This is a genomic window from Terrabacter sp. GCM10028922 (assembly GCF_042666095.1).
Taxonomy (GTDB): domain Bacteria; phylum Actinomycetota; class Actinomycetes; order Actinomycetales; family Dermatophilaceae; genus Terrabacter.
The window spans coordinates 154307-383648 of sequence record NZ_JBHTFG010000010.1; the positions used below are offsets into that span (position 1 = coordinate 154307).

Below are 229342 nucleotides of genomic sequence, written 5' to 3' on the forward strand. Positions count from 1 at the left end.
TGGGAGATCCCTAGACCAGATAAGAGCATCGTAGAGAACCCTGAGGAGCGCCCCGGCAACTGCTTGCAGGACGGAACTCGGAACGTTTGACAGGTCTGCAACAACGATGGCTTTGTCATTGCCTAGCCAAGTCTGCAGAAAGGTCCCGAGATCAGCCGACACGTTTCCTGCCAGGTCAGGCGCCCAAGGTCCGGGGTCGAAGAGGAAGGCGTATCGAGGGTCGCGTAGAAGACCAGCCAACCGCTCCAGCTGCCGCCGCAGGTTTAACGGTGAGGCACTTAGGTAAACCTTCGGAGCGCTGCTCGAAATGGGAACGTACACAGGTGCGACGACCCCTTGAGCGTCGCCCCGAAACTCATGTCCGGACTCAGTTGCGTACGCTCGGGTCGACTCGGACTGCGCCTGTTGCTGCGCCGTATGAGTTGCCCAGACCTGCTCGTGAAAGTCGAGCCACAGGCGCCTGATGCTGAACGGAATCGGCGTGTCGACCGTGACCTGGTCTGGCTTCAACTCAAGCTCGGGGTGACGATCGACGTAAGACCGCCGTTCCCCAACGATCCATGCTTGAACGGCGGCCGAACTCGCATCATCCAGACTTCCAAAGGCCACTTCAACAAGTTCTTCGAAGGTGAGCGCCCAAAACGGGATATGCAGCGCCTGTGAATCGCCACCCTCTCGGCTTGGCGACTCTTCCGGAGCACTGGTGACGTTGCCGACCGCGGATGCCCGGAACACACTGGCGCTCGCTCCGAGTCCGCCACCGTACTCGCCGTGCACGTCTATGACGAGAACGCGGGATGAGGGGAACCGATTCGTGTCGGCGATCCTGTGCAGAATTCCGGAAACGGTACTAGATTTTCCTGATCCTGTACTGCCCACAACCGCAGCGTGACGGGAGACCAATGCGTTCAGATCGATAGTTGCTGGGAGGTGCGGGGCATTTGCGACGTGGCCGATCCGAACCTGTCCAGGCGAGGCCTCCACTCCAAAGAGCCTCGCCATATCGCCGGCCGTGACCAGGTGAACGGGATCTCCGATCGCGGGGTATCGGGAGACACCTCGTTCGATCGGCCCGCTTCGGGGCCCCTCGGCGAGCAGTTCCAAATGCATCCAAGCCTGTCCCGGAGACGCCCATGCCAGGTCTGAGTTGGTGCTGTCGCTGTCAGAGGCTTGTGCTGACCCCACCTGCACTACAACCGCGAAGAGATCAGTAAGACCAAGAGGGATCCGTACGAGCGCGCCGACCTGACCAACGTGATAGGCGTGCCCCCGTGAGAACGTGAGACCCGGAATTGCCTCCTCGGTCAGCCAAGCCATGACTCGGTCACCTCGCACATCTTGAACCAGGCCGATGCGTTCCGGTTCGATCACGACTGCGCTCCCGTGGGGCCAGACGTTTCTGGGCTCTCGTCTGGCTGGCGGTAGCCCGCAACCTCGGTGAGGAGGGCACCAAGACGTGCGAAGTCACCGAGATCACAGGTGGCAGGCGCACCGTCTTGCGTGTCTCCCCCTCGCCACGTGCCTTGCTGGAGACCCACAACCCCTTGATCTCCCGCCAGCAGCGAGAGGTTCGGCGTTCGTTGGGCCATTTGCACAGCTTCTGAATACTGCTCGAGCGGGCCGTACAGAAGGGCTTGTACGGCTGCGGTCGGGTTTGCCCGTAGCGCTTGCTCGACTACTTCGTTGATGTGTTCATCGCGATACGAGAATCCACAACTTACAAGAACTGAGCTCGGCTGCCGGAGGAAGGCGCGGAGGCGGTCGAGCAGCGCCAAGTAAGGGAGTCGTCTACTCTCGGCGTACTTGAGGTGGCTGGGGTAGATAAGGGTTCCCTCGGACTCCTCTGGCTCAGGATGGCGAATGACTTGGCCAGATCGGGCTATCTGCCAATTGATCGAACCATGGAGCTTCCACAGGCGCACCCAACGCGTGGGTAGCGCGTCTTCCTCGATTGCCTGCAGGTCGAAGGCGGGTCTGTGACTCCCAACGAAGCCGTCGAAAAAGGGAACTCCCTCGGCCTCAAAGGCCTGCTCGAGCAGTAGATCGTAGTTGGTGGTGAACACCTCGACCGGCGCATAGCGTTTCGCGGCCCTGGCCCATACACCGACAGCGTTGTATGGCGTGTGCACTTCGGGAAGTCTCACACCCAACGTCCGGCGCACATACGCGCATACTGCCAAGTCCGCCTTCTTGAGTTGTGCTTTTGTGAAGCCGCGGATCGGCTCACTCCCGGGAACTGCTGCGAGAGTGCGCAGGTAGTCGAGAAGATTCTCAAGGTTTGGCTCAGCAATGCCACCCTGAACGAGGTGATTACTGGCGGAACTCACAACTTCTTCGTCGTCGCCCTCGAGCCCCTCAGTGACTGCTTTAGTCAGACCGGCCATGTCGTGAATGATGGGTTGGTCGCCCACCCGAACCGCCATTGGCGCGCCTGCGCCAATGAGCAGACCGAGAGGGCGACGGTCCTGCTGCAGCGCCGCCCGGAGGTACTGGAGTTGCTGGTCAAGCTCGTGTTCCAAGTTGGGCCCCTGGGTTGTCCCTGGCGAGCCATGATGTCGCCTAGATCGCGGTCACCGTATCCGACGGCGACGGCGCTGCGCAGTGTGTCTATGTCGCATCGGCGAGTCGCGGGAGTCTCAGTGAAGCACACACGGAAGAGCGCCGGCTGGGTGTGGCGCGCCCCAGAGTGGTCCATCCCTCGCGGGCCCCTTCCTCGCAGCGTGCACATCACTGGGCGGGGCGCCATGAGCGGAGAGGCTTGCCAAGGAACCCCTCCATGCTCTCGGCACGCTTCGGGTAGTTCCACGCTCTTGTCTACAGTCAGGAGCGAGGCTGGGACCGCGCGTTCCGAGCCCGCCTAACACACGTGCGTCCTTTCGCCGCGTCACGGCGCCCACCAGGGGCGCCATCGATCCATGCCGAGGCATCCGCCGGCAGAACCCTCAGGAACTCATTCTCCTGCTCGAGCAGCTTGAACCGCCTGTTCCCCCCGCGGCGCATCGGCGTTAGCGCCGGTCCGCGCTGAGTTCGTCGAGCCAGCGGAGCCGGCCGACTTCCGCTCATCGAACGTCAGCGACCGCTTTAGGCACGACGGCGAGATGCGGAAGTCCTTCGCTACCTGCGCGATGGAGGCATCAGAGTTCTTGTAGACCGGATCACGTCCTCGGAAACTCCCTGGGAAACGCCTGCCGGCATGGTACACATCCTTCCAGCGCCGACAGACAATCGACGCAAGATCAGATGTCACCTATCCGTGCAGCAGACCCGAACACCGATCTGCAAGGTGACCCAGCCTTTGCCGGTGAACAGACCGCGCGCGTAGAGCAACTGAACGTTGTCGTGCTTCCTAAGCATCCGTCTGGACTCCCCTGTCAGTCGTCGCTCCAACCGCTACGGGAAGATACGGCGCGAAGCCATTGCCGCACTGCCTAAACGGCACATATCGCGCCCGAGAAGGCGGGTGTCCGGTCGACGGGGCACCGGGCGATGACCCAGATCGCTGGGCCAGTTCCGGCTTCCGCTCCCTCAGAACCTGACGCGGCCAGACCGGGTCTGAGTGCGCGCGCCTGACGGATCTGTCGAAAGTCTCCCGTGCGAGGCCCGACTCTGCGAACCTGTGCTGGTCGAAGCGCGCCGATCAAGACGCTGGCCTGGCGCAGCCGACACCAGGAACACAGGGACGCCGAGCCCGGCTCCACCTACTCGCTGGCCGTGACCGGGCAGAAGACGATAGTGGGCAAAGGGACGGGAGGGACCGTGACCCACCGGCTCTGGTTGCGCAACGGCACCTACCGCGCCGCCGTAACCACCACGGACGCTGTCGGCAACACCACCCGCGTGATCGGGAACCTCACGGTCGCCAACCGCGCTGCGGCCCTGACCGTGACCCAGACCAGTGCTTCTTTCCACAGCCCCGTCGAGTACCGGCTCGTCGGCACTCCTCGAAGCCGCGGCAGCCTTACCCTGCCCGGCCAGAGCCCGCAGGCATTCACGATCGACGACACCGGCGTCACCACTGTCAGCCTCCCGCTGGCAGACGGCACCTACCGGAACGCGTCCGCGACCTTGACCGACTTCGCGGGACGCACCGCGCACACCGCGATCCCCGCCGTAGTCGTGGACACGACCGGCCCGGCCCTGTCGTTCTCTGCCGACACGGCACGCGCGCCGTACGGGGCACTGCTTCTCGCACTCACAGCCGAGGATGCCGCGCGGGTCACCATCACCGCCGCCCGACAAGGAAACGACCTCGACCACGCCGTCGGTCCCATCACGGACACCCTCGTCGGCAACGGGGCGGCGCAGACCTGGACCCGGGCCCTCGAGACGGGTACGTACCTGGTGACGACCACGGCCGTCGACATCGCCGGTAACCAGTCCCGGCAGACCCGCACGGTCGCCGTCTCCAAGCCGGCCACAGCTGGCGAGATCGCAGCGGGCCTGGGCATCCTGCTTGCCCTGCTGGGTATGCTCGCGGCGCTCGTCATCCTCCTGTGGCGCAAGCAGCATTGGCTCGCCGCGATGGGTGACCGTCGACGCGCCGCAGCGGCCGAGCGCGCACACCGGGCAGCGGTTGCAGCCGCCCAGGCCGAGTACACCTCTGCGCGCGCCACGCATGACCAGGCGATGGCGCGGTTCCACGACGCACACCGCCGCTGGACGTCACGCGCGTCGCAGCTGTCTGGTCTGGTCCCCTGGGCAGCCGCACCCCCGCTGGCCCACGCCGGCGACACCCACGGGCTGCGGCTTCGTCCGAACGAGCAGCTTCACGAGGTCCTACCCGCAACTCTCGTCGAGGAGCGCACAAAGCAAGGGCGCCCCAACCGGGTCGCCGTCACTGCCGGGCCGGCGGTCGTGACGAGCGAGCGAGTCGCGTTCCGCGGTTCCCGCAACCGCGACTGGCTTTACGCCGAGCTCGAAGACGTCACCGTCGAGGCAGACGGGACGGTCCTGATGAGTGTCAGCAGCCGCAAGACGGTCTCCGGAATGCGTCTGAGCGGTACACCCTTTGACGTGGAGCGTGGCCAGTTGCTCATCCTCCGCGGCATTCATGCGAGCCAGGGCGACGCGGGCGCGGTCCACCGCGACCTGCTGGACGAGCAGCGCCGTTACACGACCTCTGAGCCCGTCCCGCCGCCACCGCCGCCGTTGCCTGCCATCCTCGATCCGGCTGGCGACACGACCAGCGCCGAGTTCGGAACCCCGGGAGAGGAGAAGATCGTCAAGACCACAGGGTTCGAGCCAGTACCGAGCCACGTTGACCGCTGAGGCGGTGACTTCCTGTCCAAACCGTGGCCGTCGGGACGAAGACTGGGGCCTTATGGATTAGAAGTCGTGCTCGCCGCAGGGTTCGGCGGCGGGCACGACGTCCCAGGCGGTCGGCGGTAACCGCCTTCCGAGGTGGCGGCGGGAAGCCACCACCTCGGGGTTCAGCGGGCGACGCCAGCGATGTCCCGCGCCGGCGTCAGCACGAGAAGATCGCCCTCCCACGACACGGCATACGGGTCGGTGATCTCGCCGACGAACTCGCCGTCGACCTTGTTCACGAACGCGAGGAACTTCGTCTCGCCCGTCTCGCGGTCGCGGATGAACTTGCCCACGTAGAGCTGGTCGTCTGTCAGCTGCTGCGCATCGGCCAGGCCGTACGGCCCGAGCGCCGACTCGGCCGAGGCCACCCACACTCCCGGGGTGATGCCGGTCGCGCGCCGGGCAGCTGTCATCTCCGCGGCCTGGCAGTTGAAGACGAGCACCTGCCGACCGTCGATCTCGACGAGCTGGAACACCTCGAGCTGACCGAAGCCAGCGCCAGGCGAAGACAGCGGCGGCCGCAGCTCCCAGTTCTCCAGGTCAGCCGACCACGAGTGCCCGACGACGCCGCGGTCGAAGGTGTCCGACGGATCGACAGCCGGCCCCACAGCAGACCGCGCCGTGATGAGCATGTGCCATCCGTCCCCGTCAGGGTCGGCGAAGACCCATGGGTCGCGGAACGCCTCGTCGTGCCAGTGCCCGTCCGAGTACCGCTCGTACCACCGCGGGTCCGCAGCGAGCACGGGCCCCGGCGCCTTGTCCCACACGAGAAGGTCAGAGGACACGGCATACCCGATCGTCTGGATGTTCGCCGCCGTCCCCGGCACCGCCGTCGACCCGGTGTAGAACATGAACCAGCGGCCGTCCGGGTGCCGCACGACCGACCCGGTCCACGTCGCGAGCTCGTCGAACGCCGGGGCGTCCGACCGCACGAGCGCGTCCGTGACCCGCTCCCAGTGGACGAGGTCGGAGGACACCGCGTGACCCACGGACGCCCGGTAGTGCCGGGCGTCCGGGTCACGCAGCGCGCGCGAGGCGTAGAGGAAGAACATGTGGTACTCCGACCCGTCGTCGACGAGCCAGAAGTCCCACACCCACGCCTCAGGAAGACGAAACACGACGAGTCAGCCTTTCACGCCACTGCTGGCGATGGAGTTGATGAACGCGCGCTGGAACGCGATGAAGAGGACGAGCACCGGCGCGGTGATGATCGACGCGTACGCCATGATCTGCCCCCACGAGGTGTTGAGCTGCTTGAAGTAGTCGATGCCGACCATGACCGGGCGCAGCTCCTCCGACTGCACTGCCATGAGCGGCCAGAGGTACTGGTTCCACATCGGCAGGAAGGTGAGGATCGCGACGGTCGCGACCGCCGGCCCAGACAGCGGCATCACGATGCTGCGGTAGATCCGGAACCACCCTGCGCCGTCGACCTTCGCCGCCTCGTCCAGCTCCTTCGGGATGCTGTCGAAGTACTGGTAGAAGAGGAAGATCGAGAACGCGTTCGCGATGAACGGGATGATCTGCACCTGGTACGTGTCGAGCCAGCCCTCGGTGAAGCCCTCCGGCCCGAGGAACGGCAGCTTGTTCGACCACCACAGCAACGGCAGCGCCAGCGTCTCGAACGGCACGATGAGCGTCGCGAGGATGATGCCGAGCACGATGCCGCCGCCCTTGAAGCCGATCCGGGCCAGCGCGAACGCCGCCATCGAGTTGACGACGATCCCCAGCACCACGGTCACCACCGTGATGATGACGGAGTTCATCATGAACTGCGCGAAGGGAACTCGCCCGAAGACGCCCGAGTAGTTGTCCAACGAGATGTCGCCGACCGGCAGGAACGCCTTGATGTTGCCGAGGTCCGAGAAGATCTGCAGGTCCGGCTTGAAGCTCGACACGAACATGAAGACCAGCGGCAGCCCGAACACGAGGCACAGGACGATCCGCACGAGGATGCCGAGCCCCCGGCGTATGCCGTGTCGTTCCTCTCCCCCGCGGTGCACTGTGGGGGTGGCTGACTCGGCGACGTGGGCGAGGTGGTCGGCTCCGAGGCCGGGAGTGGTTGCAGTGCTCATCAGGCCACGTCCTTGTCACGGGTGTAGTAGCGCTGGACGAGGGTCACGGCCAGCACGAGGACGAAGAAGGCGAGCGAGATCGCGGACGCGTATCCCGTCTGCTGCTGCTGGAACCCGGTCCGCACCGCCATGAGCACGAGCGTCGACGTCGAGTCGAGCGGTCCGCCCTGGGTCATGATGTTGACCTGGGTGAAGAGCGCGAACGCCGAGATCGTGATCGTGATGAGGATGAAGGTCCGCGTCTGCCGCAGCCCCGGCCACGTGACGAAACGGAACTTCTGCCACGTGCCGGCCCCGTCGAGCTCGGCCGCCTCGTAGAGGTCGCCCGGGATCGTCTGCAACCCGGAGAGCCAGATGACCATGTGGAAGCCCATGGCCTGCCACGCCGACATGAGGATCACCGCCAGCAGCGCTGTCTTCGGGTCGCCGAGCCAGTCCGGCCCGACGATCCCGAACTTGAGGAGCACCTGGTTGATGAGGCCGTTCTTCTGGTACATGAACAGCCACAGCATCGACACGACGACCATCGACGTGACGACCGGCAGGAAGTAGACCGTCCGGAAGAAGTTGACCCCGCGCATCTTCACGTTGACGAGCAGCGCCAGCCCGAGGGCACACGCCGACTGCACGGGCACGATGATCGCCGCGAAGATGATCGTGTTGCGCAGCGACTTCCAGAACGTCTCGTCGTCGAAGAGACGCACGAAGTTCTCCACCCCGACGAACTCCGCCGGCCGAGGCGAGATGAGCCGCGCGTTGGTGAACGCGAGCCCGAACGTCAGACCGATCGGGACGAGAAGGAAGGTGATGAGCAGGACCCCGGCAGGCACCAGCATCAGCAGCGCCGTCGTGGTCGACGAGCGAGAACCCTTGGGGGGCCCACTCTTTCGCGTCGTGACGGCCGAGGCGTCCTCGGCCACGGTGATGGTCGCCATGTCAGTCACTCACTGGAAGTAGCCGTTGGACTTCTGGTTGGCGTCGATGTTCTTGACGGCCTGGTCGAGCGCCTGCTTCGGGTCGGCGCCGTTGAGGATGTCCTGGGCGGTCTTGGCGAACTCCGTCGCGATGAACGGGTAGCCGGGCGTGACCGGGCGCAGCACGGCGAACTTCTTCGCGTACTCGAGGAAGAGCTGGTTCTCCCCGCCCTTCTCGTAGCCCTTGACCTGGTCGGCCGCGGCGTCGGTGGCCGGGATGTTGTTCGTGTCACGGGCGACGCTCGCGACGTACTTGTCCTGCGCCGCGAACTTCATGTAGTCGAGCGCGCCGGCCTGGTCGGAGCAGTTCGTCGAGATGCCCCACTGCCACGAGCCGCCACCGATCTTCGGGCCGTTGCCGAGGTCCGGCGGCGGGAGGAAGAGCGTGTCCTTGCCGAAGGCCTTGCGGGTGTCGACGGCCGTCCACGTGCCGTTGTAGAGGATCGCAGTCTTGCCGTTGATGAAGTCCTTGGCCGGGTCGGCGCCGGACTTGAGCGGCATGAGCCCGTCGGTGACGAGGCCACGGAACCACGTCGCCCACTCGACGGCCTTGGGCCCGTTGAGGACGCCCTCGGCCGACTTGTAGCCGTCACGATTGATGAGGTCGCCGCCGAAGCTCTGGAGGAGGGGCGAGTACGCGTAGGGCCACCACTCGCCGGTGAAGCTCGTCGCGGCGTCGAGCGGGTTCTGGAAGTCGCCGGAGGCCTTGAGCTTCTTCAGTGCCGCGGTGAACTCGTCCTTCGTCCACGGCTGGTCGACCGTCGGGACGCGGATGCCGTACTTGTCGAGGATGGTCTTGCGCGTGACCATGACGAGCGCGACGTCGTAGTAGCCGTAGGAGTACGTCTTGCCGCCGGTCTGGCCGAGCACGGACGGCAGGTACTTCGAGAGGACGTCGTCCATGCCCTCGAGCGGCGCGAGGTAGCCGGCCCAGGCCCAGTTCGGCACGTTGGGGCCGTCGATGTCGAGGATGCAGGGCAGCTTCTTGCTCGCGGCGGCCGCGACGACGGACTGGTTGTACGAGTCCTGCGGGAAGGCCTGGATCTTGACCTTGTACTTGCTCTGGCTGGCGTTGTAGTCGTTGACGATCTTCGTGATCGCCCCGAGCTCGCCCTTGTTGCCGGCGTTGTGGGTCCACATCGTCAGCTCGCCGCCGCCGGCGCCGCCGGAGGTGCTGCTGCCGCCACCCTTGGTACAGGCGGCCATCGAGAGGGGGAGCGCGACGGCGAGGAATCCGACGGCGACGCGCGTGGTCTTTGAGGTGAGCTTCATTGGTTCCTCCGGGGGCTGAAGGTCTGTCTGTGCTAAAACCTTTCAGCGCGAGACACTAGACCCTCACACTCCTGCCGCACAAGGGGTTGCTAAAACCTTTTCACCAGCGCGAATGCCTTGGTCTGCTTCCTACCGTGAGGTACGCTCTCCGCGGATCCCACCAAGGGGCCACACGGCATACGACGTGGCGTGAAGACGTGACGACGAAGGGGGCCGCAGTGAACAAGCGACCGACACTCGCCGACGTCGCCGCACGTGCGGGGATGTCGAAGACGGCCGTCAGCCTCGTGCTCAACGACCGCCCCGGCTCCCGCCTCTCCGCCGACGCCGTCGCCCGCATCCACGAGGCCGCGCGCGAGCTCAACTACCGACCCAACCCCGCCGCCCGGTCGCTGCGCCTCGGCACGACGAAGACCGTGGGTTTCATCTCCGACGAGGTGACCATCACCCGGTTCGCGTCGGCCATGATCCGGGGCCTGCTCGATGCAGCCGACGAGCACGACCACGGCGTGCTCATCGCGGAGACAGGCCACCACCCCAAGCAGCTGGCGAAGGCCCTCGAGTTCATGATCGACCGCCAGGTCGACGGCATCGTCTTCGGATCGATGGCGGCCCGGCTCCTCGACCTGCCACCGCTGCCCGAGGCGATGCGCGTCGTCATGGCCAACAGCGCCAGTACCAGCGCGCGCGCCTCCGTGCTGCCCGCCGAGCGCGAAGCGGGTCGGCGGATGGTCGGACTGCTTCTCGAGCAGGGTCATGCCGGCGGCATCGGTATCATCGGCACCTCCCCCAACGCCCGCACCGACCCGCGTGCATCGGTGACGATCGGCGCGCGCTTCGAGGGCATCAACGAGGCCCTCACGCAGGCGGGCGCCACGCCTGTCGCCGAGGTCGACGTCGGGTCCTGGGAGCCGGGGAACGGCTACGAAGGGACGAAGCGGGCGCTCGACTCCGGCGCGCCGCTGACCGCGCTCCTCTGCCTCAACGACCGCGTCGCGTTCGGCGCCCACCAGGCCCTCACCGAGCGCGGCCTCCGCGTGCCCGACGACGTGTCCATCGCCTCCTTCGACGACGACGAGATCGCGTCGTACATGCGGCCGGCGCTGACGACCGCCCGGCTGCCCTACGAGGAGATGGGTCGCCGGGCGATGGAGCTGCTGCTCGCCGACGACGAGCCGACCGGCGAGCACCTCGTCGAGATGCCCGTCCAGGTGCGCGACTCCATCCGTCCCGCCAAGGGGTGACGGCGCGCGGAGGCGCCCCCCGTCCCGGCGCCCCTCGCGTATGCGGCATGGCGGCGTCCGCTTGAGCGCGCCGGTCGCGCGATCGGGCCTGTGGATAGCTTCAACCGACTGTCGGCGGTCGAACATATATTCGAGTCATGAGCACGGCAGCCGCGACCGCAGCCCCCACGCCGGGGTCGGTCGCGCTCGCGTCGGTGCCCGTCCGTCGGGCCGATGTCACGGAGATGATGAGTCTCGCGGACCTTCCCGGTCTTCCCGCCAGGCTCGCGAGCATGGCCGCCGAGCTGCGGCTGCTCGCCCACAACTACCCGCTGTGGACCATGCCGGCCACCGGCCTCGGCGACGCGATCGAGCAGGCGCAGGCGGTGCGCGAGATGGCGCACAGCCTGACGGCCATGATGGCGGCCGAGGTGGACGGGCGCGGACTCGCCGACGAGGCCGGGCTGTCGCGCAACGACTGGGTTGCCGGCTTCGCGCCCGGGCTCGAGGGCGGTTCAGCGGCCGCCGTGACCGCGGTCGGTTCGGCGATGAACGAGCCGCGGTGGAACGACCTCTCCAGGCTCGTGCGTCGCGGCGCGGTCTCGGTCGACAAGGCTGCGGTCATCGTGCGTTTCCACCGCGACGTGGAGCGAGTGGCCGACCCGGCGCACCTCGCCGCCGTCGTCGATTCCATGGTCGAGGGCGCAGAAGCCTTGGGCGTCAAGGAGCTGCGCCGCCTCGTTGCGCAGGCCCGAGCCAGCCTGAGGCCGCCCGAGCAGGTCGAGGACGGTGACCAGCGCATGCGTGCCGGGAGGTCCCTGACCAAGGTCGGTCGGTGCGCGGGCATGACCGACTACCTGCTGCGCATGGACCCCGAGGGCTCCGCCATCATCGACGCCGCGATCGACCCACTGGCTCGCCCGCGCCCTGATCTCGACTGGAGTCACTACGGGCGGGGCGCGGGCGAGGCTGCTCCGCTCGACTGTGGTGCCGGCGAGGGATCGACTTCCGGCCCGGGTCGCGGGATCGACCCGAGGCCCGCCACTACCCGACGTGCCGACGCCTTGCTCGAGCTGATCGGTCGAGCGGTGTCCTCGCCGGACGGCGTGCCGCGCACGCCACGCACCAAGCTCGTCGTCACGATGTCCCACGAGGCGCTGGTCGGGCTGGTCCAAGGCGCCGGTGTCGCCGACAACGACGAGGTCCTGTCGGCCGCGACCGTGCGCCGCCTGGCCTGCGAGGCCGAGATCATCCCGATGGTGCTCGGTGCCCCGTCCGAGGTGCTCGACCTCGGCATGACGACCCGGTTCTTCACCCCTGCCCAGCGGCTCGCCCTGACGCGGCGGGACGGCGGGTGCAGCTACCCGGGATGCACGGTGCCGCCGCAGTGGTGCGATGCGCACCATGTCGTGCCCTGGAGCCGCGGCGGACCGACCGACGTGTGCAACGGCGCGCTGCTGTGCGGACGGCACCACACGATCGTCCACCAGCTCGACCTGACCGCCACGGTCACGCTGCTCGGTGTCGAGTGGCACGTGCCGCGGTCGCTGCCTGCAGATGTCGCAGCGACCGAGCCTCGATCCTTCGATCGCCGAGCGACCGCAGTGCCGGCCGCCAAGCCGCCCGAGCCTGGGCGCGTGACGGGTCCCGTTCGCGCCAGGTGGTCGGAAGCTGCAGGGGCCGCGGCCTCGCCGCTGACTCGACACGGGGCCGACGTGCGCCACCCCCGGGCGTCCCGACCCCTCGACGAACCGCACCGGCCCACCCTCGCCGATCGCCGCGTCTCGGTAGGGCCGTCGGAGGCAGGCGGGCCGCCGCCGAGGCGCCATTCAGACGCGGGGCCCGGCCCGTGACCAGCGCCCAACAGGGTGGGCCTCATCCAGAAGCGAGCCCAGGCCCCGTGACCAGCGCGCAAAAGGATTGTGCCCCATCTAGAAGCACGCCCGGCCCCGTGACCAGCGCGCAAAAGGATTGGGCCCCATCCAGACGCGGGCCCGGCCCCGTGACGATTGCCCAACACGACGGGCCTCCATGCAGAATCGTGGCCAGCGTGGTGACCAGCGCCAAACAGGACGGAGCGTCCATCCAGACGCGGGTCCGGCCTGGTGATCAGGGCCCCACAGGATGCGGATTCGGGGCTGCCCTGCTGGCTGCGTCCAGGCGCGACTACCGCCCGGCGATCCGGGCCGCTTCGTGCGCGTCCACCGCGACGCGAGCCTCGGCCACGACATCGGCCGGGCGGCGCGTGAGCACAAGCCGCCCGGACGGGGTCACCTCCACCGGCACCGGATCGCTCAGGCCACCGAGGAACTCACCGTCGGCGCCGAACTGGAGGAACGCGAGCAACGCCGGACCGCCTGTGAGGGGGTCGGTGACGATCTTCCCCGCATAGAGCGAGCCCGCCGGGTCTGCGGCGAAGAGGTCGTCGGACTCGGGAGCGAAAGGCCCGGTGGGGCTGGCGCCGTCGAAGTAGTGCGTGCCCGTCATCGCACCCACCCGCGCCTGCCGGCCGGCGCTCGTGCACGCCGCGTAGGCGCAGAAGACGAGACGGTGCCGGCCACCAAGCTCGACGACCTGGGGGACCTCCAGGTGCCCCCAGTCGCCGGGCGGCGTCACCGGGCCCACCCGCGTCCACGTGCGCAGGTCATCCGACCGGAGCAGCGCGACAACCCCGCGGGCATCCGCCGGGCCGTGCGGCATCCGGGCCGTCACGAGCATCGCCCAGCCGCCGTGCTCCGGGTCGGCGAAGACGCACGGGTCGCGCCAGCACAGGTCCGGCCAGACCGACGTGTCGAGCTGCTCGAACATCGCCGGCGCCTCGAGGACGAAGTCCGCATCCTTGGTCCAGGTGACCAGGTCGGTGCTGTGGGCTCGGCCGATCCGCTGTCGCAGCCCGTCGCTGTCGGTGCCGATCCCGGTGTAGAACATCCACCAGCCGTCACCGTCACGCACGACGGACCCGGTCCACGTCGCGAGGTCGTCGAACGCGCCGAGCTCGCCCGGGCCGAGTGCGTCCTCGAGCACCGTCCAGCGGCGCAGGTCGGTCGACACGGCGTGGCCGATGCGGGCGTTGGTGTGCCGGAGGTCCGGGTCGCCCAGCGATCGCGGCGCCTTGAGGAAGTAGAGATGGATGTCGTCACCGTCCTGGGCGGTCCAGAAGTCCCAGGTCCAGTGGTCGTCGAGCAGCAGCACAGTGAGCAGTCCTGTCGTGTGGTGAGAGGTCGTGCGGTGAGAGGTCGGTGTCGTGAGAGGTCGGTGTGGTGGGGGTGGCGTGGGTGAGCGCAGCAGGTCAGTCGAGCAGTTCGGGTGGCGGAGTGACGTCGGCGCTGCCGAGGCGCCACGCACGTACGCTCCACTCGCCCGCACCGGCGGGAACAGTCACGCGCAACCGCGAGCCCGCCGGAGGTCGCACGCGCGTCGTCAGGGAGGTCGTGTCGTCGAGGTAGGCCTCGAGCATCGACCCGTCGAGGAAGACCCGGAGGCGGACGGGCCGCTCGGCCGACCCGGCGAACCGCTCGACGGTGCCGCCGTCCACCACCGCGGGGCTCCACACGTCGTAGGCGGCCGCACCAGGTCGCGCTACCTCGAACCGCCCTGTCCCGCAGTCGATCCGAAGCGACGCATGGAGCTCGCCCGCCTCGCCGACAGCGATGTCCACCTGAAGCATCCCAGACCCGGTGGCACACCGGAGGTCGAGCTCGAGAGGTCCGACCGGCAGGTCGGCCACGACCTCCGCCGACCCGTCCTCGCTGACTCCACCGACACCCGCGACACCCGCCCGTCCATCTCCGCTGACTCCACCGACACCACGCACGTCGGCGAGCAGCGATTCGCGCAGGCCGGCCAGCTCGCGCACGGGCGCCACACGCAGCGTGTCGTCGTCGCCGAGCGAGAGCTCGAGCGGCAGCCCCGCATTGTGCGCCCAGCCGACCTCCGCCTGCTGGGCCGTCGTGCGGCCGTCCTGGGCGATCGACCACAGGATCGTGCGCCCGTCGGACAGCACGTTTCCGCTCGGGCCGGTGAAGTGGCGCCCGACGTCGAAGCGCCGCGGCTCGGCGTGCCACGGGTTGAACGTCCGTGCCGCCGGGTCCCAGTCGCCGAGCCAGTGGACGACCTCGACGACGCGGCCCTCGGGCACCGTCGCCCACCACGGGCAGACGACGAGCACGTGGGCGCTGCGTCCCGTCGCCGACGACACGGGCAGCAGGACGGGCAGCTCCCACATCTCGCCGACCTCGGGATGGCTCGAGGCGTCGCCGACGAGCAGCGGGCCCACCTCCTGCCACGCCTCGCCGTCACCCGACTCGAAGAGCAGGGCGGTACCGCCCCGCCCCACCAGACCCGCGCCGACGAGCATGAACCAGCGATCACCGTCCCTCCATACGAACGGGTCACGGAACTGCCCGGGCACGAGATCGTCGCGCTCCGGCATACGCAGGATGGGCTCCGAAGCGAGCACCCACGCCGTCGTTGCCCCCTCCCCGTGCGGGCGAGCCACGGCCACGGACTGGTCGGGCGAGCTGTCGAAGTCGCCCGCGGTCACGTAAAGCAGCGGGCGACCGGAGTCGTCGAGCACGCTCCCTCCGCTCCAGACGCCGTCAGGCGCCACGCGAGACGCGACCGGTGAGACCGCGGGCGGGAGGTGCCGCCACCGCACGAGGTCGGTGCTCACCGCGTGCCCCCACTCGATGCCGCCCCAGTGGGCGCCGGTCCGGTTGGACTGGAAGAACAGGTGGTGCAGCCCGCCCACCTCAATCGGGCCGTGCGGCTCGTTCATCCAGTGCGCCGGCGGCAGGAAGTGGAAGCTCGGACGGTACGGGTCGGGCCGGCGCCACCGCGCCAGCTCGGCGGCGACGTCAAGGGGCGGTCGGTCGCTCACCCCACGCGAGCGCAGCGCAGCAACGGCCGAGACGACGTCGCCGTATGCCGTGAGGCGGGCCTGCCCGACGACGCCCGTCACGCCTTCGGTGACCACGACCTCCTCGAGGAGCGCCGAGTCGTGGCGGGCACCGACCCGCACCTGCTCGGCGGCAGGCAGCGGACCACCCGGCCAGAGCTCGCCCACCCACTCGCCGTCGACGTACAGCGACGCCGTGTCGCCGACGACGAGCCCGTAGCGGTGCCACTCGCCGGGACGCACGGGCGCGGCCGCGACTGCGGTATGGGTCCGCGCCGCCTGGCCCGACCCGACGTGGACCTCGAGGCACGGCCGTCCGTCCCGGTCGATCCCGAGCACGAGGCCAGCGGCACCGTCCGCGGTGGCCCAGCTGACGAGCCCCGACGTCCGGCCCGTCGTCGACACGAGCGAGACCGCCGCGTAGTCCAGGACGAGCGACCGGACGGGACCATCGGCCGCCGACGCGGGAGTCGCGTCGCCGAGCAGGTCCGACAGCCGCACGGCAAGCCCGCCGCCGACGAGGTGGCGCCGGCGGAGGTCCGCCGGCGCCGGGGCGCTCGTCACTGGCTGTTCTTCCGGTTGCGGTCGTACGCGGCCTGGTAGATCGCGACGAGGTCGTCGATGCCGGCCTGCTTGAGCGCCGCGACGTAGCCGTCCCAGTCCTTCTCGACTCCGCCGCGCACGATCCACGCGGCCCGCTTCTCGTCGACGATGGCCTTGACGTCGGTCTGGATCTGGCCCATCCGCGCGAGCTCGTCCTGCGTGAAGAAGGCGAGCGGGTACGACTGCTTCTCCGCGTACGGCAGGTAGATCTCCTGGAGGTCCTTCGCCCGCTGGGCGGCGCGCGGCTCGGGCGCGACGACGGTCTGGAAGTCCTCCTTGAGGGTCACGTGCGGACCGTTCGGGGCGATCTTCTGGCGCCGCTCGCCCGCGTTCTCGCCGGCCTTGAGCGGGGTCGCGACGAGGAGTCCGGAGGCGTCCTTCTGCAGTCCCTCACCGATCGCGCCCCAGGCGACCTGGGCCGACATGACGGGGTCGTAGAGCCGGTCGACCCAGCGCATCGTCGCCTCGGGGTGCTTGTTGGCGCGCGTGATCGCGAACGCGTTGCGGGTGTAGTCGACGTTGTTCGAGCGGCCGACGAGCTTGCCGGCCGGCCCCTCGAGCGGACCCATGAGGGCGTAGTCCTTGGCGCGGTCGGTGCCGACGACCTCCTCGGTCTCCCACCAGACGTAGGAGCCGAGCACGACGCCGCTCGCCTTGCCCTTCGCGAGGTACTGCTTGTCGTTCTGGGTGAAGGACTCCGGGTCGATGAGACCCTCGGCGTACCACTGGTGCAGCTTGGCGATGGCGTCCCGGTACTCCGGCTGGATCGCCGTGTAGATGACCTTGTCGTCGCGCACGATCCGGTGGTCGACGTTGTCGGGCATCCCGGAGAGCGCGGCGAAGAGGTCGCCCAGGTCGGCGCACCACCAGTTGCCGATGAAGCTGAGCGGGATCTCGTCGGCCTTGCCGTTCCCGTTCGGGTCCTTCGTGCGGAATGCCGTGAGGGCGGCGTGGTACTCCTCCACCGTCTTCGGCATGGTGAGCCCGAGCTTCTGGAGCCAGGCGGTGTTGATCGACCAGAAGAACGGCACGGCGCCGAGGTCGAGCTCCTCAGCGCTCGGCAGCGCGTAGATGTGCCCGTCGGCCGCGGTGACCGCGGCCTTGAGCGCGGGACGCCTCTCGAAGACCTTCTGCAGGTTGGGCGCGTACTTCTCGATGAGGCCCTCGAGCGGGACGAGGGTGCCGTTCGTGCCGTACGTCATGATGTCGGAGTCGCTGAGCTCCGAGTTGTAGAACGCGTCGGGCAGGTCCCCGCTCGCGAGGATGAGGTTCTTCTTCTCCTTGTACGTGTCCAGCGGCAGGTTCTGCCACGTGATCGCGATGTTCGTGTCCTTCTGCCACTGCTTGACGAGGCTCATCGCGGGCAGGTCGGCGAGCGGGGCCTTGCTGCCGGTGAAGGTGAGCGAGATCGGCTGGGTGACGATGGGCAGGCCGGTGGTCTTGAAGCTCGCGTCGGCGGTGCCGTCAGCGGCGTCCGACGATCCGGAGCAGCCGGCCGTGAGCGAGAGGCTCAGCGCCGCGACCACGGTGAGGGTCTTCTTCATGGGTACTCCTTGGGCGGGACCGAACGGCAGCGCCGTCGGTGCGTTCGGTGTTCGTGCTGTGGTGGTGCCAGTGGTGGTGGGTGGTGCGACTGGTGAAAGAGGTGCATCAGGTGGAGCTGGTGGTGGGTGTTTCCGAGGTGTACGAGGCGCGGGTCGGCACGCGTTATACGTATGACCGATCAGGCCTTGAGGGCGCCCGAGACACCACCGCGGTTGAGGTAGCGCTGGGCGAACGGGGAGACGATGAGCAGGGGCAGCGTCGAGACGACGACCATGGCGTACTTCACGAGCTCGCCGACGCGCTGCGCCTCGGCGTAGGAGGCGAGGTCGGACGTCAGGTTGCCCTGGGCCGCGACCTCGGACCGGACGAGGATGTTGCGCAGGACGAGCTGGAGCGGGTACTTCGTGTCGTCGCCGAGGAAGATCAGCGCGTCGAAGAACGCGTTCCAGTTCCACACGAGGTGGATGAGCACCATGACGCCGATGAGCGGCTTCGACAGCGGCAGCACGATCGAGAAGAAGTGCCGGAACTCCGAGGCGCCGTCGAGCTGGGAGGCCTCACGCAGCTCGTCGGGCAGGGCCGACCGGAAGTACGTCCGGGCGATCATGACGTTCCAGACCGCGAGGGCGTTCGGGAGCACCATGGCCCACACCGAGTCGAGCAGGCCGAGGTCCTTGACGACGAGGTAGCGCGGGATCATGCCGCCGTCGAAGAACATCGTCGTCATGAAGAGGACAGTCAGCAGGCGGCGCCAGGGCAGGTCGCGACGGGCGAGGACGTAGCCACTGGTGAGGACGAGCGCGCAGCTGAGCAGCGTTGCGAGAGATGTGTAGAGCGCCGAGTTGCCGATGCCGCGCCACACCGTCACGTCCGTGAGCAGCCGCCCGTAGCCATCGGTCGTGAACCCCTGCGGCATCAGCCAGACCTCGCCCGCGTTGACCGCGTCGGGGTCGCTGAACGAGGCGACGAGGATGAACCACAGCGGGTAGAGGATCGCCACGACTGCGCCGCCGAGGACGACGGCGGCGACGACGGTGTAGGCGCGCTCCCCCGCCGAACGGCCTCGGCTGCGGGGGCGCCGAGGGCCGGCGGACGGCATACGCACTCGGCCGGCGACGGTGGGGGTGCTCACTGTCCACCTCCGCGCTGGAGACGGGAGACGACGCGGGCGAAGGTGAGCAGCAGCACCAGGTTGAGCAGCGAGTTGAACAGGCCGATGGCGGCGCTGTAGCTGAACTGCGCCTGCTGGAGGCCGGCCTGGTAGATGTATGTCTGGATGATCTGCGACGACTCGAGGTTGAGCGGCGTCTGCATGAGGAGGGCCTTCTCGTAGCTGACGTTCATGAGGCTGCCGACTGCGAGGAGGAACAGCACCGCGATCGTCGGGGCGATGCCGGGCAGGTCGACGTGGCGCAGGCGCTGCCACGTGTTGGCACCGTCGACCCGGGCGGCGTCGTGCAGGGCCGGGTCGATGCTCGCGAGGGCGGCGAGGTAGATGACCATCTGGAAGCCCGACTCCTGCCACACCGTCGTTCCGACGAAGATCGGGCGGAACCACTCGGGCGAGCCCATGAAAAGGACGCGCTCACCGCCGAAGAGCTCGATCGCGTTGTTCACCAAGCCGGTTCGTGGCGACAGGAGAAGGTAGAGCATGCCGACCACGACGACGGTGGAGATGAACGTCGGCGAGTAGAGGACGGCCTGGACCACCGAGCGCAGCCGCCCGGCGGGGAGCTGGTTGAGCATGAGCGCGAGGATGATCGGCACCGGGAACGCGACGACGAGGTTCGTCACCGCGAGGCCCAGGGTGTTCTCGAGCAGGGTCGCGAACTGGGGCGAGCTGAAGAAGCGCTGGAAGTGCTGGAGGCCGGCCCAGGGACTGCCGCCGAAGCCGTCGAAGGGGTTGAAGCTGCGGAAGGCGATCTGCACGCCGTACATCGGCCAGAACTTGAAGACGGCGATGTAGAGGAGCGCCGGGGCCAGGAGGGCGTAGAGCTGCCAGCGGGTGGCCATCCGGTTTGCGAGGGAGGGGCCCTGCGGGCCGTCCTGCCGCGGGGCGCCTTGTGCGGGAGGGCTTCCCGGCTTCGGCCTGCGCAGCGTGAGGGCGGTCACGACGTCGTCTCCAGGCGGCCGACCGAGCCGCGCGTGACGAGCGGGCAGTGCAGCAGCTCGACGACGGGGTCGGTGTCGCCGGACAGCAGGCGCGCGACTCCGCGCCGCCCCATCTCGGCGAACGGCAGCTCCATCGACGTGAGTCCGGGGCGCAGGTGCGGGGCGATGACGGGCATGTTGTCGAAGCCGACGATGGACACGTCTGTGCCGACCGCGAGTCCGAGCTCGCCGGCGGCGAGGTAGGCGCCCCAGGCGGTGCGGTCGTTGCCGCAGAAGATCGCGCTCGGCCGGCGCTTGCGCGAGAGCAGCTGGGTGGCGAGCCGGTGGCCGGCGACCGCGTCGCCGTCGCCGTACTTGACGAGCGTGCGGTCGACTCGCAGGCCGGCCTCGTCGAGGGCGTCGACGAAGCCGCGCTCGCGCTCGACGACCGCCGGCAGCATCGTCTCGGGCTGGGCGATGTTGATGAACGCGATGCGCTGGTGGCCGTGCTCGACGAGGTGGCGCGTGGCCTCGAGCCCGCCGGTGTACTCGTCGGGCGCGACCGCGGGCAGCGAACCATCCTCGGCCGTGCCGTTGACGACGACGGTCGGCACCTCGCGCAGCAGCGGCGGGATCTTGAGCCGCCGGTTGTACATGGACGCGTAGACGATGCCGTCCACCTGGCGCGAGAGGAGCGAGTCGATGGCGCGCTCCTCGAGGACGGGGTCGCCGCCGGTGTTGATGATGAGCATGAGGTGTCCGTCGACCCACGCCTGGTCCTGCGCACCCTCGACGAGGTCACCTGCGAACGGCTCGCTCGCCACGGTGTCGCCGATGAAGCCGATGAGGCGCGACTGCCCCTCGCGCAGCGACTTGGCGGCCGAGTTCACCCGGTAGCCAAGGCGATCCACGGCCTCGAGCACGCGCTGTCGCGTCTCGGCCGAGACGCGCGAGCCTGCTGCGTCGTTGAGGACGAGGCTGACCGCGGCCTGGCTGACGCCGGCCTCACGGGCCACGTCCTTCATGGTCGGGCCACTGCGGCCTCTCGTTCGCGGCATTGCGAGCTCCCGGATTGGTTATACGTTTAACTGACCGTGCATCGCCAAGGTAGCGACGTGACCAAGACGCCGTCAAGCGCTTCTCCGGAATTCGGTCCGCTCAACGCTCACGGGACGCCGCTGACGGGCCACAGCCGGCCCGTCGAGGTGTCGATGAGCGCGCACCGCTCGGCCCTGACCGTGAGCGGCAGGACGTCGGACACCTCGTTGACGACGACAGCGAGGGCGTCACCGGTCGCGCGGGTCGCGAGCGACACGTGCGGCACCCAGTGCCCCGGCAGGTAGTGCCGGTGGAGCACCGCCCCGGTCCGTTCGAGGGCACCCACCACCTGCTCCTGGCGTGCGGCCACGGGGCTCGGCACCGAGCACGCGAGCGCGGCCCGGCCTCGTGGGAAGACGATGCTGCCCTGGACCGTCAGCTCGATCGGCCCGCCGTCCGGCAGCTCGGCGACGGCGCCGCGGACCGCCTCGACGTCACCGTCGAGGAGGACGGCATACGACAGGTGGGGATGGTGGCGGCCGTGCGTGTGCGTCTCGAGCGTGCGCACGCCGCGCGCCTCGAGCCGCGACCACATCTCGCGCACGAGCCGGTCACTGCGGGAGTCGAAGAGCAGACACAGCGCCAACGCCATGGGCTTAGCGTCCGTCATCGCGCCGGTCGAGACCACTGGAACGGCCACCGACGGTCAACAGCCGCCCGGTCCTGCATCACACCGTGCGGCTGTTCGCAACTGGCCGAGTGGTCTGCTCCCATCTTCGAGACCGATCGAGCCCGCGTGGTTGTACTCGAATCGTGGGCAGTGACTCCGCACAGAGAGAAGAGCCGCCCGACCCGTCGGCAGACAAGCCGCGCTCTGTGCCAGACACCACCCCGGCGCCATACGAACGACCGGTCCTTGCCCAGGCAAAGGGTCCGAGGCGCTGGTACCACCTTCACGACGCACCCTGGCAGGTCGGGATCGTGGCTGTGGCACTCACCATCTGGGCTGGCGCGTACGTCAGTGATCGCGCGGATGGTGAGGCCTGGAAGGGCGTCGTGCCCTATGCAGTCGTGATCCTCTGCTACCCCATGACGCTGTTGCTCGTGTTCCTGACTCGCCCTGCTCTCGCGCGCCTGCGGATCCTGACCCGGCGCCGGTTCGATCGCGGCGGACGGGAGACCTACCGGCCGCGCCACGCGGATCTCGACGACGAACCTCCCGGCAACGAGCGGCGCGAGCGCTGACCAGCCGCGCTCTCCCGCACCCGTCGCGTCAGGGAGTGATGGTCGGCGCGTCGGGGCGCGACAGGGTGATCATCGCCCGCTCGACGAGCTCGTGACCCTCGACACGACGCCCGAGCGCCGCCAACCGCGCCGCCGCCCTGGCCTCCGTGTCGTCCCCCGTGAGGTCCACCGCAGCCACGAGGAACACCCGCCCCGGCCCGACGAACTCGAGGTGCAGGAACGTGATCCGCTCCACTTCGCCGCTCGCACTGAGGTCGTCGTGGGCCTGCCGCCACAGCTCGGGTCGCACGGCCTGGCCGACGAGGAAGTCACGGTTGCGCCCGATCAGGTAGATCGCGACGACGCCGAGCAGCAGGCCGACGGCGATGGACCCGGCGGCGTCCCACACCGCGTTGCCCGTCACCTGGTGCAGCCAGATGCCGATCCCGGCGAGGACGAGCCCGATGAGCGCCGCCGCGTCCTCCGCGACCACTGCCCGGAGCGTCGGGTTCGACGTGTTCGCAATGAACTTCAGCGGTCGTAGCCCCCGCCGCCGGGCCTCGGAACGGGTCTGCCGCGTCGCTTGCACGAACGACACGCTCTCGAGGACGAACGCGATCGCGAGCACGGCGTAGGCCCACGCGTACGACGTCTCGGGCTCGTCGTGTGTCAGCGCGGTGATGCCGTGCCACACCGACACGATGGAGCCGGCCCCGAAGAGCCCGAACGCGGCGAACATCGACCACACGTAGGCCTCCCGGCCGTAGCCGAACGGGTGTGTCGCGTCCCGGGGCTGTGCCGCGCGACGCTCGGCCATCAGCAGGAACACCTCGTTGCCCGCATCGGCCCACGAGTGCGCGGCTTCGGCGACCATCGAGGCCGAGCCGGTGATGAGTGCGACGACCGACTTCCCGACGGCGATGAGCGCGTTCATCGCCAGCGCGATCACGACCGTCAGCAGGCTCTCGCTCCCGGACCCCCGCTCGCCCGCCTTCGTCTCCAGCATGCGCGTCAGTCTCCTCCCGTCACCTCCCGTGCCGCACGACCTCGAAGCGGGTTCGCGCGTGGCCGGCATACCCGGGCCCTGACGTCTCGTAGGACACCGACACCTCGCCGCCCGACCGCGACACGACAACCGTGGTGGTTAGCCGCTCCGGCTCGCCGTCGGTCACGGTGAGCCCGTCGTCCTCGACGAGGAGCGACTCCCACCGGCCGTCACTCACGGGGTCGAAGACGTGCAGCTCGACCACCTCCGGTCGGTAGCCGTCGGTCGACGGCGGCGCCTCGGTCCACATCGGGATCGCCCCACCCGCCCGCGCGAACAGCGGGATTCGCTCGCGCGGCGTTGGCACCGTGATGCGCTGCCGGCCGGCGTGCAGCTCGCCCGTGTGCCAGTCGTACCAGTCCCCCTCGGGCAGGTAGACCGACCGCGACGTCATCCCCGCCTCGGTGACGGGGGCGACGAGAATGTCCCGCCCGAAGAGGTACTCGTCGTCGACGTCGATGACCTCCGGGTCGGTCTGGTGGTCGAGGACGAGCGGCCGCTGCACGGGCTCACCCGTCTCCGAGGCACGCACGAAGGCCGTGTAGAGGTAGGGCATGAGTCGGTAGCGCAGCCGCACGGCCTCGCGCGCGAGACCGTGGATCTCGTCACCGAACGACCACGGGTACTGCTCGATGACGCCGACCTCGGAGTGGTTGCGCGCGAAGGGGGTCAGCGCCCCCATCTGCATCCAGCGCAGGAACAGCTCCGGCTCCGTGTCGCCCTGGAAGCCGCCGATGTCGGCGCCGACGAAGGGCTGGCCCGAGAGGCCGAACCCGCACGCCATCGGCATGCTGACCCACAGGTGGTCCCACCGGGCCTGGTTGTCGCCCATCCAGTTGGCGGCGTACCGCTGGATCCCGGCGAAGCCGGCGCGCGACAGGATGAAGGTCCGCAGCTCGGGTCGCGCCGCGCGCAGGCCCTCGAGCGTCCCCATCGCCATGAGCATCGCGTACTGGTTGTGGAAGCGCTCGTGCTTCGCCCGGCCCTTGTCGAAGAGCATCCCGAGCGGCGAGATCTCCCCTGTCGCAGGCTCGTTCATGTCGTTCCAGATGCCGGCGAGCCCGGACTCGACGTGGCGGGCGTTCAACGCGCCCCACCACGCCCGCGCCTCCGGCGTCGCGAAGTCGGGGAACGCCGTGTTGCCCGGCCACACCTGGCCGATGTAGATGTCGCCGCCCTCGGTGCGGCAGAACACGTCCTTCTCGACGCCGTCGTCGTACACCTCGTAACCGGGGTCGTGCTTGACGCCCGGGTCGACGATCGAGATTGTCCGGAAGCCCTGGTTCGCCAGGCCCTTGAGCATGGCCTCCGGGTCCGGGAAGCGAGTCGAGTCCCATGTGAAGACGCGGTAGCCGTCCATATAGTCGATGTCGAGCCACATTCCGTCACAAGGGAACTCATCAGCACGGTAGCGCTTCGCGATCGCCTCGACGTCGGCCTGCGAGTACGCGTGCCACCGGCACTGCTGGTAGCCGAGCGCCCAGATCGGGGGCAGGGACGCCCGTCCGGTGAGCCACGTGTAGCGCTCGAGGATCGTCGGCATCGACGGCCCCGCGAAGACGTACTCGGTCCACTGGCCGCCATGAAAGGTCACGCGGTACTCGTCGTCGCGGCTGAACTCGTACTCGCCGCGGTAGCCGTTGTCGACGAACGAGCCTGCGGCCGCGCCCGTCGTGGTGTCGAGGTGGTGGAAGAACGGGATCGACACGTAGTACGGGTCGAACTCGACGCTCCTCATGTCGGCCCGTGGGTCGTCCGTGTCGAGCCCGGCGCGGAACTCGGCTGTCGCGTGCTCGTTGAGGACGTCGGTGTTCCACAGCGTGAAGTCGCGACCGCGACGGTTGTGCCGGCCGCCCTTCTCACCCAGTCCGTAGACCGCGTCGTCACGCCCGATGCGGCGGCGCATCGTCCACGCGTCGTTGAGCGTCGCGTAGGTCCAGTAGCGGCCGTCCTCATCGGGGACCGACTCGACGACGACCGACCCGTCGGGCCGGTGCACGTCGAGCCGGAACGGGTCGAGCCACAGCGTCACGACAGCGTCGTCCGTCGTGAGCCGCCAGGCGTCCTCGCCCGGCTCGGCCCGCCAGGCCACGCCGTCGTCGCCGTCGCCGTCGCCGTCGAACGGGTCGACGCACACGGCATACGTGGGCTGCTCGTCGAACACCCCGCCCCGGCTCAGCTGCACGCGCACGACGTCGGAGCGGACGGCCTCGAGGCGCAGCCACTCGCCGTGCAGCCGCGCGAGCAGACCGCGCTCGGTCTGCTCGACGGCGTCGACGCGCTCGAATCGGATGAAGTGGTCGGTCCTCATGCGTCCACCCTGTCAAAGACGGGCGCCAGCGACGACCAGGCGTCTGCTCGGCACCACACGGGCACGACGTCGATGGGGACGTCGCGCGCCACCACCCGGCCGCCGCTCACCGGCTCGCCGGTCCAGACGTCGACCCACTGTCCCTCGGGCAGCCACACGGGCCACGTCGAGACACCGGGCGACGTCACCGGGCTGACGAGCAGGTCGGCGCCGAGCATCCACTGCTGCTGGTGCACCCATGCCTCGGCCGACCCCGGGTGATCGAAGAACATCGGCCGCATGAGCGGTCGGTCCGTCGCCACCGTGGTCGCGGCAGACGACGTGAGGTAGTCGACGAGTCGCTCACGCAGCCAAGCGAACTCGCGGAACACCGGCACGATCCGATCGTCGCCCGTCTGGTCCGCGACATGCCACGGCGTGCGGTCGCGCAGCGGCTTCTCGTGGTGGTTGAACTCCGAGTGGTACTGCATGATCGGCATGAACGCCGAAGCACCGGCTGCTCGAAGGTACAGCTCCGCGTCAGGCACCGGGCCGCTGAACCCCGCAAGGTCCCAGCCCCAGTAGACGATGCCGCACGAGGCCGCGGTGAGGCCCGCTGTGACCGAGTGCCGGAACGCCTCCCACGTCGAGTCCTCGTCGCCCGCCCAGAAGACGCCGTGCGCCTGCGATCCAGCGAACCCACTGCGGGAGAAAGTGATCGGCGCCTTCCCGTGCTTGCGGAGCAGGTCACCGAAGGCGCGCGCATAGTGCACCGCGTAGGTGTTGTTGCCCTCGTCGCCGCGGGAGCCGTCTCCGTACGCGAGGTCGTGGCCCCAGGCATGCTCGCCACCGTCGGTCTTGAAGCCGTCGACGTCGAGGTCGCGCACGAGGTAGTGGCGCTTGGCCGTCCACCAGTCGCGGGTGCGCTGCGTCGAGAGGTCGGGCATGAGCGACTTCGGGAACCACCAGCCCCGGTTGAGGTATGCCGTCCCGTCGGCCTCGCGGACCGCGTGCCCTCCACGGATCATGGCCTCCCCCTCGGCAAGCACCTGCTCGCGCAGGCCGTCCTCCGAGGCGGCGGTCTTGAGGAGCGGGATCTGCCACAGGATGACCTTGATGCCGCGGGCGTGCAGGTCGTCGACCATCGCCTTGGGGTCGGGCCACGCCCCGTCGGCGGGGAACGTGAAGTCGGCCAGCGAGAACGGCGAGCCGTCGGGACGCGGCTGGTACGTCGCGTCCCGCCAGAGCATGATCCCCTCCTCGTCGCTCCAGGCCTCGATGACGACGACGCCGACGGGGATGTCGAGGTCGCGGTGGCTGTCCATCCGCTCCGTGACGATGGCCTGGGTGTTCCACTCGTTGCCCGAGGCCCAGAGCCGGAAGACCCAGGAGGGCAGCTCCTCGGCACGTCCGACCTCGTCGAGGAACGCCGTGAGCACCTCGGTGGGCGTGCCGTCGTAGACGCCGACCTCGACCGACTCGGAGGCCGACCCCCCGAGAGCCACCTCGACGACGAGCCGCCCCGGGTCAGCGACGCCGCAGTCGAACCACGTCCGCCGTGACGTCCGCACGTGGAAGCCCCAGCCCGAGCCGTCGCCGCCGATGACGTGCGCGAACGGCATCGGCAGGTAGGTCCGACCGTGCGCGCCCTGCGACTTGTACTGCTCGAAGACCACCGCGTCGAGGCGGCGACCGGCCTGGTCGAGGTGGTCGAAGCGCTCGCCGAAGCCGACGACGTGGTCGCCCTCCCCCAGTGAAAGGGCGAACCGTGCACGCTGCACGCCGTCGACCGTGACGAGCCACTCGACCGAGCCCTCGACGAGCCGGTCGCCACCGACCGCGAGCTTGCCCGTGAACCCGTCGGGCAGCTCCGAGACCCACCGCGCCGGCGCGACCGCGAACCACGGCGTCTCCTCCGAGCGGCCGTCGCCGGTCGCCGCGACGAACCGGTACTCGTACCCGTCGACGTCGTCGAGCACCGGTGACTCGACGGCCCAGGCACCCTCGCCACCGATCGAGGCCGCCTGCGCCTCGGCGAGGTGCCCCTCCCCTCCGGCGAGTGCCGCGGCATCCGCGACACTCGCGGTCACCGGCTCGAGGGAGAGTGACTGGACCGCAGCCCCGCCGTCACGGCCCCGCCACTCGCAGACCACCGCCGTCACCTCCGGTGCGGCCTGTATGCCGAGGGTCGTCGACCGGCCCACGTGCGGGAGGACGGGGACGCGCTGGTCGGGCGACACGGCATACGGGTGCTCGATGCCGTAAGGACGGTGGGTGACGAGGCTGCTCATGCTCCGGCTGTCTCTCGGGTCGGTGGAGGTGGGTGAAGGGACGAAGACCTACCTGAGGAGCGCGTCGACGGCCTTCTGCGCGTCGGCGAGGGCCTGGTCGACGGTCTTGCGGCCGGCAGCAGCAGCGGTCAGCTCCTTCGTCACGGCGTCCTGCAGCTCCTGCTGGCGCTCGACGACCGGCGGCAGGACCGTCGCGTCGAGGGATTCGAAGACGGCCTGCCGGTTGGCCGGCTTGCCCGCCTTGAGGTAGCTCGCGAGCTTGGCCTCGTCGGCGACCGGCGGCAGCTCCCAGCTGGTCTTGAGGCGCAGGTCGGTCATGACGTCGGAGCTCGTGAGGTAGCTGACCCACTTCTGGGCGGCTTCCTTGTTCTTGCTCGTCGCCGACACGACGACCCCGTTGGTGAACATCGCCGAGGCCTTCTGCGTGTTGCCCGGCTCGACGACGACGTCCCACGCGAACGGCGCGTCGGCCATGCCGGAGAACAGCCAGATGCCGGTGTGCCACATCGCGAGCTTGCCGCTCTTGAAGAGCTTCGAGTCGAAGTCGGGGGTGCCGGCACCGTCGGCCTCGGTCGGCATGGTCTTGCCGGCCTTGCCGACGAGGAACGCCGCGGCCTGCTTTCCGGCGTCCGAGTTGAAGGTGGACGAAGTCTTGTCGGCGTTGAGGAACTCGCCGCCGGACTGCGCAAGAGCCTTGTAGAACTCGAAGAAGCTGATCGGCTGGTAGTCGCCCCAGACCTTCTTGGCCTTGTCGGTGAGCTTGGCCGCGGCGGCCTGCTCGTCCTTCCACGTCCAGTCGGCGGTGGGCTCGGCCACCCCGGCAGCCTTGAAAAGGTCCTTGTTGAAGAACAGGACGACGTTGCTGAACGACTCGGGCAGGCCGTACTGCTTGCCGTCGGCCTGGAACGCCTCAAGCAGCGACGGCTTGTAGGCCGCGGGCTCGACACCGCTGAGCTCCGCGAGCGCGCCGCTCTTCGTGTACGTCACGAAGTTCTCGTAGTTGAGCTCGAACGCGTCACCGGCCGTGCCGCCCGCGACCGCGGTCTGCAGCTTGGTGAAGTACGTGTCGTAAGGGGTCGTCTCGACCTGGACCTTGATCGTCGGGTTGTCCTTCTCGAACGCCGCCTTGATGGCGTCGAGGTCCTTCTCGTGGCCACCGTTGGCGGAGAAGTTCATGTAGCGGACCGTCACCGGGCCGCCGGCGGTCGCTGGGGCGTTGTCCGTCTTCGTCGCGGAGCCCTGCGCACAGGCGCCGAGCGCCAGCACGAGGCCGGCGATGACAGGCGCGACACTGCGCCTGGCGATGTTCTTCATGGGTGTGCCTTTCGGTGCCTGCCGAGACCGGGTGTGCTCTCGGACGTCTTCGGGTTGGGCTGGGCTACTTGAGCCCGGAGTGGGCCACGCCGGCGATGATGTGGCGCTGGGCGAGGAGGTAGACGATCGCGATGGGCACGATCGAGAAGACCGACCCGGCCATGACGACGTCCCACTCGGTCGTGAACTGGCCGTGGAGGGTCGACAGGCCGAGCGGCAGCGTCATGAACTCGGGAGAGCGGATGACGACGAGCGGCCACAGGAAGCTGTTCCAGCTGCCCATGAACGCGAAGACGGCGACGGTCGCGAGCGCGGGCCGGATGAGCGGCACGATGATCGTCGCGAAGATGCGCAGGTGTCCGGCCCCGTCGATGGTGGCGGCCTCGTCGAGCTCGCGGGGCACGCCCTCGACGGCCTGCTTGAGCAGGAACACCCCGAACGCAGAGGCGATCGACGGCGCGAGCAGCGCCATGTAGGTGTCCTGCAGGTTGAGCATCTTCATCTCGATGAAGAGGGGAACGACGAGCACCTGCAGCGGCACCATGAGCGTCGCGAGATAGAGCGCGAAGACGATGTTCTTCGCCTTGAAGGTCAGGCGGGCGAAGCCGTAGGCCGCCATCGTCCCCGTGACGAGCTGGAGAAGCGTCGACACGACGGCGATCCAGAAGGAGTTGAGCAGGATCCGCCACATCGGCAGCGTCTCGAGCAGGGTGCCGTAGGCGGCCGTGGTCGGGTCGTCGACCCACAGGCGCGGGCCGTCGGCGAGCGACCCCTCGGGCGTGATGCTCGTGACGACCGTCCAGAGGAACGGGAAGAGCATGACGACCGCTCCGGCCAGCACGGCGGCATACCGCAGCACGGTCAGCACTCCCCAGCGGCGCTGCGCGTTCGATGCGACCGCGGGAGCCGGTGGCGGGGCGGCCGGGCTCGGCGCCGGCGGCGGCGCAAGGGTCAGCTGGTCAGGCATGGTGCACCCACCGCTTCTGGCCGCGGATCTGCACGGCCGTGATGAGCAGGATGACGGCGAAGAGGATCCATGACAGCGCGCTGGCCTCGCCGGCTCGGCCGTAGCGGAACGTGAGGTCGTAGACCTGTCCGACGACGACCTGGCTCGCGCCCTGAGGCCCGCCGCCCGTCATGACGTAGACCTGGTCGAAGACCTGGAAGCCGTTGATGAGCGAGATGACGACGACGAAGAACGTCGAGGGCGAGAGCAACGGCAGCGTGATCCGCCAGAACCGCTGCCACGGGCCCGCGCCGTCGACGGTCGCAGCCTCGACGACGTCGCTCGGGATCGCCTGCAGGCCCGCGAGCATGATGACCATGACGAAGCCGAGGTCCTTCCACGCCGAGCTGAGGATGACGGCGGGCAGGGCCCACGTCGGGTCGGTCCACCAGCCCGGCTCGGGCAGGCCGAGCGCGCCGAGGATCGTGTTGACGAGGCCGTTGCTCGGGTTGAGCAGCCACTTCCACACGAGGGCGACGACGACCCAGCTCGTCACGACAGGCAGGAAGTACGCGGCGCGGAAGAACGCACGCGCCGGCATCCGCTGGTTGAGCGCGAGGGCGAGACCGAGCCCGCCGACGTAGACGAGCGGCAGGTAGCCGGCGCAGTAGACGAGCGTGTGGAGGAAGACCTCACGCGTCTGCTCGTCGGTGAGCAGGTCGGTGTAGTTGTCCAGGCCGACCCACCTCATGGCCGAGATGAGGTTCCAGTCGTGGAGGCTGACCCAGATCGAGCTGATCATCGGGACGGCCGTGAAGAGGAGCAGCGGCACGGCGCTCGGGGCGAGGAAGAAGAGCACCCAGCCGCGGTTGCGCCACGCGCGTCCACGGGAGCCCGTTCCCTGCGTATGCCGTGTGGTGCCAGTGGTTTTGAGCGTTCCGTGCGTCGTGGCGGTCACGAGACGTCCTCGATCGCGGCCTGGAGCCGGGCGCGGACGAGCTGACCCTGCCGGCCTCCTGCGACGGCGTCGAACGGCGTCGCGAGCACGAGGGAGGCGGCCCCGACGGCCCACTGGTCCTCGGTCCAGGGCTCGACGATGCAGCGGACGTCGCGGCGGGTCGGCATGAGGTGGCGGCGGAAGGCGGCCTCGAAGCCCGCCTCCCAATGCGCCCAGTCGTCCATGCCCTCGCCCATCAGCACGACGCACTCGGGGTCGAGCGTGTGCACGACGCCGGCGAGCGCGCGGCCGAGGAGGCGCCCGGCCTGCTCGTAGATCGCGAGAGCCTGCTCGTCGCCCGCGGCAGCCGCGCGCGAGAGGCCCTTGATGGTGCCGCGGCGCCCGATGACCCCGCGCCGGACGGCCTCGGCGACGAGACCGACCTCACCGACGTAGGCCTCGAGACAGCCGACGTTGCCGCAGCCGCAGGTCGGACCGTCGTCAGTCACGGGCACGTGTCCGATCTCGCCTGCACCGCCGTGCGCGCCCCGGCCGACGACCCCGTGCTGGACGATGCCGCAGCCGACCCCGCGGCCGATGGTCACGACGATGTAGGAGTCGTGCTGGCGGCCGATGCCGTAGACGCTCTCGGCCGCGGCAAGCGTGTTGACGTCGTTGTCGACGAGCACCGGTACACCGAGCCGGTCACGCAGCCGAGGGCCGACGGCGGCGCGCTGCCAGCCGATGGTCGGCGCGTCGACGATGCCTGAGGCCTGCGAGTCGACGGCGCCCGGGATGCCGATGCCGACGCCGAGCAGGTTGCCCTCCTGCCGCGACACGGCGTCGGCGAGCACCGAGCACAGCACGTCGAGCGCGTCGCGGGGGCTCGGGTCGAACGGCACGGACTCCGACGAACGCACCGTGCCGTCCAGGTCGACGCCGACGATGGCGATGTGGTCGGCGGTGACCTTGGCACCGATGGCGTAGCCGGCCGCGCGGTCGAGGCCGAGAAGGCGAGCAGGGCGGCCGCCCGCGCTCGGCACCGACTCGAGCTCGGTGACGAGCCGGCGGGCCAGCAGCTCCTTCGTCGTCTGCGTGACGGTGGCCGGGCTGACCCCGAGGATGCGGGCGATGTCGGCCCGCGACGAGGGTCCCCTCGTGCCGAGCAGGCCCAGCACGCTGGCGCGCACGAGGTCGCCGCGTCCGGCTGCGTGCCCGTTGGTCGTCATCGACTCACCCTTCGTCTTCCCGACTAAATTCAGGACTAAATTTAGGTCGAAAGGTAGTCGCTGAAAGTTACGTCGTCAAGAGCCCTCGGGCTGTGATGCAAAGTGCCCACTCGACCGTCGAGTGGGCACTTCGCATCGGCCAGTCACGTCGAGTGGGCACTTCGCACCAGCCAGTCGCGTCGAGTGGGCACTCACCGGCCCGCCACGTCGAGTGGGCACTTCGCATCGGCCCGCCACGTCGAGTGGGCACTTTGCACCGGTCGGGTCATCGACGGCCTGCAGGGATGGCCCGCGCGGTGCGGGTGGCGGTTTGATGGACGCATGTCAGGGCACACGCACCGCACCACGCCGCGCACACGCTCCGCAGGCCGCGGGGCCTGAGGCGCCAGGAGCTCCCGCCGTGCGGACCACGATCACAGCGACCGGCCGTGCCGACCCCGCCACGGTCTGGCGCCGCTACGAACAGCTCGCGCTCTGGTCGTCGTGGTCACCGCAGGTCCAGGAGGTCATCGCGGCCAAGCCCCGCATCGAGCCCGGCCTGAACGGCCTCGTCGTCGGACCGCTCGGCGTGCGCGTGCCGTTCGAGGTGCTGGCCGTCGACGCCGAGGCGATGGAGTGGAGCTGGCACGTGCGGCTCGGCCTGGTGCACGCGACGCTCGACCATGTCGTGCGTCCCGCGCCCGGCGGCTGTCAGGCCGAGCTCGTCATCGACGGCCCCGCAGTCGTCGTCGTGACCTATCGGCCGATCGCGGCGATGGCGCTGCGCCGTCTCGTCCAACCCGACCCGCTCCCGTAGCGGCGGGCGGAGCGGTTCAGGCCCCCTGCGCCCGACCGCCGCCGTACGCCACCTACCCAGCGGCCGGTGCGGCCTCCTCGGCCGCTGCCCGGCACGCGTCGACGATCTCGCTCAGCGCACCGTCTCGGTCGGCGGCGGGGTCGAGCGGGGTCACCTCGCGCTCCGGGCCCTGGATCCGGATGCCGTGGGGCACGGCGGAGCCGATGAGGAGCGGCAACGGGTCGGCGTCGGGGTGACGGAGCGAGACGTCCTCACGGTCGAGGACACCGACGTAGATCGGCTCCACGTCGCGGCCGTTGCGCGTCGGGCGCACGACGACGACATTCACGTCGTCGGCCGCGATCGCGATGCTGTCGACCTGCTTCGCGGCGGCGAGCACGCTGGACGCCAGCCCGGCGGCATACACCCCGTTGCGTTCCGACGGTCTGCGCGGCCGCCACACGACCTTGCCCGAGCGTGAGACCTCGCGGGCTTCGTCGGCGACGACGTCGATGGTCGGGAACCGCAGGAGCACCGTCACGTATGCCTGGTGCGTGACGGCATCGACGCCCGCGTCGAGGCACGTGACGTCGCACCCCGACAGGCGCATGGCCTCGTCGACGACCGCCACGACGATGGCGGGGTCGTGCGCCTCGAGCAGCTTCCAGGCTCCGTCGGCGAGCGCCTGTCGGCGGCCGGTGACGACCCGACGCGCAACGTTGCTCGCGCTGATGAACGCCTCGGCCCGTTCCGCCGCGACCGACTTGAGTCGCGCACTCTCGGCACGTGGCAGCCCCTTGGCGTTGGCGCCCGTCGCGTCGAGAGCCTTCTGGTTGATGGCCGCGGCTTCGGACGGCGTCACCGGCACGAGCGGCACCGCCGCGCGGCGGATGACGGGGAAGGTCTGACGGTGCAGGGAGCGAAGGTCCTCTTCGACGGCAGCGGCCTCGGCACGGTCGCCGTCCCGGCGCGCGGCTAGTGAACGGCGGGTCAGGTCGCGGATCGACAGCACTCCCGGCTCGCCGCCCGAGCTTGACGGTCCGCTGGACGGCTGGCGGTCCGACCCGCGACGCCCGCGCAGCAGCAGGCGCAGGCCGCTCTCGCGGCCACCCCGGCCCCCGCGCTCGCCGGCGACGTCCCTGCCGGCCTGCAGGTCGGAGAGCGTCGGGGTCGCAGTCTCGATGGCTGGCGTCATGACCTCTGCGAGGGCCACCGCGACCGGCCCGCCCACCCGGAACTGCACGCGTAGGCCCGACGGGTGGGCGACGAGCCGCAGGATCGGCGAGAGCCGGATGCCCGGGGACACCGTCGCCGCGCCATCGCCACTGCCACTGCCACTGCCACTGCCACCGTCACCGCCACCGCCACCGCCACCGCCAGGGTCAGCGTCGGGGTCACCAGCAGCGGTGTCCGGTCGCGTCGTCGGATCGAACGGGATCTCGGTCGCGCCGGCGGTGAGCACTCCGGCCGGCCCGTTGAGCACCGAGCCGGTCAGTCCCGAGCCACCTGCCGAGCCACGTGGCTGGTAGTACTCGCGTTCCACCGTCGTCGATCGCCCACGCCCGCCGGGAAGGTAGACCGCGGCCTCGGCCGACGAGCTGCCGTAGCCGCCGTACGTCGCGAGCGCCTCCTGGCGAGCCCGCTCCGGGAAGAGCGCCGCGAGCGAGACCGTCGACTGCGCGGCCACGGTCGCGACCGGGAAGGAGATCTTGCTCAGGTGCCCGCGCCCGTTCCGGCTCGGCTTCTCTGGGCCTGGCGGCGGCTCGGTGGCGATCCAGAACGACCAGTCCTCCGGCGGTTCGGGCCACTCGGGTTCCGGCATCCACTCGTCGTGCGGCACCCACGTCGCGGGTGGCGTGGGCCATCCCGGCGGCGGGTTGAAGCGAATGGTCATGACACATGCCCCCTCGGCCATCCCTCATGGCCCTCCCCGCCGGGCATCATCGCGCAGTCACGGCCCGTGGTGGAGGGATGGTCGAGCGAGTCCACGTGCCGTTGTCGCAGCGTAGCGCCGGAGTCGCCGCCGTGGTCGGCTCCCGCCGAGGACGTATGCCGCCCGGCCGGCGGCCCCCGCCGAACGCGCGACCTCCCGGGACGGCAGGGTCACCGCCCTCGGGGCTCCGGGCGGAGCAGGTGACGCAGGATCACGGGGACCGCGAGGACGACGCACACCGGCACCACGACGAAGAGCACGACCGCGCCGCCGCGCAGCTGCTCCGCGGCGAGGTTGCTCAGCCACGGCAGCCCGAGCCGGCCGTAGACGTCACCGGCGAGCACCGAGGTCGTGAGGGCCAGCCATGCCGCGGTCGCGAAGGCCGCCGCGACGACGATGACGAGACAGGCGAGCACGGCGCGAGGCACTCGCGGGCCGGCGACGGCGTCCCCGCCCCCGGACGGCCTCAGCACCGCTGCCGCGAGAAGCGAACCGACGGCAAGCGAGGCGCAGATCATGACGAGGTGTCCGGGATGCGTCGTGAGGGCGAGGTCGAGCAGTCCCGTCGCGTGCAGCCCGACGGCCCCGGCGAGCAGCAGGGCGGTTGCGACGACCGGACGCGTCAGGAGGCCGACGACGCCGGACCGACCGACGCCGACGACCAGCTCGCGCGGCCCGAGCGTGCCGTCGGTCCGCGCAACGAGGGCGCGCTCGGCGAGCGTGAGTGGTGACCCGGCGACGAGCAACGGCGCGACGACGAAGACGAGGGCGGCGAGCAGCGCAGCATGCCAGGAGAACGCGACCCGGCCGTAGATCCCCACCGGCCCACTGGTCGTCCAGGCGAGCGCGAGGCACCCGAGGACCCAGGACGCGGTACGCCACCACGGCCACCCTGCGACCGTGGTCGACGCCCGCCGCCGCGCTGTCGCGCCCGGCGCCTCGTGGCGTCCCACCCGGTGCGACTCGACGAGGGCACGCGCGGAGGCGACGCGGGATGCGACGACCCCCACGGCATACGCCCCGATGGCGACCACGGCGAGCGCCAGCCAGAGCCAGTCGGCCCGCCATGCCGACCACCACGCCACCGTGGCGGGGTCCGGCGGCGCGGGGAAGCCCGTCACGGCGAGCGCCGGCGTCGGGTCCGGCACGTCCTCCGGCACGGGAGGGGCGCTGCGCGACAGCGCAGCCCCGACCCCGATCGCCACGCCCATGAGCACCACCTCGCCGAGCGCGAGTCGCAGGAAGGCGCGGGGACGGACGCCGGCCTCCAGAGTGACGATCGTGGAGTGCCGGTGCCGCCAGCCCGCCACGCCGAGGGCGACGAGCACGAGCGCCTTGACGACGAGGAGCAGGCCGTATGCCGTCGAGAGGTCGCCCCAGGAACCGAGCCGTGTCGTGGCGGCGAGCACGCCGGACACGGCGATCGTGATGAAACCGAGGAGCGCGAGGGAGGAGTAGCGCCGGGCCACGCGCGGCAGGTCGGTGAGCACCCGGTGGAGCAGGATGAGCACGACGAGGCCACCGACCCAGAGCGTGGCCCCGACGAGGTGCAGGCCCATGGCGTTGACCGACGTCTCGTGGTCGTCGGATGCGCCCGTGTGGCTCGCAAGGCCGAGGACGAGGATCCCGGAGCCCGCGACGCCCCCGAGCCACGCCGCTGCCACGCGTCCGCGGGCCACCGCGGCACCACTGGCCACGACGAAGGCGCACGCCGCGCTGATGAGCCCGATCCGGGTCGCGTCGATCTCCCACGCGAGCTCGCCGAGCTGGGGCGCGAGGGCCGGGTCGCTGAGGGGCAGCCCGGCCGCGTCGGCGAAGGTGAGCACCACGCCGGCGAGAGCGGTGATGGCCCAGACGAACCCGGCGCCCGTCGCCAGGCGAACGGCAGGGACCGGGGCCATGGCGCTGAGCCGCGGGCCGGAGCGCTCGGGTGCCGGCACGATCGAGGCGGCGAAGACGAGCGCCGCGAGGGTCACGGCGGCGGCGACGTCGTGCACGACCCGGACGACCGGCACCGACCACCGCACGAGCGGACCGGCGTCCTCGACGAACACGAGGGGAGCCATCGCCCCGGTCGACCACGCGGCCACGACGGTCGCGACGATCCCCGCACCCATCGCCAGCAACGGAGCGAGAGACGGGCGCACGCCCTCGGGCCGCGGCAGCTCCACCAGGGTCCGCAGCTCGTCGACCGCCTGCTCGTGGTCGGGGCGCATCGGGCCGGTCATGTCGACGTGTTCACGAAGCCGATGAGGATCGCGCCCCACCACCCGATCTGGGAGATGACGGTCGCGCCGAGGAGAAGCCGCCAGTCTCGCCGGGGCAGGTCGCCCGGCTTGACGTAGGGCGGCAGCTGCGCGAGGCGGCGCCGGAACTCGCTCATCGCGGCACCGTTCCACGCGACGGCGAGCACGAGGACGAGCTTGGTGAGGGTCACCGGTGACGACAGGTTCGGGTGGAGCAGGGCGCCCGAGGCGATGAGGCCGCCGAGCCCGAGCCAGATGAGAGGCCCGGCCGCGGCAGCGAGACGGGTCGACTCGGTGAGTCCGCGGCGGCCGCTGAGCCACAGCAGACCATGCCAGTCGATGACGAGGACCGTCCCGAAGGACACGACGAGCGACAGGACGTGCAGCGCCAGCACGGCCGGACGCAGCGGGTAGTCGGCCGGCACGAGGCCGGACACGGCGACGGCTGCGAGCAGCGTGACGAGGATCAGTGGGAAGCGGTAGGCCGGCAGGAGCCGCGGCAGCGTCGGGAAGATGTCGTCACCCGCATGGAGGGGGATGCGTTCCTCCGGCGGCTCGGCGTCGCGCCGCTCCCCCGGCCCGGGTGATGCGAGCTCGCCCTCGAGCGGCAGCGTTCCGGGCGAGGGAAACATCTCGAGGATCGAGTCGAGCATCGCGATGATGTGCTCTGGATCATGCGGCTGGGCGGGCTCGGCGGGTCCTGGTTGCCCAGCGGAGGTGGCGGGTTGTTGTTGCTCAGTGGGCTCGGCTGGCTCGGTGGGTTCGGGTTGCTCGGGCTCGCCGACGTGCTCGTCGGTCGGCTCGTCGGCAGGTTCGTCGAGAGGTGCCGCGGGCGTGGGATCGAGGCTGGCGTCGTGGGCGGCGACCCACCGCCGGAGCGTGCTGGAGGCAATTCCGAGCTCGGCGGCCACCTCGGACACGCGAGCACCGGGCACTTTCGACCGTTCTACCGCATTTGTCCGAAATGCCTTGTCATACAAGCGTTTCGAAGGTTGGACAGGATCTTTGGCCGTCTCCGATCCCCGGTCGGGCGGGAGCACGGTCATCGCAACCACCCGCCCTCACTCTCCGAGAGATGAGCCGAATCAACCATGACAGAACAGAATTCGTTCGGATAGTAGCCCGGAACGAACGAGGCACATCACCCTGTGGCCACGCCTCGGGCATTCGGCCCGCACACAGCATTCCATGGGGCGATATGTCCGATTCGCCCGTATGCCAAGGGGTTTCACGGACTCGTACGCGGCAGTAGCACGTTATCGTTTCATCGAGGTCGCAGCGCCGGTTGGGGGCCGGGTGTGCGTGCGACCTCAGAGACGTAGTGGGGGAAGAGCATGGGTGAGCAACCGCAGACGCGGCGGGAGATGAGAGAGGCCGAGCGAGCTCGGCGGGGTTACGTGCCGGTCGTCATCGCCCTGGTGGCGGTCGCCGTGTTGGGCACTGCCGTGTGGTTCGGCAAGGGCCTGTTCACGTCGCCCTCTCCTTCCGGCTCGCCGTCGCAGATCCCGGGCGCGGCAGCGCCCCTCAAGACGACGCCGGGGACGCAGCCGTCGACGACGACGACCGGTCCGTCCGAGACGACGACGCCAGCCGAGGACCCGCTCGCCGCTGCCGTGGCCTCGTGCCGGACCAAGTGGGGCCTGCAGTCAGCGGCCCGCGCCGATGCATATCTCTCGCTCGGCCAGTGGGGCCGCCACCTCGCCATCATGAACGACCTCCAGGCCCGCAAGATCACCCTTGCCAAGGCGAAGGCCCTGTGGCCGGCGACGACCGAGAAGGCTGCCGAGAACATCAGCGCGTTCCGTGCCGCCGACAAGGCTCTCGCCGCGTCGGCAGAGAAGTGCGCCGTCGATGCCTCCGCGACCGGCCCCCTCGCCGACGCCGTGCGCGGCTGCGCGACCTCCATGAAGACCGTCGACACCGTGCTCGCCCGCGCCCGCACCGCCATCGCACCGTGGGAGACGCACCTCAAGGACCAGTCGCACTACAAGGCCGGCGGCATGACCCCGGCTGCAGCCGAGTCGGCCTGGCGCGCGCTGTGGAGGAAGGGTCTGGCGACCCTGCCCGCCTACACGCAGGTCGCAAACCAGGGCCAGGCCGCAGCCTGCAAGCTCCCAGCTTGACCGACTCCGGGTGCGAAGTGCCCACTCGACGCTCGACTGGGCAGTTTCCACCGGCGGAGCTGGGTGCGAAGTGCCCACTCGACGCTCGACTGGGCAGTTTCCACCGGCGGAGCTGGGTGCGAAGTGCCCACTCGACGCTCGACTGGGCAGTTTCCACCGGCGGAGCTGGGTGCGAAGTGCCCACTCGACGGTCGACTGGGCAGTTTCCACCGGTCAGGTTCCGCCGGCCTCGAGCAGCTCGTCGACCTCCTCGTCGGCGAGCGCCTCGGCGCAGAGCCGGACGATGTCCATCACGTCCGGGTCCGGGGCGACCGCAACGAGGTCGTGCGACGGACCGTCGAACTGCATCGGTCGGGCCGCAGAGCCGAGGAGCAACGGGACCGGGTCGGCGAGCACCGGCCGGAGGGTGACGGCCTCGCGGCTCAGGCAGCCGACGTAGATCGGCTCGAGCCCGTGGCCCGTCGCGGCCTGGCGGACGACGACGAGCTGTACGTCGTCGGAAGCGACCGCGACTGCGATCACCCGGCGCGCCGTGGCGAGGGCGAACGACGCGAGCCCGCCGAGGTAGATGGCGTTGCGCTCCGACTGGGTGCGCCGGCGCAGCATCCGGCGGCCGCTCGACGACACCCCCGGGCCGCGCTCGCCGACGATGTCGAGGCCGGGGTAGCGGGCGACGACGGTGACGTAGCCGCGCCCCGTGTCGGACTCCCAGCCGGCGTCGATGCAGGTGGCCCCGGACCCCGCCGCCGCGAAGTCGGCGTCGAGCTCGGCGATGACGGCGCAGCGGTCATGACCGGCCAGCTCGTTCCACTCGTCGTCGAGGACGGCGGCCCGGTGCTGGGCGATGACGGAGTGAGCGACCTCGACCGTCCGGCTGAAGCCGTCGGCCTCGGTCTCCGCGATCGCCTTGGCCTTGGCGCGAGCCGCGCGTTTGAACAGTGAGATCTGCGGCAGCGCCGCACGGAACGCCTTCCGCTGCAGGTCCGTGCGTTCCTTGCCGGAGATGACCGGCGGCTCGGGAGGCTCGGGGCGGCGCCGCGGCGCGTGGGTCTCGACGTGGAGTGACCCGAGGGCCTCCTCGATGGCGCGCAACGCATAGAGGTCACCGGACTGCTGGGCGGCCCGGGCTCGTTCCTCGAGCTCGCCGACCGTGGGCGGTCCCGAGGCCGACGACCCGGGTCCGGGGCGGGACTCTGCCGCTTCGCGGGCCCCGATGCCGGTCCCCATGCGTACCCGGGCCCGCGACGCGCCGTCGCCGGCCCGGGGAGCGAGCATCGCCCGGAGCCCGGACGCGGAGGACTGGAGCCGCACCTCGGGTGCGACCCTGAGCAAGAGGTCCACGTCAGAGGTCCAGGCGGCCCGCAGAGCTCACCAGGCCGTCGAGCTCCCACGACGTGTCGGCCGCGGCGCGGCTCGTGGACGAGGCCCGGCTGGACGAGGCGGTCGCCGCCTCGAGGAAGTCGGACGAGGCGCGGGCGCGCAGGCCGGCGAGCCAGGTGCCCCGGTCGGTGCCGTACGTCGCGGCGGTCTTGCGCGGCGCCGTCCCGAAGCGCGGGGTGTCGAGCCGGCCCGCGTCGATGCCGGCGGCCTCGAGCAGCGCGAGGTCGGCCCGTCGCTCGTCGCGGTCCGAGACCGTCCAGAACGTCCAGCCACGTGGCGGCGTCGGCCAGCTCGGGTCGGGCATCCACTCGCCGTCCGGAGCCCACGACGCCGACGGAACTGGCCATCCCGGAGGAGCATTGAAGCGCACCGACATGTCTACCCCTTTGACCTGGACGCTGACCGGGGCCGACCCTGACCCCGACTCCACAGCTCGCACGCTACGACCAAAGCCGGGCAAAGTCTCCGAAATGGACAAAAACCCCAGACCCGACGCACCGCCCCTTCTCAGGGGTCGTTCGGGGGCGGCTCGGGGTCGACCCCGATGGGCACCGTCGGCGGTCGGCCGCACGCTTGGAGCATGACGACGAGCACGCTCACCCAGGCCCACGCGACGACCGTCGCGTCGTCGCGGCCCTCGACCGCTCGGGGTCCCGTCGACCGCACCCCCGCCCTCGCCCTCGTCGCGCCCCTCCTGCTCTTCGCCCACGGCATCCTCGAGTGGGTCGACGGCCTCGGCCGCGGGGGGCTCGACGACTCCGTCAGCCCCGGCTCCGGCCCGCTGGCCTTTGCCGCCGGCGCCCTGCTCGTGGCTTCCGTGGGGGCCTTCGCGTGGCTCACGACGAGTCTCGGCTCGCGCGCCGAGCACCTACCCGTGGCCGTGCCGACGGCGCTGCTCGCCGCGTTCGGCGCGGGCGCCACCGGCGCCGTCTGGATCGGCCGGCTCACCGGGCTCCTCGGCGACACGATCCCCACGGCCCTGTCGGTCGGTGGCGGGGTCCTCACCAGCCTGGCCCTCGCCCTCGTGCTCGCCACCCTCACCGTCGAGGCGCGTATGCCGGTCGGCTCGCTCGCGCTGGCCGGTGTCGCAGCCGTCCTGCTGGCCCTCCCCTGGGGTCTCGGGCCGCTGGGAGCGCTCGTCCTGCTCATCGCACTTGCGCCACTGACCCGCGTGGCCCAGCCCGCCTGACGCAGTCACCGCACATGTGGCAGGCGCCGCCGCATCTCGGCGCGCGCAACAGGCAGTTGGGTCCGAGGATGTGGGAGGCGCCCGACACCGGGCGCCGACTCGAATTCCCTCACCCAACGGGAGCACACCGCATGCGACACCCCAGCCTGACCAGACGCGGCATCGTCGCCGTCGCGTCCCTCGCCCTCGCCTCGACGGCCGCCGTCGGCGGCGTCGCCGTCGCCTCGACCGCCGACGTGACCGAAACCGAGCCCGTCTCGACGCCGGTCACCATCAACACCCCGAACGGCCTGCTCATGAGCTACGTCGTCAACGCCGACACGGCCGGCCCCGGCCACACCGTCGTCGTCGAGACCGCCGTGCGCAAGGCCGGCGGTGTCGTCGTGCAGTCCTGGCCCTCGATCGGCGTCGTCATCGCGCACTCGACCAACGGCTCGTTCCGCGCGGACGTCGCGGCCGCCGGTGGGACGTTCGTCGAGTCCGTCGGCGCGACCCGCTCCGTCGGGGTGTCCGAGGGCACGCCGGCCGGCCTCGGTGCCACCTGGACCGGGGCGGCCGACTACAAGAACGGCGCGAAGAAGGCGACGAACGGCGACATCGAGGCCGAGACGACGCCCGCCGACACCGCCGACCCGCGCGAGGCCGAGCAGTGGGACCTGCAGATGATCAAGGCCGACCAGGCCCACGCGATCACCGACGGGTCGCGCAACGTCCTCGTCGGCGTGCTCGACAGCGGCATCGACCGAGACCACCCCGACCTCGTGGCCAACCTCGACGTCGCGAGCTCCGTCAACTGCACCGACGCCGGGCGCCCGACGGCGACGGGCTGGGAGCCGACGACGAGCGACCACGGCACCCACGTCGCAGGCACCATCGCCGCCGCACGCAACGGCGTCGGCATCGTCGGCGTCGCCCCGGGCGTGCGGCTCGCCTCGGTCAAGGTGGTCAACGACGCCGGCTTCATCTACCCGGAGTACGCCGTGTGCGGCTTCGTCGAGGCCGGCCTCAAGCACATGGACGTGACGAACAACAGCTACTACGTCGACCCGTTCGAGTTCTACTGCGAGGACCAGCCCGACCAGTACGCCGCCAAGGAGGCCGTGCGCCGCGCCGTGAGCTGGTCGACGGCGCAGGGTGTCGTGCACGCCGCTGCGGCCGGCAACTCGGCCCACGACCTGTCCGACAAGTCGTCGTTCCAGGACACCGGCAGCCCGGACGACGGCGTCGCCGTGACACGCACGCTCAACAGCGGCTGCCACGACATCCCCACTGAGCTCGACGGCGTCGTCACCGTGTCGTCGATGCAGCGCTTTCCGGCAGGCACGCTCCAGAGCCGTCTCTCGTCGTTCAGCAATCGTGGTCTCGGTTCGATCGACGTTGCCGCCCCGGGTTCGTCGATCCTGTCGACGATCGTCGACAAGAACGGCTACGGCCTCAAGAGCGGCACGTCGATGGCATCGCCGCACGTCGCCGGTGTCCTCGCACTCATGAAGTCGGTCCACCCGACGTGGACGCCCGCGCAGCTGGTCCAGAAGCTGCGCTCGCAGGCCGACGACAAGGCGTGCAACGCCGCCACTGGTGGTCCGGTGTGCGTCGGTCCGGTCGAGGACAACAGCTACTTCGGTGAGGGCGTCGTCGACGCGCTCGACGCCGTGAGCTGACACACCCCGTCCGACCCCGCCGAACGCGGTGTTCGGTGTCGAACTCAGTGGTGCACCACCGTTTTCGGCACCGAACGCCGCGTTCGCGCGTTTCAGGGGGCGAGGTGAGGGGTGTGGCGGAGGGAGTGGACGGTGCGCACGAGCAGGACGAGCGCGACCGCCTGGCTCACAGCCACGACGACCACGAGAGCGCCGAGCGACCGCTCGTAGAGCCAGCCCGCGACGAGCCCGCCGACGACCGCGAACGCCCCCTGCACTCCCGCGAAGACGCCGTATGCCGTCGCCCTCCGCGGCGCCTCCACGACCTCCGCGACGAGCGCCTTGACCGTCGAGTCCTGCACGCCGTACGCCAGGCCCCAGACCGCGACCCCGACGAGGGCGACCCACAGGCTGCCGGACAGCGCGAGCGCGGGGACGAGCGCGACGAGCACCGGCACGGCATACAGCACGGCACCGCCGCGGCGGTCGTACGCGAGACCGACGCAGAGGGCCGCGAGCGCCTCGACACCCATGGCTCCGGCATACACGAGGGGCACGGCGGCGACGGCGACGAGCCCGGTGACGCTGAGGTGGTAGCCGATGATGCCGAAGGTGACGAGTCCGCCGGTGGTCAGGCCGGCGGCCAGCGCGTAGCCGAAGAACTCGCGCGGGAGGCCGGCACCGACCGCGTCGGCGAACCAGCCACGGACCCCGCCCCTGCTCGGGTCCGGCTGGGCGGCAACACGATCGGCGGGCTCGGGCTCGGCGACCGTGTCGTAGACGGCCGGGTCGGGGACGCGCGCGCGGATGACGAGGAGCAGCAGCATGGCCGCGACACCGGGGACGGCCAGCACGGCCATGCTCGGCCAGATCACGCCGGTCGCACCGATGACGGCGGCCACGAGCAGCGGGCCGGCGAACGCACCGAGCTGGTCGAGCGCCTTGTGCACGCCGAACCCTCTGCCGCGTCCGACGGCCGACGCGACGTGCGCGAGCAGGGCCGACTTCGACGGGCTGCGCACGGCCTTGCCGGCACGCTCGAGGAGGATGAGGACTGCAGCGAGCACGAGCCCCGCGCCGCCGACGAACGGCGGCAGGGCGAGGAGCGGCACGCACACCGCGGTGAGCCCGTAGCCGGCGATCGTCAGGCCCCAGTACCGGCCGGTCCGGTCGGCGAGCGGTCCGAACACGAGCCGCAGGACGAGCGCCATGGCCTCCCCCGCCCCGGTCACGAGCCCGACGACGACGGCGCTCGCGCCGAGCGACGCGAGGAGCGGGCCGTACACCGACCGGGCGCCCTCGTAGACCATGTCGGCGGCGAGGCTGACGAAGCCGAACCACCACACGACGCGCCATGCCGACCACACCCTCGTGGGTCCGCCCAGGGCGTCGTCCGTCATGGTGGGAAAGGTAGCAACGGCGGCTTAGCCTGATCCGGTGAGCAACCCAGAGCGTCGTCCGGCCGAGCTCGTCTGCGGCTCCGAGGAGGGCGGCCCCTCGACCGCCGTCGTCTTGCCGTACCGGGAGGTGCCGCTGGGCGGGCCGCGAGCCATGCCGGTACGCCGCAGCCTCCCCCAACGCGAGCGCTCGCTCATCGGCGCCTGGTGCTTCGTCGACCACTACGGTCCCGACGACGTCTCGCAGACCGGCGGCATGGCCGTGCCGGGCCACCCGCACACCGGCCTGCAGACCGTCTCGTGGCTCTTCTCCGGCGAGGTCGAGCACCGAGACACGACCGGCGCGCACGCGTTCGTCCGGCCGGGCGAGCTCAACATCATGACCGCGGGGTCCGGCATCGCCCACTCCGAGTACTCGACGCCCGGGACGACCGTGCTGCACGGCGCGCAGCTGTGGGTCGCCCTCCCCGAGGCCGACCGGTTCGCGGCGCCGGGGTTCGAGCACTACGCGCCGCCCGCAACCGACCTCGACGGCGCACGCGTCCTCGTCTTCCTCGGCAGCCTCTTCGGGCAGACCTCGCCCGTGACGATGTTCTCCGACCTCGTCGGGGCCGAGGTGACCCTCGAGCCGGGGCGCTCGCTCGAGATCGAGGTCGACCCGGGCCACGAGCACGGGCTGCTCTGCGACACCGGGCTGCTCACGGTGGGTGACGCGACGGCCAAGCCGGGCGAGATCGTCTTCCACTCGACGGGTGCCTCGCGGATCACTGTCGCGGCCGGACCCGACGAGCCGGCCCGCTTCCTCGTGCTCGGCGGTGCGCCGTTCGGCGAGCAGATCGTCATGTGGTGGAACTTCATCGGCCGCAGCCACGACGAGGTCGTCGGGTTCCGTGAGCAGTGGCAGCAGGCGCGCGAGACGGGCGGCTCCGCGGCATACGGCACCTTCCCCGACGCGTGGGAGCACACGCTGCCCGCACCGGGTCTGCCGAACCTGAGGCTCCGCTCCCGCGGCTGAGACCGGGTGCAAACTGCCCACTCGACCCGCTCCACCCACTCGAGCGCCACGGCCCCACGACCGCTACGACCGCCACGACCCACTCGACCCACTCGACCCACTGGACCCGCTCGACCCGCTCGACCCGCTCGACCCGCTCGACCAACACGACCAACACGACCAACACGACCAACACGACCATCGAGTGGGCACTTTGCACCAGGAGTTGGAGCGTCGAAGGGGGCACGACGAGGATGGGCCCCATGCGCGCGACGACCATCCACGCCCCTGGCGACATCCGCCTCTCCGAGGTGCCCGACCCCACGATCGAGCAGCCGACCGACGCCATCGTCCGGGTCGTGGCGGGCTGCATCTGCGGCTCCGACCTCTGGCCGTACCGCGGCGCCAACCCGATCGACGCCGGATCCACGATCGGCCACGAAGCCGTCGGTGTCGTCGAGGAGGTCGGCGACGAGGTGCGTGAGGTCCGGGCGGGCGACTTCGTCGTCATCCCGTTCTGCCACAGCGACAACACCTGCCCGCACTGCCGCGCCGGGTTCACGTCGGTCTGCGACCAGCAGGGCTGGACCGAGAGCGGACAGGCCGAGCTCGTCCGGGTCACCCAGGCGGACGGCAGCCTCGTCCGCACCGACGGCATGCCCGACGACGCCCTCATCCCGTCGCTGCTCACGCTCTCGGACGTGATGGCGACGGGCTGGCACGCCGCCGTCTCGTCTCGTGTCCGCCCGGGCGGCACGGCCGTCGTCATCGGCGACGGCGCCGTGGGGCTCTGCGGGGTCATCGCCGCCAAGGAGCTCGGCGCCGAGCGGATCGTCGCCATGTCGCGCCACGAGCCGCGCCAGGCACTGGCCCGCGCGTTCGGGGCCACGCACGTCGTCGCCGAGCGCGACGACGCCGGCGTCGCAGCGGTCATGGAGCTCACCGACGGCGTGGGCGCCGACTCGGTGCTCGAGTGCGTGGGCACCGACCAGTCGATGAAGACGGCCTTCCGCATCGGCCGGCCCGGCTCGACGGTCGGCTTCGTCGGCGTCCCGCACGGTGTGGAGCTGCCCGTTCGGCAGATGTTCGTCAACAACGTCGGTCTCGCCGGAGGCATGGCTCCGGTCCGCGCTTACCTGCCGGACCTGCTCGAGCGCGTCCTCGACGGCCGCATCGACCCGGGCAGGGTGTTCGACCTCACGCTCCCGCTCGACGAGGTCGCCGAGGGCTACCGGGCGATGGACGAACGCCGCGCCATCAAGGTCCTCCTGCGCCCCTGACCGGTTTGGCAGGTCAGGGCACGGGCTGTCGCCCGCGGCACGGGCTGCTGTTCGCGGCACGGGCCGCGTCTCGCCGAGCGGCCCGTGCCCCGAAACGCAGTCCGTCGTCAACCGGTGCCGGGTACGAGGGGTCACGTGACCCACGCCCGGCTCATCGACACCGCCGCCCCGAGGGCGCCTCGTGGTGTCGTCCTCGTGCTGCACGGCGGCGCCGCGCGGCGACGCCCGATGCGGGTCAGCCCCACCCAGCTGTCCGTGCTGCGCATGGTGCCGATCGCGAGCCGCATCGCGCGGGCCGGCGGGGGCGAGCTCGCCGTGCTCCGGCTGCTCAACTCGACGCGCGGCTGGGACGCCCACCACACCCCCGTCGACGACGTGCGATGGGCGCTGCGCAGGGTGGCCGAGCGGTTCGACCCGGACGTGCCCGTCTGCCTCGTCGGGCACTCCCTAGGCGGACGGGCGGCGCTTCTCGCGGCCGGCGAGGACGCGGTCGTCAGCGCCGTGGCGCTCAACCCGTGGGTCCATCCGCACGAGGGCCATCTCGACCTGATCGGTCGCCGCATCCTCATCGTCCACGGCGACGACGACCGGGTGGCCCGGCCGACCAGCTCCGCCGCAGTCGCGCGCGACCTGGCACGGACGGCGCGCGTGGGTTACGTGACCGTCGACGGCGGCCGGCACGCGATGCTCCGCCGCCACGACGTGTTCGACGGACTGGCCGCCGGTTTCGCCACCGCGACCCTGCTCGGCCACCGCCCAGAGGGCGTCCTCGCGCGGGTCCTCGCCGGGGAGGAGTGGGTCGACATCTGACCGCCACCGTGGGCTGCCCGGGCACCTGACCGTTATGCCCGTATGGCGAAGTTGCTTTGCAGACGACCGATTCGCCCAATACAGTCGAGTCATCCCCTCCAACGACCGGTCCGGAACTAGGTGAGGACCACGATTGGCCCCGCGATTTGCGTCCGTCGATGACTACATCGCGTCCTATCCAGAGGAGACGCGAACCCAGCTAGCTGGTGTGCGCCGAGCCATCCGTCGCGCCGTCCCCCAAGCGGGCGAGAAGATCAGCTACGGCATGGCGACCTTCACCATCGAGGGCAAGCCGCTGATCTACTACGCCGGCTGGAAGAACCACGTCGGCCTCTACCCGGTCCCCACCGGCGACCCGGAGTTCGAGGAGGCCATCGGCCCCTACCGCAGGGCCAAGGACACCGTCCGCTTCCCGATCAACCGGCCCGTCCCCCTCGAGCTCGTCGCCGAGATCACCGAGCTGTGCCTCAAGCGGCGCGCCGCCGTCGACGAGGACACCGGCCCCTGACCATCGTCGCGCGGAGCCGGGCCGGGTCGAGCGGGCTCAGGCCGGCGTGATCCGGAGCGTCACGAGCTGGAACGCCCGCAGTGACACGGTGATGTCGTCGTCGGCGACGAGGGCGCGTCGGCCGTCGAGCACCGGCGAGTCGTCCTCCAGCAGGTCGACCTCCGACACCGCCGACCACGCGAACCCGGGCCGCAGCACCGCGCGCGCCCGGCCGCCGCGCGACTCGTAGAGCCGCACGACGACGTCGCCGCTGCCGTCCTCGGCCAGCTTGACCGCCTCGACCACGACCGCGGGGTCGCTGACCCCGATGACCGGCCGGGCGGCAGGCCCATCGGAACCGGCTGCGGGAGTGAGCGACCCGAGCAGCGGGAGGTGGACGGCATACCCGTGCTCGATGGCCTCGGCGATGTCGGCTCCAGGGACGATGCCGAAGCGGATGACGTGCTCGCCGACCTCCTCCGAGCTGTCGGTGGCGGGGTCGGGGAAGGACGGCGACCGCAGAAGGGTCAGGCGCATCGTGGTCACGGGCTCGCCCGCGTCAGTGACCGACCGGCGGACGGCGTGGCCGTAGGTCGCCTCGTTGACGAGCGCGACGCCCCAGCCCTCCTCCCCGACGTGGAGCCAGCGGTGCGCCACCATCTCGTGGCGCGCGGCCTCCCACGATGTGTTGTCGTGCGTGGGCCGGCGCAGGTGGCCGAACTGGATGTCGGCGCTGCTGTGCGGAGCGAGCACCGAGACGGGGACGTATGCCGCCAGGGCCCGCTCGCGCTCGCGCCAGTCGACGCGCACCTCGACGTCGACACGCGGGGAGTCCGCGGTGACGGTGGTCCGCTGCACGAACGTCGAGCGCCCGACGGTGCCGCGCGCCTCGACGACGGCGCGCAGCGGTCCCTGCTCGACGACCTCGGCCACGCAGTCGACGGGCGAGGTCGGCGAGATCCACGTGCGGCTGTGCGGCTTGTCGAGGTCCCACGCGTCCCACATCGCCGGCACGTCCGGGTGCAGGCGCAGCTCGGCGGCGGACCGGCCGGACGGCATGACGTCGCGGTCCCCGTGACGGTGGTCGACGAGCCGTTCGATCGAGCCGTCGCCGGAGACCGTCGCGGAGACGAGGCCGTTCGAGAGGGTGAGCCCGTCGACGGTGACCGGGTGCTCCGGTTCGACGACCGTCGTCGCCCCGGCCGAGAGCGGCGCCACGTCGACGAGCGAGAGCTCTCCCTCGCCGTTCTCGACGACCTCGCGCCTGGCGAAGGGGCCCGCGTTGAGCAGCCCCCCGCCGAGCAGGTCGAGCCCCTCGTCGACGAGGCGGTGCAGCTCGGTCGTCAGGCGGGCGAAGTCGTCGCGCGCCTCGCGGTGCACCCACGCGATCGCGCTGCCGGGAAGGATGTCGTGGAACTGCAGGAGCAGCAGGCGTTCCCACGCCAGGCGCAGTCGTTCGGCCGGCCACTCCCCCAGGCCGCGCAGGCCGACGAGGGTCCACAGCAGCTCGGCCTGGCGCAGCAGCGCCTCGCAGCCGCGGTTGCCGACCTTCATCGCGCGCTGGCTCGTCAGGGTGCCGCGGTGCAGCTCGAGGTAGAGCTCGCCCGACCACGTGGGCGCACGGTCGGCGTACTCCTCACGGACGCCGTCGAAGAACGACTGTGCCGTGCCGACCTCGACAACCGGCGACCCCTCGAGCGAGCGCAGCCGCCGGGCGCGTTCGAGCATCTCGCGCTCGGGACCGCCGCCGCCGTCGCCGAAGCCGAACGGGATGAGCGCCCGCCGCGAGCGGCCCTTGTCGAGGTGCTGGCGCGCGGACCGGTGCAGGTCGGCTCCGCCGAGCTTGCTCTCGTAGGTGTCGGCCGGCGGGAAGTGGGTGAGGATCTGCGTGCCGTCGATGCCCTCCCACCAGAACGTGTGGTGCGGGAACGTGTTCGTGTCGTTCCACGAGAGCTTCTGCGTCAGGAACCACTCGGCGCCCGCCAGGCGGGCGATCTGGGGGTATGCCGCGGAGTAGCCGAACGAGTCGGGCAGCCACACGCCGGTGCACCGGACGCCGAGCTCGCGCTCGAAGAAGCGCTGGCCGTGGAGCAGCTGGCGCACGAGGGACTCCCCGCTCGGCATGACGCCGTCGGCCTCGACCCACTGCCCGCCGACCGGCTCCCACGTCCCGGCGGCGACGGCATCCCGGATGCGCTGCCAGACCGCCGGCTGCTGCTCCTTCATCCACGCGTACTGCTGGGCGGACGAGCAGGCGAAGACGAGCTCGGGGTAGTCGGCCGCGAGCGCCGTGACGTTGGCGAAGGTGCGGGCGCACTTGCGGACCGTCTCGCGCACCGGCCAGAGCCATGCCGAGTCGATGTGGGCGTGGCCGACGGCGGTGAGGCGCTGGGCGCTCGTCACGGCCGGGGCGGCGAGCACGCCCGCCAGGGCCGCACGAGCCGCGCCCGCGGTCCCACGCACGTCGTGGACGTCGAGCACCGCGAGCGCGTCGTCGAGCGCTGCCGTCACCTCGAGCCGGCGCGCGTCCCGCTCGGGCAGCTCGGTGACGAGGTCGACGAGGACGTCGAGGTCCATGGCGAGGCCGAAGACCTCCGGCTCGAAGACGGCGACGTCGATCCGGCCGAGGGCGTACCGGGCTTCCTCACCGGCCGTGTCGCGTTCACCGAGACCAGTCGGGCGGAAGCCGTGCTCCATGACGGCCGGGTTGCCGGCCGCCTCGAGGAGCAGGTGGATCGGCTCGCCACCGACCGCCGGCGCCGCCACCCGGTGCCACCGGTTCATCGGGTGGATGCCCTTGAGCGGCGTGCCGTCGGCGTCGTGGAGCAGTCCCTCGGCCTGGAAGCCCGGCCCCTCGCCGCGGAAGCCGAGGTCGATGACGACCTCGACGACCTCGCCCGCGAACCCCTCGGGCACCGACCCCGTGATCTCGAACCACCACGTCGACCACGGCTCACCCCACGGCGTGCCCTGGCCGACCGGCTCGAACTGCCCTTCGGCGGCCGCGCGCAGCGCCTCGACGACCGGCACGGGCTCGCCCGGCACGTGCCACGCGGACGTCGCGAGCGGCATTCGGTCTCGGTGGACCGCCGGGGTCACGTGCTCGGCGAGCACGCGGCGGGCGCGGCGGAGGACGTGTGCGCTGTCGTCGAACACGTCCCGACCCTAGCCACCGGCCCGGGTCAGTCGAGGTGGTTCACCTGGTCAGCTGCCGGGCGAGGCTCCGATGACCGACAGGACGTTGCCGGCGGGGTCGGTGAACCACGCGATGTGCGGACCCTCCCCGCGGAGGACGCCCTTCTCGTCGGTCTCGAGGGGCGTGCCCTCGTACCTCTCGAAGGTCACGCCGCGCGAGGTCAGGTCGTCGACGGCCGCCTCGACGTCGTCGACCGGGAAGTTGAGGATGGTGAACGTCGCCGGCGTGTGGTCCGGCTTCGGGTAGATGACGACCGGCCGGTCGCCGCCGTCGCCGGCGAGGTGAAGCGTCAGCATGCCGTTCTCCTCGGTGACGCGCAGGCCCAGGGTGTCGGCGTAGAACGCCTTCGCAGCGGGGATGTCGTCGACGGAGAAGCCGCTGAACGCGTGGGAGCTCTCGAGCACGGTCGGTCCTTCCTCCGGGGCGCGCGGTGGCGCGCCGTGTCCTCCCAGTGAAGTCCCGTCGGGGGACGCGCGGCAGGGATACAGCGGAGAAAGTTCTCCTGACGCCGAACCTCGCCGAACCGACGCCGCCCCGGCCCGAGACGCACCATCGCGTATGCCGTGTGGCGGGCGATTCCGGACCCCGCGCCCGGCTGGGAGCCGACCGCCCGGCATACCCACGGGCCGCTTCGGGCCCTCAGGAAGCCGGTGTGACCCGGGTCTCACTATGAGAGAGGTAAAGCGCCGGTAAGCCGCATGAAAACGGACGTTCAAGGACATTGCCCGCGCGTCACCGTTACCTCAACGTGACTTTTGCCAGTTGACTCGTCTACAGTTCCCGGAGTCCGGCCATCTGGTCGGGCTCTCGCGAGGTGGACCGCCTAGTCCTGTCACCGCCTCACGGGAGACAGCAACCTTGTGACAGGAGCGGAGGAACCACACGTTTCTCCGGGCGTCCGGCGCAACGACTCCGGACGTCCTTGGGGTGAAGTACTCGCCCGGATCGCGACCCGTCGCGCACCGGGGGCAGCACCGGGCACCTTTCCGCCCGAACCCGACAGCTAACTTCGTAGGCGCGGAGAGGTACAGCGTGAACCACGACAACAATCGCGGTCGCCACCGCGCGCCCGGACGTCACAACCCCCTCAACGAACTCAAGCTCCTCGCCCGCGAGTCGGCTCAGCCGGCCATGAAGGGCGCGGCCGTCGTCGCCGCTACGGGTGGCCTCGTTGCCACCTTCGCGAATCCCGCGAGCGCCGACACCCTGTCCCCGAACTCGGGTGACGTCGCTGCCGCCGGTCTGGGGGCGGCCCCGGCCGCCGTCGGTCCGACCGACACCCCCGCCGCGGTTCCCGCCGCGGCGACCGCCCTGTCCAAGATCGGTTACGCGCCGGCCGTGCAGAAGGCCGTCGCCCAGCGCGTCGCCACGCCGAAGCCGCGCGTCATCGAGGACGTCCAGGTCAAGGCCCAGCGGGCTGCGGCCAAGGCCGCCGCGGAGGCTGCCGCCGCGCGCAAGGCTGCGGCCCAGCGCGCGTCGCGCGACCTGACGCGTAGCACCCTGACGACCAGCACGTCGTCGACGAAGTCGAGCAGCAACTACTCCGTCCCGAGCGCCTCGTCGGGCATGCGGTCCTCGTACAACTGGGCCACCGACGGCCAGTGCACGTGGGGCGCGCTCAACAAGTGGTACCAGTCGGAGGGTTACTACCCCGGCGGCTGGACCGGCAACGCGATGGTCTGGGACACCGGCGCAGCCAACGCCGGCTACACCGTGAGCGGCACGCCGCGCTCGCGCTCGATCCTCGTCATGGAGCCGGGCGTCCACGGCTCGTCCAGCGTCGGCCACGTCGCCTGGGTCACGAGCGTCGACGGCGACCAGGTGCACATCGTCGAGATGAACGCCCTCGCCGGCCCGTACAACTACAACACGCGCACGCTGACCGACGGTCCGGGCATGCGGTACATCTACGCGCCGTGACCCACGGGGTCTGACGCGCTGTACCTGACGCGTACCGACGAAGGGGAGGATGCCGACGCATCCTCCCCTTCGCCGTCCCCGCGCGCTCCCGTCGAGTGCGGACTTTCGTACGCCGCCCAGCCCCGCCCAGCCCCAGCCCCAGCCCCAGCCCCAGCCCCAGCCGAGCCTCCACCCCACAGTCGAGTGGGCACTTTGCACCGGTCACGGCGGGTGCAAAGTGCCCACTCGACGTGAGGGCGGGGCCAGGTGGGGGTCAGGCAGGGTCTGGCACGGTCTGGCAGGTTCAGGCAGGTTCAGGCGGGCTCGGTGGGATCGGCGTCCGGGTCGCCGAGCCGGCGCTGGACCCACGTGACGTCGTGCCACCCGCCGTGCTTCCAGCCGATGTCCCGGAACGTCCCGACGAGCTCGAAGCCGAGGGCCTCGTGCAGCCGGCCGCTCGCCTCGTTGGGCTGGGTCATGCCGGCGGCCGCCATCCGGTAGCCGCGGGCGGCGAGCCGCTCGAGCAGCGTCGCGTAGAGCGCCCGGCCGCCGCCCCTGCCCCGGCGGTCCAGCTCGAGGTACACCGACACCTCGCAGGACCAGCGGTAGGCGGCGCGCGCCTTGAACGGACCCGCGTAGGCGTACCCGACGACGTGGGCACCCTCTTCGCCGACCTCCTCGAGGACGAGCCAGGCGTACGCCTCCTGCGCGGCGGCGATACGGCGTGCCATCTCGTCGGCCCCCGGCGCCTCGGTCTCGAACGTGATCGACGTGCCGGTGACGTAGGGCTCGTAGATGGCCGCGCACGCGGGTGCGTCGGCCGTCGTGGCATCTCGGACGCGTCGCTCAGTCATGCCGCCGATGCTAGGGGTGCCCTGAGAGAGACCGGCGCGGGCCCGTCCCGGCCGACCCCGACCGGTTGCCGCGGGCCGGTCTAGCGTTGACACGGTGAGCACTGCAGCGCGCCGCCCGAACATCGTCTTCATGTTGAGCGACGACCACGCCGCGCACGCCATCGGCACCTACGGCTCGGTCGTCAACCGCACGCCGCACATCGACGCGGTCGCGGCCGCAGGCGCCCGTCTCGACAACCTCTTCGCGACGAACTCGCTGTGCTCGCCGAGCCGGGCCTCGATCCTCACCGGCATGTACAGCCACGTCAACGGGGTCACGACGCTCGACACGTTCATCGACGCGTCACAGCCGACGTTCGTCACGGCGCTGCGCGAGGCGGGGTACCGAACCGCGTTCGTCGGCAAGTGGCACCTGGGTCAGGGCTCGACCGGCGGCGTCGAGCACGACCCGCAGGGCTTCGACCGGTGGGACGCGCTCATCGACCAGGGCGAGTACCACGACCCGCGGTTCCTCTCCGCCGACGGGCTGCGGGTCGAGCAGGGCTACGCGACCGACCTCATCACCGACCTCGCGATCCGCTGGGTCGAGTCGCTCGACGACTCCGGCGACGACGCGCCGTGGTGCGTGCTCGTGTGGCACAAGGCGCCGCACCGGCCGTGGGAGCCCGACGAGGAGCACGACGGGATGTATGCCGTCGGCGGCCCGGGTGCGTCCGGCCCGATCCCCGTGCCTGCGACGTTCACCGACGACTTCGCGGGCCGGTCGGACACCGCGAGGCGGGCTGCGATGCGGATCGCCGACCACCTGAACGCCGAGGACCTCAAGCAGCCGGTGCCCGAGGGTCTGAGCCGCGACGAGGAGGCCCTGTGGAAGTACCAGCGCTCCATGGAGGACTACCTCGCCTGCGTCGCCTCCGTCGACGACAACGTCGGTCGGGTCACCGGCTGGCTGCGTGAACGCGGCGATCTCGACGACACGATCGTCGTCTACTCCTCCGACCAGGGCTTCTTCCTCGGCGACCACGGCTGGTTCGACAAGCGGTTCATGTACGAGGAGTCCATCCGTATGCCGTTCGTCCTCTCCTACCCGCGCGCCGTCCCCGCGGGGGCCGCGCTCGACCGCATCGTCACCAACGTCGACATCGCGCCGACCCTGCTCGAGGCCGCCGGTGTCGACGTGCCGGAGCGGATGCAGGGCCGGTCGTTCTGGGGCGACCTCACGAGCTCGTCTGCGGCGGAACGAGACCGGGACGCCGAGGGGTTCTACTACCGCTACTGGATGCACGACGACAGCAGTCACTACGTCGGGGCGCACTACGGCTACCGCACCCACCGCTACACGCTGATCCACTTCTACAACGACGGGCTCGGACTGCCGGGGTGCTCGGACCGGAGGTTCCCGCCAGAGTGGGAGCTCTATGACCTGGAGGCCGACCCGGAGGAGCTGGTCAACGTCGCCGACGACCCGGCATACGCCGCGGTCAGGGCTGAGCTCGAGGCGCGGATGTGGTTGGCGCAGAAGGAGCTCGGCGACGAGCCGCACCCCGACCAGCCCGTGCCGCAGCTGGTCGCCGAGGGGGTGGTCAGCGGCTGATCCCGTGACGCCGGCCGGCCCGTGGCCGGCGTCACGGCGAGGTGGTGGACGTCGGCGACGGCGTCTCCTCGGTCGTCGTCGGAGCCGGTGTCGGCGACGTGGACTCGGCCGCGGTCGTCGACGGCGACGTCGAGGTCGGCTCCGGCGAGGTGGCCTCCGTCGTCGAGGACAACGAGCTCGAGGTGGACTCCTGGGTCGGCGACGGCGTGCCGGTCGTGGTGTCCTGCGTCGGTGACGGCGAGCTCGTGGTCTCCTGGGTCGGCGACGGCGAGCTCGAGGACCCCTGCGTCGGCGACGGGGAGCTCGTCGTGGTGTCCTGCGTCGCCGACGGCGAGCTTGGCGTGGGCTGCTGGGTCGGCGCCGGCGAGCTCGCGCCGGTCGGCGAGGGCGTGGCCGTGGTGGTCGGACTCGCCGTGACCGGCGGCGCCGTCCCCAGGATCGCGACGATCTCCGCCTTGAAGGCCTCGAGCTTCGTCGTGATCTCGGTCAGCGAGTACGACGTGATCGTGCCCCCGAACTGGGTGAGCCGGTTCCAGACCTCGCCCAGCGCCCGCAGCTTCTCCTGCCCCGGCTCGTCCGTCACCGACAGCACGAGCTGGCTGGCGATGGCGGCGGTGATGCACTGGTAGCAGTCGTAGTTGGCCGCGACGGCGAGGTTCTGCGGCACGACGACCTTGGCGTCATCCATGATCAGCACGACCTGGAAGGCGACCGCGACGGCCACGCAGTCCGAACAGGACGCGTACGCGTGCGCCTCGTTCACGTTGAGGACCTCGTTGCCCTCCGCCCACACGAGCGCGAACGCGAGGTCGTAGATGACCGAGCCGTCGGTCGTGTTGACGGCGAGGGCCTGGTTGTCGCCCTCCGCGGGCGGCAGCGGCTTGTCGAAGGGGAAGACCCAGGTGTCGTCCGGCTGGTCCGGCTCGTTGCTCGGGTCCGAACCCGGGAGGGTGTTGACGGGCGAGGGGGCCGTGGTGCCGGCGTCCTTCGCCGGGACGAGCACCATGGCGAGGACGGGGTCCTCCTTCGTCGGCAGCGGCTCGCCCTTCTCGAAGGCCGCCACCAGGCGCTGGTCGCCGGAGAGCCGGTCCTGCGCCGCCAGGCCCGCCTGACGAGAACCTGGGCGGACCAGCCCCGACGCGGCCGGCGTGGCAGAGTTGTCCGCTCGCGCGTTGACCGGCAACGGCACGAGCTCCGTGAAGAGACCGCGCTCACCCGGCTTGATCGGCTCATAGGTGCCGGGGTTGGGCCACCACGCCCAGCAGAGCGCCGTGATCAGCGTCGAGGTGAGGGCCGCAGCGGCGATCCGCTTGACCGGCGAGCCTTGGCTCCACCGGGACAGTCCTCGGAAGAACCGGAAGCCGACGCGCCCGAGGATGAGAGCGCATGCCAGCACCGGCAGCACCACGCCGAGCACCTGGAACGCGTACGCGGCGACGTCCACGTAGGCCGCCTCGCTCCACGCCTCCGCCAGGGCCGCCACGTCCTCCCCCAGCACGGAGGCCGCGCTCCCGAGGAGCCGCGGAACGGCGCGAACGACCGCGAGCAGCATGAGCGCCATCATCGGGATGGTCACCAGCACCCAGAAGGTGATCACGATGCGCGCCCACGGCCTGAGCATCCGGTTCTCAGGCGACCGCCATCGGTGCGGGAGCAGACCCAGGAGGGTCGGCTTGATCCGGTGGTAGAGGTCGGGCACGCCCGCCAGGTCGGCGAGCACGTGGTAGCCGTCGAAGCGCAGGAGCGGCAGCAGCTGCTGCACCATCTGCAGGACCTGGGTGGCGACCAGCAGCAGGAGGGCCTCCCATCCGGTCGTCCACCACCACACGAAGGTGAGCACCACGACGATCGCGTTGAAGTACAGGCCTCCCAGGTCCGTGCGGATGCGGCCGGCGCGGCCCAGCCGGTAGCTGTCGGTGACGTCGGTGTAGAACGCCGGCCAGACGAGGTACAGCCCCGCCCCCATGGCGCCGGGCTGGCCGCCGCTGTAGCGGGTCGCAGCGGCGTGGCCGAACTCGTGGAAGCCTCCGGAGAGGACCGACACCCCGAAGACCAGCAGCAGCAGGTGAGGCCGCTCGAAGGCGTCGTACGCCGAGGCGCCGAGCCCCCGCTCGAAGAACACCCAGGTCACCACGGCCAGGAAGCCGGCGATGACGGCCACGGCGACCACGGGCCGGAAGAGCACGCGGAACGGGTCGGTCAACCGGCGGGTGGTCCGCGGGTTCGTGACGGCGAACCGGGGCTTGAGGCTCAGCAACGGGTCAGAGCGCTTCAGCTCGGGTTCGGAGCCGTCGGCGCGCTGGAGCAGGCCGAGCGGACGCAGGTGGCCGTCGATGAGCGTCCGGACGTCGGCCTCGGTCACGCTCCGGCGCAGCCGCCAGCCGATGAGGTCTGCGATCTCGGCGCAGCTGCGTCGGCCGTCCGCGGCGTCCAGCACGTTGTAGAGCAGCGGGGTGAGCTGGAGGACCTGTCCGTCTGCTCGCCTCACGAGGGCCGGTGGGCTCCGGTAGCCGGAGCCCACCATCTCGCCGATGAGCTCGACGCCGTCCACACGGGTGGGGGCGACGGTCAGCGTGGTCATCGCGAAGCAGTGTCGGTCGGGGCGACCGTCCCCTCGTCAGAGGCAGGCTCGTCGGTCGCCGGAGCGGGGTCGGTGGCAGGCTCCTCGGTGGCCGGGGCGGCGTCGACAGCAGGCTCGTCGGTCGCCGTGGAGGCATCGGCCGTGGAGGCATCGACGGTCGGCGCGTCGGTCGGCACGTCGCTCACGGACGGGACATCGACGGTGGGCACCGCGGTGGCATCAGCGGTGTTGAAGTCGGTGCCGTCTGTCGAGGCGGTGTCGGTGTCGACCGGCTCCAGCGACGACTGGTCGATGGAGGAGACCTGGTCGGAGGTCGCCTCCGCGTTCCCGGTGATCGACTGGGTGAGAATCGCATCCTGCTGCGCGATGGCCGTCGCCTCGGAGTTGTCGGAGAGGATGTTGGCAGCCACCGAGGCGTCGATGGGCGCGGCCACGTTGGCGTTGGCTGCGACAGCACCGTTGATCGGGGCTGCCAGGTCGGCGTCGAGGTCGACGTTGACGTCGACGTTGAGCAGGTCGCCCTTGAGCAGGTCGCCGGTGTCGAGCCCGCCGATGGTGTCGGTGACGTCGTCCAGGATCTCGCCGACCGTGCCCAGCAGGTTGCCGGCGGCGTCGAGGACCTGCCCGGTGAGCGGGTTGAGCGAGCCGATCACGGTGCCGAGCGAGTTCACGACGTTGCCCGTGGCAGCGTCGAGGACTCCGACGACGTTGCCGGCGGCGTCGAGGACAGTGGTGCCGTCCACGAAGTCGGTCACGGTGCCCACGACGGCGCCCAAGGTGTTGAGGACCTCGCCGGTCAGAGGATCGAGGACGCCGACCACGTTGCCCGAGGCGTCCAGCACGTTGCCGGTCACGGCATCGAGAATGCCGAGGACCGCACCGTTGGACCCGACCACGCTCGCACCGTCCACGAGGTCGGTGACTGTTCCGATGAGGTTGCCGGCGGAGTCGACGACCACACCGGTGACCTCGTTGAGCGTGCCGAGGATGCTGCCATCCGGCGCGATGACGTTGCCGGTGGCGCTGTCGAGGGTGCCGATGATGTTGCCGGCGGCGTCCACCACCACGCTGCCGTCCACGGGTGCGCTCGCCGCAGCGGCGTCAAGGGCATCGGTGGTGTCACCGGCCGCGGTGGTCGCTGCGAGCATGCCCTGCTCGGCGCTGTCGCCGTCTGCAGGAGCCGTGCCGCCAGTGACAGTGTCGCTCTGGTCGATGGTGCTGTCCTGCAGGCCGGTCGCGATGGCATCGGCGTCGATGGTCTGCGTCACCTGGACGCCCTGGTCGGACATGGCCTGGGCCGTCGAGCCGTCGCCGAGCAGGTTGGCGCTGACCGCCGCATCGATCGGGGCCACCACGTTGGCGTTGAGGGCCACCGCGAGGTCGATGGGGGCGGCGCCGTCTATGGCCAGGTCCACGTCGGCTGCGAGGTCGAGGATCGAGATGACCTCCTTGTCCGGCAACGCCGTGACGCCCTCGTTCGCCAGCTCTTCGGGTGAAAGGGGTGCGTTTTCGTGCGTACTCATTGCTTCTCCTTCACCGGCGTCCGGTTCGACCTCGTGCCCCCACGTGAACGAGAGCGGTCCGGTCCCGGCTGTTGGTCGTCAGCATCTCGGGCTTCTCGTGGCCGCCCTCCCGGGCGGCCCTTGATTCACATGTGATGTGCTTCCCGGCCCCGGCGTCTTGCGTTGACTCGGAGCGCTGGTAACCGGGTCCTTACCCATGGAGACGCCACCGGTCGCATGGCATGACGGGGACCGCACGACATCGAGCCGGAAATTTCGCCAGAAATCGCCGTCCAAGGGTGCCGGTGCCGATACGTACAGAGGATGCGCCCCGGGTGTTGAGCCGGCTGGTGACGCGCTTGCTGGCCCGCCTGGCGGTCTGCACGTCACGAGGATCCAGCGATCGGGGGACGCGGGCGCCTCGGGACGGGTAGATAGGGAGTATGCCGACCGCTGGGGACCTCCTGCGTCAGCGCCTCGCAGACCAGCGAGAGGCGCTCCGCGTCGCCGAGGCCGCCGTGCGCAGTGGTGAACCGCAGGGCCTGCACGACCTCCGCGTCGCGATGCGCCGCATCCGGTCGGCGCTCGCGACGTTCCGCCTGATTTTCGACAGATCGGTCACGGAGCCCCTGCGCGAGGAGCTGAAGTGGGCGTCCGGCCGCCTCGGGGAGGCCCGCGACGCCGACGTCGCCACCGACCACACCGACCACCTGATCGCCGACGCCGACCTCGCCGGGCTCGAGGAGGAGGCCGTGTCGGGGCTGCGTGCCCGGCTCCGCATCGACGCGGCCGCCGCCGCCGATGTCATCGACGAGACGCTCGACTCCCAGAGGTATGCCGCCACGACGTTCCTGCTCGACGAGCTCGTCCTTCACCCGCCCCTCACCGAGAAGGCGGAGCGCGTGGCCCGGAAGGTCGCGCGCAAGCGGGTGCGCCACGAGGTCGGCCGGTTCGAGGAGCGCGTCGCTGCGGCCAGGATGCCGATCGACGCGAGCGACCCGGAGGCCCCGCACGACCGCGACGAGCACGTCACCCGGTTGCACAGCGTCCGCAAGGCGGCGAAACGGCTGCGCTACGCCGCCGAGACGGCCGCCCCGGTCACCGGCAAGCGCATCAGCCGCACCGGCAAGCACGCCAAGCGGATCCAGTCGGTGCTGGGTGACCACCACGACGCCGTCATCACCCGGGCGACGCTGCGCCACCTCGCCCTCGACGAGGCCAGCGGTGAGGCGGCCGCCTTCCTCCTCGGCCACCTCGACGCGGACGAGCAGCGCGCGACGCGGAAGCTCGAGGAGCGAGCCTGGCGCAAGATCGACGCTCTCGAGGAGCATGTCGCGACCGACGGGTGAGCGACCGCCCGACGGCGCCGAGCGGCCCCGTCAACCGCTCCAGTGGTGCCGCGTCCTCTGGTCGGCGGATCCTGTGAAGTGCCGACTGCCACTGCCGCTCGCGCCGATCGAAACGTAGAGTCGAAAAGGTGGCACGGGTCACCGCTCCCCCCGTAGTCGACCCCGCCGCCGCCAAAGGCGCCGGGCTGGCCCCACGCGTGCCCGGCGCGGTACCTGGCACCGCGCACGGTGAGCCCGGGGGTCCGGAGCGGGACGGTCGCCGGCGCAGGCTGCGTCGCCGCCTGGGAACGGTGCCCCGCCGCGTCTGGATCGGCCTCGTCGTGCTGTTCGTCGTCGCCGCCGCGGCATTGACGTATGCCGTCACGCGCCCTCCCGGCCCACCCGTCCTCACACAGCGCGACGTCGACGCCAGCGTGCAGAAGGGCCTCGAGAGGCAGGCCGAGGCCGAGGCTGCGGCACCGGCCGACGCGACCCGCGCGCACGCGGCCATCGGACCGTCTCTCGTGCTCATCCAGACGCGGTCGACCGTCGACGGCACGGCGCAGCGTGGCACGGGCGCCGGGGTCGTCGTCAACGCCGACGGCACGGTGCTCACGGCGCTCCACGTCGTCGAGGGGGCGAGCTCGATCACGGTGTCGTTCGCCGACGGCACCCAGTCCCCCGCGACGATCGCGGCCGACCAGCCGGAGAACGACATCGCGACCCTGACCCCGGCGAAGCTCCCCGAGACCGTCGTGCCGGCGGTGCTCGGCGGCGGCGTGACGGTCGGGTCCCCCGTCTTCGCCGTCGGCCACCCGCTCGGCCTCACCGACTCGCTCTCGGCCGGCGTCGTGTCGGCGCTCGACCGGACGGTGACGGTCGAGGGCAAGCTGAAGCTCGAGCACCTCATCCAGTTCGACGCGGCGGTCAACCCGGGCAACTCCGGCGGGCCGCTGCTCAACAAGGCCGGCCAGGTCGTCGGCATCGTCACCGGCCTCGCGAACCCGACCGACCAGAGGCTCTTCGTCGGCATCGGCTTCGCGGTACCGATCGCGACCGCCGGTGGGGCGGCAGGCAGCCCACCGCAGTAGGTCACCGGCCCGCGCCACACGGCATACGGCACGGCGCACGAACCCGAGCAGCACCGGCAGGAGGAGGACGGCATGGACGGACAGGCACCCACCGGTCGGCACGCGCTCGAGCAGGCGCTCTACGAGGTGAAACGGACCATCGTCGGGCAGGACGTGCTCATCGAGCGGATGCTCGTGGCGCTGCTCGCGCGCGGGCACCTGCTCGTCGAGGGCGTGCCGGGGCTCGCGAAGACGATGGCGATCAAGACGCTCGCCCACGCGATCGGCGGCGAGTTCCAGCGGATCCAGTTCACGCCGGACCTCGTGCCGGCCGACCTCGTCGGGACGCGGATCTACAACCAGCGCGACGGCGAGTTCCAGGTGTCGCTCGGGCCGGTGTTCGCCAACCTCGTGCTCGCCGACGAGGTCAACCGTGCGCCGGCGAAGGTGCAGAGCGCGCTGCTCGAGGTCATGCAGGAGCGGCAGGTGACGATCGGCCGCGAGACCTTCCCGGCACCCGACCCGTTCCTCGTCATGGCGACGCAGAACCCGATCGAGTCTGAGGGCACGTACGAGCTGCCCGAGGCGCAGGTCGACCGGTTCATGCTCAAGGTGCTCATCGGATACCCCTCTGCCGCAGAGGAGTTCGTCGTCGTCGAGCGACAGATCGCTCCCGCCGTCGCGACCGTCCAGGTGCTCGACCCGGAGATGCTGCGCGGCTTCCAGCGCGAGGCCGACGCCGTCTACGTCGACCCTGCGGTCATCGAGTATGCCGTCCGGCTGGCCACGGCGACCCGCGAGCCGGCGGGCGTGGGCCGCGACGACCTGGCCCGGCTGCTGACGTACGGAGCGAGCCCGCGTGCGTCGATCAACCTCGTGCTCGCGGCTCGCGCTCTGGCCTTCCTGAGAGGTCGGGACTACGCCTTGCCCGACGACGTGCGGGACCTCGCGCGGGACGTGCTGCGACACCGGATCGTGCTGTCGTACGAGGCCCTGGCCGAGGACCTGTCACCCGACGACCTGCTCGGGCCGATCCTCGAGGCGGTCCCGGCGCCGACGGCTCCGCTGCACGAACGTGCTGCTGGGTCTGGCACTGGGTCTGGTGCTGGATCCGCTGCTGTCGCAGGCGCGTTCGGGGGCGAACCCGGTTCTGTGGCTGGTGACGCGACATGGGCGCGACCGACACGCTGAGCGCCGAACGGCTGCTGCGACGGCTCGAGTGGAGGGTCGTCAAGCGGCTCGACGGCCGGCTCCAGGGCGACTACCGCAGCCTCTTCCGCGGGTCGGGGATCGACTTCACCGACCTGCGCGAGTACGAGCCGGGCGACGACCTGCGCCACATCGAGTGGAACGTGACGGCACGTCTCGACGAGCCGTACGTGCGGGAGTACGTCGAGGAGCGAGAGCTGACGGCCTGGCTGCTGCTCGACCACTCGGCGTCGATGGGGTTCGGGCCGGTCGACCGGCAGAAGGACCTCGTGCTGGCCGAGGTCGCGACGACCCTCGCGCACGTGCTGACACGCAGCGGGAGCCGGGTCGGGGCGATCGTCATGGACACCGGCGTCGACGCGGTGATCCCCCCGGCGACGGGGCGCACGCAGGTGCTGCGGATCGCGAAGACGTTGCTCGACCGGCGCGAGGCTCGGGCAGCCGCGGACGAGGCCGCCGCAGGTGCCGTTGGTGCCGCTGGGCCGTCGGGGCGCGGGTGGTTCGGTCGGCGGAGGGCGGGGACGGTTGGCCGGGCCGGGACGGAGCGGACGGCATCCGGCCACGGGGTGGTGACCGACCTGTCGGTCCTGCTCACGGCTGCGGCGGGCATCGCGCGGCGGCGGTCGCTCGTCATCGTCGTGTCGGACTTCATCAGCGCGGACGGGTGGGACGCGCCGCTCGGCCGGCTCGCGCGGCGGCACGAGGTCGTCGCGCTCCAGGTCGTCGACCCGCGCGAGAGCGAGCTGCCCGATGCGGGTGGGGTGTACGTCGAGGACGCGGAGACGGGCGAGCAGATCTTCGTCGACACGAGTGACGTCGAGTTCCGTGCCCGGCTGGCTGCCGCGGCGGCGGCGCGACAGGCCGACCTGCTCGAGCGGGCGCGGAAGGCCGGCGTGGACCTCTACCCGGTGCGCACCGACGACGACCTCGTGCGCTCGCTCCTGCGGATCTCGGAGCTGCGGCGGAGGCGGCGGCGATGAACGGGGCCTCGACGAGTGCGGTGTCGATGACGTGGCCGTGGGCGCTGGCCGGGCTCCTCGTCGTCCCGCTGCTCCTCGTCGGGTACCGGAGGGTGCTGCGGGTGCAGGAGGCGCGGCGGCAGGCCCTGGCCGCCGAGGGGCTCGTCATGCCGGCGCCACGGCGGTCCCGCTGGCGCCACCTCGGGCCGGCGTTGCTCATCGCGGCGCTCGCGGTGCTCGTGCTGTCACTGACCCGGCCGGTGGCGTCGGTCGGCGAGCCGCGCCGGGAGGGCACGGTCGTGCTCGCGTTCGACGTGTCGAACAGCATGGCGGCCAAGGACGTGAAGCCGACGCGGCTCGACGCTGCGAAGGCGGCGGCGCGGGCGTTCGTCGAGAAGCAGCCGCCCAGTGTGCGGATCGCGGTCGTCGCCTTCGGCGGGACGGCACTCGTGACCCAGCGTCCGACGGAGGACAAGGCGGCGGTGCTGGCAGCGGTCGCGCGGCTGCGGGCCTCCGGGGAGACGTCGCTGAGCGACGGGGTGCTCGGTGGGCTCAGCGCGATCGTCGGCAAGCCGGTCAAGCCGCCCAAGGATGCGGAGGCGGGCACTGCCGACGAGACGCCGATCGGGTACCACGGCGGGACGGCGATCGTGCTGCTCACCGACGGCGAGGACACGACGTCCGTCGACCCGCTGACCGCCGCGGAGCTCGCGTCGGCGGCCGGGGTGCGGATCGAGCCGATCGGGCTCGGGACCCCGGCGGGCACGGTCATCGAGGTCGACGGGTTCAGCGTCGCGACGGCGCTCGACGAGTCGGCCCTCAAGGTGATGGCGGAGACCACGGGTGGGACGTACCGGCGGGCCTCGGATGCCGCCTCGCTCGCGGCTGTCTATGACGCGATCGAGCTGCAGTGGACGATGCGGACGGTGCCGCACGAGGTGACGTCGTGGGTCGCGGCCGTTGCGGCGATGCTGCTGCTCGGTGGGGCCACGGTGTCGGTGCTGCGGCAGGGGCGGGTGGTCTAGGTGTCGTTCGGGCTGCCGGTTCTGTTGTTCACGGTCTTGTTCGCGCCCCTGTTGGCGGCGGTCTACGTGTGGCAGCTGCGGCGCCGCCAGCGACAGGCGGTGCGGTACTCGAACGTCGCGCTGCTGCGGTCGGTCGCTGGTGGCTCGCGGTCGTGGCGGCGGCACGTGCCGGTTGCTCTGGTGCTGGCGGCGCTCGGCCTGCTCGGGCTGGCGAGCGCGCGGCCCCAGGTGCGGGCCGAGGTGCCGGTGTCGAGCGCGACGATCATCCTGGCCTTGGACGTGTCGGGCTCGATGTGCGCGACGGACGTCCCGCCGAATCGGCTTGCGGCCGCGCAGGATGCGGTGCGGGCCTTCATCGAGGGGCAGGACGACGAGACGAAGGTCGGGCTCGTGGTCTTCTCCGGGTTCGCGCAGCTGGCGGTGGCGCCGACGTCTGACCGCGGCGAGCTGCTCGAGGCGATCGATGCGGTGACCACGGGGCGCGGCACGACGATCGGGGCGGCGATCCTGCGGTCCATCGACGCGATCGCCGAGCTGGACCCGAACGTCGCACCGGCAGACGTCGTCGACGAGCCGACGACGGATGGGCCGGGCCTTGCTCCCCCACCCGTGCCGACTCCGACGGCGACGGGCGGTGCTGGCGGTGGCGGGTCCGACGCCGGCGGTGGGAAGCCGGACGTCGCGCCCGAGATCATCGTGCTGCTCACCGACGGTGCGAACACCCGTGGTGTGACACCGGCCCAGGCGGCCGAGCAGGCGGCCGAGCGCGGGGTGCGGGTCTACCCGATCGGCTTCGGCACGACGAACCCGACGCAGATGGCGTGCACGCGCGACCAGTACGGCGGGTTCCAGCAGCCCCGGACCCGCGACTTCAGCGGCGCCGGCGGCGGGTCGATCGGTGGCCGGAACTTCCTGGTCGTCGACGAGGCGGCGCTGCGCTTCGTCGCCGACAAGACGGGCGGCGAGTACTTCGCCGCAATCGACGCGGACGGCCTGACCAAGGTGCTGGCCGACCTGCCCAAGCACGTCACGGTCAGCGAGCAGGACATCGACCTCAGCGCCGGCGTCGCCGCCCTGGCGGCTCTGGTCCTCTTCGCCGGGGTGGGAGTCGGGATCCGCGGAACGCGGCGCGCGTGAGGAGACACACGCCCGAGCGGTTAGTTGTTGGGGGCCACGGGCCTGTCGCTGACCGGAGTGATCTCGCACAACGTGACGCCGGCGCCCGGCTTCAGGAACGCCTGGAGGTGCGCGATGTCGTCGGTCTCCACAACCAGGTACGTGGTGTGCTGCGGGAAGGCCAGCCAGAAGCCGTGGACCTTGACGTCGGGGTGGCCGCCGTCGAACAGCGAGCGTGAGCCGCCCGCCCCGAACGGGCAGTCCGCCGGTGCATGGGACTGCTTGATATGGAACAGCATGGCGCTCCTCGTTCATCGTGCGTCCGAGCGGACGCCTCCCGTCGCCTCAGCGTCTGACGACGGCCCCGCGAGGCAACCTGATCCTTTCAGGTTGACGCCCACCTGAAAGGGGAATCAGAGAACGGGCCGTCTCGGAGACCGCGGACGTTCTCCCGCACGGGTTCATCGGCTTGCTCGGTCAACACTGCCCACGGAGAGGCAGGCCTGCGTCAGGCCGGCTTGATGGACAGAACGACTCGAGGAGGGTTCTCACGGCGGACGAGGCGCTCGATGAGCATGAAGAGCCGGTACTCGAGTCCGTACTTGTCCAGCAGCAGTGCCGCGACCTGGTCGACCACCTCGTCGTCCCGGATGATCTCTGCCACCCCGTCGACGGCGCGGGCGCCCTTGGGGACGCGACCGCGACGACCACACGGTGTCAGTGTGACTCGGGGATCGACGAGCAGGCGCTTGAGCTTGCCCGTCCCCTCCGGTGTGCTCATCAGCAACCCCTGTCCGTCGCGGAGCACCCACATGGGCGTCGGGACCGGGGCCCCCGAAGCCCGATAGGTCGTCAGCGAGACGAACCTCTCGCCACCGAGTTGGGTCAGGGTGGGCTCGGGAGGCATGGCCCATTCATACCAGCGGGCTGCAGCGCCACCTCCGCACCCCGGTTCCGCTGGGATCCGGGTGACCGAGCAGGGACCGGCGCGCCTGTCTCGTGAGCGATGCGCCGAGCGCACGCCCGCCGGTCACAACGCGTGGTTCGCCATCCGTGAGAGCACACGCGACCCCGCGGGAAATGTCCAGATCACCCGATCTGCCCCGTGCTGGCTGGGGTACCTTGGCAGCAAAATGCTTCGGAGGTGACGGGATGATGGCCGAGGACAAGTGCTACCAGGTCTCGTGGGATGAGGACCGCGGGGTTGCACGCACGGACTGGCTCCCTGGGGCGGTGTGCGGCATCGAGGAGGCTCGTGCCGTCGACGCCGAGATCCACGCCTTGGGTCAGGGCAGGGTCCTTTCCCTCGTCGATCTGCGTCAGGTCGCCTCGATCGACAGGCCCGCGCGGGAGTTCTTCATGGATCGCAACCCCAACTACCGCGCGGTCGCGCTCGTGGCCGGTTCCGCGTCCACGAGAATGCTGGCCAACTTCTTCCTGGGCCTCAAGCGGGGCGCGATCCCGGTGAAGATGTTCACCTCGGAGTCCGACGCCGTCACCTGGCTGCAAGCACAGGCATGACCGAATCCGGCGAGCGCGGCATCGACATCGTCGTCGAGCTGCTGACGAGCCTCGCCGCAGGCGACCTGGACGCCCGCGGGGCGCGCACTCCGGACGACGAGGACCTCGACGCTGTGATCGTCGGGATCAACATGCTTGCCGAGGAGCTCGGCGCCCATCGGGCGGAGCTGGAGCAGCGGGTGCAGAGCCGCACCATCGAGCTCGAAGCCGCCCGCAGGGAGGCCATGGAGGCCTCGAGGCTGAAGTCGGAGTTCCTGGCGACGATGAGCCACGAGATCCGCACACCGATGAACGGCGTGATCGGACTCACCAACCTGCTTCGGCAGACGAACCTGGACGCGACCCAGCGGCGCTACGCCGAGGGTCTGCAGAACGCCGGCGACGCCCTCCTCAACGTGATCAACGACATCCTCGACTTCTCCAAGCTCGAGGCCCGGATGGTGGATCTCGAGCTCGTCGACTTCGACCCCCGGCGGCTGGTCGAGGCGGTGGCCGGCCTGCTGGCCCCGACCTCGTCGCGCAAGGAGCTGGAGCTCATCGCCTACTGCACGCCCGAGGTCCCGGCGCGGCTGGTCGGCGACGAGGCGCGACTGCGTCAGATCCTGCTCAACCTGGGCTCCAACGCCGTGAAGTTCACCGAGAAGGGCGAGGTGGTGATCACGGCGCGGGTCAGCGAGGCGGACCCGGCCCGCGTGCGGTTCCAGGTGTCGGACAGCGGGATCGGCATTCGTGAGGACGCTCAGCACACGGTGTTCGACTCCTTCACGCAGGCCGACGCGTCCACCACCCGCAAGTACGGCGGAAGCGGGCTCGGGCTCGCGATCTCGCGGAGGCTGACCGAGGCGATGGGCGGCGTCATCGGGTTGGAGAGCGAAGAAGGCGTCGGCAGCACGTTCTGGTTCGAGGTGCCGTTGCAGGTGGCGGTGACCGATGAGCCACCCAGCCCGGGTCGCGACCTGCTGAGGGGCCTCCGGGTCCTCGTCGTCGACGACAACGCCACCAACCGGCTGGTCCTCGAGTCCCAGCTCGCCGAGTGGGGAATGCGCCCCGACGTGGTGGAGCACCCGCAGGCCGTCCTTCGACTCATGCGTACCGCTCTCGCTGCCGGCGATCCGTATGTGATCACGGTGTTGGACATGTGCATGCCGGAGCTCGACGGCCTCGAGCTGGCCGGCCTCATCTCCGCCGACGAGACGCTGGCCGACACGCTGCTGATCATGCTGTCCTCGACCGTAGACGTCGACCCGGCCGCCCTGCGGCACGCCGGTGTCCGGGAGCTGTTGAGCAAGCCGGTGCGCAGCTCAGAGCTCTTCGACCGGATTGTCACGCTGGTCGCCGGCACGCCGCGCATGACGGCGCGAACGAAGGAGCCGGTGGCGCAGGCCCGCGCTGCGACGACGTCCGCGCGCGTGCTCGTCGTGGAGGACAACACCGTGAACCAGCTCGTCGCCGAGGGACTGGTCTCACACCTGGGCTACCTGGTCGACATCGTGGAGAACGGTGCCGAGGCCGTCGACGCCGTCGCGGGCACGGCCTACGCAGCTGTGCTGATGGACTGCCACATGCCCGTGATGGACGGGTACTCCGCGACCGAGGAGATCCGACGGCGTGAGGCCGGCGGTGAACGGGTGCCGATCATCGCCATGACCGCCGGAGTGACGTCGGAGGACCGTGAACGGTGCCTGGCATCCGGAATGGACGCCTACGTCGCCAAGCCCATCGACGTCGCGACGCTCGAGGATGTCCTCAGCCGCTGGGCGCGGCTGGCCCCCAGCCGCGCTGACCAGGCCGGCGACGACTCGGAAGCCTCGTCCGACAGGGACGCTCCAGCGATCGACCAAGGGCGCCTTTCCATCCTGCGCGGGCTCGGCGCGACGGACGGGCGGAGTCTGCTCGGGGCGTTGACCCATGCCTTCACGACGCGCTCCCCGGTGCTGCTGTCGACGATGCGCCGGAAGCTCGACAGCGGGGACGCCGCCGGACTGCAGGACGCTGCCCACGAGCTGGCGGGATCCGCGGCGAACATCGGTGCAGTCCGGGTCGCCGACCTCGCTCGTCAGGTCGAGACCGGCGGACAACCCACTGCGGTGGACCTTCTCGATCGGCTGGGGCACGAGCTCGAGCGCGCGGGCCGACTGTTGCGTGCTGACCTCGCCAACCAGTCGGGGCGCACGTCGGCGGAGCAGTCGGCCCCGAACCGGCGACCCGCGGACTAGGTCGAAGCCCACGTCGCGGATCCCCACGTGCACGGCCGCCGCTCTCGCACCCGTGACCACCACGACCTCGAGACGGCGTCCGCCCGTTCAGTGACCGCAGCAGGAGTGCGGGTCCCGGCGGGTGCCGGCACACCGGGTCACCGCAGTGACCGAGGCGGTGGCCGCAGCTGACCGGCTCGCGGCTTGACGCGCAGCGCTCGAGTCGGCGTCGTGCACCACCTCGCCGGCGATCAGGGTGTGCTGCACGACCGTGCCGCGTACGTCGTTGACCGACACCCGGGTCAGGTCGCGGTCGAGCACCATGAGGTCGGCGCGCTGGCCGACAGCCACGGTGCCCGTGCCTTCGGAGCGCAGCTGCTCGGCTGAGCCCCTGGTGTGCATCCGCAGCGATGCCTCGCGGCTGATCGCCTCGCTCGCGACGAGCGGGGTGGTGTCGCCCACCGGGTCGAGGCGGTCGATGGCGGTGGCTATCTGGTTGAACGGGCGGAACGGGTCGACCGGCCAGTCCGACCCGCCGACGAGAGTGGCGCCGGCCCTGGCGAGGCTCTGGGCCGGGTAGAGCTGCCCCCACCGGGACGGGCCGATGAACGGTTCGAGGGCGTCGAGGGTGAAGACGTTTCGAACGGCCCACTGCAGCTGCATCGATGCGAGTGTGCCGAGCCGGGCGAAGCGGGCGAGGTCGTGGCGGTGCACGAGCTGCAGGTGGGCGATGGTGTGCCCGCGACGCTTCGAGCGGCCCCCGCCCGCCAGGACGGCGGCCTCGTAGGCGTCGAGGGCGGTGCGCACGGCGCGGTCGCCGATGGCGTGCGAGTGCATCTGCCAGCCGGCCGCGTCCAGGGCGATCGCGAGTTGGGCGTACTGGTTGCTGGTGATGTAGAGGTCGCCGAGGTTGTCGGTGGGCTGACCGTCCGTGTCGAGGTAGGGAGTCAGCAGCGCGGCCGTCTGCGCCGGAAACTCGATCACGCCGTCGACGAACACCTTGGTGGTCGTGACGTGCAGGCGTGGGTTGTCCTGGTGGGCCGCTTGCAGGGTGCGCAGCCACGCGACGGTGTCGCGCGGGGCGAGGGTCTGCTCGACCGAGAGTCGCACGGCGGGTGTGACGTTCTGCAGCAGCAGCCCCTTGGCCTGCAGCTCGGCGTAGGTCGCGATGCTGTCGGGACCCGAGGCCGCGTCGAGGAAGGACGTGACGCCCTGCGAGAGGAGGAAGGTCGCCATCGTCGCGTACGCGGCATCCAGTCGGTCCTGCGACGGCGGGGGGATGACATCACCGACGAGGCCCTGCGCGTTGTCCTTGAGCAGTCCCGTGGGTTCACCGCTGGCGTCCTTGACGATCTCGCCCCCGGCTGGGTCCGGGGTATCGCGGGTGATGCCGGCGAGCGCGAGCGCGCGGCTGTTGACGAAGCTGTTGTGGAAGTCGGACCCCTGCAGGTAGATCGGCCGGGTGGTGGCGATGGCGTCGAGCTGCGCCTTGTTCGCGACCGTACCGGCCGGCAGCATGCCGACGGGGTTCCAGTCGGTCACCTGCAACCAGGCGTCGGGGCCGGCATCCGAGGTGGCGTTGATGAAGCCGGCGAGGATCTCCTGCAGCTGCGGCACCGTGACGCTGGCGTTCTGCAGCGACGGGTTGAGCGACTGCGCGGCGGCGCCGAGCGGGTGCATGTGGCCGTCGTGGATGCCCGACATGATGCTGCCGCCGGCCGCGTCCACGACAACGGTGCCGCGCGAGATCCAGCGGCGCACGTCGCGCGACCGGCCGACCTCGAGGATGCGACCGTCGGTGCCGATCGCGACCGCCTCCAAGCCGCCGCCTGCCCGCTCGGTGCCGGTGAAGACCCGGCCGCCGAGGATGACGGTGCGCGCCCGCCGCGCAGCCGTGTTCACGTCCGCGGCCCTGGCCGTGGCAGCGCCGGCCGTCATGGCCGTCAGGGCTCCGACGGCTCCTGCGCCGGCGACGAAGCTGCGACGGCTGATGCTCGGTGTCACGTGAACCTCCGTATGCGGTGGGGCGCCGGCCTGGGCGACCGCGCTCTGGTGCTGCTCGGCCCGACGCTGGATGATGAACGCGTTCACCACAAGGGGGTAGCCATCACCTCTCACCATCGCCAGCGGCCGACCGTCAGGCAGGTCGCCGCAGCCGCTGGGGTCTCGGCGGCGACGGTCTCGAACGTGCTCAACGGCACCGGCCGCGTCGGCGAGGCGACCCGGGCCCGGGTGCTGGCCGAGGCCCAGACGCTCAGCTACCTACCCTTCACGTCGGCGCGAGCCGGGGCCCGAGGGGGCACCGGCATCATCGGGCTCACCCTGACGACCTACGGCGACGCCGCCGTGGACTACACGCAGATCCCGTACTACGCCGACCTCGTGCTCGCCGCCATCGGTGCGGCCATGCGGCGCGGCTACCTGCTCGTCGTGCTGCCCAGCTCGCTGTCGTCGTGGTCATGGCTCTCGACGCCGCTGGACGGGGTGATCCACTGCGAGCCGCGCCTGGCCGACCCGGTGCGCGGCATCCTCGAACGTCGGCAGATCCCGATGGTGTGCGTCGGGCGGCCGGTCGAGCTGCGGCGCGACGACTACTGGGCCGACACCCGTGTCGAGCTGGCCGTGACGGGGCTGCTCGACCATCTCGCGGACGCCGGCGCGCGTAGGCCCGCGCTGGTGGTGCCTGACCACGACGACTCCTACCCGATGATCGTGCGGCAGGCCTGTCGCGACTGGGAGGCTGCCGGCGGCATCCCCGTGCGGCTGGCCTCGTTCGCGCTGGAGCCGAACTACCCCGTCGCCGAGCAGCAGGCTGTCGACGAGCTGCTCGGCCAACCGGAGCGACCCGACGCCCTGGTCGGGGTCTACACGGACTCCGGCACCCACATTCTGCGGGCCGCCGAGCGGCTCGGTCTCGCCGTGCCCGATGACCTCAAGGTGGCCTGCATCAGCGAGGACCCCGGCTACGCGTGGACCGATCCCCCGGTCACCACCGTCAGCCTCCAACCGCGCCTGCTCAGCGTCGAGGCCGTCGACCTTCTGCTCGCGGTCATCGACAAGCGCAGCGGGGTGCGCCGCTGGCGACTCGTTGACCCGACCCTCCACCCGCGCGCCTCCACCGCATCCTTTGCGGGTGGCGCCGTGGAATCCAGCTGATCGCCCAGCAGCCCAGGCATTCCCACCAGTTTGGCTTGTGCCCATGGCGATCCTGCGCCCACGATGAAGGATGCGCTACGTGGAGCTGCGACGGCACACCGACAACGACGGCGACGATCTGACCGCCCTGGGTGTGGCGGATGCGGAGGCGATCGGCCGCGAGGGTCTGCAGCCGCCGTATGCCGCGTTCATCTCCTCCGGGGCGGCCCGCGCCACGCAGATGGTCACCATCCTGCGCCACGCAGCCGGGCAGGACGACTCCCCCATCTCCGAGGTGCCGGGGCTGCGCTCGTCGGTCGAGGACCGCTGGCGGGCCGCCGCCAAGGCTGCGGGTAAGGGCGCCACCGTCGAGCGGATCCGCGGGATCGACCCAGATCTGGTCGAACACGAGGAGCGGCTCCTCGGCGCAGCGCTGCGCGGGGTCGTCGAGTCACTTCCCGAGGGCGGCCGGGCCCTGGTCGTCGGACACAGTCCGACGAACGAGGCTGCGGTGGCCGGCCTGACAGGTGAGGTCGTCGAGCCGCTCGGCAAGGGTGCCGGCGTGCTGCTCGTCGAGGACGACGGCAGGTTCACCGTCAGACCGCTGTAGGAACGCCGCAGAGCCGAGCTACGATCTGAGCCGCGGATCGGACGGCAGGGGGAGCCATCCGCTGCCTTGCAGTCGACCGAGCAACGAGGAGAGCAGTGCTGGCCAGGTATCCGGGGCGCTGCGCGCGTTGCCAGGCGCCGATTCACCCGGGGGACACGATCGCCAGCGCGGGCGGCGACTCCAGAGTGTGGGCGCACGCGGACTGCGACACCGAACTCGTGCTTCCTGGCTTGGCGCCGCAGTCGGCGCCGGCCCGCGCGATGCCCGGTAGGACGGCGGTCACGTCTCGCAACGTAGCGAAGACACCGAAGACACCGAAGACACCGAAGGCGCCGATGTCGGTTCCTGACGGTGCGACGTTCGTCTACACCGACGGCGCCTGCGCGGGAAACCCCGGCCCCGGAGGCTGGGCATGGGCGATCGACCGTGAGCAGTACGCGTCCGGCTCCGAACGGCCCAGCACGAACCAGCGGATGGAGATCCGCGCCGCACTCGAGGCCGTCACAGCTCTCACGGGACCTTTGGTCGTGGTCAGCGACTCGACGTATGTCGTGAACTGCTTCCGCGACCAGTGGTGGGCTGGCTGGGTGAGTCGCGGCTGGACCACGTCACAGAAGAAGCCCGTCGCCAACCGTGACCTCTGGGAGCCCCTCGTCCAGGCCGTACGCGAGCGTGGCGATGTCGCCTTCCACTGGGTCAAGGGTCACTCCGGCCACGAGATGAACGACCTGGTCGACCAGCTCGCCGTGGCTGCCAGCCACGCCGTCGACTGACACCCGTCTCACCTCGAGAGCAGCACCGACCCACACTCGACCTACGGTCGCGACGTCGGATCCGGCAGCATGGGGCGGGATCCTTCCTGTGTGAGCGGAGTCCAGACATGACCAGACCGTTTCGATTCGGGGTCGTCGCCCCGGTGCTGACAGACATGGCTACGTGGCAAGACCGCGTGCGCCGCATCGCCGACAGCGGCTACTCGACTCTGCTGATGCCCGACGTACCGCAATGGCAGCCCGCGCCCGCCCCGACGCTCGCGTTCGCAGCCGCCCAGACTGACCTGCGCGTCGGCACCTGGGTCTATGCGTCCCCGCTTCGTCCAGCCTGGAGCACGGCCTGGGAGGCGCACTCCATGTCGGTGCTCACCGAGGGTCGCTTCGAGATGGGCATCGGCACCGGGCGGCCCGGCCTCGAGGACGAACTCCGAGAACGTGGGATGCCCGTCGCATCGCCGGGAGAGCGGCTGGGCCAGATGCGCGAGACGGTGGCGATGCTGCGAGACCTGGACGGCCCCGACCTTCACACGCCGGTGGTCATGGCCGTTCGGGGGCCGAAAGCCCGGGCGCTTGCCGTCGAAGTCGCCGACACGGTCACCGTCGCAGCACTTGCGAGCGACACTCGCGCCGCTGTAGCCGGTATAGCCCGCGATCTCCGCGCTGCGCGCGATGTCGAGCTGGCCCTGCACGTGCCGGTCGTCGGCGACGCTGTCGCGCCGTTCATGGCGTCCGCGCGTGACACCGATCCGGCCGCGTTGCGGGCCGCGGACTCCCTGGCCGTGCTCCCGGATGACCCGGCGGCCGCAGCCGAGGAGATCGAGCGGAGGCGTGAGGAGATCGGCTACTCGTACTTCGTCGTCGGCGCCGACTCCGCCGAGGTCTTGGCCACGACGGTGGCCAAGCTGGCCGGTCGGTAGCCCGCGCAGCCCTGTGGGCCGGCACCGAGTGTGCGAGCTGGGCTGGCTGGTCGTCGGCCAAGCCCCACCGGAGTGCATGAACAGTGACCGTCGGAACGTAGGCTCGAGGTGCCAACTGGCTCCTGACCAGCACGCCGAGGAGGCTCCGTGTCTCACACACCATCCCGATTGCGGACGATTCTGCCGACGTCAAGTCGCACGGCCCTCGGTGCGACCGTCGCCGGCGGCGTGCTGACAGATCTCGCGTCGGCTCCCGAGCGGATGAGCCGGCTATTCCGCAGCCGCTACCCCATGGTGGCCGTGACCGGAATGACGGGGGTCGGTAAGAGCCAGCTCGTTGACCGCCTGACGCGGCGCGCCTACGACGACGCCGTGGCCGCGGTGGGCTCGGCGGTGATGGAACGTCGGACCCGCCGCTCTGCCCGGCTGCACGGCTTCCGCTTCCTGGTGGTGCCGGGTGACAACGCGGCGACGCGGCTCGGTGCCCTCGACGAGGTCTTCCATGACGAGCCGGTCGACGGGGTGATCCATGTAGTCGCCAACGGCTACGCCACACCGCGGCGTGCCGCAGGCACCACAGGCACGGCGACCTCGACCCGCGAGGAGCAGCTCGCCGCGGAGCTCGAGGACTGGACGATCACCTCACACCGAATCGCCTCGATGGCCGTCCGCCGTCACAAGCCGATCTGGCTCGTCATAGCCGTCACAAAGACCGACCTGTACCCCGATGACGTGGACGAGGTGGTGCACTACTACTCGCCGGGCAGTGGCTCGCCGTTCGGCGACAGGGTTGACGCGTTGCGGGCCCTGGCTGGCGGCGCCAAGCTCTCGATCGACGTGCTGCCGGTGTCCAGCCAAGGCGGCGACCGCAAGTCGGCGATCCCGGCGAAGCGCGCGAACGCCATGGTCGATGCCCTCGCGGACCGTCTGGCCCAGCTCAGCGGTCACTCCTGAGCGATGCGCAGCGAGTGCGCCAAGATGGCACGGTGGACGCACCACCCACTGACGTCATCCGAGTCCTCATCGTCGACGACCACACCCTCTACCGACGAGGCCTGCGGACCGTCCTCGCCATCGAGGACGGCATCGAGGTAGTCGGCGAGGCAACCGACGGCGTCGAGGCCGTCGACCAGGCCGAGGAGACCCTGCCCGACGTCATCGTCATGGACGTCGGGATGCCCAAGCGCGGCGGCATCGACGCCTGCCGCGTCATCAAGCAGCGCGTTCCCTCCGCACGCATCCTCATGCTCACCGGCTCCGACGACGACGCCGACCTCTTCGAGGCGGTTCGGGCCGGCGCCAACGGCTACCTCCTCAAGGACCTGACCGACGAGATCGCCGCCGGCATCCGCGGCGTCTTCCACGGCCATTCGCAGCTGTCACCCCTGATGGCGACCAAGCTGCTCGAGGAGTTCAAGCAGATGAGCCAGCGCGCTTCGGCGCCCACCGCCGCCCTGGGGATCGAGCTGCCGCGACTGACTGAGCGGGAGCTCGAGATCCTCGACCTCGTCGCGCAGGGCCGGCTCAACCGCGAGATCGCCGAACGGCTGGTCATCTCGGTGAACACCGTCCGTAGCCACATCCGCAACATCCTCGAGAAGCTCCAGATGCACTCGCGCATGGAGGCCGCGATGTATGCCGTGCGCCAGCGGCTCATCGACCCCGGCCGGTGAATACTGATCTGACGAGCGACCCGGTCGGGGGCCTCGGACGAGAGGAGCTGTCATGGCATCGGTACGCACGCACCTGTGGTTCGGGAACGACCAGGCCGTCGAGGCGGCGAACTTCTATGCCGACAACATCCCGAGCTCGGCCGTCACGAGAGTTTTCACTGCGCGTACCGAGCCCGACAAGCCCATCGCTGAGGTCGTGGAGTTCACCGTCGCCGGACACGAGGTGATCGGGCTCAATGCAGGACCGGAGTTCCACCTCAACGAGGCGTTCTCCTTCTATCTCCGCGTCGATGGGCAGGACGAGGTCGACCAGTTCTGGGAGATCCTCACCGCCGATGGCGGCGAACCCGGCCCCTGTGGCTGGTGCAAGGACAAGTTCGGCGTCTCGTGGCAGGTCATCCCCCGCGAGCTCGAGGAGCTGTCCGGCGACTACACCAGCGCCGCCAACCAGCGGGTCTGCCAGGCGATGCTCACGATGGGCAAGATCGACGTCGCCGAGCTCCGGGCGGCTTACGACGGCGGCTGATTACGGGAGGACACGGGCTGCAGCTCAAGACTCCGCGACAGGCCGGCCGACCACCATGGCCTGCAGAACGTCGGGAGAGAAGGTCTCGGCGGTCTGGACGTCGAGCCGTGCACCTAGCCCGTCCAGGACTCGAGTGAAGAATGAGCGGGCGGCCGCCGCGAAGACGATGTCTGCGATGTCGGCGTCGGTGAGTCCGAGCTCGAGCAGCGCATCGATGTCCTGCTGTCCGATCGACGACGCGTCCTTGGCCACCCGGCCGGCGAAAAGGTAGACAGCACGGTCCTGCTCGTCGAGGCCGGCACCGCTCGGGTCCTCGGCGATGGCGACCATCGTGGACTCGTCTCCACACACGTCCCGCAGGAACTTCGAGTGCGCGGCGGTGCAGTACGTCGATCGCAACGCCCGGGCCGCGCCGATGGTGGCGATCTCGAAGCGGCGACGGTCCATTCCGTCACGCACGGTCTTGTTGAGCACTGTCCACGCCTTCGCCACCTCCGGCCGGGTGGAGAACGCTTGGGCGAAGTTCGGAAGAAACCCCCAGGCCCTCTGCTGTTCTTGGTAGAACTCGGCCAGCGCGCCGGCGGCGGACTCCTCGGGGACCGTGTCGATGAACATGCCCCCGATCCTCTACCTACCGAGCAGTTGTCGCTAGGCCAAGACCTTCGCTCCTGGCCCGCGATCCGCGACCGTGCCGAGTTGGCGCGCAGAGTTGCACACAGACGAATCTTGCGGAAATCACGCTGGTTCCTGCCCATTCATCTTGCAGTCCGCGCGGCAGAGTTCTCGTCATGGGGAGGGACCGGCCGCTTCGTGGGGGATGGTCGGAGCAGTAACCGGTCGGGGGGACCGGGTGTGGGGGAGTTGAAGGGTGGGTTCTGCCGGGGGGTCGGCGGGACCCACCCTCATCCCATTCCGGGTAGCGGGCAGGGTGGCGTGGCGGTGCGCTGGCCTCGCTTCGTGTCCGCTGAGTCCCGTCACCTGGCCGCGAGGCGGGCGCGGCCCTGGGGCCTGGTCTACCGGATCTGCCATGGAGCGACCGAGGGATCGCGTCGCCGGGAACTAGCATCGACGGTGGGCTGCCGAGCATCTCGATATCGGCGTTGATCGCCGTGCCGCCCCTGCGGCCCGATGAGAACGGTCACCCTGGTCGGTCTTCCTGAAACCGACTGCAAGCGCAATCACCAACCGAGGAGCGCGCCGATGTCACTCACCCGGATCCACAACCTCTCCATCTCTCTCGACGGATTCGCCACCGGCGAGCCACAGTCCGCCGATGCACCCTTCGGCCATGCGGGCGAGCGTCTACACGAGTGGATGTTCGGTACCCGGTTCTGGGACGCGAGCGGAACCGCCGGAGTCGACAACGCCTTCGCCGAGCGCCACAGTCACGGCATCGGCGCCGAGATCATGGGCGCGAACAAGTTCGGTCCGCCCGGCTGGCAGGACGACCCGGGTTGGAAGGGCTGGTGGGGCCCGAACCCACCGTTTCACACACCGACCTTCGTGCTCACCCACCACCAGCGGCCCTCGATGGAGATGGAGGGCGGCACCACGTTCCACTTCCTCGACGCCGCGCCGGCCGAGGCGCTTGAGACTGCTCGCCAGGCAGCCGACGGACAGGACGTCAGGCTCGGCGGCGGCGCCACCGTCGTACGCGACTTCCTCGCCGGGGGGCTCGTCGACCACATGCATCTCGTCCAGGTCCCGATCGTGCTCGGCCGCGGCGTCCGCATCTGGGACGGCCTCGAGGCCCTAGAGGATGCCTACGACGTGGAGGCGGTCTCGTCCCCCAGCGGCGTCACCCACCTCACGTTCACCCGGAAGGCGGCCTCCTGAACGTCGATGTCGAGCGGCAAGCCCGATGGGCGCGCGCGAGCGGACGGTCCAGCGTCCTGCGAGCGGTCATCCCCCGCTGCCGGTGGGCCGGGCGCTGCCCTCGAGGCGCTCCTTGAGGTGCTGGTAGCTGCGGGGTGCGCGTCGCGCGGCCATCGGCCGGACGAGCAGCGGCACGATCAGCCGACCGAGGCCGTGGGCCTCGAAGTCCATGCGGAACGTGACCCGCGACCTGGAATTGTCCTCGAGGGGCTCGACATTGAGGACGACGCTCGGTCGCACGGGCCCGTCGACGCCGTGCGCTGCCCAGTGTGTCGGTGGCGCGCTCTCGGTGATCTCCTGCGTCATCGCACGCTTGCCCGGACCGACGCGCCGGACCGTCGTGAACCTCGCGCCGACCTCACTCTTCTCACCTCCCTCCACCATGCGTGCACTCACGACGTCGTCCTGCCACTCCGCGAACCGCGTCGGGTCCGTGGCGTAGGCGAAGATCTCGTGGCACGGGCGAGCGATCTCGACCTGAGACATGATCGGGGACATGGTGTGCCTCCTTCCCCGCTGAGTCCGGGGGACCGGGCCCTTCTCCAGCCTCGTACGGCCGCCTGGGTCGATCAAGGGCTCATCCGCTGGTCCGACATCGCGCTGACGGTGACGACCGTCCGATTCCGCCGCGCCACCAACCGCATCCACATGAACCCGGGAGCACCCGTCCCACCTCAACCTCTGGGTCGTGCCCGCCGAGTGAGTGGGCCGCCGGACGATTCGGCGACCTTCGCCCGGGTTCCGGCGCGATACTTGACCCGTGGCTGGTCGTTATGTCGACGACGTCGCGGCATTGCGCGCGGCGGTCTTCGACGGCGCGGGCGTGGTTGACCCGGCACTTCGGCGCGCGGCGGGGACCGGGGCGGCCGTGCCCGAGGTGTGGGCGGCATACGTGGGCAAGGTGCGCGACGCGTCGTACAGGATCACCGACCACGACGTCGCCGCGCTCAAGGCCGCCGGCTGCGCCGAGGAGGAGATCTTCGAGATCACCGTCGCCGCAGCGACGGGCGCCGCGCTGCAGCGTCTCGACATCGGCCTGCGGGCCATGCACGAGGAGCCCTGAGATGCGCCTGGAGATCCTCGAACACGGCCACAAGCTGCCCGCGCGGCTGTTCATCCGGCTGAGCGAGCTGCTGTTCCGTCAGCCGATGGACAACGTTGCACTCACCGCGATGCACAGGCCGGACTTCTGGGGTCGCCCCTTCTTCGCGGTCGGGACGCAGGTGCTGCGCGGACCGTCGTACTGGACCGTCGGCGAGCGCGAGTACATGGCAATGCTCGTCTCACGGCTCAACGACTGCCCCTTCTGCGCACGCGTGCACACGGAGACCACGAGGATCGAGGCGCGTGGCGAGGTCTCGATCGACGACCCTTCGGTGCGTCGCCCCGAGCTCGCCGCGGTGATCCCCCTGCTCGAGAAGCTCACGAAGGACCCGGAGTCGTGCGGACCGGCTGACATCGACGCTGCCCGGGACGCGGGTGTCCCCGACGAGGCAATCATCGACGCACTCCACGTCGGGTTCCTGTTCAACACGGTCAACCGGATGGCCAACGCGTTCGACTGGACCTGGGAGTCCGAGGGGCACGTGCGGGTCGCCGCGAAGGTGATCCACCGGATCAGGTACCGGCTTCCAGGATTCATCCTGCGCTAGACAAAGGCATGGGCAACTGCGGCATGCTTCGCACCGTGCCCTGACCCCAGCCCGGCCGTCGCGCGAGCTGCTCACGCCAGTTGGCTGGTCGCCTCTCCGCCGGCCACGGCGGCATGAAAAGAGCGATCCCCCGACCGGAAGGTCGGGGGATCGCCAGCGACCGGGTCGCCGGATGCTGTCTTGGGTCAGATGCCCTTGACCTTCTCCGCCTGGGGGCCCTTCGGGCCCTGCGTGACGTCGAACTCGACCTTCTGGCCTTCCTGCAGCTCGCGGTAGCCGCCGCTCTCGATGGCCGAGTAGTGAACGAAGACATCGGCGCCGCCGCCGTCCTGCTCGATGAAGCCGAAGCCCTTTTCGCTGTTGAACCACTTCACGGTGCCTGTTGCCACTGGTGTTGCCTCTTCTTGTTAGCGAGGCCTCCCGTGTGGAGACCTCAGGCTGCCGATGGTCACGACGAGCGCGACCCGCGAACCTTCGCGCGGCGGCTCAGTCGTGCCCGGCCCGTGATGCGTGGACCGGGACGGCAGCTGGGATTGACGGTAGCAGCCGCCGGCGTCCTTGCCCCGGTCTGCTCGTGGACGACGTTGGATGCGCGGTCTTTCAACTGCAGACGTTCCGCCATTCGGGCACGGCCGGCCCCCCAAGGGGCAGCCTGGCTGTGCGGGATGTCGTACGTTGCCGCAATGACCGACTACTGGATGGTGTTCACGGGAGAGCGGGACGATGCCGTGGTCCTGGGCGACACGGCACCGACGGACAGTGCGCGCTCGTCGCTCCCAGTCACCGGCACGGTGGGCCTGTGAACGGCGGGTCTTCGACCGACAAGGCATCCGCCCTGCTCGCCCTGCATGCCGGTCCAGGCTTCGTGCTTCCCAACGCCTGGGATGCCGGCTCCGCCCGAGTCCTCGAGCAGGTCGGCTTCCCGGCCATCGCCACGACCAGCGCAGGCATCGCGTGGTCCTGCGGGGTCCCGGACGGCGGAGCCCTGGACCGAGACCGGATGCTCGAGCACATCGGTCGCATCGTCGCCGCGGTGGGCGTGCCCGTGACCGCGGACCTCGAAGCCGGTTATGGCGACACTGCCGAGGACGTCGGCCGCACCGTGGCCCGTGCCGCCGAGCTCGGCGCGGTGGGCGCCAACATCGAGGACGCCAGGGAGGGTGGGCTTTTCGGCTTCGACGAAGCGGTCGACCGCCTCGCGGCCGCCCGGGCTGCGGCGCCCAGCGGCACCTTCGTGCTGAACGCGCGCAGCGACACGTACTTCGCCGGCACGAGTGTCGACGCCTTTGCCGAAACGATCGAGCGGGCGGGCCGGTACCTCGAGGCCGGGGCCGACTGCGTCTTCGTGCCCGGGGTCGTCGAGGAGGAGACGATCCGTCGACTCGCTGCCGCCATCCCCGGCCCGCTCAACGTGGTCGCCGGGCTGGCGAACACCATCGACGCGCCCACGCTCTTCTCGCTCGGCGTCAGACGGGTCAGCCTCGGCGGCAGCCTGGCCCGTGCCGCGCTCAGCATGCTGGAGCGCGCCGGGCGGGAGCTGCTCGACACCGGAACACTCGGCTTCCTCGACGATGCGATCGCCTACGCCGACCTGCAGCAACGCTTCAGCGCGTGAGCCCTCGCGTCCGCGGCGGCAGCCAGACGGCAGAAGCAGGTATGCGGCCCGAGCGCTCGGAAGCGCACCGGTCGCTCCCCTCCTGAACCGCCACGCCACGCAACATCCCGGCGTACAGTCTGACCAGGATCGGGTGACCCGGAGTGCGAAGTGGGCGTTGAGTGGCAGCAGTTTGAGTCGGGTCCGGCGGACGCCGAACACACCGTGCTGTTGCTACCCGGCGGCATGTGCAGCGCGCGCTCGTACCTGGAGGTGACGCAGCAACCCAGCCTGTCCGGTCTGCGGCTGGTGGCGGTGACCCTGCCCGGACACGCCGGCGCGCCGTCCCCGGACGACTACAGCCACGAGGCCTATGGACGAATGGCGGCGCGGCTCGTGGCCGAGACCGGCGCCGATGTCGTCGTCGGGTTCAGCATGGGCGCCAACGTCGCGTTGGAGATAGCAGAGAAGAAGCTCTTCACCGGCCCGACCGTGTTGCTCGGCATCAGCTTGTCGTTGCCCGACGAGTCGGCGTTCTTCATCAACGTCGTCCGACTGTCCAAGGTGCTCGGCGGCTTGCCGCTGGCGCTGATGAAGAGGGCCGCCGGGTCGATGGTGAAAGGAGTCCCGGTACCACCGGCGCGGCAGGCCGAGCTGGCCGGGGACTTCCGCAGGACCAGCACGCGGGACATGCGCCTCGGACTTCGCGAGTACCTGAAGTGGCTGAACAGCGGCGAGGACCACGCCGCGATGCTGTGCCGCTCGGGTGTACCGACGTGGGTCGTGCACGCCGAGAAGGGTGACGGCGGGCTCACCGACGCCGAGCGCCGCACGTTGGAGGCATGTTCGACGGTCGAGATCGTGACCATTCCCGGCAACGTGTTCTTGCTGCCGAACGAGGTGCCCGACCAGATCGCGGCTGTGATCAACGCTGCCGTCGCCGCGGTCAACGCATGATTTCAGGGGCGAACGCGTCTGGGACACGTCAGGAGGACTTGTGGGCACGGTGATCATGCACAACGTGGTGTCGGTCGACGGCTTCATCGCCGACGACAACGACGACGTCGGACCACTCCACGACTGGTACTTCAGCGGGGACACGCCGATCGTCGAGACCGGTGCCCAGGAGTACGACCACTCCGGAACCGGGGCCGGATTCAAGGTCTCGAGGACTTCGGCGGACTACGTCCGACCGATGTGGGAGTCGATCGGTGCCACCGTCATGGGCCGCCACCTGTTCGACCTGGTGAACGGCTGGGATGGTCAGCCACCCGCAGGCGACCACGTCGTCGTGGTGTCGCACCGACCCAAGCCCGAGGGCTGGCACCCCGAGGCGTCCTACCACTTCGTCGATGACGTCACCGCGGCCATCACAACAGCTCAGCAGCTGGCAGGCGACCGAACCGTCAGCGTGAACGCAGGGGACGTGGGGAGCCAGATCCTCGCCGCCGGCCTCGTGGACGAGGTGGCGATGGACGTGGTGCCGGTGGTGTTCGGGTCGGGCAAACGCTACTTCGGCGGCATGGACGGGCAGCTTCTGCTGGAGGATCCCCACGTGGTCATCCAGGGCGACCGGGTGCTGCACCTGAGGTTCAAGGTGCGCCCTCCCGCTGCCAGTGACGCGAGCGCGAGGTAGGTGAGTCGTTGCCGGCTTGGGTGCCCGCCAGAGTCAAGAGTTCGTCGGCAGGCGGACCACGGCTCGCAGGCCCGGGGCGGCGTCCTCGAGGCGCACGTCGCCCCCGCTGCGCTGCAGCAGCGCCTGGGTGATCGACAGGCCGAGGCCGCTGCCCCCGCTGTCCCGGTCACGGGCCTCGTCGAGCCTCGTGAACCGGTCGAAGACCCGCTCGCGGTCCTCGACGGAGATGCCGTGGCCGTCGTCGGTGACGGTGATCTCGACCTGGTGGCCAACCGAGGTGGCGTCGAGGACGACGCGGGTGCGAGCATGCCGGACCGCGTTGTCGACGAGGTTCGTCAGGGCGCGCGTCACGTCGCCCTTCGGTCCCCGCGTCTGCAGGCGACGACCGGCGAGCCCGGGTGAGGTGCGCACCGGGACGCGGGCGCCGCCGTAGCGGCCGGCGACGTCCGAGAGGAGCGCGCCGACGTCGACCCCGGAGGACTGACGTGTCGCGGCGGCGTCGTCGGCACGCGCCAGCACGAGGAGGTCGTCCACGAGCATCGTGAGGCGGTCGACGTCGGCGAGCAGCTCGGCCGGCAGGTCGCCGCCCTCACCCAGGCGCTGTGCCACCTCGAGCTGGGTGCGCATGCTGGCGAGCGGGCTGCGCAGCTCGTGGGCCGCGTCGGCGATGAAGGCGCGCTGCTTGCGCCGAGCGACCGTGATCCGGTCGAGCATCGCGTTGAGGGTCGTCGCGAGCGCGCTGACCTCGTCACGGGTCGGTGGCACGGGAAGGCGCTCGCTCTCCGAGGACGACTCGTCGATGCGCTCGGCACCCTGCCGGAGCGCCTCGACCGGAGTGAGGGCCGCGCCGATGACGCGCCACGCGATGACCGCCAGGACGGCGAGCAGCAGCGGGAAGATCCACAGCAACAGGGTGCGAAGTGTCCTGGCGCTCTGCTCGATGTCCCCGGTGGGCGCCGCTGCGACCACGGCGTACTCGCGGCCCGTCGGCACGGCCGCTCCCGCCGGGACCGCCGCGACCTGCAGCCGGCCCGAGAGGCCGGAACGGTTGCCCGGGACGATCACCTGCTCGCCGGCGAGGGCTCGCCGCAGCTCGTCGGGCGTGACGAGGGCGGTCAGCCGGTCGGCCGTCACGGACCCGGCCACCACGCGGCCCTGGGCATCGAGGACCTGGACGACCAGGGCCCCGGAGACCGGGACCGGGTCGGGCATGCGGCCCGAGTCGACAAGCAGGGCCACCTGCTGTGCGCTGGCCCGGGCCGTGCCCTCGATGGAGCGCCCGAGCGAGGCAGAGAGCACTGCGTAGAGGAGGAGGCCGCCGATGAGGAGTGCGCCGGCGAGTCCGGCGAGGCCGATGAGCAGCAGCCGGGCCCGGATGCTCAGCCGGGCGAACCGATGCCGCACCGACCGGCGGCGTGGCTCGTCGGTCACGGCGCCATCCGGTAGCCGACGCCGCGAACGGTCTCGATGCGCGTCCTGCCCAGCTTGCGGCGCAGGTAGCCGATGTAGACCTCGACCACGTTGGCATCGTCGAGGTTCCCCCAGACCTTGTCGAGGAGCTCCTCCTTGTGGACGGCGGCGGGATGCGCGCGGAGGAGGTGCTCGAGGACGAGGAACTCCCGGGGGGCGAGCGACACCTCCGAGCCGTCGGCCTCGACGCGGTGGGCTGCCGGGTCGAGCGTCACTCCGGCGGCCTCGAGGACCGTGGGGCGCGGCGCGGGGTCACGGCGGAGCAAGGCCCGGAGCCGGGCCACGAGGACCACGAAGGAGAACGGCTTGGTCAGGTAGTCGTCCGCGCCGTAGTCGAGCCCGTCGGCCTCGTCGTACTCCCCGTCCTTGGCCGTGAGGAGCAGCACCGGGACCCAGTTCTGCTCGGCCCGAAGGGTCTTCACGACCGTGTAGCCGGACAACCGCGGCAGCATGATGTCGAGGACGACGACGTCGTAGGCGCCGAACCGTGCCGCCTCGAGCCCCGCCTGGCCGTCCGCGACGTGGTCGACGACGAACCCCTCGGCCGTCAGCCCGCGCACGATGGCGGCGGCCATCCGGGCCTCGTCCTCCACCAGCAGCACCCGCACACCGCCACGATGCCACGGGGCGACGGCGGCGCGCGGCTCCTCCCGGCTCCACGGTCTCAGTGGTCTCTCAGCAGCCAGGGCGCAGGATGAGCGCATGAGCTTCTTCAGCGACCACCCCAAGGCCCGCTGGGCCCTGCCCGTCGCGGCGGTCGGAGTCATCGGCGCCACGGCCCTCACGGTCAGCCAGTCGGCCAACGCCGACAGCGGACTACCGTCCCGCACCGTGGCCCAGCTGCTTGCCGACGTCCGCTCGGCGAACGTCTCGAGCCTCTCCGGGACCGTCGTGCAGACCTCGGACCTCGGCCTGCCCGACATTCCCGGGCTGGGCGGCTCGGGCCGGCCCGGCTCGGCGAGCAGCTCGCTGACCTCCCTCATCTCCGGCACGCACACCTGGCGGGTCTGGCTCGACGGTCCCACCCGTCAGCGGCTCGCCCTGATCGGCAGCAACGGCGAGTCCGACGTCATCCACAACGGCTCGGACGTCTGGCTGTGGTCCAGCACGGACAGGACCGCGGTGCACCACAAGCTGAGCGCCGACCAGGTGCGGCCCGACTCGGTCGGCAAACACCTGCCGAGTGGGCTGCCGAGCGCGGTCCCCAGCACGCTTCCGTCCGGCGCGCCGCGCACCCCTGACGAGGCCGCCGAAGCAGCCCTTGCCCTGATGGGCAGGGACACCACAGTGACGACGTCGGGCACAGCCTCGGTCGCGGGCCGCTCCGCGTACGAGCTGGTCCTCACCCCGAAGGACAAGGCCACGCTCGTCGGGTCCGTGCGGATCGCCATCGACAGCCAGGAACACGTCCCGCTGCGCGTGCAGGTCTACTCCACGAAGGTGGCCAATCCTGCCTTCGAGGTCGGCTTCACGGCCGTGGACTTCGCGAAGCCCGACGCTCGGCAGTTCGCGTTCACGCCCCCGGCCGGTACCACGGTGACCGAGTCCGACGACCTGACCGCTCGCAAGGGCGACGCCAGCGTCAACCCGACGCCGGTCAAGCCGTCGGCCGACGCGTTGGCAAGGATGCAGGCAGCACCGAGGATCGTCGGCTCCGGGTGGAGCACGGTCGTCGTGGCCCCGTTCACCCTCCAGACCTCGCAGCAGGGTGCCGGGGGGTCCGCCGCTGACAGCGCAGCCCAGCTGAGCGGCATACTCAAGGCCCTTCCCACCACGTCGGGCGCCTGGGGCAGCGGGCACGTGCTCCAGGGCACCCTGTTCTCGGTCGTCCTGACGAACGACGGCCGCATGGCCCTCGGAGCGGTCCCGCCGGACCAGCTGTACAGCGCCCTGGCAGCGAAGTGACCCAACCACTCGACGTACGGCGAACGTCAGCCTCCGAGCGCGATCTCGCGATCGCGACCCGGGGGCTGACGAAGCGTTTCGGCGCCCGCGCCGCGGTGGACGACATCGACCTCGTCGTGCCGCGGGGCTCCGTGTACGGCTTCCTCGGACCGAACGGCTCCGGCAAGACCACGACGATACGAATGCTGCTCGGTCTCGTCCGACCGTCCGCCGGCACCAGCAGCCTTCTGGGGCAGGCTATTCCACAGGGTGCCCAAGTCGTGCTGCCCCGCGTCGGGTCCCTCGTGGAGGGTCCGGCCTTCCACCCCTACCTGTCGGGCCGGGCCAACCTGCGGCGGCTCGACGCCGCCGACCTCACCGCGGACCCGCGGACTGCGCGGCAACGGATCGACGGCGCTCTGGACCGGGTCGGCCTCCTGGCGACCGCGGGCAAGCGCTACCGCGCGTACTCCTTGGGGATGCGTCAGCGCCTGGCCATCGCCGCGGCGCTGCTCATGCCTCGAGAGCTGCTCGTGCTCGACGAGCCGACGAACGGCCTTGACCCACAAGGAACTCGCGAGGTTCGCCACCTCGTCGCGTCGCTGGCGTCCGATGGGACAACGGTCTTCGTCTCGAGCCACCTGCTGTCCGAGGTGGAGCAGATGTGCACCCACCTCGGCGTCATGAGCGACGGTCGGCTCGTCGCGCAGGGCTCCACCTCCGAGGTACGCGGAGGAGCAGCCCCGGTAGCTCGGGTCCTCACGGAACAGCCCACCGTCGCCGCGCGGATCATGTCCGAGCTCGGGCTCGACGGGGTCGAGGCGGTGCCTGGCGGGGTCCGCGGGACGCCGGACGGCCTCGCGCCGGAGAAGATCGTCGCGGCGCTCGTCGAGGGCGGCGTCGGCGTCAAGGAGTTCACCGTGACGAGTCCCAGCCTCGAGGACCTGTTCGTCTCGCTCACCGGGGAGGGTTTCGATGTCAGCGGCTGAGCCCGTTGTCGCCGACATGCCCGAGAGGGTTCCGGGCGGTGGTGGGGTGCCGCTGTCGCGGCGGCTGTCCGCACGCCTGCTGCGATCGGAGCTGCGGCTGATCGCCGGCCGCCGACGCAACCAGATGGGACTGCTCGTGCTTGCCGCAGTTCCCATCCTCATCGCCGTCGCGGTGCGGGTCTCGTCGCCGCGCGAGGGACGTGGGCCCGACTTCCTCTCCTCGATCACCTCGAACGGGCTGTTCGTGCCGCTCGCGGCGCTCAGCGTCGAGCTGGGGCTCTTCCTTCCCCTCGCCATCGCGATGCTCGCCGGTGACGCGGTGGCCGGCGAGGCGAACCTCGGGACGCTTCGCTACCTGCTGACCGTGCCGGTGGGGCGGACCCGGCTGCTCGTCACGAAGTACGTCTCCCTCATGATCGGCGCCGTGTGGGGGGTCGCCGTCGTCGTGCTCGCCGGCGCGATCGCCGGGATCGCTCTCTTCGGCACCGGACCGATGCTGACACTGTCCGGCACCGAGATCTCGTTCGGCTCGGCGGTCTGGCGGGTCCTTCTGGTCAGCCTCTACATCGCCGCGGGCTTGGCCGCCCTCGGGGCCGTCGGGTTGTTCATCTCGACGCTCACCGAGCAGCCGCTGGCCGCCACGGTCGCACTCATGATCTTCACCATCCTCTCGTGGATCGCGGACTCGGTGCCGCAGATCTCGTGGCTGCACCCGTGGCTCCTCGTCGACCAGTGGATGGCGTTCGGTGACCTGCTCCGCGACCCGCCCTTCTGGGACAACATCGCCAAGGGCCTGTGGGTCGACCTGGCGTATGCCGTCGTGTTCGGGTTGCTCGCCTGGGCCCGGTTCGCGGGCAAGGACATCACGAGCTGACCCCGCCCACGCGCGGTCTGCCTCCACCGCACGGGATGACGCGGTTCTCAACCGGCGTGACCCTCGGGATCGCCTGTCCGGCCTAGGCGATGGCCGTGCCGGCGATGTGGGTGTTGAACGGCAGGAAGGGCGAGTGGATCCGGTAGTGGGTGAGGTCGACCCGGGCGAAGCCGGCGGACTGGATCACGCTGGCAAGGTCTCGTTCGCAGGAACAGCCTTCGAAGACCCACGCCCACGGCCGGCGCAGGATCCGCTGCGTCCAGCGCGTCGGCGTGCCAGCCTCCGCCGCGACATGCTCGGCGAAGCTGAACCGCCCCCCAGGTCGTAGGACGCGGCGAATCTCGGCGAGGACCGCGTCCGGGTCGCGGACGCTGCACAGGACCAGGCTGGAGATGACGGCATCGGCGCTCGCGTCGGGCAGGTCGATCCGCTCGCCGACGACGCTGCGGATCTCGAGCTCGACGCCCCATGAGCGGGCCGCACGCCGCAGCCGCGAGTGCATGAACGGGTTGGGTTCGATCGCGGTCAGGCGCGCGTGTGCCGGCAGGTAACGCATGTTCGCGCCGACTCCCGCGCCGAGCTCGACCACGGTGGGCGGAAGGTCGGCGAAGGTCGCGGACTTGCGTTGGTGAAGGTGCCTGTTGATGTAGCCGCCCATGACCCAGAAGAACGCCGAGTTGAACCGGCCGCGGACCGGATGCTCGTCGAACTCCTCGAGGTCATCCTCGGGCGCACGGGTGCGAGTGGTCGTCAGGGTGGCGGGTTGCGCGGTGCGTGTGGTCATGCGTCGAGGGTGCCGGAGCCGCGGTGACGCCGTCAGCAGTGGAAATACCGCACTTGGAAGGTCAGTCGACGAGGTTCGAGGCGACGTACCAGGCGGCAATCTGGGCCCGGGACCGGAATCCGAGCCGCGTGCGAATCCGTTCGACGTGTGACTCGGCGGAGCGCTCGCTGATCACCAGCTCTTCGGCGATCTGCCGGTTCGACCAGCCCTGGGAGACCAACCCCGCCACCTGCGTCTGGCGCGGGGTCAGCCGGGGCTGCGTCCGGCGGTCGAGTGGGGGCAGTCCCAGGCCGCGGCGCATCGCGTTCAGCACGGAGTGCGTGTCGCCGGCGAAGGGGATGTGTGTCCGACCGGGCAGCACCGTGAGTGTGGCGCCGTCGATGCCGGCAGCCAACCGTTCACCCTCGGCAAGCGGCACTGCGCGATCATCCCGGCGGTGGATCACCGAGGTGGGTGCCCTGATCTGGTTGAGATCGTCGGCGACGTCGATGTCGTAGCACGCTGCCAGCAGCTGATGCGCCCAGGAAGCTGACGTCGATTCCCGCTGGTAGCGGGAGAACATGGCCCGGAACCCCGCGTCCGCGTCGGGGGCGAAGATCTCGGTCAGCACATCCGATGCGAATCCCCAGTGCTGATCCACCAGGCCGAGAACGTGCTCTCGCACGGCGGGTGCAGCCACGCCGTCACCGTCAACCCACCCGCCGTAGAGGACCAGGTGCGTCACGGACGTCGGACGACGAGCGGCCCACCTCACCGCGAGTGGCGCACCGAAGGAGGCGCCCACGAGGTCGAAGCGGTCAACCCCGACCGCGGTCGCGACCGCGTGCAGAACCTCCAGCTCCAGCTCGACGACGTCGGTGCGGCTGGGTCTCCCGGACAGACCACACCCCGGTCTGTCGTATCGCACGAGCGTCCGACCGTCCGCCAGGCCCTCGTAGAACTGCCGCTCGGCCGGCACCGCCCACCCGAGCTCGAGATGGGACACCCACCCGGGCACGTAGATCGCAACCGGACCCCTGCCGGCGACGGCGAACCGTATCGCCGTTCCGTCCTCGAGGTGGGCCACGCCGAGCTGCTGCTCCACGAGCGACATTGTGCAGCCGCCGGGGCGCTCAAGCGAGGTCGAGCACGGACGGGGGGTCCCGCCAGATCTGTCGGGACACCTGCTCCGGGTAGGCGGCGACCGTCGACTCGACGTCGAAGAGCCGCGTCGAGCCGGTGGCGTAGGGGGGCCAGCCAGGATCGCCGTTCGTGGCGAAGGCCGTCCATGCGGTGCGCATCTGCTCTGACAGCGCCACCGCATCTGGGGTGGGGTCGCCGATCAGCATCGCCGGCTGGCCGGCGGTGAGGTTGCCGAACACCAGCGGTACGTCCAGGCCGTGGCAGGCGCCGAGCATGCCGCCCATGCCGGGAGCGGCCCAGGTCAGCTCGTAGAGGAAGGCCGGGCCCCCGACCTCGAGCTGGGCCTCGGCGAGCTTCAGCGACGGCATCCGGAACAGCCAGTCCGACCGCACCACCTCGTAGAGCTCCTCGGGGTCGGGAAAGCTCTCCACGTATCGCCGCGGATCCGGCCCGAAGACACGCGCGGCCTCCGTGGCCTGCGCCTCGGTGATCGTGCCCAGCATTCCGCTCAGCGCCGTCAGCAACCGCTGTTCGTGGCGCGTGTGCCCGACCAGAAGCTCCACCGCGCCGCTCAGTCCGCGCCACGGCGTGGTGGGGAGCACGTCACCGTCAACGACCGGCGCGAACGGGATCAGCGCGTATGCCGCCTGGCCCCAGCGATCTGCGAACTGCCCCATCTTCGCCGTGAGGGCATCACCGGCAGCAGGCAGCAGCCGGGATTCCACTGCGGGGAGCTCGGCCGGTTGAAGGCCGAGTTCCGCGGCGCACGCTCGCGTGATGTCGGCAGCCAGCTCGGGGGTGAAGTACGTGCCCGGCATGCTCTGCGCGATCGCCCGGTGGAACAACCCCGCTGCCCGCGGCATCGCCAGCAGCGCGGCCACCGAGCCACCACCTGCGGACTGGCCGAAGAGCGTGACACGGCCCGGGTCACCGCCGAACGCGCTGATGTTCGTCTGCACCCACTCCAGCGCCGCGACCTGGTCCAGGAGACCGCGGTTGGACGGCGTCCCCTCCAGGTACCCGAAGCCTTCCAGCCCGACCCGGTAGTTGAAGGTCACGACCACGACGCCGCCGCGGGCGAGGATGCTGCCGTCGTACTCGGGCAGGCTCGACATGCCGAACGTGTAGGCGCCGCCCTGGATCCACACCATCACCGGTAACCCGCCGCTGAGGTCGGGCGACCACACGTTGACGGTCAGCCAGTCGTCGCCCTCTTCGGTCAGCGCGTCCATGCCGAAGGCACTGGACTGCGGAGGTGGCGGTCCGAACCTCGTTGCCTCCCGCACGCCGTCCCAGGGTGGAACCGGCTGCGGCGCACCGAACCGCTGTGGGGGCGCCGCGTACGGAATCCCGCGAAAGACCGCGAGATCCGCCTCCGTCCCGCCGCGGACGACGCCGCCGGAGACCTTGAGGTCGATGGTCATGGTGCATCATCGCCACCCCGGTGTTCGACGCGCCAGCAGATTGTCGGCTTACCGAGGGCACGTGGGCTAGCCCTACGGCGCCTGGTCGACGACGGCAACGACCGCTCCGGTCGAGATCCGGGCGGACGAACGGTTCGTGTCTGACCTCGCCGGGTGGTTGAGAGAATGGCGGTGTGAGCGCCGACCACAGCACTGACTACGAGATCGACTCGGACCTCGCGCGGATGGACCTGGATCGCGTTCATCGGTGGCTGTCCACTGACGCCTTCTGGGCACTCGGGCGCACCCGCGCGACCGTCGAGACCGCGGCGCGCAACTCCTTGAACTTCGGGGTGTTCACCAGTGAGGGGACCCAGGTGGCCTACGCGCGCGTCGCGACCGACCATGCCACCTTCGGCTGGCTCTGCGACGTCTACGTCGACCGCGACCACCGCGGCCGCGGGCTGGGCACCCGGTTGTCGGAGGCCGTCGTTGCCACGCTCCGGCCAATGGGTCTCAAGCGGGTGCTCCTGTCCACCCTCGACGCCCACAAGGTCTACGCCCGCGTCGGGTTCGTGCCCATGCCCGACCCTGAGAAGCTCATGATCCTCGACCAGTCAGGCAGCTAGTCCATCGCAGCCCAGACGTCCATCGGCGGCCCACGGGGCCACCATGACTTCGGGTCACAGACGGACGACGGTCATCCCGGCGGCCGAGGGCTGGTCCATGGCGGCCAGGGCCGCGCCGGCGTCTTCGAGCCCGATGACCTGGCCGACCAGGTCGCCCGGTCGCAGGGTCCCGTCCTCGATCATGCTGAGCATCGCGGGGTAGCCGCGGGCAGGCATGCCGTGCGAGCCGTAGATCTCCAGCTCCTGGGACACCACGAGGTCCATCGGGAGCGGCGGCGTGGACGACGGGCCGAGCAACAGCCCGGCCTGCACGTGCCGGCCGCGCCGCCGCAGGCTGCGCACCGAGGCCACCGCCAGCTCGGGAGACCCGAACGCGTCGACTGACACGTGCGCGCCGCCTCCGGTGAGGTCCCGGATCGCCGCGGCCACGTCCGGGGTGCTGCTCGCGTCGACAACCGCCTCGGCGCCCAGCGACCGGGCGCGTTCGAGAGCTGCCGGGCTCACGTCCACGGCGACCACTCGCGCGCCGAGCGCCGCCCCGATCATCACGGCCGAGAGCCCGACGCCCCCGCAGCCGTGTACGGCCAGCCAGTCCCCCGGGCCGATCCGGCCGTGGTTCGCGACGGCCCGGAATGCGGTCGCGAACCGGCAGCCCAAGGACGCTGCCGTCACGAAGTCCATCGACTCCGGCAGCCGGACCAGGTTGGTGTCGGCGCCGTGGATGGCCACGTGTTCGGCGAACGACCCGTGACCGGTGAACCCCGGCTGGGTCTGGGCGGGGCAGACCTGCGCCTCCCCCGACTGGCACCAGGTGCACCGCCCGCAGCCGCACACAAAGGGCACCGTCACGCGGTCGCCGGGCTTCCAGTGGCGTACGCCGGGTCCGACGCGGGCCACGACCCCGGCGAGCTCGTGGCCGGGCACGTGCGGCAGCGGCACGGGATCATGCCCCTTCCAAGCGTGCCAGTCCGACCGGCATACTCCGGTGGCGCCCACCGAGATGACCACCCCATCCTCGGGGCACTCGGGCTCTGGCAGGTCGACGAGCGCCGGCAGGGCGCCGTACTGCTGATACATGACGGCCTTCACGCTGCCCATCCTGTCGTGCGGGCGATCGTCGACGGTGGAGCGCGCTCCTGGCCGGCGATCCGAATGCCTGCTGACGTTTCCCTTCTCATGGATTGGTCCATGTTTGTGTATAAGAAGGGCAAGTCCAACCTCGCACTCCACGCCGATGTGACACTGAGGCCAGGGCCACGAACCGGCGATCATCGAGCAACTCGGTCACGGTTCCATGGATGTTCTCGAGCCCTCATTCAGCACCACTTGTGTGCCACTCGGGGCCCAGCTTCTTCGTGATCCTGAATGAGCTCGATGCAAAACATCCTTTGGCCCCAATGGAATACCTCACGAAACCCCTCACAGCATCGGAGATGCGATATGTCCGTTCAAGCGCCTGAATCACCGTCCGGGTCGTTCGGAGACCTGCTGGAGCAAGCTCCGCAGGCCATGCAAGCGGCTGCGGCCGGCACCTCGCAGAAGATGCAGCTGTTCGCGAAGGGAGCCGCTATCGGCTGGCTGGGCGAGAACGGCGACCAGTGGTGCGTCGTCACGTCGGAGGACGCCGCTGTGTCGCTCTCGCCCTATGTCTACGACGGCGTCCTCTACTACCGCAATGCCGCCGACACCTCTCGCTACCTGTCGGTCAGCGACGGCTACAACTACGTCGGCTTCTACAACTGGACGGGCGCTCGTGGCTGGACCTTGAACGGCGACGTCCTGACCTCGCTCTACACGAACGAGCCGCTGTCCTACTGGTCGAGCGACAACGGCTACGTCTACGCGAACGGTGGCAGTGGTTACACCCCGCTGACCGTCTCGTTCCACTGACGTATAGCCAGGATTCCCGGAAGCCACTCTCACCTCATCAGGCGAACACCACCGGCGCTCGCCTGATGAGGTGGCTGAGCAGACCCGGCCCGGTGCCACTGCCCGCGTACGATCGCGCCATGGCTCGGAAGAAGATCGTCACACTGATCGACGACCTCGACGGCACGGAGGCGTCTGAAACCGTCACCTTCGCCATCGACGGCAACAACTACGAGATCGACCTGTCGGAAAGGAACGCAGCCGCACTGAGGGAAGCGCTGAGGCGCTACACGACTGCGGCGCGTGAGCCGGGGACACAGGGCCATGCCGGCCGGAACCGGGTCACCATCCCGTCCACCGGACACTCTCGCAACGCGGAGATCCGGGCGTGGGCGCACAGCAACGGACATGCGGTTCCAGCGCGAGGCCGCATCCCTCAGCGGGTCGTTGCGGCCTTCGACGCAGGCCACTAGTCGGCACCGGGCTGTCGACCGCGCAGGCCCGTCGGTGTTGAACTGGCTGGATGAGGTTCGGCGTGCACCTGCCCCTGATGGGTTTCGGGGGCCAGCGGTTCAGCGTTGAGCATCTTGTCGAGTACGTCGAGGTCGCGACGTCGCTCGGCCTCGATGCCGTCGCGGTCAACGACCACATGGTCTTCGAGGTGCCGTGGCTGGATGGGCCGACGGCTCTGGCCGCGGTGGTCTCGTGTTCGGGCACAGCTCAGCTGTTCACGACGGTGAGCAACCCGGTCGTCCGCGGGCCCGTTGCCCTGGCCAAGATCCTGGCTGGCCTGGACGTGCTGTCCGGCGGGCGGCTCGTCGCCGGCCTGGGCCCCGGTTCGTCCGAGCGTGACTACGCGAGTGTCGGCATCGCGTTCGAGGAGCGGTGGCCCCGCTTCGATGAGTCGGTCATGGCGATCCGGGCGCTGCTGCGGGGCGAGTCCTTCGCCGGTCGCTACTACGAGATCACCGGTCCGCTGGAGCCGCTGCCGACGCGACCGGGCGGACCCCCGTTGTGGATCGGTAGCTGGGGATCGGCTGTCGGTCTGCGCCGGGCAGTGCGGTTGGGCGACGGATGGCTGGCGTCGGCGTACAACACGACGCCGCAGCGCTTCGAGATCGGCTGGAACCACGTGCAGCGAGCGATTCAGGGCACCCGACCCGACACCACCGCATTCGGGAACGGCCTCGCGACGATGTGGTTCCACATCGACGACCGCCGAGCAGGCAACGTGCTCGAAGGGGTGCTTGCGCCGGCTGTGCATCGGCCTGTCGAGGAGCTTCGAGAACGACTGCCCTTCGGGAGCGCCGACGCTGTCGCGGAAAGGCTCGACGCGTTCCGCGCTGCGGGCGTCCAACGCGTCTTCCTCTGGCCCGTCACTGACGAGGTCGAGCAGCTCCACCGCTTCGCCGGGGAGGTCCTTCCTCGGCTGGACGCCTGAGGTGGGAACGGTCAACCGCGCCGGCAAACCCGTCGGGCCGGTGCTGGCAGGATGGTGGACGTGGACGAGACGTCAGCAGTGGTCGTGCTCGACGGCGGTCTGTCGACCGTCCTCGAGCAGCAGGGTGCGAATCTGACCGGCGCTCTGTGGACGGCCCGGCTCGTCGGTGAGGAGCCTGCGCGGATCGTCGAGGCACATCGGGCGTTCTACGCTGCGGGTGCGCGGGTGGCGACCACCTCCACCTACCAGGCGACCGTCGAGGGGTTCGTCGCAGGCGGATACGACGAGCACACGGCCCGGCAGCTGATCGTCCGGAGTGTGACTCTCGCGCAGGAGGCACGCGACGAGCTGGCAGACACCAGCCCCGGCCTGCTGGTGGCCGCGTCCGTCGGACCGTACGGCGCGTTCCTCGCCGACGGGTCGGAGTACCGCGGCAACTACGGGGTGACCATGTCGCGGCTTCGCGACTTCCACGCACCCCGCCTCGAGCTGCTGGCCGCGACGCAGCCGGACCTGTTCGCGGTGGAGACGATTCCGGACGCGGTGGAGGCCGAGGTACTGGTCGAGCTACTGGACGATCTCGGCGTGCCGGCGTGGTTCTGCTACTCCGTGAGCGGGACCAAGACGTGCGCTGGGCAGCCCCTTTCGGAGGCGTACGGAGTCGTCGCCGGCAGCTCATCGATCATCGCGGCCGGCGTCAACTGCTCGGAGCAGAAGGACGTGCTGGCGGCTGTCGCGACCGCTGCTGCGATCACGACGCTTCCGGCGATCGCCTACCCGAACCGCGGCGGCAGCTGGGACAGCGTCAGCAAGACCTGGTCGTACGGCGCACCGCTCGATCTCGACCTCGTCGAGTCGTGGATCGCTGCCGGCACTCGTTACGTCGGTGGTTGTTGCGGGACGGGGCCGGCCGACATAGCCCAGCTCGCGCAACGGTTCGGCCCAGAGCGGGCGGTGACGGTCAGCGGCCGAGAAGCGTGAGACCGGCGTCGACGACCGAAGCAGCGTCGACTCCGGGCCCTCCTAGGAGCGGGACTGTCCAGCCAGGTGGGCAGCGAGCTTGTCGATCGCCATTCCCCATCCCTCGGCCCCGGGGAAGCCTTCGGGGATGCCCACGTGGGTCAGGGTCATTCGCGTACGACCGTCGAGGTCCTCGAGCTCGACGATGACCTCGGTGGTCGTGGGGTGTCCTGCGGGCAGGCCCGCCTCGGCGGATGACAGCACCTTGCCGCTCGGGTCGGACATCGACTCGGTGTAGACGAGGCGGGTGTGCTCTGAGACCACCCGATACTCGCCGGTGAACCACATCTGCACCGTGCCCCCAGGGGTCGTCATCTCCATACAGACCATGCGGGTGCCGCCGACGCGCAGGTCCATCTTGGCGACGCGGATGGAGGTTCCGGCGGGGCCGTACCAGGCCGTGAAGTGTTCCGGCTCGGTCCACATCCGCCAGACGAGGTCTACCGGAGCCTCGAACGTGCGATCGATCGTCACCGCGTTCTGGGTGCTCGTTTCGTCAGTCATGGTGTTCGCCTGTCCTAGGTGATGGCTGGAGTTTCCTGATGTAGTCGTCCATCCGGTCGAACCGGGTCTCCCAGACGGACCGGTACTGCTCGGCCCAGGTCGAGACCTCTTCGAGCGGCGTGGCCTCCAGTGCGCACGGGCGGTACTGGGCGTGGTGGCCGCGCACTACCAATCCGGCCCGCTCGAGGACCTTGATGTGTTTCGAGACCGCCGGCAGCGTCATGTCGAATGGCTCGGCGAGCTCGTTGACGGTGGCCTCCCCACGGGCGAGACGGGCCAGGATCGCTCGCCGCGTCGTGTTGGCAAGTGCGGCGAACGTCTCGCTGAGCCGGTCTTCCTCGACTGTCGGAGCCATCGGCGTCCCTTCGTGATTTACCGATCCGTTAATTAACCACTTTGGAAAGTACGCTCGTGGCCGGTCGCTGTCAACCGCTGTGGTTCGCAGCGACGAAAGAGCCCGGCCGCAACGGACGGTGAGTCGGCAGCCGGATGTCACAACTCGTGGCCGGCCGTCGTCTCCATGTCATACCGACTCACACAGGAGGACGACATGACTGGAACGACCCGCATCCCCGCTGCCGAGATCACCGGCCTCAAAGGCGTGCTGATCAAGCGATTCGCGAAGAGGTCCCTGGGCCGGGTCCCGACCTCGCTCGGTGTCTACTGGCACAACCCGAAGGTGCTGATGGGCATGGCCGGCGTCGGTGCCAAGGTCCAGAAGTGGGACGCGTGCGACGAGCAGCTCAAGTCGTTCGCGCACATGGCGGTCGCCGCCCAGGTCGGCTGCAGCTGGTGCCTGGACTTCAACTACTTCGAGGCCCACAACAACAACCTCGACATGGACAAGGCCCGCGAGATCCCGCGGTGGCGGGAGTCGGGGGCATTCTCACCGCTCGAACGCGAGGTGCTGGCATACGCGGAGGCGATGACCGAGACCGAGCCGACGGTGACCGACGAGATGGTTGCGTCGCTGCGAGCCCAACTCGGAGAGGCCGCCGTGGTCGAGCTCACAGCGGTCATCGCCTTCGCCAACTTCACCACGCGGGGCAACGTCGCGCTCGGCATCGAGTCGGACGGCTTCGCTGCGTCGTGCGGCCTCAGGCCGCTCGCGCAGCCCACCGCCGTAGGGTCGTCGACGTGAGCATGACCAAGGATCCGTTTGTCACCCACCGAGGGCTCCTGTTCACCGTCGCCTACGAGATGCTCGGCTCGGCGACCGACGCCGAGGACGTGGTTCAGGACACCTGGCTGCGATGGGACGCGATCGGTGAGGACGCGCGCGCCGAGGTGCGCGACCCGCGCGCGTTTCTGGTGCGGATGGTGACCCGCAAGGCCCTTGACCGGCTGCGCTCGAACGCCAGGCGTCGTGAGGAGTACGTCGGTGAGTGGTTGCCCGAGCCGCTGCTCACGGCCCCCGACGTGGCCGACGACGTCGAGCTCGCCGAGAGCGTCTCGATCGCGATGCTCACCGTGCTCGAGACGCTGACGCCCACCGAGCGCGCTGTGTTCGTTCTGCGCGAGGTGTTCGACACGCCCTACGGCGAGATCGCCGAGGTGGTCGGCAAATCCGCCGCCGCCGTACGCCAGATCGGACACCGCGCCCGCGAGCACGTCGCGGCGCGCCGGCCCCGGATGGACGTCAGCCGCGACGAGCAGCAGGAAGTCGTCGAACGGTTCCTGGCGGCCGTGACGCAAGGCGACCTGCAAGGGCTGCTTGACGTCCTCGCCCCGGACGTCGTGCTCGTGGCCGACGGCGGCGGCATCGTTCAGGCGGTCGTCAACCCCGTGATGGGTGCCAAGAAGGTCGCCAACCTGCTGCGACCCTTCAACCGGCTCGCCCCGGAAGCCCAGATCCTGTCGGTGCTGCTCAACGGCACGGTCGGCGCCCGGATCGTCGGCACCGACGACGGTTACGACACCGCGATCAGCTTCGTCGTCGAAGAGGGTCGGATCAGCCGTATCTACGCCGTCCGCAACCCCGCCAAGCTCGGAGGGCTCGATGTCGAGGCGACGATCAGTCGCTCGCACGCGGTGTGAGGGCGGGCCCGCCAGCGCAACGGCTGCAGCAGTCGGACGCTGAGGTGCTCGAATCCAAGGAAGAGGAGCGCCCCGCGGCCGAATGAGTGGCGGCGCCACGCCGGCGCACGGCATACGGCATACGAACGACCGAGCCCGCTGACCACTCCCACCCGGGTGGGATGTCGCGGTTGTCCACTCCTGCGGGGGCGGTGACGTCCCGGCTGAGCCGACGACTCTTGACACCACTGTCAGGTTGCCTGATCATCAGGAAACCTGAATGAAATCCGGGAGTCGACGCGTACTCGGACAGCGCGCGCACCCGCTCAACGAGGAGTACGGATGCGATCCACACGACTGATGGCCCTGAGTTTGACCGCTGCCATGGGGCTGGCTGCCTGCGGTGCCGGGGAGAGCTCCGGCAGCCACGACAGCGGACCGATCACGATCGGGATGGTGGCGCCGCTGACCGGGCCCCTGGCCCCCCTGGGGATCGGGGACAAGGCTGCCGCGGAGCAAGAAGTGGCAGCCATCAACAAGGCAGGCGGCATCGGCGGCCGGAAGATCAACCTCACCGTCGTCGACGACAAGAGCGAAGTGCCGCAGTCGGTCACGGAGTACAGCAAGATGACCGCCAACCAGGACATCAGCCTGATCCTTTCGTCGGCCAGTGTCAGCGCATCCACGGCCATCGGCCCGACGGCGCTGAGCCGGAAGATGCCGACCCTGGCCCTGGGTCCCGTCGCCGCGTTCGTCGACGGGAAGAACCCGTACGCCTTCACGATCCCGGCGAGCCCGACGGCCTACGCCGAGAAGCTGGTCGACTACTTCAGCGACCAGGGAGTCAAGACTCTTTCGATCGCCTACAACGGCAAGGACGTCTACGGAACGACGGGCAACGATGCCACCAAGGCCGCAGCAAAGGCCGCCGGGATCGACGTCGTGATGGACGAGCCGCTCGATCCGGCATCGACGGACTTCACCCCGCTCATCACGAAGGCGAAGAACGCCAGGGCCGACGCATTCCTCGTCTGGGCAGCTGGTCCGGCACCGGTGATCCTTGCCAAGCAGCTGCAAGGCACGGGCGTCAAGATGACCGCCACCGGCGCGAACGCGTCCAACTTGTTCACCGAGCCCGCCGGCGATGCGGCCGAGGGCATGATCATGGCCAGCAGCATCGCCGTGCCCGGCAAGGACCTCCCGGACGGACCGCTCAAGTCGCTCATCGACGCGTTCGCCGGCCCGTGGCAGAAGACCAACAAAGGTGTGTTCCCCCCACAGTTCGCGTTCGACGGCGTCACAGGCATCCAGATCGCCAAGGCCGCGATCGAGAAGGCAGGGTCGTCCGAGCGCGAGGCCATCCGCCAGGCACTCGAGGGCCTCGACGTGCTGACGCCGACGGGTCGGTTCCAGTACTCCAAGACCGATCACAGCGGACTCGACAAGTCGGCCGTCGCGATCGTGGAGGTCAAGGACGGCGCGTTCACCGCGACCGGCTTCAGCCGCAAGCAGTTCGAGACCGAGCTGCCGAGATGACCATGCTCCTGCAGGTCCGCGCAGCCACGAAGTCCTTCGGGGGAGTGGTTGCCGCGAGCGACGTCGATCTCGACGTTGCGCGTGGCGAGCTGCGGGGCATCATCGGTCCGAACGGCGCCGGCAAGTCAACGCTGTTCAACCTGGTCAGCGGACACCTCCGGCTCGACTCCGGGTCGATCATCCTCGACGGTCAGCGGATCGAGCGGCTGGCGCCGCACGCGCGAGCCCGCCGCGGCGTGTCGATCGTGTTCCAGGGTGCGCGTGTGTTCCCCGCCATGACGGTCCTCGAGAACGTCATGGTGGGGGCGCACGCCCGCACGCGCGCCGGGATCTTCTCGGCGGCGCTGCGGCTGCCCGCGCAACGAGGCGAGGAACGGCGGATCGCCGTCGCCGCCCACGAGGCACTCGAGCGGGTGGGGCTGGCGTCTTGGGCCGACCGGCTCGCGACCGACCTGCCCCTTGGGCAGCAGCGACGCATGCAGGTCGCTCGCTCACTCGCGGCAGAGCCGACGGTGCTGCTGCTGGACGAGCCCGCATCGGGCCTGCGTGCCGAGGAGCGTGAGGACTTCGCGGTGCTCGTCGAGCAGCTCAAGGACATCGGGACCACGATCCTGCTCGTCGAGCACGACGTGGCCCTGGTCATGCGGCTCGCCGACTCCATCACGGTCCTGGATCTCGGCCAGGTCATCGCCGAAGGCACGCCGGACGAGATCCGGGCCGACCAACGCGTCATCGACGCCTACCTGGGGGCGGGTGCCGCGCATGCTCACCGTTGAGGACGTCGTCGTCCGTTACGGATCGGCGACGGCGCTGGACCGCGTGAGCCTGCGCGCCGAGGCCGGCGAGATGGTCGCACTGATCGGGCCGAATGGTGCCGGCAAGTCGACCCTGGTCAACGCCATCAGCGGGCTGGTCCCGGTGGAGTCCGGTTCGATCGTCACCGGCGGTCGGGTCGCACAGGTGCCCGAGGGTCGGCAGATGTTCGCCGACATGAGCGTCGTCGACAACCTCGTGCTCGGTGCATGGCGCTCGGGCGATCGTGACCCGTCGCGGATCTTCGACCTGTTGCCGGCGCTGCGCGACTTCGCGCACCGCAAGGCCGGAACGCTCTCGGGAGGCCAGCAACAGATGGTCGCGGTCGGCCGCGCGTTGATGGCCGATCCGCAGATCCTGGTCATCGACGAGCTGTCCCTCGGCCTGGCACCACTGATCGTCGCTGACCTTGCGGAGCACCTGCGCACGATCAACCTCGAGCGCGGGACGACGGTCGTCCTGATCGAGCAGGAGGTCGGGCTCGCGCTCGAGCTGTGCTCACGGGCGTACGTCCTGGAGGCCGGGCGGATCACCGTCTCGGGAACGACCGAGGAGCTAGCCGACAGCCCCGCGGTGCGGGCCGCGTACTTCGGTGGCCTCGACGTCGGGAAGGACATCGAACTGTGAGCGACCTCATCACGTATCTCGTCTCGGGAGTCGCCCTCGGGTGCACCTTCGCACTGATCGGAAGTGGCTACGTCGTCATCCACCGGGTCACGCGCGTCGTCAACTTCGCCCAGGGCACCTTCGCGGTGTTCGGCGGCTTCATCTCCTACTCGTTGCTCGACGGCACCCTGCCGCAGGGGCTGGCGCAGCTGGTCACCGTCGTGGCCTGCGGGCTGATCGGGCTGGTCGTTGGTCTCGTCGCGATCGGCAAGCCCGGTACCGACCCGCTGATCGCGCTGATCGTGACCCTGGGCGTGTCGATCTTCTGCGCCGCGGTGTTCATCACGGCGTGGGGCCAGGACCCGATCTCACCGCCGGGACTGACGGGCTCGGTCTCGATCCTCGGCGCCGACGTGCAGCGCCAGCGTCTGCTGGTCGTCGCCGCAACGCTCCTGACGTTCGTCGCCCTGTCGCTGTTCTTCAGCCGCACGTATGCCGGCAAGGGCCTGACGGCGTGCGCGTCCAATCCTCGCGCTGCGGCCCTCGTCGGCATCAACGTGCGGCGGATGGGGTTCATGGCCTTCGCCGTCGGTGGTGCGCTCGGTGGTCTCGCCGGCGCGTTGATCTCGCCGTCGGTGGCACTGTCGTTCTCGTCCGACCTGCCCTTCGCGTTGAGCGGGTTCGCCGCCGCGGTCTTCGGCGGGCTGACCAGCCCGGGTCGCACGCTGCTGGGCGGCATCGTCCTCGGCGTCACCGGGCAGCTCGTCGCGGGCTACCTCGACGGGTCCTTCCAGACCGAGGTCGCGCTGCTGATGATGCTCGCGATCATGGTCGTCCGCAGCAGGACGTTCGTCACCGAGGAGGCGAAATGAGCACCACGCTGGCCGGTCGCCGCACGTCGACCCTGCTCACCCGGACGACGGTCGCCGTGGTCGCCGTGGTCGCGCTCGCAATGCCGATGCTGATGTCCGACGTCACGTTCTTCATGCAGATGGTGCTCGCGGCGATCGTCGTCACCGGACTCTCGCTGCTCATGGGGTACGCCGGACAGGCTTCGCTCGGGCAAGGCGCCTTCTTCGCGGTCGGAGCCTTGACCGTGGGGATCGGCACAACCACGTGGGCACTGCCGCCGTTGCTGGCGCTCGTGCTCGCGCCGGTGCTGGCGTCGGCCTTCGCTGCCGTGGTGGGCATTCCACTGCTACGGCTCCGCGGCCACTACCTCGCCTTCGGGACGCTGGCACTCCTGCTCATGGTCGTCGCGGCGATGAGCACGTTCGACAGTCTCGGTGGTTCCTTGGGAATCGCCGGCATCCCTCCGCTCGCCGTCGGCTCGTTCGAGCTCACGGATCCGCGCGACTATGCCTACCTGGCGCTCGGCTGCCTCGCCCTGGTGCTGGTCATCAGCCGCAACCTGATCAGCAGCAGGTTCGGCCGTGGCATCCAGGCGCTCGCCGGCAGCGAGACCGCGGCCGCCTCGGCAGGTGTGGCGGTCTTCAAGGCGAAGCTGTCGGTGTTCGCGATCTCGGCCGCCTTCGCCGGGCTGGCGGGAGCGCTCTCGGCGTTCTTCACGCCGTTCATCAGCCCCGAGTCGTTCCCGGCCTCGCGCTCGTTCGAGTACGTCATCATGGCCGTGGTCGGTGGTCTCGGCGCACTGTGGGGCGGAGTCTTGGGAGCCATTGCGATGTCGGTCGTGATCGAGGTCCTCAACCGCATCAGCACGCAGCCGGGCCTGCCGGCCACGGCCGGGCCGATCCTGCAGTACGCGGCATACGCCGTGCTGCTGATCCTTGCACTGCTGTGGATGCCGCGCGGTCTGATCTCGGTCCTGCACGACACGCGCCGGCGGCTCTCGGCGATGCTGACACGAGCGCCGCAATCGCGGTAGAGAGGTGTCCTAGGCCTCCACCGACACGATGAACCGCACTCGAGGAGACGGACATGACCGTTACCTACACGTTTGACGTCTTTTCCAGCCTCGACGGCTACGGTGCCGCGAGCGCCAACTGGGCCGGCTACTGGGGCAAGCAAGGACCCGAGCTGCTCGACCACCGCCTTGCCCTGTACGGCCCGGAGCAGCGGATGGTCTTCGGGGCCAACACGTATCGCGCGTTCGCGCAGATGCTGGCCTCGAGCACCGAGGAGTCCGACGTGCGTGACCCATGGGTCACTCGGATGAGGAGCCTGCCCGCCACGGTCGTGTCGACGACCCTGGAAGGACCACTCGACTGGCCTGACGCGACCGTCGTCAGCGGTGACGCCGTCGACGTCGTCACGCAGCTCAAGGAGGAGTCTCCCGTCCCGTTGCGCTCGCACGGCAGCCTGTCGATGAACCGGGCGCTGATGGCAGCCGGCCTCGTCGACCGTGTCCAGGTGACACTCTTCCCCGTCATCACCGGTCAGACCGGGCTGGATCCGATCTTCAAGGGTGCGGCCGACTTCGACCTCGAGCTGCTCGAGAGCCGCACGCTCGACGGGCACATCCAAGCGCTCGTCTACCGACCCACCCTTCATTGACCGGCACGTGCGTGGACATCGACTGCTGACTCGTGCGCCGTGGATGTCGAGAACGCTCGGGCGGCTCCGTCCCAGGGGTACGAGCGGCCGAACGCGGCCGGACGACACGGACGATGGAGTGACCACCATGCAACCGAACGAGATCACCGCGATCCTCGACCTCCCGATCAGCCAGGAGCTCCTGTCACGCGACGTGCTCCGTATGGCATACGTCGCCAAGGACGGCACCCCCCGCAACGTCCCGATCGCGTTCACGTGGAACGGCTCGGAGATCGTCGTCTGCACCACGAAGAACGCCCCGAAGCTGCCTTCCCTGCGGCGCAACCCCGAGGTCGCGCTGACGATCGACACCGAGGTGCACCCGCCGAAGATCCTGCTCATCCGCGGCCGAGCGGAGCTGGACGTGGTCGACGGCATCCCGGAGGAGTACCTGCAGATCAACGGCAGCTACGAGATGACCCCCGAGCAGCGCGTTGCGTGGGAGGCCGAGGTCCGCTCCCTCTACGACGGCATGGTCCGGATCCTCATCACGCCGACGTGGGTCAAGCTCATCGACTTCGAGACCACCCTCCCCACCGCGGTCGAGGAGCTGGTCCGACGGCGGGCCGAGCGTCAGCGCGCCTGAACCGACCACCGCGGCGAGAATGCCCGTAACGAACCGAGGAGACCATCGTGGCCAAGTACCTGCTGCTCAAGCACTATCGGGGCGCGCCGGCACCGGTCAACGACGTGCCGATGGACCAGTGGACGCCGGAGGAGCTGACGGCCCACGTGAAGTACATGGAGGACTTCGCCGCGGGACTCGAGGCCACCGGCGAGTACGTCGACAGTCAAGCGCTGTCCCCGCAGGGCACGTTCGTCCGCTCCGACGGCGACGGACGCCCTCCTGTCACCGACGGCCCGTTCGCGGAGACCAAAGACCTGATCGCCGGGTGGATGGTCATCGACGTCGAGACCTACGAGCGGGCGCTCGAGCTGGCCGCCGAGCTGTCCGCGGCCCCGGGCGCAGGTGGGAAGCCGGTCCAGGAGTGGCTCGAGGTACGACCGTTCATGTGTGCGCTGCCCACGACGACCGAGTGAACGAGTCACTGCTGCGCGAGACCGTACCCGCGGTGATCGGCGTCCTCGTCCGCCGCGGAGCCGACTTCGCCGCGGCCGAGGACGCGGTGCAGGAGGCACTGATCCGGGCACTCGAAGCGTGGCCGGACGACCCACCGCGCGATCCCAAGGGATGGCTCGTTGCGGCCGCCTGGCACAAGTTCCTCGATGCCGCCCGCGCCGAAACATCCCGGCGCGGAAGGGAACTCGTCGTCGAGGCCAAGCCTCCGGCAGGGCCGGTTCCCGCCACGGATGACACGCTGTGGCTCTATTTCCTGTGCGCGCACCCCTCCCTGTCCCCCGGTTCGGCCGTCGCTCTGACCTTGCGCGCTGTCGGCGGCCTGACGACCCGGCAGATCGCCACGGCCTATCTCGTCCCCGAAGCGACCATGGCCCAACGGATCAGCCGGGCCAAGCGGCGACTCACGGGTATGCCACTCGACCAACCCGGCGACCTCACGACGGTGCTGCGCGTGCTCTACCTCGTCTTCAACGAGGGCTACAGCGGGGACCTCGACCTGGCGGCCGAAGCCATCCGCCTGACCCGCCAGCTCGCCGCCTCGACCGACGAGCCCGAGGTCTCGGGGCTGCTGGCGCTGATGCTGCTGCATCATGCTCGCCGTGCGTCTCGCACCGGCCCGGGCGGGCGCCTCGTGCCACTCGCGCAGCAGGACCGGTCCCGTTGGGACACCGGCCTGATCGCCGAGGGGGTGGCGATTCTGCAGACGGCGTTGGCCCGCGACCGGCTGGGCGAGTACCAGGCCCAGGCCGCGATCGCCGCCCTGCATGCAGATGCCCCCAGCACCTCGGAGACGGACTGGGTGCAGATCTTCGAGTGGTACGACGAGCTGCTGCTCCTCACCGCCAGCCCGGTGGTGCGGCTGAACCGCGCAGTGGCAGTCGGCGAGGCCGACGGACCCCGAGCCGGACTCGCCGCGCTGGCCGAGCTGGACCCAGAGCTCCCCCGCCACACCGCAGCCCGCGCCTACCTCTTCGAACGCGCCGGCGACCTGGAGCAGGCCGCCGTCCTGTACGCGGAGGCATCCCGCACAGCCACCACAGTGCCTGAGCGTGACCACCTCACCCGCGAAGCAGGCCGGGTGCGGCAGCTCCTGCGCTCCTGAGCCCGGTTGCCGCAGAGGGTTCCCGGACTCGGGCGACGCCCGGAGTCGGCTTCAAGGTGTCTGGGCGTTCGCTGGGTTGCGGGTTCTGGGCCGTCTGGGTACTTATGGTCGAAGCGTCACGAACCCTGCGTGGCACCCCGACCTCCATGAGTGGCCCAACCATGACGACGCAGACTCCTGCTCCCGCCGCCACCGGTAGGCGGACGCGCCTGCTGCCCGCGACGCCGGAACGCGGGTTCCTCGTGCCAGCGGTCATCGCCGTCGCTGTCCTCCTGACCCAGGGCGCCGTCCAGGCGCTCACTCCGTTCATCCGCCAGGACGACTGGCCGTTCCTGCTCCCCGCGGACACGCCGGGAGTGATCCCGCCCGCCTACTACAACCTCAGCGAGGGACGCTGGCTCAACTCCGTCTGGTGGGCCGTCGTCGGCCAGCACGGCACCCCCACGACGGCGGCGGTCACCTACGCCGTCGGTTACGCACTGCTCGTCGCGGGCATGTGGCGGGTGCTCCACCTCTCGGGGGTCCGACCCGGGCCGGCGGTGGATGCTCTCCTCGGCATCGCACTCTTCGCCTCCTGCGTGTGGGTGCAGCTGCTCTACTGGCCGGGCGCGTTGACGCCCTCGGTTCTCGCGGCCGCTGCCGGCGTCTGGCTGCTGCCCTGGGCGGCGCGCTCACCCCTGCGGCTCGGACTCTGGCTCGTCGCGTGCGAGGTCGCGGCCGTCCTGACCTACCCACCCGTCGGCGCCGTCCTGCTGGTGTTCGCCGTCCTGTTCCTCGGCGACGCCCCATGGCGCCGCGTGCTCTACGTGGCCGGCGCGTGGGTGGCGGCATTCGGCGTCGGCGTCGGCGTCGCGTACACCCTCAACTGGGTCGTCAACGGACACTTCGGCCTCCAGCTCGCCGCCTGGCGCCAATCGAACCCGCTGACCTCGCTCGATGCTCTGGGGGTCAACACGGGGCGCTGGTTGCGCGCCGCCGGGGCCTTGTGGGCCGTCCAGTGGTGGGCCCTGGTCCTGGGGCTCGTCGGGATCGTCCTCGGCTGGCGGGACGCCTGGGTCCGTCCCCGCCTGCAACGCCTCCTCGTCGCCGTCGCCGTCGCCTGGGGTCTCGACGCTGCACAGACTCTCGCGACCGGCACCGTCACAGAGGCGCGCGGGCAGCTGTGGACGTGGTTGGCCGCGGTGCTGCCCGTCGCCCTCCTGCTCGTCGGGCGGCGAACGCGGGCCGGCCTCCCGGTCGGACCCGGTCGCCCGGTCGGACGCGGTTGGCCGGTCGGACGCGGTCGGCCCGACCGCGTGGCCACGGTGACGCTCGCTGTACTCGCCCTCGGCGGGGTGCTGACGTGGCGCGCCGACATCGGCGAGCACCAGGACGTGCGCAGGCAGTACGCCTCGATCGCTGCAGCAGCCGCCGCGCACGACCCCGGGACCGTCGCACCGACGATCGTCGTCTACCAGGACCCCGCGACGCGTAACACCCGGGCGGGCCGGGTCATGGCCAGCACCCTGTTCATGGCAGTGCGCCAGGAGCAAGGCGGCGTCCTGCCCCGGTGGTGCAGCGGGGCCGAATGCGTCGAGCTGGCAGCGCGCGCCGCGTCCGGGTCGGTCATCCACCTCGGACAGGTCGTCGGCGTCGTCGTGCCGACCCCACCCAGCTGGATCTGAACTCGGGCGGCCATGCGGCGATGGCGGCCCCGTCTGGATGGGGCTCGCACTCTGATGTCGGACAGTCGGAAACCCGTGCGGCGACGGCTGGGCCGCGCCTCTATGGTGGACCGATGGCATCGGTCAGGCAGTTCCAGGTCACCTTCGACTGCGCAGAACCCGAGCGCGTCGCTCGCTTCTGGTGCGAGGCGTTGGGGTACGTCGTACCGCCGCCACCGGAGGGGTTCGCCAGTTGGGACGATTTCGACCGCTCGCTGCCGCCTGAGCGTCAGGGTTCAGCATTCGCCTGTGTCGATCCCACCGGTGTGGGCCCGCGACTGTTCTTCCAACGCGTTCCCGAGGGCAAGGCCGTCAAGAACCGGGTGCATCTCGACGTGCGGGTCGGCACCGGGCTCGTGGGCGAAGAGCGCGTGGCCGCCCTCGAGGCCGAGTGCGCACGGCTGGTCGCGCTCGGCGCGGTACGCGGGAAGCTGCTGCGTGCAGATGGCTTCAACGAGTCGTGCCTCGGGATGCAGGACGTCGAGGGCAACGAGTTCTGTCTCGACTGAGGCCGCGCCGCAGCAGCGCCGCCGACCCTGCGACCGTCGGTCAGAGCGCTGCGCGTGTCGTGTTGAGCGTGAGCACCAGTTCGTTGTGGAGCTGACGCTTCTGCGTGAGCGGCGCCTCCGCGTAGTCCTCAGCCACCGTCAGGATGGTGCGGCCGAGGTCCAGCATCGGGAACCTCACCGGCGGGGGAGGCAACGGCATGAGCGCCGAGGCCGGGTGCGGTAGCGCGACGGCAGCAACGGCGATGAGGACGATCGCCGAGAGCCGACGACGCAGCCGGGACGCTGCTGCCCCGCTTCGGCCACTCACCGGGCCGCGTGCGGGTGGGGAGCTGGCACAGCCGGTGCTTTGAGGTCGCTGGGTGAGGTTCATCGGAGTCCACCTCCTGGGTCGCGAGACGTCCGATCACGAACCACTGTGAACCGCAGGCGACGTGCCGTCTGTGCGCGCGACGACACAGCGGCACGGCGCGCAGGTCGGGCCCGAACCGCGCTGGCGGCAGCTCGTCCACGGTGACCTGACGAGAACTGCGCGAGGGAGTGACCTGCTTAGGCGCGCACCTCGAAGGAGGCCTTGAGCGCGTCCATCGTGGCCGTGCGTTCCCTCAGGGCGACCCTGCCCAACACCGGCGTCGCGAGCCGGTAGAGGCCGTAGGTCTTCATGCTCGCGTGGTGGCGCACGAGCGTCGTGTCGTGATCCGTGGCTTCCAGCGTGTAGCCGGGCCAACCCTCGACCTTGACCTTGCCGGCCTTGGAGCTGTCCCACCAGTGGTACACCAGCCTGCGAGGCGGATCGAACTCGACGACCTCGCCGGGGGTCGGACCGAAGGACGTCTGGTCCAGGTAGGTCGTCCCGAGGGTCAGCTCTCCGGGCGATGTCTGTTGGGTGCGCCGCAGGATGCTGCCCTTGTCGGGCATCCAGGCGTTGTGTCCCTCGATGTCGGCCAGGCGAGCGAAGACCTGCTCTGCGGGCGCACGGATCTCCCGAACCACCTCGAACTCGACGAAGGCCACGAGCGTCACCATCGCTTGGTGCGGCACCGACGTCAAGACGCCGCGCTGCCAGCGTGGCCGGCCCTGGCCACGCGGCGGGTCAACCCCGCCACATCGCGTCGCCGCGGCGGTGGAGACACGGCCACCCGGCATACGACGATGGCTGCGTGGCCACGACGAGGTGGCCCGGATCCCAGGAGGACCACCGTGACGACGTCCGACACGCTTCGACGCCCGCCCTTCGACCCCGAGCTCGCGGCCGTCCTCTCGGTCATCGGCGAGAGCCTGCCCTCGACGCTCACGCCGGAGATGATCCCGCTGATGCGACAGACTCCCATGATGCTCCCGCTCGAGCAGGTGCTCGACGGCCGCGCGGTGACGCACGAGGAGTTCACCGTCCCCGGCTACGAGGGCGCCGAGATCATCGTGTCGGTCTTCCGCCGCACCGACCACGTCGCGGGAGGTCCGGCGATCTTCCACATCCACGGCGGCGGCATGATCGTCGGCGACCGCTTCTTCGGTGTCGAGGCCTGCGTCGAGTGGGTCGAGCGCTACGACGCCGTCGTGGCGAGCATCGAGTACCGCCTCGCCCCAGAGCATCCCGACCCCGTCCCGGTCGAGGACTGCTACGCCGGTCTGCAGTGGTTCGTGGCGCAGGGTGACGAGCTCGGCTTCGACGCGAGCCGGGTCGTCGTGGCCGGGGCGAGCGCCGGCGGGGGCCTCTCGGCGGGCGTCGCGCTCCTCTGCCGCGACCGGGGCGGCCCTGCGCTCATCGCTCAGCTGCTCATGTGCCCGATGGTCGACGACCGCAACGAGACCGTCTCCTCGCACCAGTACGACGGCATCGGCGTCTGGGACCGCACCTCCAACGACACCGGTTGGGACGCCCTGCTCGGCGACCGCCGGGGCACCGACGAGGTCTCGATCTACGCCTCGCCGTCGCGCGCCACCGACCTGTCGGGCCTGCCGCCGGCCTTCATCGACGTCGGCTCGGCCGAGGTCTTCCGCGACGAGGACGTCGCCTACGCGACGCAGATCTGGGCCGACGGCGGCGTCGCGGAGCTGCACGTCTGGCCGGGCGGCTTCCACGGCTTCCAGATGATGGGTGGCGGCGCCACGGCTCTGGCCAGGGTGTCGATGCAGGTCCAGCAGGCCTGGCTCGACCGCGTGCTCGGGCACGTGGCCGCCGAAGGCTGAGCGCGTATGCCGTCCGGCGGGCTCGGCGACCACCGCTGAGCCCGCCGCCCGGTCCGCCTCGGGACCCGATGGCGCGCCGACCGTGCGCCTACGATGGTGAGTACCCACACCCCAAGGACGCCAGGTGCAGGAGCTCGTCGGCCGGCTGACCTCCCTCGACCCGGAGGCCAGCGAGACCCTCAAGGTCATCACGTACTTCGACCATCTCGTCGAGGGGCGCGTCGGTGTCGAGACGATGGTCCGCGGGGCCGCGCTGCTGACGGGCGCCGTTGCCGGGATCTCGCGTGACGGGCGCACGATCCGCGTCGACCCTTCGGGTGCGCGGCTGTCGCCCGACGGAGACGCGGGCGACCTTGAGCGTCCTGAGGATTCGGCGCCCTGGCCGCGGCAGGAGTGCGGCGAGGGTTCGTTCGTCTGGCTCGAGCGCACCGGCCCGGGCCACGCCAACGACGCCATGGTGCTCGAACGGCTCGCCCACTCGGTGGCGGTGAGCCGCCCCGGAGCCGCGTCTGCCGGCGCAGGTCAGCGCGCGCTCGAGGTCCTGCTCGACCGTGCCTCGCCGGCGACCGACCGTGACCGCGCCGCCGCGCGTCTCGGGCTCGATCAGCGAACCCTCTTCACCGTCGTCGCCACCACACGCGGCGCGTCGGTGCGCGCCGCGCCAGTGCCCGGAGCACCCGTGACTGCGGTGCCGGTGCCCGCCCTGGCGTCAGCCAGGATCGCGACGGCGTACGGCCTCGTCACCGCGCTTCTCGTGCGCGGCGACACCGCGGACGCGAGGGCGGGAGTCACGGCGGATCGCGTGGGCGTGGGCGAGGCGGTCACGGTCGACCGGCTGCCCGAGTCGTGGGCAGGCGCGCTGCTGGCGTTGCGCGTGGCGTCCGCACGGGACCCCTTCGTGCGGATCGGCGACCTCGGCCTGTTGGCGCACGCTGTCCGGGCCGCAGACCACGCGTCGTCCCCGCCCGCCGACGTCGCTGGGGTCGAGCGGGCGATCGCGCACGGCTGGTCGCTCGATGCCCTCGAGTCGCTCGCTGACGCCGAGAGCGTCCGGGCCGTCGCTCGCACGGCGGGTCTGCATCACTCGACCCTCCAGGCACGACTCACCGACCTGCCGGCGCACCTCGGCTTCGACGTGTCGAGCGGCCGCGGGCGGGCGCGGCTGCACACGGCGCTGCTCGTCCGCCGGGCCGCGAGCGCCCGCTTCGTCTGACCGCAACCATCGAGGCGCACCCAGCCGGCTGCGGCGAGAGGTCGCGGACCGCCCGCCCTGTCGGGGCGCTCGGCTAGCGTCTCTCGCATGGCCCACCGGCTCAGCCTCGACGACGCGCGACGGATCGCGGTGCACGCACAGCTGCTCGACCTGCCGCGGCCGACCGACCTCGTCGAGACGGTCAGGCGGCTGACCTTCCTGCAGATCGACCCGACCGCCGCCATCGCGCCCAACGCCGACCTCGTCCTGTGGAGCCGGCTCGGCAACGTCTACGACCCCGCCGACCTCGTCAAGGCGGTCGAGGGCGACCACACCCTCGTCGAGACCGTCGCCTACATCCGCAGCCCGCAGGACGTCCCGGCCGTCATCGCCGAGGTCCGCGACGCAGAGCAGCACCCGTTCATCGTCGAGTGGCTCGCCGCCAACGACTCCTTCCGCCGTGACATCCTCACCAGGCTCGAGGCCGACGGCCCCTTGCTCTCGCGCGACATCCCCGACACCAGCGTTGTCCCGTGGCCGTCGACCGGCTGGACCAACAACCGCAACATCACCAAGATGCTCGAGGCGCTCACCCTCCGCGGCCACGTCGCCATCGCGGGCCGCAAGGGCCGCCAGCGCTACTTCGACCTCCCCGAACGCGTCTACCCCGACGGCCTGCCGACCCTCACCTACGACGAGGCCATCACGCACCTGGACGAGCGCCGTCTCCAGGCCCTCGGCATCGCCCGCTCCACCGGACCGCAGCTCTCCGGCGAGCACCCCTACGTCGGCGCCGCCGGAGAGCCCACCCAGGTCGAAGGGGTCCCGGGCACGTGGCGCGTCCACCCGGCATACCTCGACCTTCCGGGTTTCGAGGGGCGCACCGCGCTGCTCAGCCCGTTCGACCGGCTCATCCACGACCGCGTCCGCGCCGAGCAGCTCTTCGGCTTCGAGTACATCCTCGAGATGTACAAGCCCAAGGACCAACGCCGCTGGGGCTACTTCGCGCTGCCGATCCTCCACCACGCCCAGCTCATCGGGAAGCTCGATGCCATCGCCGACCGGAAGTCCGGCGTGCTCACCGTCAACGCGATCCACGAGGACGTCCGCTTCACGAAGGAGATGACGGCCGGCGTCCACGGCGAGATCCGCGACCTTGCCTCGTGGCTCGGCCTCGAGGTCACCGGCCCCGCCGCACCGCCCAGGCCACGACGGCGAGCGACACCAGCGCGGCCCCGTTGACCCGGTAGCCGCGCACCGCCCGCTTCGACTGCGCCGACAGCACGGACACGTCGCTCTGGTGCGACAGAACGGACGCCCTCGACTGGTTCGACAGCAGCGACCCCGCGCTCATCGACGACCCGATCGACAGGATCGACGCGAACGAGCCGACGCTGCCCACCGACAGCACCGACCCGACGCTACCGATCGAGAGCACCGAGCCGACCGAGCCGATCGACAGGAACGAGTCGCGTGACGCGACGGACCACTTCCACCGGCGTAGGCGCATGACCGAAGCCTAGGCACGCGTACCCAATTCCGCTCCCGTATGCCGTCCGCGACCCTCCGCGACGTATCACTCCTCGCGCCCGCTCCTCCTCTCGTGCAACGGCGCCGCCTCAGGTGGAACGAGTGGCAGCCCCTAGATGCACCGCAGACGCAGACCCCTCAGGAGCACCCCCGTGAGCACCCCCGGCACCTTCGCCTTCACCGTCCACCCGCGCGCCCGGCTGGGCGAGGACCTCGCCCGCGTCTGGTCCCCGCTCGGCCGCGTGCCCGACCCGGTCTACGACACCGCCCTGCGCCGCCTGCCGCTGCGCCCCATCTCGATGGCCGGCATCCACATCGGCGGCGAGCACGTCGGCCACGTCGTGCTCGTCCCGTTCGGGGCGCGTCATCTGCTCACCTCACCCGGCGAGGGCCGGGCCCGCGTTCACCGTGCGGTCGACAAGGCCCGCGCCCTCGGCTGCGACGTCGTGGGGCTCGGCGCTCTGACCGCGACGGTGACCGCGGGCGGGGTGTCGCTGCGCAGCCGCAGCGACATCGGCGTCACGAACGGCAACGCGTTCACAGCCGCCATCGTCGACGACCAGGCCCGCCAGCTCCTGCGCGACGTCGTCGACCGCTCGACCGACCCACACGTCGCCGTCGTCGGCGCGACCGGCAGCGTCGGCGCCGCCGTCACCCGGCTCATCGCCCGCGACCGCGCCGCCGCGAAGCTCACACTCGTCGCGCGCTCGGCCGGGCGCCTCGACGCGCTGGCCGCGGAGGTCGGCCGACAGGTCCCGACGACGACCGCCACGACGATGGACGCCGTCGCCACCGCCGACCTCGTCATCCTCCTCACCGCCTCCGCCGATGCGCTCCTCGGCCCGCACCACCTGGCGCCCGGCGCCGTCGTGCTCGACGCGACCCAGCCGCGCAACACCTCACCGACCCTCGTCGACGACCGGCCCGACGTGCTCGTCGTCGACGGCGGCGTCGTCGACATCCCGAGCCTGCGGCTCGTCGGCGGCAACATCGGCCTGCCCGACGGCCGGTCGTACGCCTGCTTCGCCGAGACCGCCCTGCTCGCCCTGTCCGGCCACCGCGGCCACTTCTCCATCGGCGTCCCGACCCTCGAGCTCGTCGACCAGACGCGGGGCATGGCCGCCGACCTCTCGCACCTGGGCTTCCGCGCCGCGGAACCGACGAGCTTCGGCCGCCCCGTCACCGTCCGCCGCGCCGCGCTGGGGGTGGCGTCGTGACCACGCTCGCCCGCGCCCACCACCGCGTCGTCCTCCTCGGAGGCGGCTACGTCACCCTCCACGCGTATGCCGCCCTGATGCGGCGCGCCGGACGGGCCGTCCGCCGCGGCGACGTCCAGGTCGTCGTCATCAGCACCGACGACGCGCACAGCTACCACGGCTTCACCGGTGAGGTGCTCGCCGGCCTGCTCCCCTACGACCGCACCCGCACGCCGCTCACCGAGGCGATGCCGCACGCGCACGTCGTCATCGGGCGAGCGCTGTCGATCGACGCGGAGCGCCGGGTCGTCCGCTACGAGCAGTCCGACGAGCCGGGCCTGCGCATCCTCGACTACGACGAGCTCGTCGTCGGCACGGGCGGTCGCGAGCCGGCTGCCGCCGTGCCAGGCCTTTCCGAGCACGGGTTCACGTTGCGGGCGCCGGGCGACATCGCCGTCCTCGCCGAACGCGTCCGTCAGGCTGCCACCCACCGCGGACCGCGCCGGCACACCGTCATCGTCGCCGGTGGCGGCCTGGCCGGCGTCGAGATGGCCGCGGCCGTCGCCGACCTCGGCGGCGCGCGCGTCCGGGTCGAGCTCGTCCACTCCGGCGCGCACCTGCTGCCCGAGCTGCACGAGTCGCAGCCGCGCCTGGCCCGCCGCGCCGCGCAGGAGCTCAAGCGGCTGGGCGTCCGTGTGCGACTGGGGGTGCGCCTGGCCTCGGTGACCGCCGACCACGCATACCTCTCCGACGGGACGCACCTGCCCGCGAGCACCGTCATCGCCACGATCGGCCAGCGGCCCGTGCAGGTCCCCGGGCTCGACGAGCACCGCGACCCGCGCGGCCGGCTCGTCACCCGGCCTGACCTCTCCGTCGTCGACCACGTCTGGGCCGCCGGTGACGCCGCGTGCGTCGTCCACCCGAGGAGCGGCGGGCCCGTCCCGGCCAACGCGCTCTGGGCCATCAAGGGCGGCGACCACCTCGGCGCCAACCTCGCCCGGTCGCTCCGGGGCCGCCGCACGAAGCCGTTCGGCTACCGCGGGCTCGGCCAGGCGGCCTCCTTCGGGTTCGGCCGCTCGATCTCCGAGCTGTACGGCATCCCGTTCACCGGCTGGGTGGCCTGGGTGCTGCGCGTGACCTTCTTCCTGCGCTTCATGCCCTCGCGGCGCAAGGCCGTCCAGGTCGTCGGCGACTTCGCCCGCGTCGCCCGCCACGGCCGTATGCCGGGTGGCGCGGCACCATCGGCGCCTGCCCTCGCCGACGTGGTCGAGTCCGCGAGCGTCCGCACGGCGTGACCCGAGCGGGGACGACCGGCTGGCAGCCCAGGGATCCGTGCAACCTCCCACGCACGGCGGGGGCCCTGCTGCCAGCCGGTCGTCCCTGTTCCTGTCGGGACCGGTGGCTACCGTGGCGGGTCATGACGACCGAGCCGACCCATGTGACAGAGACGCGAGCGGCCTACGACACGGTGGCCGTCGACTACGCGGCCCTCCTCGAGGGTGAGCTCGCCCGCAGCCCGTTGGACCGGGCGCTGCTCGGGCACTTCGCCGAGCTGGTGCTGACCGAGGGCGGCGGACCGGTCGTCGACGTCGGCTGCGGTCCGGGGCGCATCACCGGTCACCTGGCGACGCTCGGCCTCGACGTCAGCGGCATCGACCTGTCACCCGCCATGGTCGCGGAGGCGCGGCGACGGCATCCGGAGCTCGACTTCCGGGTCGGCAGCCTCGCCGCACTCGACCTCGCCGACGCGTCGACGGCGGGCGTTGTCGCGTGGTACTCGATCATCCACACGCCACCCGCCTTGCTTCCCGCGGTGTTCGCCGAGCTGAACCGCGTGATCCGCCCGGACGGGTTGCTGCTCCTCGCGTTCCAGGCCGGCAACTTCTCCGTGCGGCACGAGCAGGCCTACGGACACGCGGTCACCTTCGAGGCGCACCGGCTCGACCCGGACCACATCGTCGCGGTGCTCGCTGATGCCGGCTTCCGGGTCACAGTCCGCACGGAACGCAGCCGGCAGGACTACGAGAAGACCGCGCAAGCGTTCCTTCTCGCCCGGCGGGCCTGAGCTCAAGTGGTGTGCTTCGCTGCGAGCGCCCGGGCGATGCGCTCGATGAGGTCGTAGGGAACGGGCTTGGCGTAGAAGAACTGCACCGTGTCCTTCCTCGCGCGGTGCGACGCGACCTCGGCCTCGAGCTCCGGGTCGAGCTCGCCGACCGGGTAGAGCCCGACGTGCTTCTTCCACCCTGCGAAGTGGATGCCATAGCGGTCGGCGAACATGATCGCCGGCATGCCGTAACGGATCTTCTCCTCGCCGCCGGGTACCGCCCGCCGGAGGGCGTCGCGTACCTGCTCGAGGATCTCGCGGGGCCCGTCCGGGAAGCCGGCCACGTACTCGTCGATCGTCGTCGGCGTCGTGGCCCGTGTCTCGCCCATGCGCTCCCCCTCGTCCTGTTCCCGTGACGGGCCCCATTGTCTCCGGGCAGGACTGTGGTGGTGGGCGATTCCCCGGACAAGCCGCGATCGGTCGCCTACGGTGAGCGGGTCACCGGGGGAAGCAGGGAGCTCATGCGCAGCCGAAGGACCAACGGACTCATCATGATCGGCAGCCTCGTCGTGCTGGCGGCCCTCGCCGGCAACGCCTCGCGAGGCCCCGACGAGATCGCGCTGGCTGGTGCCGGGCAGGCGCCGGCCGTCACTGTGACGCGGACGCCACTCGCGACCGTGGCACCGACCGGTGACGACGCCTCGAAGGCCGTGGCGAAGAAGGCCTCCGACGCCGGAGCCGCCGCGAAGAAGGCCACCGACGCAAAGGCCGCTGCAGCGAAGGCTGCCGCCGCCAAGGTCGCAGCCGACAAGACAGCCAAGGACAAGGCCAAGGCGGCGGCCGACGCGAAGGCCAAGGCTGCTGCCGCGACGTGGGCGGTGACGAAGGTCGTCGACGGCGACACGATCTGGGTCTCGCGCGCCGGCGTCTCCAGCAAGGTCCGGTTCATCGGCATCGACACCCCGGAGTCCGGGCAGTGCGGCTTCACCGAGGCCCGCAACGCCCTGCGTGGCATCATCGGCGGCCAGCGCGTGACCCTGACTGCCGGCGCCCAGGACGACGTCGACCGGTACGGCCGCCTGCTCCGTTACGTGGACGTGAGCGGTGTCGACGCCGGCCTGCGCCTCATCAAGAAGGGGTATGCCGTCGCCCGCTACGACTCGCGCGACGGCTACGGCCGGCACACCCGCGAGACGGCATACGTCCGGGCCGACATCGCGAGCCCGAAGGCCGCGTGTGCCGAGCCGGACTCCGGCGGGAGCTCGGGCGGCACGTCCGGTGGAGCGTGGCCGCTGTCGGGAGACAGGTACCCGTGCCCGCAGACGCGGCCGGTCAAGGGCAACGAGGACTCGTGGATCGCCCACGAACCCGGCGACCGGTACTACAACGTGACGAAGCCCGAGCAGTGCTTCGCGACGATGAGCGACGCCGAGTCCGCCGGCTTCCGCCCCGCCAAGGTCTGACCCCCCGGCCGCCTCGTCCCCTGACCCCGCCCCATTCCGCAACACACCGAGCAACCGTCAACGCACCGGGATCGGATGCCGGGGTGTTGGCAGTTACCCGGTGTGTTGCGCGGGGTGGGCGAAGCGGGGCGAGCGGGGGGCGCACCTGCCAGCTGTCAGTCGTCGAGCTCGAGGACGCAGGCCGTGCCGACGTCGACGAAGCCGACCCGGCGGTAGATGTCGGCCGCCGCGTCGGACCCGGCCGACAGGAACACGAGGTCGACACCCTGCTCGCGACAGGCCGCGACGAGCGAGCGCGTGATCGCGGTGCCGTGGCCTCGACCCCGGTGGCCGGGCGGCACGGCGATGCCCATGAGCTCGGCGACGTCACCGCGTGGGGCGGCAGACCCAGCCCCGCAGAGACGGTTGCCCTCGAACGAGGCCACGACGACGAGGTCGCCGCGCTCCATGAGCTCCGGACGCCGGCCCGGGTCCTTCGGCTCGACGTCGTCCATTCCCGCGAATGCCGCCGACACCGACCCCAGCGCGAGCGACAGGTGCGGCTCGGCCGGACGCAGTGCGCGCGCCCGAGGGTCAGCCTCGACGGCCACCTCCGGAGGCATGACGAGCAGCGGGTACCGGTGCGGCTCGTAGCCCGCACCACGGACCGCCGGCAGGATCGTCGGCGTGACCTCGTCGACCCACTCGACGGCGCGCGGGACGCCCAGCTGCTGTTGGCGCTCGAGCACACGGCATACGTCGGCCTCGATGAACGTGTCGAGCCCGCCCAACCGGGGACGCGCGTAGAACTGCCAGCCGGTGCCCTCCTCGGCGAGGAAGAGCGTGAAAGGGCCGACCTCCTCGACCGCGGCGACGGCGCGCGGCACGCAGTCGTAATAGGTCTCGATGCGGTCCAGCCGACCGTCGCGCCCGCGCGTCATGGCGCCACGATGACAGGCGGCCCGCGGCGCGAGCGACCCAATTGTCAGCCGGGCTGTGGCGGAGCGTCGGCTCAGCGCTGCACCGGGTAGACGAGGTGTGTCACGCGCTCGCCCTCGACGACGGTCGTCGGGTTGCCGAGCACGACCTGGCCGGCGGCCTCGGTGAAGTACGGGCGACCGACGCCGAGGAAGCACGGCACGAGGTCGACCGCCACCTCGTCGAGCAGCCCCTCCACGAGGCACTGGCTGGCTATCTCGCCTGCTGCGATCCCGACGTCGGCGTCGCCCGCGAGCTCCTGGGCCCTGGCCACCGCCTCGTGGACTCCGCCCGTCACGAACTCGACGGTGCCGCCCGGGTAGCTCCAGCCGTCCGGCGGTTCGTGGGTCAGGACGACGACGGGCACGCCCATGGGATGGGTGCCCTTCCAGCCGTCGGTGATGTCGAAGAGGTGCCGTCCGACGACGAGCGCGCCGAGCCGGCGGGTCCACTCCGCCCAGAAGTCGGCGTCGCGCTGCGTCAGGTGGAACGTCATGTCACCGCCCGCCGAGGTCCAGGGCACGTCGCCCGCCTCGTACCAGTCGAAGAGCGGTCCGATCTCGTCGTTCGGACCCGCCACGAACCCGTCCAGCGACGTCGATGCCGACGACACGACCTTGCCCATGCTGCGCTCCTGTCCCTTACGAAAGCCCCTTACAAAGCTCAGCGGCGCCCTCGTCGGGTGCGCAGGTAGTCGGCGACGACGTACTCGCCGAGCCGCGAGATGTCCGGGGTGAACACGCGTCCGCCTGCGCGCCGCGCCACGGCGTCGACGAACCGCGCGAGCCCCGGGTCGTCGCCGAGCATGAAGATGTTGAGCTGCGCTCCCGAGCGCCGCAGCTCGTCGACCTGGGCGACGGTCGCGCGGAGGGTCGCCTGGGTCGCGGGCCAGTGGAACGTCGGCCGGCCGTCGACTTCCAGGTGCGCGGTCGGTTCGCCGTCGGTGACGACGAGGACGACGGGCTCGGCGTCCGGATGCCGCCGCAGGTGCCGCGACGCGAGCATGAGCGCGTGCTGGAGGTTCGTGCCCTGCACCCACTCCGGCTCGGCCTCGGCCAGCTCGACGGGCGTGAGCCGCCGCGCGACGAGGTTGAAGCCGATCATCTGCAGCGCGTCGTGCCGGAACCGGGACTGCACGAGGTGCGACAGTGCGAGCGCCGTCTGCTTCATCGGCCCCCAGCGCCCCTCCTGCATCATCGAGAACGACATGTCGACGCACAGCGCGACTGCCGCCCGCGCGCGCCGCTCCGTCTCGGCGACCTCGAAGTCCTCGACGAGCAGCTCGACAGCTCCACCCTGGAATGCCGGGTGGCCGGCTTCCGGTGCAAAGTGCCCACTCGACGGGGTGAGGGTGGGCTCGCGGTCCCCCATCCCATCCCCGGTCGAGTGGGCAGTTCCACCCGCCCGAGCCGTGCGGGTCAGGGCGTTCGAGATCGTGCGGACCGTGTCGAGGGGCAGCTCGTCGCCGAACTCCCACGCCCGGGTCAGTCCCGTCGGCTCGTCGGCCTGGCCGGCAGCGTGGTCGTCGTGGTCGCCGCGGCCGGCGGTCTCGACGTGCTGGAAGACCCGGCGCAGCGCGGTCTCGCCGAGGCGCCGCACAGCCCGGGGGGTCAGGCGCAGCCCGTCGTCGCCGCGGGAGACGTAGCCCTGCCGCTCGAGCTCGCGTTCGAGCTGGCGCAACGCCTCCATGTCGCGGGCGGCGTCGGCGCCGAGGTACTGCTCGAGCCGCTCGACATCGACGTCGTCGAGGCTCGCCCCGTGGTACGACTGCCCGAGCTGTTCGCCGAGCTGCTCGAGGTCGGCGAGCTCGGCGACGGCGGTGACGGCCTCGCCGTAGCCGAGCGGCTCGCCGCCCTGCCCCGCCTGTACGGGACTGCGCCGGTCGAGGCCGGGACGCAGCGCGCGCAGGTTGTCGGAGAGCTGCGCCATCTGCGAGGCGAGGTCGGGGTCGCCGAGCGCGTCGGCCATGAGTTGGCCGAGCTGCTCGCGCTGCTCGGGAGTGAGCGAGGCCAGGAGCCGGTCGGCTGCAGCCTGGCGCCGCGCGAGCGCGTCGATGAGCTCGTCGACGTTCTGCGGGTTCTCGGGGAAGAGGTCGCCGTGCTTGTCCATGAACTCGCGGAACTGGTCCTCGGTGTCCTCGCCGCGTGCATGGGCGGCGAGGAGCTGGTTGAGGTCGGCCAGCATGTCCTTGACCTGTTGCATGGCCTCCGGGTTGTTGCCCGACAGCGCCTGCTTGAGGCCCTCGAACTGCGCCCCGACGATCTCGCGCTGGAGCATCTGGGCGATCTGCTCGTACGTCTCGCGGGCCTCGTCCGAGTGCCACTCGTAGTCACCGAGCGCCCGCACCGCGCCCGCCACGTCGTCCGGGATCGTCGCAAGGTCCATCTCGGCGAGCCGGGCGTCGTCGCCGTCCTCGCCGGCGAGGGTGTCGCGCTCCTGCGCGAGGGCCTGGTCGAGCAGGGCGCGCACCTGGTCGAGCGTGCCGCCGAGGTCACCGCGGCGACGGGCAGCCTCCCGGAGGGAGCGTATGCGTTCGGCGAGGTCGTCGAGGCCGCGGCGGCCGTCCAAGCCCCGCCGCAGCAGCTCGCGCAGGGAGTCGCGCAGGTTGCCCCCGCTCAGGACGTCGTGCCCGGCCTCGTCGAGGGCCGAGCGGACGTCGAAGGGTGGCGCGAGCGGGTCGGGCCCGCCGGTCCAGGGCGCGTAGCGGAACCGCCCGTGCACCTCACCACCCTCGCGCGGAGTCATGTCGTCAGGCTCCGTAGACGGTGCGGCCGGCGACGGTGTCCTTGTCGATGCGGCGTGTCAGGTGCAGGCCCTCGAGGACGAACTCGATCGCGGCCGCGACCTGCCCGGGGGTCGCGTCGTCGCCGTGGCCGAGCCGGTCGAGCACCTTCGAGAGACCGGAGACCGGCCCGACCTGGGCGAGCAGGTCGGAGCCCGGCACGAGGTCTCCTGTCTCGACGACGGCGCCCTCGGCGAAGAGGTTCGTGAAGCCGGTGAGGTCGAGCCCCGCCAGTCGTGAGCGGTAGGTCTCCGCGATGGCGAGCCGCAGCAGGTGCGTCAGCACGTCGCGTTCGCGGCCCTCCTCACCCATCTCGAACTCGACCTTGCCGAGGAGGGTGGGCACGACGGTCGGGACGTCGCAGACCCGCGCGACGGCATACGGCTCCCCCACGCGGGCAGCCCGGCGCAGCGCCGAGCCGGCGACCCCCTCGGCGCCGGCGATCGCGAAGCGGGCCGAGACGCCCGAGCGCTGGTCGACGGCCGATGACTCGCGCAGCCCACGCGTGAACCGCGCCACGACCTCGAGCAGGTGCTCCGGGACGTCGGCGACGAGCGCGGACTCCTGCGCGATGAGCGCCACCTCGTCCCTGACCTCGGACGGGTAGTGCGTGCGGATCTCGGCGCCGAAGCGGTCCTTGAGCGGGGTGATGATGCGGCCGCGGTTCGTGTAGTCCTCGGGGTTGGCGGTCGCGACGAGCAGGATGTCGAGCGGCAGCCGCAGGGAGTAGCCGCGGATCTGGATGTCGCGCTCTTCGAGCACGTTGAAGAGGGCCACCTGGATGCGCTCGGCGAGGTCGGGCAGCTCGTTGAGCCCGAAGATGCCACGGTTGCTCCGGGGCACGAGCCCGTAGTGGACGGTCTCGGGGTCGCCGAGCGTGCGGCCCTGTGCGACCTTGACGGGGTCGACGTCGCCGACGAGGTCACCGACGCTCGTGTCGGGCGTCGCGAGCTTCTCGGTGTAGCGCTCGCTGCGGTGGCGCCACGTGACCTGCAGCTCGTCGCCGAGCTCGGCGGCGAGCCGCCGGCAGCGCGTGCACGACGGCGCCTGCGGGTCGTCGCCGATCTCGCAGCCCACGACGACGGGGCTCCACTCGTCGAGGAGCCCGGCCAGGGTGCGCATGAGCCGCGACTTGCCCTGGCCCCGTTCACCGAGCAGGACGAGGTCGTGCCCGGCGAGCAGGGCCGTCTCGAGCTCGGGCAGCACCGTGTCCTCGAAGCCGACCATCCCGGGAAAGGCGTCCTCACCGGCACGCAGCCGGGCCAGCAGGTTGTCACGGATCTCGCTCTTGACGCTGCGGTGCACGTGGCCGGAGGCGCGCAGCTCGCCGAGGGTCGCCGCGCGACCTGGCTCAGGGAAGCTCATTGCCTCACGCTACGTCCGACTCCCGACACTGTCGAAGGGTCGTATGCCGTCTGTGGGTGCAGCCGCTCGGCGCGGGCGACGCGGGCGCGCCCCGTCACTGCTCCGTCCCGTGCAACAGTGACGGAGCCGAGTCAGTCGACCGGGCTCTCGGTACGGTCGCCGGTCCAGTCGGTGTGGAAGGTGCCTTCGCGGTCGACGCGCGTGTACGTGTGCGCGCCGAAGTTGTCGCGCAGCGCCTGGATGAGCGACGCGGGCAGACGGTCGCGTCGCAGGGCGTCGAAGTAGGCCAGCGACGACGCGAACGCGGGCGCCGGCACGCCGCGCTCGGCAGCCACGGCCACCACCCGTCGCCATGCCGCCACGCCCTCGCGGATCGCGTCTGCGAACCACGGCGCCGTCAGCAGCGTCTCGAGCTCCGGCTCGTCCGCGTACGCCTCGCGGATGCGGTCCAGGAAGCGAGCCCTGATGATGCAGCCGCCGCGCCAGATCGTCGCCACCTCGCCGAGGTCGAGGTCCCAGCCGTGCTCCTTGGAGCCCGCGGCGAGCTGGTCGAAGCCCTGTGCGTACGCGACGATCTTCGACGCGTACAGCGCAGCACGCACGTCGTCGACGAACGCGTCGCGCTCGACCTGGCGCTGCTCCGAGGCGTCGAGGTCGGCTAGGCGGGCGAACGTCCCGCGGACCGCCTCCCTCTGGCTCGTGTGGCCCGAGAGGCTGCGCGCGAAGGTCGCCTCCGCGATACCGGTCACGGGCACGCCGAGGTCGAGGGCACTCTGCACGGTCCAGCGGCCGGTCCCCTTCTGCTCGGCGGCGTCGCCGACCACGTCCACGAACGGGCGTCCCGTCGGACCGTCGGTGTGAGCCAGCACGTCCGCGGTCATCTCGATCAGGAACGACTCGAGATCGCCGCCGTTCCACTCGCGGAACACCTCCGCGATCTCCGCCGGCTCGAGCCCGAGGACGCTGCGGAGCAGGTCGAAGGACTCGGCGATCAGCTGCATGTCGGCGTACTCGATGCCGTTGTGCACCATCTTGACGAAGTGGCCGGCGGCGTCCGGCCCGAGGTGTGCCGCACACGGCGTGCCCTCGACCTGCGCGGCGATCGTCTCGACGACGGGAGCGAGGCGCTCGTACGCGTGGTCCGAGCCACCGACCATGATCGACGGGCCGTTGAGCGCGCCCTCCTCGCCACCCGACACGCCCATGCCGACGAAGTGGATCCCGTTGTCGGCCAGCGCCTTTTCACGTCGCAGCGTCTCCGCGAAGTGCGCGTTGCCGGCATCGACGACGATGTCGCCCTCGTCGAGCAGCGGCACGAGCTCGTCGATGACGGCGTCGGTCGGCTCCCCCGCCTTGACCATGACGACGATCGCGCGCGGCTTCTCGATCGCAGCCACGAAGTCCTCGAGCGTCTCCGTCCCGACGAAGTCTCCCTCGTCGCCGAACTGCTCCAGGAGCGACGTCATCCGTGAGGTCGTGCGGTTGTGGACCGCCACCGTGTGCCCGTGCCGGGCGATGTTGCGGGCGAGGTTGCGACCCATCGTCGCGAGGCCGGTGACGCCGATCGTTGCGCGAGTGTCCATGTGGGCGACAACCCCGGCCTGAGGGAGGCGTATTCCACCACGCACCACCCGACACGCCTCGGCGATGGGGTTGGGTGGTGCCATGGAAACGGACGAGCTGCGCCGCCGCCTCCGCGTCATCGCCGCAGAGCTCGACGCACATGCGGGCGAGGTGCCGGGCGTCCGGACGGACCTCGCCGACGCGTTCACCGCGGTGGGCCAGGCACTCGCCGGGCTGGACGACGTGCTGGGCCGCGGAGCCGCCAGGACGGCTCACCTGCCTCCCGTCGAGGTCGTCGCACCTGTCCTCGGTGTCGACGCGTGCCGGGCAGGCTGGGTCGGCGCCGTGCTCGAGCCCGGAGCACCCCGCCCGCGCATCGTCGTCGCGCCCACCATCGCTGAGCTCGTGGCGATGGTGCGTGAGTCGCTCGGGCTGCGCGTCGTCGGCGTCGACATCCCGATCGGCCTCCCGGACAATACTGTTCGTCAGGCCGACCGACTGGCCCGCGCGGAGCTCAAGGGCAAGGCGTCGTCGGTCTTCTCGACGTTGACCCGCTCGGCCTACGCTGCCCCGACCCGTCTCGAGGCCGACGCCACCAACCGCGAGCTCGCGGGCCAGGGCGTCGGGGCGCACGCCTTCGCGCTGCGCGACAAGATCGTCGAGGTCGACGACTGGCTGCGGACGCGCCCCACGGTCACCGTCATCGAGGTGCATCCCGAGGTGTCCTTCGCGGCCATGACGGGCGCCCCGATCAGGTCCGGCAAGAAGACCGACGAGGGCCGCGTCCAGCGCCTCGCCGCCCTGGCGGCGGCCGGGATCGCCCGCCCGTCCGTGCTCGAGGGCCAGGGGTATGCCGTCGACGACGTGCTCGACGCCTGCGCGGTCGCGTGGACTGCCGCCCGCCGGGCCAGCGGCCTCGCGCGCCCGCTGCCCGACCCTCCCGAGGTCTTCTCCGACGGCATCCCGGCCGCAATCTGGGCCTGACCGACGTCGCGCGAGGCCCGTGTCGGACCATGTGTGCCATGCACATCACGGTTGACGACATCACGGACCCGGCCGTCATCGACCTGCTCGACGGGCACGTCTCGCAGCTGCGGTCGATCTCCCCACCCGGCAGCTCGCATGCCCTCGACCTCGACGGCCTGCGGGCACCCGGAGTGACGTTCTGGGCCGCCCGCGACGGCGACGAGGTGCTCGGCTGCGGAGCCCTCACCGAGCTCGAGCCGGGCCACGGCGAGATCAAGTCCATGCGCACCGCCCCGGCCGCCCGACGCCGCGGCGTGGCCAGGGCGGTCCTGCGCGAGATCCTCGCCGAGGCGAGGCGTCGCCGGCTGACCCGCGTCAGCCTCGAGACGGGGACGGTGGAGTTCTTCGCGCCGGCCCGGGCGCTGTACGCCGCGCACGGCTTCACCGAGTGCGGGCCCTTCGGCTCCTACCGGCTCGACCCGCACAGCACCTTCATGACGCGCGAGCTCTGACCCCGCCGTCCCCGCCGGGCGGCGGCTCAGCCGGCGGTCACGGCGTCGCGGAGCGCACCGGCGGTCGCGTCCCAGCCCGGCTGGGTCGGGTGGACGAACTCCGCGACGTCACGGCCCGGCGTACCGACCGGGACGAGCCAGGCGTTCGAGTTGTCGGCGACGACGTGCGGGTCGAGTCCGTGGACGCGCCCGCCCCACGACTGCTTGACGGTGCCGACGTAGTGGTAGCGGTCGGCGCCCGGCTCGGCGTTCAGCTGCGCGACACCGCGAGCCTGGATTGCGTCGCCGGCCCGTTGGAGGTCGTTGAGTGCTGCACCCGCGTCATAGGTCGGGGCGGCCTCGGGGATGCCGTAGCTCTCGGTGTTGACGAGGTACGGGTAGCTGAGCAGGTAGACCTCTGCGTGGCCGCCCGACCTGGCGACGACGGCCCGCAGCGCGTCCTTGGCTCGCTCCATCATCTCGGGGGCCCTCGTCTTCGCCGACTCCAGCGTCTCCCGGCAGCTTGACGGCTCGCGCAGGACCAGGCAGTTCGTGACGATCGTCGAGAAGCCGAGGTCGTTGCCGCCGACGGTCAGGAAGACGAGGTCGGTGTCGGGTGTGACCGCGTCGATCTGGGGGCGGACGACGAGCTGGCACGACACGGTGCCGCTGTAGAGCGTGCCGACACCGGCGCCGGCGACAAAGGTGTAGCCGTAGGAGAAGTCGGGCTGGGCGGGCACGCCGCAGAGCCGCTCGGTCCTGGCGCGCCGCAGCCACTCGGCCCGCTGGTCCGGGTAGGTCTTCGGGTCGATCGAGTACGTCGCCGTCCGAGTGTACGCGTCGCCCAGCTCACGGCTCTGGAGGATGTCGGCGATGACTCCGCCACTGCACGCTCGGTTGACGTAGCTCGCGCCGATCGATGCAGCGACCTGCGAGCCGTAGTTGCTGGGGGCCCGGTAGCAGGAGCGCTCCTCGTAGGTGCCCGTGCCGTTGCCGGCCGAGTACGAGTCGCCCAGCTGCACGACCTCGGCCCGGTCTGTTGGCCCGGCCGCTCGGGCGCTGGCTTCGCCGCCGGACGTCAGCACGACGCTCCCGGCCAGTGCCGCGACGAGCGCGGCGGCTATGCGGGTGGGACGTGTGGCGCGAGGTCGATGGGTCGACTGGGGCACGGCTGGACTCCTTCGTCCGGTGGCGGTCTCGCGCAGTCAACGAGTCCGCAGCCGACCGGGTCACGCACGCCGGTTGCCGTGGAGGTTGTCACAGCGGGTCGAGGTATGCCGCCGCGACAGGGCGCGACGGCATACCTCGGTTCCGTGGGGACGACGGGTCAGGGCCCCCCTGGCACCACCGCCGCCCTAGGTCTGCTCTCGGGGCAGGATCATCGCCGGGACGGGCGCGTGCCTGAGGATCTTCGATGCCGCTGAACCGAGGAACACCTGGGCCATCGGACCGGCGGCACCGGATCCGAGCAGCAGCATGTCGCGGGTCCCCCAGGGGATGTCGTCCACGGCGTCGCGCCACTCGATGCCGGCACCGATCACGACGTCGACGTCGGGGACTGCCACGCGGGCCCGCGCATCGTCGAGCCGCTTGAGCGCATCTTCCCTGACCCGACGCGACCACCTCTGGACGATCAGGTCCTCGGCACCCCGCTCGATCGACCCGCCGAACATCGCGGCCGGCCGCACCGTGAACGAGGCGATCCGCATCCGAACCGCCCACTTCTTCGCCAGCGCCGCAGCGGACTCGATCAGGTCCACGCCGTCCGCGGGGCCACCGTAGGCCGCGGTGAGCCGCTGGATCGGAGCCGGACTCCGCGGGTAGCCCCGTGGGGCGATCGCCACCGGCACGGCCGCCGTGTGCACCAACCGTTCGGTCACGCTTCCCAGGGTGACCCGACCGAGAAGCCCCGACGACGACGACCCGACCACCACCAGCTCGGCACCGTAGTCGTCCACGAGCTCTGTCAGGCCCTGGGGGATCGACGTCGACTGGTGCACGACCACCGAGACGTCCACGTCTTCGCTCAGACCACTGACCACCCGCTCGAGGGACTGCGTCGCCTGGGTCGACACATAGCGCTGGTACTCGTCCTCGAGGCGGTCGGCGCCCGGGGGCCGCGACCGCTCGACGACCACCGCCGCGATGACCTTCTCCCCGGTGGTGCGCGCCAGCTGGGCAGCCAGGTTGAGGGGTGCGCTGCCTTGTCGGCTCGAGCTGAAGCCCGCGATGATCGTCACCGCACGCGCTCCGCTGCCATCGGCGCTGCCACCACGTGGGTGACCGGGATCTCGGGATGGTCGCTGCGAGCCCGGTCGACCACGTCGAAGCGGTGCCACACCGAGTCCTCCGGCGGCAGTGTCGCGATCACGATCTGGTCGGGGTGGAAGGTGTCGACGGCATCGGCGAGGGCACGGAGCGGTCGGTGGTCGCCCAGGGCGCCGTCGGCAGCGAGGCCTTCCGAGAGCAGCGTCTCCAGCGTCTGGTCAAGGCGCGCCTTGGCGGCCTCCAGGGTGGCCTCCCACACGTCGAGGGGACCGTGCGTCGCGGCCGCACCCGTCTCGACAGGACTGGCCGGCACCACGATGTGGTAGCTGGCGGACCTGTCGGCGCTGATCTCGCGCAGCTCGTCAAGCAGCTCGGCCGAGTCGACGGTCTGGTTGGCCATCACCAGCACGCGATGCGCCTCGCCCGTCGCGACCGCTCCCTCCACCACCGGGCGGCTGGAGATGTACCACTTGTTCGCGACGTACAGCAGCACCACGACCGCCCACGACAGCAGGCTCAGGACCAGCTGCGACCGCGAGTCCTCCTGGAGTCCCATCTGCGCAAGAATCGCGCCGATCCCCACGACCGTCCCGATCGACAGGAACGGGAACAACCACATCTTCACCTTCAGGGACTCATCCCCCGAGCGGAACCGCAGCACGACCTGCGAGATGCCGATGAGGCAGTAGACGAACAGGATGATCGCGCCGCTGGAGTTCAGCAGGAACGCGAAGACGGTGTCCGGTGAGACCGCCGCGGCGATCACGCACAGAAAGCCGACGACCGACGACGCCAGGATCGCCACGGCGGGCACCCCTCGACGGGTCACGTTCACCAGCTGCAACGGCGCCTCACGGCGAGCGGCCAGCACGAACAGCATCCGCGATGCGGTGTACATCCCCGAGTTCAGACAGCTGAGCACCGCCGTCAGCACGACCGCGTTCATGATGTGGTCGGCGTAGGGAATCCCCATCTCGGTGAACGCGGCGACGAACGGCGAAGCGGCCACGGTCTTGTCGTTCCACGGCAGGATCACGGTGAGCAGGAAGACCGAGCCGATGAAGAAGATCGCAATGCGCATGATCACCGAGTTCGCGGCCTTGGCCACCGCCTTCTCGGGATCCTGCGACTCGGCGGCAGCGATGGTGGCGACCTCGGCGCCGGTCATCGAGAAGATCACTGTCACGATCGCGGCCGTGATGCCTATCGCGCCGTGGGGCAGGAACCCGCCATGAGCAGTCAGGTTGGAGAAGTCCATCGACTTGTCCGGCCAGAAGCCGAACACGTACGCCGCACCAAGACCGAGGAAGATGACGATGGCGGCGACCTTGATGCCCGCGAACCAGAACTCGAACTCACCGAACGACGACACCGAGAACAGGTTCGTCGCGGTCATCGCGCTCAGCAGGACCAGCGAGACCAGCCACAGTGGTGCGTCCGGCATCCAGTACTGGACGATCTTCGCGCCGGCTATCGCCTCGAACCCGACGATGATCACCCAGAAGTACCAGTACAGCCAGCCGACCGAGAATCCCGCCCATCCCCCGAGGGCCTTGCGCGCGTAGTCCGCGAACGACCCGGTCGAAGGGTTGGCGACGGCCATCTCGGCCAGCATCCGCATGACCATGATGACCAGGAAGCCGCACAGCGCATACGCGATGAACGACCCCGGTCCGGTGCTACCGATGACGACACCCGAGCCGACGAAGAGGCCCGCCCCGATGACACCTCCGATGGCGATCATTCTCAGCTGTCGGTCGTTGAGCCCCTTCTTGAGGGTTGGTGTTGAGCCCATGGTTGTTCCTCCATCACTCGAACACTGCAGGAGCTCGCCCGGCGCGACTTGCTCAGCGACCACCCCGGATCGGACGTTGCTCTGGGAGACGAGGTCCGGTCACGTGGGAGATCGTGGCTGCGGTGGTTTCCGCCGGCATCGAAGGCCGGGGACTGTTGGTTACGGGCAGTGCCGGTGGCGCCAGGTCATTCCGGTCCAGCTCTTGGCCCTGGCGGCCCCATCGATCCCTTTCACAGTAGTTGCGAAATGCGCATTCTTGTGCGGATAGCGCAACAGTCTCGGGGTGTCGCGAGCCTTTGTCAAGGCTTCTGAGCCGGCCGTCGCTGAGGCCGGTGACGTCACGCCACGTAAGGGGGCGTCGCTCAGAGGGCTTCGCCTTTGCGCCGGAGGTGGTCCTGCTCGGGGATGCTCGTGGTCAGTCGTGACGCGAGCAGGTAGCTCTCCCTAGCCGATTCGGTGTCTCCGGCCAGGTCGAGCAGGTGCGCGCGCACGGCGTGGAGCCGGTGGTGCCGGGCGAGCCGCTTGTCGAGCGCGAGGTCGTCGAGCACGGCGAGTCCGGCGGCCGGACCCTCGACCATCGCCAGCGCCACGGCACGGTTGAGCGACACGACCGGCCCCGGCGCAAGCTGCCCGAGCACGCCGTAGAGCGCGAGCACCTGCTTCCAGTCGGTGTCCGCCGCCGTCTGGGCCTCGTCGTGCACGGCCGCGATGGCCGCCTGGACCTGGTAGGGGCCCAGCCGAGTCCGCGTCAGGGCGTCGGTCACGAGGGCGACGCCCTCCTGGATGTATGCGGTGTCCCACAGTGAGCGGTCCTGCTCGGCGAGCGGCACGAGCTCACCGGCCGGGTTCGTCCGCGCGGGCCGGCGGGCCTCGGTGAGGAGCATGAGGGCGAGCAGCCCGGCCACCTCGCCGTCGTCGGGGAGCAGCGCGTGGACCTGCCGCGTGAGCCGGATCGCCTCTGCTGTCAGGTCGACCCGGTGCAAACGCTCCCCGCTGCTCGCCGTGTGGCCCTCGGTGAAGACGAGGTAGAGCACGTGAAGCACCTCGCTCATCCGTGCAGGCAGGTCGTCGGGTGGGGGCATCCGGAACTCCGCACCTGACTCCCGGATGCGCTGCTTCGCCCGACTGATCCGCTGGGCCATCGTCGCCTCCGGGACGAGGTGGGTGCGGGCGATCTCTGCGGTCGTGAGCCCGCCGACAGCCCTGAGGGTCAGGGCGAGTCGCGCCGGAGGGGTGAGCGACGGATGGCAGCACAGGAGGAGGAGTGTCAGGCTGTCGTCCTGCCCCGGAGCGCCCACGGCGTCCGGCGGCGGCGCCACCAGGTCGTCGGCGGGTGCACGCGTCGCGTCGGCGAGCTCGCGCCGCGCCCGCGACTCGTCGCTGCGCAGACCGTCGATGAGCCGGCGCGACGCCACCCGGATGAGCCATGCCTTCGGGTCGTCCGGCACGCCCTGCGCGGGCCACTGCGCGGCGGCCGCGAGCAGCGCCTCCTGCGCAGCCTCCTCGGCCCGGTCGAAGTCGCGGTAGCGTCGCACGAGCGCGCCGATGACCTGTGGGGTCACGCTGCGCCACAGCTCGTCAGTCACGGTGTCGCTCACGCGTCAGTCCTCCGTCCTCGTGGGTCCGACGACACGTCGAGCCGCGGCCGCGATCTCGACACCGATGTCGACCCTTCCACAGCCCCCGCCGAAAGGGACCCCGCGATACGGTCCGAGCGTGTCCACGACCCCGCTCGACGACCGGGCCGCCGAGGCCGAGCGGTCCGTGTCGGTGCTCTTCGCCGGTCGGCTCGGCCGTATGCCGTGGACGCATCTTGCGCAGGTCGTGCACCCCGCACCCGCGCCGTCTCGACCGTTCGGCTGGCTCCGCGGAGAGTGGCACTACTGGTGGCAGGCGCACCATCTCGACGCCGTGGTCGACGCCGGCCTCCGCGCGACCCGGTGCGGTGACGTGGCAGCCGCGGAACGCCATGCGCGGCAGGGAGACCGGCTGCTCCTGACGATTCGGCTGCGCAACCGGGGCCGCTGGGTCAACGACTTCTACGACGACATGGCCTGGCTGGCCCTCGCATCCGGACGCCTCGCCGCGCTGCACGACGAGCTGGGCCACACGAGGACTCGCCGCCGCCTGCGCTCCGCCACGCGCCACCTCACCGCGCAGCTCCGGTCGGCGCACACGGACGACGTCGGCGGCGGCCTCTTCTGGAGCCGCGACCGCGACTTCAAGAACAGCCCTGCGACAGGCCCGACCGCCCTGCACCTCGCCCGTGTCGGCGAGACCGACGAGGCCCGCGAGCTCGTCGACTGGGTGTACGCCCGCCTGTGGTCGGAGGACAGCGGACTCGTGCTCGACGGCATACGCCTGCGGGACGGCGCGGAGGTCCTCGTCAGCGACATCTGGTCCTACAACCAGGGCACGGTCCTCAGCGCGCTCGTCACGTTCGGCGACGACCGCAGCCTCGAGCGCGCCGCGGCGCTCATCGCGGCCGTCGACGCGCGGCTGACGGTCGAGCTCGACGGGGTGCGCGTGCTGCGGACCCACGGCGGCGGCGACGGCGGCCTCTTCACCGGCATCCTCGCGCGCTACCTCGCGCTCGCCGCCTCCAGCCGGCGCCTCGACGACGGCGCCAGCGGCACGGCCCGCCGTCTCGTGCTCGACACGGCCGACGCGCTGTGGCGAGGGCGCGGGACCTACCCGGTCGCTGGGCGAAGGGACCCCTCGGTCTTTCCGACCGAGCCCGGCGGACCCCCGCCCGCGCCGCCGTTCGAGCTGTCGCCACAGCTCCAGGCGTGGACCCTCCTGGAGGCGGCAGCCACCCTCAGGTGAGCGCCGCGGGCCCACTGCCGCCACTGGTGTTCATCCCAGCGGGGCGACCGCGACGAGGACGGCTGTCGTGAGGAGCACCGCCCCGGCCGTCGCGAGCTCGGCGCCCATGACGACGGCGAGCGTGTGCACGCCGGTGCTCGCCCGGTGGCGGGCACGAAGTCGGTGCAGCACGACCTCGTTCGCGTAGCGGCGGCCGTGGTTGCCGAGCACGAGCATCCCGGCAAAGACCGTGACCTTGAGGAGCAGGACGACACCGAACGGGGTCGAGGTCAGCGCGGCGGGACCACCCGCCTGGGCCAGGGCGTGGACGGTCCCCGTGACCGCGAGGGTGACGACGCTGACGAACGCCACCTTCGAGAACGAGGGGACCAGCTCATCGAGCTGGTCGAGTCGCTGACCCGGGATGATGACGACGGCGAGGGCGACGAGCCCGCCCAGCCACGCGGCAGCCCCGAGCAGGTGCCCGAACGTCGCGACGATCTTGAGCGCGACGAGGTGTCCCGTCATCGCGTCCGACGCGATCACCATCGTCAGGGAGAGCGCGACGACGATCGCTCCGAGCGTGACCCGGCGCCGGCGGACGGTCGGGTCGTCGACGAGCTCGGGCAGCCAGGCAGCGATGACCGCGATGACCGCGAGTCGCAGCAGGGCGGCCGCAGCGGCCTCACCTGAGAGGGACTCGATCGAGCCGCTCACGAGCACGGTGACGAGAGGGCCGATGACCGTGGCCACGGCCAGCAGGACCATCCCGTCGTCGACGAGAAGCAGCTGCCGACGGTCGAAGCGCCCCTCGGGCCAGACGAGGACCCAGAATGACAGAGTGCCCGCGAGCAGCACGAATCCGGCGTACAGCAGGACGCGGGTGGCACCCACGAGCACGTCGGCCATCGGGCCGTCCATCACGGCCTCGGCAGGTCGAGCTGGAGGACGACGAGCGCGTAACGCAGGGGCAGCGGCGTGCGTACGCTCATCGCACCCCTGACACCGTCGGAGCAGGCAACGTCGTTTCCGCTGAGCAGGGGACAGCTGAGGTTGCGCACCGCCTTGCCCCGCGTGACGAGGACGACGGGCGACGGTGGGGTCAATGAGCGGCTCACTGGGGAGAGTGCCGCCAGGGCCCGACCGCTCGCCGAGGGAACGCTGTGCACCGACGCCCCCGCCAGCACGTAGCGCAGCTCGTACGTGTGGACGGGCAGCCCGAGGACGATCGACCGCGGGGCTTCGAGGAGGCTGAAGGACAGGGCAACCGGCTGGCCACCGGCGGTCAGCCGCAGCTGCGTGACACGCGGGAAGGCTGCGCTGAACTGGTCCCCCGCGTCGCTCAGGTCGGGAGGTGCCAGCTCGATACGGCCGGTGGCGGCCCGGACCACGACCCGCTCCGAGACCTGGAGCGTGCCGGCGGTCGTGGTCGTCGCGGAGATGCGGACGCCCGGCTCCGTCAGGCCCGGTCCGGTCGCGCCGCGGGTGGCCGGGGAGGACGTCGGCGTCCCGACCGCGGGCGTCGGCAGCCGAGGGGCCGACGTCGAGGGGGCGGCTGTCGGGGTCGGCGCACTCAGCCCGGCAACGGTCACCGTCGGGGCGCTGCCCGCGGCTCGCCCGTACAGGTCCGCCGCACTCGGCAGGACGGCATAGACCCACACCGCCGCCACCACGAGCGCCAGCGGCCCGACCACGCCGATCGCCCAGCGCAGGCGCATGTCGGGATGCTTCGTCGCCAAACGTCCCCACCTCCCAGCCGGACTGCCCACCGTGTCCCCCGGAGGCCCTGTACCGACCGCGTCCCTCGGTCCGATTCTCGCCCATCGAAGCGGGCGATGGGGTGCCGCGCCAGATGTTTCGGTGGGTCGGGAAGTGGGTATGGCAAACGCGTGGGGAAGCGGCATCGGCATGGGGGGAACATGCGCCGCGCCAGCCTTTGGGCGGCGGTCCTCGGCGTCTTCGGCGTCGGGGCACTCGCGCTTGCGGCGCCGCCGGCGGGTGCTGCGAACGGCGGAGAGATCTTCGTCGTGCAAGGGCTGCCGGGACGCACGGTCGACGTCGCGCTCGACGGCGACGCCGTGGCCACCGGCCTGGCCGGTGCGACGTTGAGCCGACGCATCCCGGTCGACGCGGGTCGGCACACGCTCACCTTCACCTCAGGGGGCTCGCGACTGCTCGCACGGACGGTCGACGTCAAGGCAGGCAGCAGCACCGACGTCGCGCTGCACCTGCCGGTCGACCCGACGGGTGCCCCCGTCGTGACCGTCTTCGACAACGCCAGGGCTTCGGTCCCCGCAAGCAAGGCGTCGGTCACCGTGGCCCACCTGGCTGCCGTGCCGCCGGCGGACGTGCGGGTCGGCGGCAAGGTGCTGTTCGCCAACATCGCCAACGGTGAGGCGCTCAACCTCGTCGTCCCGGTGGGCACCTACCGCGTCGACATCGTGCCCGCGGGCGCGACGTCGCCCGTCGTGCTCGGCCCGCTCGACCTCACCGTCAAGGGTGGCTCGCTCAACCGCGTCTTCGCGGTGGGTGACCCGAGCAGCAGCACGATGCGCGTCGTCGTCCAGGTCCTCGGCATGGCCTCCACCGGCTCCGGCGCGCCAGACCTCGTCGACACGGGCACCGGCGGCCAGGCTGCCCTGCACGGCACCGGGGCGAGCTCGGCTCTGCTGCGAGTTCCCTTGCGGCGGTGAGAACCTCGCCCAGCCGCCGGCGGCGCTCTTGGATGGGCGCGCTCGGCGGTTCGCTCGTGCTCGCGCTCGTGACGGCCGCCTGCGCCAGCGAGGGGCCGGGCCAGGACTCGCGAACGACAGGTGTGCCGACACCGGTCTCGTCGAGCGAACCCCCGTCGACGGTCGAGCCGGCCCGGACCGGGCGGACCGCCGCCAGCGAACGCGTGCGCTTCCGGCCCGAGCAGGTGGTGCTGCCCGAGGGTGAGACCGCGGTGGTCGTCCGGGCCCGGACCGTCGCCGGCGAGCTCCGGGTGCCGGACGACATCCGTCGCGTGGGCTGGTGGGACGGCAGCGCGTACGCCGGTGACCCGTTCGGCGCGACCGTCATCGCCGGCCACGTCGATGCCCCCCGCCAGGGTCTCGGCTACTTCGAGCGGCTCCTGCACATCCGGCCCGGCGCGACGATCACTCTGCGCGGAGAAGGTCACCGGGCGGCATACCGGGTCGTCACGGTCGACGCCGTCTTCAAGGACGCTCTGTCGGCGTCGAGCCCGGCCTTCGACCAGCGGGTCGGGCACCGGCTCGTCCTGCTGACGTGCACGGGCACCTTCGACCTGGCGACGCGCAGCTACGACCAGAACCTCGTCGTCACGGCCACACCGCTCGGCGCCGCCCGCTGATCGCGACTTGCCCGTTGCGCTATACGTATATGGATGCGTATAGTCACAGCCATGGCTAGGATGGCGTCGTGCCCAACAAGACGATCTACGTCTCCGACGCCGACCTGCCCCTCTACCAGCGGGCCCAGGAGCTGGCCGGCGGCAACCTGTCGCAGGCCATCAGCCGGGGGCTCCGTCGCCTCGTCGAGCTCGAGGAGGGCAAGCTCGAGGGCTACGACGAGATCACGGTGCGCGTCGGCGCCGGCAAGGGCCGGCGCCAGCGCTTCCTCGGCGTCCTGCTCGTCGAGTGGGGCCGCTCGACGAAGGACCGCGTCGAACAGTTCCGCGTCTACCGCAGCCGCACCGGCAAGATCGTCCTGCACGTGGAGCGCTCACCCGAGTACATCCACATGGCGGGCCCCGACGGCAAGGCGACCGGCTGGCGCAAGCACCTCAGCCAGGACCAGACCTGGGGCCAGACCTCTGCCACGGCGACGCTCGAGGTGCTCGACTCCATCGAGGACCTGCGCGAGCGGGTCCCCCCGGAGCTGTACGACCTCGTCGCGGCCGCCGCCGAGCAGCCCGTCGTCGAAGACCTCGACATCTAGCAGCTGACTCCCGCACAGCGGGGTCAGACCACCACCGTCCCGCAGCGCGCCCACCGGGGGCGCGCCACGCGTCGATCCAGCCTGCCCGGCCGTGCCCCGCACGCCAAGAGGCCATGTCGGCGACGCCGAAAACTTCTATCCCAGAAGGGAACCCGCATGTCCAACCCACGTCCTCCCGCGATCGAGGTCAGCGGCCTGCGCAAGTCGTTCGGCGACCGTGTCGTCCTGGCCGGCATCGACCTCACGGTGCCAGCCGGCTCCGTGCTCGCCCTGCTCGGCCCCAACGGCGCCGGCAAGACGACGACCGTCAACATCCTGTCCACGCTCATGAGCGCCGACGGCGGCCGGGCGACCGTCGCCGGACACGACGTCGCCGTCGACCCGTTCGCGGTGCGCTCGTCGATTGGCGTGACCGGCCAGTTCTCCGCCGTCGACGGGCTGCTCACCGTGCGCGAGAACCTCCAGCTCATGGCCGACCTGCTCCGCCTCGCCCGCGCCACGGGGCAGTCGCGGGCCGCCGCGCTGACCGAGCGCTTCGACCTGCTCCCGTATGCCGCCAAGCCCGCGGCCACGCTCTCGGGTGGGATGCGCCGCAAGCTCGACCTCGCGATGACCCTCATGGGGCGGCCGAGCGTCGTGTTCCTCGACGAGCCGACGACGGGGCTGGACCCGCGCAGCCGACGTGACCTGTGGGACATCGTGCGGGGCCTCGTCGCCGACGGAGCGACGATCCTGCTCACGACCCAGTACCTGGAGGAGGCCGACGCCCTCGCCGACACGGTCGCAGTGCTCGACGGGGGACGCATCGTCGCCCACGGCACACCCGCGGAGCTGAAGCGCCGCGTCCCCGGTGGCGCGATCCGGCTGCACCTGCCCGACACCACCGGCCTCGACGCGGCGGTGCGCGCGTTCCCCGACGGCGTCCGCCACGACGAGACGTTGGCGTACTCGCTTCCCGCGGCGGACGGCATACCCGGGCTGCGGCGCATGCTCGACCGCCTCGCCGAGCACGACGTCCCCGCCTCCGGCCTCGAGGTCACCAGCCCCGACCTCGACGACGTCTTCCTCGCTCTCACCGAACCTGGCCGTGTGACGGCCGACGACACCCGAAAGGCTGCACGATGAGCTCGATCTCCTTGGCGCTGAAGGACTCCCGGACGATGCTGCGTCGCAACCTGCTGCGGATGCGGCGCTATCCGAGCATGACGGTGCTGCTCGTCGGCATGCCCATCCTCTTCCTGCTCCTCTTCGTCTACGTCTTCGGCGGCACGCTGGGCGCCGGGCTTCCCGGTGGCGGCGGCATCGACGCGGACGGGCGCGCTGCGTACCTCGACTACGTGACTCCGGCTATCGTCGTCATGGCGGCAGCTGCGGCCGCGCAGGGCACCGCCATCAGCGTCGCGATGGACATGACCGAGGGCATCGTCGCGCGCTTCCGCACCATGGCGATCTCGCCCGGGTCGGTGCTCGCCGGGCACGTGCTCGGCAGCGTCGTGCAGTCGCTCCTCGCGATGGGCGCGCTGCTCCTCGTCGCCGTCGGGCTCGGCTACCGACCGGCCGCGAACGCCGTGGGCTGGCTCGCGCTCGTCGGGCTGCTGACCCTGACGGCCCTGGCCCTGACCTGGCTGTCCGTCGCTCTCGGCCTCGTCAGCGACAGCGTCGAGACGGCGAGCAACCTGCCGATGTTCCTCATCTTCCTGCCCTTCCTCGGCAGCGGATTCGTGCCGACCGAGTCGATGCCGGGCCCACTCGCCTGGTTCGCGGAGCACCAGCCGTTCACGCCGATCATCGAGACGTTGCGCACGCTGCTCGCGGGCAGCCCCGTCGACGGCGGGACCGCTGCAGCCGCGGTCGCCTGGGGTGTCGGCATCACCGTGGTCGGCTACCTCTGGGCGAGGAGGCTGTACCGCCGCGAGCGCTGAACCGCCTCCTCCCCCCACCGGTCGATGTATTCGGCGGTCACCCGCGACCGCCGAATACATCGACCCACGATCGGGCTGGGAATCCGGGACCTGCCGGGTGAGACTCGAGTGTGCGCCCCGTTCGAGCCACCCTCGCCGGTCTGACCGCCACGCTGCTGGTCGGTGCCTGCACGAGCAGCGGGCCGACCGACGACACCGGAGGCGGTTCTCCGGAGCCGAGCGGGGCGGCATCCGGCCGCACGTCCAGCGAGCCGACCAGCTCGGCGGTGCCGACGACGTCGGCGACCAGCGCTGCGGCGCCCACCCCGACGGCGGGCGCGACGACGGGCGCGACGGCGAAGCCCGCGACGCCCGACCCGGCCTCGATCGCCACCCTCATCGCGACGAGGTACGAGGGCGGCAACCTCAGGCGCGGCCGCGAGCGCGGCAGCACGAACGCGTACCGGCAGTACTTCGCCACCTACGAGAGCAACGGCCTGACGATCTCGGGGCGGATCAACATCCCGCGCGGCAAGGGTCCGTTCCCAGCCGTCGTCCTCGCACACGGCTACGTCGACCCGGAGGTCTACACCAACGGCGAGACGATGCTGCGCGAGCGCGACCACCTCGCCCGGCAGGGCTACGTGACCCTGCACATCGACTACCGCAACCACGCACAGTCCGACGACGACCCCGGCACCAGCACCAACCTCCGCGTCGGCTACACGATCGACGCGATCAACGCGGGCCTCGCCCTGAAGAAGGCTCAGGTCGTCGACCCCGACCGCGTCGCGCTCATCGGTCGGTCGATGGGCGGCGGGGTCGTCTACACCGCGCTCGTCGCCCGCCCAGGCGTCTTCGACGCGGCCGTGGCCTACGCGCCCGTCAGCTCCGACACCGTCGACAACTTCAACAAGTGGATACGGCGCGACGACGAGCGCCAGTCGGCCGCCCGTCAGGTCATCGCACGTCTGGGCACGCCCGAGGCGCAGCCCGCCAGATGGGCGACGACGAGCCCGCGCACCTACTTCGACCGCGTCACCGAGCCGCTCCTCATCCACCACGGCACCGCCGACGAGTCCTGCCCGCTCTCGTGGTCGCGCGAATCGGTGGCGGCGCTGAAGGCGAAGGGCAAGGACGTCGAGCTGTTCGTCTACCCGGGCGGTCGCCACACCCTCGCATCACCCCAGTGGGACACCTCGATCCGCCGCACCGAGGCCTTCCTCGCCAAGCATCTCCGCTGACCGTCAGCCGGCTGCGAGCTGGTGGGCGAGGGCGGCGGTGCGTTCGGCACCCGCTGAGGAGAACGGCATACGCGAGGCGCCGCTCACCCGGCCAGGGCGCCCATCGGGTCCCACGGCGTCGGTGGGGCGCGGTCCCGGCCGGACTGCTCGCGCTCGCCTGTTTCGTGAGCATCGCCTCCGGCTTCTTCGACGGCGGCCTGGGAAACACCCGGCTCACGGGCTGGCTCTCGGCATACCAGGTGGTGCTGCTCACCGTCACCGGCGGCGTCGGGGTGTTCGCCGTGCTCCGCGCCCGGCAGCTTCTGGCGCGGGGGCCGGCGAGCCGCTGAGCATCACGGTCGGGCCAGGAGCGCCATGGTGGCCGCCGAGGCGGCGAGCTGGCCCGAGGCCGCGGCCATGACGACCGACGCCATCGGCATCGGGTAGGCGGCGAGGTGGGCCATGTCACCGGCGCAGAAGACCCGCTCGCGGCTCGACCGCGCGAACTCGTCGACCCGCACGCAGCCCGACGGGTTGAGCTCGAGGCCCAGCTGATCGGCGAACGGTGCGGACTGCCGCAGTGCGGGCTTCACAAAGAGGCCTGCCACCTGCTCGTGCACCTGGTCACCGTCCGCGCCCTCGAGCGCCACGCGCACGCCGCCGTCGTGCCGCTCGACCGAGACGACACGCTCGGTCCGTACCACCGGGCCGGGGTGCCATTCGTCGGGGAGGTCCTCGCCGTCCGCGAGGACGACCAGCTCGGACGCGACCGGGCCGAGGAGCGCCGAGAGGTGCGGTGCCACCGCCGCCCCCAGGATGCCGACGCGCTGCCCGCTGAGCTCGTGACCGTGGCAGAACGGGCAGTGCGCGACGAGGTCGCCCCAGAGCTCGTCGAGACCGGGCACCGGCGGCAGCCCGTCCCGCACACCGGTGGCCAGGATGAGCGCATACGCCGTGGCGGTCGAGCCGTCCGCGACGCGAAGGTGGAAGACCCCGTCGACCTGCTCGATCGTGTCGACACGCTCCTCCCGCACAGTCACGGTGTCGTATGCCGTGAGCTGCTTGCGCGCGTGGCCGCGGAACTCCTCCGGCGGGGTGCCGTCGTGCGCGACGACGTTGTGCATGTGGCTGACCGTGGCGTTGCGGTAGGTGCCGTCGTCGAAGAGGACGGCGTCGCGGTGGATGCGGCCGAGGGTCAGGGCTGCCTGGAGGCCGGCCGGGCCTCCTCCGATGATGGCGACGTCGGTGTGCACGTGGTCTCTCCTTGCTGTCGTTGTGCTGCTTCGGGATCCAGCGTGTACCTTCATGTCGACATGAAGGCAAGCGATCGCGAGAAGACCTGGACCGTCGGCGAGCTGGCGGCCCGGTTCGAGCTGCCCACCAACGTCCTGCGGCACTGGGAGAGCCTCGGCCTGCTGACGCCCGAGCGCGACGCGTCGGGCTATCGGCGCTACGGGCACGGCGATGTCGTGCGGGTGGCGGTCATCCTGCGCAACAAGGCTGCCGGCATGACGCTCGAGCAGATCGGTGTGCTCCTCGACGGCGAGGCCGCCGGCCGCCACGAGGTGCTCGAGGCGCACCTGCGCGACCTCGACGAGCGGGCGAGGTCCATCGAGCGGTCGCGCGAGATGACGGAGCACGCGCTGCGGTGCCGCGCACACGACATCGTCGCCTGTCCACGCTTCTCCCAGCACGTCGCCGACCTCACGGAGGGCCGCACCGCGACGGCACGGGTCACCGACTGGGAGTAGGCGGGAGCAGGCCGGAGCAGGCCGGAGCAGGCGGGGTCTGGCGCGGTCACCACGCGGGTCCGCCTTACGTCGAGAGCGAAGGGTCCTTGGCCGGCGCGCGTCGCTCGGGTGAGGATCGGGGCATGAGACTTCTCGTGCTCGGAGGCACCCACCACGTCGGCCGCGCGTTCGTCGAGACCGCCCTCGCCCGCGGCGACGAGGTGACGACGGTGACCCGCGGCGTCAGCGGCGTGCCCGTCGATGGAGCCGAGGCCCGGCACGCCAACCGGCTCGACCCCGACGCGATGCGGCAGGTGCTCGGCGACGACGAGTGGGACGCCGTCGTCGACACGTGGTCGGACGCGCCGGTCGCCGTGCAGACGTCGGCCCGGCTGCTCAGCGGCCGCACCCCGCACTACACGTACATCTCGTCGCGCTCGGTGTACTCGTGGCCGCTCGAGCCGGACTCCGACGAGAGCGCCCCCGTGGTCGAGGGCGACCCGTCGTCGACCGACGGTGGCGACTACGCGGCCGCGAAGCGTGGCGGCGAGCTCGCGGTCCTCGACGAGTTCGACGGCGACGTCGCGCTGGCGCGGGCCGGGCTCATCCTCGGGCCCTACGAGAACGTGGGCCGGATGCCGTTCTGGCTCAACCGGATCGCCTCAGGTGGCCGGGTGCCGGCGCCAGGCCCGTACGACCGGCCGTTGCAGTACATCGACTGCCGCGACATCGCCGGCTGGGTGCTCGGGTCGCGGCCGGTCGGCACGTTCAACACGGTCAGCGAGGCCGGGCACACGACGATGGGCGCGCTGCTCGACGAGGTGCACGCGGTCACGGGCAGCGACGCCGAGCTGGTCTGGGTCGAGCCGTCGACCGTCGAGGCCGCCGAGGTGTCGCCGTGGACCGAGCTGCCGATCTGGGTGCCGCCGACGGGTGAGTACATCGGGCTGCACTCGTGCGACGTGTCCGCCGCGTACGCGTCTGGGCTGCGGCCGCGGCCGATGCCCGAGACGGTGGCCGACACCTGGGCCTGGCTCCAGCGCGAGGGTGTGCCGGAGCCGCGTACGGGACGAGCCGGTGGACCGATGGACGCCGCGGCCGAGGAGCGCCTGCTCGCCATCCACGACGCGACGACGTGATGCAGGCTGCCCACACGACCTCACCCGACCGTCGAGTGGGCAGTTTCCACCCGTGACGTCCCGTCGAGACGGCCGGCCGACCTCGGACGGCGCCGGTCAGCGCCCGCGGTTGCGGCGGCGTACGTCCTTGGGCGGCTTGCCCGACGCGTACGAGCGGTCGGGCACGACGACGTAGCCCTGACGGAGGGCCTCACGGCCGACCAGCATCCGGAAACCCATGCGGTGACGTCTGCTCAACGTCACCTCGGCGGGAACGGTGCGGCCGCCGAGCGTGAGGTCGATGCGCACGACGATGCGGCGCTGCACGTGGCCCGTCGAGGAGCGCACCTTGCGACGGTCGTGGATGGGGCACTCGATCCTCCGCGCGTCCTCGGAGGAGTCCTGCCACGGGTGGACGGTGAAACGCACCCACGGCTCGCCGTCGCGGTCGAACTCCTCGACGTCCTCGGCATGCAGCGTGGACGTGCGGGCTCCGGTGTCGATCTTGGCCTTGACCCACGGCAACCCCATCCCGGGCAGGGCGACCCACTCCCTCCATCCCACGGGAGTGCTTGAATAGGCCGGCCCAGACACCCGCCCATCTTGGCAGGACCCCGGATGAAACTCGCGATCCTCTCTTGCGCGCCGCGTGCCTACTCGACGCAGCGCCTGCGCACCGCCGCCCTCGACCGTGGCCACGAGGTGCGGGTGCTCAACACGCTGCGCTTCGCCATCGACCTGACGGGGCCGGAGCCCGATCTCCAGTTCCGCGGCCGGCCGCTCTCCGACTACGACGCCGTGCTGCCGCGCATCGGCAGCTCGATCACGTACTTCGGCACCGCGGTCGTGCGCCAGTTCGAGCAGATGGACGTGTACACGCCGAACACCGCGAACGGCATCTCGAACGCCCGCGACAAGCTCCGCGCCACGCAGATCCTCTCGCGCCACAACATCGGTATGCCGGCGACGACCTTCGTGCGCAACCGCGCCGACGTGATCCCGGCCATCAAGCGAGTCGGCGGCGCGCCGGTCGTCATCAAGCTGCTCGAGGGCACGCAGGGCATCGGCGTCATCCTCGCGCCGGAGATCAAGATCGCCGAGGCGATCATCGAGACGCTGCACAGCACGAAGCAGAACGTCCTGATCCAGAGCTTCGTCACCGAGAGCCGTGGCCGCGACATCCGCGCCCTCGTCGTCGGCGACCGGGTCGTCGCCGCGATGCGTCGGCGCGCCAACGGTGACGAGTTCCGGTCGAACGTGCACCGGGGCGGCACCGTCGAGCCGGTCGAGCTGCCGCCCGACTACGAGCAGGCCGCCGTGCGGTCGGCGCAGATCATGGGTCTGCGCGTCGCCGGGGTCGACATGCTCGAGGGCAACGACGGGCCGCTCGTCATGGAGGTCAACTCCTCCCCCGGCCTCGAGGGCATCGAGGCCGCTACGAACCTCGATGTGGCCGGCGCGATCGTCGACCACATCGCGGGCCAGGTTGCCTTCCCGGAGATCGATGTGCGCCAGCGCCTCACTGTCTCGACGGGATACGGCGTGGCAGAGCTCGTCGTGCACGCGGGTGCCGACCTCGTGGGCCAGACGATCGGCGAGTCGGGCCTGGAGGAGCGCGACATCCAGGTGCTGACGTTGCACCGGGGCCCGTCAGTGATCCCCAACCCGCGTCGTCGGGTCGTCCTCGAACCCGAGGACCGCCTGCTGTGCTTCGGCCGACTCGAGGAGATGCGCTCGATGGTCCCCGAGCGCCGGCGCCGCCGCGCCAAGGTGCGCAAGCTCCCGAAGGAGCCGATCCACACCGTCGCCTGAACCGCGCGCCACCTCCGGCGCCGACGCGAGACCGTTGCCCGGTTCCGTGCCGGTGCCGGTGGTGGCAAGGATCAGCTGGCGAGTTGCTGCTCCTGGCGAGCAGTCACGCCTTGTCGTGAACCGTGATCGCGTATCCGTCCGGGTCCCGGAACGTGAACGTCGCACCGAACGGACCATCCATCGGCGGTTGCACGATCTCGACATCGGCGGCCACGAGGCGCTCGTGCAGCCCACGCGCATCGTCCGTGTGCAGCCACACCCCGACGCCCGCGCCGAGCACGGGCATGCCATCCAGGTCGACGCCCGGGAGCGGCTTGCGGACGGCGAAGGCAATCGGGGAGGTCGTGAAGACCACCGCCTGCGGGTTCGGCGCGGGCGCCCGGGTCAGCCCGAGCCGTTCCTCGTAGAACGCCGCAGACGCCTCGAGGTCGCGAACCTGGAGGGAGATGAAGTCGGGTCCGGTGACGGTCATGATGCTCTCCTTGCTGCTCAATTGAGTGTCAGTGTCCTGACACCTTCGAGTGTATGTCAGGATACTGACATGGGCTCACGCGGGTCGGACGCGACCGAGATCGGCTACCTCATCAAGCAGGCGCAGGCGGTGCTCAACGCCCGCATGGGCGAGGCGCTGCGACCGCTCGACCTGACCGTGCCCCAGTACGCGTGCCTCGAGCAGCTGAGGCGGCAGCCGGGGATCACGAGCTCAGAGCTCGCGCGGCGCGCGTTCGTCACTCGGCAGTCGATGAACGTCGTGCTTCACGGCCTCGCGGAGCGCGGACTGGTGACGCGGTCGGAGCAGCCAGGCCCGCGCAAGCAGATCTTCGCCGAGCTGACCGACGCCGCGGGGGACCTCGTCGACCGCGCCAATGAGCGCGTCGCCCGGGTCACCACACGTATGACGCAGCCACTGGACGAGGCGGGCCGCGCCGCCCTGATCAGTGCGCTCGCGACGTGCCGTGACGCGCTCGGAACACCCCTCGGCGATGGACGCGCCGAGGAGAAGACAGACGACTGAGCGCGATGGGCCGTGTGAGGGCCTTCCCCGCCCCGTGCATTCGGGCTCCTCGCCCGAACTAGGGACCAAGACGTCGGCCGGCCTGGCAGTGTCTGCCTTCACAGACATCAGGCCGGCAACGCCGCGCACAGACATAGATCTGGTCGACCTATCGGGGTGTCAACACACAGAACTCGTTGCCGTCGGGATCGGCCATGACGACCCAGCTGACCTGGCCCTGGCCGATGTCGACCCGGGTCGCCCCCAAGGAGACCAGGCGGTCGACCTCCGCCAGCTGGTCACCGTCGGCGGGTGGAGCGATGTCGAGATGCAGCCGGTTCTTGCCGGTCTTCGGCGCGACTGGCGGACCGCCCCACGTGATCTTCGGACCACCGTCCGGTGAGCGGATCGCCGTCTCCTGGTCCTGGTCCCAGACCAGCGGCCAGCCCAGCGCTTCGCTCCAGAAGTACCCGACCTCCTGCGAACCGTCGGACGAGAGCGCTCCGATGAAGCCGCATTCGGCCAGGAAGCTGTTGCCCGGCTCGATGACGCAGAACTCGTTGCCTTCGGGGTCGGCGAGCACCACGTGGCCCTCTTCCGGGCGCTGCCCGACGTCGATGTGCCGGGCGCCCAGCTCGAGCGACCTCGCGACCGTCTGCCGCTGGTCCTCGAGGGACGTGCTCGTCAGGTCGAAGTGCATCTGGTTCCGGCCGACCTTCTCCTGCGTGGTCGGGAGGAACCGCATCCGGAACCCGGTGTCGTCGTTCGGCAGGAGCGCGATGCCGTCGCCCGGATGATCGGCCGGCTCCCAGCCCAGGACGCCGGCCCAGAAGCGGGCCAGACGAGGCGGGTCGTTCGCGTCGACGCAGAGAGCGAAGAGGTGCGCGGTCATCGCGTTCGTCACCGCCGTCGGGCGATGGTCAACCCGTCGAACGCCGTCAGCACGACTGCTTCGACGCGATCGTCGGCGGCCACCAGGTCGTTGAACGCGCGCAGGGCGTCGGTGTCCGCTTCGGTCCCGTCGGCGTCGGTGATCCTGCCGCTCCACAGCACGTTGTCGGCCAGCAGCAGACCGCCCGCGCGAACCCTGGGCACGAGCTCCTCCCAGTACGCCCCGTACCCGGGCTTGTCGGCATCGATGAAGACGAGGTCGATCTCGGCTCGCTCGGGAAGCGAACGCAACGTGTCGAGCGCCGGGGCGATGCGCAGCTCGATCCGGTCAGCGACACCGGCCTCGGCCCAGGCCCGCCGTGCGATCGCGGTCCATTCCTCGCTGAGGTCGCAGCACAGCAGCGAGCCGCCGTCGACCAGGCCACGAGCGATGCACAGGCTCGAGTAGCCGGTGAACGTCCCCACCTCCACTGCCCGGCGAGCGCCGACCAGCCGGGCGAGCATGGTGAGCAGCTGCCCCTGGTCGTCGCCGATCTGCATCTCGGCGACGTCACCCAGCGCCGCGGTCTCGGACTGAAGCCCACGCACCACCGCGTCGGGGCGCCAGCTGCCGTGGTCGACTGCGTACGAGCGGACCGCGTCGGTCACCAGAAAGTTGCGCACCCTGCGACGCTACGTCGCTCGTCCACCGATCCGCTGCCGTTTTTCGGCCGCGGGCACGGCCAGACCACCGGTCGGCGGCGACTACGAGTGACGGGCGGTCTCCTCCGGCGCGGGGGTGGAGGCAGCCCAGGAGGCCAGGAGCGCGAGCGCATCCGCCGAGCGTGACGCAGGTTCGGCCGCATAGATGGTGAGGGTGAGCCCCGGCTCGGACACCATCTCGACGCTCTCGTAGGCCAGCTCGAGGTCACCGACGGCGGCGTGGTGGAAGTGCTTGGTGCCCGCACCGTGAAGGCGGACGTCGTGGCCGCTCCAGCGTCGTCGGAACTCCTCGCTGCGGGTGGAGAGCTCGCCGACCAGGTCGTGCAGACGGCGGTCGTGGGGGTCGCGGCCAGCCTCCGTGCGCAGGATGGAGACGCAGGTGTCCGCAGCCGTCGCCCAGTGGGGGTAGAAGCGGTGCGAGTCCTCGTCGAGGAACGTGTACCGGGCGAAGTTCGGCACCGGACCCTGCGCTCGCTCGTAGAGGGAGGCGTGCATGGCCCGGCCGAGCTCATTGGTGGCCAGCAGGTCCATGCGACCGTTGCGCACGATGGCCGGGCCGGCGGTGATGGCATCGAGCACCCATTGCAGCGATGCCGGGGCCGTCCAGGCCGGCAGCCTGGAACGGCGTGGGCGGATCAGGGCGTCGGACCCGTCGGCCGCCTGGGCGAGGTTGAACAGATGGGTGCGCTCGGCGTCGTCGAGACGCAGCGCGCGAGCGATGGCGTCGAGCACCGACGCGCTCACCCCGGCGAGCGCACCACGTTCGAGCCTGGAGTAGTACTCGATGCTGACCCCGGCCAGAGCGGCGACCTCGCCGCGACGCAGCCCGGGGACGCGGCGGCGGCCCACGTCGGGGAGGCCGACGTCGCGAGGGGTCACTTTCGCGCGGCGCGTGGTGAGGAACTCGCGGACCTCGGCGTGGTTGTCCATGCCAACACGGTAGGACGCGGCGAGCGTGTGAGGGATGCCCTGTCGGTACACCTCTCGACAGTGACTTCCTCGCCTCTTCCTGGTGCGGTCACATGGGCGGGACAGGGCATCCAGAAGCCATCACGAGCCAGACGAAAGGACGTCATGTCCGTCGACCAGGCGCCGACCACCACCTCCGTGCCGGCAACCCACCTGGCCAGAACGGCGGCCACCGCCGCGGCCGGCGCAGCGACGACAGCGACGACAGCGACGACCACCGGCACAGCGAGGCGAGGCGCGCCGCTCACGAGGGCCGTCCTGGGGACCGTCGTGCTCGTCAGCACCATCGCCCCGCTCGCCACCGACCTCTACGTCCCGGCGTTCCCCCGTGTCGGCGACGACCTGGACGCCGGCGCGACGCAGGTCCAGCTCACGCTGACGACGTTCTTCGTCGGCATGGCCCTCGGCCAGCTCATCGGTGGTCCCGTCTCTGACGCGCGCGGCCGGCGCCGTCCCCTGCTGCTGGCTCTGGCCGGCCTGACAGTCGCGTCCGTGGCGTGCGCCTTCAGCCCGTCGATCGAGCTCATGATGGCGGCTCGCTTCGTGCAGGGCCTCGCCGGAGGCTGGGCGATGGTCACGGCCCGCGCGGTGGTCATCGACCTGGCCGACGGCCCCCGGCTCGTCCGGAGCCTCAACCTCATCGCCGGCGTGGGGGGCATCGCTCCGATCGTCGGGCCCCTCGTGGGTGCCGTGATCCTGCAGCTGACGCAGTGGCGGGTCTCGTTCTGGGCCGTTGCCGCGCTCGGTGCGGCTATGCTCACCATGGCCGCCGTCTGGGTGCCGGAGTCCCTGCCCGAGGAACGCCGCCACGGCGGAGGGCTCGCGGTGCTCGGCCGGGCGACTCGGCAGGTGATCACCAACCGACGGTTCGTCGGCTACCTGGTCGTCGTGGCGCTGTCCATGGGGGTCACCTTCGCCTACGTGGCGACGTCGGCGTTCGTCCTGCAGGGGATGAACGGACTCTCTCCGATGACCTACTCGCTCGACTTCGCCGCCAATGCAGTGGGACTGACGCTAGCCACCTTGACCGCCGCCCGGCTGGCGGGACGCGTAGACACGCGGAGCGTGATCACGGCCGGACTAGTCGCCACCGGCTGCGCCGGGCTCCTCCTGCTCGGTGGCGCCGTGTGGTGGGGTACTCCGCTGCCCGTGGCGGTCATCGGCTTCCTCGTGCTCATGAGTGCCCAGGGGCTCGTCGGCCCGAACGCCGGAGCCCTGGCCTCCGACGCGGTGCCCGACCACCCCGGCACCGGATCCGCCCTGCTCGGGTTCTTCCAGTGGTGCGCGGCCGGGGTCGTGGCCCCCATCGCGGGTCTCGGCGGGGAAGGCACGGCGGTGCCCATGGCAGTCATCGTCATCACCCTGACCGCTGCATCCCTGGCCGCCCTGCTCCTCCTGCCGCGCCGTCGAAACGCCGGCTGACCTGCTGGCGCGCCACCACCGGCCTTGCCCTTCACGATCATCGAGAGGAACCCCGCCATGCATGCCCGTACGCGTCGAGGGCCCCCTGCGCCTCGCGCGGCGATGTGCGCGGTCCTCGCCACGGCAGTGGCCGTGGACCCTGATCCTGAACTACTTCCACGGAACCGAGCGCATCGCATACCCACCGCGTCCTCTGGAGACGACCGACGCACCAACGGGCATGGCCCCGACGGCGGGAGACATCGCGTACTTCGCCCCGTGGGGCAACGTCGCCATGTACTACGCAGACGCCGCGGACGACGCCGGCCTCGTCCCACTCGGACGACTGGACCCCCGGGCCGCCGACGCGCTCGCCGGCCTGGACGAGAACGCCACCGTCATCATCAGGCTCGCCTAGCCGCAGGGACGGCCGATGGCGCTCAGCGTCGGTGGATGGTCCGGCCACGAGACGGCGTAGGTGCCCGGGCGGCCCCGGCAGAGCCTCGAGTAGCGGAGCAGCTCGCGCACGATCCCGGCATTGCCCATCGCCCATCCGGGTCGGGGCTCGAGATCCGGAGGTGTCGCGCGGTGCTCGTAGTTGGACCAGCGTGCACCGAACTGGTCCACGGTGGCTCGAGCGGCGAGGTCGTCCACCAGGACGTCGGCGAAGTCGAAGGTGTCGCCGTTCTCCACGATGCGGTCACAGGCCAATGCGAGTACGCCGGCGGTCCCGCAGCACCGTCCGTTGTTGTCCCAGAAGCCGGGCCGAACGCGGTGTGGCAGGCCGGACGCGGTGACGGTGTGCCAGCACCGGTCGGCGAGTCCGCTCCAGGACTCCTGCCCGGTGACCTCGCCGAGCAGCCGGAACACCTGGGCGTCACCTGCCGGCCCGTTGCACCAGCCGAGGCTGTAGCGCTCGATGAGCTCCGGACGGTGGGGCGGGTCGGAGTGGGGCACCAGGAAGCCGTCGGGGCCGGCCTCGTCACGACCGACGACGTCGTCGGCTCCCTCGATCGCCAGCTCCACCAGATCGGGCCTTCCCGCGGCGCGCCCGACGGCGGCCAGGGCGTAGACGATGCCGAGGGTCCCGTGGGCGATGTGATGCGAGCGCGGCGGGGTGGGCCGCACCGGCCAGTTCACGCCGTGGGCCGTCTTGGTCGCGGTCGACCGATATGGCGTGACGGCGTCGACGGCCAGCTCCACGTCACCCACCATCAGGGCGCCCAACCCGACGCCGGCGTTGCCGGCGAAGAGCTCGAACATCGTGCTCCAGCGCCCGCCCTCGGAACGCTCACGCACTCGGTGAAGAGCCCGTCGAGCCGCCGCCTCCCGGCCTAGAGCGTGCAGCGTGAACGCGGTCCCGGTCAGTCCGAAGTACAGCGAGCAGTTCTCCTCCTCGTCGACGATGGCGGAGAGGGAGTCGCATCCCAGCTCGAGCGCGTCGTCATAGCCGGCGTCGTCGACCTGGGCGCGCGCATCTTCGAGAGCCAGGAGGATGCCCGCTCGACCGTGGTACAGCGAAGGGTCCTCCCAGTCCTTCCCGGGAGTCCTCAGCATCCAGTCGACAGCGGAACGGGCAAGGTCTTCGGCCGCATCGGCTCGACGGCTACGACCACCGGGCTCCATGTCTGGACCGTATCCCGTTGCTGCTCGGACCAAGAGGGCTCGGAGAGGAAGACGGCCGCGCGTGTCCACGCCCCCGCGTTCAGCGGGCGAAACAGGCCTTGATGCTCCGCTCTCCCAGCCGGCCGATGAAGCTTCCTGCGGGCTGGGACGCGGGCTGAACAGTGAGCGGGTCGACGTTGCTGTCGAGCATCCAGTAGTAGATGCCCCTGCCCTCCACCTCGTGGACCGCTTGGCAAGCCGCGGCGAACCAGTTGCCCTGGATCTCCTCCTTGATGACGCGGCCTTGGGATCCCCAGTCCCAAGGGATCTCGTACATCCCGCTCAGAGCGGGAATGCCCACCTCCTGGACCACGAGCCGCTCACGGACTTCGGCGGGCTGGCCCTCGATCGCGCGACGCAGTCCATCCGCGAGCTGGGCAACGGTCGCGTCATCCCCCAGCTTGATCGGGAAGTAGAGATCCAGGCCGAAGACGTCGATGTGGGAGGCCTTGACCAGGCCAGCGTCCCAGTTGAACGCATAGCTGAGCTGCCCGGGGAAGCCCTTGCGGGCGCGCGCCTCGAGCTTTGCCCACTCCCGGGCCTCGTCCTTCAATGACGTGAGCTCGGCGGCGAGCACGAACTCGTCGGCATCGGTGCCGAAATAGGCACTGATGGTGTCGGCGTAGCTGTCGAACCAGGCCGCGGTGTCGACGGGCCGGATGCTGCCGCGCCACTCGCCCTTGGTCGCCGCAATGTTCTTCTCGTCGATGATCGGGCGCAGCATGACGCGCAGCCCGCGCTCATGCGCCTGTTCGACGATGCCCTTGACCCGCTGAGGAGATGGCGTCTCGGCTCCACCCTCGACCCTCGTCGGTCGCGCACCATCGGTGTAGATCGGGAAAGAGAGGCCGATGCTGTTGGCGCCCAACGAGACCACGTAGTCGAGGATGCCAACCGTGTGGTCGGGCTCGCGGGTGGCTGCGACCTCGTGCAGGTAGACCTGAATGCCGTTCTGCCACTTGAGGGCCGACACCCGCCGCGTCTCAGGCACGCTGGCACCGGAAGGGACTTCCCGGGTCGGCGCTTCGGTGGTCGTGGGGCTGGACGCACCCGGGCTGGGAGCGCTCGACGCGCCGGTTGACGGGTGGTCGGCGGTGGGACCGTCACTGGCCGCGGCACCGTAGATCTGTTGCATGGGAGCGGACTGGGTGAGGAGTCGGAAGCCGACGAGCAGCGCCCCCACGACGAGGGCGATGACGAGGAACGCTCGTCCACCGACAGGTCTGCGTGGGCGCCGGTCGTGCGCCTTCATCGTGCTGCCCGCCTCCCGCCGCTGCCGTCATGGGTCTTTGCGATGACGTGGAAGAGCTCTCCGCTCTGCAGACCGAGCCGGTCCTTGACGAAGTCGGCAAGGCCCAGGAGCGCAGCCCAGCCCTCGATGAGGGTGAACCACGGGATGAGGACCAGCCCGATCCAGTGCCGACAGGTGACGCGAGGCAGCCCTGATGCGTGGACGTTGGCTCGCAGGCCCTCGATGTACATCCAGACCACCACGCTCATGTTGAAGGCCCACAGCAGGACCAGCTCACGAGTGAGTGGCGAGGTGTTGGGATTGCCCACGAGGTATGCCGTCGCGACCACCGTGACGACGTGCTGGAAGGGACCCATGAACCACGCGAGCATCGCGTAGGCAAGCATCAGGCGGGCCCGGCGCGGGAGAGCGCGGTTGCAGGCGACGTGGAGCAGCCCCCGAGCCCAGCGTTGCCGCTGTGCGACAAGGTCGCGCAGGCTCTCGGGACTGCTGCCGTAGCAACGCGCCGGGAACCACGTCGAGCGTTTGCACGGCATACCACCGAAGGTCAGCGCGAAGTTCGCGTCCTCGGTGATCGAGAGGTTGCGACCGTAGTCCCAACCGATCTCGGCCTCGGTCGACGCGCGCACGAGCAGCAGCTCACCGTGCGCACCGATGAAGGGGCTGCCGCTGTCGGTGCTCAGGTGGAACAGCGACAGGTCGCTGCCGGGACGGATGGAGTCAGCGAGCCACGGCCAGAACCGGGAGGCGTACTGGCGTGGGTACGTGAGGACTCCCTGCGCCAGGTCGGCGCTGTGTCGTAGGCCCCAGGGGTTGCCGTGGATGACCCAGGCGATGGCGGGCGGCGTGTCGGGCCCGATGCCGGTGTCGTCGTCCATGTGCAGCACCCAGACGTCGGGTCGCGCCTCTGCCTCGGCGATCCGCAGCTCATTCATCCACTGGTTCGCTCGTGCCTTGCGCTCCGTACCGTTGGCCGTGCGGTAGGCGGTCGGCACGTAGAGGATCCTGACGTTCTCGGAGGCCAACGCCTCGAGCTCTGCCTTGGCCGGCGAGGACTCCTCCGCCACGACATCCAGGCGCCATTCGCGGTACCAGTCCGGCATCTCGCGTTCGAAGGACTCGACGACCCGCGTCAGCGCCGGGATCACGTCATACCGGCCGATGGTCGGGAGCTGAACGATGACGAGCTCGTCGACGGGCGGCGGCTCGGCGCGGTCTCGCGACGCGCGCATCCGGCGCGCGGCGAGGTGAGCACCCCACGCGATGAGCGCCGTGATCCCGATCGGCAATGACCAGACGACGGACGCGTAGAGCCCCACGAGGACGCCCAGCTCACCCCGTTGTGGGAAGTAGAGCGCCAGCTCGACCGCCAGCACCACGACCAGCAGCAACGCCAGCACCATCGGCCGAGGCGCCGCGAGCGGTTGCGGGTAGAAGCCCATGCCACGCGGTCTGCTTCGCTGGAGCAGGCCTGTCGGGCCCTCGTGCCCACTCGTCAGATTCCGACTCGCTTGTCCCATGGGGTGGCTCATCTCTCGACGGAGCCCCCGAATCTGCAGCTGGCACCTATCCGCCGCGGCGTGCGCGCGACCTTGACTCCATCGACCCGTTGTCCTGACGGCCATCACCGACCGTCACTAAAGAAGAGGCCTTCGTGGGACCGGCATGACGCGGGCAGCCACGCCGACGCGGAGATGTGCTCCCTTTGCACTACTTCGTCGCGATTCTCCGCCTATCGAATGAAATCGCCTGCAGCACAGGCGGTCCCACTACCCTCGGCCATCGGCGAGACAAGAGGCGCGGTCTCCCCGTGCGCCATCGGGCGGGAGCGCGCGGAAGGCGGGGTCGGTCCGGAGGGTCTCTGCCCATGCCCTGGTCGTAGATGCGCCAAGCGCCGTTGGGGCCGAGTCGATCCAGCAGGAAGCTCCACTTGTGGAGTCCGTCGGGCAGCGAGGGATCACTGCCCTGGGTCGTCAGGTCCACCCAGCCGCGTTCGATCCGCGGTCCAGCACCCGACTCAGTGGCCTTGTTCTCCTGCGTCGTCTCGGTCACTCTCAGCGCGGTGATGTCGACGGTGCCGCACCAGCTTCGCGCAAGGCCTCCTACGAGGGCATCGGCGGTGTCGCAGTCACCGGCGTGGACGGCACCAGCGTACGAGTGGACGACCTGCTCGGGGGTGGCACCGTCAGGCGGCATCGGGACCCGCTCAGAGGAGCAGCCCGCCGAAGTCAGGGTGAGGGCGCAGACCAACGACCGCAGGAGAGATGGGCTTTGTGGGGTACCGACGACGCTCACGTGGTGACCTTCACACAGAAGACTGTGGTGGTGCATCGCGACAGGCGGCTCAGGAGTCGAACACCGACCAGCAGATGTCGTTTCGCAACCGCTGGTCGTCAAGGACGAGATCGCGAATCGCCTCCGGGAGCTGGTCGCGCTGCCACTGACACTCGCGTCGCCCGGCCGCCTCACTCTCGCCGTTCGGCACTGCAGCACGTGCGGCCTTGATCGCATAGGCGGCAGCGCCGAGCTCATGGGCAGCGACGTGCGCGACACACGCGGCCTGGCCGGCGGCATACGCGGCAAACCGTGCGGCTCCGCGCAGGTCTCTGGCGGCGCCCATGGCATGGCCACCCGCCGCCCGGGCCTGCATCATCTTGACCTCGCCACGCACCCAGGCGCGAGCCTGCTCGATTGCCTCCCGCGGTCGAGGATCCCGTGGCTGTGCCGTCTCGAAGAGGTGGACGACATGCTCGGCGCAGGACGCGGCCCAGAGGGCGAGGAGCTGGTGGTCCGCATCCGTGAGAGTCCCGCCCCGGCGGATCGTGATGAAGCGAGGGTCTCGGACCTCGGGAAGGATCACGGCTCGCACTCCTCTCAGCCGACGACTCGCGCCCATTGACAATGGCCACCATCGCCGAATCTGGACCACCTGTCGAACGCTGCCGGCACTCCGATGACGGCGACGCCGGCGGGTTCCGCGCACCGATGCGTGATCAGGGACCCGCCGGGTAGTTCAGCCAAGCGAGCAGCTGACTGTGCAGCACCGCATTCGAGTACAGGCCGCCCCCCTGATCGCTCGCACGGCCACCGGTGCGATCAGTGAAGAGTCCGCCGGCTTCCTCGACGAGGAGCACCCACGGCGCGTGGTCCCAGGTGTAGTACCGCTCGGCCAAGAAGGCGTCGACCTCGCCGCGGACGAGCTCGACCAGCGGCAGCGGGCTCTGCGGTGCGTGAGCCGCGCTCCGTGGGAGACGTTCTCTGGACTCGTCGTCCAGAGCATCGAGAACGGCATCACCGAGCGTCGGCGTCGTGCTGACCTTCAGGCGCCGCGTCTGGCTCTCCTCACGTGGCCAGGACGACTCGAAGGAACCGCCGCCTCGGGTGGCCCACCAACAGCGCCGCAGCGCGGGAGAGGTGACCACCGCGACCTCGGTGACCCCCTGACTCTGCAGGGCAACGTGGATTCGCCAGTTCGGATCACCCCGGCTGAAGAAGCCCGTGCCATCGATCGGGTCGAGGATCCAGACCCTATCGGACTGACCGACCTGACCGAGTTCCTCGCCGAGGAACGCATCTTCGGGGCGGGCCTCCGACAACGTCTCCCGGAGCAAGCGCTCGACGGCCCGGTCGGCTTCGGTGACCGGTGTGCCGTCGGCCTTCAGGGTTGGGGTGACGCCGGAGTCGAAGTGAGCGAGAGCGAGCTCTGCCGCCAGGTCCGAGGTGTCGAACGCAAGCTGAAGGTCATCACCGCAGTCCATCGCTGCTGACGCTAGCAGCCCAGCCAAGCCAGCCCCTCACGTCCCGATGATGGCGGTTCCAGACAGGATGCAGGCATGGACATGAAGTTGGAACTGGTGATCGTCCCGGTCGAAGACATCGATCGGGCCAAGGCCTTCTACAGGGACCGGCTCGGGTTTGTCGAGGACCTCGACGTGCAACCGATGGACGGGGTGCGGGTCGTCCAGCTGACACCACCAGGATCAGCCTGCTCGATCGGCATGGGCGCCGGACTGCCGGTCTACGAGGAGATGGAGCCCGGTTCGGTTCGCGGGCTGCATCTCGTGGTCCGCGACATCGAGGAGGCTCGTGCCGAGCTGCTCGATCACGGGGTCGACATCGGCGACGTGCAGGACGTCGGCGGGGGCGTCCGTTATGCGGGGTTCAGCGACCCCGACGGCAATACCTTGACGTTGCAGGAGATGGCTTGGCGCACGGGTGACGCTTTCTGATCGGCGCGACCGACACGGAACGACTAAAAGGCAACCTCCGACCATCGGCGTGCGCGGAAGGCGACTTCCCATCAGCACCAGGCGCGCTCGTACGCATTGAGCAGGACGTGTCGGGTGGTGCTGTCCACGTCGAGATCGGAGGTGTCCAGCCACCAGCCGCGCGACCCGAAACCTTGCCACATTGTTGCCCGTAGCTGCGCGTGGCCGTCGAAGGCGAACTGCTCCTGCAGAGGACGCTCGAGGTCGCGCGCTATGCACGTGGCGGCGCCGGGATCGAGGACGATGAGCCGCAGCCGGGCTCCCAGCGCGGTCCGGAAGACCTGCAGCTGAGCGGCATCGGGGACCACCCAGTCGATGACGGGCGTGAAGCCGGCCGTCATGAAGTTCGCGGCGAGGGAGCAGATGTTGTCGTTGCACAGAGCCACCTGACGGGCGGCCTCAGCCGGCGGGTCCCCAAGCGGCCAGACATAGCCCCCGACAACGAGTCGCGCGACGAAGTCTCCGCTGATCACGGCAGACCGCGACAACGACCCGGCGACGCTGGTCGTCACGGTGGTCTTGCCGGCGCCGGGTGCGCCGGTGATGAGGAGGCAGACCCGGCCACCGTCGAGCGGGCTCGGCGTCTGTTCGGCGTGCGTCATGTCCCTGGCTGTTCGTCGCCGGCGGGACGGAAAGCCCAGCGCAGAGCGTCGGGAAGCAGGACACCGCCGTGGTTCGGGCTGTGGCCGCCGTCGCCCAGAACGAGTCTGAAGTCGTAGTCGGAGTTGAACTGGCTCGCCAACAACCTGCGCGTGGGCAGCTCAACCGGTTCTTCCGACGCGATGCCGGGTGGGCGCTCGGAGTCGGGTCCATGCTCGTAGCGCAGGTTGGACTGATCGATCGGCAACGGCCGATACGCGACGTTCTCCACGGTCGCGAACCTAGGCAGGCCACCCTCGAACACGCCACCGCTTTACATCCCGACGTCACTCACGGGCACGACTGCTCGACCGCAAGGCCGAACGTCCGCCCTGGGTCAATCCATCCCCGCAGGTGGGCGAAGAAGACCGGCGCACCGGCTGGGGCTCACCCGCTGAGCCGGGGGCACCGCGCGGTCTGGCGAAGAGTTGAACGAGCGTCGCCGTCCTCCACGCGACGAAGCGGATGTTCAGGAGCACTGGCTGACGGTGGCTGGTGGCACGGTTCGGGGATGCGTTCCGAACCCCTCGTGCGAATGCCCCCTTCTCTGGCGCCCGGCGCCACCATCGCCCTCGTGTCACCAGCGAGCTGGTCGGAGCCGGCACAGATCGAGGAGACCGCGGCGATCATCGAGTCGTGGGGCTTCCGGCCACTGCTCGGCGCGCACGTCCACGACCGGCTCGGCTACCTCGCGGGCTCAGACGAGGACCGGCTCGCGGATCTGAACGATGCGATCCGTGACCCGACGGTCCGGGCCATCGTGTGTCTGCGTGGCGGATGCGGCAGCTTCCGCCTGCTGCGCGGGATCGACGGTGATGGCCTGGAGCTGGATCCCAAGCCACTGGTCGGGTACAGCGACATCACGGCGCTCCATCGGGTCTGGCACCAGCACGGTGTGCCATCGCTGCACGGGGCAGTGGCGGGCGCGCACCAGCGAGTCGTCAGGGACGCGCTCGCCGGCGGCATACCGGCTGCGGTGACGAGCGACATCCGGCAGTTCGGGGCTGAGCTCACCACCCGGGGCCGTGCGAGCGGGCCGCTCTTCGGTGGCAACCTCGAGATGCTCGCGCGCAGTGTGGGCGTCCTCGACTTCGACCTGCGCGGTCACGTCCTGCTGCTCGAGATCAACAGGTCTGCGGGTCTGGGCCACGTCGACCGCGCACTGACGCAGCTGACCATGGCGGGAGCGCTGGACGGCGTCGTCGGGGTGGCGCTCGGGTGGCTCTCCGGCTTCGAGGACTACGAGGACCGTGGTTGGACGGTCATCGACGTCCTACGCGACCGTCTCGGTGAACTGGGGGTGCCGGTCCTCGCAGGCCTGCCATTCGGACACGATCCCAACCCTTTGGTCGCCCCGCTCGGAGTCTCGTGCGCCATCGATGCGGACACCGGCCTGGCCACCTTCTCTGCAGCCGTGAAGTGAGAGTGAGCGACGGACGGCCTTCATGAGCAAGGAGCGCACATGGGCATGCGAGTGCGTGGTGTCATGGCTCGAGGGTGGCTGCGTCTCGACGACAACCCGATCAGCCGATCAGCCGATCAGAAGTTGTTGGCCATGTTGGTGAAGCGGCTGAAGTGGCCCTGGAAGGCAACCACGATCGTGTCGGTGGGGCCGTTTCGGTGCTTGGCCACGATGAGATCGGCCTCGCCCTCGCGGGGCGAGTCCTTCTCGTAGGCGGCCTCACGGTGAAGGAGCACCACCATGTCTGCGTCCTGCTCGATGGAGTTGTGGACCGCGACACCGTTTGCGATGAAGTTGTGCGTGCCGAGCACGGTCGCGTCGAAGACCTCCTCGACGCCGTCGGGCTCGATGGACACCACGCTGTCCCACAGCACGTCGTTCACGGCGTACAGCTCCAGCTCGGCGCTGTCGAGCACCGCAGCCACCTGGGCCAGACGCTCTCGCGAGGGCGCGTGGCGGTAGAACGCAGAGCCGTTGTAGTGCACGCCCATGGCGGCCTGGAACGCCCTGGTCGTCATGCCCTGCTCCGACATGACGTCTCGGACGGCGTCCCAGATGCCGACGGGAACCGTGTCGACATTGGTGTTCGACTTGGTCTCGCGGACGATCTCGAGCAGGCGCTCAGCCTGGACGCCCCGATCGCCGTGCACGCCGATCTCCTGGAGGAAACGGCGCTGGCTGTCGCTGCCCGAGATGTCGAGCGTGTAGCCGGCGCGGTAGCCGGACTTGCGGACGCTCCGGACGCGGGTCGAGATGCCGAACCGGAGCAGCAATCGGGACAGGTCGTCGACGAGTCGGCGTGAGGTCGAGGCGTAGTAGATGCGCCCACCCCGGCCGTTGTTGTTGACGGTGACGGAGCCGTCTGTGGACCAGATGTGCTTGAGGAACAAGGCGATCTGGCGCTTGGAGACGTGGAACAGCGACGCCGGCACGAACTTCTCGTGACTACGTTTGTCGAAGACTCCGAGACTGTCGAGCCATTCAGCGATGGGGTTGCGCTTGCCGTGGGTGAGCCGGAAGGGCGCACGCAGGCGCAACGTCGTGACCCGTGCGGCGGCGTACTCGTCGCGCACCGCGGCCACACCGAACGTCAGAGCCGCCTTCGTGACCGCTTCGAGGTTGGCCTCGTCGATGCTGGCGTAGCGCAGCGGCTGTCGGGCCAGCATCGACCCGTCGCCCAGCATGTGCGCCAGGAGGATGACCCGAGAGTCCTCCCAGGGCTCGTGGAGCGCGGGTGCAGGGACGTGGCGCGGCACGGCGACACGGTCGCCGGTGCGAAGGTCGCCCAGGGCCGTCCAGCCTTCGTAGGCCAGGAAGGGGTGGTTCTCGGTCGCCCTGATGGCCTTGCCGGAGGCAAGGGTCAGCCGGAACACGGGCTTCGTGCCGGTCGGGAAGACGTGCGTCATGTGCCGCGTCACGTAGCGCAGCTTCTCGTCGAGAGCCCAGACCGGGACGTCCCTGGCACCCTCGGTGTGGAGCTGCCCCAGAGTGACCTCGGAGCCGGTGTCGGCCCGCATGATCCGGGTCTCGGCGGTGAGGCAGCCCGACTCGCGAAGGTCGCTCATCGCCGGCTTCTTGTCCGTGCGCTGCTCGGGACCTCGGTTCAGCTGCGAGATCGCGATGACCGGGACCTCGAGCTCCTTGGCCAGCAGCTTGAGCGCACGTGAGAACTCCGAGACCTCCTGCTGACGTGACTCGACGCGCTTGCCCGAGCTCATGAGCTGGAGGTAGTCGATGACGACGAGCTTGAGGTTCTCGCGCTGCTTGAGCCGGCGGCACTTGGCCCGGATCTCCATGAGCGACATGTTCGGGGAATCGTCAATGAAGAGAGGGGCGTCCGAGACGCGACCCATCGTCGACGCGAGGCGGGTCCAGTCCTCCTCGCGCATCGTGCCCTTGCGCATGTGCTGCAGCTGGATGCCGGCCTCGGCAGAGAGCAGACGCATCGTGATCTCCGTGCGGCTCATCTCGAGCGAGAACACGACGGAGGCCATCTTGTGCTTGATCGCCGCCGACCGCACGATGTCGAGGCCGATCGTCGAGTTGTGCGTCGGGATCATCGACTCGCCAGCGAGATAGAGGTGGTCGTCCGCCGCCACCTCGATGCACCGGACCGGGACCGACTCCACCGGCTCGATGCGGTCGATCTTCCAGACGGTGCTGCTGAGGCCCGAGACGGGTGCACGCCGCTCCACACCGACGACGCTCCCCCGCTCGATGGCGTGCCGAAGGTCCGAAGTTGTGAAAACCGTTACGGCGTCAGCGTCGACGGCCACAGACCACTGGTGCTGCTCGTCCGCGACGAGGACCGATCCGTCGGAGAACGCGACCTCGTAGCAGGGCCGGTCGACCATGACCTCGGTCGCAGCCACGACTCGGGTCGGTCGGCCGTCGGAACCGAGCACGAATTCGCCAGGCTGGACCTCGCCCATCGTCGTCCAGCCGTCGGGCGTTGGGAGTGGAGTATCGAGCGCCAGCGCCTTGCCCATCGCCGGCCTGGCGGCGATCACGATCATCTGGCCCGGGTGCAGACCGTTGGTCAGGGCGTCGAAGTCGGTGAATCCCGTTGGCACTCCTGTCATCTCGCCGGATCGGCCCGACGCGACCTCGATCTCGTCGACCGTGGCCTCGATGATGTCGCCGATGGCGTGGTAGTCCTCGCCGCCGCGTTTGTCGGCTACGGCGTAGACCTCGGCCTGGGCCGCGTTGACGATGTCCTCGACGTCGCCGCCGCCCTGGGCGTAGCCGAGCTGGACGATGCGGGTGCCGGCCTCGACGAGGCGACGCAGGACGGCGCGCTCGGCGACGATCTGCGCGTAGTAGCCGGCGTTGGCGGCGGTCGGGACGGACGCGATGAGCTGGTGGAGGTACGCCTGACCCCCGACGCGGCCGAGGTCGCCGCGCTTCGTCAGCTCGTCACTGACCGTGATGGCGTCGGCGGGCTCGCCGCGACCGTAGAGGTCGAGGATCGCGTCGTAGATGAGCTCATGCGCGGGCCGGTAGAAGTCCGTGCCCTTGAGCTGCTCGACGCAGTCGGCGATCGCGTCCTTGGACAGGAGCATGCCGCCGAGGACGGACTGCTCGGCGCCGACGTCCTGCGGCGGAAGCCGGTCGTCGGGTGGTCCCCCGTCACGCGTCGAGGACGCGAAGGCGCTCGTGCTCAGCTCGTCGAGCGACACGTGCTCCCCTTCCCCTGCGTGCGAATGACATCGGTGCAACTCGGTCGTCACCAGTAGACATCGCGACGGTGACAGTGGCGGCGCCGGGCCTACCCAACCCGGCGGTTCCGCGCTCCCCGAGGAGCACCCGCCAAACCCTATGGCGGGTCCTCCGCAACCACCAACAAGCCCTGTGGACAACCTGTGGGCCGAACGGACCGACACGCCGTCAACAGGTGTGGACAAGGTGTGTGAACAACTGTGCAGCTGTGGCGCCGGTCACACGACTTCGTGCGTGACGACCTGCGTAAACGTGCGTCCACCGGGTGTGGAGGACAACATCCTCAGGCCTGTGTGGTTTTCCACAACCGCTGCGATGGCTCCTCGTGATCCAACCCTGAATCTGCCTTTACCATGCCTTGGGTCGGCGCGTGACCGGTTCGGGCAAACCCGAGGCCGACGCGTCGTAGTAGTCGCGGTTGCGCAAGCCCGTCGCCGCGGCCTCGTCCAGAACGACCGTGGCGTCCGCGTGCCACTGGAGCACCGACCCCGGGCACGAGGCGGAGAGCGGACCCTCGAGCGCCGCCGCGACGGCCTCCGCCTTCGCGGCTCCGGACGCGACGAGCACCAGCCGCCGGGCGTCGAGGACGGTGCCGAGCCCCTGGGTGACGCAATGCGTCGGCACGTCGTCTGGCCCCTCGAAGAAGCGGGCGTTGTCACTCCTGGTCCGTTCGGACAGCCGCTTGACCCGGGTCCGCGACGACAGCGCCGAGCCGGGTTCGTTGAAGCCGAGGTGACCGTTGGCACCGATCCCGAGGATCTGCACGTCGACACCGCCCGCGTCCAGAAGGAGCCTCTCGTACGCCTGCGCCGCGGCCACGAGGGCGGCCTCGTCCCGCCCGGATCCGTCCGGCACGTGCAGGCGGTCCGGCGGCAGCCCGAGCGGCCGGCACACCTCCCGCAGCAGCACCTCCCGGTAGGACTGCGGGTGCCGTTCCGGCAGGCCGACGTACTCGTCGAGGGCGAACCCGCGCGCCGACCGCAGGTCGAGCCGTCCGCTCGTCACAGCGGTCGCGAGCTCGGCGTACAGCCCGAGCGGTGACGAGCCCGTCGCGAGTCCGAGCGCGGGCTCGGCCCGCGCTGCGTCGACGAGACCGGCGATGACGACCTCCGCCGCCCGTCGGGCGACGTCCTCGGGCGTGGGCAGGACCAGAACCTCCATCAGCTCACCGTTCCACTCCGGCCGAGGTGGCCGCCTGCTGACCACGTATGCCGTCCGGCCCGTCTCCCGGCCATGCACCCACCCCGACCGGCGGGGCGGCGACGACCGCCCGCTCCGCGGTGGTGCCCAGCCACGCGGCACCGAGCGCGGCGACAGGGAGGTCGGACGGCAGCAGCTCGACCCGGTCGGGCAGCCCGAGCGCGTCGAGGAGCTGGGCACTGCGGGCCCGACGGCGCAGGTCACCCCGGACACCGTCCAGGAGCGGCCGGCCGAGCGCCGCGAGGCCTCCGCCGATGACGACCTGCTCGGCACCGGACGCGAGGACGAGCACCTGCACGGCCAGGCCGACACCGGTGCAGAGGACGTCGACGGCGGCCGCCGCAGCGGTGTCGCCCGTCGCCGCAGCCGCGAACGGGTCGCGCGCGAGCCGTCGCGCCTCGGGCCACAGCCGCGCGAGCGCCGAGCCGGACGCGATCGTCTCCAGGCAGCCGACCTGCCCACACGTGCATGGTGCGTCGCCGCCCACCGGCAGGTGCCCGATCTCGCCCGCAGCACCGTCGATCCCGCGGACGACGACGCCGTCACGGACCACCGCCGAGGCCAACCCGGTGCCGAGGTTGAGGTACGCGAGCGCGGCCTGGCCAGGGCCGGAGGCGTCGAGCGACCGCAGTCGCCAGGCACCGAGAGCGGCCGCCTTCACGTCGTTCTCCACGGCGACAGGCACGCCGAGACGGGCCGCCAGCTCACGGCCGAGGTCGAGCGAGTCGACCTCGAGGTTCACCGCGTGCCGGACGAGTCCCGTTGCCGGCTGGACGAGTCCGGGCATGCACGCGCCGACCGGCACGCCGGGAGCCATGGCTACCCCGCCCATCTCGACACCCACGTCCCCCAGCACCTCGCGAGCCAGCCGCACAGCGACGTCGACGACCCCGCGGGGACCTCGCCCTGACGGCGCCGACCGGATCGCGCGCACGGTCCCGTCCCCGGTCACCATGGCCGCGGCGGTCTTCGTGCCACCGACGTCGATGCCGAGCCTGAGCCCAGCGGTCATGTCGGCTGCACCCCGAGGTAACGACCGAGCGCCTCCGCGACGACGACCGAACCGCCGAACGTCACGAGGTCGGCGCCGCCGCGGGGCCACCCGCAGTCGACGACGATCGCCGGATGCCCTTGTGCCCGAAGCCGATCGACGACCTGCCACAGCGGATGGTCACCGGAGAGCCCTCGCCCCGCCACGGCGACCTTCATCCCCTGCCGCACGTCGGCCTCACTGGTCGTCAGGCCCACTGCACTCGGCCCCCAGGCAACTGCGCCGACTGCGAGGTTGGGGTCGGAAGCCACCTGCACGATGACGGCGTCACCGTCTGCGTCGAGCCATGCCTGCACGGCGTCCCCGACCTCGAAGGCACCAACGAGACTCCCGTTCGCCCATCTCGACACGTCCGCGTCAGAAGTCACGCCCAACCCGGACACGCCGAACGCCTTGGACAGCAAGGCGACCCGTGTCGCCGCCTCCTCGAGGCGATCCACCGGCAACCGTCCCGACGCGGCCGCGTCGACGACCGCGTCGACGACCGCGAGGTAGCACTCCTCGGTCGTCTCCGATCCCACACAGAGCAGGTCGCACCCGGCAACGAGCGCCCGTACCGCAGCCTCCGGGATCCCGGTCTCCGCCGACGCCCCCGCCATGTCCAGGGCGTCCGACACGATGACGCCCTGGAAACCGAGGCGGTCCCGCAGCACGTCGCCCAGGACCAGCGGCGAGAACGTCGCCGGCCGGTCCGGGTCGATCGCGCTGACGACGACGTGCGACGTCATGATGCACGCGACCTGCGCCCCGATCGCAGCGCGGAACGGCTCGAGCTCACGCGTGTCGAGCACGTGCGCCTCGGCGTGGACGTGCGGCAGCGAGAGGTGCGAGTCGGTGACGGTGTCACCATGGCCCGGGAAGTGCTTGGCGCACGCTGCGACCCCGACCGACTGCACGCCCCCGACGTAGGCCGCCGAGTGCCGGGCCACCGCGGACGCGTCGGCGCCGAAGCTGCGCACCCCGATGACAGGGTTCTCGTCGGCCGAGTTGACGTCGACGACCGGCGCCAGGTCGAGGTTGATGCCGTATGCCGCGAGCTCGCGTCCGATGGCCGACGCGGAGGCCCGCGTCAGCGCGGTGTCGTCGAGGCGGCCGAGCAGGGCGTTGCCCGGTTGCGTCGAACCCGTCGGGTAGTGCAGGCGGGTGACGTCGCCGCCCTCCTCGTCGACGGCGACGAGCAGGTCGGGCCCGGCCGCCCGCAGCTGCCCGCACAACCGGGCCAGCTGGTCCGGGTCGACGACGTTCGCACCGTAGAGGCAGACGGAGGCCAGGCCGGCGGCATACTCCCGCTCGACCCATCCGGGCACCGAGGTGCCGACGAAACCGGGCATGAGCGTGCCGACCACGAGGCGCCGCAGCGCCTCTCGTGAGGTGTCCATGTCAGCCCTTCACCGCCCCGCCGACGAGGCCGCTGCTCATCCGGCCCTGCACGATGAGGAAGAAGATGATGACCGGCACGGCGACGACGGTCGAGGCGGCCATCACCTGACCCCAGTCCGTCTCGCGGGTCGCGCTCGCCTGCACGAAGCCGCGCAGCCACAGCGGCAGCGTCCGCGACTGCTCCTCGGTCATGACGACCAGGGCGACCGTGAACTCGTTCCACGCCTGGAGGAACGCGTAGACACCCGACGCGACGAGCCCGGGAGCCAGCAGCGGGAAGGTGATCCGCAGGAACGCCTTGCTGCGTGAGAGCCCGTCGACCATGGCGGCCTCCTCGAGCTCGATCGGCACGCCGGCGACGAACCCGCGCAGCATCCACACCGTGAACGGCACGACCGCGGCGGTGTAGAGGAGAGCGAGCCCCAGCACGTTGTTGAGCAGCCCCACCGAGCTCATCATCTTGTACTGCGCGATGAAGAGGCCCTCGGCCGGCAGCATCTGGATGAGGAGCAGCGCGAGCACGAAGGAGCGCCGGCCCCTGAACCGGAAGCGGCTGATCGCTAGCGCGCCGAGGAAGGCGATGACGATGGCCGCGGCGACGGTGATGAGCGTGACGGTGAGCGATATCCCCAGTGCCCGAAGGAAACCGGCGTCGTCGAGAACCGTGGCGAAGTTGTCGAGCGATCCGCCGAAGGGCAGGAACGTCGGCGTGGTCCGCTGCAACGTCACCGTGTCGAGGAAGGCCGAGTTGAGCATCCAGTAGACCGGGAACGCCCAGACCACCGCGACGGCGACGGCGACCACCGAGAGCAGCGAGCGGTGCGCCGACCGGCGGGACCGCGGCCGAGTGGCCGCGAGGAACGGAGTGCGCATCAGGACTCCTCCTTCATGAGGGAGCGGACGTAGTACCAGCTGACCGCGACGGTGATGACGAGCATGAGGATCGAGACGGCGCTGGCCATCCCGAAGTCGCCTGCGCCCGTGCCGAGCTGGTAGATGTACGTGCCGAGCAAGTGGGTCTCGTTGGCGACTCCGCCGGCGTCCTGGAGCAGCTTGACCTGCGTGAAGACCCGCAGGTCCCAGATGAGCTGCAGCAGCAGCACGATCGAGATGACCGGTGCGACGAGCGGCAGGATGATGTGGCGCAGCCGCTGCCAGCCGCCGGCCCCGTCGATCTCGGCCGCCTCGAGGACCTCCGGCGAGAGCTGGGTGAGCCCGGCGTAGATCGACAGCGCGACGAACGGGACGCTCATCCACACGACGATGACGGCAGCGACGACGAAGAACGAGATCGGGTCGACGAGCCAGTTGTGCCCCTGTGCGTCGACACCGACCCGCTCGAGAGTCCAGTTGAGCAATCCGTTGCGCCAGTTGACGATCCACGTCCACACCGTCATCGACGCGACGACCGGCATGGCCCATGCGAGCAGCAGCGCCACCTGCAGCACGACCCGCGGGCCCCGCCCGACGGCATACATCAGGATGGCGAGAGCGAGCCCCACCGCGACCGTCACGAGGGCGCAGACCAGGCAGAACGCGAGCGAGCGGCCGACGATGACCCAGAGGTTCGGGTCGGTGAGGAGCGCCGTGTAGTTGGAGAGGCCCACCCACTCGGGCGGCTGGCCGAACTGCTGCATCATCCCGAAGTGCTGGAAGCTCGTGACGACCTGCCAGCCGACGGGATAGCCGAGGGCGGCGACGAGGACGAGGAGCGTCGGGACGACGAGGACTGCGGGCATGGGCCGCCGAGGCCGCTTGGCGGGTGACCGGGTCTGGCGTTGGTGGGTGGTGTCGGGCGGGACGATCGCCGTCGAGGTCATGGCGGGCCTTTCGAGCCTGGGTCCGACGGCCGGGCTGGTGGACGCCCGGCCGCCGGGGGTGGAGTCAGGCGGCGGTCGCCGTCACGAGAGGTTGAGCAGCGGCGTGATCTTGGCGTCGTACTCCTTGGCGAGCGCCGTGAGGTCGGAGGCGTCGCGGATCTTGGAGAAGAACTCCTCCATGATCATCTTCGACTCGACCGTGGCCCAGCCCGGAGCGGCCGGCGTCAGCTTGGAGTTCGCGGCGGAGTCGACGAGGGCCTTGGCGAACTGGTCGTCGCCGAGGGCGCTGACGTAGTCGCTGTTGGCCGGGCCGAGCCCGGCGCCGCCGAGCTTCTTCTGGTAGTCGGCCGAGAAGATGATCTTCAGCAGCTCCTTTGAGAGCTCTTGGTTCTGGCTCGCCTTGGAGATCGCGATGTTGGAGCCGCCGGCGAAGACCGGCGCGGGCTTGCCGTCGTTGCCCGGCAGCACGAACGCCGTGAAGGCCTTGTCGTTCCACTCGCGGACCTTCTTGCCGTCCTTCTCCTTGAGGTCGCCGATCGACCAGTGCGCCCAGCCGGGCGCCATGATCGTGGCGGCGGCGAGGGTCGTCTTGCCCGTCACCTTCTGGTTCTCGTCGAGGATCTCGTCGGCGTCGTTGACGTAGAGCCACGGCGTCTGGTCCTTGGCGTCTGCCGGTGCCTTGGACGCGTTCCGGTAGAGGTCCTGCAGCTGCGTCAGGCCCTTGACGGTGTTGGGGTCCGCGAGCGTGGAGACCCACGCGCCGTTCTCCTGCTTGGCGAGGTCGCCGCCGTTGGCGAAGATCCAGGAGATGCCGTTGCGCCAGTCCTGGCCGCCGAGGAAGAAGCCGCTGAAGTTCTTGATGCCGCGCGGGTTCTTGGCCGTGATGGTCTTGACCGCCGTGTTGAACTCGTCGAGCGTCTTCGGCGTGTTGACGCCGGCCTCCTTCCAGAGGTCGGCCCGGGCGAACATGTAGCGCGATCCGAAGTAGTACGGCAGCGCGTACTGCTTGCCCTCGACCGTGCCCACGTCGACGAACGACTGGAGCAGCTTGCTGCCTCCGAGCTCCTGGTAAAGGCCGGAGACGTCGCTGAAGGCGCCGACGTTGGTGAACGTCGGGCTCTGCGTGTTGCCGATCTCCGTCACGTCGGGCGTGTTCTTCGGGTCGGGCAGCGAGGTCGTCAGCTTGGTGACCAGGTCACCCCAGCTCTGCTCCTCGATCTTGAGGGTCGCGCCGGTCTTGGCCTTGAAGGTGTCCTGCAGGTAGGTGCGCAGCTCCTTCGGGGTGTCGGTGCCGGCGAGCCAGAGGGTGATGGTCTTGCCCGCGTTGCCGGACGCGCCGGCGGACGGGTCGGTCGCGGAGCCGGTCGCACCTCCACCGCACGCGGTGAGGACGAGGGCCGCGGTGGTCGTGGCCACGGCCAGACCGAGGGTCTTCTTCATTCCTGTTCCTTTCGAAGGGGCCGCGGTGCGGACCGGTTGTTTCCCTGTGGAGGGGAGATGTCTCGGGCGGCCCTGCGGGCCGGTGGGTGTATGCCGGGTGGTTGCGACCAGGGGCTCGCGCGGGCCGCGTGGGACGGCGTGATCAGGCGACGCCGAGCTGGTCCCAGAGGACGAGCACGGCGGCGCCGCGCAGGACGATGTCGTCGGAGTGGTGCGCGAGGCGCACGGTGAGGTCGGTCGTGGTGCGGGCGAGCAGACGCGCACGGAGGGTCTGCTCCACGGCATCGCGAAGGGGGCCGGCGAGCAGGTGCTCGGGGCCGCTGAGGACGACCTCGGAGAGGTCGAGCGCCGCGACGACGGGCGCCAGGGCGATGCCGAGGCGCTCGCCGGCCTCGCGCAGTGGCTCGTCGTCGCCCGCCGCGGCAAGGGCCTTCTCGAGGTTCGGGGCGGACACCCAGGTCTCGAGGCAGCCGACCTTGCCGCAGCGGCAGGTCGCGCCGCCGTCGGTGCCGACGGTGACGTGTCCGATCTCGCCGGAGGCGAAGTGGGCGCCGCGCACGCGCTGCCCGCCGACGATGAGACCACCACCGACACCGCGGCCGATCTTGACGAGGACGAGGTCGTCGCCGCCCTCGCCGAGGGTGTGGTCGGCGTGGACCGCGGCGTCGGCGTCGTTGACGACGAAGACGGGCAGGCCGGTCGCGTCGGCGACGATGTCGCGGAGCGGCACGTCGGTCCAGCCGAGGTTGGGGGCCGTGCCGACGACGCCGCCGGGGCCGACGATGCCGGGTGTGCCGACACCGATGCCGAGCAGCGGCGCGGTCGCAGCGGCGACCACCTCGGCCACGAGGTCGAGCACGGTGTCGACGACGGCCTGGCCCGAGTCGTCGCCGATCGGCCGCTCCGCCCGGACGAGGATGTTGCCGTCGAGGTCGAGCACCGCGGCGCGGAGAACCTCGTGGGCGGCGAGGTCGACGCCGATGGCCTGCAGGCCGGTGCGGTTGACGTCGACGAGGGTCGCGGGCTTGCCGGGCCGGACGACGTCGGACGGACCGAGCTCGACGGCGTGGCCGCTGTCCATGAGCTCGGCTACGAGGTCGGAGACGGTCACCTTGCTCATGCCGAGACGGCGGGCGAGGTCCGCGCGGCTCATCGCACCGACCGAGTAGAGCATCTGGAGCACGAGCGAGAGGTTGTGCCGGCGGCCGTGGGCGGGGAGCACGGCTGTCCGTGGAGAGACTCGTCGGGCGCGGGGCGTGGTCGTCGTCACAAGAGTTAGTAAAGTTTACTAACTCTCAATTGGCAAGCCCCTCGCCACATAAATCTCCCCGGACGAGAAGGCGGAACGGGGTGGGTGGGGCGACATACAGTCGAGGCATGTGCCGCAACATCCGACAGCTCCACAACTTCGAGCCGGCCGCGACGTCCGACGAGGTGCGCGCCGCAGCCCTGCAGTACGTCCGCAAGGTCAGTGGCAGCACCAAGCCGAGCCAGGCCAACCAGCAGGCGTTCGACGAGGCGGTCGAGGCGGTCGCGCACGCGACGCAGCACCTGCTCGAGCACCTGACCACGAGCGCGCCGCCCAAGGACCGCGAGGTCGAGCGTCAGAGGGCTCGCGAGCGCAACGCCGTCCGGTTCGGCACCCCCGCCTGACCGGTCGCGGCAGGCGCACACGTCGAGATCAGGCGCGCCCGCCCTTGAGCAGCTGGACCAGCGACTGGGCCTCTTCGTCGCAGGCTGCGCACCCACGCAGGTGCGTGGCCATGGCCTCGTCCCGGCTGTCGGGGTCCGTGACGACCGCCTCGGCATAGGTGTCCATCCGCTCGAAGCACTCCTCGCACGACAGCCACGGCGCGGTGTCCTGCAGGAGCGCGTCGACGTGGACGGGCTGCAGCTCCGGTGGACGTGGCTGGGATGTGGTGCTCATGAGGTGCCTGCCGTGGGGTTTGGGGAGACTCGGGACCGATGGTGAGAGGAGGCGGCACCAGGCGCGCCTGCTCGAGGCGGCGACAGGTAGCCGTTGGCGATGAGCTCGGCTCTGAGGCGAACGCGTACGTCGTGAAGCGTCTTGTAGAGCGCTCCCCGGTTCGTGCCCAGACGCTCGGCCAGCACGTCGATCGGCACACCGTCGACGAGCAGCGCGATGGCGATGCGGCGTTGGTAGGGCGTCAGGACGCGTCGCATCGCTGAGGCCACGGCGCCTGCTAGGTCGGTGCCCTCGGCACACAGCTCGGGACTCTCGTGCGCGGGGGTGCTGGGCAGGTCGAAGTCCCGCAGCTCGACCTCGCGGTGCTGCCACTGCAGCCGGCGCACCTCGGTCGCCGCCTGCAGGATGGCGAACTTGAAGGCCCACGTGGTGAACCGGCTCCGCCCCTCGAACGTGTGTAGCTTGCGGAGCAGCGCGGTCATGGCCTCGTCGGCCGCCTGGTTGACGATGACATCGACGGCAGCGGGCGACGCGTCGGGCAACGCTCCCCGCATCCGCCACACCTGGTGACCTGCCGCCCGGATCATCAGCGCGTGGAGCTGCCGCAGGGCTGCCGCCTGCTCGGGGCCGTCCGTGGCGAGCGCCGCGACCCAGTCGGTCGGCTCAGGGCGGTCCCTGCCTTCCTGGTCCCCGACGGACACGGCAGCCCCTGACCGCTGGTCGTCCCAGCTCACGGCCGTCATCAGCCGGCCTCGAGCTCGTTGGTCGCCTCGAGCGGCGCCAGGATGCGTGCCGCCAGCTCGGGTGGGCAGCCGGCGTCGACCAGCTGCAGCAGGGCGTGCAGGTCGACGCGCGTGCGGGCCAGGGTGCTGGCGAGCACGGGCGGGAACCCGGCCTCGCGCAGACGGCAGTACCTCCAGTCCACGACGTCGAGCGGCGGACCGGGCGACTGGCACGGAGCCGGTGAGGCGGCGGGACGGCTCGGGTGGGTGATCATGCCCTGTTTGCCGTGCGCAGCCTGCCAGGTCTTACCGGCGGTGGCCTGCTCGGTAAGACACGCGACTCCTGCCCGCGCTAACACCCTGTCAGCGTCCCACCCCATCGCCCTCCAGGAGGACCCATGGTCACCATCGGCAGCCACCGCTCGCGCAACGAGACGGAGCACCCCACGCGGCCGCTTCGAGATGACGCCACCTTCCAGGCGTATGCCGTGCTGCGGACCGCCTTCGTCGTCGCTCCCGTCGTCTTCGGCCTGGACAAGTTCACGAACATCCTCGTGCAGTGGGACCGGTACCTCGCGCCCGCCCTGTCGCAGCCCCTGCCCTTCTCCCCGCAACAGACGATGTATGCCGTCGGCGTCATCGAGGTGGTCGCCGGGCTCGTCGTGGCCTTCCACCCACGGCTCGGCGCCCTCGTCGTGGCTGCGTGGCTCGGCGGCATCATCCTCAACCTGCTTCTCCTGCAGGGCTTCTACGACGTGGCGCTACGCGACTTCGGGCTGCTGATGGCCGCGGTCGCCCTCCAACGCCTGGCCACCCGGTTCGACCCCCGGGCCACCCTGTGGCCGTTGCGTCGGGGCTGAGCCGTGTCCACGGCGTTCGTGCTGACGGGTGGCGGCAGCCTCGGCGCCGTGCAGGGGCATGCTGTCCGCCCTGCACGCGTACGGGGTCGAGCCCGACCTGCTCGTCGGCACGTCCGTCGGGGCGGTCAACGCCGCCTACCTCGCCGCGCCGGGCACCACCGGTGCGCGTCTGGAGACGCTCGTGCGGCTCTGGGAACGGATGCGGCGCCAGGACGTCTTCGCCGTGGACCTTCGGCGTTGGTTCGGCGCGGCTCGAGGCACGCAGCCGTCACTGTTCTCGGGAGCCGGCCTCGTGCGGCTGCTCGAGCGCAACCTCGGCTACGACTCGCTCGAGGACGCGCGCATCCCCGTCCTCGTCACGGCGTCGGACCTGGTCACGGGCCATGGTCTGCTGCTCAGGACCGGGCCGGTCGTCAGCGCGGTCCGTGCCAGCGCGGCCGTTCCCGGGATACTGCCGCCCGTCGCGCGCGACGGCCGGACGCTCGTCGACGGCGCCATCGGCGAGCTCGAGCTCCTGCACCACACCGCAGCCCTCGGCGTCAGCGACATCTACCTGCTGCCCGCCGGCTACCCCTGCGCCGGAGCGAGACCGACCAGTGCGCTCGGCACCGTCCTCACCGCCCTCAGCCTGCTGCTGCACCGTCAGCTCAGCGCACAGGTGCGGGGCTACGCCGGCAGTGCCCGGCTGCACGTCCTCCCACCGCTCTGTCCGCTCTCCGTCTCGCCGGCGGACTTCGGCCAGACGTCCGCGCTCGTGGCGCGGGCACGCGACGCCACGCGGCGGTGGCTCGAGACCCGGGCCCACACGCCCGGCGACGCCACCGTCCTTGCTCTCCACACCCATCACGACCGACCGCCGCAGAGGGACCGCGGCCCCTCGAGGGCGCTCGTCCCCGTCCCTGACCCCTGAAAGGCAGACCACGTGAACGCGTCAGCCGAACCGGCCCCGACCCACCGACGTCACAGCACCCGGAGCTCTTGGTCAGGCACTCGGGCAGTCACCGAGCCGGACCTCGACCGCGCCGCGACCGGAGCGAGGATCCTGCTGGAGGCACTCGGGCTCGATCTCGACACTGAGTCGCTCGCGCGCACCCCCGAGCGCATGGCGGGCTCGCTCGTCGAGCTCATCAGCCCGCGACCCTTCCAGATGACGACCTTCCCGAATGACGGCGGCTACGACGAGCTCATCATGGCTCGGGGCATCCCGGTCCGGTCCCTGTGCGAGCACCACATGCTTCCCTTCGTCGGGAGGGCCCACATCGGCTACCTCCCCGGCGAGCGCATCCTCGGGTTGTCGAAGCTGGCGCGGGTCCTCGAGCACTTCGCCTCGCGCCCCCAGGTCCAGGAGCGGCTGACCGTCCAGGTCGCCGACTGGCTGAGCGCCCAGCTGTCTCCTGTCGGTGTGGGAGTCGTCATCGAGGCAGAGCACCTCTGCATGACTCTGCGTGGGGTCCAGCGCCAGGAACCACCACGATCACGTCGAGTCTCCTGGGCACGCTCAGGGAGGACTCCCGCTCCCGAGCCGAGTTCCTGGCTCTGACTCGGGTGGCCGGCTGAGCCAGCACCGCCGGCTGAGCCAGCAGCTCCGGCTCCCTCGGCCGGGCTGTCAGGCCGGACTGAGTCAGTGCGCGGCGTCGTCGGCACGTCCGGCTACCTTGGGCGCATGAGCTCCGACCCGCACCCCGACCTCGCGTCGGAGGTGCGGGCCGCCCTTGTGGCGCGAGCCGATCCGGAGCGGGCCAGCGGGCAGCAGCGCTACATGAAGTCCGCCATGCCGTACTTCGGCCTCACCTCGCCACAGCTGGCCGCCACGCTGCGTCCACTGCTGCGCGACCCGGGCCTCACCATGGAGTCCCGCGAGCAGTGGCTCGCCACCATCGAGGACCTCTGGCAGACGGCCACCCACCGCGAGCAGTGGTATGCCGCCATCGCCGTCGCGCGCCACCGCGCGTACCGCGCATGGGTCGACAGCGACGCGATGCCCTTGTGGGAGAGCCTGATCCGCGCCGGAGCCTGGTGGGACGTCGTCGACGAGATTGCCACCCACGTCGTGCGCGACACGCTCCTGGCCGCCCCGGCCGTCGAGGGCTTGCGGATGCGCGACTGGTCCGGCAGCGACTCGCTCTGGGTGCGGCGCGCCTCGATCATCAGCCAGGTCGGCGCCCGCGAGCGGCTCGACCAGCAGCTCCTCGCCGACGTCATCGAGCCCAACATCGACGACCGCGACTTCTTCATCCGCAAGGCGATCGGCTGGTCACTGCGCGACCACGCCCGCCACGACCCGGACTGGGTGAGCGCCTTCGTGGCCGAGCACCCGGACCTCTCCGGCCTCTCCCGCCGCGAGGCGCTCAAGCACCTCGGGCCGCTGCGGTGAGCGCATCCCAGCCGACGAGCCGCACCCCGAGCACGGCCGCCAGCCACCGGCGCGAGATCGTTCGCCTCGCGGTCCCCGCCTTCCTCGCCCTCATCGCCGAGCCGCTCTTCCTCCTCGCCGACTCGGCGATCATCGGCCACCTCGGCACCGCCGAGCTCGCCGGCCTCGGGGTCGCGAGCGCCGCCCTCGTGACCGCCGCAGGCATCTTCGTCTTCCTCGCCTACGGCACGACCAGCGTCGTGGCCCGCCACCTCGGCGCCGGCGACGAAGGCGCGGCCATCAGCGCCGGGGTGGACGGCCTCTGGCTGGCGCTCGGTCTGGGCGCGGTCACGGCAGCGGTCGTCGCCGTCGCGGCCCGGCCCATCAGCACGGCCTTCGGCGCCTCCCCGGCAGCCATCGAGCAGGCCACGACCTACCTGCGCATCTCGGCGTTCGGCATCCCGGCGATGCTCGTGATCCTCGCCGTCACCGGCGTCCTGCGTGGCCTTCAGGACACGACCACCCCGCTCGTCGCATCGGTCGTCGGCTTCGGCGCCAACATCGTGCTCAACCTCGTCTTCGTCTACGGGCTGCACTGGGGCATAGCCGGATCCGCCTGGGGCACGGTCATCGCCCAGACGGGCATGGGCGTCGCGCTGGTCACGGTGCTGCTGCTCAAGGCCCATGCGCGCGAGGCGCGGCTGCGCCCGCATCCCGCACGGATCCTCGCAGCCGCGCGGACCGGCATACCCCTTCTCGTGCGCACGCTCGCCCTGCGCGCGACGCTCCTCGTCACGACGTGGGTGGCCGCCTCGCTCGGTGACGTGCCGCTCGCGGCGCACCAGGTCGCGATGACCGTCTGGTCGTTCCTCGCCTTCGCCCTCGACGCGCTCGCGATCGCCGCCCAGGCGATCGTGGGGCGCGCCCTCGGTGCCGGTGACCGGGAGGGCGTACGCGTGGCGATGGGCACGATGGTCCGCTGGGGGGTCTGGGGCGGGCTAGCGCTGGGCCTCGTGCTCGTCGCTCTCCACGGCGTCGTCCCGGCGCTCTTCACGACCGACCCTGCCGTGCGCCAGGCGCTCGGCGCCGCCCTCGTCGTCGTCGGGCTCAGCCAGGCCGTTGCCGGCTACGTCTTCGTCCTCGACGGCGTGCTCATCGGTGCCGGCGACGGCTCGTGGCTCGCGTGGGGCATGGTCGTCACGCTCATCGCCTACCTCCCGTTCATCCTCACGGTGCGTGCCGCGGGCCCCAGCGGCGAGCCCAGCCGCGACGTCGTCGTCCTGTGGGTGGCCTTCACCGCGTTCATGGTGATCCGCGCCTGCGTCCTCGGCTGGCGGGCCCGGCGCGACGACTGGCTGGTCGTGGGCGCGCGCTGACGCAAGCGGGGTCAGAGCAAACTGCTACGGCATTCCCAGCGTTCTTTAAGGTCCGGCGCTCATAGTCGTTCTCGTGAGTTGCTCCTGTGTGGCTCGGTGATCTTCCTCCCCCTGTCGGATCATCGGGTCTAGGGCACCCGCCCCTGCTGGTCGAGTTCGGCGACGTGACCAGCAGGGGCGGGTTTTCTCTTTCCGCAGTCCACGGTGTTCACGGTGTTCACGGTGCTCACATCGCGCCGTCGGCCACCTCGACGTCCGACAGCAGGGCCTGGACCTCGGCCGTCGTCGGCATGGCCGTCGAGCACTCGAGCCTTCCCGCGACGAGGGCGCCCGCGACGTTGGCGAAGTGCAGGATGCGCTCGAGGTCCCAACCCTCGAGCAGTCCGTGCACGAGCGCTCCACCGAAGGCGTCACCCGCGCCGAGCCCGTTGACGACGTCGACGGGGAAGGCGCTGACGGTCACGCGCTCGTCCGCCGTCATGGCCAGCACACCCCGCGGGCCCTGCTTGACGACCGCCAGCTCGACGCCGCTCGCGAGCAGCGCGCGGGCGGCGAGCTCGGGATCGGTCTCGCCGGTCGCGACCTCGCACTCCTCCGCATTGCCGACAGCAACCGTGACGTGGTGCACCGCCTCGCGCACCTGTCTGCGGGCCTCGTGGACGTCGGTCCAGAAGACCGGGCGGTAGTCGAGGTCGAGCACGGTGAGCGGCGCGCGCCCCCGCTCCTCCCACGCCGCGATGTGTGCGGCTCGGCTCGGCTCCTGGCTGAGGCCCGTGACCGTCGACCAGTGCACCCCCGCCTCCCGAATCGCCTGCATCGGAATGGACTCCGCGGTGATGAGCAGGTCGGGGGCGGTCGGGTAGCGGTAGAACCAGATCGGGAAGTGGTCGGGCGGGAAGACCTCGCAGAAGGTGACCGGCGTCGGGGGCCCGCCGGCGATGGTCTGAACGTACGCGTCGTCGACCCCGAGCTGGAGCAGCTCGCGGTGGACGAAGCGCCCGAACGCGTCGTCGGCCGTCGCGCTGACGAGCGCGGCGCGCCTGCCGTGGCGGGCGGCCGCCACGGTGACGTTGGCTGCGCTGCCGCCCAGGAACTTCTCGAAGGTACGCACCTCGTCGAGCGTGACCCCGTGCTGGAGCGGGTAGAGGTCGACGCCCACTCGGCCGAGCGCGACGAGGTCGTAGACGGTCATGGGAGCCTCCCGGTCGGCGACGGTGCCTGTGTCGGTGCCTGTGTCGGTGCCTGCTCGGTGCCTGCATGGGCGCCTCGTGGGCGCCTGCAGCGGTGCTGACCCACCACGCTAGCCCTCGAGTCGACGCCGCGGTGCGTCGAAGACGGACGACCGCGAGCCGACACCCGGCCATGGACCCATCCGGCACACATCGCCCAGGTGCGCTCACTTCGGGGCACGCAGTGTCACGGATTGGTCACGGGACTTGACCGTTGCCTCGCCGTGGGTCCACTCTCTCCCGTGAGAGCGCTCTCACGGTTGGGTTCCACGCACGGAGAGCGCTCCCACACCCACCCGGGGATGAGACCAAAGGAGCTCTCCATGACATCCCGTTCCACCCGGATCGGCGCGCCTTCCGTGCGCTCTCGGCACGTAGTTCTGGCCACCGTCACCGCCTCGCTGCTGGCCTTCTCGGCCTGCAGCTCCGGTTCGGCTGGCGACGGTCCTGCCACCCAGGCCGGCAGCACCGGCGGCCAGGGCAACGGCGGTCAGGTCACCCTGACTCTGGCCACCTTCAACCAGTTCGGCTACGAGGAGCTCATCCCCGAGTTCGAGAAGACGCACCCGAACATCAAGGTCACCCACAAGAAGGCCGCGACCTCCAACGAGGCGCGCGACACGTTCTTCACCCGGCTCTCGGCCGGCAGCGGCATGGCCGACGTCGAGGCCGTCGAGGTGGACTGGCTGCCGGAGATGCTCCAGTACTCCGACAAGTTCACCGACCTCACGGCCCCGGACGTCCAGGGACGCTGGCTCGACTGGAAGGCCAAGGCCGCCACCGACGCCGAGGGCCACCTCATCGGCTACGGCACCGACTCGGGCCCGGAGGCCATCTGCTACCGCAGCGACCTGTTCAAGAAGGCCGGTCTGCCGAGCGACCGCGAGTCGGTCGCCAAGCTCTTCGGCACGACGTGGGACAGCTACTTCGCGGCCGGAAAGCAGTTCGCGGCGAAGTCGAAGGTCCCGTTCTTCGACAGCCTGGGTGCGACGTACCAGGGCATGGTCAACCAGGTCCAGGCCGCGTACGAGAACCCTGAGGATGACGCGATCACTGCCACGGACAACCCAGAGGTCAAGAAGATCTACGACCAGGTCATCCAGGCCGGCATCGCCGACGGCCTCTCCGCCAAGCTTCAGCAGTGGGGCGACGACTGGACCGCGAGCTTCCAGAAGGACGGCTTCGCGACCATGCTCTGCCCCGGCTGGATGGTCGGCGTCATCGAGGGCAACGCCAAGGGCGTCAAGGGCTGGGACGTCGCCAACACCTTCCCCGGTGGCGGCGGCAACTGGGGCGGCTCCTACCTCGTCGTCCCCAAACAGAGCGCCCAACCCAAGGAGGCGCAGATCCTCGCCTCGTGGCTGACCGCTCCCGAGCAGCAGATCAAGGCCTTCAAGAAGGTCGGCGCCTTCCCGAGCCAGCAGGCCGCGCTGACCAGCCCCGAGCTGCTCGCGTTCAAGGTTGCGGCGTTCAACAACGCCCCGACCGGCGAGATCTTCGCCGAGCGCGCCAAGGCCGTGACCATCGCGCCGTACAAGGGCACCCACTACTTCGCCATCAACGACGCGATGCAGCAGGCGCTGACCCGCGTTGAGCAGGGGTCCACGCCGCAGGAGTCGTGGGACAAGTGGGTGGCCGACGTGAAGGCCCTGGGCTGACAGACGCCCGAACCCAGGGAGCGGACGGGGGCGGGTACACGCCACCCGCCCCCGTCCCGCCCCTCCCCCAGCCAGCGGTATGCCGCTGAGCGCCGACCCGCGGGTGGTCCGGTGACTTGTCACCCGGCACCGGGCCACCCGCCCGACGAGCGGAACCGACCGTGACCGTCCAGTCCCCCGCACAGCCGCCCGGCACCTCGCCGGGGGCCCGCCGCGCAGCGGGCGTCGACCAGGCCCGGCAGGCAGCTCCCGACTTCGTCAGTCGCTCGCCCCTGGCGCCTCGGCCGAGCTGGCGCCGGCGCCTGACGAGGCTCGACGAGAAGGCCTCGCCGTACGCGTACGTCTCGCCGTTCTTCATCCTCTTCGCCGTCGTCGGGCTCTTCCCGTTGCTCTACACGGCGTGGGTCTCGCTCCACAAGTGGAGCCTCATCGGCGGCCAGGGCAACTTCGTGGGACTCAAGAACTACACCGACGTCCTGGCCCAGCCGTACTTCTGGAACGCGCTGAAGAACACGATCAGCATCTTCCTGCTCTCGAGCGTGCCGCAGATCATCCTCGCGCTGCTCATCGCCGCGGCGCTCGACAGCGGCCTGCGGGCCCGGACCTTCTGGCGGATGGGCGTGCTCCTGCCCTACGTCGTGGCGCCCGTCGCCGTCGCCCTCATCTTCAGCGACCTGTTCGGCGACAAGTTCGGGCTCGTCAACCACTTGCTCGGCCTCGTCGGCATCGACCCGGTGCAGTGGCACAAGGACGTCGTGCCCAGCCACCTCGCCATCGCCACCATGGTCAACTTCCGGTGGACCGGCTACAACGCCCTCATCTTCCTCGCCGCGATGCAGGCCATCCCGCGCGACTACTACGAGGCCGCCATGATCGACGGCGCCGGCCGCATCCGGACCTTCTTCTCGATCACGATCCCGCAGCTGCGCGCGACCATCATCTTCGTCGTCATCACCTCGACGATCGGCGGCCTGCAGATCTTCGACGAGCCGAGGATGTACGACCAGTACGGCCTCGGCGGCGCGGACCGCCAGTGGCAGACGCTGACGATCTACCTCTACCAGCTCGGTTGGACGCAGAAGAACTTCGGCAGAGCAGCCGCCGTCGCCTGGATGCTCTTCCTCGTCGTCGTCCTCTTCGCGGTCGTGAACTTCTTCGTCACCCGCCGGATCGCCTCGAAGGGACAGCGATGAGACTCGCCCGCCGCACCCAGGCCAGCCGCACGGCATACGTCTTCCTCCTCGTCGTCCTGCTGGCCTCGGCCTTCCCGCTCTGGTGGTCGTTCGTCATCGGGAGCAAGGACTCGGCGGCCATCGTCCGGGACCCGTACTCGTTCGTGCCCGGCGGACACTTCCTCGAGAACGCCGCGACCGTGGTCACGACCGTGCCGTTCTGGAAGGCGCTCGGCAACAGCATCCTCGTCAGCTCGACCGTCGCGCTGCTCGTCGTGCTCTTCTCGGCGCTGGCGGGGTTCGCGTTCGCCAAGCTGCGCTTCCGTGGCCGCTCAGGGCTGCTCGTCTTCGTCATCGCGACGATGGCCGTGCCGACGCAGCTCGGGATCGTGCCGCTCTTCATCGTCATGAGCAAGCTCGGCTGGATCGGCAGCGTCTGGGCGGTCATCCTCCCCAGTGCCGTGAGCGCCTTCGGTGTCTTCTGGATGACGCAGTACCTCCAGGAGGCGCTGCCCGACGAGCTCATCGAGGCCTCGCGCGTCGACGGCGCCTCGACCCTGCGGACGTTCTGGTCCGTCGCCCTGCCGGCCGCGCGCCCGGGCGCGGCGATGCTCGGCCTGTTCACCTTCATCGCGACGTGGACCAACTTCTTCTGGCCGTTCATCATCCTCGACCCCGGCAACCCGACGCTGCCGGTCGCGCTGCAGCAGCTCCAGGCGGCGTACTTCGTCGACTACTCGCTCGTGCTCAACGGGGTCGTCCTCATGGCCCTGCCCCTCATCGTCCTGTTCGTCTTCGCCGGCAAGCAGCTGGTGTCCGGCATCATGCAAGGAGCAGTCAAGGGATGACCGCCCAGACCCAGACCCACCAGAGCACGCTCATCGCTCCTGGCGCCGGAGTTGCTGCGCCGCAAGGGCGCCCGGTGCCCGCCGAGTTCGTCCTCGGCGTCGCCACGGCCGCGTACCAGATCGAGGGGGCCCGTCACGAGGACGGGCGCACCGACTCGATCTGGGACACGTTCTCGCACACGCCGGGCGCGGTCGTCGACGGCGACACCGGCGACGTCGCGTGCGAGCACTACCACCGGTATGCCGCAGACGTGGGCCTCATGAAGTCGCTCGGCATCCAGTCGTACCGCTTCTCCACGTCATGGGGACGCATCTGCCCCGACGGCGGTCCCGTCAACGCCAAGGGCCTCGACTTCTACGAGCGGCTCGTCGACTCGCTCATCGACGCCGGCATCGCGCCGTGGCTGACGCTCTACCACTGGGACCTGCCACAGGCGCTGGAGGACAGGGGCGGATGGACGTCGCGTGAGACCGTCGACCGGTTCGTCCAGTACGCCGGCGCGGTGCACGACCGGCTCGGCGACCGGGTCAGCACGTGGACGACCCTCAACGAGCCGTTCTGCGCGGCGTTCCTCGGCTACACCGCCGGCATGCACGCGCCCGGGCGCACCTCTCCCGCAGACGGACTCGCCGCCGCGCACCACCTGATGCTCGCCCACGGCCGGGCGGTGCAGGAGCTGCGTGCGCGTGACTCGGCACTCGAGCTGGGACTGACTCTCAACTTCACCGTCGCAGACCCGCTCGACCCGTCGGACCCCCGCGACGTCGACGCCGCCCGGCGCGTCGACGCACAGATGAACCGCGTCTTCCTCGACCCGATCTTTCGCGGCGCCTACCCGTCAGACCTGCTCGAGGACGTCCGCCACCTGGGACTCGAGGACCGGATCGTGGACGGCGACCTGGACATCATCTCGACGCCCATCGACGTCCTCGGCGTCAACTACTACAACGGCGAGGCCATCGGTCACACCAGGCCGGCGAGCGCCCTTGCCGACAACCTCAACGGAGGCCGCCTCACACGGTCGCCCTTCCCCGCGGCCGACGAGTCGTTCCGGCACCCGCGCGGGCTACCCGTGACGGCCATGGACTGGGAGATCCAGCCCGAGGGCCTGACCCGCCTGCTCGTGCGCCTCCACGAGGACTACACCGGCCCGGCGGGGGTCACGCTGCACGTCACGGAGAACGGTGCCGCCTTCGACGACGTCGCCGACGAGGACGGCTTCGTCGAGGACGGCGACCGGACGGCATACGTCCGCGCGCACATCGGCGCCATCCTCGACGCCGTCGACGCGGGCGTGCCGGTGCGCGGCTACTTCTACTGGTCGCTGCTCGACAACTTCGAGTGGGCGTGGGGCTACGCCAAGCGCTTCGGTATCGTCCGAGTCGACTACGACACCCAGGTGCGGACCCCGAAGGCGAGCGCCCTCGACCTCGCCCGGACGATAGCCACGCGCCACCTGCTTCCACCGGTGGCACCCGTGCCGCTCGTGGGCACGAGCGGCACCGACACCCTGACCGAACCGGTAGGAGACACGCAGGCATGAGCGGCGCGGCGGCCACCCCCGTCGGGCGACCCACCCTCGAGGAGGTCGCCCGGGTGGCCGGCGTGTCCCGGGCCACGGTCTCGCGCGTCATCAACGGGTCACCACGCGTCAGCCCCGACGTGCTCGCCGTCGTCGAGAAGGCCATCGCCGAGCTCGACTACGTGCCCAACCGGGCGGCCCGCTCGCTCGTCGCGCGGGCCACGATGTCGATCGCGCTCGTCGTGCCCGAGGACGCCCACCGATTCTTCGGCGACCCGTACTTCGCCGACGTCGTGCAGGGCATCAGCGAACGGCTCGACGACAGCGACTACGTGCTCAACCTCCAGCTGACCCACCCGAGCTCGCCGTCGGAGAAGACCAAGCGCTACCTCCTCGGCGGCAACGTCGACGGCGCGCTCGTCGTGTCGCACCACTCGGGCGACCACTTCCTCGCCTCGCTCGGGCGCTCGCTGCCCGTCGTCTTCGGTGGCCGCCCGCTCGGTGACATCGCCAACCCCGGCGACTACTACATCGACGTCGACAACCGCACCGGGGCACGGCGCGGCGTCGAGCACCTCATCGCCCGCGGTCGACGGGCGATCGCGACGATCACCGGACCCGCCGACATGCCCGCCTCCGTCGACCGCGAGCTGGGCTGGCGCGACGCCCTGGCCGCCGCCGGGCTCTCCGACCACCGGGTCGGCCGCGGCGACTTCACCGAGGCAGGCGGCATCAGGGCGGCGTTGACGCTGGTCGACGAGCATCCCGACCTCGACGCGATCTTCGTCGCGAGCGACCTCATGGCGAGCGGCGCGCTGCTCGCGCTCGAGGAACGCGGGCTGCGGGTGCCCGACGACGTCGCCATCGTCGGCTTCGACAACAGCCAGTACGCGACGCGGGGCAAGGTCGGCCTGACGACGGTGGCCCAGCCCGCACAGGAGATGGGCGTCGTCATGGCCGACACCCTGCTGCGGCTGCTCGGCGGCGAGTCACCGCCGCGCGTGACGACCCTCGACACCCACCTCGTCGAGCGCCACTCCACCTGACCCCCAAAGTCGAGTGGGCACTTCGCACCCACCCCTTCGCACCCACCTCAGAGTCGACTGGGCACTTTGCACCCACCCCTTCGCACCCACCCCAGAGTCGAGTGGGCACTTCGCACCCACCCCCAAAGTCGACTGGGCACTTCGCACCCACCCCAGAGTCGAGTGGGCACTTTGCCCCCGCTAGAGGCTCACCCGAACCGCCGCATGCTCCGCTGCATGTCGCGCTGGATGGCGAGGTCGATGGCGTGCGACGAGAAGAACCGTGGGTCCGCCCGGGACAGGTCGAGCGACGACTCCGGCACACCGAGCGCCCGGGCGAAACGGAGTACACAGCTTCGTCGGGCCCGAGATGAGCTCATGTCGGCCTTCCAGATCTCCTCGACCGTGAGGCCGGCGCGGCGCTCGAACCCTTCGCGGCGAACCTCGTCGCTCGCTCGCTCCTGCGGCCCGTCATGGAACGCTTCGCCCTGGTACTCGCCCACGACGCCTTCCTTCGACCAGTGCAGGTCAGCCACTCCCAGCAGCACATCGTTGTCGCCGACGATCGCCTGGTTCAGTGCTGGTTCGGGGAGGCCGCACCGAACCAGCATCAGCCGCGCCAGCGTCTCTCGCGGAGACGCCGAGCCGACCCGGATCTCGTCCAGTGCCTCGAGGAGCGTGGCCTTTCCGCGTGGTCGGACGCGAGCCATCAGGGCTCTTCGCATGGGCTGCACGGAGTTCAGCCGAGTGGCGACGGCGTCGCCGATGACGATGAGGTCGTCCAGGCCTGCTGGCTTTCCGCGTCCGACGAGCTCGCCCATGTCGACCCAGGTGTCAGCGAGATCGACCACGGGAAGGCCGTCCACGATCGTGTGGGCACGGGCATGCAGGGCCCGATGTGCGACGACGCCGGGCTTGCGCATGCGCCGGGTGTCCAACGGTCCGGTGACGTGAAGGCGCGGATCCTCCTCCATCGCGTACGAGAGAGGCAGGTCGAGCAGCAACGCGCCGGTCACGTGCGAGAACGCCGCGCCGGTAGGTAGCGCCGGCATCAGGCCGGCGGCGCGGTCGACAAGGGTCTGCGGGACCACGAGCGAACGCACGCCGCGAACTGGGCGGAACAGCTCCGCCGAGTCCAGCCATCGCTGAGAAACCCCCGCGGCCCGTGCCGGACCAGCCAGGAATGCTCTCGTCGTCACGGACGAGGGTGGCAGGGCCGACTCAGCAGCTGCCGCAGGAACACGGTCCGGCATCTTCGCCGTCCTCGAGTCGCGCCGAGAAGGTGCCGGGCCGTGGCTGCCTGTACGGCGGATACGGATAGCCCTCGTCCCACGGAAAGGCGTCACCGACCGACCAGGTGAGCTGGAAGGCCCGCACGGAGAACTCGGACGGTCGCGCATAGTGCCGGTTGGCGCCGAAGATGATGTCGCCCGGGTTCGGCACCTCCTCGACGAGGTAGCGCTCGTCGTGCCCCGCGAACGTCAGGACCTCTCCCGGGACGAGGTCGCGGCCCGCCTTGATGAGTCCGTGCATGTGGTTGAGGAAGCCAGCGGCGCTGTGCTGGTCGAGACCGAACACGATGAGCTCAGGATGGCCCAGTCCGAACAGGCCGATCGTGTAGCAGAACGGAGTCGGGTCCGTGTCGCCCACGCAGGGCATGACGTACTCGAGGGAGCAGCCGTGCCGTCGGATGTTCTCGCTGACCCTGCGGTCCTCCTGATCGAGCCACTGGTTGAGCCTGATCTCGTCCACTCGCGCCTCCTGGCCGTTCGCCGTCGTCATGTACAGCGTGGCGGCTGCGGCGGGGCGTCGATGGGACCGCCTGGATCCTGTGGACAGACGCCGCAGGCTCGTGGGAGGTGGGGACGACCGGTGGAAACTGCCCACTCGACCTTGGGTCCACGGGTCGGTGATGGTGGTGGAAACTGCCCACTCGACGGGGTGGGGCGGTGGGGTGGGCATGGCGAAGGGCCGGGCTCCGCGGCGGCGGAACCCGGCCCTTCGACCGTGCTGCTCAGCAGTGCCCTCAGGCGGAGACGACCTCGAACTTCAGGGTCGCCGCGACCTCGGGGTGCAGGCGGACGGTCGCCTCGTAGGAGCCGAGCGTCTTGATGGCCTGCTTCACCTCGATCTTGCGCTTGTCGAGGTCGGGGCCACCGGCCGCCTTGACGGCAGCGGCGATGTCGCCGTTGCTGACGGCACCGAAGAGACGACCCGACTGGCCGGCCTTGGCCGGCACCTTGACGGCCGTCGCCTCGAGCTGGCCCCGGACGCCCTTGGCCTGGTCCAGGTCTTTGATCGCACGGACCTCACGGCCCTTCGTCAGGGCGTCGACCTGCTTCTGGCCACCCTTGGTCCACGGGGTCGCGAGACCACGCGGGAGCAGGAAGTTGCGGCCGTAGCCGTCCTTGACCTCGACGATGTCGCCGGCCTCACCGAGACCCGAGACCTCGTGCGTGAGAATGAGCTTCATGGTGTTCTCCTTGTTCCCGAACGGGCTCAGCGAGCCGAGCTCGAGTAGGGCAGCAGGGCCATCTCACGGGCGTTCTTGACGGCCGTGGCGATGAGACGCTGCTCCTGGACGGACACACCGGTCACGCGACGCGCGCGGATCTTGCCGCGGTCGGAGATGAACTTGCGCAGCAGCGCAGTGTCCTTGTAGTCGATGTTCTCGACCTTCGCCGCCTTCAGCGGGTTGGCCTTCTTCTTGGGCTTGCGCACAACGGGCTTTGCCATCGTGGTGCTCTCCTTCTTGATGAGAGCCCGGGGTTTCGTGCCCCGGGATGGGTTCTGAACTTCTTCGGTATGCCGTCCGGCTCATTCACCGGACGGCGGTGCTGACCTGCTCGAGCGTGTCGATCGGGACGATCAGAAGGGGGGCTCGTCGTAGCTGGGGGCCTGGCCCCAGCCACCGCCCTGCTGGCCACCGGCTGCGGGCTGGCCACCGGCTGCAGGCTGGCCACCGGCGGGCTGTGCCCAGCCGCCGGCCTGGCCACCGCCGGCGGAGCCGCCGGTCGCCCACGGGTCCTCGGCCTGGCCGCCGCCGCTCCAGCCGCCGCTGCCCTGGTTGCCCTGGCCGCCGCCGAAGCCGCCACCGCCGCCACCGCGCTGGGTCTTGTTGACCTTTGCGGTCGCGCTGCGCAGGGACGGGCCGATCTCGTCGACGTCCATCTCCACGACGGTGCGCTTCTCGCCTTCCTTGGTCTCGTAGGATCGAGACTTCAGACGGCCGGACACGATCACGCGCATGCCCCGCTGGCACGACTCGGCGACGTTCTCCGCCGCGTCACGCCACACCGAGCAGCGCATGAACAGCGTCTCGCCGTCCTTCCACTCATTGCTCTGGCGGTCGAACTGCCGCGGCGTCGAGGCCACGGTGAAGTTCGCGACCGCTGCACCCGACGGCGTGAAACGCAGCTCGGGGTCGGCGGTCAGGTTGCCGATGATCGTGATGACGGTGTCGCCAGCCATGGATCAGTCCTTCGTCGGTTGATCGAGCGGTTCAGTAGCTGTCGCTGAATCAGGCGCCGGGGCGCAGCAGCTTGGTGCGCATGACCGACTCGCTGAGGTTCAGCTGGCGGTCGAGCTCCTGGGCCGTGGCCGGCTCAGCAGACATGGTGACGACGACGTAGATGCCCTCGGACTTCTTCTTGATGTCGTAGGCGAGACGGCGACGGCCCCAGATGTCGACGTTGTCGACGGTGCCGCCATCGCTCTTCACGACGGAGAGGAACTTGTCCATCGTCTTGTCGACGGTGCGCTCTTCGGTCTCCGGGTCGAGGATGACCATGAGTTCGTACTGACGCATGCTTCTAACCCACCTCCTCTGGTCTTGGCGGTCACGAGTCTCTCTCGTGACAGGAGGGTTGCATTCGTCCCGTCGCGAGCCTGGGCCCGGCCTGATGTCCAGCCGGGTTCAGCCTCGCAGATCTCACCGACATCGGTCGGTTCGAATCCACAGGCAACCGGGCACACGACGAACTGGGCAAGACTACCGGGCCACCCGGCATACGAAGAAATCGGTGGCGCTCACCGTGCGCTCACCGTGCGCTCGCCGTGCACTCACGAGAAACGGACGATGAGGCGGTCCTCGGCCCCGCTCATCGGCCCGGCCAGGTCGTCGGGCTCGACGCTCGACCGGCTCCAGCGTTCACGCGCCCGCAGCCACACGACCGCGACGAGCCACAGCACGGCCACGACGCGCAGCATCGAGAAGAACGCGTACCACGGGGCCGGCATGCCGCGGTCCGGCACGCTGGTCGCCGCGATGGTGAGCCACACGGCCACGAAGTTCAGCGCCTCGGCCCCCGCCCAGACGAGGTGGTCGCGCCACTGGAGGGCGCACCACGCGACGAGCGGCAGCAGCCACAGCGAGCTCTGCACGGTGAACGACTTGCCGGTCACGAGGACGATGCCGACCATGACGAGCGAGACCTCGGCGATCGTCGGGCGCCGCGCCGACGCGAGCGCGAGCACCGCCCCCACCAGGAGGGCGACGAGCCAGCCGACGACCGCGAGCGTCGTGACGGCACCTGGAGGCAGCGGGTGTCCCGCGAGCTGCGGCAGCAGCCACGGCGAGCCGTAGCCGGCGCCGGCCGACGCCCAGTTCAGGTACGGAGAGGCGGCCGCGTCCTTGTTGAGCAGCCAGATCGCCGACAGCAGCCCCCCGAAGGTCAGCAGCGCATACCCGACGGTGCGGCCCATCTCGCGCAGCCGCCCGGACCGTACGCACAGCAGGACGATGGCGACCAGGATGAGGACGGGATAGGAGCGCGCTCCTATGGCGAGGCCGAGGAGCACGCCGGCCAGGGTCGGGTTGCGGCGCGACCACGCCCACATGCCCGCGGCGGCGAGCATCACCCCGAGCAGGTCCGCCGACACGAAGCCCACGAGCGCCGCGACCGGCGACAGCGCGACGTGCGCGGCGGAGAAGGGCCGGGCGGCCGACGAGGCGACGAGCCACACGATCGCGAGCAGCAGCAGCGTCAGCAGCACGGACCACAGCGCGAAGTACCACACCGCGCGTGTCTTGAGGCTGCCCTCGTCGGGCCCGAGGCTCGCCATCGCGGTCAGGACGAACCCGGTGAGGGGCGGCTGCCCCGTGACGGGCGCCCCGTCGCCACCCTGGAGGTATGCCGCGAGGCCGGCCTTGAGGTTCGCGTCGCGGTACGCGGTGGGCAGGTCGGCGTAGCACGCGCTCCAGAACTGGGTGTCGCCGGTGAAACCGGTGCGCAGGCAGGGGGCGCGAAGCAGGATGCCGAGACCGGCCGTGACCGCCGTCAGGGCGGACAGCACGGCCGCCGTGAGCACCCAGGGGAGCTCACGTGCGGCCGCATACCGTCCGCGGGGACCGCCGATGACCTCGGAGGCCGCCCGCACGACGGGGTCGTCGACCCGCTCGGTCACCGCGGCGTCATGGGCCGTTGCCCGGTTTGGTCGAGGTCTCCGACGGCAAGGGCAACGGGATGGTGACCGTCGGCTCCTCGGTCGTCGTCGTCGGTTGGGGCTTGCCCGTGCCGTTGGTCCTGGTCGGCTCCTGCGTCGTCGTCGGCGCCTCGGTCGTCGTCTGCTCGGTCGTGGTGGGCGCCTCGCTCGTCGGCGGCGGCGTGAACGTCGTCGTCGGCGTCGGAACCCTGTCGTCGCCGACACCGGCACGCTTCGGGAAGTCCTGGACCTCGACGTTCTCGAGGGCGGCCTTCATGAAGGCGTAGAACACGTCGGCGGGGATCGTCCCACCTGTGAGGTTGGTGTCCTCGGCGTCGGTCAGGGTCTGCGGGTTGCCATCGGCGTCGGGCTTGTACATGCCGATCGAGACGGCGAGCTGCGGCACGAAGCCGGAGAACCAGATCGACTTGGCGTACGACGACGTACCGGTCTTGCCGGCCACCGGGCGGTCGAGCTGCTGGAGCTTGGTCGCGGTGCCGCCGTCCTTGACGGTGTAGGTCATCGCGTCGGTGACGTCGGCCGTCACGTCCTTGTCGAAGGCGCGACGCGTCTGCGGCTTGGCCTCGTAGCTGAAGTCGCCCGTGGTCGACGTGACCTTCTTGACGAAGTACGGCTTGGACCGCACCCCCTGTGACGCGATCGTCGAGTAGGCAGAGGCCATGTCGATGACGTGCGGGGACGCAGTGCCCAGGACGTTGGTCAGGGTCTCGTCGAGGCCCGGCGTCCTCTCGGGGATGCCCGCGTCGATCGCCGCCTGACGCGTCAGCGCCGGGGTGATCTCCTTGTTGAGGTTGACGAACGCGGTGTTGATCGAGCGGCCGATCATGCGCCGCATGTCGACCATGCCGTACGACCGCTCACCGAAGTTCGTGATGCGGGTGTCGTCGATCTCCTGCGGCGAGTCGCCGTCGAACTTCGTCTTCGTCGAGATGCCGTCGCGGACCGCGGCGAGCACCGCGAACGGCTTGAAGTTCGAGGCGCCCTGCATGATCGCCTGGGTCGAGGTGTTGAACTGGCTCTTCGCGTAGTCGGCGCCGCCGTACATCGCGACGACGGCACCGTCACCCGGGCGGATCGCGACGAGGCCCCCCTGCACCTTCTTGGGCAGGTTGTCCTTCATCGCCGCGATCGCCGCGGTCTGCGCCTTCTTGTCGATCGTCGTGACGATGCGCAGGCCGCCGTTGTCGATGTCCTGCTCGGACAGGCCGGTCGAGAGCAGCTCGCGCTTGACCTGGGCCGTGATGAAGCCGTTGGGGCCGGCGGAGAACTTGTTGCCCTTGTACGCCTGGATCTTCGGCAGCGCGTCGTACTTGGCTCGGTCGGCGGCGCTGAGCCAGCCTTCGGCGACCATGCCGTCGAGGACGTAGCCGTAGCGCTTCGTCAGGTTGGCCTCGGCGCGCTCGCCGTTGGCGGGGTCGTAGAGCGACGGCGCGTTGATGACGGACGCGAGCACGGCGCCCTCGCCGACCGTGAGCTTGCTGACGTCCTTGCCGAAGTACGCCTTGGCCGCGCTCTGGATGCCGTACGCGCCCCGGCCGTAGTAGATGGTGTTGAGGTACTTCTCGAGGATCTCGCGCTTGGAGAGCTGGCCGTCGATCTTGACGGCGATGAGGATCTCCTTGGCCTTGCGCGAGAGCGTGCGGTCCTGGGTCAGGAAGTAGTTCTTGACGTACTGCTGGGTGATGGTGGAGCCACCGACCTGCGCCTCACCCGTGACGGTCGTCTTGACGGCGCGCAGGATGCCGCCGACCGAGATGCCGTTGTTCTGGTAGAAGGTGCGGTCCTCGGCAGCGATGTGGGCCTCCTGGACGGACTTCGGCACCTTGTCCAGGTTCACCGACTCGCGGTTGCCGTCCTGCACGGCGATGCGGTCGAGCTCGGTCTTGCCGTCGGAGTAGTAGACGATCGAGACCTGCTTGTTGGCGAGGTCGTTGGGCTGCGGGATGGCGATCTGGTTGTAGGCGATCACCGCACCGATGGCGCCGAGGACGAAGAGGACGGCCGCCGCGATCGAGCCCCACTTCAGGGTGCCGACGACCCACTTCTTCCAACCGGTGCGGCCCTCGCCGTCACCGTCGTCGAAGCCGGCACCACCGCGACCGTTGCCGTGGCCGTTGCCGTGGCCGTTGCCGTTGCCTCTGGTCCGACCCTTCTCGGCCGCCAGCTGGGCAGCGCGGACGTCGCGCCTGCTCTGCGTCACAACCTGCTCCATTCACCGATGAGACCCGAGAAACCGTCCCGGGCCGCCACTCAGTATGACCTGACCGGAGCCACGACGCCGAAACGGCGGACGCCTCTCACACGACCGTCACAAGCGGCCCACAGAATGGCTTCAGGTACTCCGGGGGGTCGTGCAACCTTTCGCAGGGGCCAGCCGGTCCACCAGATTGTGACGACGACGACGGGCACCGAGGCCGAGGCGGGCAACGCCGCGTCCGGGCCGCTGACAGGGGGACGCACCATGGAGAAGGCGTCGTTCGACGACTTCGTGGCGACGCGTTCGACGCGACTGCTGCGCACGGCATACCTGTTGACCCACGACCGTGAGCTCGCCGAGGACCTCGTGCAGGCCTCGTTGGCCAAGGCCTGGTTCGCATGGGGCCGCATCGACGGCCAGCCGGAGGCGTACGTCCGCCGGATCATGGTCAACACGTACTCGAGCTGGTGGCGCCGGCGCTGGAACGGCGAGGAGGCGACAGCCGAACTCCCCGAGCGCGCGGCGGCTGCCGGGCACCGTCCCACCGAGGACGTACGCGTGGACGACCGCACCGACCTCTGGCGAGCACTCGCCCGGCTGCCGAGACGACAACGCGCGGTTGTCGTCCTGCGCTTCTACGAGGACCTGTCCGAGTCCGAGACCGCCGAGATCATGCAGTGCTCGGTCGGCACCGTGAAGAGCCAGGCGAGCCGGGCGCTCGCCAAGCTCCGCATCGACCCCACCCTGCGCCCCACCTCCGACGAGGAGCGTGTCCGATGAACCTCACCGACCTTCGCGACGAGCTGACCATGCACGCGGACGACCTCGGCCCCGCACCGGACTTCGGGGCAGGGGTGGCGCAGCGGGTCCGCTCCACGAAGCGCCGCCGCGCAGCCGCCGCGGGCTCGGTCGCCACCCTCGCAGTCGCGGCCCTCGCCGTCGGCGTCGTGTCCTCGCTCGACCGACAGGCACCGGCCGTCCCTGCGGGCAGCGTCTCGTCGAGCGCGGCGCCGATGATCGGCGCCGACGGCATGCCGTTCCGTACGGTGCCCGACGCGCCCGGCGACATCGTGAAGGACGGCCTGCGCTACCGCGCCCGGGTCGCCGACGACCGGCTGGCCGTCGGCTTCATCGGCGAGCGAGGCCAGGCGCAGTTCTCGCTCGTGTTGACGCCGACGACGACGCACGTGTCGTACGGCGCCGAGTGCTACCTGCCAGGCCTGACCGACGACGAGGCCGCGACGTACATGGTCACCGTGAGCCTCGGAGGCGCCAAGGGCTTCTTCGGCAGCTCATGCTCGCCCGGCCGACCCGCAGAGCGAGACCTGCCGGCCGGTGGTGGCGTCCCGGGCGAGCCTGGGCAGGGCTGGACCGAGCTGACGGTGGGGCAGGCCGCCAGGGTCCGCGTCCAGCTCGTCGACGCGAAGACGAACAAGCCTGCGTCGGTCGACGGCGCCCAGCTGACCGGCGCCGTCTACGAGCTCGGGTCCCAGACGACGGTGAAGGACCTGTCCGGCACGCCGGTCACGGCACTGCCCCACGTCGTCGAGCACCAGGGGTACCGCTACCGTCTCGAGCGGCTGTCCACGAGTCCGCTGCGGTCGGGTCGACTCTCCCCGACGGGCGCTCCGGCCGGTCCGGCCGTCGTCCTGTGGGGGTCCGCCGGCGACACCGTGCTGGCCACCACTCCCGGCTCGCCGAGCAGCCTGCGGCTCGACGGCCTGCGCAACACGGGCGAGAGCCGGCCGGTGGGGAGCTGGGGCCCGACGCCGGTGCCGGCCGGCTCGGCGCGCACGCTGAGTCTCGTGGCCGAGGGGCCGCGACCGAACAGCGGTACCGCCTTCATCGCGGTCTACACCCTCGAGCGCTGAGTCGAGCCCGACGGGTCGAGCGACCGGACGCAACCCCGAAACCAGGCTCTCACGCCGGGTTGCGGGGTTGGTTCCGGTTGGTTGACCCAAACTGTGACGCTGTGATGTATCGCTGCGATATATCCGTGTGTACAGTGAGGGCGTGCCCAGGTCCGATCGCCCGCAGAGCCGCCGTGCTGCACTGCTCGAGTTCGCGGTCCTCGGCCTGCTCCACGACGGGCCCCTGCACGGGTACGAGTTGCGCAAGCGCCTCACCACGGCCCTCGGCATCTTCCGGGCCCTGTCCTACGGCTCGCTCTACCCCGCCCTCAAGCACCTCGTCGACTCCGGCTGGATCCACGAGAGCACCGAGACGGCCCTGGGCAGCAGCAAGAGGCCCCGCATCACCTACGAGCTGACCGCCGACGGCAAGGAGCACTTCCAGGACCTCGTCGCCTCGAGCGGCCCGGACGCCTGGGACGACGACGACTTCGACGTCCGCTTCGCCTTCTTCTCCCGCACCGAGGCTCAGGTCCGCCTGCGCATCCTCGAGGGGCGGCGCTCCCGGCTCGAGGAGCGTCTCGCCAACGTCCGCGAGGCCTCCGTGCGCAACCGCGAGCGCATGGACAGCTACACGCTCGCCCTCCAGCAGCACGGCGAGGAGCGCGCCGAGCGAGAGGTCCGGTGGCTCGAGGAGCTCATCGTCGCGGAACGGCGCGCGAGTCTCGACCCCGGCCCGGCGGCATACGACGACACACCCGGCAGCACCAGCCCAGACACACCCACCCAGAGCACCACCACCAACAACAAGGAGTGATCCATGGGATCCGTACGCGTCGCCATCGTCGGCGTCGGCAACTGCGCGAGCTCCCTCGTGCAGGGCGTCGAGTACTACAAGGACGCTGACCCGACCGCCGGCGTCCCCGGCCTCATGCACGTGAAGTTCGGCGAGTACCACGTCAGCGACGTGCAGTTCGTCGCGGCCTTCGACGTCGACGACAAGAAGGTCGGCAAGGACCTGTCCGAGGCCATCAACGCCTCGGAGAACAACACCATCAAGATCGCCGACGTCCCCACCACGGGTGTCGAGGTCCAGCGCGGCCACACGCTCGACGGCCTCGGCAAGTACTACAGGCTCACGATCGACGAGTCCGGCGCCGAGCCGGTCGACGTCGTCAAGGTCCTCAAGGACCGCAAGGTCGACGTCCTCGTCTCCTACCTCCCGGTGGGCTCCGAGCAGGCCGACAAGTTCTACGCGCAGTGCGCGATCGACGCGGGCGTCGCCTTCGTGAACGCCCTACCGGTCTTCATCGCGTCCGACCCCGAGTGGGCCGCGAAGTTCGAGGCGGCAGGCGTGCCGATCATCGGTGACGACATCAAGAGCCAGGTCGGCGCGACCATCACGCACCGCGTCATGGCGAAGCTGTTCGAGGACCGGGGCGTCGTGCTCGACCGGACCTACCAGCTCAACGTCGGCGGCAACATGGACTTCAAGAACATGCTCGAGCGCGAGCGTCTCGAGTCCAAGAAGGTTTCCAAGACGCAGGCCGTGACGTCCAACCTGACCGGCCCGCTCTCGGGTCTCGTCGACAGCAAGAACGTCCACATCGGCCCGTCGGACTACGTCGCGTGGCTCGACGACCGCAAGTGGGCCTACGTCCGCCTCGAGGGCCGCGCGTTCGGCGACGTCCCGCTGAACCTCGAGTACAAGCTCGAGGTCTGGGACTCCCCCAACTCGGCCGGCATCATCATCGACGCGATCCGTGCCGCGAAGATCGCCAAGGACCGCGGCATCGGCGGGGCCCTGCTGTCGGCGTCGTCCTACCTGATGAAGTCCCCGCCGGAGCAGCGCCCGGACGACCTCGGTCGCGCCAAGCTCGAGGCGTTCATCGCAGGCACCGAGGAGCGCTGACCCCAGCGATCTTCCCTTGCGAATGCCGTGAGGCCCCCTTCCAGCCGGAAGGGGGCCTCACGCATACGCCGGGTTTCGTGCTCGCCCGGTGCCGTCGGCTACTTCAGCGCGGTCCCCGTCGTGGTGCCGGACGGCGCCTCGACGACGCAGATGATGGAGCGGTCGCCGCGCCACGTGTAGGAGTCCGGGTAGATGAAGGTCGGCTCGAGCTCGTCGAAGGCCTTGTCGGTCAGGAGCGGGTCGCCCTTGTCGACGCAGCCCTGCTCAGCGGCGTCGATGACCGCGTCCTCGCCGGGATAAGCGCCGTCGGGCAGCTCGAACGTGGTCACGACCTGGCTCTCATGCGGCGACGCACAGGGGATGGCAGTGACGAGATCGACATCGTCACCCTTGCCCCCGGAGAAGCAGTCGCCCGCCTTGAGGTCGTCGACGAAGACCTCCGACTGCTGGGCCACGGCTCCGGACACGTCGCGCTCCGGGGCGTCGTTCACCGCCGCGACGACGAAGACGATCCAGAGGACGATCCAGAGGGAGCCGAGCACGATGCCGGCGATGGCCATGCCCCTGCCGCGCTGGATCCGCCGCTGCAGCTGGCTGAGCGCGACGATGCCGAGCACGACCGCGACGACCGCGGCGATCGGGAAGAGTCCGACGAGGCCGCAGCACAGGGCCGCGATGGCCAGGCCGTTGGCGCCGGGCATCGGGGTCCGCTCGTAGGACAGCATCGGCGCCGGCAGCATCGGCCCGGACGACACCGGCCCGGACGACACCGGCCCGGGCATCATCGGTCCGGGCGGCACGGGTCCGGGCGGCACGGGTCCGGGCGGCACGGGTCCGGGCGGCACCGGTCCGGCTTGCTGTGGGCCGCTGGGCCGCGGCATCTCGTCGGTCACGCGGTGGAGCATGACATGGGCCCGAGAGACGCCGCGAGCGAACCAGGACAACCACGACCCAATCGTGACCAGCGGGGCACGAGGCCTCGGCGGCTGTGCCGCCGGGCCCTTCCACCGAGACGTCCCAGCGTCAGCAGATCGTGTAGCGCGGCGCCGGGTCGTTGTAGGTGTCGCTCCATGGGCCGGCACTGACGAGGATGTCGATGTTGACGCACGGCGACCAGGACGGCGAGTAGAGCATGCCGCTGTAGCCGAACGAGTAGTCCTTGGCGCTGGCGCCGTATCGGCCGTAGACGTTGGAGACCGTGGCGGACAAGCCCATGCCGTTGGGGTTGTTCGGCGCCACGCGCACCCAGTTGGTCACGCACCGCCCCGACCACCACAGCTGGACCTGACCGACGTAGCGCCCGTACCTGTCCCAGACCGGCCGCGAGTCGACCAGGGCCTGGTCCGCGTCACACCCCTTGACCCACGGGAAGTAACCGTTCATCTCGGTGCCGGCGCTCGCCGGCTGCGCGCCGGCTACGGCGAGCGCCGCGGCGACGGCGGCACCTGCCACGGCCGTGCGGATCTTCTTCGTCAACGTCATCTCTGATCCCCTGTGCGTTGGTGGTTCGTACGTGACTTCGTACGCAGTCCGGCGGCAAGCCGGCGCTCGTCAACGTACGCAGCCCCGGCCCCCTCCGCGATGGGGAGCACTCCCCGCCCGGGCAGGATGGCCGGATGCGCGTCGTGACCTGGAACCTGCGAACCGACACCGCTGTGGACCCGCCGCACTGGCCTGACCGGTTGACCGACGTCGTCGCGGTCCTCACCGAGCTCGACCCGCAGGTCCTCGGGACGCAGGAGGGTTCGGCCGCCATGCTCGACGACCTCGTCGCGGCGCTGCCGGACCGCTATGCCTGGGTCGGCGAGGGCCGTGGCGGCGGGCGCCGTGACGAGCTCACGGCCGTGGTCTACGACACCGACCGCCTCGACCTGTCGGGCTGGGCCACGCGGTGGCTCTCCGAGACCCCCGATCTGGCGGGGTCCAGGTCGTGGGGCTCGGCCTATCCCCGCACGTCGACGACGGTGAGCCTGCGCGACCGCCGCGACGGGACGGCATACACCGTCGTCAACACGCACCTCGACAACGTGAGCGGAGAAGCCCGCCGCCGCTCGGCTGCCCGTATCGCCGCGACGCTGCCGGCCGGACCGGCCGTCGTCATGGGCGACTTCAACTCCCCGGCCGCTGTCGGCGACGAGGACGGCCCGTATGCCGCGCTCACGGGCGCGGGGCTCGTCGACGCCCTGGCGCTGCACGAGCCGGAGGGCGGGTGGGTCGGCACGTTCCCCGACTTCGACGAACCTGTGGTCGGGGCGGCGCGGATCGACTGGGTGCTCGTCTCACGCGACCTGCGCGTCGATGCAGCGCGCGTCGTCGTCGACGGCGCCCTCCGTGTGGCGGCCGCGCAGGGTAGGTACGCGTCGGACCACCTGCCGCTCGTCGTCGACGTGGCACCCACCTGAGCGTCACAACATTTGGACACCCATAACGCGATGCATGGTTTTGCGGACACAATGGCTGGCAGACCGGGGCGTGACGTGCGCCCGACCGCGAGAGGACCGATCCATGGCAACACCGCGACTGGGCGAGACCGCCCCCGACTTCACGGCCGAGACCACCGAGGGCTCGATCTCCTTCCACGACTGGAAGGCCGACAGCTGGGCCGTGCTCTTCAGCCACCCGGCCGACTTCACGCCGGTCTGCACCACCGAGCTCGGCCGGGTCGCCGCGCTCGACGACGAGTGGACCAAGCGCAACGTCAAGGTCCTCGCCGTCTCCGTCGACCCGATCGACGCCCACAACGAGTGGAAGGGCGACATCGAGGAGGTCAGCGGCTCCAGCGTCGACTATCCCCTCATCGCCGACGACTCCCGCCAGGTCTCGGAGCTCTACGACATGATCCACCCGGGCGAGGGTGACACCTCGAGCGTCCGCTCCGTCTTCGTCATCGACCCGGCCAACAAGGTCCGGCTCTCGCTGACCTACCCGAAGAGCGTGGGCCGCAACTTCGACGAGATCCTCCGCGCCGTCGACGCCCTCCAGCTCACCGACCGCGGCCCGTTCTCGACGCCGGCGGACTGGCGCGAGGGCCAGCGCGTCATCGTCGCCCCGACCGTGTCCACGGCCGACGCCAAGGAGCGTTTCGGCGAGGACGCCGTCGAGGAGATCAAGCCCTACCTGCGCTACACGACCGCTCCCGCCTGAGCCGAAGGCGAACCCAGACGTACGACCAGGGCAGAACGCGTCGAGGGCCGCTCCCAGCCGGGAGCGGCCCTCGATGCATGCCCGGACGCGGAACCGGGCATGCGAAAGGGTGGCCGCTCCTCCCCTGATGGAGCGGACCACCCTTCGCGACGGGTGCGGCGGAGCCGGGGCTCACGCCGCAGCCGGGCTCACTTCGACGAGGTCTGCTTCTGCGCCTCGGCGTTCGTCTTGCACTTCTTGCCCATGGCGTCGAGCTTGTCGCCGGCGGCCGAGACGACCTGGCGCTGGCCGTGCCAGTCGCTCTGGAACTGCTCGGCGTCCGTGCCGCCCCAGTTGCTCTTGATCGTGGAGACGGCCCCGTTGACGGCCTCGACGATGCCGTCGAGCTCGCCCTTGTAGCCGACGAGCTTGTCACCGGACGCGGACACCGCGTCGGCGTTCATACCCTTCTTGTAAACAGCCATGTCAGTTCCCCTTCAGAAGTCTGCGTTGTTGGTCTGGTTGTGAGACGACGTGAGTCAGCGACGTCGATCAGTACTGCGACGAGGTGCTGCGCTGCTGCTGGACCTCGTGGTCGATCGTCGACTTCATCTCGGTGAGCAGCTTCTGGGCCTTCTGGAGCTCGGGACGGTGCGTGCCGGTCCACTCCTGCTCGAACTGCTTGGAGTCGTCACCCTGCCAGTTCTGCTTCAGCGACTCGACCTCCTGGTCGACCTTCGTGATGAGCTTCTGGATGGCCTCCGCCTGCTGCTGCAGGACGTTGCCCTGGGCGTTGACCTCATCGTCGTTCATTCCGAGCCAAGCCATGACCTTCTCCTTTGCCTGTGTTCCCCCGACTGATTCGGGAAGTTTCTCCTCCGGACCAACCGTGCAGGCCCGCGCTTTGCCGAACTCCTCGACGTCTGCCGCCTTCGCGCAGTTGCTCCCGATGAGCGGCTTTCGTCGACATGCAGAAACCTATGTGAGCCGTCGTGGAGTGTCGATGGGGAGCACTCCCCATGACCTGTCCGGGCCCTGCCGTGCCGATGCCGTATGCCGCCCGGCTCGCTGGATCGCCTTGCGCCCCAACCGTATTCGCCCGGTTCGCAACCCAACCCGCACCCGGCGCTCCACCCGCAACACACCGAGCAGCCCGCAGCACACCGGCATCCGATCCCGGTGTGTTGCGGACTTGTCGGTGTGTTGCGGGGACGGGGGTCACGGGAGGGCCACCTGGAGCAGCTCGAACCGGCCCTTCTCGATGATGAAGCCGCGGCCCGGCGGGAGCTCGGCCCGGTTGAGGGAGGGCAGGTTGGCCTTGAAGACCGACAGGCCCTCGTTGCCGTCGGGGTGCAGCGCCAGACCCGAGCGCGACGTCTTGAGCAGCGCCTGGAGGCCGAAGTTGCTGCTGAAGAACGCCGCCTCGCCCTCGGCCACGACGAGCTGGTCGTTGTCGACGCAGGCCTTGGTGAGGGTCGTCAGGGCGTTCTCGGCGCCCGACGGTGCGAGGTCGTCGATGCGTTCGACGAAGACCGCGACCGGCCTCGTGATGCGACCCTCCTCGACCTCGGCGGCCAGACGCGACGCCAGCGCCGCCGACGCCTCGCCCCCGACAGCGGTGTCGGCCCAGACGCCGAGGTCGAGCAGCTCGGAGCTGCGCCTCGGTGTCATGAGGTAGAGCGCCGACGAGGAGCTGAACCGGAAGAGGCCCGCAGCCGTCGCGGCCATCGCCGTCGTACGTCCTGACCCCGAGGGGCCGGTGACGATGAAGCTGCCCTTGGGGTCGAAGCCGTGCGGCTCGAGGGTCGAGGAGGCGACGCCGACGACGGGTCGCCCGCCGAACTCCGACGGCAGGTCACCGAGCGGGATGACCTCGGCGAGGCTCTCGATCGTCGGTGCCTCGCTGACGCCGGCCTTGCGGGTCGCGTCGGCGAACGCCTCGATGGCGGCGGCCTGGACGGTCACGTCGGACGACCCTCCCAGGACCGCGACCTGCACCTCGGAGCCCGACATGAGGCCGCGCCCGGGCGGCGAGGCCATCGTCAGCACGTCGCCCGGCACACCGAAGACGGAGTAGTCGTCGATGTTGCTCATCCGCAGGATGATCCGGCCCTGGACGGCGGCAGCGAGGTTCGTCGGCAGGCCCGTGCGCTGGTCGGACGCGATGATGAAGTGGATGCCGACCGGTCGGCCGTCCGCCGCGAGACCGGCGAGCATGTCGAGCCAGTGGAAGCGGCCGCCGACCTCGTAGGCCTGCCGGAAGGCGGTCATGCCGTCGATGAGCACGATGATGCGCGGCTCGTCGGGGCGACCGGCGAGCCGGCGGTAGTCGGTGATCGTCGCAGCGCTGACCGCCGAGTAGCGCGAGGCGCGCTCGTCGATCGTCGATCGCAGCATCCGGAGCAGTCGCGTGACGCGCTCGTGGTCGCCGCCGGGCACGATGGAGCCGACGTGGGGCAGTGCCTCGAGCATCGCGAGGCCGCGGTTGCCGAAGTCGAGGCCGTAGACGTGACAGGGTCCGCCGCGCACCGTGTAGCCGGCCGCGACCGCCATCGAGCGCAGGAAGACCGACTTGCCCGAACCGGAGGTGCCGTAGATCGCGATGTTGCCCTCCTTGTCGGGCCGGAAGGCGATCTCGGGCTGTGCCTGGTTGTCGGGGTCGTCGGCGACACCGAAGACGAGCTCGTCGTCGCGGCGCTGCGTGGGCAGGCTCGCGAGGTCGTAGACAGCACGCATGTCCGGCAGCCACGGCTTGCGCGGCCTGGGCAGCTCGGCCACCCGGGCGGCCCGGCCGAGCGTGCTGACGAGGCGCTGGATGTCGGTGGGGCCGAGGTCCGCGGCCTCGTCGGCGCCCTCGACGCGCGGCGGCTCCCACTCGACGCCGGAGCCGAACGTCAGCGTCTCGACCCGCATGTCGGGCGGCGGCGGCACGTCGGAGGTCCACCCGCCGGCATACCCCGTCTGGAACGGGACGAGCCGGCCGGGCCCGGTCTTCGACACGGCACGGCCCGGCAGTGCCGGGTCGAAGAACGCCGCCTCCTTGGAGCCGAGGACGTCGTCGGAGTCGTTCTCGTCGGCCATCCGCAGCGCCATGCGCAGGTTCGTGTTGGCGCGGAGGTTGTCCTTGATGACACCGGCCGGACGCTGCGTCGCGAGGATCAGGTGCAGGCCGAGCGAGCGGCCGCGCTGGGCGACGTTGACGACGCCGTCGACGAACTCCGGCACCTCCTGGACGAGCGCGGCGAACTCGTCGACGACGATGATGAGCGACGGTGGCGCGTCGACCTCGCCGCGGCGTTCGAGCTCGACGAGGTCCTTGGCCTTGTGCCGGGCCAGGAGGTGCTCGCGGTAGTGCAGCTCGGCAGCGAGGGAAGCGAGCGCCCGGCGCACGAGGTGCGGCGACAGGTCGGTGACGAGGCCGACCGTGTGCGGCAGCTTGACGCAGTCGCGGAAGGCCGAACCGCCCTTGTAGTCCACGAGCAGGAAGGTGACGCGCTGCGGCGAGTGGGCCGCGGCCATGCCGAGGATCCAGGCCTGGAGCAGCTCGGACTTGCCGGCGCCGGTCGTGCCGCCGACGAGGGCGTGCGGACCGTCGGAGCGGATGTCGACCGAGAAGGTGCCCTGGCTCGACTGGCCGACGATGGCACGCAGGTTGCCGGGCTTGCGCGGCAGCACGGCCGGCGCGAAGGGGCCCGTGAGGATCGAGCGGGACTCGCCCCACTTCTCGATCACGGCTTCCTCAGACCGCGCGAGGTCGGTGCCGGTCAGGGTGAGCAGCGAGACCGCACGCGGCAGGTCGCTCGCGTCGTCGACCGGCACGCCGGCGTCCACGACCGGCGCCAGCTGGCGGGCGCAGGCCATGGCCTCGTCGTAACCGATGCGGTCGACCTGCACCGGCTGCACCTCCTCTCCGGCGTGGACGTAGCCGGCGAGCGAGGTGTGGTCGTCGCCGACGACGAGGAAGGTGTGGCACGCCGCCGGAAGCAGCTGCTGGGTCTCGGCGACCCACACGATCACGACGCCCTGCGAGTGGCCTCGCTCGGCGATGGAGACGAGGCGGCTGCGGTCGATGGGGGCGTCGCTCTCGACGAGGACGAGCACGGTGGGTCGGGCGGCGCCGGCCGTCTCCCGCTCCTGCGGGGTGCCCTTGGACTCGATGATGTCCTCGAGGGCGTCGGCGAGTGCCGAGCAGGCGGGGGCGCTGGCGGCGAGATGGTCGACGCCGACGGGGCTGTGCGGCGAGGTCGTGTGCGGCAGCCACTTGAGGAAGTCCCAGTCGCGGGCCGAGCTGCCCGAGGCGAAGGAGCACACCGCGAGCTCGGCAGGCGAGTGCAGCGCGACCGCCTGGAGCACGAGCGAGCGCGCCGAGCCGAGGGCGTTGGCGCGGTGGCCTGCGACGCCGATCGCCCCGGCAGTCAGCGGAGTCGCGACGACAGGCACGTCGTGGACGATCTCGAGCCCGCGCAGCTGCTCGGAGACCTCGTGCCAGGCCTCGGCCTTCGAGCGGCCCACGGCCGGCATCTTGATCGCCGAGCGGGACGGCAGGGTCCCCCTGCCGAGGCGAAGCTCCGCGTAGCCCGTGACGTCGCGGCGGCGGGTCCACAGCAGGGCGCTGCGGTCGCGCACGGCCGTCAGGCACTCCACGCCGCTCGGGTGCTCGCCGCGGCGGGTCTCGCCCTCGACGTCGAGGGAGCCGCGGATGCGTTGCGACAGCAGGCCGAGGTCCTCTCGGAAGTCCTCCATCGCCTGCGCGAAGTCCTTCTTCTGCTGACGACGGGCCTCGTAGTAGGTGCCCGCCATCATGAGCGGCATCATCAGCATGAAGATGACGCTGAACGGGCTCTTCGTGATCGCGAAGAGCACGGCGCCCATGAGCAGCGGCACGACCATCGCGATCATGGGCATGGGCATGGCCTTGCCGCGCTCGGGCAGGTCGGGGACCTGGAACTCCTGCCCGGCGAAGAGGGGCGCGACCCGCGGCGAGCGCGAGAACGCCACGGTGCCGGCGTCGCCCGAGAGGACGCCGCTGCCGGGACGGCTGACGACGCCGTCGCCCTGCAGGTGCACCTCGAGCTCGGTGTCGCCGAGGCGCACGACGTCACCGCTCTTGAGGTGGGCGCGGGTCACCTGCTGCCCGCCGGCGGTGATGCCGTTGGCCGAGCCGAGGTCGACGACCTCGACGACCTCCTGGACGACGAGCTTGGCGTGCTTGCGTGACACGGACTCGTCGCTGAGCTGGACCTCGCAGCCGCGGCCCCGCCCGACGTATGCCGTCCCGCGGGCAAGGGGGATCTCCTTGCCCGAGTCGGGGCCCGACCGGATGTAGGCGACCGCCGCGGGACGACCCCGGTCGACGAAGCCCTCCCCCGCGCGGGTCACCGACACGCGCATGCCGGACTGGAGGCCGCTCTCGGCGACCGTCGCCCGGGGGTCGAGGCCGCGCAGCTCCTGGTCGACGAGGGCGAGGGTCATCGCCTGGTCGACCCCGAGCACGCTCGAGCGGTGGGGGTCCGCGGCCGCCAGGTACGCGGCGAGGTCGCCGACCGTGGTGGCGGAGTCCGTCGTCGCGACGAGGTCGGTCTCGCGGTCTCCGGACCGGAGGACGAACTTCAGCTTCACCTGTGAGCCCTCATCGCTGCTGTCCCTTTCGTCGGTTGCCGGCCCGTGTGCGGCTCCGGCTCGCCCGCGTCTCCACGGGTGCGGTCGTGCCGATGCCGGCCTTCGTCGGCCGCCCGCGGCGGCCCGGCGAAGGCTTGCCCTGGCCACGCGACGTGCGGGTGACCGCGGGGCCGAGCCCCGCACCGGTCGGCAGGTGGTCGCGGAAGGTGCGCAGCGACACGTCCCCGCGGACCTTCTGCCAGAAGCCCTGCTCGGACCGGATTCGCTTGCGTGCCGTCTCGACGTCGGCCCAGAACGCGATGACCTCGTCAGGGGTCGGCTCGGTGACGTCGAAGACGTGGCCGTTCGCGCTGGCCGCCAGCGGCACGAGCGCGAGCCCACGTCGAGCCGGCCCGTCTCCACCGGATGGCGGCAGTGGCTCCGTGTCGGGGCTGGCCGCGGAGTGCCCACTCGACGTCACGCGTACCGGTGCACCCATGAGGGCGCCGTCGACGACGGGGCTCGGCTTCTCGGGCGGCGGCCCGAAGACGTGCTCCTCGAGGGCACGGGCCTGTTCGAGGCGGGTTCCCTTGACGGGCAGGGGCATCCGCAGGTCACGGGCCGTGTCGACGACCTCGCGCCAGCCGCCGCTCACGCGACTCACCGTCGCCCCGGTCGTGCGGCGGCGCCGACGACGCAGCCACTTCGCGAAACGGATGGCGCCGTAGACGACGAGCAGCACGAGGAGCGGACCGACGAGGAAGAAGACGAGGTAGCGCAGCCAGTCCGGCCAGTTGTCGGGGTCGAGCGGGTTGGCGTCGTCCTTGGCAGGGTTCTTCAGCTGGGTCGCGTTCTGCGCCTGGTCCGGGCCCTGGAGCACGCTCGGCGGGTTGTTGGCCGCCGGCGGAGGGACCTGCGCCCCGGTCTTCTTCTCCTCGGACTTCTGGATCAGCTGCTGCGGCTTCTTGTTGCGGTCGGGAAGGAACTGCTTCCAGTAGATCGGCTGCCACGACCCGTCGGCACGCAGCAGCTCGACCCACGCGTGGACGTCCTTGCCCTTGATGACGCCTTGCCCGTCGGGCTCGGCACCGAGCACGACGCGTGCCGGCACGCCGATGCGGTTCGCCGCGAGGGCCAGCGCGGAGGCGTACTGCTCGTCGTTGCCGGCGAGCTGGGTGGCCCTGAGGAACTGGGTCATCCGCCGCAGGCTGTGGCCGGGGAGGAAGACGTTCTGGTAGTCGCCGGGAGCGCCGCCGTCGGTGTAGGCGCCGTCCTGCATGGCCTTCGCGACGGCCACGACCTTCTGCCACTGGCCGTCGACGCGCTCGGTCCACGGCGCGATCTTGTCGTCGATGAAGGTGAGACTCTGCCCGTCGACGACGTAGCCGTCGGCGACGTCGACGTTGGCCGGGAGCTTGTCGTCGAGCGGCTGCGCGAGGGCGGTGACGGTGTACGTGTCGCCTGCCGTGAGCTTCTCGGGCAGGACACCGGTGTTGGTGTCGACGTTGAACCGCAGCTCGTCCGCGAGCTGGTCGCCGCGGGTGCCGCCGAAGTCGAGACCGGTCACCGTGCCGAACGTCGGGAGCCACACGTCGTCGTAGCCGCCCGCGGGCACGCCGACCGTCGCGGTGACCTCCTGACCGGGACCCGAGGCCGCGATGTGACTGCCCACCTTGCGGAAGCTCGAACCCTGCGGGTCGTCACCCGTGCCCTCGTTGGCGACGTTGCCCGCTCCCCAGACGAAGTCGTCGTAGGAGTCGAGCGCGGCGATGCGCACCGGGACGCCCTTCGGCAGGCCGCGGACCGTGAGCAGCGTCTTGTCGAAGAGCTCGGCGCCGTTGGGCTCGGTGTACTGCCGGAAGCCCGCGAGCGGCGACGCGTACTGCGTCACGTCGATGGGCGGCACGAGCGCCGAACGGAAGACGGTGCGCTCGGCACCGCCGGCCCCGGGCAGGTTCGGTCCGACGAAGAACCCGCCGACCGTCGCGACGGCCAGCAGTGCCGCGGTCGTCACCGCCCGCGTCGTGCGGCCGGCGCCGTTCTGCAGCGCCGGGCGGTTGCGGTTGCTGCGCAAAGCGGTCCAGCCGATCGCCACGAGGGCGAAGACGGAGCCCTGGAGCAGCACCGCCGCGGGTGTGAGGGTGCCCAGCACGATCGAGGTCACGAGCAGTGCGACCGGGGCCACGATCGCGAGGACGGAGCCGCTCCAGCGGCGCGCGACGGCATACGCCACGGCGGCGCCGACGAGGGTGAAGAGGAACGGCAGGGCCATGTACGGCCCCTCGGAGTCGACCGGAGGCAGTGCCGTCAGGAGCTCCTTCCAGCCGGGCACGGCCATGTGCACGAGCGTGGCGAACGTGTCGCCCGACGGCATGAACCCGGCGATGAGGCCCTCGCGTACCGCGAGGGGTCCCCCGAGCAGGAGGTATGCCGCCCCGACCGCCAGCAGGGTCACCACCCCGGGTGCGCGGAACGTCGACGTGACGTGGGCGAGGATGAGTCCGAGGATGAGCCCGGCAAGGCCGACCCACAGCCAGCCGAGTCCGAAGAACGTCGTGCGGAAGCCGATGAGCGCGAGACCGACGAGGACGACGGTGAAGCCCGCGTCGACGAGGTGCGGGACGGTCGGGCGCAGCCGACCGAGCTGGGTGCTCACCCGCTCACCCGCCGACGGCGGCCTGACGAGCGCGGACGGTGGCGGGGCCGGGATCGAGCCCGGTCTTGACGACGGCGACATCGGTGAGCTCATCGGGCCACCCCTGAGACGAGAAGCATGCGGAGGTCCTCGAGCCTGCTCAGCGTGAGGATGACGAGACCACCGCCATGACGGATGCCGTGGTCGGCCAGCGGGTCGACGACCAGGATGACCCGGGTGACCTCGGGCGGGAACTGCCCGGCCGCGCGCTGCAGGTCGATCAACGGCCGGTGCGGCCCGGTCACGATGAAGCACGTGCTCGTGTCAGGCGCGAGGTCGGCGGCGTCGAGGGAGACGGAGAAGAGGTCGACGGGGCCGGGCTCGACGCGCGACATGGCGTCGAGGCCCACCTGGGGCACGGACTTGGTGACCTTCTGGTCGCCGCAGACGATGGTGCAGTCCTGCTCGTCGAGCATGACGCGCACCATGATCGAGCTGCCGGTCGAGATCGCCGTCTCGACGTCGGCCTGGATCGCGGTCGGGGCGTTGGCGGCCATGACGTCGCGCTCGACGTCCCGGTCGGTCAGGCCCGTCTTGCCGTGACCCGAGCGGTACTGCTCGGGGTCCGGGTCGACGATGATCGTGACGTGCGAGCGCCGGGTGTCGAGGAACTGGCGGACGAGGAGCTTTCCGGCCTTCGCCGAGCTGCGCCAGTGGATGTAGCGGCGGTCGTCGCCCGGCTGGTACTCGCGCAGGGCGTGGAAGGCGAGGTCGCTCATCGAGACGTCCTCGGTGGTGCTGCCCTCGAGGTCGCGCAGCAGACCGGCCCCGAGCGACTCGAGTGCGACGGTGCGCGGGTGGACGAACAGCTCGGTGCGCTCGGTCCACGTCAGGGTGCGGCGCATCAGCCCGAGCGGGTCACCCTGGACCGTTGTCGCAGGCCCCACCTGGATGACGCCGCGGCGCGAGGTCGGTACGACGAAGAGCTCCTCGTGCGCGTTGCCCGGCGTCAGGGCGGGCAGGACGAACCGGGCCGCGGACAGGCCGACCGGCAGCTCGACGAGGATCGGCAGCATCGGCGTGCGCGCCTCGTTGGTGACGAGGATGCGGCCCGTCGCGGGCTCGCCGACGACGACCCGGCGCGGGTCGACCTCGGCCAGGATGCGGACCTTGGTGCGGCCGAGGGCCAGCAGCAGGCAGATCGCGAAGAGCAGCAGGGCGGCCGCGCCGACCATGAGCAGCTCTGTCCACCCCCAGCGCGCGCCGACGAGCCAGGAGACGACACCGAGCGCGAGGATCGTCCAGCCGAGCGGCGAGACCCAGCGCAGCACGCCGGCGACGGGCCGCCAGACCCCCTCGGTCTGGCCGGCCACCTGCTCGATGGAGCGGGTGATCGGCTGGGTGATCTGGCGGATGCCGCGGCTCGTCGTGCCCGGCGCGCCCGCGAGCGCGGCAGCCCGCCCCGGCGGGACGGACGCTGCCCTCCCGCCGCGACGTGACGGCATACGGAGGCGACGAGCGCCGCGCGACGCCGTCTCTCCCTGGTCCTGCTGGGTCATGCGTTCCCCTCGGTTCCCTGTCCGGTCCTGACGTGAGCCGCGGTCAGGCCGAGGCGCGCTCAGCCGGCGGCGCGATGTCGCCGAGGATCTGGTCGACGCACTGCTCGACCGTCGTGCCGGCGAACTGCGCCTCCGCGCTGAGCAGCAGGCGGTGGCTGAGGATCGGCTCGGCGAGCAGCTTGATGTCGTCGGGGATGACGTACGTGCGGCCCTGGCTCGCCGCCCAGGTCTTGGCGCAGCGCACGTAGGCGAGGCAGCCACGGACCGACAGGCCGAGCTTGAGCGAGGGATGGCGACGCGACTCCTCGGCGATCCGGCTCACGTAGCCGAGGATCGCCGGGTCGACGTGGACCTCGTCGGCCAGCTTGGACATCTCGACGATGACGTTGCTCGCGATGAGCGGGCTCAACGTCTTCGCGCGGTCACGGGTCTTCGCGTCCGCGAGGACCGCGATCGTCGCCTCGTGGTCGGGGTAGCCGACGCTCGCCTTCATGAGGAAGCGGTCGAGCTGCGCCTCGGGGAGGCGGTACGTCCCGGCCTGCTCGATGGGGTTCTGGGTCGCGATGACCATGAACGGCTCGCCCACCGAGTGCGGCTTGCCGTCGATCGTGACCCGGCCCTCCTCCATGACCTCGAGGAGCGCAGACTGCGTCTTCGGCGAGGCGCGGTTGATCTCGTCGGCGAGGACGATCGTCGCGAAGATCGGGCCCGGGTGGAACTCGAACGCCTGCTTCGTCGGCTCGTAGATCGTCACGCCCGTGACGTCCGAGGGCAGCAGGTCGGGCGTGAACTGGATGCGGCTGTGCGTGCCCTGGACGGTGGCCGAGAGGGCGCGCGCGAGCTGCGTCTTGCCGGTGCCGGGGAAGTCCTCGAGGAGCATGTGTCCCTCGGACAACAGGCAGGTCAGGGCGAGGCGGGTCACGTGCTGCTTGCCGAGGACAGCCTTCTCGATGTTGCCGACGAGCTGGTCGAACGTGTGGGCGAACCAGGTCACCTGCTCCTGCGTGATGTGACCGGCGGTCGTGTGGGCCGTCATGGGTGTCGTTCTCCTGTCATGTCATTCATCGAGCCTGCGGTGTCGTGGTGGAGTGCGGAGGCGTATGCCGCGTGGCGCGGACCCGGCGGTCCGGTCGTCTCGCAGGGTCCTGCCGTCATCCCCATGGGTTGCGTGTCGCCGAGTCGGAGCCGTTCGAGCCGGTGCACCTGACGCTCACCCAGCCGTTGGGGAACCCGTAGAACTTCCCGGAGACGTTGCGGCCGTTCGTCGGGTTGTGGCGGCCGGAGTTGCCGTCGTCGAGGGTGCCCCACGCGCCGTCGCTGCTGTCGAGGCTGCACACGATGTTGCCGGTGTAGTTCTCGAGCTCGTAGCCGACGAAGTTGCAGTTCGTGCCGCACTGGGTGCCGTCGGGCTTGGGGCAGTTGCTCGGGCCGCAGGAGGGCCCCTTGTAGACCGAGACCACCTTCTGGGCGGGCGCCGGGTTCGTGCGGCCGGTGATGGACGTGTACGGACCCCAGCCCGAGTCGGTGGCGAAGGCGCGGACCCGGATCGTGCGGCTCTCGCTGTAGCCCAGGCCCCCGATCGTCGTCGACTCGCGGCTGGCGCCGAACGTCTCGTCCTTGTCGCCCGTCACCTGGTACTGCGTGATCGGGCGGCCGTTGTTGTCCGGGGCGTTCCACGTGAAGGTGATGCTGTTGTTGTCGTGGTTCTCGCCCGGGTTGCGGATCGCGTTCGTGGGTCCATAGGGATGGACACGGATCGCGTTGGACATCGGCGAGCAGTAGCCGGCGGAGTTGCAAGCGCGAATGGCGATGGTCCGTGACACGGCCTCGACGGGGCGGGTCGTACCCGCACTGGGGCAGTTGCCGTTGGGGCAGTCGAAACGCCCGGTCACTCCGGATGTCGTCCAGTGGATGAAGTCGTAGGACGCCGAGTGTGCGCTGCCCGTCGTGAACGTGATGTCGATCGTCTTGTCCGCGCGTGGGGTCGTGGCTGACAGGAGGGTCGGAGTGTCGGGATAGCCGTTCGCGACGTACGGCGAGAAGTTGGCCTTGTCGGACGTGGCGGGGCCGCCGTTCGTCGCGGTGACGACGTACTCCACCGTCTGCCCCTGGTACGGGACCGTGTCGCTGGCCACGCGGGACTCCCCGCCGGACCGGGTCGCGATGAGGTTCCAGGGACCGCCGCTCGTGCGCCGGAAGACGTCGTACTTGGTGATCGGCGGCCCGTTCGGGTCGGTCGCCGGCCAGGTGATCGACACCTGGGCGTTCGGCTCACCGGGCACGGGCTCGCGGGGGCTCAGCGTCGGCGCCGCCACGGCGGCCGGCTTGCCGAACGACTGCGCCTTGACCTCGGGTCCGAAGGGACCCCAGCCGGCCTCGTTGTTGGCCTGCACGCGCACGTTGTACGCGTCGTTGTTGACGAGTCCGGTGATGACCTTGCTGAGACCCGGGGCCGTGACCTCGGCCTGCCCGGTGGCACCGGCGTTGGAGCCGATGTTGACCCACTGGACGCGGTACTTGAGCACTTTGCTGCCCTCGTTGGGCGGCTCGGTCCAGCGCACCGTGAGCTTCCGGTCACCCGGGGTGATGTCGCTGATCGAGGTCGCCTTGGGCTTCGTGTCGGGCCGCACGGTGTTGCTCTGCGGGCTCGGGTCGGACCAGCCCACCGCGTTGCGGCTGCGCACGGTGAAGGTGTAGTCCTCGCCGTTGGTCAGGCCGGTGATCGTGCACGGGGACGACCCGCACGCCGTCGCCTTGCCGCCCGGACCGATCGCCGTTACCTCGTACTGCTGGATCGGCAGGCCGCCGTCGTAGGCCGGCGGTCGCCAGTCGACGCGGGCGCTGCTGCCCAGGATCCGGTCGGCGACCGCGACGGGGGCGGCGGTGGGGTCGGGCTTGCTGCGGACGCTGACCGAGACCAGCCCGGTGGCCGCGGGCCGACCCGGCGCGTCGGTGACGGCGATCGTGATGCGCGCGTCGCCGCGCCCCTTGTCGGAGGCCGACACGGTCAGCTGGCAGCCGTTCTGGGACGCGCTGACACCCTGCCCGGAGACGACGCGGCTGGACTGCACCGAGCACTGGGGTGCCGACAGCGGGCTGTCGAGGTACTGGGCGAGGTTCACCGTCCGGCTCGTGCCGGCGATGAGGCCCTCGACCCGGACCGGGCGCAGGGTCGCGGTCGGCGGCGAGCTGACGACGCGCACCCGGATCTTGTACGACTCGGCGCCGCCCTTGGCCTTGACCGTCACCGCGCCGGTGGCGCCCTCCTGCGCAGCGGGCTGTGCCTGCAGGACGACCTGGCGGCCGCCGGCCCCGGTCTGGTTCAGGTCGACCCGGTCGATGCCCGGGTCCCAGGTCGCCTCGTACTGGGCGTTGCCCTGGTCCATCCCCGTCGGCAGCCAGGCGTGGCACAGGCGCGGGATGTCGAAGCTGCGGGCGGGCCCGTCGGCGACGAGGCGCACCTCGTGGTCGGGACACCGGAGCACCGGGACGTCGGGGCCGATCTGGACCGGGACCGTGACGTAGGCCGACTGGGCGGCCTTGTCACTGGGACCGGTCGAGTTCGTGACCTCGAGCATCAGCGCCGCCGGGCCGACGTAGCCGTTCGTCGACGTCAGCGTGAGCTCGGTGCCGGACCCCACGGCGAACTGGAGGTTGTCGGCCGGCGACGTGGACACGGTCTCGGGGGACGTCAGCGTGACCTTCCCGCCGCGCGGGTCGGAGACGTAGTCGCCGAGGGTGACCTTGACGGTCGAGTCGGCGCCCATCTTGATGACCTTGCCGTCGACGGCATACGGCGAGCCGTTGTTGCCGGCGGGCACGTAGATCAGGGCCATTGCGGCGGCGCCGTCGGCGTCCTCGATGAAGTACGGCACGACGCGCGCCTGCGGGCGCAGCTGGATGCGCAGCTTCCTACCCTCGCGGGTCACGCCGTCACCGAGGAACTTCGTGATCTTCAGGGTGGCCTGCTCGCCGTCGAGGTCACGGTCGTTCGCGAGGGCGTCGACGACGATCGAGGTCTCGCCCTGCTTCGCCACACCGGTGTCGTCGACCGCGACCGGCGGGTTGTTGAAGTCCTTCTGGCCGCGGACCGTCAGCGTCGACTTCGACGGGTCGAAGAGGCCGTTGGTGATGCCGTAGGTCAGCACCTTGGCCGGACCGTCGTCGGGCGCGACGACCTTGAAGGTGTCGTCCTTCTGCTTCTGGAAGTCCTTGAGGACGTCGGGGTCGTTGAGGGTCGACAGGTCGACGAACGACACGGAGTCGCCGGCGGAGATGAGGTCGTTGGTGAGCACGTCGGCACGGACGGTGCGCCCAGGGGCCGCGACGACGTCGTCCTCGACGGCGACCGGCGGCTGCGGGTCGCCTGGCTGGACGACGCCGACCCGCACGAAGCCCTCGCTCGTCAGACCGAAGCGGTCGCGCAGCTGGTAGCGGATGACCTCGGTGCCCGCGCTGCGCGGGTAGGCCTCGTAGCGGATCGTGGCCGCACCGAACCCGAGGACGCGACCGAGCTTGAGGTCGACCGCCTTGCCCTCCTCGCCGACGATGCCGCTGACGAAGGTCAGGTCGCCGTCGGGGTCGACGCCGCTCGTCGGGACCGTGATCGCGAGCGTGTCGCCTGCCGTGACGCTCGCCGAGAAGCTGCGCGCCGACGGCGGCTGGTTGGGGTACTTCACGGCATCCGGCAGCGGGTTGATCGTCACGTTGACGCGGCCGGTGACGGCCCGCGCCCGAAGGCCCTCGGGGTAGGTCGCGTACTCGAGGATCGCCGACTTCGGTCCGGTCAGGGTCTTCTGCTCGGGGACGTAGCGCACGACGGTGCCCGACGCGAACGCCTGGCCACCCCCGGAGAGCACCTTGACGCTCTGCGGGTCGAGCTTGAGCGGGATGCCCTCGCTCATCGAGTCGTTGTCGAGCACCGGGATGGTCACGGCGTCGCCGACGCGCACGGTCGCGACGTCGTCGACGACCGTCGGGAGGACCTTGTCCTTCGGCTCGGGCTTCTGGACGACCGAGAGCTGGCCGACCGCGGTCTTCGTGCCGTCGCTGATGGTGTACCGGACGGCGCCGCGGCGCGGCGTGTCACCGTCGAGCGGCGACGTCGCCTCCACCCGGACCCACCGGCCCTGGACGACGGAGACGCGCAGCCACGCGTCAGTCGTCGCGACACGCTGCACGACCAGGACGTCGCTGCGCGGGCTGTAGTCGTTGGACAGCACGTCGGCGATGACCGGCGTCTGGCCGCGCAGCACCGCCGCGTCCGGGGTGGCCACGGGCGGCAGGTCGACCGACGGGTTGGGTGCGATGTCGACGCGGATGCGACCGACACTCACCCCGGAGCCGACCTGGGCGGCATACGTGATCGTCGAGGTGCCGGGCGTCTGACCGGTCACGGTGAGCACGTTGGTGTCGAGGTTGGTGTCGATGGTCAGCTGGCCGGGCCCCTTGACCGCCTGCGCGAGGCGCATCCGCGCCTGCGGGTCGGTGGGATCGGCGCCGGCGATGTCGTTGCCGAGCGGCTGCAGCTGCACCGGCTTGCCGACGACGGCGCGCAGCACGTCGGGCTGCGTCTTCGGCGCGACCGCCTTGGAGTCGTCCTCGCTCAGGACGTCGAGCGTGACCGACGCCTTCTCGGCGCCGCCGCGGCCGTCGTCGACCTGGTAGTCGACGACCTGGTCGCCCTTGTCCGCCTTGGCCTTGACGGTCAGCGCTCCGGATCCGTCGACGCCCGTGCTGGCCGGGTCGAGGGCCGAGACCTGGAGCGGGTCGTTCTCGGCGTCACGCCAGTCGGCGATGACGCCGACCCGCACGGAACCGCTCGCGACGACGGGGTACTTCGCCTGGGCGAGCTTCGCCTGGCCCGTGCGCACCTTCGGGGCGGTGTTGACGTCGGGCCCGACGATGCGCACCGTCACCTTCGCCGTCGCGCGACCGTTCTTCGCCGTGGTGCCGTTGTTGACGGTGTAGTCGAACGAGAAGGTGCCACCGGCCTCTTCGGGCACGGTCACCTGCACGGTCTGCCCGTCGGCGGACGCGCTCGTGGAGATGCCCGGCGTGCCGGGCTGGCCCACGTCGCCGGGAGCGATGGCGAGGATCGAGCCCTGCGAGTCGGAGTCGTTGTCGAGGACGTGGAGCGTCGAGGTGCGGCCCGGTCGGACCTGCATCGAGTCCGGCTGCGCCTTGGGCGGCGTGCGGGTCACCTCGTCGTCGATGAGGTTCTCGTCCTTCTTCTTGTTCTTGTCGTCGGTCTGCGGCGGCGGGATGACGGAGTTCCAGTTGTCGATCTTGACGCGGTTGCGGTCGATGTCCCACACGTCGCCGGAGTCGAGGTCGTTGAGGACGATGAGCCCGCGGTTGACGCGCAGCTTGACGCCGTCGGTGCGCACGCCCTTCTTCATCGCGCCGAGGTCGACGGTGTCGGCGTCGGTGGGCGACCCGCAGTTGCGGCCGTAGTAGACGTTCGAGGCGCCGGCCCATGCGGCGTGGATGCACGACCCGAGACGGACCGGGGCCGACAGGAAGAGCTTCTGGCCCGGAGCGCCCTGGCTCAGCTTGACGCCACCGACGGTCGGGCTGTCGCCCGTCAGCGAGACCTGCGTCAGCTGCGTCTCGTCCTGGATGAGGACGGTCGGCGCGTCGGGGCCGGGCTGCTGGAGGGCCGCGAAGGCGGGGTTGCCGGGCTCGGCGCTGCCCACCGAGAGCTGCTCGGGCTCCGAGAGCGCGTCGGAGTAGAGCTTGCCGGTGCCGGAGTCCCAGACCACCCAGTGCGCGCCGACGGCGGTGACCTGCGCCGACTTCGACGTGAAGCCGAGCTTCGTCGTCACAGGCTTGCCGTATGCGTTGCCCTCCTTGCGCAGGACGCTGATCGTCCCCGACTCGGCGGAGAGGGCGTAGACCGAGCCGTCGACGCCGACAGCGACGGCAGCGTTGCCGCCGACCTTCGCGAGCGGCTTGGCCTGCGTCTGCAGCCCGTCCAGGCTCGTGACCCCCGTGGGGTCCTCGACCCGCTGCGCACGCAGCTCGCCCTTGGCCGGGTCGATCATCGCGATGGTGCCGCCGCGGACGTCGACGAGCGGAGCCGTGAAGACCCGGTTGCCGGTGGCGGTGCTCGGCTTGGGCAGCACGACTGCCTGCTCCGGGGCGAGCGTGCCCTCGGACGGGTTGATCGGGACGATCTGGTTGCTGGCCTTCGAGTAGCCGACGACGGCCGCGCCGTCCTGGAAGACGTCGAGGCCGGAGCCGTTCGTGCCGTCGGACAGGACACCGGCGTCGAGCTGGCCGGCGGGCTTGTTGATGCGGCCGTAGCGGGCCTGTTCGGCGTTGGTCACCCAGATGCCGCCGTCGTTGAGGTCGGCCTTGCGGACGATCTCACCCTCACTTCGGGTCGCGAGCCAGACGAGCAGGCTCGCGACGAGGGCGACGACGACGGTGGAGATGACTCCGATCCGTCGCTTGGTGGCGGCGGTGCTCATGCGTTCCCCTGTTCGGCGGCGACCATACGGTCGGCGCGCCTGTTCTCTACGTCGGTGTGTGGTGTCGGTTCGGTGCTGTCGGGCGCGTCGAGGAGGGCGAGGTCGTCCTCGGTGACGAGCTTGGTCGAGAGGGCGTGCTCGACGAGCCGGGCCTTGCGGTTGGTCGCGAGCTTGCCGACGCCGCCGTGCAGTCCGCGCGTGCCGGCGTCGGCGAGCTTCTGGCAGACGTTGTCGAGCTTGCGGTTGAAGCGGGTGAGCGTCCAGCCGAGACGCTCGGCCGCCACGGCTGACGAGGGTATCTGACTGGTGCCGGCCTCACGGCGCCGGAGGAACGGCTCACACAACGCGACGACGAGCAGCTTCTGGTCGGGCGTGAAGGACACGCGTCCCACGGTCGCCGCTCCGACCTCGTCGTCGTCGGTGGGTTCGGGCGGGTCTGCGGTCACCGACTTGAAGGCCGGGCTGGCCACGTGGACCTCGAAGTCGTAGGTCGTGGGGCCGGCGGTGAACCAGACGATGAGCTTCCTCATGGCGAGCGGGATCTTCGCGCCCGGGTTGAGCCACGCCTGGAAGAGGCCCTGTTCGTCGGCGACCGTCGCCGTCAGGGTCGATCCGGTGTTGCTCAGCCACCAGAACCCGTTCTCGAACGAGACGACGAGGAACGTGCGGTGCAGGTACGGGTTGTCGTCGACCTCGACGTCACCGGTGCGGCCGATGGTGAGTCCGGTGTCGGGTGACACGGAGTACTCCTCGCCGCAGAACACGACGGTCACCTTGCTGTGGATCACGATCAGGTCCCCTAATCCTGTCGACGCGCGCTCGGCGCTGGCACTCGCGGTCAACGACGGCCGAGTATGTCTGGTTACGGAAGTCTGTGGTTGTTTGCTGGTGTCTGTGTCGAGGTTGCCCCTCTGGCCACCTGGTGTCCACCCGCCCCGGTACTCACGGGACGGGCAGGCAGGCGGCTGGTCGGCTCCCTCTCGCTGCGTAGCTCATGGCCTCAACGCGCCGTCTCGCACTGCACGTCGGACCCGGGCGACGCCTGTCCGGCACGGACGACGATGACCGTGGCGCACACCTTCGTGCCCTTGGCGGCCTTGACCGCGTAGCGGCTGGACGTGACCGAGACGGTGCGAGAACGCTCCGGGTTCCCCGCGTCCGACGGCGTCGGCCCGATCGAGACCCGGAAGGTGTCCTTCTTCGATGGCTGCGGATAGCTCCAGCTGAACGTGACGCGGCCGACCTCGGACTCGGGCTCGAGCACGGGCTTGTCGAAGACGCCGTCGCCGATCGCACTGTCGTCGCCGGGCATCGAGACGGTGGGGCTCGGTGTCGGCATCACGGTCGCCGCCGGGTCCGAACCGGAACGCAGCACGAGGAACGTGACGGCGGCGGCAAGTACGACGACCCCGGCGACGAGCGCCCAGACCACACCGGGCTTGGACAGCGGCGACGCGGCAGGCGCTGTCGTCGGATGAGCTTGTGGCGCAGCGGTGCTCGCCGCTCGGCGGATCGTGGCCTCATCGGCCGTGTCAGGACCGAGCGGCGCCGTCTGGCTCGTCGTCGGGTCCGTGGGGGCGGCGGCTCGAACGGGCGCCCCCGAGGCCGGGCGGCTGGGGCTGGGCATGGGCGCGGGCGACCAGCGCGCTGCGCCGGCGTCGGACCTGCGTCGCGTGTCGTCGTCGAGCAGAGTCGGCGACGGGCCGACCGGCTGGGCCACGACGGTCTGGGGTGCCTTGATGCGTGTCCGGTCGTCGTCCTCGACCGAGCGTCCGGTCGGCGATCCCTGCGTCTGGCTGACGAGCGTCGTGTGCCCCTGCTCGTCCAGCACGACGATGGGCGTGCGGGCCAGACGTTGCTGCTGCTCGACCGCCTGCAAGGCGCGCGCGAACTCGAGCGCCGACGACGGCCGGTGCGCCGGGTCCTTGGCCATCGCCTGAGCGAGCAGGCGTTCGAGGCCCGCCGGGACGTCCTGCCGTCCGGTCGACGGCGGTGCGGTGCTTCGGATCCGAGGCATGAGGGCGTACGCGGAGTTGTCGCCGCCCGGCACCTCGAACGGCGAGCGGCCGACCAGCAGCTGCCACAGGGTCGCTGCGAGCGAGTAGACGTCGGCCCGCTCGTCACCGTTGCTCTGTCCGTACAGCACCTCGGGCGGTGCCCACGGCACCGAGACGCCGACGTCGTCGGTGCTCTCGACCTCGACCTCACCGTCACGGGCACCACGGCCGGCGATGCCGAAGTCGGTCAGCCCGGGTGCGCCGTAGGCGCTGATGAGGACGTTGGCCGGCTTGATGTCGCGGTGTGTGATGCGCGCGCGGTGGGCCGTCTCGACGGCACTGGCGAGCTGGATGCCGGTGCGCAGCACGTCCTCGACGGAGAACCGTTCGGCGCGGGCGCGCATCGCGAGGTTCGGCGGCGGGTAGTACTTCATGACGAGGTACGGGCGACCGTCCTCGGACGTGCCGGAACGGAAGATCTGCACGATGTAGGGGTGGTCGCCGAGAGCGGCCATCGTGTCGGCCTCCTCGACGAACTGCTCGCGCAGGGCGTCGGTGAGACCGTCGGACTTGAGCACCTTGACCGCGACCGGCATGCGCGGGCTCTGTTGCTCGTAGAGGAAGACGTCGGCATAGCCACCCGACCCGAGTGGCTGGACGAAGACGAGGCCGGGGAGCTTCGCGGGCGTGCCCTTCTTCACTGCGCCGCCTCGAAGGTGAACGAGACCTCGTCGGCCATCGCGACGAGCGATCCGGGCTCGAGGACCTGCTGGTCGTTGGCGCGCAGGCGCACCGGCACCTCGCCGGGAAGCGTGACGGTCGTGCCGTTCGTCGTGCCGAGGTCTCGGATGAGCACGTGCCAACCCTCGAGGATCACCTCGACGTGGTTGCGCGAGACGTCGCGCTCGGGGCTCGGGACCTTGACGACGTGAGGGCGGTCGTGGGCGGCCAAGCCCTCACCGAGCCTGGGCGCGCGTCCGAGCAGCACGCTGCGGTCGAGCGTCACGACGTCGCCCGTCGACAGGCGGAGGACGCCGAGCGGCGGTCGCGGCATGGTGAACGGCTCCTGCGGCGGGATGCCTGCACCGCACACGCGGCAGCGGTCACTGTGGGGAGGCGTCGGGTGGCCCGCCGAGCAGAGCACCGCGAGGACGCTCGGACCCGAGAAGGTCTGGTTCTGTGCGGCGTTGCGCGCCTCGAGCAGCGCGCTGCGGTCAACGGTCAGCTCCGTCTCGTCGTCGTCGGCCCCTGAACCGAGGTCCGTGATCGGAGCGGGACCGGACGGGATCGGTTCCGTGACAGGGCGATACGGCGTGGCAGGTGCCATCGGCGCGGGCGTGGTGCCCAGCGGCGTCGAGATCGGCACGTCGAAGGACGGCTCGCCCGGCGACGGTGCCGGTGGCGGTGCTGGTGGCGGTGCGGGCGAGGGAAGGACCGGAGCCGCCGGTGACGGGCTTGCCGGCGGCGGCCCGGTCGAGATGAGGGGCGTGGCCTCCGGGGCCCGGGTGCCCGGTGGCGGGGTGTTCATCGGCGGGAGCAGGCTCGGAGCCGGCGGTGGGGTGTGCCGGCCGGAGAACGACGGCACCTCGGGCTCGGGCTTGGGCACGGAGGGCGCAGGCCGGGACGTGGCCCACGGCACGGACGAGATGAGGCCGCCCTCGGGGACCTCGGGTGCCGCCGGCATCGGGCGCGGCAGCACCACGGGTGCTGGGGCGGCGTTCGTCACCGGCGCGTCGGACGTGTCGGGGCCGGCCGGGAGCACGGGCGCGTCGTCGTCCTGCGCGCCCTCGTCATCGTCGTCGGGTGCGCCCAGCTGCGCGAGGACCTTGCGGTGCTCGTCGGCGAGCGTCGTGTGGCCGAAGAGGTAGTCGTAGCTGGGGGGCACGGCCGGCTGTTCGTCGTCGGCGGCCTCGGCGTCGGGGCCGGATGTCGTGCGGCCGGATGTCGTCGGGCCGGATGCCGTGGCGCTGGGCGCGGGGGTGCGGGCGGCGGACGCCGCCGGTGGGCTCGTGCGCGGCTGGGCGCTCTCGGTCTTGAGCACCGGCCGCGCAGCCCAGGTCGACTCGAAGTCACGCGGCGCGGCAGAGGGCAGGTCGTCGGCCACTGGCGTTTCGGGGAGACCCGACGCGATGTCGGCCTGCCGGGTCTCGGCGGGCTTCGCCGGTGCCACGGTGGCGCGCACGGGGACGGCTGGCGCAACAGCCTCCCACGAGCGCAGTGCGGCCGGGGCAGCCGGCGGGGCAGCGGGTGGTGCCGCAGTCCGCTCGGGCTGTGAGTCCGACTGTCCGGCAGGCGTTTCAGGCACCGCAGGGACACCGTCCTGATGAGCTTCAACGGGAGGTTCCGCCGAACCGCTCTGCACCGCAGGGCTGCCCGCGCCAGCCGGCGTAGTCGATGCCGGCGACCCGGGGGACTGCGATGCGTCAGCGGCCTGGCCTGTCGCCCGGTCGCCAGCCACCTCGGAAGGCACCTCTGCAGTTGTCGGGTCGGCTGGCGCGTTCGGCGTATCCACCTCTGGCACAGTCGGCTCCGACGCCGAGGAGCCGAGAGCCGCACTGTCAGAGGGCTCTCCAAGCGCCGACGTCGAGGGCACATCGACCTGACGGGCCCAGCTGCGCCCCCAGGAAGAGCCCGACGAGCCGGGGGCGACCGCGGCGGTGGACGACGACTGGGCCGCGGCACCGAACGTCGGGACACCCCCCGGCGAAGGCAGCGAGGCCTTGTCGGCCGGCATCGTCGACGCGGGTGCTCCCTCGGTCGAGGACTCCGCTGCCGGCGCACCGGCATTCGCGAGCGGGTCGTCGGTCGGGGGCACGGGAGACGGCTCGCCAGGAGCCTCGGCATCCGGCGTCGGGGGCGATGCGGCATCCGGTCCCGGTGCCGGCGAGAGGGCACCTCCGGCGGAAAGGCTCTGCGGGGGCACGGGCGCCGTGCGCTCCTCCTCGTCGAGGACCCGCAGCACGACCCGCTCGGGGTGCTCGGACAGCTCGAGGTCGGTCCAGACCTTGGCGCTCGGCGCGCGCACCTCGTGCTCGGTGCCGTCGGCGAGCGTCACGACGGCCGCGACCGGCCCGAACGCGACGATCCGCGTGCGCTGCTGCCAGTGCACACCGACGAAGTGGTGGGCCTTGCGCATGCCGCCGGCCGTCAGCACCTCGACGACGTCGTCGATGTCGCCCCCGTCGGCGGCGTCGCTGGCCACGAGTGTGCGCTCGTCGTCCTCGTCGAGGGCGATGAGCAGGTGCATGCCGGGGCCCCCGATGTGCGTCCACCCGTCGGGGGCCCGGTCGACAACAACGGACGGGCCACTCACGTCTACGACCTGCTCTCCCCTGATGAGCCGTTCACGTTCTCGCGCGGGGTCGTGTCCTCGTCCACGTCGGAGTCGGAGTCCTGCCCCTGCACCGCGACGACGATAGCAGTGACGTTGTCGCGGCCACCGGCCTGGACCGCGTGACGGACGAGCTCGTCGGCGGCCGCCTGGGCGTCGTGATGCTCCGCCACGACGGCCTCGATCTGCTCGCGGGTCAGCTCGTTGGACAGACCGTCGGAGCAGATGACGAAGACTTCGCCCGGGTAGGGCGGGAAGACCCACGTGTCGACGACGCCCATCGGGTCACGACCGAGCGAGCGGGTCACGATGTTTCGGCCGGGGTGGTGGTGGGCCTCTTCGGGTGTGATGAGTCCCCGCTCGACGAGCTCCCACACCTCCGAGTGGTCGACCGTCACCTGGGAGAGCTCACCGTCGAGGCAGCGGTAGACGCGGGAGTCGCCGATGTTGAAGACGGCCCAGTGGCGCGAGCCGCCGACGGAGACGAGCGCGAGGCCCGTGACGGTCGTGCCCATGCCGGTCTGCTCGGGATGGCGCGCGGCGGAGGCGAGGATGCGGCGGTTGGCCTCCTCGACCTGGCCGACGATGTCGCGCACCTGAACGACGGGGCGGTCGGCGAGCTCGACGAGGGCCTCGACGGCGATCCGGCTCGCCACCTCACCCGCGGCATGGCCGCCCATGCCGTCGGCGACGACGAACACGGTGCCCCTTGAGAGCGCGGAGTCCTCGTTGTGCTGGCGGACGCGGCCCACGTCAGTCGCGAGGCCCACGCTGATGGCCGGCAGCGTCGTGCTCATGCGCCCAGTCCCCCGTGACGAGAGCGTCCCCACGGGGTGACGCGCACCGTGGTCAGGACCTGGCGGATCAGCTCGTAATCGGTCTCCGCGCCCGGCCCGCCGACCCCACCCGTCAGCTGGACGAGGTGGGCCGCGGTTCCCGGTCGACCCGACGACACGATGTGGAAGAGGTTGGCCTGCAGCACCGTCTCGACGTCCGGGTCGGGCCAGGTCGCGTCGCACCCGACGAAGTGCGCGTCACCCAGCTCGGCGGCATACGGCTCGGACACCGCGCCCCCGCGCGACGTGGCCATGGTGCGGATCTGCTCGAGGGAGTCCTCGACCCGGAAGGCCGGGCCACACTGCTCGATGCTGACGACGACGTTGGGCGCGAACGCCCCCTCACGCGGGAGCCGGGCCGCCATGGTCGTGCCCGGCACGTGGGCGGGCTCCCACCCCTCGGGCACCTCGAGGCTCACCGAGGGTTGGCCCGGAAAGTCCGCGCTCGGATAGGCGAGGGTGCTCATGGTCGGTCCTTTCGGTCGTTCCCGCGGGGGTCGGGGACGGCGCGGTCAGTCAATCATTCTGGACGGGAGGTGTCAGGTCGGCCGACGCCCGGGCAGTGGGACGCCCTCACCACCCGAACACCCGCCCGACGCTCTCGGCGCCGTGCCTGAATCCATCCTCGACGGCGGAGCCCGCGCCGCCGAGGCCGTGGCCGACGTCGTCGACGAACTCCTTCGGCTGCACGTCGACGCCGAACTTCACCCCTGCACCGACGCCCACCGCGGCGCCGACGTCGACGTTGACCTTGACCCTCTCGGCGCTGAAGGCGGCGTCCACGTTGGCGTGCGCGCCGATGCCGGCGTAGACCTCGCCACCCACGGTGCCCCCGATGCCGGCGATGCTCGCGCCCACCTCGGCCGCCGCCTTGGCGCCCGCGAACGCGTTGGCGCCCGCCTGGGCCTTGAGGCCGTCCTTGCCGACGGCGAGCGACGTGTCGGCCTTGGCCTCGGCACCGGCCATCGCGGAGGCGCCCGCGTGGCCCGCGAGCGGGCCGTTGTCGTAGGAGATGCCGGCCTTCTCGGTGTGGTGCTTGGTCTCCGTGCCGAGCGTGCCGCCGTATGCCGCGTGGTCGGCGTGCGCCTGGTCCGTGACGGTGCCGGCCGCGTCGTGGTACGTCTTCTCGTAGTCCGTACGGACGTCCTCGTCCTTGTGGGTCCAGTTGACACCTCCGAGGGCGCCGTCGAGGAGCCGCGCCGCCTGCCCGTGGCGGTTGGCGAACCGGTCCGGGTCGTCGGAGCCGTCGTGCGGGAGCGGCAGCCGAAGCCCCCACTCGCGCTCGCCGTGCTCGGTGTGCTTCCACTCCTGGGTGTAGTGGTGGACCTCGATGGCGTCGTGCTTCTTGCCCTTGGTCTTCGTGACGTCGTTGAGCCCGCCAGTGCCGGCGGGTCCGACACCGCCGCTCGCGGCCCGCTGGGCGGCGACGTTGTCGTCCAGGCGACGGGCCATCGCGTCGAGGGCTCCGCTGCAGGCACGCAGGCCCGGGAGGCACGTCGTGGTGAACGTGTCGACGAGGGAGAGCAGGTTGTCGCCGCTCCAGCTGCCGCCGATCGTGCCCACCGCGGAGCGCGTCGCCGACTCGATGCGACCCAGCTCGGCCTGCATGCCGGAGATGCTGCGGGCGATCCGGGTCAGGGCCTCGGGGTCGGCGCCCTTGCGGTAGGCCGTCACGGCCGGTCCTCCCCGCCGGTTACCGCGAGCGCGTGGTCGACCAGAGGAGTCGTTCCCTCGGCGGGCGTGACCCGGAGCCCGTCGATGACCCCGTGCAGGGTCGCGTAGTCCTCACGGTGGCGGGCGGCGCCGATGGTGCCGGTGACGGTGATGCGCACGAGTCCTCCGTCCACCTCACGGCGAAGGAACCCGAAGAGACTGCTCGACAGCAGCGTCCCGGCAACGGGGTCGACGAAGCTGAGGTCGCGACCGAAGAAGGTGACCCCACCGATGGTCCGCGCGTAGACCTCACCCGTGGCCCCCTGGGGGCGCGCCGCGGCCGAGGCGGCGACGGCGTCGAGGTCGGTGCGGACCGAGTGCTCGGGCACCACCTCGTCGAGGGTGACGACGACGTTGGCCTTGAACTCCTCCTCGGGCAGCGGCCGGAGCGCCGCGAGCGCCGCGCCCTCCAGCTCGCTGACGGCCGGGACGGCCTGCCAGCCGTCGGGGACCCGGAGCTCCAGTGCCGGACGACCCGGGAAGAGCGCACTCGGGAACTCCATCGACGCCATGGGGACCCCCTGCCTGACCACCCCCTGGCGGTCGTCCTCGACGGGATGCCCCGTCTGGCGTGAGCGTACGTCCGTGCAGGTCAGCGCGGCGATGGGGAGAACTCCCCGGTCGGATGGCTCAGGCGGAGGTCTCGCGGGCGGCCCACCAGGCGATGAGCTTCTCCCGGGCGGCCTCCTTGCCGATCGGGCCGTCGTCGAGGCGGACCGACAGGAGGTAGTCGTACGCCTCGCCGAGCACGGGTCCGGGCCGGATGCCGAGCGCCTCGGCGATCTCGTTGCCGTTCAGCTCGGGCCGGACGCTGGCCAGCTCCTCCTCGGCGGCGAGCCGCTCGATGCGCCCCTCGAGGTCGTCATAGGCGCGCGAGAGCCGCTGTGCCTTGCGCACGTTGCGGGTGGTGCAGTCGGAGCGGGTCAGCCGGTGCAGGCGCGCGAGCAGCGGCCCGGCGTCGGTGACGTATCGGCGTACCGCGGAGTCGGTCCACTGGCCGTCGCCGTAACCGTGGAAGCGCAGGTGCAGCTCGACGAGGCGCGCGACCTGCTTGGTCGTGTCCTTGTCGAAGCGCATGGCCTTCATCCGCCGGCTCGTCAGCTTGGCGCCGACGAGCTCGTGGTGGTGGAAGGAGACGCCACCGCCGTCCTCGAAGCGACGCGTCGCGGGCTTGCCGATGTCGTGGAGGAGCGCGGCGAGGCGGAGCACGAGGTCGGGTCCGGGCACCGAGTCGGGCGGACCGTCGGCCGGCCCCTCGAGCCCGATCGCCTGCTCGAGGACGATGAGTGAGTGCTCGTAGACGTCCTTGTGGCGGTGGTGCTCGTCGAGCTCGAGACGCAGTGCCGGCAGCTCCGGCAGGAACACGTCGGCGAGGCCGGTGTCGACGAGGAGCGTCAAGCCCGCGCGCGGCCGCGGCGACAGGACGAGCTTGACGAACTCGTCGCGGACCCGCTCGGCGGAGATCATCGAGAGCGTGGCCGCGCGTTCGGTCATCGCCTCGCGCACCTCGGCTGCGACGTCGAAGCCGAGCTGCGCGGCGAAACGCGCCGCCCGCATCATCCGCAGCGGGTCGTCGGCGAACGACTCCTCCGGCGGGGCCGGCGTCATGAGCCGACGTGACACGATGTCGGACAGACCGCCGTGGACGTCGACGAACTCCAGGCTCGGCAGCCGGATGGCCATCGCATTGACGGTGAAGTCTCGGCGCACGAGGTCGCCCTCGAGACTGTCGCCGAACATGACCTCCGGCTTGCGCGACGTCCGGTCGTAGGTGTCGGCGCGGTACGTCGTGATCTCGATGACGAGCGCGCCCTTGCGCAGCCCGATGGTGCCGAAGTCGCGACCGATGTCCCAGTGGGCGTCGGCCCACCCCGCCACGACCCCCAGGATCGCCTCGGGCCGTGCGTCGGTGGTCAGGTCGAGGTCGGGCGACACCCGGTCGAGGAACGCGTCACGCACCGGGCCGCCGACGAGCGCCAGCTCGTGACCAGCAGCCGCGAAGCGCTGGCCGAGCTCGGTGAGCAACGGCAGGACGGGCGCGAGCCGCGCGACGGCCGCCCGCAGCAACGGGAGGCCGGCGTCGGCGGGCTCGGAACCACCGGAGACGGGCGTGTCGGGTCGATCGGGCACGCGCCCCAGCCTAGTGAGCCGTCCGGGCGCCCCCGACCGACCAGCGGCCGCGCGGCGACCCGGTGCACGCCACGGACAGGCCGTGCGCGCACCGTCCGCCCCGGGCTCCCCCAACGACGGGGGCCGTTCGCGCCGCGCCCGTTATGGTGGCGATGTGAGCGCGCAGACCGTCCCCAGCCCCGTGCCGGGGAGGCGGCTGCCCGCCGTGGAGGAACGCTCCGCCGGAGGCATCGTCGTCGACGTGCAGGAGGGCCTCGCACTCATCGCGATCATCGCCCGCCGCAACCGGGCGGGCCGCATCGAGTGGTGCCTGCCCAAGGGGCACGTCGAGCCCGGCGAGACCCTCGTCGAGACCGCCGCGCGCGAGGTCGCAGAGGAGACGGGCATCGTCGGCCGGGTGCTCGTCGAGCTCGGCACGATCGACTACTGGTTCGCGACGTCGACAAAGCGCGTGCACAAGTTCGTGCACCACTACCTGCTCGAGGCCACGGGCGGTGAGCTCTCCATCGAGAACGACCCTGACCACGAGGCCATCGACGTCGCCTGGATGCGGCTCGACGAGGTGCACCGCCGGCTGACCTTCCCCAACGAGCGCCGCATCGCCCAGGCGGCGTGGAACCGGCTGGCAGGGACGGCGTGATCCGCGCAGGGTCGCGGCGTCCGGGATCGAGAGGGCGCCGCGTGACCCGCCTCGCTCGGATGCTGACCGCCACTGTCGTCACCGTCGGGGCGCTCGGTCTGTCGGTGGGTGGCACGGTCACGACCTCCCTCGCGAGCGCGCGCGCCTCCACCGGCTCCGCGGCGCCGGAGCATGCCGCCGCGTCCCGGGTGTCCCCGACGTCCCGTCCCAGCGTGACGCCCGCCAAGGACGTCGCCGTCATCGTCCTGCGGACGATGACCCCGGCCGTCGTGCGCCCCGGCACCGACGTGACGATCACGGGCACGGTCACGGCACCGCTGACCGGTCCGCTGTCGTCGCCGGAGCTGCGGGTCGTGCGCGGAGACGGGACGATCATCAAGCGCGACGCCCTCGACGACTGGGCCTCCGGACGCTCCGAGACCTCCGGTGACACGGTCGCGACCACCGCCCTGCCGACCGTGGCCGCGGGCCAGACCCGCGCGTTCCGCACGACCGTGCCCTGGGAGCGGCTCCGGTCCGACGACCCCTTCGCGGCCCTGCCCGTCTCGGTCGAGGTGGTCCAGGAGGGGGCGAGCGAGCCCACCGGCAAGACCCGCACGTTCGTCGCGTGGAACAGCCGCAAGGA

The 229342-nt window shown here is 70.6% G+C and carries 209 protein-coding genes, 1 pseudogene and 1 riboswitch (2 of these 211 cut by a window edge); of the genes and pseudogenes, 100 read left to right on the forward strand and 110 right to left on the reverse strand.

Annotated elements, in window-relative coordinates; translation table 11 throughout:
* Positions 1 to 1317, reverse strand: partial view of an ATP-binding protein gene (locus ACFQU3_RS11425; protein WP_385909805.1) — the 5' portion only. Its footprint begins 501 nt before the window's first position; 1317 of the gene's 1818 nt are visible here — the first part of the coding sequence; the start codon lies at positions 1315 to 1317; the stop codon falls past the left edge of the window.
* Positions 1318 to 1367: 50 nt separating this feature from the next.
* On the reverse strand, positions 1368 to 2519 hold the full coding sequence (locus ACFQU3_RS11430) for an SIR2 family protein (RefSeq protein ID WP_385909807.1): 1152 nt from the start codon (positions 2517 to 2519) through the stop codon (positions 1368 to 1370).
* A gap of 1237 nt (positions 2520 to 3756) precedes the next feature.
* On the opposite strand from ACFQU3_RS11430, the gene ACFQU3_RS11435 reads away from it, so the two are divergent.
* Positions 3757 to 5268 carry a hypothetical protein gene (locus ACFQU3_RS11435; protein WP_385909809.1) on the forward strand — a complete coding sequence of 504 codons (1512 nt, stop codon included), beginning with the start codon at positions 3757 to 3759 and terminating at the stop codon, positions 5266 to 5268.
* A 161-nt stretch (positions 5269 to 5429) separates the two neighbouring features.
* On the opposite strand, the gene ACFQU3_RS11440 is transcribed toward ACFQU3_RS11435, so the two are convergent.
* The 4 genes from ACFQU3_RS11440 to ACFQU3_RS11455 are packed head-to-tail and all read right to left on the reverse strand — an operon-like array spanning position 5430 to position 9628.
* On the reverse strand, positions 5430 to 6425 hold the full coding sequence (locus tag ACFQU3_RS11440) for a family 43 glycosylhydrolase (RefSeq protein ID WP_385909811.1): 996 nt from the start codon (positions 6423 to 6425) through the stop codon (positions 5430 to 5432).
* A 6-nt stretch (positions 6426 to 6431) separates the two neighbouring features.
* The gene (locus ACFQU3_RS11445; RefSeq protein WP_385909813.1) at positions 6432 to 7382 is read right to left on the reverse strand and encodes a carbohydrate ABC transporter permease; all 951 of its coding nucleotides are present in this window, start codon (positions 7380 to 7382) and stop codon (positions 6432 to 6434) included.
* Positions 7382 to 8317, reverse strand: coding sequence for a carbohydrate ABC transporter permease (locus tag ACFQU3_RS11450; RefSeq protein WP_385909815.1), 936 nt, complete (start codon positions 8315 to 8317; stop codon positions 7382 to 7384). The genes ACFQU3_RS11445 and ACFQU3_RS11450 overlap by 1 nt, the downstream gene beginning before the upstream one ends.
* Before the next feature lie 9 nt (positions 8318 to 8326).
* Entirely contained in the window at positions 8327 to 9628 is a 1302-nt protein-coding gene (locus ACFQU3_RS11455; protein WP_385909817.1) for an ABC transporter substrate-binding protein, read from the reverse strand.
* A gap of 218 nt (positions 9629 to 9846) precedes the next feature.
* Between ACFQU3_RS11455 and ACFQU3_RS11460 the strand changes: the two genes are divergently transcribed.
* Together ACFQU3_RS11460 and ACFQU3_RS11465 are read left to right on the forward strand one after the other, a co-directional pair.
* Entirely contained in the window at positions 9847 to 10872 is a 1026-nt protein-coding gene (locus tag ACFQU3_RS11460) for a LacI family DNA-binding transcriptional regulator (protein WP_385909819.1), read from the forward strand.
* A 137-nt stretch (positions 10873 to 11009) separates the two neighbouring features.
* Positions 11010 to 12704, forward strand: coding sequence for a DUF222 domain-containing protein (locus ACFQU3_RS11465; protein WP_385909821.1), 1695 nt, complete (start codon positions 11010 to 11012; stop codon positions 12702 to 12704).
* Between the two features lie 313 nt (positions 12705 to 13017).
* Here ACFQU3_RS11465 and ACFQU3_RS11470 read toward each other — a convergent pair whose 3' ends face one another.
* The 7 genes from ACFQU3_RS11470 to ACFQU3_RS11500 all read right to left on the reverse strand — a co-directional run bounded on the left by ACFQU3_RS11470 (position 13018) and on the right by ACFQU3_RS11500 (position 21695).
* Positions 13018 to 14043, reverse strand: coding sequence for a glycosyl hydrolase family 32 (locus ACFQU3_RS11470; RefSeq protein ID WP_385909823.1), 1026 nt, complete (start codon positions 14041 to 14043; stop codon positions 13018 to 13020).
* A gap of 97 nt (positions 14044 to 14140) precedes the next feature.
* Positions 14141 to 16312, reverse strand: a complete 2172-nt coding sequence (locus ACFQU3_RS11475) for a GH32 C-terminal domain-containing protein (protein ID WP_385909825.1) — start codon at positions 16310 to 16312, stop codon at positions 14141 to 14143.
* A complete protein-coding gene (locus tag ACFQU3_RS11480) occupies positions 16309 to 17895 on the reverse strand; it encodes an ABC transporter substrate-binding protein (protein ID WP_385909827.1) in 1587 nt (528 codons plus the stop codon). Before ACFQU3_RS11480 ends, ACFQU3_RS11475 begins: the two co-directional genes overlap by 4 nt.
* A gap of 179 nt (positions 17896 to 18074) precedes the next feature.
* Positions 18075 to 19028 (reverse strand): carbohydrate ABC transporter permease, encoded by a 954-nt coding sequence (locus ACFQU3_RS11485; protein ID WP_385909829.1) that lies wholly within the window; start codon positions 19026 to 19028, stop codon positions 18075 to 18077.
* Positions 19025 to 20008 carry an ABC transporter permease gene (locus ACFQU3_RS11490; RefSeq protein WP_385909831.1) on the reverse strand — a complete coding sequence of 328 codons (984 nt, stop codon included), beginning with the start codon at positions 20006 to 20008 and terminating at the stop codon, positions 19025 to 19027. The genes ACFQU3_RS11485 and ACFQU3_RS11490 overlap by 4 nt, the downstream gene beginning before the upstream one ends.
* Positions 20005 to 21012: a LacI family DNA-binding transcriptional regulator gene (locus tag ACFQU3_RS11495; protein WP_385909833.1), complete on the reverse strand. Its 1008-nt coding sequence runs from the start codon at positions 21010 to 21012 to the stop codon at positions 20005 to 20007. The genes ACFQU3_RS11490 and ACFQU3_RS11495 overlap by 4 nt, the downstream gene beginning before the upstream one ends.
* 140 nt (positions 21013 to 21152) lie before the next feature.
* The gene (locus ACFQU3_RS11500; protein ID WP_385909835.1) at positions 21153 to 21695 is read right to left on the reverse strand and encodes a 2'-5' RNA ligase family protein; all 543 of its coding nucleotides are present in this window, start codon (positions 21693 to 21695) and stop codon (positions 21153 to 21155) included.
* 317 nt (positions 21696 to 22012) lie between these two features.
* On the opposite strand from ACFQU3_RS11500, the gene ACFQU3_RS11505 reads away from it, so the two are divergent.
* On the forward strand, positions 22013 to 22270 hold the full coding sequence (locus tag ACFQU3_RS11505; RefSeq protein ID WP_385909837.1) for a hypothetical protein: 258 nt from the start codon (positions 22013 to 22015) through the stop codon (positions 22268 to 22270).
* Between the two features lie 28 nt (positions 22271 to 22298).
* On the opposite strand, the gene ACFQU3_RS11510 is transcribed toward ACFQU3_RS11505, so the two are convergent.
* From ACFQU3_RS11510 to ACFQU3_RS11540, 7 genes are all read right to left on the reverse strand, one after another.
* Positions 22299 to 23255, reverse strand: coding sequence for a cation diffusion facilitator family transporter (locus tag ACFQU3_RS11510; protein ID WP_385909839.1), 957 nt, complete (start codon positions 23253 to 23255; stop codon positions 22299 to 22301).
* A gap of 19 nt (positions 23256 to 23274) precedes the next feature.
* On the reverse strand, positions 23275 to 25605 hold the full coding sequence (locus tag ACFQU3_RS11515; protein ID WP_385909841.1) for a TIM-barrel domain-containing protein: 2331 nt from the start codon (positions 25603 to 25605) through the stop codon (positions 23275 to 23277).
* Positions 25602 to 27875, reverse strand: a complete 2274-nt coding sequence (locus tag ACFQU3_RS11520) for a TIM-barrel domain-containing protein (RefSeq protein ID WP_385909843.1) — start codon at positions 27873 to 27875, stop codon at positions 25602 to 25604. The genes ACFQU3_RS11515 and ACFQU3_RS11520 overlap by 4 nt, the downstream gene beginning before the upstream one ends.
* A 48-nt stretch (positions 27876 to 27923) precedes the next feature.
* Positions 27924 to 29189: an ABC transporter substrate-binding protein gene (locus tag ACFQU3_RS11525; protein ID WP_385909845.1), complete on the reverse strand. Its 1266-nt coding sequence runs from the start codon at positions 29187 to 29189 to the stop codon at positions 27924 to 27926.
* Positions 29190 to 29253: 64 nt separating this feature from the next.
* Complete coding sequence (locus tag ACFQU3_RS11530; RefSeq protein WP_385909847.1) at positions 29254 to 30156, reverse strand: carbohydrate ABC transporter permease; 903 nt, start codon at positions 30154 to 30156, stop codon at positions 29254 to 29256.
* Positions 30149 to 31093 (reverse strand): carbohydrate ABC transporter permease, encoded by a 945-nt coding sequence (locus ACFQU3_RS11535; RefSeq protein ID WP_385909849.1) that lies wholly within the window; start codon positions 31091 to 31093, stop codon positions 30149 to 30151. Before ACFQU3_RS11535 ends, ACFQU3_RS11530 begins: the two co-directional genes overlap by 8 nt.
* Positions 31090 to 32301, reverse strand: a complete 1212-nt coding sequence (locus tag ACFQU3_RS11540; protein WP_385909851.1) for an ROK family protein — start codon at positions 32299 to 32301, stop codon at positions 31090 to 31092. Before ACFQU3_RS11540 ends, ACFQU3_RS11535 begins: the two co-directional genes overlap by 4 nt.
* Before the next feature lie 400 nt (positions 32302 to 32701).
* Here ACFQU3_RS11540 and ACFQU3_RS11545 point away from each other — a divergent pair, with 400 nt between their 5' ends.
* Positions 32702 to 33097, forward strand: coding sequence for an SRPBCC family protein (locus tag ACFQU3_RS11545; protein ID WP_385909853.1), 396 nt, complete (start codon positions 32702 to 32704; stop codon positions 33095 to 33097).
* Between the two features lie 52 nt (positions 33098 to 33149).
* Here the strand turns inward: ACFQU3_RS11545 and ACFQU3_RS11550 are convergent, their stop codons facing one another.
* The 3 genes from ACFQU3_RS11550 to ACFQU3_RS11560 form a co-directional block, all read right to left on the reverse strand.
* Positions 33150 to 34970 carry a hypothetical protein gene (locus tag ACFQU3_RS11550; protein WP_385909855.1) on the reverse strand — a complete coding sequence of 607 codons (1821 nt, stop codon included), beginning with the start codon at positions 34968 to 34970 and terminating at the stop codon, positions 33150 to 33152.
* Between the two features lie 209 nt (positions 34971 to 35179).
* Complete coding sequence (locus ACFQU3_RS11555) at positions 35180 to 37237, reverse strand: cytochrome c oxidase assembly protein (protein ID WP_385909857.1); 2058 nt, start codon at positions 37235 to 37237, stop codon at positions 35180 to 35182.
* Positions 37234 to 38301 (reverse strand): transposase, encoded by a 1068-nt coding sequence (locus ACFQU3_RS11560; RefSeq protein WP_385909859.1) that lies wholly within the window; start codon positions 38299 to 38301, stop codon positions 37234 to 37236. Before ACFQU3_RS11560 ends, ACFQU3_RS11555 begins: the two co-directional genes overlap by 4 nt.
* A 288-nt stretch (positions 38302 to 38589) precedes the next feature.
* Here ACFQU3_RS11560 and ACFQU3_RS11565 point away from each other — a divergent pair, with 288 nt between their 5' ends.
* Positions 38590 to 39378: a hypothetical protein gene (locus ACFQU3_RS11565; protein ID WP_385909861.1), complete on the forward strand. Its 789-nt coding sequence runs from the start codon at positions 38590 to 38592 to the stop codon at positions 39376 to 39378.
* 213 nt (positions 39379 to 39591) lie between these two features.
* Here the strand turns inward: ACFQU3_RS11565 and ACFQU3_RS11570 are convergent, their stop codons facing one another.
* Together ACFQU3_RS11570 and ACFQU3_RS11575 are read right to left on the reverse strand one after the other, a co-directional pair.
* Entirely contained in the window at positions 39592 to 40719 is a 1128-nt protein-coding gene (locus ACFQU3_RS11570) for a hypothetical protein (protein WP_385909863.1), read from the reverse strand.
* Position 40720: 1 nt separating this feature from the next.
* The gene (locus tag ACFQU3_RS11575) at positions 40721 to 41062 is read right to left on the reverse strand and encodes a hypothetical protein (protein ID WP_385909865.1); all 342 of its coding nucleotides are present in this window, start codon (positions 41060 to 41062) and stop codon (positions 40721 to 40723) included.
* Between the two features lie 276 nt (positions 41063 to 41338).
* On the opposite strand from ACFQU3_RS11575, the gene ACFQU3_RS11580 reads away from it, so the two are divergent.
* On the forward strand, positions 41339 to 41947 hold the full coding sequence (locus ACFQU3_RS11580) for a hypothetical protein (protein WP_385909868.1): 609 nt from the start codon (positions 41339 to 41341) through the stop codon (positions 41945 to 41947).
* Between the two features lie 131 nt (positions 41948 to 42078).
* On the forward strand, positions 42079 to 43608 hold the full coding sequence (locus tag ACFQU3_RS11585; protein WP_385909870.1) for a S8 family serine peptidase: 1530 nt from the start codon (positions 42079 to 42081) through the stop codon (positions 43606 to 43608).
* A 92-nt stretch (positions 43609 to 43700) separates the two neighbouring features.
* Here the strand turns inward: ACFQU3_RS11585 and ACFQU3_RS11590 are convergent, their stop codons facing one another.
* Entirely contained in the window at positions 43701 to 44987 is a 1287-nt protein-coding gene (locus tag ACFQU3_RS11590; RefSeq protein WP_385909872.1) for an MFS transporter, read from the reverse strand.
* Positions 44988 to 45024: 37 nt separating this feature from the next.
* On the opposite strand from ACFQU3_RS11590, the gene ACFQU3_RS11595 reads away from it, so the two are divergent.
* The 4 genes from ACFQU3_RS11595 (at position 45025) to ACFQU3_RS11610 (ending at position 48576) form a co-directional block, all read left to right on the forward strand.
* Positions 45025 to 45999 carry a pirin family protein gene (locus ACFQU3_RS11595; protein WP_385909874.1) on the forward strand — a complete coding sequence of 325 codons (975 nt, stop codon included), beginning with the start codon at positions 45025 to 45027 and terminating at the stop codon, positions 45997 to 45999.
* A gap of 242 nt (positions 46000 to 46241) precedes the next feature.
* Complete coding sequence (locus ACFQU3_RS11600) at positions 46242 to 47258, forward strand: zinc-dependent alcohol dehydrogenase family protein (RefSeq protein ID WP_385909876.1); 1017 nt, start codon at positions 46242 to 46244, stop codon at positions 47256 to 47258.
* A 135-nt stretch (positions 47259 to 47393) separates the two neighbouring features.
* Entirely contained in the window at positions 47394 to 48068 is a 675-nt protein-coding gene (locus tag ACFQU3_RS11605; protein WP_385909878.1) for an alpha/beta hydrolase, read from the forward strand.
* Between the two features lie 133 nt (positions 48069 to 48201).
* On the forward strand, positions 48202 to 48576 hold the full coding sequence (locus ACFQU3_RS11610) for an iron chaperone (RefSeq protein ID WP_385909880.1): 375 nt from the start codon (positions 48202 to 48204) through the stop codon (positions 48574 to 48576).
* 36 nt (positions 48577 to 48612) lie between these two features.
* Here the strand turns inward: ACFQU3_RS11610 and ACFQU3_RS11615 are convergent, their stop codons facing one another.
* A complete protein-coding gene (locus tag ACFQU3_RS11615) occupies positions 48613 to 51711 on the reverse strand; it encodes an alpha-mannosidase (RefSeq protein WP_385909882.1) in 3099 nt (1032 codons plus the stop codon).
* A gap of 48 nt (positions 51712 to 51759) precedes the next feature.
* Entirely contained in the window at positions 51760 to 52155 is a 396-nt protein-coding gene (locus ACFQU3_RS11620; RefSeq protein ID WP_385909883.1) for a VOC family protein, read from the reverse strand.
* Between the two features lie 422 nt (positions 52156 to 52577).
* Positions 52578 to 52781, forward strand: a riboswitch (cyclic di-AMP (ydaO/yuaA leader).
* A gap of 2 nt (positions 52782 to 52783) precedes the next feature.
* On the opposite strand from ACFQU3_RS11620, the gene ACFQU3_RS11625 reads away from it, so the two are divergent.
* Positions 52784 to 53671: a CHAP domain-containing protein gene (locus ACFQU3_RS11625; RefSeq protein ID WP_385909885.1), complete on the forward strand. Its 888-nt coding sequence runs from the start codon at positions 52784 to 52786 to the stop codon at positions 53669 to 53671.
* 293 nt (positions 53672 to 53964) lie between these two features.
* On the opposite strand, the gene ACFQU3_RS11630 is transcribed toward ACFQU3_RS11625, so the two are convergent.
* Entirely contained in the window at positions 53965 to 54504 is a 540-nt protein-coding gene (locus ACFQU3_RS11630) for a GNAT family N-acetyltransferase (protein ID WP_385909887.1), read from the reverse strand.
* Positions 54505 to 54598: 94 nt separating this feature from the next.
* On the opposite strand from ACFQU3_RS11630, the gene ACFQU3_RS11635 reads away from it, so the two are divergent.
* Positions 54599 to 56098 (forward strand): sulfatase, encoded by a 1500-nt coding sequence (locus ACFQU3_RS11635; RefSeq protein WP_385909889.1) that lies wholly within the window; start codon positions 54599 to 54601, stop codon positions 56096 to 56098.
* A gap of 31 nt (positions 56099 to 56129) precedes the next feature.
* Here ACFQU3_RS11635 and ACFQU3_RS11640 read toward each other — a convergent pair whose 3' ends face one another.
* The gene (locus ACFQU3_RS11640; RefSeq protein WP_385909890.1) at positions 56130 to 58679 is read right to left on the reverse strand and encodes a hypothetical protein; all 2550 of its coding nucleotides are present in this window, start codon (positions 58677 to 58679) and stop codon (positions 56130 to 56132) included.
* The gene (locus ACFQU3_RS11645; RefSeq protein ID WP_385909892.1) at positions 58676 to 60202 is read right to left on the reverse strand and encodes a hypothetical protein; all 1527 of its coding nucleotides are present in this window, start codon (positions 60200 to 60202) and stop codon (positions 58676 to 58678) included. The genes ACFQU3_RS11640 and ACFQU3_RS11645 overlap by 4 nt, the downstream gene beginning before the upstream one ends.
* 422 nt (positions 60203 to 60624) lie before the next feature.
* Here ACFQU3_RS11645 and ACFQU3_RS11650 point away from each other — a divergent pair, with 422 nt between their 5' ends.
* The 6 genes from ACFQU3_RS11650 (at position 60625) to ACFQU3_RS11675 (ending at position 66909) form a co-directional block, all read left to right on the forward strand.
* A complete protein-coding gene (locus ACFQU3_RS11650) occupies positions 60625 to 61530 on the forward strand; it encodes a CHAD domain-containing protein (protein WP_385909894.1) in 906 nt (301 codons plus the stop codon).
* Positions 61531 to 61820: 290 nt separating this feature from the next.
* Positions 61821 to 62600 carry a S1C family serine protease gene (locus tag ACFQU3_RS11655; protein ID WP_385909896.1) on the forward strand — a complete coding sequence of 260 codons (780 nt, stop codon included), beginning with the start codon at positions 61821 to 61823 and terminating at the stop codon, positions 62598 to 62600.
* A gap of 72 nt (positions 62601 to 62672) precedes the next feature.
* On the forward strand, positions 62673 to 63770 hold the full coding sequence (locus tag ACFQU3_RS11660; RefSeq protein ID WP_385909898.1) for an AAA family ATPase: 1098 nt from the start codon (positions 62673 to 62675) through the stop codon (positions 63768 to 63770).
* On the forward strand, positions 63749 to 64768 hold the full coding sequence (locus ACFQU3_RS11665) for a DUF58 domain-containing protein (RefSeq protein WP_385909900.1): 1020 nt from the start codon (positions 63749 to 63751) through the stop codon (positions 64766 to 64768). The genes ACFQU3_RS11660 and ACFQU3_RS11665 overlap by 22 nt, the downstream gene beginning before the upstream one ends.
* The gene (locus ACFQU3_RS11670) at positions 64765 to 65772 is read left to right on the forward strand and encodes a VWA domain-containing protein (RefSeq protein ID WP_385909902.1); all 1008 of its coding nucleotides are present in this window, start codon (positions 64765 to 64767) and stop codon (positions 65770 to 65772) included. The genes ACFQU3_RS11665 and ACFQU3_RS11670 overlap by 4 nt, the downstream gene beginning before the upstream one ends.
* On the forward strand, positions 65773 to 66909 hold the full coding sequence (locus tag ACFQU3_RS11675; RefSeq protein WP_385909904.1) for a VWA domain-containing protein: 1137 nt from the start codon (positions 65773 to 65775) through the stop codon (positions 66907 to 66909).
* 20 nt (positions 66910 to 66929) lie between these two features.
* Here the strand turns inward: ACFQU3_RS11675 and ACFQU3_RS11680 are convergent, their stop codons facing one another.
* Both ACFQU3_RS11680 and ACFQU3_RS11685 read right to left on the reverse strand, forming a co-directional pair.
* Positions 66930 to 67187, reverse strand: coding sequence for a DUF3303 domain-containing protein (locus ACFQU3_RS11680; RefSeq protein ID WP_385909906.1), 258 nt, complete (start codon positions 67185 to 67187; stop codon positions 66930 to 66932).
* Positions 67188 to 67396: 209 nt separating this feature from the next.
* The gene (locus ACFQU3_RS11685) at positions 67397 to 67795 is read right to left on the reverse strand and encodes a PPOX class F420-dependent oxidoreductase (protein WP_385909908.1); all 399 of its coding nucleotides are present in this window, start codon (positions 67793 to 67795) and stop codon (positions 67397 to 67399) included.
* A 248-nt stretch (positions 67796 to 68043) separates the two neighbouring features.
* Between ACFQU3_RS11685 and ACFQU3_RS11690 the strand changes: the two genes are divergently transcribed.
* Together ACFQU3_RS11690 and ACFQU3_RS11695 are read left to right on the forward strand one after the other, a co-directional pair.
* Entirely contained in the window at positions 68044 to 68409 is a 366-nt protein-coding gene (locus tag ACFQU3_RS11690) for a hypothetical protein (RefSeq protein WP_385909910.1), read from the forward strand.
* A complete protein-coding gene (locus ACFQU3_RS11695) occupies positions 68406 to 70625 on the forward strand; it encodes a response regulator (protein WP_385909912.1) in 2220 nt (739 codons plus the stop codon). Before ACFQU3_RS11690 ends, ACFQU3_RS11695 begins: the two co-directional genes overlap by 4 nt.
* Before the next feature lie 87 nt (positions 70626 to 70712).
* On the opposite strand, the gene ACFQU3_RS11700 is transcribed toward ACFQU3_RS11695, so the two are convergent.
* Positions 70713 to 72695: an amidohydrolase gene (locus ACFQU3_RS11700; RefSeq protein WP_385909914.1), complete on the reverse strand. Its 1983-nt coding sequence runs from the start codon at positions 72693 to 72695 to the stop codon at positions 70713 to 70715.
* Here ACFQU3_RS11700 and ACFQU3_RS11705 point away from each other — a divergent pair.
* The 7 genes from ACFQU3_RS11705 (at position 72621) to ACFQU3_RS11735 (ending at position 78238) form a co-directional block, all read left to right on the forward strand.
* Complete coding sequence (locus ACFQU3_RS11705; protein ID WP_385910490.1) at positions 72621 to 73760, forward strand: LacI family DNA-binding transcriptional regulator; 1140 nt, start codon at positions 72621 to 72623, stop codon at positions 73758 to 73760. The genes ACFQU3_RS11700 and ACFQU3_RS11705 overlap by 75 nt on opposite strands.
* Before the next feature lie 79 nt (positions 73761 to 73839).
* Positions 73840 to 74349: a hypothetical protein gene (locus ACFQU3_RS11710; RefSeq protein WP_385909916.1), complete on the forward strand. Its 510-nt coding sequence runs from the start codon at positions 73840 to 73842 to the stop codon at positions 74347 to 74349.
* Positions 74350 to 74684: 335 nt separating this feature from the next.
* Positions 74685 to 75122, forward strand: a complete 438-nt coding sequence (locus ACFQU3_RS11715; protein ID WP_385909918.1) for a ribonuclease H — start codon at positions 74685 to 74687, stop codon at positions 75120 to 75122.
* Positions 75123 to 75277: 155 nt separating this feature from the next.
* Positions 75278 to 76039, forward strand: a complete 762-nt coding sequence (locus ACFQU3_RS11720; protein ID WP_385909919.1) for an LLM class flavin-dependent oxidoreductase — start codon at positions 75278 to 75280, stop codon at positions 76037 to 76039.
* A 228-nt stretch (positions 76040 to 76267) separates the two neighbouring features.
* Positions 76268 to 76993 carry a hypothetical protein gene (locus ACFQU3_RS11725; protein WP_385909921.1) on the forward strand — a complete coding sequence of 242 codons (726 nt, stop codon included), beginning with the start codon at positions 76268 to 76270 and terminating at the stop codon, positions 76991 to 76993.
* Positions 76994 to 77025: 32 nt separating this feature from the next.
* The gene (locus ACFQU3_RS11730) at positions 77026 to 77712 is read left to right on the forward strand and encodes a response regulator (RefSeq protein ID WP_385909923.1); all 687 of its coding nucleotides are present in this window, start codon (positions 77026 to 77028) and stop codon (positions 77710 to 77712) included.
* Between the two features lie 52 nt (positions 77713 to 77764).
* Complete coding sequence (locus ACFQU3_RS11735) at positions 77765 to 78238, forward strand: VOC family protein (protein ID WP_385909924.1); 474 nt, start codon at positions 77765 to 77767, stop codon at positions 78236 to 78238.
* 24 nt (positions 78239 to 78262) lie between these two features.
* On the opposite strand, the gene ACFQU3_RS11740 is transcribed toward ACFQU3_RS11735, so the two are convergent.
* Positions 78263 to 78853 carry a carboxymuconolactone decarboxylase family protein gene (locus tag ACFQU3_RS11740; RefSeq protein ID WP_385909926.1) on the reverse strand — a complete coding sequence of 197 codons (591 nt, stop codon included), beginning with the start codon at positions 78851 to 78853 and terminating at the stop codon, positions 78263 to 78265.
* Between the two features lie 585 nt (positions 78854 to 79438).
* On the opposite strand from ACFQU3_RS11740, the gene ACFQU3_RS11745 reads away from it, so the two are divergent.
* Positions 79439 to 80074, forward strand: a complete 636-nt coding sequence (locus tag ACFQU3_RS11745; RefSeq protein ID WP_385909928.1) for a dihydrofolate reductase family protein — start codon at positions 79439 to 79441, stop codon at positions 80072 to 80074.
* Between the two features lie 66 nt (positions 80075 to 80140).
* On the opposite strand, the gene ACFQU3_RS11750 is transcribed toward ACFQU3_RS11745, so the two are convergent.
* Complete coding sequence (locus ACFQU3_RS11750) at positions 80141 to 80611, reverse strand: SRPBCC family protein (RefSeq protein WP_385909930.1); 471 nt, start codon at positions 80609 to 80611, stop codon at positions 80141 to 80143.
* Between the two features lie 262 nt (positions 80612 to 80873).
* On the opposite strand from ACFQU3_RS11750, the gene ACFQU3_RS11755 reads away from it, so the two are divergent.
* A complete protein-coding gene (locus tag ACFQU3_RS11755; RefSeq protein ID WP_385909932.1) occupies positions 80874 to 81176 on the forward strand; it encodes a hypothetical protein in 303 nt (100 codons plus the stop codon).
* Between the two features lies 1 nt (position 81177).
* Positions 81178 to 81765 (forward strand): carboxymuconolactone decarboxylase family protein, encoded by a 588-nt coding sequence (locus ACFQU3_RS11760; protein WP_385909934.1) that lies wholly within the window; start codon positions 81178 to 81180, stop codon positions 81763 to 81765.
* Between the two features lie 185 nt (positions 81766 to 81950).
* Here the strand turns inward: ACFQU3_RS11760 and ACFQU3_RS11765 are convergent, their stop codons facing one another.
* Positions 81951 to 82154, reverse strand: coding sequence for a cold-shock protein (locus ACFQU3_RS11765; protein WP_009777120.1), 204 nt, complete (start codon positions 82152 to 82154; stop codon positions 81951 to 81953).
* A gap of 410 nt (positions 82155 to 82564) precedes the next feature.
* Here ACFQU3_RS11765 and ACFQU3_RS11770 point away from each other — a divergent pair, with 410 nt between their 5' ends.
* From ACFQU3_RS11770 to ACFQU3_RS11780, 3 genes are all read left to right on the forward strand, one after another.
* The gene (locus ACFQU3_RS11770; protein ID WP_385909936.1) at positions 82565 to 83380 is read left to right on the forward strand and encodes an isocitrate lyase/phosphoenolpyruvate mutase family protein; all 816 of its coding nucleotides are present in this window, start codon (positions 82565 to 82567) and stop codon (positions 83378 to 83380) included.
* A gap of 150 nt (positions 83381 to 83530) precedes the next feature.
* A complete protein-coding gene (locus ACFQU3_RS11775) occupies positions 83531 to 84316 on the forward strand; it encodes an alpha/beta fold hydrolase (protein ID WP_385909938.1) in 786 nt (261 codons plus the stop codon).
* A 40-nt stretch (positions 84317 to 84356) separates the two neighbouring features.
* Positions 84357 to 84995 (forward strand): dihydrofolate reductase family protein, encoded by a 639-nt coding sequence (locus ACFQU3_RS11780; RefSeq protein ID WP_385909940.1) that lies wholly within the window; start codon positions 84357 to 84359, stop codon positions 84993 to 84995.
* A gap of 33 nt (positions 84996 to 85028) precedes the next feature.
* Here ACFQU3_RS11780 and ACFQU3_RS11785 read toward each other — a convergent pair whose 3' ends face one another.
* Positions 85029 to 86426 carry a sensor histidine kinase gene (locus tag ACFQU3_RS11785; protein ID WP_385909942.1) on the reverse strand — a complete coding sequence of 466 codons (1398 nt, stop codon included), beginning with the start codon at positions 86424 to 86426 and terminating at the stop codon, positions 85029 to 85031.
* Positions 86423 to 87073 (reverse strand): response regulator transcription factor, encoded by a 651-nt coding sequence (locus ACFQU3_RS11790; protein WP_385909944.1) that lies wholly within the window; start codon positions 87071 to 87073, stop codon positions 86423 to 86425. Before ACFQU3_RS11790 ends, ACFQU3_RS11785 begins: the two co-directional genes overlap by 4 nt.
* 94 nt (positions 87074 to 87167) lie before the next feature.
* On the opposite strand from ACFQU3_RS11790, the gene ACFQU3_RS11795 reads away from it, so the two are divergent.
* Genes ACFQU3_RS11795 through ACFQU3_RS11805 form a run of 3 tightly spaced genes read left to right on the forward strand, consistent with a single transcriptional unit; the run spans position 87168 to position 90212 of the window.
* On the forward strand, positions 87168 to 88370 hold the full coding sequence (locus ACFQU3_RS11795) for an outer membrane lipoprotein carrier protein LolA (RefSeq protein WP_385909946.1): 1203 nt from the start codon (positions 87168 to 87170) through the stop codon (positions 88368 to 88370).
* Positions 88367 to 89338, forward strand: a complete 972-nt coding sequence (locus tag ACFQU3_RS11800; protein WP_385909948.1) for an ATP-binding cassette domain-containing protein — start codon at positions 88367 to 88369, stop codon at positions 89336 to 89338. The genes ACFQU3_RS11795 and ACFQU3_RS11800 overlap by 4 nt, the downstream gene beginning before the upstream one ends.
* Complete coding sequence (locus ACFQU3_RS11805; protein ID WP_385909950.1) at positions 89325 to 90212, forward strand: ABC transporter permease; 888 nt, start codon at positions 89325 to 89327, stop codon at positions 90210 to 90212. The genes ACFQU3_RS11800 and ACFQU3_RS11805 overlap by 14 nt, the downstream gene beginning before the upstream one ends.
* A gap of 82 nt (positions 90213 to 90294) precedes the next feature.
* Here the strand turns inward: ACFQU3_RS11805 and ACFQU3_RS11810 are convergent, their stop codons facing one another.
* The 3 genes from ACFQU3_RS11810 to ACFQU3_RS11820 all read right to left on the reverse strand — a co-directional run bounded on the left by ACFQU3_RS11810 (position 90295) and on the right by ACFQU3_RS11820 (position 93542).
* A complete protein-coding gene (locus ACFQU3_RS11810) occupies positions 90295 to 90996 on the reverse strand; it encodes a class I SAM-dependent methyltransferase (RefSeq protein WP_385909952.1) in 702 nt (233 codons plus the stop codon).
* A 61-nt stretch (positions 90997 to 91057) separates the two neighbouring features.
* Positions 91058 to 92089 carry an alpha/beta fold hydrolase gene (locus ACFQU3_RS11815; protein WP_385909954.1) on the reverse strand — a complete coding sequence of 344 codons (1032 nt, stop codon included), beginning with the start codon at positions 92087 to 92089 and terminating at the stop codon, positions 91058 to 91060.
* Positions 92090 to 92108: 19 nt separating this feature from the next.
* Entirely contained in the window at positions 92109 to 93542 is a 1434-nt protein-coding gene (locus ACFQU3_RS11820) for a carboxylesterase/lipase family protein (RefSeq protein ID WP_385909956.1), read from the reverse strand.
* Positions 93543 to 93715: 173 nt separating this feature from the next.
* Between ACFQU3_RS11820 and ACFQU3_RS11825 the strand changes: the two genes are divergently transcribed.
* Positions 93716 to 94150, forward strand: a complete 435-nt coding sequence (locus ACFQU3_RS11825; RefSeq protein ID WP_385909958.1) for a GNAT family N-acetyltransferase — start codon at positions 93716 to 93718, stop codon at positions 94148 to 94150.
* A 54-nt stretch (positions 94151 to 94204) separates the two neighbouring features.
* On the opposite strand, the gene ACFQU3_RS11830 is transcribed toward ACFQU3_RS11825, so the two are convergent.
* Positions 94205 to 95239 (reverse strand): zinc-dependent alcohol dehydrogenase family protein, encoded by a 1035-nt coding sequence (locus ACFQU3_RS11830; protein WP_385909960.1) that lies wholly within the window; start codon positions 95237 to 95239, stop codon positions 94205 to 94207.
* 420 nt (positions 95240 to 95659) lie between these two features.
* On the opposite strand from ACFQU3_RS11830, the gene ACFQU3_RS11835 reads away from it, so the two are divergent.
* From ACFQU3_RS11835 to mmuM, 4 genes are all read left to right on the forward strand, one after another.
* The gene (locus tag ACFQU3_RS11835) at positions 95660 to 96040 is read left to right on the forward strand and encodes a hypothetical protein (RefSeq protein WP_385909962.1); all 381 of its coding nucleotides are present in this window, start codon (positions 95660 to 95662) and stop codon (positions 96038 to 96040) included.
* A 119-nt stretch (positions 96041 to 96159) separates the two neighbouring features.
* Positions 96160 to 96492, forward strand: coding sequence for an Lsr2 family protein (locus tag ACFQU3_RS11840; RefSeq protein ID WP_385909964.1), 333 nt, complete (start codon positions 96160 to 96162; stop codon positions 96490 to 96492).
* Between the two features lie 62 nt (positions 96493 to 96554).
* The gene (locus ACFQU3_RS11845) at positions 96555 to 97460 is read left to right on the forward strand and encodes an LLM class flavin-dependent oxidoreductase (protein ID WP_385909966.1); all 906 of its coding nucleotides are present in this window, start codon (positions 96555 to 96557) and stop codon (positions 97458 to 97460) included.
* Between the two features lie 60 nt (positions 97461 to 97520).
* Positions 97521 to 98441, forward strand: a complete 921-nt coding sequence (mmuM, locus tag ACFQU3_RS11850; RefSeq protein ID WP_385909968.1) for a homocysteine S-methyltransferase — start codon at positions 97521 to 97523, stop codon at positions 98439 to 98441.
* 42 nt (positions 98442 to 98483) lie between these two features.
* On the opposite strand, the gene ACFQU3_RS11855 is transcribed toward mmuM, so the two are convergent.
* Positions 98484 to 98984, reverse strand: coding sequence for an SRPBCC domain-containing protein (locus ACFQU3_RS11855; protein WP_385909970.1), 501 nt, complete (start codon positions 98982 to 98984; stop codon positions 98484 to 98486).
* Entirely contained in the window at positions 98977 to 99339 is a 363-nt protein-coding gene (locus ACFQU3_RS11860; RefSeq protein ID WP_385909972.1) for an ArsR/SmtB family transcription factor, read from the reverse strand. The genes ACFQU3_RS11855 and ACFQU3_RS11860 overlap by 8 nt, the downstream gene beginning before the upstream one ends.
* 195 nt (positions 99340 to 99534) lie before the next feature.
* Between ACFQU3_RS11860 and ACFQU3_RS11865 the strand changes: the two genes are divergently transcribed.
* The 13 genes from ACFQU3_RS11865 (at position 99535) to ACFQU3_RS11925 (ending at position 110903) form a co-directional block, all read left to right on the forward strand.
* Positions 99535 to 100125 carry a carboxymuconolactone decarboxylase family protein gene (locus tag ACFQU3_RS11865; RefSeq protein ID WP_385909974.1) on the forward strand — a complete coding sequence of 197 codons (591 nt, stop codon included), beginning with the start codon at positions 99535 to 99537 and terminating at the stop codon, positions 100123 to 100125.
* Positions 100126 to 100127: 2 nt separating this feature from the next.
* Positions 100128 to 101021: an RNA polymerase sigma-70 factor gene (locus ACFQU3_RS11870; RefSeq protein ID WP_385910492.1), complete on the forward strand. Its 894-nt coding sequence runs from the start codon at positions 100128 to 100130 to the stop codon at positions 101019 to 101021.
* A gap of 321 nt (positions 101022 to 101342) precedes the next feature.
* Positions 101343 to 102536 (forward strand): ABC transporter substrate-binding protein, encoded by a 1194-nt coding sequence (locus tag ACFQU3_RS11875; RefSeq protein WP_385909976.1) that lies wholly within the window; start codon positions 101343 to 101345, stop codon positions 102534 to 102536.
* Positions 102533 to 103312, forward strand: coding sequence for an ABC transporter ATP-binding protein (locus tag ACFQU3_RS11880; protein WP_385909978.1), 780 nt, complete (start codon positions 102533 to 102535; stop codon positions 103310 to 103312). Before ACFQU3_RS11875 ends, ACFQU3_RS11880 begins: the two co-directional genes overlap by 4 nt.
* The gene (locus ACFQU3_RS11885; RefSeq protein ID WP_385909980.1) at positions 103299 to 103976 is read left to right on the forward strand and encodes an ABC transporter ATP-binding protein; all 678 of its coding nucleotides are present in this window, start codon (positions 103299 to 103301) and stop codon (positions 103974 to 103976) included. Before ACFQU3_RS11880 ends, ACFQU3_RS11885 begins: the two co-directional genes overlap by 14 nt.
* Complete coding sequence (locus ACFQU3_RS11890) at positions 103973 to 104827, forward strand: branched-chain amino acid ABC transporter permease (protein WP_385909982.1); 855 nt, start codon at positions 103973 to 103975, stop codon at positions 104825 to 104827. Before ACFQU3_RS11885 ends, ACFQU3_RS11890 begins: the two co-directional genes overlap by 4 nt.
* Entirely contained in the window at positions 104824 to 105840 is a 1017-nt protein-coding gene (locus tag ACFQU3_RS11895; RefSeq protein ID WP_385909984.1) for a branched-chain amino acid ABC transporter permease, read from the forward strand. The genes ACFQU3_RS11890 and ACFQU3_RS11895 overlap by 4 nt, the downstream gene beginning before the upstream one ends.
* Positions 105841 to 105893: 53 nt before the next feature.
* Complete coding sequence (locus tag ACFQU3_RS11900; protein WP_385909986.1) at positions 105894 to 106469, forward strand: dihydrofolate reductase family protein; 576 nt, start codon at positions 105894 to 105896, stop codon at positions 106467 to 106469.
* A gap of 127 nt (positions 106470 to 106596) precedes the next feature.
* Positions 106597 to 107094, forward strand: a complete 498-nt coding sequence (locus ACFQU3_RS11905; RefSeq protein WP_385909988.1) for a pyridoxamine 5'-phosphate oxidase family protein — start codon at positions 106597 to 106599, stop codon at positions 107092 to 107094.
* A 47-nt stretch (positions 107095 to 107141) separates the two neighbouring features.
* On the forward strand, positions 107142 to 107549 hold the full coding sequence (locus tag ACFQU3_RS11910; protein ID WP_385909989.1) for a YciI family protein: 408 nt from the start codon (positions 107142 to 107144) through the stop codon (positions 107547 to 107549).
* Entirely contained in the window at positions 107546 to 108691 is a 1146-nt protein-coding gene (locus ACFQU3_RS11915) for an RNA polymerase sigma factor (protein WP_385909991.1), read from the forward strand. Before ACFQU3_RS11910 ends, ACFQU3_RS11915 begins: the two co-directional genes overlap by 4 nt.
* A 161-nt stretch (positions 108692 to 108852) precedes the next feature.
* Complete coding sequence (locus ACFQU3_RS11920; RefSeq protein WP_385909993.1) at positions 108853 to 110355, forward strand: hypothetical protein; 1503 nt, start codon at positions 108853 to 108855, stop codon at positions 110353 to 110355.
* Between the two features lie 113 nt (positions 110356 to 110468).
* Positions 110469 to 110903 carry a VOC family protein gene (locus ACFQU3_RS11925; protein WP_385909995.1) on the forward strand — a complete coding sequence of 145 codons (435 nt, stop codon included), beginning with the start codon at positions 110469 to 110471 and terminating at the stop codon, positions 110901 to 110903.
* A 40-nt stretch (positions 110904 to 110943) separates the two neighbouring features.
* Here ACFQU3_RS11925 and ACFQU3_RS11930 read toward each other — a convergent pair whose 3' ends face one another.
* Complete coding sequence (locus ACFQU3_RS11930) at positions 110944 to 111210, reverse strand: hypothetical protein (RefSeq protein WP_385909997.1); 267 nt, start codon at positions 111208 to 111210, stop codon at positions 110944 to 110946.
* A 239-nt stretch (positions 111211 to 111449) separates the two neighbouring features.
* Positions 111450 to 111923: an SRPBCC family protein gene (locus tag ACFQU3_RS11935; RefSeq protein WP_385909999.1), complete on the reverse strand. Its 474-nt coding sequence runs from the start codon at positions 111921 to 111923 to the stop codon at positions 111450 to 111452.
* A 177-nt stretch (positions 111924 to 112100) separates the two neighbouring features.
* Here ACFQU3_RS11935 and ACFQU3_RS11940 point away from each other — a divergent pair, with 177 nt between their 5' ends.
* The 3 genes from ACFQU3_RS11940 (at position 112101) to ACFQU3_RS11950 (ending at position 115524) form a co-directional block, all read left to right on the forward strand.
* A complete protein-coding gene (locus ACFQU3_RS11940) occupies positions 112101 to 113090 on the forward strand; it encodes an alpha/beta hydrolase (protein WP_385910000.1) in 990 nt (329 codons plus the stop codon).
* A gap of 124 nt (positions 113091 to 113214) precedes the next feature.
* Positions 113215 to 114303 carry a helix-turn-helix domain-containing protein gene (locus tag ACFQU3_RS11945; RefSeq protein ID WP_385910002.1) on the forward strand — a complete coding sequence of 363 codons (1089 nt, stop codon included), beginning with the start codon at positions 113215 to 113217 and terminating at the stop codon, positions 114301 to 114303.
* A gap of 87 nt (positions 114304 to 114390) precedes the next feature.
* Entirely contained in the window at positions 114391 to 115524 is a 1134-nt protein-coding gene (locus tag ACFQU3_RS11950; protein WP_385910004.1) for a DNA glycosylase AlkZ-like family protein, read from the forward strand.
* On the opposite strand, the gene ACFQU3_RS11955 is transcribed toward ACFQU3_RS11950, so the two are convergent.
* Complete coding sequence (locus tag ACFQU3_RS11955) at positions 115463 to 115792, reverse strand: hypothetical protein (protein WP_385910006.1); 330 nt, start codon at positions 115790 to 115792, stop codon at positions 115463 to 115465. The genes ACFQU3_RS11950 and ACFQU3_RS11955 overlap by 62 nt on opposite strands.
* Positions 115793 to 115964: 172 nt before the next feature.
* On the opposite strand from ACFQU3_RS11955, the gene ACFQU3_RS11960 reads away from it, so the two are divergent.
* The 3 genes from ACFQU3_RS11960 (at position 115965) to ACFQU3_RS11970 (ending at position 119073) form a co-directional block, all read left to right on the forward strand.
* Complete coding sequence (locus ACFQU3_RS11960) at positions 115965 to 117029, forward strand: semialdehyde dehydrogenase (RefSeq protein ID WP_385910008.1); 1065 nt, start codon at positions 115965 to 115967, stop codon at positions 117027 to 117029.
* On the forward strand, positions 117026 to 118303 hold the full coding sequence (locus tag ACFQU3_RS11965) for an NAD(P)/FAD-dependent oxidoreductase (protein ID WP_385910010.1): 1278 nt from the start codon (positions 117026 to 117028) through the stop codon (positions 118301 to 118303). Before ACFQU3_RS11960 ends, ACFQU3_RS11965 begins: the two co-directional genes overlap by 4 nt.
* Before the next feature lie 122 nt (positions 118304 to 118425).
* Entirely contained in the window at positions 118426 to 119073 is a 648-nt protein-coding gene (locus ACFQU3_RS11970; protein WP_385910012.1) for a class I SAM-dependent DNA methyltransferase, read from the forward strand.
* A gap of 2 nt (positions 119074 to 119075) precedes the next feature.
* On the opposite strand, the gene ACFQU3_RS11975 is transcribed toward ACFQU3_RS11970, so the two are convergent.
* A complete protein-coding gene (locus ACFQU3_RS11975) occupies positions 119076 to 119441 on the reverse strand; it encodes an iron chaperone (protein WP_385910014.1) in 366 nt (121 codons plus the stop codon).
* A 132-nt stretch (positions 119442 to 119573) separates the two neighbouring features.
* Here ACFQU3_RS11975 and ACFQU3_RS11980 point away from each other — a divergent pair, with 132 nt between their 5' ends.
* Positions 119574 to 120515: a thermonuclease family protein gene (locus tag ACFQU3_RS11980; RefSeq protein ID WP_385910016.1), complete on the forward strand. Its 942-nt coding sequence runs from the start codon at positions 119574 to 119576 to the stop codon at positions 120513 to 120515.
* A gap of 155 nt (positions 120516 to 120670) precedes the next feature.
* Here the strand turns inward: ACFQU3_RS11980 and ACFQU3_RS11985 are convergent, their stop codons facing one another.
* From ACFQU3_RS11985 to gndA, 5 genes are all read right to left on the reverse strand, one after another.
* On the reverse strand, positions 120671 to 121435 hold the full coding sequence (locus tag ACFQU3_RS11985; RefSeq protein WP_385910018.1) for a GNAT family N-acetyltransferase: 765 nt from the start codon (positions 121433 to 121435) through the stop codon (positions 120671 to 120673).
* 71 nt (positions 121436 to 121506) lie between these two features.
* The gene (locus ACFQU3_RS11990; protein WP_385910020.1) at positions 121507 to 122097 is read right to left on the reverse strand and encodes a dihydrofolate reductase family protein; all 591 of its coding nucleotides are present in this window, start codon (positions 122095 to 122097) and stop codon (positions 121507 to 121509) included.
* A gap of 38 nt (positions 122098 to 122135) precedes the next feature.
* The gene (locus tag ACFQU3_RS11995) at positions 122136 to 124217 is read right to left on the reverse strand and encodes a hypothetical protein (protein WP_385910022.1); all 2082 of its coding nucleotides are present in this window, start codon (positions 124215 to 124217) and stop codon (positions 122136 to 122138) included.
* A 4-nt stretch (positions 124218 to 124221) separates the two neighbouring features.
* Positions 124222 to 125619 (reverse strand): sigma 54-interacting transcriptional regulator, encoded by a 1398-nt coding sequence (locus ACFQU3_RS12000; RefSeq protein WP_385910024.1) that lies wholly within the window; start codon positions 125617 to 125619, stop codon positions 124222 to 124224.
* Between the two features lie 131 nt (positions 125620 to 125750).
* Positions 125751 to 127202, reverse strand: coding sequence for an NADP-dependent phosphogluconate dehydrogenase (gene gndA / locus ACFQU3_RS12005; RefSeq protein ID WP_385910026.1), 1452 nt, complete (start codon positions 127200 to 127202; stop codon positions 125751 to 125753).
* Between the two features lie 82 nt (positions 127203 to 127284).
* On the opposite strand from gndA, the gene ACFQU3_RS12010 reads away from it, so the two are divergent.
* A complete protein-coding gene (locus ACFQU3_RS12010) occupies positions 127285 to 128166 on the forward strand; it encodes a DUF429 domain-containing protein (protein ID WP_385910028.1) in 882 nt (293 codons plus the stop codon).
* 38 nt (positions 128167 to 128204) lie between these two features.
* Positions 128205 to 128660: a GNAT family N-acetyltransferase gene (locus ACFQU3_RS12015; RefSeq protein ID WP_385910030.1), complete on the forward strand. Its 456-nt coding sequence runs from the start codon at positions 128205 to 128207 to the stop codon at positions 128658 to 128660.
* 26 nt (positions 128661 to 128686) lie between these two features.
* Here ACFQU3_RS12015 and ACFQU3_RS12020 read toward each other — a convergent pair whose 3' ends face one another.
* From ACFQU3_RS12020 to ACFQU3_RS12035, 4 genes are all read right to left on the reverse strand, one after another.
* The gene (locus ACFQU3_RS12020; RefSeq protein WP_385910032.1) at positions 128687 to 129808 is read right to left on the reverse strand and encodes an SGNH/GDSL hydrolase family protein; all 1122 of its coding nucleotides are present in this window, start codon (positions 129806 to 129808) and stop codon (positions 128687 to 128689) included.
* 186 nt (positions 129809 to 129994) lie between these two features.
* Positions 129995 to 130879: a universal stress protein gene (locus tag ACFQU3_RS12025; protein ID WP_385910034.1), complete on the reverse strand. Its 885-nt coding sequence runs from the start codon at positions 130877 to 130879 to the stop codon at positions 129995 to 129997.
* The gene (locus ACFQU3_RS12030) at positions 130876 to 132702 is read right to left on the reverse strand and encodes an amino acid permease (protein WP_385910036.1); all 1827 of its coding nucleotides are present in this window, start codon (positions 132700 to 132702) and stop codon (positions 130876 to 130878) included. Before ACFQU3_RS12030 ends, ACFQU3_RS12025 begins: the two co-directional genes overlap by 4 nt.
* A 362-nt stretch (positions 132703 to 133064) precedes the next feature.
* Entirely contained in the window at positions 133065 to 134300 is a 1236-nt protein-coding gene (locus ACFQU3_RS12035; RefSeq protein ID WP_385910038.1) for an RNA polymerase sigma factor, read from the reverse strand.
* 118 nt (positions 134301 to 134418) lie between these two features.
* On the opposite strand from ACFQU3_RS12035, the gene ACFQU3_RS12040 reads away from it, so the two are divergent.
* Entirely contained in the window at positions 134419 to 135528 is a 1110-nt protein-coding gene (locus tag ACFQU3_RS12040) for a glycoside hydrolase family 76 protein (protein WP_385910040.1), read from the forward strand.
* A 30-nt stretch (positions 135529 to 135558) separates the two neighbouring features.
* Here the strand turns inward: ACFQU3_RS12040 and ACFQU3_RS12045 are convergent, their stop codons facing one another.
* Positions 135559 to 136416 carry a CopD family protein gene (locus tag ACFQU3_RS12045; RefSeq protein WP_385910041.1) on the reverse strand — a complete coding sequence of 286 codons (858 nt, stop codon included), beginning with the start codon at positions 136414 to 136416 and terminating at the stop codon, positions 135559 to 135561.
* A gap of 11 nt (positions 136417 to 136427) precedes the next feature.
* On the reverse strand, positions 136428 to 137225 hold the full coding sequence (locus ACFQU3_RS12050) for a hypothetical protein (protein WP_385910043.1): 798 nt from the start codon (positions 137223 to 137225) through the stop codon (positions 136428 to 136430).
* Positions 137226 to 137426: 201 nt separating this feature from the next.
* Here ACFQU3_RS12050 and ACFQU3_RS12055 point away from each other — a divergent pair, with 201 nt between their 5' ends.
* The 7 genes from ACFQU3_RS12055 (at position 137427) to ACFQU3_RS12085 (ending at position 142920) form a co-directional block, all read left to right on the forward strand.
* Positions 137427 to 138200 carry a DUF4397 domain-containing protein gene (locus tag ACFQU3_RS12055; RefSeq protein WP_385910045.1) on the forward strand — a complete coding sequence of 258 codons (774 nt, stop codon included), beginning with the start codon at positions 137427 to 137429 and terminating at the stop codon, positions 138198 to 138200.
* On the forward strand, positions 138197 to 138859 hold the full coding sequence (locus ACFQU3_RS12060; RefSeq protein ID WP_385910047.1) for a class F sortase: 663 nt from the start codon (positions 138197 to 138199) through the stop codon (positions 138857 to 138859). Before ACFQU3_RS12055 ends, ACFQU3_RS12060 begins: the two co-directional genes overlap by 4 nt.
* Before the next feature lie 68 nt (positions 138860 to 138927).
* A complete protein-coding gene (locus ACFQU3_RS12065) occupies positions 138928 to 139446 on the forward strand; it encodes an EXLDI protein (protein WP_385910049.1) in 519 nt (172 codons plus the stop codon).
* A gap of 156 nt (positions 139447 to 139602) precedes the next feature.
* Positions 139603 to 140571: an ABC transporter ATP-binding protein gene (locus ACFQU3_RS12070; RefSeq protein ID WP_385910051.1), complete on the forward strand. Its 969-nt coding sequence runs from the start codon at positions 139603 to 139605 to the stop codon at positions 140569 to 140571.
* A complete protein-coding gene (locus ACFQU3_RS12075) occupies positions 140568 to 141368 on the forward strand; it encodes an ABC transporter permease (protein ID WP_385910053.1) in 801 nt (266 codons plus the stop codon). Before ACFQU3_RS12070 ends, ACFQU3_RS12075 begins: the two co-directional genes overlap by 4 nt.
* Before the next feature lie 110 nt (positions 141369 to 141478).
* Positions 141479 to 142591 (forward strand): alpha/beta hydrolase family protein, encoded by a 1113-nt coding sequence (locus ACFQU3_RS12080; RefSeq protein ID WP_385910055.1) that lies wholly within the window; start codon positions 141479 to 141481, stop codon positions 142589 to 142591.
* 164 nt (positions 142592 to 142755) lie between these two features.
* Positions 142756 to 142920, forward strand: coding sequence for a hypothetical protein (locus ACFQU3_RS12085; protein ID WP_385910057.1), 165 nt, complete (start codon positions 142756 to 142758; stop codon positions 142918 to 142920).
* Positions 142921 to 142923: 3 nt separating this feature from the next.
* Here ACFQU3_RS12085 and ACFQU3_RS12090 read toward each other — a convergent pair whose 3' ends face one another.
* A complete protein-coding gene (locus tag ACFQU3_RS12090; protein ID WP_385910059.1) occupies positions 142924 to 143823 on the reverse strand; it encodes an NAD(P)/FAD-dependent oxidoreductase in 900 nt (299 codons plus the stop codon).
* A gap of 60 nt (positions 143824 to 143883) precedes the next feature.
* On the opposite strand from ACFQU3_RS12090, the gene ACFQU3_RS12095 reads away from it, so the two are divergent.
* On the forward strand, positions 143884 to 144321 hold the full coding sequence (locus ACFQU3_RS12095) for a MerR family transcriptional regulator (RefSeq protein ID WP_385910061.1): 438 nt from the start codon (positions 143884 to 143886) through the stop codon (positions 144319 to 144321).
* A 122-nt stretch (positions 144322 to 144443) separates the two neighbouring features.
* Complete coding sequence (locus ACFQU3_RS12100) at positions 144444 to 145439, forward strand: NAD-dependent epimerase/dehydratase family protein (RefSeq protein ID WP_385910063.1); 996 nt, start codon at positions 144444 to 144446, stop codon at positions 145437 to 145439.
* Positions 145440 to 145535: 96 nt separating this feature from the next.
* On the opposite strand, the gene ACFQU3_RS12105 is transcribed toward ACFQU3_RS12100, so the two are convergent.
* A complete protein-coding gene (locus ACFQU3_RS12105) occupies positions 145536 to 145982 on the reverse strand; it encodes an ATP-dependent zinc protease (RefSeq protein WP_385910064.1) in 447 nt (148 codons plus the stop codon).
* A 54-nt stretch (positions 145983 to 146036) separates the two neighbouring features.
* On the opposite strand from ACFQU3_RS12105, the gene ACFQU3_RS12110 reads away from it, so the two are divergent.
* Positions 146037 to 147230 (forward strand): RimK family alpha-L-glutamate ligase, encoded by a 1194-nt coding sequence (locus tag ACFQU3_RS12110; protein WP_385910066.1) that lies wholly within the window; start codon positions 146037 to 146039, stop codon positions 147228 to 147230.
* A 103-nt stretch (positions 147231 to 147333) separates the two neighbouring features.
* On the opposite strand, the gene ACFQU3_RS12115 is transcribed toward ACFQU3_RS12110, so the two are convergent.
* On the reverse strand, positions 147334 to 147702 hold the full coding sequence (locus ACFQU3_RS12115) for a VOC family protein (RefSeq protein WP_385910068.1): 369 nt from the start codon (positions 147700 to 147702) through the stop codon (positions 147334 to 147336).
* Positions 147703 to 147771: 69 nt separating this feature from the next.
* Here ACFQU3_RS12115 and ACFQU3_RS12120 point away from each other — a divergent pair, with 69 nt between their 5' ends.
* Positions 147772 to 148245, forward strand: a complete 474-nt coding sequence (locus tag ACFQU3_RS12120) for a MarR family winged helix-turn-helix transcriptional regulator (RefSeq protein WP_385910069.1) — start codon at positions 147772 to 147774, stop codon at positions 148243 to 148245.
* A gap of 148 nt (positions 148246 to 148393) precedes the next feature.
* Here ACFQU3_RS12120 and ACFQU3_RS12125 read toward each other — a convergent pair whose 3' ends face one another.
* From ACFQU3_RS12125 to ACFQU3_RS12135, 3 genes are all read right to left on the reverse strand, one after another.
* On the reverse strand, positions 148394 to 149116 hold the full coding sequence (locus ACFQU3_RS12125) for a VOC family protein (protein ID WP_385910071.1): 723 nt from the start codon (positions 149114 to 149116) through the stop codon (positions 148394 to 148396).
* An 8-nt stretch (positions 149117 to 149124) separates the two neighbouring features.
* Positions 149125 to 149778: an O-methyltransferase gene (locus ACFQU3_RS12130; RefSeq protein WP_385910073.1), complete on the reverse strand. Its 654-nt coding sequence runs from the start codon at positions 149776 to 149778 to the stop codon at positions 149125 to 149127.
* An 81-nt stretch (positions 149779 to 149859) separates the two neighbouring features.
* Entirely contained in the window at positions 149860 to 150747 is an 888-nt protein-coding gene (locus ACFQU3_RS12135) for a helix-turn-helix transcriptional regulator (RefSeq protein WP_385910075.1), read from the reverse strand.
* Between the two features lie 144 nt (positions 150748 to 150891).
* On the opposite strand from ACFQU3_RS12135, the gene ACFQU3_RS12140 reads away from it, so the two are divergent.
* Positions 150892 to 152208, forward strand: coding sequence for a multidrug effflux MFS transporter (locus ACFQU3_RS12140; protein ID WP_385910077.1), 1317 nt, complete (start codon positions 150892 to 150894; stop codon positions 152206 to 152208).
* A gap of 61 nt (positions 152209 to 152269) precedes the next feature.
* Positions 152270 to 152605, forward strand: coding sequence for a cyclophilin-like fold protein (locus ACFQU3_RS12145; protein ID WP_385910078.1), 336 nt, complete (start codon positions 152270 to 152272; stop codon positions 152603 to 152605).
* Here ACFQU3_RS12145 and ACFQU3_RS12150 read toward each other — a convergent pair.
* The 5 genes from ACFQU3_RS12150 to ACFQU3_RS12170 all read right to left on the reverse strand — a co-directional run bounded on the left by ACFQU3_RS12150 (position 152602) and on the right by ACFQU3_RS12170 (position 158862).
* Positions 152602 to 153813: a lanthionine synthetase LanC family protein gene (locus ACFQU3_RS12150; protein ID WP_385910080.1), complete on the reverse strand. Its 1212-nt coding sequence runs from the start codon at positions 153811 to 153813 to the stop codon at positions 152602 to 152604. The genes ACFQU3_RS12145 and ACFQU3_RS12150 overlap by 4 nt on opposite strands.
* A 79-nt stretch (positions 153814 to 153892) precedes the next feature.
* The gene (locus ACFQU3_RS12155; protein WP_385910082.1) at positions 153893 to 154987 is read right to left on the reverse strand and encodes a hypothetical protein; all 1095 of its coding nucleotides are present in this window, start codon (positions 154985 to 154987) and stop codon (positions 153893 to 153895) included.
* A gap of 113 nt (positions 154988 to 155100) precedes the next feature.
* The gene (locus ACFQU3_RS12160; RefSeq protein ID WP_385910084.1) at positions 155101 to 156546 is read right to left on the reverse strand and encodes a glycosyltransferase family 2 protein; all 1446 of its coding nucleotides are present in this window, start codon (positions 156544 to 156546) and stop codon (positions 155101 to 155103) included.
* A gap of 902 nt (positions 156547 to 157448) precedes the next feature.
* Positions 157449 to 157964: a putative immunity protein gene (locus ACFQU3_RS12165; protein ID WP_385910085.1), complete on the reverse strand. Its 516-nt coding sequence runs from the start codon at positions 157962 to 157964 to the stop codon at positions 157449 to 157451.
* Between the two features lie 133 nt (positions 157965 to 158097).
* On the reverse strand, positions 158098 to 158862 hold the full coding sequence (locus ACFQU3_RS12170; RefSeq protein WP_385910087.1) for an inositol monophosphatase family protein: 765 nt from the start codon (positions 158860 to 158862) through the stop codon (positions 158098 to 158100).
* Positions 158863 to 158937: 75 nt separating this feature from the next.
* Here ACFQU3_RS12170 and ACFQU3_RS12175 point away from each other — a divergent pair, with 75 nt between their 5' ends.
* Entirely contained in the window at positions 158938 to 159333 is a 396-nt protein-coding gene (locus tag ACFQU3_RS12175) for a VOC family protein (protein WP_385910089.1), read from the forward strand.
* A gap of 71 nt (positions 159334 to 159404) precedes the next feature.
* Here the strand turns inward: ACFQU3_RS12175 and ACFQU3_RS12180 are convergent, their stop codons facing one another.
* Together ACFQU3_RS12180 and ACFQU3_RS12185 are read right to left on the reverse strand one after the other, a co-directional pair.
* A complete protein-coding gene (locus tag ACFQU3_RS12180) occupies positions 159405 to 159974 on the reverse strand; it encodes an AAA family ATPase (RefSeq protein ID WP_385910090.1) in 570 nt (189 codons plus the stop codon).
* Complete coding sequence (locus ACFQU3_RS12185) at positions 159971 to 160243, reverse strand: hypothetical protein (protein ID WP_385910092.1); 273 nt, start codon at positions 160241 to 160243, stop codon at positions 159971 to 159973. Before ACFQU3_RS12185 ends, ACFQU3_RS12180 begins: the two co-directional genes overlap by 4 nt.
* A gap of 279 nt (positions 160244 to 160522) precedes the next feature.
* On the opposite strand from ACFQU3_RS12185, the gene ACFQU3_RS12190 reads away from it, so the two are divergent.
* Complete coding sequence (locus tag ACFQU3_RS12190) at positions 160523 to 161434, forward strand: LD-carboxypeptidase (RefSeq protein ID WP_385910093.1); 912 nt, start codon at positions 160523 to 160525, stop codon at positions 161432 to 161434.
* Positions 161435 to 161550: 116 nt separating this feature from the next.
* On the opposite strand, the gene ACFQU3_RS12195 is transcribed toward ACFQU3_RS12190, so the two are convergent.
* The 8 genes from ACFQU3_RS12195 to ACFQU3_RS12230 form a co-directional block, all read right to left on the reverse strand.
* Positions 161551 to 164652 (reverse strand): replicative DNA helicase, encoded by a 3102-nt coding sequence (locus tag ACFQU3_RS12195; RefSeq protein WP_385910095.1) that lies wholly within the window; start codon positions 164650 to 164652, stop codon positions 161551 to 161553.
* A gap of 388 nt (positions 164653 to 165040) precedes the next feature.
* A complete protein-coding gene (locus ACFQU3_RS12200; RefSeq protein ID WP_385910097.1) occupies positions 165041 to 165853 on the reverse strand; it encodes a glucosamine-6-phosphate deaminase in 813 nt (270 codons plus the stop codon).
* Between the two features lie 4 nt (positions 165854 to 165857).
* A complete protein-coding gene (locus tag ACFQU3_RS12205) occupies positions 165858 to 166904 on the reverse strand; it encodes an ROK family protein (protein ID WP_385910099.1) in 1047 nt (348 codons plus the stop codon).
* On the reverse strand, positions 166901 to 168322 hold the full coding sequence (gene nagZ, locus ACFQU3_RS12210) for a beta-N-acetylhexosaminidase (protein ID WP_385910101.1): 1422 nt from the start codon (positions 168320 to 168322) through the stop codon (positions 166901 to 166903). The genes ACFQU3_RS12205 and nagZ overlap by 4 nt, the downstream gene beginning before the upstream one ends.
* A gap of 1 nt (position 168323) precedes the next feature.
* Positions 168324 to 169196, reverse strand: coding sequence for a carbohydrate ABC transporter permease (locus ACFQU3_RS12215; protein WP_385910103.1), 873 nt, complete (start codon positions 169194 to 169196; stop codon positions 168324 to 168326).
* Positions 169196 to 170143, reverse strand: a complete 948-nt coding sequence (locus ACFQU3_RS12220; protein ID WP_385910105.1) for a carbohydrate ABC transporter permease — start codon at positions 170141 to 170143, stop codon at positions 169196 to 169198. Before ACFQU3_RS12220 ends, ACFQU3_RS12215 begins: the two co-directional genes overlap by 1 nt.
* Positions 170144 to 170224: 81 nt before the next feature.
* Positions 170225 to 171583: an extracellular solute-binding protein gene (locus tag ACFQU3_RS12225; RefSeq protein ID WP_385910107.1), complete on the reverse strand. Its 1359-nt coding sequence runs from the start codon at positions 171581 to 171583 to the stop codon at positions 170225 to 170227.
* Positions 171584 to 171725: 142 nt separating this feature from the next.
* Entirely contained in the window at positions 171726 to 172805 is a 1080-nt protein-coding gene (locus ACFQU3_RS12230; protein ID WP_385910109.1) for an ROK family protein, read from the reverse strand.
* 155 nt (positions 172806 to 172960) lie between these two features.
* Here ACFQU3_RS12230 and ACFQU3_RS12235 point away from each other — a divergent pair, with 155 nt between their 5' ends.
* Positions 172961 to 173236 (forward strand): DUF2277 domain-containing protein, encoded by a 276-nt coding sequence (locus ACFQU3_RS12235; protein ID WP_385910111.1) that lies wholly within the window; start codon positions 172961 to 172963, stop codon positions 173234 to 173236.
* A gap of 28 nt (positions 173237 to 173264) precedes the next feature.
* On the opposite strand, the gene ACFQU3_RS12240 is transcribed toward ACFQU3_RS12235, so the two are convergent.
* The 3 genes from ACFQU3_RS12240 to ACFQU3_RS12250 are packed head-to-tail and all read right to left on the reverse strand — an operon-like array spanning position 173265 to position 174507.
* Positions 173265 to 173510: a hypothetical protein gene (locus tag ACFQU3_RS12240; RefSeq protein ID WP_385910113.1), complete on the reverse strand. Its 246-nt coding sequence runs from the start codon at positions 173508 to 173510 to the stop codon at positions 173265 to 173267.
* Positions 173507 to 174253 carry an RNA polymerase sigma factor gene (locus ACFQU3_RS12245; RefSeq protein ID WP_385910114.1) on the reverse strand — a complete coding sequence of 249 codons (747 nt, stop codon included), beginning with the start codon at positions 174251 to 174253 and terminating at the stop codon, positions 173507 to 173509. The genes ACFQU3_RS12240 and ACFQU3_RS12245 overlap by 4 nt, the downstream gene beginning before the upstream one ends.
* Positions 174253 to 174507 (reverse strand): hypothetical protein, encoded by a 255-nt coding sequence (locus ACFQU3_RS12250; RefSeq protein ID WP_385910116.1) that lies wholly within the window; start codon positions 174505 to 174507, stop codon positions 174253 to 174255. The genes ACFQU3_RS12245 and ACFQU3_RS12250 overlap by 1 nt, the downstream gene beginning before the upstream one ends.
* 123 nt (positions 174508 to 174630) lie before the next feature.
* On the opposite strand from ACFQU3_RS12250, the gene ACFQU3_RS12255 reads away from it, so the two are divergent.
* The 5 genes and pseudogenes from ACFQU3_RS12255 to ACFQU3_RS12275 all read left to right on the forward strand — a co-directional run bounded on the left by ACFQU3_RS12255 (position 174631) and on the right by ACFQU3_RS12275 (position 178821).
* Positions 174631 to 175092 (forward strand): hypothetical protein, encoded by a 462-nt coding sequence (locus ACFQU3_RS12255; RefSeq protein WP_385910118.1) that lies wholly within the window; start codon positions 174631 to 174633, stop codon positions 175090 to 175092.
* Between the two features lie 58 nt (positions 175093 to 175150).
* Positions 175151 to 176002, forward strand: a complete 852-nt coding sequence (locus ACFQU3_RS12260; protein WP_385910120.1) for a patatin-like phospholipase family protein — start codon at positions 175151 to 175153, stop codon at positions 176000 to 176002.
* A gap of 129 nt (positions 176003 to 176131) precedes the next feature.
* Positions 176132 to 176649: pseudogene (gene folE, locus ACFQU3_RS12265) on the forward strand (GTP cyclohydrolase I FolE).
* A 106-nt stretch (positions 176650 to 176755) separates the two neighbouring features.
* A complete protein-coding gene (locus ACFQU3_RS12270) occupies positions 176756 to 177466 on the forward strand; it encodes a DNA alkylation repair protein (protein ID WP_385910122.1) in 711 nt (236 codons plus the stop codon).
* The gene (locus tag ACFQU3_RS12275; protein ID WP_385910124.1) at positions 177463 to 178821 is read left to right on the forward strand and encodes an MATE family efflux transporter; all 1359 of its coding nucleotides are present in this window, start codon (positions 177463 to 177465) and stop codon (positions 178819 to 178821) included. The genes ACFQU3_RS12270 and ACFQU3_RS12275 overlap by 4 nt, the downstream gene beginning before the upstream one ends.
* 226 nt (positions 178822 to 179047) lie before the next feature.
* Here ACFQU3_RS12275 and iolC read toward each other — a convergent pair whose 3' ends face one another.
* A complete protein-coding gene (gene iolC / locus ACFQU3_RS12280) occupies positions 179048 to 180013 on the reverse strand; it encodes a 5-dehydro-2-deoxygluconokinase (RefSeq protein ID WP_385910126.1) in 966 nt (321 codons plus the stop codon).
* Between the two features lie 360 nt (positions 180014 to 180373).
* Here iolC and ACFQU3_RS12285 point away from each other — a divergent pair, with 360 nt between their 5' ends.
* The 5 genes from ACFQU3_RS12285 to ACFQU3_RS12305 all read left to right on the forward strand — a co-directional run bounded on the left by ACFQU3_RS12285 (position 180374) and on the right by ACFQU3_RS12305 (position 186297).
* A complete protein-coding gene (locus ACFQU3_RS12285) occupies positions 180374 to 181708 on the forward strand; it encodes an extracellular solute-binding protein (RefSeq protein WP_385910128.1) in 1335 nt (444 codons plus the stop codon).
* A gap of 272 nt (positions 181709 to 181980) precedes the next feature.
* The gene (locus tag ACFQU3_RS12290; protein WP_385910494.1) at positions 181981 to 182901 is read left to right on the forward strand and encodes a carbohydrate ABC transporter permease; all 921 of its coding nucleotides are present in this window, start codon (positions 181981 to 181983) and stop codon (positions 182899 to 182901) included.
* Positions 182898 to 183728, forward strand: coding sequence for a carbohydrate ABC transporter permease (locus tag ACFQU3_RS12295; protein ID WP_385910130.1), 831 nt, complete (start codon positions 182898 to 182900; stop codon positions 183726 to 183728). The genes ACFQU3_RS12290 and ACFQU3_RS12295 overlap by 4 nt, the downstream gene beginning before the upstream one ends.
* On the forward strand, positions 183725 to 185272 hold the full coding sequence (locus tag ACFQU3_RS12300) for a GH1 family beta-glucosidase (RefSeq protein ID WP_385910132.1): 1548 nt from the start codon (positions 183725 to 183727) through the stop codon (positions 185270 to 185272). Before ACFQU3_RS12295 ends, ACFQU3_RS12300 begins: the two co-directional genes overlap by 4 nt.
* Positions 185269 to 186297, forward strand: a complete 1029-nt coding sequence (locus tag ACFQU3_RS12305; RefSeq protein ID WP_385910133.1) for a LacI family DNA-binding transcriptional regulator — start codon at positions 185269 to 185271, stop codon at positions 186295 to 186297. The genes ACFQU3_RS12300 and ACFQU3_RS12305 overlap by 4 nt, the downstream gene beginning before the upstream one ends.
* A gap of 188 nt (positions 186298 to 186485) precedes the next feature.
* Here the strand turns inward: ACFQU3_RS12305 and ACFQU3_RS12310 are convergent, their stop codons facing one another.
* From ACFQU3_RS12310 to ACFQU3_RS12345, 8 genes are all read right to left on the reverse strand, one after another.
* Positions 186486 to 187379, reverse strand: a complete 894-nt coding sequence (locus ACFQU3_RS12310) for a hypothetical protein (RefSeq protein WP_385910135.1) — start codon at positions 187377 to 187379, stop codon at positions 186486 to 186488.
* Positions 187380 to 187497: 118 nt separating this feature from the next.
* Positions 187498 to 188028 carry a DUF4262 domain-containing protein gene (locus ACFQU3_RS12315; protein ID WP_385910137.1) on the reverse strand — a complete coding sequence of 177 codons (531 nt, stop codon included), beginning with the start codon at positions 188026 to 188028 and terminating at the stop codon, positions 187498 to 187500.
* 274 nt (positions 188029 to 188302) lie between these two features.
* The gene (gene rplI, locus ACFQU3_RS12320) at positions 188303 to 188749 is read right to left on the reverse strand and encodes a 50S ribosomal protein L9 (protein WP_385910138.1); all 447 of its coding nucleotides are present in this window, start codon (positions 188747 to 188749) and stop codon (positions 188303 to 188305) included.
* Between the two features lie 26 nt (positions 188750 to 188775).
* Positions 188776 to 189012: a 30S ribosomal protein S18 gene (gene rpsR, locus ACFQU3_RS12325; protein WP_013494395.1), complete on the reverse strand. Its 237-nt coding sequence runs from the start codon at positions 189010 to 189012 to the stop codon at positions 188776 to 188778.
* Positions 189013 to 189144: 132 nt separating this feature from the next.
* A complete protein-coding gene (locus tag ACFQU3_RS12330) occupies positions 189145 to 189747 on the reverse strand; it encodes a single-stranded DNA-binding protein (RefSeq protein WP_385910140.1) in 603 nt (200 codons plus the stop codon).
* Positions 189748 to 189796: 49 nt separating this feature from the next.
* On the reverse strand, positions 189797 to 190084 hold the full coding sequence (gene rpsF, locus ACFQU3_RS12335) for a 30S ribosomal protein S6 (protein WP_188028912.1): 288 nt from the start codon (positions 190082 to 190084) through the stop codon (positions 189797 to 189799).
* 254 nt (positions 190085 to 190338) lie between these two features.
* A complete protein-coding gene (locus ACFQU3_RS12340) occupies positions 190339 to 191682 on the reverse strand; it encodes a glycosyltransferase 87 family protein (protein ID WP_385910142.1) in 1344 nt (447 codons plus the stop codon).
* A 7-nt stretch (positions 191683 to 191689) separates the two neighbouring features.
* Positions 191690 to 193921, reverse strand: coding sequence for a transglycosylase domain-containing protein (locus ACFQU3_RS12345; protein ID WP_385910144.1), 2232 nt, complete (start codon positions 193919 to 193921; stop codon positions 191690 to 191692).
* A gap of 189 nt (positions 193922 to 194110) precedes the next feature.
* Between ACFQU3_RS12345 and ACFQU3_RS12350 the strand changes: the two genes are divergently transcribed.
* The 4 genes from ACFQU3_RS12350 (at position 194111) to ACFQU3_RS12365 (ending at position 197680) form a co-directional block, all read left to right on the forward strand.
* Positions 194111 to 194698, forward strand: coding sequence for a SigE family RNA polymerase sigma factor (locus ACFQU3_RS12350; RefSeq protein WP_385910146.1), 588 nt, complete (start codon positions 194111 to 194113; stop codon positions 194696 to 194698).
* Positions 194695 to 195789, forward strand: a complete 1095-nt coding sequence (locus ACFQU3_RS12355) for a hypothetical protein (protein ID WP_385910148.1) — start codon at positions 194695 to 194697, stop codon at positions 195787 to 195789. The genes ACFQU3_RS12350 and ACFQU3_RS12355 overlap by 4 nt, the downstream gene beginning before the upstream one ends.
* A 142-nt stretch (positions 195790 to 195931) precedes the next feature.
* Positions 195932 to 196585, forward strand: coding sequence for a PadR family transcriptional regulator (locus ACFQU3_RS12360; protein ID WP_385910150.1), 654 nt, complete (start codon positions 195932 to 195934; stop codon positions 196583 to 196585).
* Between the two features lie 3 nt (positions 196586 to 196588).
* Positions 196589 to 197680 carry an inositol-3-phosphate synthase gene (locus ACFQU3_RS12365; RefSeq protein ID WP_385910152.1) on the forward strand — a complete coding sequence of 364 codons (1092 nt, stop codon included), beginning with the start codon at positions 196589 to 196591 and terminating at the stop codon, positions 197678 to 197680.
* Positions 197681 to 197778: 98 nt separating this feature from the next.
* Here ACFQU3_RS12365 and ACFQU3_RS12370 read toward each other — a convergent pair whose 3' ends face one another.
* Both ACFQU3_RS12370 and ACFQU3_RS12375 read right to left on the reverse strand, forming a co-directional pair.
* The gene (locus tag ACFQU3_RS12370) at positions 197779 to 198573 is read right to left on the reverse strand and encodes a DUF4190 domain-containing protein (protein WP_385910154.1); all 795 of its coding nucleotides are present in this window, start codon (positions 198571 to 198573) and stop codon (positions 197779 to 197781) included.
* Positions 198574 to 198703: 130 nt separating this feature from the next.
* Complete coding sequence (locus tag ACFQU3_RS12375; RefSeq protein ID WP_385910156.1) at positions 198704 to 199162, reverse strand: hypothetical protein; 459 nt, start codon at positions 199160 to 199162, stop codon at positions 198704 to 198706.
* A gap of 134 nt (positions 199163 to 199296) precedes the next feature.
* Between ACFQU3_RS12375 and ACFQU3_RS12380 the strand changes: the two genes are divergently transcribed.
* Positions 199297 to 200082, forward strand: coding sequence for an endonuclease/exonuclease/phosphatase family protein (locus ACFQU3_RS12380; protein ID WP_385910157.1), 786 nt, complete (start codon positions 199297 to 199299; stop codon positions 200080 to 200082).
* Between the two features lie 103 nt (positions 200083 to 200185).
* The gene (locus tag ACFQU3_RS12385; protein WP_385910159.1) at positions 200186 to 200824 is read left to right on the forward strand and encodes a peroxiredoxin; all 639 of its coding nucleotides are present in this window, start codon (positions 200186 to 200188) and stop codon (positions 200822 to 200824) included.
* A gap of 188 nt (positions 200825 to 201012) precedes the next feature.
* Here the strand turns inward: ACFQU3_RS12385 and ACFQU3_RS12390 are convergent, their stop codons facing one another.
* The 15 genes from ACFQU3_RS12390 to ACFQU3_RS12460 form a co-directional block, all read right to left on the reverse strand.
* Entirely contained in the window at positions 201013 to 201288 is a 276-nt protein-coding gene (locus ACFQU3_RS12390; protein ID WP_385910161.1) for a WXG100 family type VII secretion target, read from the reverse strand.
* Between the two features lie 67 nt (positions 201289 to 201355).
* On the reverse strand, positions 201356 to 201631 hold the full coding sequence (locus ACFQU3_RS12395; protein WP_081633740.1) for a WXG100 family type VII secretion target: 276 nt from the start codon (positions 201629 to 201631) through the stop codon (positions 201356 to 201358).
* A 390-nt stretch (positions 201632 to 202021) separates the two neighbouring features.
* On the reverse strand, positions 202022 to 206422 hold the full coding sequence (locus ACFQU3_RS12400) for an FtsK/SpoIIIE domain-containing protein (protein ID WP_385910163.1): 4401 nt from the start codon (positions 206420 to 206422) through the stop codon (positions 202022 to 202024).
* 10 nt (positions 206423 to 206432) lie between these two features.
* Positions 206433 to 209057: a transglutaminaseTgpA domain-containing protein gene (locus ACFQU3_RS12405; RefSeq protein WP_385910165.1), complete on the reverse strand. Its 2625-nt coding sequence runs from the start codon at positions 209055 to 209057 to the stop codon at positions 206433 to 206435.
* A gap of 89 nt (positions 209058 to 209146) precedes the next feature.
* Positions 209147 to 210595 (reverse strand): DUF58 domain-containing protein, encoded by a 1449-nt coding sequence (locus ACFQU3_RS12410; protein ID WP_385910167.1) that lies wholly within the window; start codon positions 210593 to 210595, stop codon positions 209147 to 209149.
* Between the two features lie 43 nt (positions 210596 to 210638).
* Positions 210639 to 211631, reverse strand: coding sequence for an AAA family ATPase (locus ACFQU3_RS12415; protein ID WP_385910169.1), 993 nt, complete (start codon positions 211629 to 211631; stop codon positions 210639 to 210641).
* Positions 211632 to 211746: 115 nt separating this feature from the next.
* Positions 211747 to 218070 carry an Ig-like domain-containing protein gene (locus tag ACFQU3_RS12420; RefSeq protein ID WP_385910171.1) on the reverse strand — a complete coding sequence of 2108 codons (6324 nt, stop codon included), beginning with the start codon at positions 218068 to 218070 and terminating at the stop codon, positions 211747 to 211749.
* A complete protein-coding gene (locus ACFQU3_RS12425) occupies positions 218067 to 218858 on the reverse strand; it encodes a hypothetical protein (RefSeq protein ID WP_385910173.1) in 792 nt (263 codons plus the stop codon). The genes ACFQU3_RS12420 and ACFQU3_RS12425 overlap by 4 nt, the downstream gene beginning before the upstream one ends.
* Before the next feature lie 212 nt (positions 218859 to 219070).
* Positions 219071 to 220768 (reverse strand): protein kinase, encoded by a 1698-nt coding sequence (locus tag ACFQU3_RS12430; RefSeq protein ID WP_385910175.1) that lies wholly within the window; start codon positions 220766 to 220768, stop codon positions 219071 to 219073.
* Positions 220765 to 223380, reverse strand: coding sequence for an FHA domain-containing protein (locus tag ACFQU3_RS12435; RefSeq protein WP_385910177.1), 2616 nt, complete (start codon positions 223378 to 223380; stop codon positions 220765 to 220767). The genes ACFQU3_RS12430 and ACFQU3_RS12435 overlap by 4 nt, the downstream gene beginning before the upstream one ends.
* A gap of 2 nt (positions 223381 to 223382) precedes the next feature.
* Entirely contained in the window at positions 223383 to 224195 is an 813-nt protein-coding gene (locus ACFQU3_RS12440; protein WP_385910179.1) for a PP2C family protein-serine/threonine phosphatase, read from the reverse strand.
* Entirely contained in the window at positions 224192 to 224701 is a 510-nt protein-coding gene (locus ACFQU3_RS12445) for a hypothetical protein (protein WP_385910181.1), read from the reverse strand. Before ACFQU3_RS12445 ends, ACFQU3_RS12440 begins: the two co-directional genes overlap by 4 nt.
* A 106-nt stretch (positions 224702 to 224807) precedes the next feature.
* Entirely contained in the window at positions 224808 to 225908 is a 1101-nt protein-coding gene (locus tag ACFQU3_RS12450; protein WP_385910183.1) for a hypothetical protein, read from the reverse strand.
* Complete coding sequence (locus ACFQU3_RS12455) at positions 225905 to 226459, reverse strand: hypothetical protein (RefSeq protein ID WP_385910185.1); 555 nt, start codon at positions 226457 to 226459, stop codon at positions 225905 to 225907. Before ACFQU3_RS12455 ends, ACFQU3_RS12450 begins: the two co-directional genes overlap by 4 nt.
* Before the next feature lie 118 nt (positions 226460 to 226577).
* The gene (locus ACFQU3_RS12460) at positions 226578 to 228077 is read right to left on the reverse strand and encodes a CCA tRNA nucleotidyltransferase (protein WP_385910187.1); all 1500 of its coding nucleotides are present in this window, start codon (positions 228075 to 228077) and stop codon (positions 226578 to 226580) included.
* A 154-nt stretch (positions 228078 to 228231) separates the two neighbouring features.
* Between ACFQU3_RS12460 and ACFQU3_RS12465 the strand changes: the two genes are divergently transcribed.
* Together ACFQU3_RS12465 and ACFQU3_RS12470 are read left to right on the forward strand one after the other, a co-directional pair.
* Positions 228232 to 228717 carry an NUDIX hydrolase gene (locus ACFQU3_RS12465; protein WP_385910189.1) on the forward strand — a complete coding sequence of 162 codons (486 nt, stop codon included), beginning with the start codon at positions 228232 to 228234 and terminating at the stop codon, positions 228715 to 228717.
* A 41-nt stretch (positions 228718 to 228758) separates the two neighbouring features.
* A protein-coding gene (locus ACFQU3_RS12470; protein WP_385910191.1) for a DUF6049 family protein crosses the window boundary here: on the forward strand, positions 228759 to 229342 show its 5' end (the start). It continues 1774 nt past the right edge of the window; the window shows 584 of its 2358 coding nt (coding positions 1-584); its start codon is at positions 228759 to 228761; its stop codon lies beyond the right edge, outside the window.

Bases quoted from the DNA above. Each gene is read 5' to 3' on its own strand.
- ACFQU3_RS12100 (WP_385910063.1), top strand. From the start codon at position 144,444: ATGAGACTTCTCGTGCTCGGAGGCACCCACCACGTCGGCCGCGCGTTC.
- ACFQU3_RS11695 (WP_385909912.1), top strand. From the start codon at position 68,406: ATGACCGAATCCGGCGAGCGCGGCATCGACATCGTCGTCGAGCTGCTG.
- ACFQU3_RS12330 (WP_385910140.1), bottom strand. From the start codon at position 189,747: ATGGCTGGCGACACCGTCATCACGATCATCGGCAACCTGACCGCCGAC.
- ACFQU3_RS12250 (WP_385910116.1), bottom strand. From the start codon at position 174,507: ATGATCACCCACCCGAGCCGTCCCGCCGCCTCACCGGCTCCGTGCCAG.
- ACFQU3_RS12215 (WP_385910103.1), bottom strand. From the start codon at position 169,196: ATGCGCACTCCGTTCCTCGCGGCCACTCGGCCGCGGTCCCGCCGGTCG.
- ACFQU3_RS11480 (WP_385909827.1), bottom strand. From the start codon at position 17,895: ATGAAGAAGACCCTCACCGTGGTCGCGGCGCTGAGCCTCTCGCTCACG.
- ACFQU3_RS11640 (WP_385909890.1), bottom strand. From the start codon at position 58,679: ATGACCACGCTGACCGTCGCCCCCACCCGTGTGGACGGCGTCGAGCTC.
- ACFQU3_RS12015 (WP_385910030.1), top strand. From the start codon at position 128,205: ATGCACATCACGGTTGACGACATCACGGACCCGGCCGTCATCGACCTG.
- ACFQU3_RS11900 (WP_385909986.1), top strand. From the start codon at position 105,894: ATGACCGTTACCTACACGTTTGACGTCTTTTCCAGCCTCGACGGCTAC.
- ACFQU3_RS11975 (WP_385910014.1), bottom strand. From the start codon at position 119,441: ATGGGCGAGACACGGGCCACGACGCCGACGACGATCGACGAGTACGTG.
- ACFQU3_RS11860 (WP_385909972.1), bottom strand. From the start codon at position 99,339: ATGGCTCCGACAGTCGAGGAAGACCGGCTCAGCGAGACGTTCGCCGCA.
- ACFQU3_RS12220 (WP_385910105.1), bottom strand. From the start codon at position 170,143: ATGACCTCGACGGCGATCGTCCCGCCCGACACCACCCACCAACGCCAG.
- ACFQU3_RS12235 (WP_385910111.1), top strand. From the start codon at position 172,961: ATGTGCCGCAACATCCGACAGCTCCACAACTTCGAGCCGGCCGCGACG.
- ACFQU3_RS11835 (WP_385909962.1), top strand. From the start codon at position 95,660: ATGCAAGCGGCTGCGGCCGGCACCTCGCAGAAGATGCAGCTGTTCGCG.
- ACFQU3_RS12125 (WP_385910071.1), bottom strand. From the start codon at position 149,116: ATGACCGCGCACCTCTTCGCTCTCTGCGTCGACGCGAACGACCCGCCT.
- ACFQU3_RS11760 (WP_385909934.1), top strand. From the start codon at position 81,178: ATGCGCCTGGAGATCCTCGAACACGGCCACAAGCTGCCCGCGCGGCTG.
- ACFQU3_RS11985 (WP_385910018.1), bottom strand. From the start codon at position 121,435: ATGACGCGCGGGCGCGACGGTCGGCTGGACCGCATCGAGACCTATTAC.
- ACFQU3_RS12375 (WP_385910156.1), bottom strand. From the start codon at position 199,162: ATGACGTTGACGAAGAAGATCCGCACGGCCGTGGCAGGTGCCGCCGTC.
- ACFQU3_RS11650 (WP_385909894.1), top strand. From the start codon at position 60,625: ATGCCGACCGCTGGGGACCTCCTGCGTCAGCGCCTCGCAGACCAGCGA.
- ACFQU3_RS11520 (WP_385909843.1), bottom strand. From the start codon at position 27,875: ATGAGCAGCCTCGTCACCCACCGTCCTTACGGCATCGAGCACCCGTAT.
- ACFQU3_RS12135 (WP_385910075.1), bottom strand. From the start codon at position 150,747: ATGGACAACCACGCCGAGGTCCGCGAGTTCCTCACCACGCGCCGCGCG.
- ACFQU3_RS12155 (WP_385910082.1), bottom strand. From the start codon at position 154,987: ATGCAACAGATCTACGGTGCCGCGGCCAGTGACGGTCCCACCGCCGAC.
- ACFQU3_RS11590 (WP_385909872.1), bottom strand. From the start codon at position 44,987: ATGACGGACGACGCCCTGGGCGGACCCACGAGGGTGTGGTCGGCATGG.
- ACFQU3_RS11560 (WP_385909859.1), bottom strand. From the start codon at position 38,301: ATGACCGTGCTCCCGCCCGACCGGGGATCGGAGACGGCCAAAGATCCT.
- ACFQU3_RS11810 (WP_385909952.1), bottom strand. From the start codon at position 90,996: ATGACCACACGCACCGCGCAACCCGCCACCCTGACGACCACTCGCACC.
- ACFQU3_RS11740 (WP_385909926.1), bottom strand. From the start codon at position 78,853: ATGTTCATCGACACGGTCCCCGAGGAGTCCGCCGCCGGCGCGCTGGCC.
- ACFQU3_RS11925 (WP_385909995.1), top strand. From the start codon at position 110,469: ATGGCATCGGTCAGGCAGTTCCAGGTCACCTTCGACTGCGCAGAACCC.
- iolC (WP_385910126.1), bottom strand. From the start codon at position 180,013: ATGACCGTCTACGACCTCGTCGCGCTCGGCCGAGTGGGCGTCGACCTC.
- rplI (WP_385910138.1), bottom strand. From the start codon at position 188,749: ATGAAGCTCATTCTCACGCACGAGGTCTCGGGTCTCGGTGAGGCCGGC.
- ACFQU3_RS12225 (WP_385910107.1), bottom strand. From the start codon at position 171,583: ATGAAGAAGACCCTCGGTCTGGCCGTGGCCACGACCACCGCGGCCCTC.
- gndA (WP_385910026.1), bottom strand. From the start codon at position 127,202: ATGGACACTCGCGCAACGATCGGCGTCACCGGCCTCGCGACGATGGGT.
- ACFQU3_RS11660 (WP_385909898.1), top strand. From the start codon at position 62,673: ATGGACGGACAGGCACCCACCGGTCGGCACGCGCTCGAGCAGGCGCTC.
- ACFQU3_RS12415 (WP_385910169.1), bottom strand. From the start codon at position 211,631: ATGACGGCCCACACGACCGCCGGTCACATCACGCAGGAGCAGGTGACC.
- ACFQU3_RS11455 (WP_385909817.1), bottom strand. From the start codon at position 9,628: ATGAAGCTCACCTCAAAGACCACGCGCGTCGCCGTCGGATTCCTCGCC.
- ACFQU3_RS11600 (WP_385909876.1), top strand. From the start codon at position 46,242: ATGCGCGCGACGACCATCCACGCCCCTGGCGACATCCGCCTCTCCGAG.
- ACFQU3_RS11565 (WP_385909861.1), top strand. From the start codon at position 38,590: ATGGGTGAGCAACCGCAGACGCGGCGGGAGATGAGAGAGGCCGAGCGA.
- ACFQU3_RS11795 (WP_385909946.1), top strand. From the start codon at position 87,168: ATGAGCTTCTTCAGCGACCACCCCAAGGCCCGCTGGGCCCTGCCCGTC.
- ACFQU3_RS11815 (WP_385909954.1), bottom strand. From the start codon at position 92,089: ATGTCGCTCGTGGAGCAGCAGCTCGGCGTGGCCCACCTCGAGGACGGA.
- ACFQU3_RS12120 (WP_385910069.1), top strand. From the start codon at position 147,772: ATGGGCTCACGCGGGTCGGACGCGACCGAGATCGGCTACCTCATCAAG.
- ACFQU3_RS11690 (WP_385909910.1), top strand. From the start codon at position 68,044: ATGGCCGAGGACAAGTGCTACCAGGTCTCGTGGGATGAGGACCGCGGG.
- ACFQU3_RS11865 (WP_385909974.1), top strand. From the start codon at position 99,535: ATGACTGGAACGACCCGCATCCCCGCTGCCGAGATCACCGGCCTCAAA.
- rpsF (WP_188028912.1), bottom strand. From the start codon at position 190,084: ATGCGTCAGTACGAACTCATGGTCATCCTCGACCCGGAGACCGAAGAG.
- ACFQU3_RS11645 (WP_385909892.1), bottom strand. From the start codon at position 60,202: ATGAGTACGCACGAAAACGCACCCCTTTCACCCGAAGAGCTGGCGAAC.
- ACFQU3_RS12440 (WP_385910179.1), bottom strand. From the start codon at position 224,195: ATGAGCACGACGCTGCCGGCCATCAGCGTGGGCCTCGCGACTGACGTG.
- ACFQU3_RS11895 (WP_385909984.1), top strand. From the start codon at position 104,824: ATGAGCACCACGCTGGCCGGTCGCCGCACGTCGACCCTGCTCACCCGG.
- ACFQU3_RS11735 (WP_385909924.1), top strand. From the start codon at position 77,765: ATGGCATCGGTACGCACGCACCTGTGGTTCGGGAACGACCAGGCCGTC.
- ACFQU3_RS12110 (WP_385910066.1), top strand. From the start codon at position 146,037: ATGAAACTCGCGATCCTCTCTTGCGCGCCGCGTGCCTACTCGACGCAG.
- ACFQU3_RS11870 (WP_385910492.1), top strand. From the start codon at position 100,128: ATGACCAAGGATCCGTTTGTCACCCACCGAGGGCTCCTGTTCACCGTC.
- ACFQU3_RS11495 (WP_385909833.1), bottom strand. From the start codon at position 21,012: ATGAAGGACGTGGCCCGTGAGGCCGGCGTCAGCCAGGCCGCGGTCAGC.
- ACFQU3_RS12050 (WP_385910043.1), bottom strand. From the start codon at position 137,225: ATGCGCCTGCGCTGGGCGATCGGCGTGGTCGGGCCGCTGGCGCTCGTG.
- ACFQU3_RS12285 (WP_385910128.1), top strand. From the start codon at position 180,374: ATGACATCCCGTTCCACCCGGATCGGCGCGCCTTCCGTGCGCTCTCGG.
- ACFQU3_RS12095 (WP_385910061.1), top strand. From the start codon at position 143,884: ATGAAGGCAAGCGATCGCGAGAAGACCTGGACCGTCGGCGAGCTGGCG.
- ACFQU3_RS12055 (WP_385910045.1), top strand. From the start codon at position 137,427: ATGCGCCGCGCCAGCCTTTGGGCGGCGGTCCTCGGCGTCTTCGGCGTC.
- ACFQU3_RS11670 (WP_385909902.1), top strand. From the start codon at position 64,765: ATGAACGGGGCCTCGACGAGTGCGGTGTCGATGACGTGGCCGTGGGCG.
- ACFQU3_RS11450 (WP_385909815.1), bottom strand. From the start codon at position 8,317: ATGGCGACCATCACCGTGGCCGAGGACGCCTCGGCCGTCACGACGCGA.
- ACFQU3_RS12420 (WP_385910171.1), bottom strand. From the start codon at position 218,070: ATGAGCACCGCCGCCACCAAGCGACGGATCGGAGTCATCTCCACCGTC.
- ACFQU3_RS12390 (WP_385910161.1), bottom strand. From the start codon at position 201,288: ATGGCTGTTTACAAGAAGGGTATGAACGCCGACGCGGTGTCCGCGTCC.
- ACFQU3_RS11955 (WP_385910006.1), bottom strand. From the start codon at position 115,792: ATGCGCCTACGCCGGTGGAAGTGGTCCGTCGCGTCACGCGACTCGTTC.
- ACFQU3_RS12410 (WP_385910167.1), bottom strand. From the start codon at position 210,595: ATGACCCAGCAGGACCAGGGAGAGACGGCGTCGCGCGGCGCTCGTCGC.
- ACFQU3_RS11685 (WP_385909908.1), bottom strand. From the start codon at position 67,795: ATGCCTCCCGAGCCCACCCTGACCCAACTCGGTGGCGAGAGGTTCGTC.
- ACFQU3_RS11555 (WP_385909857.1), bottom strand. From the start codon at position 37,237: ATGACCGGCCCGATGCGCCCCGACCACGAGCAGGCGGTCGACGAGCTG.
- ACFQU3_RS11820 (WP_385909956.1), bottom strand. From the start codon at position 93,542: ATGACCATCGACCTCAAGGTCTCCGGCGGCGTCGTCCGCGGCGGGACG.
- ACFQU3_RS12300 (WP_385910132.1), top strand. From the start codon at position 183,725: ATGACCGCCCAGACCCAGACCCACCAGAGCACGCTCATCGCTCCTGGC.
- ACFQU3_RS12075 (WP_385910053.1), top strand. From the start codon at position 140,568: ATGAGCTCGATCTCCTTGGCGCTGAAGGACTCCCGGACGATGCTGCGT.
- ACFQU3_RS12240 (WP_385910113.1), bottom strand. From the start codon at position 173,510: ATGAGCACCACATCCCAGCCACGTCCACCGGAGCTGCAGCCCGTCCAC.
- ACFQU3_RS11445 (WP_385909813.1), bottom strand. From the start codon at position 7,382: ATGAGCACTGCAACCACTCCCGGCCTCGGAGCCGACCACCTCGCCCAC.
- ACFQU3_RS12140 (WP_385910077.1), top strand. From the start codon at position 150,892: ATGTCCGTCGACCAGGCGCCGACCACCACCTCCGTGCCGGCAACCCAC.
- ACFQU3_RS12070 (WP_385910051.1), top strand. From the start codon at position 139,603: ATGTCCAACCCACGTCCTCCCGCGATCGAGGTCAGCGGCCTGCGCAAG.
- ACFQU3_RS12385 (WP_385910159.1), top strand. From the start codon at position 200,186: ATGGCAACACCGCGACTGGGCGAGACCGCCCCCGACTTCACGGCCGAG.
- ACFQU3_RS11715 (WP_385909918.1), top strand. From the start codon at position 74,685: ATGTCGGTTCCTGACGGTGCGACGTTCGTCTACACCGACGGCGCCTGC.
- ACFQU3_RS11750 (WP_385909930.1), bottom strand. From the start codon at position 80,611: ATGTCCCCGATCATGTCTCAGGTCGAGATCGCTCGCCCGTGCCACGAG.
- ACFQU3_RS11920 (WP_385909993.1), top strand. From the start codon at position 108,853: ATGACGACGCAGACTCCTGCTCCCGCCGCCACCGGTAGGCGGACGCGC.
- ACFQU3_RS11745 (WP_385909928.1), top strand. From the start codon at position 79,439: ATGTCACTCACCCGGATCCACAACCTCTCCATCTCTCTCGACGGATTC.
- ACFQU3_RS11840 (WP_385909964.1), top strand. From the start codon at position 96,160: ATGGCTCGGAAGAAGATCGTCACACTGATCGACGACCTCGACGGCACG.
- ACFQU3_RS12380 (WP_385910157.1), top strand. From the start codon at position 199,297: ATGCGCGTCGTGACCTGGAACCTGCGAACCGACACCGCTGTGGACCCG.
- ACFQU3_RS12205 (WP_385910099.1), bottom strand. From the start codon at position 166,904: ATGACCGCTGGGCTCAGGCTCGGCATCGACGTCGGTGGCACGAAGACC.
- ACFQU3_RS12145 (WP_385910078.1), top strand. From the start codon at position 152,270: ATGCCCGTACGCGTCGAGGGCCCCCTGCGCCTCGCGCGGCGATGTGCG.
- ACFQU3_RS12295 (WP_385910130.1), top strand. From the start codon at position 182,898: ATGAGACTCGCCCGCCGCACCCAGGCCAGCCGCACGGCATACGTCTTC.
- ACFQU3_RS11970 (WP_385910012.1), top strand. From the start codon at position 118,426: ATGACGACCGAGCCGACCCATGTGACAGAGACGCGAGCGGCCTACGAC.
- ACFQU3_RS11705 (WP_385910490.1), top strand. From the start codon at position 72,621: ATGCGGTGGGGCGCCGGCCTGGGCGACCGCGCTCTGGTGCTGCTCGGC.
- ACFQU3_RS12175 (WP_385910089.1), top strand. From the start codon at position 158,938: ATGGACATGAAGTTGGAACTGGTGATCGTCCCGGTCGAAGACATCGAT.
- ACFQU3_RS12270 (WP_385910122.1), top strand. From the start codon at position 176,756: ATGAGCTCCGACCCGCACCCCGACCTCGCGTCGGAGGTGCGGGCCGCC.
- nagZ (WP_385910101.1), bottom strand. From the start codon at position 168,322: ATGGACACCTCACGAGAGGCGCTGCGGCGCCTCGTGGTCGGCACGCTC.
- ACFQU3_RS11530 (WP_385909847.1), bottom strand. From the start codon at position 30,156: ATGCCTGACCAGCTGACCCTTGCGCCGCCGCCGGCGCCGAGCCCGGCC.
- ACFQU3_RS11510 (WP_385909839.1), bottom strand. From the start codon at position 23,255: ATGCTGGAGACGAAGGCGGGCGAGCGGGGGTCCGGGAGCGAGAGCCTG.
- ACFQU3_RS11540 (WP_385909851.1), bottom strand. From the start codon at position 32,301: ATGACGACCAACGGGCACGCAGCCGGACGCGGCGACCTCGTGCGCGCC.
- ACFQU3_RS12365 (WP_385910152.1), top strand. From the start codon at position 196,589: ATGGGATCCGTACGCGTCGCCATCGTCGGCGTCGGCAACTGCGCGAGC.
- ACFQU3_RS11805 (WP_385909950.1), top strand. From the start codon at position 89,325: ATGTCAGCGGCTGAGCCCGTTGTCGCCGACATGCCCGAGAGGGTTCCG.
- ACFQU3_RS11665 (WP_385909900.1), top strand. From the start codon at position 63,749: ATGGGCGCGACCGACACGCTGAGCGCCGAACGGCTGCTGCGACGGCTC.
- ACFQU3_RS12010 (WP_385910028.1), top strand. From the start codon at position 127,285: ATGGAAACGGACGAGCTGCGCCGCCGCCTCCGCGTCATCGCCGCAGAG.
- ACFQU3_RS11950 (WP_385910004.1), top strand. From the start codon at position 114,391: ATGGCCCACCGGCTCAGCCTCGACGACGCGCGACGGATCGCGGTGCAC.
- ACFQU3_RS11885 (WP_385909980.1), top strand. From the start codon at position 103,299: ATGCTCACCGTTGAGGACGTCGTCGTCCGTTACGGATCGGCGACGGCG.
- ACFQU3_RS11465 (WP_385909821.1), top strand. From the start codon at position 11,010: ATGAGCACGGCAGCCGCGACCGCAGCCCCCACGCCGGGGTCGGTCGCG.
- ACFQU3_RS12200 (WP_385910097.1), bottom strand. From the start codon at position 165,853: ATGGAGGTTCTGGTCCTGCCCACGCCCGAGGACGTCGCCCGACGGGCG.
- ACFQU3_RS11525 (WP_385909845.1), bottom strand. From the start codon at position 29,189: ATGAAGAACATCGCCAGGCGCAGTGTCGCGCCTGTCATCGCCGGCCTC.
- ACFQU3_RS11720 (WP_385909919.1), top strand. From the start codon at position 75,278: ATGGCTACGTGGCAAGACCGCGTGCGCCGCATCGCCGACAGCGGCTAC.
- ACFQU3_RS12190 (WP_385910093.1), top strand. From the start codon at position 160,523: ATGCGTTCCGAACCCCTCGTGCGAATGCCCCCTTCTCTGGCGCCCGGC.
- ACFQU3_RS11575 (WP_385909865.1), bottom strand. From the start codon at position 41,062: ATGCCCGACCCGAGCTGGCCGACGCCGCCACGTGGCTGGACGTTCTGG.
- ACFQU3_RS12180 (WP_385910090.1), bottom strand. From the start codon at position 159,974: ATGACGCACGCCGAACAGACGCCGAGCCCGCTCGACGGTGGCCGGGTC.
- ACFQU3_RS11980 (WP_385910016.1), top strand. From the start codon at position 119,574: ATGCGCAGCCGAAGGACCAACGGACTCATCATGATCGGCAGCCTCGTC.
- ACFQU3_RS12115 (WP_385910068.1), bottom strand. From the start codon at position 147,702: ATGACCGTCACCGGACCCGACTTCATCTCCCTCCAGGTTCGCGACCTC.
- ACFQU3_RS11550 (WP_385909855.1), bottom strand. From the start codon at position 34,970: ATGACCATTCGCTTCAACCCGCCGCCGGGATGGCCCACGCCACCCGCG.
- ACFQU3_RS12260 (WP_385910120.1), top strand. From the start codon at position 175,151: ATGCTGTCCGCCCTGCACGCGTACGGGGTCGAGCCCGACCTGCTCGTC.
- ACFQU3_RS11500 (WP_385909835.1), bottom strand. From the start codon at position 21,695: ATGACGGACGCTAAGCCCATGGCGTTGGCGCTGTGTCTGCTCTTCGAC.
- ACFQU3_RS12170 (WP_385910087.1), bottom strand. From the start codon at position 158,862: ATGGACTGCGGTGATGACCTTCAGCTTGCGTTCGACACCTCGGACCTG.
- ACFQU3_RS11630 (WP_385909887.1), bottom strand. From the start codon at position 54,504: ATGACTGAGCGACGCGTCCGAGATGCCACGACGGCCGACGCACCCGCG.
- ACFQU3_RS11855 (WP_385909970.1), bottom strand. From the start codon at position 98,984: ATGACTGACGAAACGAGCACCCAGAACGCGGTGACGATCGATCGCACG.
- rpsR (WP_013494395.1), bottom strand. From the start codon at position 189,012: ATGGCAAAGCCCGTTGTGCGCAAGCCCAAGAAGAAGGCCAACCCGCTG.
- ACFQU3_RS11875 (WP_385909976.1), top strand. From the start codon at position 101,343: ATGCGATCCACACGACTGATGGCCCTGAGTTTGACCGCTGCCATGGGG.
- ACFQU3_RS12395 (WP_081633740.1), bottom strand. From the start codon at position 201,631: ATGGCTTGGCTCGGAATGAACGACGATGAGGTCAACGCCCAGGGCAAC.
- ACFQU3_RS11585 (WP_385909870.1), top strand. From the start codon at position 42,079: ATGCGACACCCCAGCCTGACCAGACGCGGCATCGTCGCCGTCGCGTCC.
- ACFQU3_RS12445 (WP_385910181.1), bottom strand. From the start codon at position 224,701: ATGAGCACCCTCGCCTATCCGAGCGCGGACTTTCCGGGCCAACCCTCG.
- ACFQU3_RS12245 (WP_385910114.1), bottom strand. From the start codon at position 174,253: ATGACGGCCGTGAGCTGGGACGACCAGCGGTCAGGGGCTGCCGTGTCC.
- ACFQU3_RS12455 (WP_385910185.1), bottom strand. From the start codon at position 226,459: ATGGCGTCGATGGAGTTCCCGAGTGCGCTCTTCCCGGGTCGTCCGGCA.
- ACFQU3_RS11990 (WP_385910020.1), bottom strand. From the start codon at position 122,097: ATGGGCAAGGTCGTGTCGTCGGCATCGACGTCGCTGGACGGGTTCGTG.
- ACFQU3_RS11580 (WP_385909868.1), top strand. From the start codon at position 41,339: ATGACGACGAGCACGCTCACCCAGGCCCACGCGACGACCGTCGCGTCG.
- ACFQU3_RS12160 (WP_385910084.1), bottom strand. From the start codon at position 156,546: ATGGGCTTCTACCCGCAACCGCTCGCGGCGCCTCGGCCGATGGTGCTG.
- ACFQU3_RS12255 (WP_385910118.1), top strand. From the start codon at position 174,631: ATGGTCACCATCGGCAGCCACCGCTCGCGCAACGAGACGGAGCACCCC.
- ACFQU3_RS12150 (WP_385910080.1), bottom strand. From the start codon at position 153,813: ATGGAGCCCGGTGGTCGTAGCCGTCGAGCCGATGCGGCCGAAGACCTT.
- ACFQU3_RS11880 (WP_385909978.1), top strand. From the start codon at position 102,533: ATGACCATGCTCCTGCAGGTCCGCGCAGCCACGAAGTCCTTCGGGGGA.
- ACFQU3_RS12045 (WP_385910041.1), bottom strand. From the start codon at position 136,416: ATGGCCGACGTGCTCGTGGGTGCCACCCGCGTCCTGCTGTACGCCGGA.
- ACFQU3_RS12305 (WP_385910133.1), top strand. From the start codon at position 185,269: ATGAGCGGCGCGGCGGCCACCCCCGTCGGGCGACCCACCCTCGAGGAG.
- ACFQU3_RS12355 (WP_385910148.1), top strand. From the start codon at position 194,695: ATGAACCTCACCGACCTTCGCGACGAGCTGACCATGCACGCGGACGAC.
- ACFQU3_RS11515 (WP_385909841.1), bottom strand. From the start codon at position 25,605: ATGAGGACCGACCACTTCATCCGATTCGAGCGCGTCGACGCCGTCGAG.
- ACFQU3_RS11905 (WP_385909988.1), top strand. From the start codon at position 106,597: ATGCAACCGAACGAGATCACCGCGATCCTCGACCTCCCGATCAGCCAG.
- ACFQU3_RS11995 (WP_385910022.1), bottom strand. From the start codon at position 124,217: ATGACTCCGCGCGAGGGTGGTGAGGTGCACGGGCGGTTCCGCTACGCG.
- ACFQU3_RS12000 (WP_385910024.1), bottom strand. From the start codon at position 125,619: ATGAGCTTCCCTGAGCCAGGTCGCGCGGCGACCCTCGGCGAGCTGCGC.
- ACFQU3_RS12030 (WP_385910036.1), bottom strand. From the start codon at position 132,702: ATGGGCTCAACACCAACCCTCAAGAAGGGGCTCAACGACCGACAGCTG.
- ACFQU3_RS11680 (WP_385909906.1), bottom strand. From the start codon at position 67,187: ATGCTGTTCCATATCAAGCAGTCCCATGCACCGGCGGACTGCCCGTTC.